At 31.9% G+C, this 168539-nt stretch carries 145 protein-coding genes, 4 tRNA genes and 1 riboswitch; of the genes, 89 read left to right on the top strand and 60 right to left on the bottom strand.

The window, feature by feature from the left end; genetic code table 11:
• Positions 1–267 precede the first annotated feature (267 nt).
• The 41 genes from GGR97_RS10250 to GGR97_RS10050 all read left to right on the top strand — a co-directional run bounded on the left by GGR97_RS10250 (position 268) and on the right by GGR97_RS10050 (position 43256).
• Positions 268–1329: an anhydro-N-acetylmuramic acid kinase gene (locus GGR97_RS10250; protein ID WP_167898421.1), complete on the top strand. Its 1062-nt coding sequence runs from the start codon at positions 268–270 to the stop codon at positions 1327–1329.
• 229 nt (positions 1330–1558) lie between these two features.
• A complete protein-coding gene (nhaB, locus tag GGR97_RS10245) occupies positions 1559–3022 on the top strand; it encodes a sodium/proton antiporter NhaB (RefSeq protein ID WP_167898420.1) in 1464 nt (487 codons plus the stop codon).
• Between the two features lie 108 nt (positions 3023–3130).
• The gene (locus GGR97_RS10240; RefSeq protein ID WP_167898419.1) at positions 3131–3814 is read left to right on the top strand and encodes a MotA/TolQ/ExbB proton channel family protein; all 684 of its coding nucleotides are present in this window, start codon (positions 3131–3133) and stop codon (positions 3812–3814) included.
• A 334-nt stretch (positions 3815–4148) separates the two neighbouring features.
• Positions 4149–4541: an ExbD/TolR family protein gene (locus tag GGR97_RS10235; RefSeq protein ID WP_167898418.1), complete on the top strand. Its 393-nt coding sequence runs from the start codon at positions 4149–4151 to the stop codon at positions 4539–4541.
• 6 nt (positions 4542–4547) lie between these two features.
• Complete coding sequence (locus GGR97_RS10230; RefSeq protein WP_167898417.1) at positions 4548–5384, top strand: energy transducer TonB; 837 nt, start codon at positions 4548–4550, stop codon at positions 5382–5384.
• A 91-nt stretch (positions 5385–5475) separates the two neighbouring features.
• Positions 5476–6750 (top strand): bifunctional folylpolyglutamate synthase/dihydrofolate synthase, encoded by a 1275-nt coding sequence (locus GGR97_RS10225; protein WP_167898416.1) that lies wholly within the window; start codon positions 5476–5478, stop codon positions 6748–6750.
• A gap of 62 nt (positions 6751–6812) precedes the next feature.
• Positions 6813–7841 (top strand): NAD-dependent epimerase, encoded by a 1029-nt coding sequence (locus tag GGR97_RS10220; protein WP_209272358.1) that lies wholly within the window; start codon positions 6813–6815, stop codon positions 7839–7841.
• 6 nt (positions 7842–7847) lie between these two features.
• Positions 7848–8870: a mannose-1-phosphate guanylyltransferase gene (locus tag GGR97_RS10215; protein WP_167898415.1), complete on the top strand. Its 1023-nt coding sequence runs from the start codon at positions 7848–7850 to the stop codon at positions 8868–8870.
• 57 nt (positions 8871–8927) lie between these two features.
• A tRNA-Val gene (locus tag GGR97_RS10210) sits at positions 8928–9005 on the top strand.
• Positions 9006–9030: 25 nt separating this feature from the next.
• Positions 9031–9108, top strand: a tRNA-Val gene (locus GGR97_RS10205).
• 109 nt (positions 9109–9217) lie between these two features.
• Entirely contained in the window at positions 9218–10186 is a 969-nt protein-coding gene (locus tag GGR97_RS10200; RefSeq protein WP_167898414.1) for a Gfo/Idh/MocA family protein, read from the top strand.
• Between the two features lie 66 nt (positions 10187–10252).
• The gene (locus GGR97_RS10195; RefSeq protein WP_167898413.1) at positions 10253–11533 is read left to right on the top strand and encodes a nucleotide sugar dehydrogenase; all 1281 of its coding nucleotides are present in this window, start codon (positions 10253–10255) and stop codon (positions 11531–11533) included.
• A 148-nt stretch (positions 11534–11681) separates the two neighbouring features.
• On the top strand, positions 11682–13007 hold the full coding sequence (locus GGR97_RS10190; RefSeq protein WP_167898412.1) for a UDP-glucose dehydrogenase family protein: 1326 nt from the start codon (positions 11682–11684) through the stop codon (positions 13005–13007).
• Positions 13008–13130: 123 nt separating this feature from the next.
• Positions 13131–13475 (top strand): four helix bundle protein, encoded by a 345-nt coding sequence (locus GGR97_RS10185; RefSeq protein ID WP_167898411.1) that lies wholly within the window; start codon positions 13131–13133, stop codon positions 13473–13475.
• Between the two features lie 266 nt (positions 13476–13741).
• On the top strand, positions 13742–14713 hold the full coding sequence (locus tag GGR97_RS10180; RefSeq protein WP_167898410.1) for a type I phosphomannose isomerase catalytic subunit: 972 nt from the start codon (positions 13742–13744) through the stop codon (positions 14711–14713).
• Between the two features lie 6 nt (positions 14714–14719).
• Entirely contained in the window at positions 14720–15667 is a 948-nt protein-coding gene (locus GGR97_RS10175) for a GDP-L-fucose synthase family protein (protein WP_167898409.1), read from the top strand.
• Between the two features lie 4 nt (positions 15668–15671).
• Positions 15672–16580, top strand: a complete 909-nt coding sequence (locus tag GGR97_RS10170; protein ID WP_167898408.1) for a hypothetical protein — start codon at positions 15672–15674, stop codon at positions 16578–16580.
• 301 nt (positions 16581–16881) lie between these two features.
• Positions 16882–18120 (top strand): GDP-mannose 4,6-dehydratase, encoded by a 1239-nt coding sequence (gene gmd, locus GGR97_RS10165; RefSeq protein WP_167898407.1) that lies wholly within the window; start codon positions 16882–16884, stop codon positions 18118–18120.
• A 61-nt stretch (positions 18121–18181) separates the two neighbouring features.
• On the top strand, positions 18182–19726 hold the full coding sequence (locus GGR97_RS10160; RefSeq protein ID WP_167898406.1) for a lipopolysaccharide biosynthesis protein: 1545 nt from the start codon (positions 18182–18184) through the stop codon (positions 19724–19726).
• Positions 19716–20864 carry a glycosyltransferase family 4 protein gene (locus GGR97_RS10155; protein ID WP_167898405.1) on the top strand — a complete coding sequence of 383 codons (1149 nt, stop codon included), beginning with the start codon at positions 19716–19718 and terminating at the stop codon, positions 20862–20864. The genes GGR97_RS10160 and GGR97_RS10155 overlap by 11 nt, the downstream gene beginning before the upstream one ends.
• A 7-nt stretch (positions 20865–20871) precedes the next feature.
• Positions 20872–22068: a hypothetical protein gene (locus GGR97_RS10150; RefSeq protein ID WP_167898404.1), complete on the top strand. Its 1197-nt coding sequence runs from the start codon at positions 20872–20874 to the stop codon at positions 22066–22068.
• A 206-nt stretch (positions 22069–22274) separates the two neighbouring features.
• The gene (locus GGR97_RS10145) at positions 22275–23261 is read left to right on the top strand and encodes a glycosyltransferase family 4 protein (RefSeq protein WP_167898403.1); all 987 of its coding nucleotides are present in this window, start codon (positions 22275–22277) and stop codon (positions 23259–23261) included.
• A complete protein-coding gene (locus tag GGR97_RS10140; RefSeq protein WP_167898402.1) occupies positions 23261–24385 on the top strand; it encodes a glycosyltransferase in 1125 nt (374 codons plus the stop codon). Before GGR97_RS10145 ends, GGR97_RS10140 begins: the two co-directional genes overlap by 1 nt.
• Before the next feature lie 45 nt (positions 24386–24430).
• The gene (locus GGR97_RS10135) at positions 24431–25510 is read left to right on the top strand and encodes a glycosyltransferase (protein ID WP_167898401.1); all 1080 of its coding nucleotides are present in this window, start codon (positions 24431–24433) and stop codon (positions 25508–25510) included.
• Positions 25491–26042 (top strand): WcaF family extracellular polysaccharide biosynthesis acetyltransferase, encoded by a 552-nt coding sequence (locus GGR97_RS10130; RefSeq protein ID WP_167898400.1) that lies wholly within the window; start codon positions 25491–25493, stop codon positions 26040–26042. Before GGR97_RS10135 ends, GGR97_RS10130 begins: the two co-directional genes overlap by 20 nt.
• A gap of 6 nt (positions 26043–26048) precedes the next feature.
• The gene (locus GGR97_RS10125) at positions 26049–26810 is read left to right on the top strand and encodes a glycosyltransferase family 2 protein (protein ID WP_167898399.1); all 762 of its coding nucleotides are present in this window, start codon (positions 26049–26051) and stop codon (positions 26808–26810) included.
• A 76-nt stretch (positions 26811–26886) separates the two neighbouring features.
• Complete coding sequence (locus GGR97_RS10120) at positions 26887–28278, top strand: undecaprenyl-phosphate glucose phosphotransferase (protein WP_167898398.1); 1392 nt, start codon at positions 26887–26889, stop codon at positions 28276–28278.
• Between the two features lie 17 nt (positions 28279–28295).
• A complete protein-coding gene (locus tag GGR97_RS10115; protein ID WP_167898397.1) occupies positions 28296–29354 on the top strand; it encodes a polysaccharide biosynthesis protein in 1059 nt (352 codons plus the stop codon).
• A 20-nt stretch (positions 29355–29374) separates the two neighbouring features.
• Positions 29375–29971, top strand: a complete 597-nt coding sequence (locus GGR97_RS10110; protein ID WP_167898396.1) for a sugar transferase — start codon at positions 29375–29377, stop codon at positions 29969–29971.
• Between the two features lie 48 nt (positions 29972–30019).
• Positions 30020–30805 carry a polysaccharide biosynthesis/export family protein gene (locus GGR97_RS10105; RefSeq protein ID WP_167898395.1) on the top strand — a complete coding sequence of 262 codons (786 nt, stop codon included), beginning with the start codon at positions 30020–30022 and terminating at the stop codon, positions 30803–30805.
• Between the two features lie 4 nt (positions 30806–30809).
• Complete coding sequence (locus tag GGR97_RS10100) at positions 30810–33176, top strand: GumC family protein (protein WP_167898394.1); 2367 nt, start codon at positions 30810–30812, stop codon at positions 33174–33176.
• Positions 33177–33188: 12 nt separating this feature from the next.
• A complete protein-coding gene (locus tag GGR97_RS10095; RefSeq protein WP_167898393.1) occupies positions 33189–34103 on the top strand; it encodes a phosphatase PAP2 family protein in 915 nt (304 codons plus the stop codon).
• 143 nt (positions 34104–34246) lie between these two features.
• Positions 34247–34323: transfer RNA gene (locus tag GGR97_RS10090), tRNA-Thr, on the top strand.
• A gap of 660 nt (positions 34324–34983) precedes the next feature.
• Positions 34984–35799: a prephenate dehydratase gene (locus tag GGR97_RS10085; RefSeq protein WP_167898392.1), complete on the top strand. Its 816-nt coding sequence runs from the start codon at positions 34984–34986 to the stop codon at positions 35797–35799.
• 2 nt (positions 35800–35801) lie between these two features.
• Complete coding sequence (locus tag GGR97_RS10080; RefSeq protein WP_167898427.1) at positions 35802–36950, top strand: pyridoxal phosphate-dependent aminotransferase; 1149 nt, start codon at positions 35802–35804, stop codon at positions 36948–36950.
• 28 nt (positions 36951–36978) lie between these two features.
• Complete coding sequence (locus GGR97_RS10075) at positions 36979–37827, top strand: prephenate dehydrogenase (RefSeq protein WP_167898391.1); 849 nt, start codon at positions 36979–36981, stop codon at positions 37825–37827.
• Positions 37828–37846: 19 nt separating this feature from the next.
• Positions 37847–38929, top strand: a complete 1083-nt coding sequence (locus tag GGR97_RS10070) for a bifunctional 3-deoxy-7-phosphoheptulonate synthase/chorismate mutase type II (protein WP_167898390.1) — start codon at positions 37847–37849, stop codon at positions 38927–38929.
• 144 nt (positions 38930–39073) lie between these two features.
• A complete protein-coding gene (locus GGR97_RS10065) occupies positions 39074–40216 on the top strand; it encodes an adenylyltransferase/cytidyltransferase family protein (protein WP_167898389.1) in 1143 nt (380 codons plus the stop codon).
• Positions 40217–40339: 123 nt separating this feature from the next.
• Positions 40340–41278, top strand: coding sequence for a ribosome small subunit-dependent GTPase A (gene rsgA / locus GGR97_RS10060; RefSeq protein ID WP_167898388.1), 939 nt, complete (start codon positions 40340–40342; stop codon positions 41276–41278).
• On the top strand, positions 41278–41730 hold the full coding sequence (gene dtd, locus GGR97_RS10055) for a D-aminoacyl-tRNA deacylase (protein WP_167898387.1): 453 nt from the start codon (positions 41278–41280) through the stop codon (positions 41728–41730). The genes rsgA and dtd overlap by 1 nt, the downstream gene beginning before the upstream one ends.
• Positions 41731–41732: 2 nt before the next feature.
• Positions 41733–43256 (top strand): hypothetical protein, encoded by a 1524-nt coding sequence (locus GGR97_RS10050; protein ID WP_167898386.1) that lies wholly within the window; start codon positions 41733–41735, stop codon positions 43254–43256.
• Between the two features lie 4 nt (positions 43257–43260).
• On the opposite strand, the gene GGR97_RS10045 is transcribed toward GGR97_RS10050, so the two are convergent.
• On the bottom strand, positions 43261–45222 hold the full coding sequence (locus tag GGR97_RS10045; RefSeq protein WP_167898385.1) for a putative porin: 1962 nt from the start codon (positions 45220–45222) through the stop codon (positions 43261–43263).
• A gap of 76 nt (positions 45223–45298) precedes the next feature.
• Between GGR97_RS10045 and GGR97_RS10040 the strand changes: the two genes are divergently transcribed.
• Complete coding sequence (locus tag GGR97_RS10040; RefSeq protein WP_167898384.1) at positions 45299–45907, top strand: ribonuclease HII; 609 nt, start codon at positions 45299–45301, stop codon at positions 45905–45907.
• Here GGR97_RS10040 and lipB read toward each other — a convergent pair.
• Positions 45897–46610, bottom strand: a complete 714-nt coding sequence (lipB, locus tag GGR97_RS10035) for a lipoyl(octanoyl) transferase LipB (protein WP_167898383.1) — start codon at positions 46608–46610, stop codon at positions 45897–45899. The genes GGR97_RS10040 and lipB overlap by 11 nt on opposite strands.
• Positions 46591–47325, bottom strand: a complete 735-nt coding sequence (locus GGR97_RS10030; RefSeq protein WP_167898382.1) for a hypothetical protein — start codon at positions 47323–47325, stop codon at positions 46591–46593. Before GGR97_RS10030 ends, lipB begins: the two co-directional genes overlap by 20 nt.
• A 71-nt stretch (positions 47326–47396) precedes the next feature.
• On the opposite strand from GGR97_RS10030, the gene gldA reads away from it, so the two are divergent.
• Positions 47397–48290 (top strand): gliding motility-associated ABC transporter ATP-binding subunit GldA, encoded by an 894-nt coding sequence (gene gldA, locus GGR97_RS10025; protein WP_167898381.1) that lies wholly within the window; start codon positions 47397–47399, stop codon positions 48288–48290.
• On the opposite strand, the gene GGR97_RS10020 is transcribed toward gldA, so the two are convergent.
• Positions 48283–48636, bottom strand: a complete 354-nt coding sequence (locus GGR97_RS10020) for a DUF4870 domain-containing protein (RefSeq protein ID WP_167898380.1) — start codon at positions 48634–48636, stop codon at positions 48283–48285. The two genes, gldA and GGR97_RS10020, sit on opposite strands and share 8 nt — an antisense overlap.
• A 54-nt stretch (positions 48637–48690) precedes the next feature.
• Between GGR97_RS10020 and GGR97_RS10015 the strand changes: the two genes are divergently transcribed.
• The gene (locus GGR97_RS10015; RefSeq protein WP_167898379.1) at positions 48691–49155 is read left to right on the top strand and encodes a DUF4442 domain-containing protein; all 465 of its coding nucleotides are present in this window, start codon (positions 48691–48693) and stop codon (positions 49153–49155) included.
• On the opposite strand, the gene GGR97_RS10010 is transcribed toward GGR97_RS10015, so the two are convergent.
• The 11 genes from GGR97_RS10010 to GGR97_RS09960 form a co-directional block, all read right to left on the bottom strand.
• A complete protein-coding gene (locus tag GGR97_RS10010; protein WP_167898378.1) occupies positions 49148–49825 on the bottom strand; it encodes a DUF4369 domain-containing protein in 678 nt (225 codons plus the stop codon). The genes GGR97_RS10015 and GGR97_RS10010 overlap by 8 nt on opposite strands.
• A 99-nt stretch (positions 49826–49924) precedes the next feature.
• On the bottom strand, positions 49925–51631 hold the full coding sequence (locus tag GGR97_RS10005) for a solute:sodium symporter family transporter (RefSeq protein WP_167898377.1): 1707 nt from the start codon (positions 51629–51631) through the stop codon (positions 49925–49927).
• Between the two features lie 156 nt (positions 51632–51787).
• Positions 51788–52597 carry an HAD family hydrolase gene (locus GGR97_RS10000; RefSeq protein WP_167898376.1) on the bottom strand — a complete coding sequence of 270 codons (810 nt, stop codon included), beginning with the start codon at positions 52595–52597 and terminating at the stop codon, positions 51788–51790.
• A gap of 162 nt (positions 52598–52759) precedes the next feature.
• Positions 52760–54670: a molecular chaperone HtpG gene (gene htpG, locus GGR97_RS09995; RefSeq protein WP_167898375.1), complete on the bottom strand. Its 1911-nt coding sequence runs from the start codon at positions 54668–54670 to the stop codon at positions 52760–52762.
• Between the two features lie 94 nt (positions 54671–54764).
• Positions 54765–57161, bottom strand: coding sequence for an outer membrane beta-barrel family protein (locus GGR97_RS09990; RefSeq protein ID WP_167898374.1), 2397 nt, complete (start codon positions 57159–57161; stop codon positions 54765–54767).
• Positions 57162–57186: 25 nt separating this feature from the next.
• Positions 57187–57669: a dihydrofolate reductase gene (locus tag GGR97_RS09985; RefSeq protein WP_167898373.1), complete on the bottom strand. Its 483-nt coding sequence runs from the start codon at positions 57667–57669 to the stop codon at positions 57187–57189.
• A 70-nt stretch (positions 57670–57739) separates the two neighbouring features.
• Entirely contained in the window at positions 57740–58636 is an 897-nt protein-coding gene (locus GGR97_RS09980; RefSeq protein WP_167898372.1) for a hypothetical protein, read from the bottom strand.
• 150 nt (positions 58637–58786) lie between these two features.
• Positions 58787–59611 carry a thymidylate synthase gene (locus tag GGR97_RS09975; RefSeq protein ID WP_167898371.1) on the bottom strand — a complete coding sequence of 275 codons (825 nt, stop codon included), beginning with the start codon at positions 59609–59611 and terminating at the stop codon, positions 58787–58789.
• 90 nt (positions 59612–59701) lie between these two features.
• Positions 59702–60334, bottom strand: a complete 633-nt coding sequence (locus tag GGR97_RS09970) for a bifunctional nuclease family protein (protein ID WP_167898370.1) — start codon at positions 60332–60334, stop codon at positions 59702–59704.
• Positions 60335–60351: 17 nt separating this feature from the next.
• Entirely contained in the window at positions 60352–61314 is a 963-nt protein-coding gene (locus tag GGR97_RS09965; protein WP_167898369.1) for an electron transfer flavoprotein subunit alpha/FixB family protein, read from the bottom strand.
• A 46-nt stretch (positions 61315–61360) separates the two neighbouring features.
• On the bottom strand, positions 61361–62107 hold the full coding sequence (locus GGR97_RS09960; RefSeq protein WP_167898368.1) for an electron transfer flavoprotein subunit beta/FixA family protein: 747 nt from the start codon (positions 62105–62107) through the stop codon (positions 61361–61363).
• Positions 62108–62249: 142 nt separating this feature from the next.
• Between GGR97_RS09960 and GGR97_RS09955 the strand changes: the two genes are divergently transcribed.
• The 3 genes from GGR97_RS09955 (at position 62250) to GGR97_RS09945 (ending at position 66808) form a co-directional block, all read left to right on the top strand.
• Positions 62250–63230: a pyruvate dehydrogenase complex E1 component subunit beta gene (locus tag GGR97_RS09955; protein ID WP_167898367.1), complete on the top strand. Its 981-nt coding sequence runs from the start codon at positions 62250–62252 to the stop codon at positions 63228–63230.
• A 124-nt stretch (positions 63231–63354) separates the two neighbouring features.
• Entirely contained in the window at positions 63355–65823 is a 2469-nt protein-coding gene (locus GGR97_RS09950) for a DUF5686 family protein (protein ID WP_317165748.1), read from the top strand.
• Between the two features lie 70 nt (positions 65824–65893).
• Entirely contained in the window at positions 65894–66808 is a 915-nt protein-coding gene (locus GGR97_RS09945; protein ID WP_167898365.1) for a manganese-dependent inorganic pyrophosphatase, read from the top strand.
• Between the two features lie 101 nt (positions 66809–66909).
• Here the strand turns inward: GGR97_RS09945 and GGR97_RS09940 are convergent, their stop codons facing one another.
• On the bottom strand, positions 66910–67524 hold the full coding sequence (locus GGR97_RS09940; RefSeq protein WP_167898364.1) for a deoxynucleoside kinase: 615 nt from the start codon (positions 67522–67524) through the stop codon (positions 66910–66912).
• Between the two features lie 174 nt (positions 67525–67698).
• Here GGR97_RS09940 and GGR97_RS09935 point away from each other — a divergent pair, with 174 nt between their 5' ends.
• The gene (locus GGR97_RS09935) at positions 67699–69189 is read left to right on the top strand and encodes a hypothetical protein (protein WP_167898363.1); all 1491 of its coding nucleotides are present in this window, start codon (positions 67699–67701) and stop codon (positions 69187–69189) included.
• 3 nt (positions 69190–69192) lie between these two features.
• Here the strand turns inward: GGR97_RS09935 and GGR97_RS09930 are convergent, their stop codons facing one another.
• The 3 genes from GGR97_RS09930 to metK all read right to left on the bottom strand — a co-directional run bounded on the left by GGR97_RS09930 (position 69193) and on the right by metK (position 74656).
• Positions 69193–69906, bottom strand: coding sequence for a hypothetical protein (locus GGR97_RS09930; protein ID WP_167898362.1), 714 nt, complete (start codon positions 69904–69906; stop codon positions 69193–69195).
• A gap of 13 nt (positions 69907–69919) precedes the next feature.
• Entirely contained in the window at positions 69920–73246 is a 3327-nt protein-coding gene (locus GGR97_RS09925) for a proline dehydrogenase family protein (RefSeq protein ID WP_167898361.1), read from the bottom strand.
• 153 nt (positions 73247–73399) lie between these two features.
• On the bottom strand, positions 73400–74656 hold the full coding sequence (gene metK / locus GGR97_RS09920) for a methionine adenosyltransferase (protein ID WP_167898360.1): 1257 nt from the start codon (positions 74654–74656) through the stop codon (positions 73400–73402).
• Positions 74657–74941: 285 nt separating this feature from the next.
• Here metK and GGR97_RS09915 point away from each other — a divergent pair, with 285 nt between their 5' ends.
• Positions 74942–76216 (top strand): O-acetylhomoserine aminocarboxypropyltransferase/cysteine synthase family protein, encoded by a 1275-nt coding sequence (locus tag GGR97_RS09915; RefSeq protein WP_167898359.1) that lies wholly within the window; start codon positions 74942–74944, stop codon positions 76214–76216.
• A gap of 68 nt (positions 76217–76284) precedes the next feature.
• On the opposite strand, the gene GGR97_RS09910 is transcribed toward GGR97_RS09915, so the two are convergent.
• Complete coding sequence (locus tag GGR97_RS09910) at positions 76285–77064, bottom strand: DUF6503 family protein (protein WP_167898358.1); 780 nt, start codon at positions 77062–77064, stop codon at positions 76285–76287.
• Between the two features lie 164 nt (positions 77065–77228).
• Positions 77229–77351: riboswitch (SAM riboswitch) on the top strand.
• Positions 77352–77456: 105 nt separating this feature from the next.
• Here GGR97_RS09910 and GGR97_RS09905 point away from each other — a divergent pair.
• The 5 genes from GGR97_RS09905 (at position 77457) to GGR97_RS09885 (ending at position 84273) form a co-directional block, all read left to right on the top strand.
• Positions 77457–78431: an alpha/beta fold hydrolase gene (locus GGR97_RS09905; RefSeq protein WP_167898357.1), complete on the top strand. Its 975-nt coding sequence runs from the start codon at positions 77457–77459 to the stop codon at positions 78429–78431.
• 11 nt (positions 78432–78442) lie between these two features.
• Entirely contained in the window at positions 78443–80869 is a 2427-nt protein-coding gene (locus tag GGR97_RS09900; RefSeq protein WP_167898356.1) for an aspartate kinase, read from the top strand.
• 99 nt (positions 80870–80968) lie between these two features.
• Positions 80969–82141, top strand: coding sequence for a trans-sulfuration enzyme family protein (locus GGR97_RS09895; RefSeq protein WP_167898355.1), 1173 nt, complete (start codon positions 80969–80971; stop codon positions 82139–82141).
• A gap of 148 nt (positions 82142–82289) precedes the next feature.
• Complete coding sequence (locus GGR97_RS09890; RefSeq protein ID WP_167898354.1) at positions 82290–83006, top strand: 3-ketoacyl-ACP reductase; 717 nt, start codon at positions 82290–82292, stop codon at positions 83004–83006.
• 169 nt (positions 83007–83175) lie between these two features.
• Positions 83176–84273, top strand: a complete 1098-nt coding sequence (locus GGR97_RS09885; RefSeq protein WP_167898353.1) for an NAD(P)/FAD-dependent oxidoreductase — start codon at positions 83176–83178, stop codon at positions 84271–84273.
• A gap of 78 nt (positions 84274–84351) precedes the next feature.
• Here GGR97_RS09885 and GGR97_RS09880 read toward each other — a convergent pair whose 3' ends face one another.
• Positions 84352–84942, bottom strand: coding sequence for a DUF975 family protein (locus tag GGR97_RS09880; protein ID WP_167898352.1), 591 nt, complete (start codon positions 84940–84942; stop codon positions 84352–84354).
• A 130-nt stretch (positions 84943–85072) separates the two neighbouring features.
• Between GGR97_RS09880 and GGR97_RS09875 the strand changes: the two genes are divergently transcribed.
• On the top strand, positions 85073–86185 hold the full coding sequence (locus tag GGR97_RS09875; protein ID WP_167898351.1) for an aminotransferase class V-fold PLP-dependent enzyme: 1113 nt from the start codon (positions 85073–85075) through the stop codon (positions 86183–86185).
• On the opposite strand, the gene GGR97_RS09870 is transcribed toward GGR97_RS09875, so the two are convergent.
• The 22 genes from GGR97_RS09870 to GGR97_RS09765 all read right to left on the bottom strand — a co-directional run bounded on the left by GGR97_RS09870 (position 86182) and on the right by GGR97_RS09765 (position 108346).
• Positions 86182–87162 (bottom strand): magnesium and cobalt transport protein CorA, encoded by a 981-nt coding sequence (locus GGR97_RS09870; protein ID WP_167898350.1) that lies wholly within the window; start codon positions 87160–87162, stop codon positions 86182–86184. The genes GGR97_RS09875 and GGR97_RS09870 overlap by 4 nt on opposite strands.
• On the bottom strand, positions 87162–87992 hold the full coding sequence (locus tag GGR97_RS09865; RefSeq protein ID WP_167898349.1) for a mechanosensitive ion channel family protein: 831 nt from the start codon (positions 87990–87992) through the stop codon (positions 87162–87164). Before GGR97_RS09865 ends, GGR97_RS09870 begins: the two co-directional genes overlap by 1 nt.
• A 64-nt stretch (positions 87993–88056) precedes the next feature.
• Positions 88057–89067 carry a GTP 3',8-cyclase MoaA gene (moaA, locus tag GGR97_RS09860; protein ID WP_167898426.1) on the bottom strand — a complete coding sequence of 337 codons (1011 nt, stop codon included), beginning with the start codon at positions 89065–89067 and terminating at the stop codon, positions 88057–88059.
• Between the two features lie 63 nt (positions 89068–89130).
• Complete coding sequence (moaCB, locus tag GGR97_RS09855) at positions 89131–90039, bottom strand: bifunctional molybdenum cofactor biosynthesis protein MoaC/MoaB (protein ID WP_167898348.1); 909 nt, start codon at positions 90037–90039, stop codon at positions 89131–89133.
• A gap of 23 nt (positions 90040–90062) precedes the next feature.
• Entirely contained in the window at positions 90063–90425 is a 363-nt protein-coding gene (locus GGR97_RS09850; RefSeq protein ID WP_167898347.1) for a four helix bundle protein, read from the bottom strand.
• Positions 90426–90457: 32 nt separating this feature from the next.
• Positions 90458–90892: a molybdenum cofactor biosynthesis protein MoaE gene (locus GGR97_RS09845; RefSeq protein WP_167898346.1), complete on the bottom strand. Its 435-nt coding sequence runs from the start codon at positions 90890–90892 to the stop codon at positions 90458–90460.
• 39 nt (positions 90893–90931) lie between these two features.
• Positions 90932–91174 carry a MoaD/ThiS family protein gene (locus tag GGR97_RS09840; protein WP_167898345.1) on the bottom strand — a complete coding sequence of 81 codons (243 nt, stop codon included), beginning with the start codon at positions 91172–91174 and terminating at the stop codon, positions 90932–90934.
• A complete protein-coding gene (mobA, locus tag GGR97_RS09835) occupies positions 91168–91737 on the bottom strand; it encodes a molybdenum cofactor guanylyltransferase (RefSeq protein ID WP_167898344.1) in 570 nt (189 codons plus the stop codon). Before mobA ends, GGR97_RS09840 begins: the two co-directional genes overlap by 7 nt.
• Before the next feature lie 12 nt (positions 91738–91749).
• The gene (locus GGR97_RS09830) at positions 91750–92943 is read right to left on the bottom strand and encodes a molybdopterin molybdotransferase MoeA (protein WP_245229489.1); all 1194 of its coding nucleotides are present in this window, start codon (positions 92941–92943) and stop codon (positions 91750–91752) included.
• A 30-nt stretch (positions 92944–92973) separates the two neighbouring features.
• A complete protein-coding gene (locus GGR97_RS09825) occupies positions 92974–94416 on the bottom strand; it encodes a rubredoxin (RefSeq protein WP_167898343.1) in 1443 nt (480 codons plus the stop codon).
• A 4-nt stretch (positions 94417–94420) separates the two neighbouring features.
• A complete protein-coding gene (locus tag GGR97_RS09820; protein ID WP_167898342.1) occupies positions 94421–97951 on the bottom strand; it encodes a nitrate reductase in 3531 nt (1176 codons plus the stop codon).
• A 164-nt stretch (positions 97952–98115) separates the two neighbouring features.
• Positions 98116–98829 (bottom strand): cytochrome c3 family protein, encoded by a 714-nt coding sequence (locus GGR97_RS09815; protein ID WP_167898341.1) that lies wholly within the window; start codon positions 98827–98829, stop codon positions 98116–98118.
• 2 nt (positions 98830–98831) lie between these two features.
• The gene (locus tag GGR97_RS09810) at positions 98832–99857 is read right to left on the bottom strand and encodes a ferredoxin--NADP reductase (RefSeq protein WP_167898340.1); all 1026 of its coding nucleotides are present in this window, start codon (positions 99855–99857) and stop codon (positions 98832–98834) included.
• 17 nt (positions 99858–99874) lie between these two features.
• Positions 99875–100354: a hypothetical protein gene (locus GGR97_RS09805; RefSeq protein WP_167898339.1), complete on the bottom strand. Its 480-nt coding sequence runs from the start codon at positions 100352–100354 to the stop codon at positions 99875–99877.
• A gap of 9 nt (positions 100355–100363) precedes the next feature.
• Positions 100364–101176 carry a c-type heme family protein gene (locus tag GGR97_RS09800; RefSeq protein ID WP_167898338.1) on the bottom strand — a complete coding sequence of 271 codons (813 nt, stop codon included), beginning with the start codon at positions 101174–101176 and terminating at the stop codon, positions 100364–100366.
• A 27-nt stretch (positions 101177–101203) separates the two neighbouring features.
• Complete coding sequence (locus GGR97_RS09795; protein ID WP_209272356.1) at positions 101204–101683, bottom strand: globin family protein; 480 nt, start codon at positions 101681–101683, stop codon at positions 101204–101206.
• A gap of 243 nt (positions 101684–101926) precedes the next feature.
• Positions 101927–103114, bottom strand: coding sequence for a hypothetical protein (locus GGR97_RS09790; protein WP_167898337.1), 1188 nt, complete (start codon positions 103112–103114; stop codon positions 101927–101929).
• An 80-nt stretch (positions 103115–103194) separates the two neighbouring features.
• Positions 103195–104007 (bottom strand): ABC transporter ATP-binding protein, encoded by an 813-nt coding sequence (locus GGR97_RS09785; RefSeq protein ID WP_167898336.1) that lies wholly within the window; start codon positions 104005–104007, stop codon positions 103195–103197.
• Between the two features lie 12 nt (positions 104008–104019).
• Entirely contained in the window at positions 104020–104871 is an 852-nt protein-coding gene (locus GGR97_RS09780; protein WP_209272355.1) for an ABC transporter ATP-binding protein, read from the bottom strand.
• A gap of 20 nt (positions 104872–104891) precedes the next feature.
• Positions 104892–105989, bottom strand: coding sequence for an ABC transporter permease (locus GGR97_RS09775; RefSeq protein ID WP_167898335.1), 1098 nt, complete (start codon positions 105987–105989; stop codon positions 104892–104894).
• Between the two features lie 104 nt (positions 105990–106093).
• Positions 106094–107467 carry a CmpA/NrtA family ABC transporter substrate-binding protein gene (locus GGR97_RS09770; RefSeq protein WP_167898334.1) on the bottom strand — a complete coding sequence of 458 codons (1374 nt, stop codon included), beginning with the start codon at positions 107465–107467 and terminating at the stop codon, positions 106094–106096.
• A 165-nt stretch (positions 107468–107632) separates the two neighbouring features.
• Positions 107633–108346, bottom strand: a complete 714-nt coding sequence (locus GGR97_RS09765) for a Crp/Fnr family transcriptional regulator (protein WP_167898333.1) — start codon at positions 108344–108346, stop codon at positions 107633–107635.
• Positions 108347–108450: 104 nt separating this feature from the next.
• Between GGR97_RS09765 and nirB the strand changes: the two genes are divergently transcribed.
• The 14 genes from nirB to dusB all read left to right on the top strand — a co-directional run bounded on the left by nirB (position 108451) and on the right by dusB (position 122082).
• Positions 108451–110970, top strand: coding sequence for a nitrite reductase large subunit NirB (nirB, locus tag GGR97_RS09760; protein ID WP_167898332.1), 2520 nt, complete (start codon positions 108451–108453; stop codon positions 110968–110970).
• 25 nt (positions 110971–110995) lie between these two features.
• Positions 110996–111370 carry a nitrite reductase small subunit NirD gene (gene nirD / locus GGR97_RS09755; RefSeq protein ID WP_167898331.1) on the top strand — a complete coding sequence of 125 codons (375 nt, stop codon included), beginning with the start codon at positions 110996–110998 and terminating at the stop codon, positions 111368–111370.
• Positions 111371–111532: 162 nt separating this feature from the next.
• Positions 111533–111946, top strand: a complete 414-nt coding sequence (locus tag GGR97_RS09750) for an RrF2 family transcriptional regulator (RefSeq protein WP_167898330.1) — start codon at positions 111533–111535, stop codon at positions 111944–111946.
• Between the two features lie 2 nt (positions 111947–111948).
• Positions 111949–112158 (top strand): putative signal transducing protein, encoded by a 210-nt coding sequence (locus GGR97_RS09745; protein WP_167898329.1) that lies wholly within the window; start codon positions 111949–111951, stop codon positions 112156–112158.
• Positions 112159–112346: 188 nt separating this feature from the next.
• Positions 112347–112610 carry a DUF2061 domain-containing protein gene (locus GGR97_RS09740; RefSeq protein WP_167898328.1) on the top strand — a complete coding sequence of 88 codons (264 nt, stop codon included), beginning with the start codon at positions 112347–112349 and terminating at the stop codon, positions 112608–112610.
• Positions 112603–113232 (top strand): phosphoadenosine phosphosulfate reductase domain-containing protein, encoded by a 630-nt coding sequence (locus GGR97_RS09735; RefSeq protein WP_167898327.1) that lies wholly within the window; start codon positions 112603–112605, stop codon positions 113230–113232. Before GGR97_RS09740 ends, GGR97_RS09735 begins: the two co-directional genes overlap by 8 nt.
• A gap of 115 nt (positions 113233–113347) precedes the next feature.
• The gene (cysD, locus tag GGR97_RS09730; RefSeq protein ID WP_167898326.1) at positions 113348–114247 is read left to right on the top strand and encodes a sulfate adenylyltransferase subunit CysD; all 900 of its coding nucleotides are present in this window, start codon (positions 113348–113350) and stop codon (positions 114245–114247) included.
• Positions 114248–114361: 114 nt separating this feature from the next.
• On the top strand, positions 114362–115603 hold the full coding sequence (locus GGR97_RS09725; protein WP_167898325.1) for a sulfate adenylyltransferase subunit 1: 1242 nt from the start codon (positions 114362–114364) through the stop codon (positions 115601–115603).
• Positions 115604–115746: 143 nt separating this feature from the next.
• A complete protein-coding gene (locus GGR97_RS09720; RefSeq protein ID WP_167898324.1) occupies positions 115747–117846 on the top strand; it encodes a HEPN domain-containing protein in 2100 nt (699 codons plus the stop codon).
• Between the two features lie 67 nt (positions 117847–117913).
• Positions 117914–118669 (top strand): uroporphyrinogen-III C-methyltransferase, encoded by a 756-nt coding sequence (gene cobA, locus GGR97_RS09715; protein ID WP_167898323.1) that lies wholly within the window; start codon positions 117914–117916, stop codon positions 118667–118669.
• Positions 118669–119265, top strand: coding sequence for a precorrin-2 dehydrogenase/sirohydrochlorin ferrochelatase family protein (locus GGR97_RS09710; protein ID WP_167898322.1), 597 nt, complete (start codon positions 118669–118671; stop codon positions 119263–119265). Before cobA ends, GGR97_RS09710 begins: the two co-directional genes overlap by 1 nt.
• A gap of 80 nt (positions 119266–119345) precedes the next feature.
• Positions 119346–120398, top strand: a complete 1053-nt coding sequence (locus GGR97_RS09705) for an NAD(P)/FAD-dependent oxidoreductase (RefSeq protein WP_167898321.1) — start codon at positions 119346–119348, stop codon at positions 120396–120398.
• 168 nt (positions 120399–120566) lie between these two features.
• Positions 120567–120893 carry a 2Fe-2S iron-sulfur cluster-binding protein gene (locus tag GGR97_RS09700; RefSeq protein ID WP_167898320.1) on the top strand — a complete coding sequence of 109 codons (327 nt, stop codon included), beginning with the start codon at positions 120567–120569 and terminating at the stop codon, positions 120891–120893.
• Between the two features lie 184 nt (positions 120894–121077).
• Positions 121078–122082, top strand: a complete 1005-nt coding sequence (gene dusB, locus GGR97_RS09695; RefSeq protein ID WP_167898422.1) for a tRNA dihydrouridine synthase DusB — start codon at positions 121078–121080, stop codon at positions 122080–122082.
• A 54-nt stretch (positions 122083–122136) separates the two neighbouring features.
• Here the strand turns inward: dusB and GGR97_RS09690 are convergent, their stop codons facing one another.
• Together GGR97_RS09690 and rbfA are read right to left on the bottom strand one after the other, a co-directional pair.
• The gene (locus tag GGR97_RS09690; RefSeq protein ID WP_167898319.1) at positions 122137–123333 is read right to left on the bottom strand and encodes an ABC transporter permease; all 1197 of its coding nucleotides are present in this window, start codon (positions 123331–123333) and stop codon (positions 122137–122139) included.
• Between the two features lie 4 nt (positions 123334–123337).
• Complete coding sequence (gene rbfA / locus GGR97_RS09685) at positions 123338–123733, bottom strand: 30S ribosome-binding factor RbfA (protein ID WP_167898318.1); 396 nt, start codon at positions 123731–123733, stop codon at positions 123338–123340.
• A 127-nt stretch (positions 123734–123860) separates the two neighbouring features.
• On the opposite strand from rbfA, the gene GGR97_RS09680 reads away from it, so the two are divergent.
• The 5 genes from GGR97_RS09680 to GGR97_RS09660 all read left to right on the top strand — a co-directional run bounded on the left by GGR97_RS09680 (position 123861) and on the right by GGR97_RS09660 (position 127914).
• A complete protein-coding gene (locus GGR97_RS09680) occupies positions 123861–124739 on the top strand; it encodes a cell division protein FtsX (RefSeq protein WP_167898317.1) in 879 nt (292 codons plus the stop codon).
• A gap of 3 nt (positions 124740–124742) precedes the next feature.
• A complete protein-coding gene (locus GGR97_RS09675) occupies positions 124743–124982 on the top strand; it encodes a DUF3098 domain-containing protein (RefSeq protein WP_167898316.1) in 240 nt (79 codons plus the stop codon).
• A gap of 1 nt (position 124983) precedes the next feature.
• Positions 124984–125778: an undecaprenyl-diphosphate phosphatase gene (locus tag GGR97_RS09670; protein ID WP_167898315.1), complete on the top strand. Its 795-nt coding sequence runs from the start codon at positions 124984–124986 to the stop codon at positions 125776–125778.
• A complete protein-coding gene (gene truB, locus GGR97_RS09665; protein WP_167898314.1) occupies positions 125779–126486 on the top strand; it encodes a tRNA pseudouridine(55) synthase TruB in 708 nt (235 codons plus the stop codon). It abuts the gene before it with no gap.
• A 93-nt stretch (positions 126487–126579) separates the two neighbouring features.
• The gene (locus tag GGR97_RS09660) at positions 126580–127914 is read left to right on the top strand and encodes a toxin-antitoxin system YwqK family antitoxin (RefSeq protein ID WP_167898313.1); all 1335 of its coding nucleotides are present in this window, start codon (positions 126580–126582) and stop codon (positions 127912–127914) included.
• On the opposite strand, the gene GGR97_RS09655 is transcribed toward GGR97_RS09660, so the two are convergent.
• Together GGR97_RS09655 and GGR97_RS09650 are read right to left on the bottom strand one after the other, a co-directional pair.
• Positions 127911–128387, bottom strand: a complete 477-nt coding sequence (locus GGR97_RS09655; RefSeq protein ID WP_167898312.1) for an ABC transporter ATPase — start codon at positions 128385–128387, stop codon at positions 127911–127913. The two genes, GGR97_RS09660 and GGR97_RS09655, sit on opposite strands and share 4 nt — an antisense overlap.
• Positions 128388–128454: 67 nt before the next feature.
• On the bottom strand, positions 128455–129078 hold the full coding sequence (locus GGR97_RS09650; RefSeq protein WP_167898311.1) for a thioredoxin family protein: 624 nt from the start codon (positions 129076–129078) through the stop codon (positions 128455–128457).
• An 84-nt stretch (positions 129079–129162) separates the two neighbouring features.
• Here GGR97_RS09650 and GGR97_RS09645 point away from each other — a divergent pair, with 84 nt between their 5' ends.
• The gene (locus GGR97_RS09645) at positions 129163–129726 is read left to right on the top strand and encodes a hypothetical protein (protein ID WP_167898310.1); all 564 of its coding nucleotides are present in this window, start codon (positions 129163–129165) and stop codon (positions 129724–129726) included.
• A 4-nt stretch (positions 129727–129730) separates the two neighbouring features.
• Here the strand turns inward: GGR97_RS09645 and GGR97_RS09640 are convergent, their stop codons facing one another.
• From GGR97_RS09640 to GGR97_RS09615, 6 genes are all read right to left on the bottom strand, one after another.
• Positions 129731–130204 (bottom strand): regulatory protein RecX, encoded by a 474-nt coding sequence (locus GGR97_RS09640; protein WP_167898309.1) that lies wholly within the window; start codon positions 130202–130204, stop codon positions 129731–129733.
• Positions 130205–130284: 80 nt separating this feature from the next.
• Complete coding sequence (locus GGR97_RS09635) at positions 130285–130869, bottom strand: outer membrane beta-barrel protein (protein WP_167898308.1); 585 nt, start codon at positions 130867–130869, stop codon at positions 130285–130287.
• Positions 130870–130970: 101 nt separating this feature from the next.
• Complete coding sequence (locus GGR97_RS09630; protein WP_167898307.1) at positions 130971–134423, bottom strand: efflux RND transporter permease subunit; 3453 nt, start codon at positions 134421–134423, stop codon at positions 130971–130973.
• A gap of 4 nt (positions 134424–134427) precedes the next feature.
• Positions 134428–135561, bottom strand: coding sequence for an efflux RND transporter periplasmic adaptor subunit (locus tag GGR97_RS09625; RefSeq protein ID WP_167898306.1), 1134 nt, complete (start codon positions 135559–135561; stop codon positions 134428–134430).
• A gap of 18 nt (positions 135562–135579) precedes the next feature.
• The gene (locus GGR97_RS09620) at positions 135580–136947 is read right to left on the bottom strand and encodes a TolC family protein (protein WP_167898305.1); all 1368 of its coding nucleotides are present in this window, start codon (positions 136945–136947) and stop codon (positions 135580–135582) included.
• Positions 136948–136956: 9 nt separating this feature from the next.
• Positions 136957–137556, bottom strand: a complete 600-nt coding sequence (locus GGR97_RS09615) for a TetR/AcrR family transcriptional regulator (RefSeq protein WP_167898304.1) — start codon at positions 137554–137556, stop codon at positions 136957–136959.
• 138 nt (positions 137557–137694) lie between these two features.
• Between GGR97_RS09615 and GGR97_RS09610 the strand changes: the two genes are divergently transcribed.
• The gene (locus GGR97_RS09610) at positions 137695–138666 is read left to right on the top strand and encodes a polyprenyl synthetase family protein (protein WP_167898303.1); all 972 of its coding nucleotides are present in this window, start codon (positions 137695–137697) and stop codon (positions 138664–138666) included.
• A 61-nt stretch (positions 138667–138727) separates the two neighbouring features.
• Positions 138728–138801, top strand: a tRNA-Ile gene (locus GGR97_RS09605).
• A gap of 350 nt (positions 138802–139151) precedes the next feature.
• Here GGR97_RS09605 and GGR97_RS09600 read toward each other — a convergent pair.
• The 4 genes from GGR97_RS09600 to GGR97_RS09585 form a co-directional block, all read right to left on the bottom strand.
• On the bottom strand, positions 139152–139301 hold the full coding sequence (locus tag GGR97_RS09600) for a hypothetical protein (protein ID WP_167898302.1): 150 nt from the start codon (positions 139299–139301) through the stop codon (positions 139152–139154).
• Positions 139302–139727: 426 nt separating this feature from the next.
• Positions 139728–140312 (bottom strand): hypothetical protein, encoded by a 585-nt coding sequence (locus GGR97_RS09595; RefSeq protein ID WP_167898301.1) that lies wholly within the window; start codon positions 140310–140312, stop codon positions 139728–139730.
• An 88-nt stretch (positions 140313–140400) separates the two neighbouring features.
• Positions 140401–144483, bottom strand: coding sequence for a hybrid sensor histidine kinase/response regulator transcription factor (locus GGR97_RS09590; RefSeq protein ID WP_167898300.1), 4083 nt, complete (start codon positions 144481–144483; stop codon positions 140401–140403).
• Positions 144484–144636: 153 nt separating this feature from the next.
• Positions 144637–145494, bottom strand: coding sequence for a T9SS type A sorting domain-containing protein (locus GGR97_RS09585; protein WP_167898299.1), 858 nt, complete (start codon positions 145492–145494; stop codon positions 144637–144639).
• A gap of 226 nt (positions 145495–145720) precedes the next feature.
• Here GGR97_RS09585 and GGR97_RS09580 point away from each other — a divergent pair, with 226 nt between their 5' ends.
• Together GGR97_RS09580 and GGR97_RS09575 are read left to right on the top strand one after the other, a co-directional pair.
• Positions 145721–148513 (top strand): T9SS type A sorting domain-containing protein, encoded by a 2793-nt coding sequence (locus GGR97_RS09580; protein WP_167898298.1) that lies wholly within the window; start codon positions 145721–145723, stop codon positions 148511–148513.
• A gap of 28 nt (positions 148514–148541) precedes the next feature.
• Entirely contained in the window at positions 148542–150881 is a 2340-nt protein-coding gene (locus GGR97_RS09575; protein WP_167898297.1) for a glycoside hydrolase family 42, read from the top strand.
• A 257-nt stretch (positions 150882–151138) separates the two neighbouring features.
• Here the strand turns inward: GGR97_RS09575 and GGR97_RS09570 are convergent, their stop codons facing one another.
• The gene (locus tag GGR97_RS09570) at positions 151139–151945 is read right to left on the bottom strand and encodes a hypothetical protein (protein WP_167898296.1); all 807 of its coding nucleotides are present in this window, start codon (positions 151943–151945) and stop codon (positions 151139–151141) included.
• Between the two features lie 2 nt (positions 151946–151947).
• Positions 151948–152463 carry a hypothetical protein gene (locus GGR97_RS09565; RefSeq protein WP_167898295.1) on the bottom strand — a complete coding sequence of 172 codons (516 nt, stop codon included), beginning with the start codon at positions 152461–152463 and terminating at the stop codon, positions 151948–151950.
• A gap of 360 nt (positions 152464–152823) precedes the next feature.
• Here GGR97_RS09565 and GGR97_RS09560 point away from each other — a divergent pair, with 360 nt between their 5' ends.
• The 10 genes from GGR97_RS09560 to GGR97_RS09515 all read left to right on the top strand — a co-directional run bounded on the left by GGR97_RS09560 (position 152824) and on the right by GGR97_RS09515 (position 168084).
• A complete protein-coding gene (locus GGR97_RS09560) occupies positions 152824–154389 on the top strand; it encodes a type I restriction-modification system subunit M (RefSeq protein ID WP_167898294.1) in 1566 nt (521 codons plus the stop codon).
• Complete coding sequence (locus GGR97_RS09555; RefSeq protein ID WP_167898293.1) at positions 154382–155707, top strand: restriction endonuclease subunit S; 1326 nt, start codon at positions 154382–154384, stop codon at positions 155705–155707. Before GGR97_RS09560 ends, GGR97_RS09555 begins: the two co-directional genes overlap by 8 nt.
• 33 nt (positions 155708–155740) lie before the next feature.
• Positions 155741–157255 carry an SIR2 family protein gene (locus GGR97_RS09550; RefSeq protein ID WP_167898292.1) on the top strand — a complete coding sequence of 505 codons (1515 nt, stop codon included), beginning with the start codon at positions 155741–155743 and terminating at the stop codon, positions 157253–157255.
• A gap of 78 nt (positions 157256–157333) precedes the next feature.
• Positions 157334–158059, top strand: coding sequence for a type IV toxin-antitoxin system AbiEi family antitoxin domain-containing protein (locus GGR97_RS09545; RefSeq protein WP_167898291.1), 726 nt, complete (start codon positions 157334–157336; stop codon positions 158057–158059).
• Positions 158060–158066: 7 nt separating this feature from the next.
• A complete protein-coding gene (locus GGR97_RS09540; RefSeq protein ID WP_167898290.1) occupies positions 158067–159575 on the top strand; it encodes an ATP-binding protein in 1509 nt (502 codons plus the stop codon).
• Positions 159576–159578: 3 nt separating this feature from the next.
• On the top strand, positions 159579–162716 hold the full coding sequence (locus GGR97_RS09535) for a type I restriction endonuclease subunit R (protein ID WP_167898289.1): 3138 nt from the start codon (positions 159579–159581) through the stop codon (positions 162714–162716).
• An 88-nt stretch (positions 162717–162804) separates the two neighbouring features.
• Positions 162805–166479 carry an SIR2 family NAD-dependent protein deacylase gene (locus tag GGR97_RS09530; RefSeq protein WP_167898288.1) on the top strand — a complete coding sequence of 1225 codons (3675 nt, stop codon included), beginning with the start codon at positions 162805–162807 and terminating at the stop codon, positions 166477–166479.
• A 264-nt stretch (positions 166480–166743) separates the two neighbouring features.
• The gene (locus GGR97_RS09525) at positions 166744–166914 is read left to right on the top strand and encodes a phosphate ABC transporter substrate-binding protein (protein ID WP_167898287.1); all 171 of its coding nucleotides are present in this window, start codon (positions 166744–166746) and stop codon (positions 166912–166914) included.
• Between the two features lie 398 nt (positions 166915–167312).
• Complete coding sequence (locus GGR97_RS09520; protein WP_167898286.1) at positions 167313–167609, top strand: hypothetical protein; 297 nt, start codon at positions 167313–167315, stop codon at positions 167607–167609.
• Positions 167610–167634: 25 nt separating this feature from the next.
• Positions 167635–168084: a beta-barrel fold lipoprotein gene (locus GGR97_RS09515; RefSeq protein ID WP_167898285.1), complete on the top strand. Its 450-nt coding sequence runs from the start codon at positions 167635–167637 to the stop codon at positions 168082–168084.
• Positions 168085–168190: 106 nt separating this feature from the next.
• Here the strand turns inward: GGR97_RS09515 and GGR97_RS09510 are convergent.
• On the bottom strand, positions 168191–168539 hold a 349-nt coding region (locus GGR97_RS09510), incomplete at its 5' end, for a hypothetical protein (RefSeq protein ID WP_209272354.1).

The following is a 168539-nucleotide window of genomic DNA, read 5'->3' as shown; positions in this document are numbered from 1 at the left end:
TTCAGGAAGTATAAGTTTTAAAAGGTCTAAAGTAAGTTCCAATACGAATAAATTTAAACCTCAAAACTAAAACTATCCTAATTCACACACAACTTCTGTGATTGAGCCCTTTTCACTTTTCCCTTCTCACTTTTCCCTTCTCACTTATCACTTATCACTTTTCACTCTTCACTCCTCACTTATCACTTTTCGTTTTTCACTCCTCACAACCTCACAAGTACCAAAATTAGATTACTTAGTTTTGCTCAAACAAGAGTGCGTAATAGAATGAATCATAAAAATAAGGATATCATAGGAGTAATGTCGGGAACTTCATTAGATGGAGTGGACTTAGTCTACGTGAGTTTTAAGGAATCGAATCAATTTAAAATCTTGGCAAGTGAAACAATTCCCTATACACAAGTTTGGTTAGAGAGTTTAAAAGAAATATCATCAATTCCTAAAGGAGATCCTCGTTTGAAAAAACTAGATATTGAACTAGGAGTGTATTTTTCTGAATTGATTATTGAGTTTATAAAATCAAATAGAATACAGCAGGTTGATTTGATTGCTTCTCATGGGCATACGGTTCATCATCAACCAGTATTAGGCTACACATTGCAAATAGGTTCTGGTAAAGAAATTTACAAAGCAACGGGGCTAACAACAATTTGTGATTTTAGAACTCAAGATGTAAAACTAGGAGGTCAAGGAGCTCCATTGGTGCCTGTAGGAGATGAGATTTTGTTTTCGGAATATGACTATTGTTTAAATCTAGGAGGTTTTTCTAATGTGTCTTTTGTAGATGATGGGCTAAGAAAAGCCTATGATATTTGTCCTGTGAATATAGTATTGAATCATTACGCTAGAATACTAGGACTTTCTTATGATGACAAAGGTCTTTTGTCTAAAACGGGAATAATAAACCACGGCTTGTTGGATAAACTGAACGGATTGGGTTTTTACAAATCAACCAAGCCTAAGTCTTTAGGTGTTGAATTTGTAAATCAAGAAATTCTTCCTTTGATATCAAAATACAAGATGTCTGTGGTAGATGTTTTACGAACTTTTGTAGAGCATATTGCCATTCAACTAAGTCAAAAAATAACAAAAGGAAGCGTTTTGGTAACGGGAGGTGGAGCGTATCATTTGTTTTTGCTAGAGAGGTTGTCTGTTTTAAGATCTGATGTAAATTGGATCGTTCCTGAAGCTGAAATTGTGGAGTACAAAGAGGCTTTGATTTTTGCTTTGCTGGGAAAACTTAGGATAGAGGATAAGGTAAACTGTTTAGCGAGTGTTACGGGAGCTAAGAGAGATCATTCTTCGGGGGTGATCTATAACAAGAGCTAGTTTTATAAGTTTTTACACGTGTGATTTCTGTTGTTTTTTTTTGAGTTGCTGGCTTTTGCTGTTGAGTTAAGTGGATGTTAAAATCATTGTTAAATATTTATAAAATTAATCAAGCTTTGTTAAATTATTGTTGTTTTGCGGTATTTACTGAATTTTTAACAAGTATAAATACCTAGTGAAACTATTAAAATGCTATTTTAGCTACCAAATTTTAAAAAAATAAAATACAATGAAATATTTTTTAGGCTCTAGTCCAAAATGGTTCAAGTTAATAATGATCTTTTTCTTATTGATCAATATACCGGTTTCAATAATGGCACCTCACTTTGGAGCTTGGTTGTTTATTGCTGAGTTTATCTTCACATTAGCAATGGCATTAAAATGTTATCCATTGCAATCAGGTGGTTTGTTAGCTATTGAAATTATCGCTTTAGGCTTAACATCTCCAGAAAATGCATATCACGAAGTAGATCAAAACTTAGAAGTAGTTTTATTATTAGTGTTTATGGTAGCAGGAATCTATTTTATGAAACCTTTACTAATGTATATTTTTAGTAAAATATTCACAAAAATCAAATCAAAAGTAATCTTATCATTATTATTTGTGTTCTTGTCTGCAATTTTATCTGCGTTCTTAGATGCATTAACAGTAACAGCAGTTTTAATTAGTGTAGCAGTTGGTTTTTATGGAATTTATCATAAAATCCATTCTGGAGCAGGAGATTTCAATCAAGATGGAATCTTAGATAAAAAGGAACTGAGTGGTGAAACATTAGAGCAATTCAGAAGCTTTTTAAGAAGTTTAATCATGCACGGTGTAGTAGGTACGGCTTTAGGAGGTGTATGTACTTTAGTGGGGGAACCTCAAAACTTATTGATTGGTGAAAGAATGGGATGGGATTTTGTAGAATTCTTTGTGAAAATGAGTCCTATTACCATGCCAGTATTAGTTTGTGGTTTGTTAACAACAGTAGTGTTAGAGTTAACAGGGACTTTTGGTTTTGGTGCCAAGTTACCTAAAATAGCAGATCAAATTATTCAAGGATATACGAATGATGAAGATGCGAAAAGAACTGCAAAAGAAAAATACGCTTTAAAAGTACAAGGGATTGCAGCATTAATGTTAATAGCAGGATTAGCATTGCATTTAGCTCCAGTAGGTTTTATTGGATTGGCTTTAATTATTTTACAAACCGCTTTTATGGGAATTACAGAAGAGCACCAGTTAGGACATGCTTTTGAAGAAGCATTGCCGTTTACAGGGTTATTGGTAGTTTTCTTTGTAGTGGTAGCAATGATTCACGATCAACACTTATTCTCTCCAATTATTCATTGGGCATTAGAGCAAAGTCCAGAAGCACAACCAGGATTGTTTTACATAGCAAACGGAGTGTTGTCTGCAATTAGCGATAACGTATTTGTGGCAACAGTATATATAGGAGAAGTACAGCAAGCTTTTAAATCGGGAGTAATTGATAGAGAACATTACGAACATTTAGCAATTGCAATTAACACAGGTACAAATTTACCAAGTGTGGCAACTCCAAACGGTCAGGCAGCATTTTTATTCTTATTAACATCTGCATTGGCTCCATTAATTAACTTGTCTTATGGAACAATGGTAAAAATGGCATTGCCTTATACAATTGTTTTAGGGGGTGTAGGGTATATAATGGTAAGAATCATCTTATAGTAAAAAACACACATTTTAAAAAAAGGAACCTGAATAAGGTTCCTTTTTTTGTTTGTAGTTGTGCAATAATTAATTGTATTTTCGTTACATAAATTAAGAGTTTATATTATGGTTCAAAATCAAGCTGAAGTTTTACCTGTTGCTGAGGTAAGTCAAGAAAAAACACTTTCTATTTTTGAGTTAATCATGGATGGTGGTGTTGGAGGTCAAATAATTATGGGGATCTTATTCCTGTTATTAATTGTTGGAGTTTATATTTATGTAGAGCGATTTTTGTCAATCAAAGCGGCTAGTAAAGAAGACAAAAACTTTATGAATCAAATAAAGGAGCAAATCAGTATGGGGAATATTGATGCAGCCAAAGCTTTATGTGCTAAGGTAGACACTCCTGTAGCAAATTTAATTCAGAAAGGAGTTTCAAGAATTGGAAAGCCTTTAGATGATATCAATACAGCAATAGAAAATGCAGGAAAGCTAGAGATTTATAAATTAGAAAAAAACGTAAGTGTATTAGCAACGATTTCTGGAGCAGCTCCTATGATTGGGTTTTTGGGAACGGTAATAGGAATGATTATTTCTATTCACGAAATTGCCAACGCAGGAGGGCAAATAGATATCAAAATGTTATCAGATGGTTTGTATACAGCCATGACAACAACAGTAGGAGGATTAATTGTAGGGATTATTTCCTACATCACATACAATCACTTGGTGGTAAAAACGGATAAGGTAGTGTATCAAATGGAAGCCAAATCGGTGGAGTTTTTAGACTTGCTAAATGAGCCAATGTAGTAGTATTGTCAAAACCCAGTCACACTAAGCCCGTCGAATTTGAGTCATGCTGAGCCTGTCGAAGCATAGCCCGTCGAAGCATCATATGTTGAATGTGTTCGAAATCTGTACTGAGCTTGTAAAAATAGAGTCATGCTGAGCCTGTCGAAGCATAGCCAAGATGATAATAAATAGAAAATAATTTTAATTTTGTGAAAGCAATCATTTCAACAAATAAACAATACAATCGAAACCCAGTTATGCTGAGCCTGTCAAATTTGAGTCATGCTGAGCTTGTCGAAGCATATACATACGTTTAACAACTCATCAATCCACCACTTAAACACATACAAACATGAATCTAAGGAATAGAAATAAAGTAAGTGCAGATTTCAATATGTCATCTATGACAGATATTGTTTTCTTGCTATTGATTTTCTTTATGTTGGCTTCAACTTTGGTAACAGTAAATGCGATTGATGTTTTATTACCCAAAGCAGGTGGGAAAACCGAAAATAAAGGAGTAATTTCTGTATCTATTACTAAAGAAGGAACATATTATGTAGATGCTGATGAAGTTGAATTCAATCAACTAGAAAATACATTATTAACAAAGTTTTCATCAGAGAGTCAAGGGACTTTAGTGATTAGAGGAGATCACGAATCGGCTTATAAAAATATCATGAGCGTGATTGATATTGCGAACAGAAATAAAATCAAAATGATTTTAGCAGTCAAAGGTCAATAAGAAGTTATGATATTAAAAACAACATACCAAAGAAAGGCGGCTATCATAACCACTGCATTTGCAGGGCTAGTGCTGTTCTTGTTGTTTTTCTGTGGATTAAGATACTTAGATCCACCAGAAGAGTATGGAGTGGCAATCAATTTTGGAACTTCAGAAGTAGGAGCAGGAGAACCTAAGTTGAACGAAAGTATCAAATCGAGCCCTGTAGAAAGTCAACCAAAGCAAGCACAAGAAGAGCTAAAGCAAAGTGAAGAAGTACAAGAAAAAGTATTGACACAAGCTACAGAGGAAGCTCCGGTAGTGAAAGAAGCTAAAGAGGTAAAAAAGACGGTACCTAAAGTAGTAGAGAAAAAAGCAGAGCCTAAAAAAACAGTAAAAAAAGAAGTTGTAAAAGAGCCTACACCAACCAAAGAAACTCAAAATGCATTAAATAACTTATTCGGAAAAACAGCAACAGGAAAGACGGCTGAAAGCGAAGGTGATGATAATGTAAACGGAGTAAAAGGTGCTGAATCTGGAGACCCGAATAGTACTAAATACTACGGTAATGATGGTTTAGGGGGGGAAGGAAATTACCTGTTAAAAGGAAGGAGAGTTTTATCCAAATTTATTAGAGAGCCCAATTGCAATGAAGAGGGAATTGTGGTAGTTAAAGTTGTGGTTGATAGGAGTGGAAAAGTAATTAGTGCAGAGCCAGGATTTAAAGGAACGACTAATACTAGTCCTTGTTTGTTAAAACATGCTAAAAAAGCGGCTTTGGCAACCAAGTGGAATCCCGATGGCAATGCTCCCAGCAAGCAAATAGGATTAATACGTTATGAATTTATTGGTCGGGATAAGTAGATACAAAATTCTGCAATAGCTACTAAAAACTAAGTACTTAATACTCAGTACTCATTACCCAATACTCAGTACCCAATACTCATTACTATATATGAATTATCAAGAAACCTTAGATTGGTTATTTAACCAATTGCCGATGTACCAAAAAGTGGGAGCAAAGGCTTATAAAAAAGATTTGTCAAACACTTTGTTGTTAATGGACTACTTAGGGAATCCAGAAAAAAGCATCAAGGCAATTCATGTGGCAGGAACCAATGGAAAAGGGTCTACCAGTCATATGTTAGCATCTATACTACAAGAGCAGGGCTATAAAACAGGTTTATATACTTCTCCTCATTTAATTGATTTTAGAGAGCGAATCAAAATCAATGGAGAAGAGATTTCACCTGAATATATTATTGATTTTGTGAAAAAGCACAAAACCTTTTTTGAAGAAAACGCCCTGTCTTTTTTTGAAATGACAGTAGGTTTATCTTTTGAGTATTTTAAAGATAGCCATACAGATTATGTGGTTTTAGAAACGGGCTTAGGAGGTAGATTGGATTCTACCAATGTGGTAGATGCTTTAGTAGCAGTAATTACCAATATAGGTTTAGATCATACTCAGTTTTTAGGAGATACTTTACCTTTAATAGCTGCTGAAAAAGCAGGAATCATAAAGCAGAACAAACCTGTGGTGATTGGAGAATACCATATAGAAACGTTTCCTATTTTTGAAGCCATCTCAAAGCAACAAAAGGCACCTTTATACAAGGCTTTTGACATACCAGAAGTGACCTACAGTTGTGAGTTAAAAGGAGAGTATCAAAAACACAATTTAAAAACGGTAATTCATACAATAACAGTATTACGTGGTTTAGGGATTGAAATTACAGAGAAGTCTGTAGAAAATGGACTGTCAAAAGTAATTCAAAACACAAGTTTGCTAGGGAGGTACCAAATAATGCAAGAAAGTCCTAAGCTAATCTGTGACACGGGACATAATAAAGAAGGGATTTCTTTAGTTGTACAACAGTTGTTAAAGGAGGATTATAGAAAATTACACATTGTTTTTGGTGTGGTAGATGATAAGGATTTAACATCGGTATTGCCATTATTACCAAAACAAGCCATTTATTACTTTACAAGACCAACAATCGCAAGAGGCTTGTCAGAGGAAAGCTTAAAAGAAGAGGCTGAAAAACAAGGTTTTTTTGGGACTTCTTTTACTTCAGTAGAACAGGCAGTTAAAAAGGCTTTGTCAATAGCAGAACCTCAAGATTTACTATATATTGGAGGGAGTACTTTTGTGGTTTCGGATTTTCTACTTTTCTGGAGAGACGAGTTGAAAAAGACCAAACACAATCAAAAGCTAACGTCAAAATAACAATAGCTAATAAACATTGTACTATATTTGTTGCTTTATAAATCTGAAAATAGATACAATTAATGAAGATTTTAGTTACAGGTGCAGCTGGGTTTATTGGATTCCATTTGTCTACATTATTACTAAGTAGAGGGCATCAGGTAGTGGGAATTGATAATATCAATGATTACTACGATGTCAATTTAAAGTATGCTAGACTAAAGGAATTAGGGGTTGACAAAGCATCAGCTTCTCAGTTTCAAAAGGAAGTACGTTCCGAAACGCATCCTGAATTTAAATTTTCAAGAATCAATTTAGAAGACCGAGAGGTTATAAATAACCTTTTTGAAACAGAGAAATTTGAGGTAGTTTGTAATTTAGCGGCACAAGCTGGAGTGAGATACAGCATAGAGAATCCACATGCTTATGTAGATAGTAATATTGTGGGCTATGTAAATTTGTTAGAGGCTTGTAGAAATACGGGAGTAAAACATTTGGTATACGCAAGTAGCTCTAGTGTCTATGGATTAAATTCTAAAATCCCTTTTTCAACAAACGATACCGTAGATACACCAATTAGTTTGTATGCAGCTTCCAAAAAGAGCAATGAGTTAATGGCTCATACCTATTCTCATTTATTCGGTTTTGCAACTACGGGCTTAAGATTTTTTACAGTTTACGGACCTTGGGGAAGACCCGATATGGCAGCCTACTTATTTGCTGAGGGAATCAGATACGACAAACCTATAAAGGTATTCAATCATGGAAAAATGGAACGTGACTTTACGTATGTAGGGGATATTGTCCAAGGAGTCATGAGAATCATTGAAGGGGAAGTAACAACTAGAAAAGAAAAAGGAGAGTTGTATAAAGTATACAATATTGGTAATAACAATTCAGTAAAGTTGATGGATTATATTGCGAATATTGAAAAAAACTTAGGCAAGAAGGCAGAGAAAATCATGATGGATATGCAGCCGGGAGATGTAGCAAAAACTTGGGCAGATGTGTCAGAATTAATAAAAGACTACAATTACAGTCCTAATACTTCGGTAGAAGAGGGAGTGAAAAAATTTATAGATTGGTATAAAATTTACAACAATATTAACTAAATAGCTATGGGAAAAGTAATAAACATTGTTTTAAGTGGAGGAGTAGGTTCAAGATTATGGCCTATTTCTAGAAAAAAAAGTCCAAAACAGTTCATACAAATTTTTGAAGGAAAATCTTTGTTTCAATACACTATGTTAAGGAATAAAGCCTTGGTAGATGATTACATGTTGGTAACCAATGAAACTCAATTGGTCATGGCAAACCAACAAGCCAAAGAACTAGGAATTGCAGTAGAGAAAAAGATAGTAGAATCTGTTGGGAGAAATACAGCTCCAGCAATTACCTTAGCAGCTTTAAGCTTAGATCCTGATGATATTATGTTCATAACTCCTTCAGATCATATGATTGGAGATGAGAAAGAGTATAAGTTAGCGGTAAACAATGCCATTCGATTAGCCAAAGAAGGAAATATTGCTACTTTCGGAATTCAGCCTTTAAAGCCTGAAACTGGATATGGGTATATAGAGTATGATGGAGAAGATGTAAAGTCTTTTAGAGAAAAGCCAAATCAGGATTTAGCCATCAAATACATTAGATCGGGGAATTTCTGTTGGAATAGTGGAATGTTTTGTTTCAAAGCTTCTGTATTCTTAGAGGAAATTAAAAAATACCAAACGGCTATTTATGAAGCATCTGTAACGGCTTACGAACAAAGCAAAGAGGGGTACATCAAAAAAGAGGCTATGGAAAAAATACCAGAAGATAGTATTGATTTTGCAGTCTTAGAAAAATCAAGAATTATCAAAATGGTAAAGTCTCACTTTATTTGGTCAGATTTAGGTTCTTTTGATTCGTTGATTGCGTATGCAAAAGATTTTCATAATGATGAGTTGTTTGAAATGGTAAAAGGAGAGAATATTGTGAATTCTTATGCGATGTGCTCTAAACCCGTATATGCAACAAGAGGAATCGATCATATTGTTTTAATAGAGTCAGAAGATTGTATTTTGTTGATTACCAAGGACAAAAGCGAAGAGGTAAAGCAGATACGTGAGTACGCTGGGGATAGAGATAAAAATTTATTGTAATTTTTTTAAAAATATTTGTTTTTATCTAGAATAAAGCCCTATATTTGCACCCGCTAAGGGCGATTAGCTCAGTTGGTTCAGAGCACCTCGTTTACACCGAGGGGGTCGGGGGTTCGAATCCCTCATCGCCCACCAAAATACACCTTAGTATAACAACTAAGGGCAATTAGCTCAGTTGGTTCAGAGCACCTCGTTTACACCGAGGGGGTCGGGGGTTCGAATCCCTCATTGCCCACCAAAAGTCCACTTCAATCGAAGTGGACTTTTTTATTTCCCAAAGGTTTGAGTTCTCATATTCGTTTTTCTATATTTGGTAGCTGTAGTTGTAAATGACTATACTTAGAATTATGAAGAATTTTGCATTGTTGGGGGCAGCAGGTTACATAGCTCCAAGACACTTAAAAGCGATTAAAGATACAGGAAACCAGTTGGTGGCTGCGTTAGATAAAAATGATAGTGTAGGGATTATTGATTCCTATTTTCCAGAAGCTTCTTTCTTTGTGGAGTTTGAAAGGTTTGATCGTCATGTGGAGAAGATAAAAAGAGAAAATAAAGTCAAGTTGGACTATGTAAGTATCTGTACACCTAATTATTTACATGATGCTCATATTAGAATGGCTCTAAGGTCGGGTGCAAATGCAATTTGTGAAAAACCTTTAGTGTTAAATCCATGGAATATTGATGCTTTGCAAGCTATAGAGCAAGAGACGGGGAATAAAATTTACACCATACTTCAGTTAAGACATCACCAAGCAATTTTAGATTTAAAAAAGAAAGTACAACAAGCACCCGAGGGAAAAGTGTTTGATGTGGATTTGACCTACCTAACTTCTAGAGGAAAGTGGTACTATGCTTCTTGGAAAGGAGATGTAACGAAGTCTGGGGGAATTGCTTCTAATATAGGGGTTCACTTTTTTGATATGTTGGCTTGGGTCTTTGGGGACTTGCAAGAAAATGTAGTATATGAACATAGTCATGATAGAGCTTCTGGGTATTTAAGGTTTGCCAAAGCTAGAGTAAAATGGTTTTTATCAATCAACTATGAGGCTTTGCCAGAAGAAATTAAAGAAAAAGGGCAGAGAACTTATCGCTCGATAACGGTAGATGGAGATGAGGTTGAGTTTAGTGGAGGGTTTACCGAATTGCATACAGAAAGCTACAAATCTATTTTAGAAGGAAAAGGTTTTGGTTTAGAAGATGCAAGGAATTCAATTCAGATTGTTCATGAAATAAGAAATGCACAATTTCAACAACCTAAAAAAGGAAAAGTGCATCCTATGTTTTTTTTACCAAAAACATTACATCCTTTTGCTTAAAATTAAGAAATACTTAACTTATGTTTATGAGTTTTAGTTTATATTTGCTACTTGAAAAAGAATTATATGAAGATAGGTGTTATTGGTTTGGGTTATGTAGGACTACCCTTAGCTAGACTATTTGCAACAAAATACAACACAATCGGTTTTGACATTAACAAAACTAGAGTTGCGGAATTACAGCAAGGAATCGACTCGACCTTAGAGGTAGATAAAGAAACCTTGTCTTCAGTAATAAGAGAGTCTTCTTCTACAGAAGCAACAGAGGGTTTGTATTGTACAACAGATACGAAAGAGCTTACATCGTGTAATTTTTATGTAATAACCGTCCCAACTCCAGTAGATAAAAACAATAGACCTGTATTAACTCCGTTGATAAAAGCGAGTGAAGCAGTAGGGGCCGTGCTTAAAAAAGGAGATATTGTAGTTTATGAATCTACGGTGTATCCTGGAGCAACAGAAGAAGATTGTATTCCTGTGTTAGTACGAGTTTCGGGATTAAAATTCAACAAAGACTTTTTTGCAGGCTATTCTCCAGAAAGAATCAATCCAGGAGATAAAAAACATACCGTTGATAAAATATTAAAAGTGACTTCGGGTTCCACTCCCGAAATTGGACTTAAGATTGATGAGGTATACAAATCAATCATCACAGCAGGAACCCATTTAGCACCCACCATAAAAGTAGCAGAAGCAGCCAAAGTAATAGAAAATTCACAAAGAGATATCAATATTGCTTTTGTAAACGAACTGTCTAAGATTTTTAACTTAATGGGGATTGATACCTCAGACGTATTAAAAGCAGCAAGTACAAAATGGAATTTTTTACCCTTTAAGCCAGGCTTAGTTGGGGGGCATTGTATTGGTGTAGATCCTTATTACTTAGCGCAAAAAGCACAAGAATTCGGATACCATCCCGAGATTATCTTAGCAGGAAGACGTATGAATGATAGTATGGGAAGCTATGTAGCAGCTCAAGTAACCAAACTAATGATTCAAAACGATTTAAAAGTAAAAGGAGCTGAAATACTAGTGATGGGAATTACTTTTAAAGAAAATTGCCCAGATGTTAGAAACACAAAGGTAGTAGATGTCGTAAGGGAATTACAAGAATACGGAATGGCAGTGGATATATATGATCCTTTAGCCAATCCAAAAGAAGTAGATAGAGAATACCAGTTAACCACGGTGACACAATTACCAAACAAAAAATATCAAGCAGTGATATTAGCAGTGGCACACCAAGAGTTATTACAAGTAGATTTTGAAAATATAATAGTGCAAAACGGAGTAATTTACGATGTAAAAGGAGTTTTAGATAAAAATAAAATAACAGGAAAACTATAACCGATCATCGACAATCGAACCTCGACCATCGAAACCCGAATCTCGAACCTCGAACAACGAAACTCGAAAAACGAAACTCGAACCTCGAACAACGACAATCGACCAACGAACAACGAACAACCAATAATAGAAATAAAACATAAAAGGTATGAACATTACAGTAGTAGGAACAGGATATGTAGGGCTAGTTACAGGAACTTGTTTTTCTGAAATGGGAAATAAAGTAACTTGTATTGACATCGATCAGAAAAAAGTAACTGCGTTAAAAAACGGAATCATTCCAATTTACGAGCCAGGTTTAGAACCTTTGGTAAAGAAAAACGTTGAGTTAGGAAACTTAAGTTTTAGTACAGCTATTAAAGATGGTTTGGAGAATTCTGAAGTGGCTTTTATAGCGGTAGGAACTCCTATGGGAGATGATGGCTCAGCAGATTTACAATATGTACTAGCAGTGGCAAGACAGATTGGTGAAGAAATGACGAAGCCTTTGGTAGTAATTGATAAGTCTACAGTGCCAATTGGAACAGCAGACAAGGTAAAAGCAACCATTAAAGAAGCTTTAGATAAAAGAGGAGTAGATATTGAATTTCATGTAGTCTCAAATCCAGAGTTCTTAAAAGAAGGAGCTGCGGTAAATGATTTTATGAAACCAGACAGAGTAGTGGTAGGAGCAGAAACCGAAGCGGCTTTTAAAGTAATGAGAAAGTTATATGCTACGTTTACACACAATCACGATCGTTTGATTGAGATGGATGTACGTTCTGCTGAAATGACAAAATATGCAGCCAACGCTATGTTAGCAACAAAGATTTCATTCATGAATGAAATTGCAAACATTTGTGAAAAAGTAGGAGCAGATGCCAATAAAGTGAGAATCGGAATTGGATCTGACAATAGAATTGGATACAGTTTTATTTATCCAGGAGCAGGGTATGGTGGTTCTTGTTTTCCTAAAGATGTAAAAGCATTAAAGAAAATTGCAGAAGAAAATGGATACAAAGCCAAATTAATCACTTCGGTAGAAGAGGTAAATGATGCTCAAAAATTTGTGATTTCTACAAAGGTAATTTCAAAGTTTGGTGAAGACTTAACAGGTTTTACTTTCGGAATTTGGGGATTGTCTTTCAAACCCGGTACAGATGACATGCGTGAAGCACCTGCCATTTATGTAATCAAAGAATTGGTGAAACGTGGAGCAAAAGTAAAAGCCTACGATCCAAAAGCAATGCACGAAGCACAAGAGTTCTATTTAAAAGGAGTGGAAAATGTAGAATATGTATCTTCTAAATACAAAGCTTTAGAAAATGCAGATGCCATGATTTTATTAACGGAATGGAAAGAATTTAGATCTCCAGATTTTATGGAAATTAAAGAGTTGTTAAAATCTCCAATCGTATTTGATGGAAGAAATCAATACGGAGTGTTTGAAATTGAAAAAGAAGGATTTGAATATTACCAAATAGGAAAAGCGTAGTTAAACGAACCTCGTCCATCGAACAACGATCATCGAATATCGACCAACGAAAAACGAAAAACGAACCTCGACCAACGACCAACGACCAACGACCAACGAATAACGCCAATCGAACAACGAAAAATGGAATCTAAACTTGAAGTTTGGAAATTAGCACATCAATTAACGTTGAAAGTGTATCAGATCTCTAACAAGTTTCCTTCTTCTGAAGCATATGGCTTAACGAGTCAGATAAGAAGAAGTTCAAGTAGTGTTCCAACAAATATAATAGAAGGACAAGGAAGACAATATAAAAAAGAATTTGTACAGTTTTTATACATAGCCAAAGGATCTTTAGAGGAAATGAATTATCAATTGTTTTTAGCAAGAGATTTAAAATATATTTCTAGCGAGGAATACGAAGAGTTATATGAAATGTGTACAAGAATTAAAATGATGTTGTATAAATTAATAAAATCATTAAAATAAACTGAATAACGCCAATCGAATAACGAAACCCGTCCATCGTTAATCGTCCAACGAAACTCGAACAACGAAACCCGAAACACGAACCTCGTCCATCGCCAATCGAAAAACGAACCTCGAACAACGAAACACGGATATCGAACCTCGTCCAACGACAATCGAACAACGAACAACGAAACCCGAAACCCGAAACCCGAACCTCGAACAACGAACAACGAAACCCGACCAACGAAAAACGACCAACGACCAACGAAACCCGAACAACAACTATGAAAACATACCCAATAAAATTCACACCAATCCTCCAAGATAAAATATGGGGTGGTCAAAAATTAAAAACGGTATTAAACAAACAAACCGATTTAAACCGTGTAGGAGAAAGTTGGGAAATATCTTCTGTAAAAGATGCGATTTCTGTAGTTGCAAATGGAATGTATAAAGGGAAGAGTTTAATTGAATTAATAGCCGAAAATAAAACAAGTTTACTTGGAGAAAAAGTATACCAACAATTTGGGAATACCTTTCCGTTGTTGATTAAATTTATTGATGCTACAGAAAATTTATCAATTCAATTACATCCAAATGATGAGTTGGCTCAAAAAAGGCACAATTCGTTTGGAAAAACAGAAATGTGGTATGTGGTAGATGCGGATAAAGGAGCAGAACTGAATGTAGGTTTTTCAAAAGAAATGACTCCAGAGGCTTATCAACAAGCAGTTGCCGAAAAGAAAGTTTTAGACGTCTGTAATTTTGAAAAAGTACAAGCAGGAGATAGTTATTTCATCAAAGCAGGTTTGGTACATGCCATAGGAGCAGGTTGTTTAATTGCAGAAATACAACAAACATCAGACATTACCTATCGTATTTATGATTGGGATAGAGTAGATGATCAAGGGAACGAAAGAGAATTGCATACGGATTTAGCGGTAGAAGCTTTGGACTATTCAGAATGTACAGATGTAAAATGTAGGTTTGAAAAGAAAAAGAATCAACCTTCTGAGATTGCTACCTGTGATTATTTTACGACAAATTATTTGAAAGTTAATGATTTGTTTACTAGAGACTTGTTACAAATAGCCTCTTTTGTCGTTTATATTTGCGTGGGAGGTTCTGGAACCATAATAGTAAACGGAATTAAAGAAAACATACAAAGTGGAGAAACGATATTAATTCCTGCAAATGCAGAAAAAGTTGATATCGAAGCTCAAGAAATAGAATTGTTAGAGGTATACATAAAATAAAAGGGAATGGATAAGAATAGTAAAATATACATAGCAGGTCACAGAGGAATGGTGGGGAGTGCTGTGTATAGAGTTTTAGAACAAGAAGGTTATACCAATATTATTGGAAGAACGAGCAAAGAGTTAGATTTAAAAGATGCGCTTGCTGTAAAAAACTTTTTTGAAACAGAAAAACCAGAAGTAGTAATTGATGCGGCAGCTAGAGTAGGGGGGATTTTAGCAAACAATGAATATCCATATCAATTTTTGATGGAGAACATGCAAATTCAAAACAATTTAATTGATCAGTCCTTAAAATCGAATATCAACAAATTTATTTTTCTAGGGAGCTCTTGTATTTATCCAAAATTTGCTCCACAACCCTTAAAAGAAGAATATTTACTAACAGATTCTTTAGAGCCTACCAACGAATGGTATGCGGTAGCAAAGATAACAGGTGTAAAAGCTTGTGAGGCTATAAGAAAACAATTTAACAAAGATTTTGTTTCTTTAATGCCAACAAATTTATATGGAACCCATGATAATTTTGATTTAAAAACATCTCATGTATTACCAGCCATGCTTCGTAAATTTCACGAAGCAAAGAAAAACAATGAGCCTGTTGAATTGTGGGGAAGCGGGACTCCTATGAGAGAGTTTTTATTTGTAGACGACATGGCAAAATCGGTAGTATTTGCTTTAGAAAATGTGTTGCCAGAGCATTTATACAATGTAGGAACAGGAGAAGATTTGACTATTAAAGAATTGGCAGAAACCATTCAGAAAGTAGTAGGACATAAAGGAGAAATTGTGTGGGATAGCTCTAAACCAGATGGAACCCCAAGAAAGTTAATGGACATTTCTAAAATGCACAAATTAGGTTGGAAACATGAGGTAGCTTTAGAGCAAGGAATAGAAAAAACATACACTTGGTTTTTGGAAAACATAGATAACTTCAAACAAGTTAAAATGTAAGCATATGATACGTAAAATTTTATATGCAGTAATTGTTTTAACTGTTATTACAGAATTGTTTTTAAGATTTTATTTTGGATTTTGTGATAATGTTTTGTTTAGATCGGATGAGAACTATGAATATATAGCACAACCAAATCAAAATCGTTTCAGGTTTAGAAACCATATTGAATATAACGCTAATTCAATGAGAAGTCAAGAGGTGGACTCAAGTTCATATGTGGTTTTAGGCTTGGGTGATTCTGTAATCAATGGAGGTGTATTAACAGATCAAACAGAGTTAGCAACAACTATTTTATCGGATACATTATCTAAAATAAAAGGAAAGAAAGTACAGTTTTTAAATATTTCAGCGGGTAGTTGGGGACCAGATAACTGTAGTGCTTATATTGATAAAAATGGAATATTTAATGCGAAATCAATTTGGCTATTTGTAAGCTCACACGATGCTTATGATAACATGGAGTTTGATAATGTTGTAGGAGTTCACCCTAGTTATCCAAGGGGACAGTATTCTATTGCTATTTATGAAATTTTAGATAGATACATATTACCTAAGTTTTATAAAATTATAAAGAAACAAAGAGTTAAAATTGATAGAGATAAATTTCTTGGAATTAACAAAAAGAAGATAAATAGCGAGTTTAATACAGGATTTAAAGATATTTTTAATTTATCAGTAAAGCATCAAATACCAATGGTAATATACTTACATGCTGAAAAAAAAGAATTAAAAGCAGGTAAATATACAGATCAAGGTCAGGAAATAATCAAATTTGCAAATCAAAATAATATAAAGTTGATTAAAGATTTAGAAAATGGAATAGAGTTTTCTGATTATAGAGATGAAATACACTTAAATGCCAGTGGACAAAAAAAACTAGCACATATAGTATTAAAATCATTAAGATAACAACAAAATCGTCCATCGCAAATCGCAAATCGTCCAACGATAATCGAAACACGAAAAACGAAACCCGAAACACGAAAAACGAAACCCGAAAAACGAAAAACGACCAACGAAACCCGAACAACGAGTAACGAAGCCCGAACATCGCCAATCGAGTACCAAACATAATTTTCACAAACGGTCATCGAGCGGAGTCGAGATGTTGTAATACTCCTCTCGAACAACAAAAGACGAACATCGAACAACGACCATCGAACAACGAACAACAAAAGACGAACAACGACTATCGAAAAATAAAAAAAATATGAAAGTAGCATTAATCACAGGAATCACAGGACAAGACGGATCTTATTTAGCAGAATTATTATTAGAAAAAGGCTATATGGTACATGGGATCAAGAGAAGATCATCATTATTTAATACCGATAGAATTGATCATTTATACCAAGATCCACACGATCCAAACCAGAGATTAAAGTTGCATTATGGAGATTTAACAGATGCTATGAATTTAACTCGTATCATCCAAGAATGTCAACCAGATGAAATTTACAACTTAGGAGCGATGTCTCATGTAAAAGTTTCTTTTGACTCTCCTGAATATGTAGGAAATGTAGATGGATTAGGGACTTTAAGAATTTTAGAAGCAGTACGTATTTTAGGTTTAGAAAAGAAAACTAGAATTTACCAAGCTTCTACCTCAGAATTATATGGAGGTTTGCCAGAAAATAAAAACGAAAGAGGTTTTTACGATGAAAATTCTCCCTTCTACCCACGTTCTCCTTATGGAGTAGCAAAAATTTATGGTTTTTGGATTACAAAAAACTACCGTGAAGCTTATGACATGTATGCTTGTAATGGTATTTTGTTCAACCACGAATCACCAAGAAGAGGGGAAACTTTTGTAACAAGAAAAATTACAAGAGCAGTAGCCAAAATTGCATTAGGATTACAAGATAAAGTTTTCTTAGGGAACTTAGAAGCGAAACGTGACTGGGGACATGCTAAGGATTACGTTCGTATGATGTGGATGATTTTACAGGCAGAAAAAGCGGAAGACTGGGTGATTGCTACAGGAATAACAACAACAGTACGTGACTTTGTACGTATGGCTTTTGAAGAAGTAGGAATTGAAGTAGAATTTAAAGGAGAAGGTGTAAACGAGAAAGGATTTATCAAGAGTATTGATAAAGAAAAATACGAAGCAGCAACAGGAATGAACATCGACCAACAAACATCGAACAACGAAAATCGAACAACGAACAACGAAGAAGGGTCTTCGAACAACGAAAATCGAACAACGAACAACGAACAACCAACCATTGGAAAAGAAGTCTTATCTGTAGACCCTTCTTATTTCCGTCCAACAGAAGTAGATTTGTTATTAGGAGACCCTACTAAAGCCAAAGAACAATTAGGATGGGTGCCAGAGTACGATTTAAAAGGCTTGGTAAAAGACATGATGCAAGGGGATATAGCCATCATGAAAAAAGATGTAGACTTACTAAAAGCAGGACATCAAATTTTAAAGCAATTGGAGTAAAATCCCTACAAAAAGTAGTTGTTTTATCTGTTGTTTTAGGTAAATAAATCATTTTTAAATTATGCGTTCTTCAGATAGAGTTTTAATGAATACCTTCATCTTATATGGAAGGGTTATATTAACTGCAGGGATTTCTTTGTATACGACAAGAGTTGTGTTAGATGCGTTAGGTGAAGTCGATTATGGGATTTTTAATTTAGTTTCAGGAGTAGTTGTTATGTTGTCGTTCTTGAATAACGCCATGGCTAATAGCACACAAAGGTTTTTATCTTTTTATCAAGGGAAAAATAATCTGAATTCTCAAAAAAAAATATTTTCTAATAGTTTGTTTATTCATTTTGTACTGGCAGTAATATTAGTTGTTGTATTGGAGTTTTTAGGTTTGTTTTTGTTTGATGATTTTCTGAATATACCAGAAGAGAGAGTACAGGCAGCGAAGTATGTTTTTCATTTTATGTGTTTCGATATTTTCTTTACTATTATGTCTGTTCCTTATAATGCATCTTTAATGGCTCATGAGAATATTTTGTGGGTAGCTATTTCAAATGTTATAACAAGTATTCTTAAACTTATCATAGCTTATTTAGTTATTTTCAGCGATTTTGATAATTTAATTTTTTATGGCTTTTTGATGGCTTGTTTAAATTTGACAAATTATCTATTATTTATGCTTTATTCAGTTAAAAATTATGACGAGTGTGAAGTTTTATTTGATAAGGAATTGATAGAAAAAAAATATTTATTTAAAATGGCAAATTTTGCTGGATGGAATTTACTAGGAGTCATAAGTGGTATGGGAAGAACTCAGGGATTACCAATTATATTAAATTTATTTTATGGTACTAAGGCAAATGCTTCTTATGGTGTGTCTTATCAAATTTCAGGTCAGTTAAATTTTTTTTCTGCCTCATTGCTAAGAGCACTAAATCCACAAATAATGAAAAGTGAAGGTGCTAGTGATAGGGAACGGATGTTGCGTATTTCATTATTAGCTTGTAAGGTCGGTTACAGTCTTCTAGCTATAATTGTAATACCATTTATGTTTGAAATAGATAATATTTTTGATTTTTGGCTGAAAACAATTCCGGAATATGCGATTTCATATTCTTTATTTATATTGGGGTATTTTTTAATATCTCAGTTAACTGTAGGTTTAGATTCAGCAATACAAGCAGTTGGTGATTTAAAAATGTATTCAATAATAACAGGTGGAATTAGGTTAATGACCTTACCTTTTGGTTTTGTTGCTTTACATCTAGGTTATGGTTATGTTACTTTTTTTACTTTATTTTTAGTATTTGAGGTTTTAGCTGGTTCTATGAGAGTTATATTGTTAAAATCCAAAGCAGGGTTAAGTATAAAAGAATATGTGACTAATGTGCTGGCTAGAGTTGTTTTACCAAGTTTGTTAAGTGTTTTAGTGTGCATATTGATGGTAAGTTATGTTGCTGATACTAACTATAGGTTTTTAATAACAGGAATGCTTGCTACATTATGTTTTGTAATCTCATTTTTATATGTTGGATTTAATAGTTGGGAAAAAGAACTTATTAAATCATTAGTCAAAAGAATTAAGAAAAAAATAAAAAAGTCAAATGGGGTATAAAATATTAGCAATATACGGTAATCAAGTCTATTATGGTCATGAACGATCTAATATGCAGGTTTTTAATACTTTAACTACTGAAGGGTATGAGTTTGTTGTGTTAGTTAATAAGAAAGGTATAGCCAAACAAGCAAAACAAGTTCTAGATCAAAAAGAGATAGCCTATTCTCAAATTTCGTACCCAGATTGGACAGACATGAGAAAACCTTTTACGATTATAAAAACATTAAGGTATTTAGGTAAAGTTGTAAAACATAATGTAGAGTTTTTAAAACAACATAAAAAGGTAAAACCAGATTATATATACATAGCCAATGATTTTATGTATATAAATTTGATACCTGCTTTGTTATTAATTAATACAAAAGTAGTTTACAGGTTAGGTGATGCCCCTGTGGTTCAATGGAAACCTTTTAAGTTTTTATGGAGAAACTACATTGTAAAACGCACACATAAATTTGTTTGTATATCTAAATATATACATAATAAATTGATTGAAGCAGGTAGGTCTAAAGAGAGTAATGACATTGTGATATATAACTTTCCTCCAGAACGTATAGAAAAAATTTTAAAACCTATTGATTTCATCAAAAAAGGGCTTGTTTTTTCTTATTTAGGACAAATTATTAAAATTAAAGGAGTTTCCGAGTTTATTGATGCAGCAATTGCTATTTGTGAAAAACACAATGATGTATATTTTTTATTGGCAGGAAGTTTAGAGTATGATAAAGATTTTTCACAATTACAAATAAATAAAGTAAAAAATAATAATCTTCAGGATAGAATTATTTTCTTAGGTAATATTGAAAATATCAAAGATTTTTTTAAAAAGACAGATGTTTTAGTAACGCCTTCAATCAAAGAAGAACCTTTAGGGAATGTACTCGTAGAGGCCAAAGAAAATAGTACACCGTCTATTATATTTAATTCAGGAGGAATGCCCGAGTTAATAGATCATGAAGTAAATGGATATATCTGTAAAAATAAAACAGCTTTTGAGTTAGAAAAAGCAATAGAATATTATATAAATATACCTGAAGTAATAAAGAAACATGGTACTGAAGCAAAAAGATCTATTAGCAAATTAGGAATAGGAGAAGGTATGTATAAAGAAAATTGGTTATCAGTTTTTAAATAAAGATTAAATGATAACATTAAAAAGAAAGAATAATATTATTTTTACAGGTATTGTTATATATATATTATCTGTACTTACCTTTTTTTCACCTGTATTTATCAATAATACATTGCTAAAAGCAGTTTCTTTTGGAATAATGTTTTTTGGTTTTGCTTTGGCTATAGTAGAAATTTTCCCCAAAAAACATACAAAATCAGCTTATTCTAAATCCATTAAATGGATTATAGTGTTAGGAATTATATCTGTGATAATGGGATATATTCAACATCAACAGTCAATTTTAGTAAACATCCGTATGATGTTAGATGTAGTTCCTTTTGCTTTTTTCTTTATTTTAAAAAAGTATAATTATCAACTTGATACTACTGAAAGGTTAATAAAAGTAATTTCAAAAATATATTGTGTATTATTTGTAATAGCTTTAATAGCAGCACCTTTGATTCTTTTTGACAAGTCTGGAGGGAAGGTACAAGAAATAAATATTGGCAGAGGTGTGGCAAGAGTTAAATTAGCAGGTTCTTGTTTTTTACATTTTCATTTTTTCTTAGCCATAAATAATTGGCTAACAAAAAAACGTAAAGTAGACATGTTCTGGGTTGTAATTACTTTTGTGTTTATAGTATTAGAGGTAAGCAGACAACATATTGTAGTGGCTTTCATTTTAGGATTTTTAATGATTTCTCAAAACGTAAACTGGTTTTATAAAATACTTGTTATTTCATTTACTTTATTGTTAGTGAAATTTGCAGTAAACAATATTACTGTTGTCCAAAACTTAATAGAATTAACAACAGATCAAGTAAATGAAACAGGAACAGAAAATATAAGAATTTTAGCATTTGAAGAATATATGTTTAATCATAACACAAATGTTTTACAAGATATTTTTGGAAATGGAATTCCTAATGAAAATAGTAGTTGGGGAAAACAATACAATAGATTTAGAGAGGTAACAGGCTTAATACCGTCTGATGTAGGTTTCGCCAAGATCTTTTTTTATTTTGGAACTTTAGGGCTTCTGGTTTTTTTATTATTAGGTTTTAAAGTGCTTAGTAAAAAAGTACCTCCACAAATACAATATGCGAAGTTTTATGTGACTTTTGTGTATTTAACAAATATAGCGTCACACGGAATCTTTACCGAAGCAATAACATTAACCATTGCTTTGTATATTCTAGATTTTTATAATAAAAAATATGTATAATTTGATTAGATTAAAGCCTAAAGAAAATATAATAATAGCAAACCAAAAGAGGGTAGAATGGATTGATATATTTAAAGGTATCGGTATTCTACTTGTAGTAATAGGTCATTCAACAATACCTAAAGAATTGTCTTGGTGGATATGGTCTTTTCATATGCCACTTTTCTTTACGATGTCAAGTTATCAATACTTTAAAATTTAAATGAATGACTAAAATCACATTTTTTTTTAGACCTAAAATGCAAGGAGTACATAGTATTGAAACTCTGTTTGAGCATCTAATAAATCATCTTCCAGATAATATTAAAACAAATAGGTATTTTTGTACACATAAATGGAAACGAATTTATAGCTTTTTTAAGGCGATTAATTTTCAGTCGGATATCAATCATATCACTGGAGATATCAATATGTTAGGTTTGTTTTTAAATCGAAATAAAACAATTTTAACAATACATGATATAGGTCATTTAGAGCGTGATTTAAAAGGAATAAAAAAGAAAATTTTTAAATTACTTTGGTTAACATTACCAGTAAAAAGATTACGTTATATTACTACTATTTCTGATTTTACTAAGCAAAAAATATTAAAAGAGGTTTCTGTATCCGAAGAAAAAATTATAGTAATCCCTAATCCAGCTGCCATTGATTTTGAATTTAGTGAAAAGGAATTTGATGTGAATAGTCCAACAATACTGCAAATTGGAAGTGGTAATAATAAAAATATATACAGATTAATAGAGGCTATCAAAAACACCACTTTTAAATTAATACTACTTCGGAAACCTGATGAACAACTTAAAAAGTTATTAGAGAATCATAACATTTCTCATAAATGGTATTACAATGTAAGTAGAGATAAAGTTTATGAATGTTATAAGAATTCTGATATAGTTTTTTTTGCATCCGAATACGAGGGTTTTGGTGTGCCTATATTAGAAGCAAATGCTGTTGGTAGGCCTGTTATAACCAGTAATGTATCTTCAATGCCCTATGTTGCGGGGAATTCAGCGTATTTTGTAAATCCATTGGATGTAAGTGAGATCAAACAGGCTTTAACTGATTTAAGGAATGACGAACAGTTAAGAAAAAACTTGATTGAGTTAGGTAAAGAAAATTTAGTAAGATTTTCAATGGATAAAATAGTGAGCCAATATTGTGATTTATATTCAAAAATTAATTTAAATAAATAATGAAATATATTTTTTGGCAAAATACCAATAGTATACATCAGGTAGCTTTTTTTGAAGCATTGGCCAAAACATCTAATGATTTGGTATTAATCGTTACAATGCCAATAACAGAAAGAAGGAAGGCTATGGGGTGGAAAGAACCTGATTTAAAAAATGTAAAAGTTAAAAAAGCTTATAAAAAAGATTTTAATATAAAAGATTTTATATCAGCTAATTCAGATGAAAATACGGTACATGTTTTTTCTGGAATAAATGCTTTTCCTTTAGTACACAAGGCTTTTAAGTACACAATAAAAACAAAATGTAAAATTGGTATTTTTACGGAGCCTTTAGATTATAGAGGATGGAAAGGTACATTAAGATATGTTCGAGGTTTTATTCATAGATTAAAATGGGGAAATAGAATAGATTTTGTGTTGACTACAGGAAAATTAGGTGTTAAACAATTTTATGAATGGAAATACAAACCTGATAAAATTTTTGAATGGGGGTATACTGTAACAAATTCTAAATCAGAAGTTCAACAAAAGGTAACCAATAGTAGTTATAAAATAATGTTTGCGGGCTCTTTAATTATGCGAAAAGGTTATGATATATTAATAGAGGCATTAAAAAAAATAACTAACAATGATTACATAGCTGATTTTTATTGTTTGTCAGATTCTGAATTAAATGATGCTGATAAAATAGTAAATAATTCTGGATTAAAGGGAAAACTAAATCTATTACCTTTTTTGCCAAATGAGGTCTTGAGAAAAAAAATGAATGATTATGATTTATTTGTTCTTCCTAGCAGACATGATGGTTGGGGAGCAGTAGTTTCAGAAAGTATCACAGAGGGAACTCCTGTTGTTGTAAGTTATAAATGTGGAGCTAGTTGTCAGGTAAATATGCAATATAATATAGGTGTTGTCGTAAATTCTTTAGATGATATTATGTTATCAAAAAGTATAGATAAGATGATAAATCTTGGAAAAGTTACTGCACAAAGAAGAAAAGAAATTAGAACGTGGGCCGAGAATCATATATCGGGTTCTGTAATGGCTGCTTACTTTACAGATATAGTTAAATATGTAAATAAGAGAGGAAATGATACTACAAAACCAACAGCTCCATGGTATTAATTATATTAAGTTCTACTCAATGAAAAATAATTTAAAAAATAGAATATGAAAATAATTCATGTCGTTGCTACATTAGATATCAGTGCAGGAGGCCCCTCTAGAAGTGTGCCACAAACCTGTGAGTATTTATCAAAACAAAATGTTAATATCGAGCTAATAGCACGCCCTAGTAATAATCCTGTTAAGGTAAATACTTCTGATAATTTTAGAGTTAAGTTTAAATCAATATTCTCTTTAATCTTATATGGTTTTTCTTTAAATAAAAAAGAAATTGAGCTGATACATTTACAACAAGTATGGGATCCATATATACATATAATGGCATGGTTTGCTAGGTTAAAAGGGATTCCATATATAGTTACGCCACGTGGTATGTTAGAGCCTTGGATTATGAATCATAACCCTTTAAAAAAGAAATTAGGGATGTTGTTATATCAAAGAAAAGATATAACAAAAGCAAGTTGCATACATGTTACGTGTAAATTAGAAGAACAAAATGTAAGAAAGTTAGGTTTTAAAAATAAAATTAAAATTATTCCTAACGGAATGGATCTTAGTTTAGTGCCTGAAAAAAAAGTAAATTATGGAACAAAAAAAATAACATTTCTATCTAGAATCCATAAAAAGAAAGGTATTGAAGTATTATTAGAGGCTTGGAAAGAGTTGTGTATTAATGATTGGGTTTTAGAAATTGCGGGTGATGGAGAAAAGAATTATATAAATTCTTTAGATAATAAAATTAAGAATGAGGATATAAAAAACGTATCACTAGTTGGGCCTATGTATGATGATTCTAAATGGAATTTTATCAAAGAAGGAGATGTTTTTGTGTTACCTACTTATAGTGAGAATTTTGGAATTGTAGTGGCCGAAGCTCTAGTTGTAGGTGTTCCTGTAATTACTACACAAGGAACACCGTGGAATGAATTAGAAGAAGAAAAGTGTGGGTGGTGGATTGATTTGACTAAAGAGAACTTAAAGAGAACACTATTGGAGGTAATAAACAAACCTGAAGATGATTTAAAAAAGATGGGAGAAAGAGGGGAGAATCTTATTAGAAAGAGATATGATATCGTAGAAGTTGCATCAAATATAAAACAGTTGTATGAAAACATCTCTAGCTAATTTTAACAATTCAAATTTTGACAAACAAGCAGGTAAATTTAAATGGTTTATCTGGATGTTGGTAAATGCAATAGTCTTTAAACCTTCATGGATTCCTTTTATGGGGGTCAAAGTTAATTTACTTAAGTTGTTTGGAGCTCATCTAGGAGAAGGTTTGGTAATAAAACCTTCAGTATATATTAAATTCCCTTGGAAATTGAAAGTAGGGAATCATGTATGGATAGGGGAAAATGTATGGATTGATAATTTAGACGAAGTGACCATCGGTGATAATGTATGTATTTCTCAAGGAGCATTGTTGTTAACCGGAAATCACGATTATACGCTGTCAACATTTGATTATAAAAATGCTCCGATCGTATTAGAAGAAGGTGTATGGGTTGGGGCTAAATCAGTGGTTTGTCCAGGTGTAATTTGTAAGTCACATTCAATTTTAGCGGTAGGTTCTATAGCAACCAAAGAATTAGAATCTTATACTATTTATCAAGGAAATCCTGCAAAAGAGGTTAGAAAAAGAAAATTTAAGAATTAAATAATAATGAAAGTATCCATTATCACCATTGTATACAACAATGAAGCGTCTATAGAAACAACAATAAAATCAGTTGCAAGTCAAACCTATCAAGATATAGAATACATTGTAATAGATGGGGGATCTACAGATAACACCAATACGATCATCAATAACCATAAAGATAAAATTGATTATTATGTTTCAGAACCTGACAAAGGTTTATACAATGCGCTAAACAAAGGAATTAGAGCAGCTACGGGAGATGTAATAGGAATTCTACACTCAGACGATTTGTTTTACAGTAAAAATACCATTAAGAATATTGCAAATGCATTTGCAGAATCTAAGGCAGATGTAGTCTATGCCAATGGGATGTATGTAGATAAAGAGGATATCAGCCAAGTAAAACGTATATACAAAGCCAAAAAACACAAAAAACGATATCTAAACTTTGGATGGATTCCTTTACACACTACCATATATGTAAAAAAAGAGATATTCAAGACTTATGGTTTGTATGACGAATCTTATAGAATTGCTAGCGATTATGAAATTTCACTAAGATGGTTTCAAGAGGATAGCATCAAAAAATACTTCTTAAATGAGTGGGTCGTAAAAATGCGATTAGGTGGTAAAAGTACCACAGCTAAATTACAAAAGTTAAAATCAACAGAAGATTTAAAAATCATTCATCAAAAAAAATTACTAGGGCAACTAACACTTTTTTTTAAAATTCTAAGAAAAGTACCTCAATATATAATTCCTAAATTTAAGAATTATCAATAATTTCACATTAACATATGTTGTTTAAAGGTTGTATATCATAAAATATTTATAAGTTTGCTTTACTAACAAATTAGCTATGTTTCATCACAAGAATAAAAATATTTCAATCGTATCGCTAACAGTAGATTTAGTCCTACTACTAGTGTCTTTTTTTATAGCAAAACAGTATGTTTTTGATTGGGAGATCCCTAACAACTTGTTATATAATAGTTTAATTGTAGGTTGGTTAATTCTATGGGCAATTATTGGGCTAAAAGGAGGCTTATACGATGTGCCTAGAATCATTCAAATGCACAAAGTATTAGCTAAGAACATTAAGTATATTTTGTTTTTTGCATTTGTAAGTACAGGGTTAATTTTTATGGGAACTAGTTATAAGTTTTCAAGATTATTTGTCTTAGTAACCATGCTAAGTTTTGTGCTAGGAATTGTTATTTGGAGAATGATTTTAATGTATTGGTTAAAACACACCCGAAGAAACGGAAACAAAACCAGTAAGATTGTCATTATTGGTATGAATCAGAATGTAACAACTTTAATTAACACCATTTACAAAAACCCTAGTTTTGGGTTCAGTGTATTAGGAATTTTTACTGATGCTAGTATCACAGAAGAAATACAAGATTATTACAAAGGGAAATTAACAGAGATCATCTGTTTTCTAAACAAAAACAAAGTAGATGAAATTGTAATTTCTTTACCCTATTCTCAGAGTAAGCTAATCAATGATTTGTTTAAGTTTGCGGACAATAACATGATCAGAGTAAGAATCATTCCAGAATTCTCAGAATATTTATCTCAAGTATTTACCATAGACTATGTACAAAACGTACCGGTTATGAAACTGCGTAAAGAACCTTTGCAAAGTTTGTCCAACAGGGTAATCAAACGTGTGTTTGACATTGTGTTTTCATCCTTAGCGGTACTATTATTATTTTCGTGGTTATTTCCTATCATAGCCATTATCATCAAAGCAACAAGCAAAGGACCTGTATTTTTCTCTCAACTAAGAACAGGAAAAGACGGAGTTTCTTTTAAGTGTTTCAAGTTTAGAAGTATGGTGGTCAATGATGTAAGCGATAACAAACAAGCAACCAAAGATGACAAAAGAATCACCAAATTCGGAGCTTTTATGCGCAAAACAAGCATAGACGAATTACCACAAATCATAAATGTTTTGTTAAACAACATGTCTTTAGTAGGGCCTAGACCTCACATGCTAAAACATACAGAAGAGTATAGATTGTTGGTAGATAAATTTATGGTTCGTCACTTTGCAAAACCTGGTGTAACAGGTTGGGCACAAATTAATGGCTTTAGAGGAGAAACCAAATTTGTACGCGACATGGCAAATAGAGCAGAAGCAGATATTTGGTACATAGAAAACTGGAGTTTTATTTTAGATATCAAAATTATATGTATAACAGCTTGGTCTATGTTTTTCAAACAAGATGAAAACGCTTTTTAACAAGCGAAGTTGGCGAATTGAACGAATTTGGAGAAATGACGATTGAAGAAATAATAAACGATAAATTTGACGAATACTTAGAAATAACAAACAGTTCTTTTTTTAAAGACAAAGTTGTTTTAGTAACGGGAGCAGGGGGATCTATTGGTCAAAAATTATCCCAAACATTACTAACAACAGGAGTACAGCAAGTAATATTGCTTGACAATTCCGAAGGAGCACTATTTGATATCCAACAAACATTAGTATTAAGAGAAGTAACCAATTTTATAATTGAGTTGGCAGATATTACATGTAAAGAAGCCATAACCGATGTTTTTAAAAAGCACCAACCAGATCTAGTCTATCATGCAGCTGCCTACAAGCACGTACCCATGCTTGAAGATTTTCCAAAGCAAGCATTTAAAGTAAATGTAATAGGAACCAAAAACATCTTAGAAAACGCCATAAAAGGGAATGCTTGTGAATTTGTTTTAATATCTACAGACAAAGCAGTGCATCCCAAAAGTGTTATGGGAGTTTCTAAAAGGCTGGCAGAACTATACGTTTCTCAATACATCAATAAAACAACAACAAATATTAAGGTAGTACGATTTGGAAACATACCATACACATCGGGGTCAGTTTTATTGTCATGGAAAAAACAATTAAAACTAACAGGGCAGATCAACCTTGTACAGAGCAACATGTTTCGGTACTTTGTTTCTATAAATCAGGTTTGTAAAATGTTATTAGGAATAATGGAAGATACTCAAAAATCTTTATTTATTTCAGAAATGGGAAATCCAGTAGAGATGAATAAATTGGCAACAAAGTTTTTACTAAAAAATAAGAGAGAAATTACGGATATAAAATGGACATCTAAAAGACCGGGAGAAAAAGAAAAGGAAGTGTTAAAATACGCAGAAGAACTAACAACTAAAGTGGAAGCTGCGAATTATAGTTATGGTAATTTAAAAACAGACAGCAAGCAAGTAGAAAAAGTAAATAATTTAATAGAGAAGTATAACAAACATAATAAAGAGGAACTGAAATCTCTTTTCAAAGAAATAGTACCTGAGTACAATCTTGTGTAAGGGATAATAGTGATAAGGAAATGCTTAGTAAAAAACAAAGAATTTATAAAAGAACTGTAGACCTAATAGGAGCTTTTATAGGTTTAGTGGTACTAGGGATACCAATAATAGTATTAGCTCTAGTAGTGTATCTAAAAACAGGTGAAAACGGCTTTTTTTTACAACAAAGAGTAGGGCAAAGAGCCAAATTATTCTGGATTATTAAAATTAAAACCATGTATAAAAGTACAAAGTTAAAAGGTTATGCTGCTTTTTTAAGAAAATCCAAGTTAGACGAACTCCCTCAGTTACTAAACATCCTAAAAGGAGAAATGAGCATAGTGGGACCTAGACCTGATATAGTAGGTTTTGCAGACAAGTTAAAAGGAGAAGAAAGATTAATTTTAGAGCTAAAACCTGGCTTAACAGGACCAGCATCTTTGCATTTTTACAATGAAGAGCAAATTTTATCCAAACAAAAAGACAAAGAGAAATTTAATAAGGAAATAATTTGGAGAGAAAAAATCAGAATTAACATGAATTATATTAAAAGATATACCTTAGCAAATGATTTTAAATATTTGTATTTAAGTGCATTGCTATTTGTAAAGGGGAATAGAAATTTCAAGTGTAATTAGGCTACTATTATAAAAGAAGAATTATATTAGCCACATAAAATTGAAGAAATGAAAAGTACGAGTTTTTATTATATAAAACTATTATTAGTTTGCTTATTAGTGGTATCATGTGCCTCTAGAAAAGACGTTATATACCTACAAGATATAGCCACAACAAATGAGAATAGAGAATCAGAATCAATTAACTTTAAGGCTCCTACATTCAAACGAGATGATAGAATAACGATAAACATATCTTCTATAAATCCAGAAGCAGCTAGACCCTTTAATTTATATGTTGCAGCTTTTAATACCGGTGGATTAACATCTGTAGGGCAACAACAGCAACAATCTTATTTAGTAGATCAAAAAGGAGAAATTAGCTTTCCTCAGTTAGGGAAGTTAAATGTACTAGGGAAAACAAGAATTGAGTTAGAAATTGATTTAGAAAACAAATTAAAGTCGTTTCTGCCAGATGTAAAAGCAAATGTACAGCTAGTAAATTTTAGAATTTCTATGTTGGGAGAAATTAACAAACCAGGGGAATATACAATCAACAGAGATAAAATAAATATTCTTCAAGCTATTGGATTAGCAGGGGATTTAACAATTCACGGAAAAAGGGATAATATCAAACTAATTAGAGAAAAGAATGGAGAAGTAATCTATTACAATTTGGACTTGAGGTCTAAAGACATCGTAAACTCACCTGCTTACTATCTAGAACAAAATGATGTTGTGTATGTAGAACCAAACAAACCTCAAGTAAATGCTTCTGCAAGTTCTCCAACAGCATCATACATTATTTCTGCTACAGGTTTATTAATTACCATTATTTCTATTTTAACACGATAAAAAAATGAATCAAAATTTAGATAACCAGTTTTCTAAGGAAAATGACGCTATAAATATTAGAGCTGAAATAGAAAAATATTTAATTAATTGGAAATGGTTTTTACTGTCGACAATAGTCTGTGTGTCTTTAGCTGTTGTTTTTATGAAAACACAAGTTAATGTATACCAAACAAATGCTTCTGTTTTAGTAAAAGAGGATGGAGGGGCTTCATCAGAATTAAAAGTGTTTCAAGACTTATCTTCATTAGGATTAGGAGCTAAAAACAATGTGTATGATGAAATAGAAGTCTTAACCTCTAGGAGTTTAGCGGTTGCGATGGTGAAGAAGTTAAAGTTAAATTTTGAAGTTTATCAACAGCATGGATTAAAAAAAGTAGAACAATTTCATACAATACCTTTTAGATATCAAGTTTTATCTGATTTAGATAATTTTTATAAACTAGATACATTTATCGACATAACAATTCTAGACAAGGCTACTTTTAAATACCAAATTGAAGAGTCTGAGGATGAGAAAGTAGTTAAATTTGGAGAACAGATAAAAATTGGAGATAAAGTAATTGTACTTACACCTACAGAAAGTAATTCTAATCAGATTATTGATAAGACCTTTCAAGTTGTTTTTACTAGATTAGACAAAGTTATTGAAAAGTATAAAAATAATATTAACATTGTTTCTGCAGACCAAGATTCAAACATCATCAATTTAAGTTTAAGCCACCCTATCAAAGAAAAAGCTGAATTAGTATTGAATACCATGGTAGATTTATATAATAAAAGATCTATTGAGGATAAAAACGAGGTGGGGAAAAAAACAGATGAGTTTATAGTTAACAGATTAACAGAAGTAAATTCAGACTTAGATGAAATAGATAAGATTGAAGAATTATATAAAAAAGACAAACAGATTACAGATATAGGTTTTCAATCTCAAGTATTTGTTGATAGTAAAACCCTAAACGAACAAGAAATTTTTAAAATTAATACAGAGTTAAGTGTTGTTGATTACATCATTCAAAGCATTCAAAATCAAAAAAATGATTTTGAATTGTTGCCGGCTAGTGTTGGGATAGAGGATAATCTACAATTAAGTGCTTCGGTTACAAACTTTAATCAGTTATTATTGGAAAGAAATCGTTTATTAAGAGATTCTTCACCTGCAAACCCTGTAGTCCAAAATTTAAATAGCGAATTAAAAAATCTAAGAGGAAGTATTCAACAATCATTAATAAATATAAAAGAACAGTTAGAGATAGCTTTAACGTCATTAAATATAAAAGACAAAGAATTTAAAAGTAGAATAACAGATATACCTCAACAAGCCAGAGAGTATCGTTCTATTCTGCGTAAACAAAGTATCATTGCTCAATTATATTCTTATTTATTACAAAAAAAAGAAGAAAATGAAATTTCAATGGCGGTTACAGTACCAAGTTCTAAAGTGATTGACAGAGCATATAGTATGAGTAAACCTATAGCTCCTAAAAAACCAATTATCGTATTAGCTGGAATGTTGATTGGTTTAATTATTCCTTTTGCAATTATTTATTTAAGAGACTTACTAGATACTAAATTCCATACCAAAGGGGATTTAAAAGGGGTTGTATCAGTACCTTTATTAGGAGATATTCCTTTTGATGATACAGAAGAAAAAGTAGTCATAAGAAAAGGAAGTAGAACAAGTACTGCAGAAGCGTTTAGATTATTAAGAACAAACTTAGATTTCATGCTAACACCTGTAGGGTCTAAATCTAAAATAGTATTTGTAACATCCACAATTTCTGGTGAAGGTAAAACCTTTGTCTCGGTAAATACAGCGGCTTCTTTAGCCTTAACAGGTAAAAAAGTATTGTTAATGGGGATGGACCTACGAGCACCAAAAATTACGCAATATTTAGATTTACCAAACAGAAATGGGGTAACCAATTACATCATAGATAAAGATGCGAATTTAGCGGAAATGGTAACTCCATTAGCCGGGTTTGAAAATTTAGATTTACTAAGTTCAGGGGTAGTACCTCCAAATCCAGCAGAATTATTGTTAAGTCCTAAGATTGGAGAAATGTTTGAGGAGTTGAGAAAAATGTACGACTATATTGTGGTAGATACAGCTCCAGTAAACTTAGTAACCGATACTTTAATGTTAAGTCAGCATGCAGATATGTTCTTATATGTATCAAGAGCTAATTACTTAGACAAACGTATGTTAGAAGTGCCAGAAAGATTTTACCGTGAAAAACGTTTACCAAACATGGCAATTCTAATCAACGGACTAGACCATAGTAGAGGATATGGGTACGGATATGGTGGATATGGATACCCTGCAGAGGAAAATAATAAAAACTTTTTTCAGAAAATATTTAAATCTTAATAAGTAGAAGTGATGGTTAAAAAGATTTGTTTTTTTTTAGGAATGTTGTCCTTTTGTGTTCAGGCTCAAGAGGTTAAAAGTTCTTATTTCCCTAGAACGCTAACTACAGCAACCAACGTAATCAAAACTTCTTTCAAAACAATTCCTTCAGATTTTGTGTACATGGGGAAAAATGTGTCTGAAGACTGGAAGAAAACAGCTTTGTATACAGGGATTGTTGCAAGTTTGGTCTTGGTAGACAAACCTGTAACCAAATTTTACCAGCAAGAAATTGAGTCTAGAATTAAATATACCATTCCAGACATTACCATTGGCGATACAACTTTTCCATGGGTGAGTGGTAACGATGCATATATGTTTTATTCCATGTCGGGAATATATCTAGGATCTTTGTTTGGGGGATATGAAAAAGGACAATATGCAGCTATAAACGGGTTTAAAGCGCTAACCTATTCTATATTAATATCTCATGTAATGCTAAAAACAGTTTTTGGTAGAGCAAGACCTCATGTAAATTTAGCTAGTGGTTATACTGATAATGATACCACTACAGGAAATCCTTTCAATTTCTTTAATTCAAGAGATGGAGAATATGTGTTTTCAAAGCAAAATGGAACAGCAATGCCTTCTTTACATGCCACAGCTTTTTTTGCAATGGCTAAAGTGTTTCAAATGGAATTTGATAATTACTGGATTCCTTACTCTTTTGCAGGAATTGTTTTTTTAGCAGAAATAAAAGAGCATAGACATTGGGTATCAGACATGGTTGCTGGGGGAATCATAGGAACGGTTATTGGTAGATCTATTGTAAAAAGTAGTTGGAAAGCAAGAGGTATATTACCAAACAAAGAAAAATCGATTGCATTTCAATGGATACCATCAATATCTTCAAGATTCAATGGCTTAACAATGCTAGCAACTTTTTAAAGAATTTTTAAAAATAAAAAAGTAAAAAAAATAGTATAACTACCTCACTTTCAGTGAGGTTTTTTTATGCGAAAAAAAAAGTTATTTTTTTTAAATAAAATGTTTGTTGAATTGCAAAAAGAGACTATATTTGCACCCGCAACGCCGATATAGCTCAGCTGGCTAGAGCAGCTGATTTGTAATCAGCAGGTCGTAGGTTCGAGTCCTATTATCGGCTCCAAAGAGACAACGAAAGTTGTCTCTTTTTTTTTGCTCAATATCTCCAAACTCCATCCAACATCGACCCTCGATAATCGTCCATCGTCCAACGCTAATCGAACAACGAAACACGAAACACGAACAACGATAATCGTCCATCGTCCCTCGTCTCCCGACCCACGAAACACGATAATCGCCAATCGTCCATCGTCCAACGAAATACGACCAACGATAACCGAATAACGACCCCCGAACAACCTTCCCACTACCAAACATAATTAAGGGTCATCGAGCGGAGTCGAGATGTTGTAATACGAAAAACGAACAACGATAATGGTCCATCGTCCAACGAATAACGAATAACGAAATACGACCAACGTCCCTCGTCCAACGCGAATCGAGTAACGAAAAACAGAGAACCAACAACGAACAACGATAATCGTCCATCGTCCAACGAACAACGAACAACGAAAATCCAACTTTTTTCAAATAATACTTGTCATTATAGATATAATTAATACATTTGCTGTATCAATAAGAATTATGAATTTATTTAACACTTACGGATTTTACTATTTTTTCTTTTTTACAAAAGAAGAGAGACTTTTCGTGTGTTAATATTATATAAATAGCATTCAAAAAAGTCTCGATATATCGAGGCTTTTTTTTTGCATTAGAAATTATGAAAATAGCCATTCAAGGAATCAAAGGTTCATACCACCACATTGTTGCCGAAAATTATTTTGGAGATGAAATTGAGCTGGTAGAATGTATGACCTTTGCAGAAATGCCAGACAGAGTACTAAGTGGTGAAGTAGATTTTGCTGTAATGGCTATAGAGAATTCTATTGCAGGAGCAATTTTACCAAACTATGCTTTAATTGATGAAGCAGATTTAGCCATTGTTGGAGAGTACTATTTGGAAATCAATCACAATTTAATGGGATTGAAAGGGCAAAGAATAGAGGAAATTAAAAAAGTACATTCCCATCCAATGGCCTTATTACAGTGTAGAAGTTTTTTTAAAAACTACCCACACATCAAATTAATAGAAGATGTAGATACTGCCGATGTAGCAAAAAGAATACAAGAGCAGCAATTAAAAAAAGTAGGAGCTATTGCAAGTGCAAAAGCAGCTGAAATTTACGAATTAGAATTGGTGGCAGAAGGAATTCAAACCATCAAAAAAAATTACACAAGATTTGTAATTGTACAGAGTAAAGAAAAATTAAACAATGCAAATGCAACCAAGGCATCTTTAAAATTTGTGCTAAAACACGAAAGCGGATCTTTAGGAGAAGTATTAGTATTGTTGGCAAATCATAAAGTAAACTTGTCTAAAATTCAATCTTTACCCATTATAGACAGACCTTGGGAATATGCATTTTTTGCAGATTTAGTTTTTGAAGATTATCAAGAATACAAAAATGCAATGACAGACATTAGAAGTAAAGTGTCTAGTTTAAAAATATTAGGAGAATATAAAGACAACAAGTAATGATTGTTTCAGTAGCAAATAGATTAGATGAGGTAAAAGAATACTATTTCTCAAAAAAATTAAGAGAAGTAGCAGTTCTAAAATCGGAAGGGAAACCAATTATCAGTTTAGGAATTGGAAGCCCTGATTTAAATCCTGACGAGCAAGTAAAAGTAGCTTTAACAAAGGCTATGGAAGAGCCAATGGCTCATGCCTATCAAGGATACCAAGGAATTCCAGAGTTAAGAAAAGCAATGGCTTCTTTTTACAAATCTAATTTTAAGGTGGCATTAAATCCCAATACAGAAATTTTACCCTTAATGGGATCTAAAGAGGGAATCATGCATGTATCTATGGCTTTTTTAAATCCTGGGGATGAGGTATTAATTCCAAATCCAGGATACCCAACCTACACATCGGTAACAAAGTTGGTAGGAGCGACTCCTGTTTTTTATGATTTGTTAGAAGAAAACAATTGGTTGCCTAATTTTAAAGCTTTAGAAAGTCAAGACTTATCAAAAGTAAAAATGATGTGGGTAAATTATCCACACATGCCAACAGGAGCAACGGCAAAAAATAAAATGTATAGTGAGTTAATTGCTTTTGCAAAACGAAACAAAATCCTTTTGGTAAACGATAATCCATACAGTTTTGTTTTAAACGACAATCCTGAAAGTATCTTAAACTACGAGGGAGCAAAAGACGTAGCCTTAGAGCTAAATTCTTTAAGTAAGAGTTTTAACATGGCAGGTTGGCGAGTAGGAATGTTTGTGGGAGCACAAGAATACCTAACGCAAATATTAAAAGTAAAAAGTAACATGGATTCGGGTATGTTTTACGGAATTCAAAAAGGAGCTATAGAAGCGCTTCATTTGTCAAAAGAATGGTTCCAAAGCATTAACAAACATTACACAAGAAGAAGAGCCATTGTGTACAAAATATTAGACAGTCTAAATTGTGCATATGATACGACACATGTAGGAATGTTTGTGTGGGCTAAATTACCCTCTGGAATTACCTCAGAACAAATGACAGATAAAATGTTGTATGAAAAAGATGTATTTATTACCCCGGGAACGGTATTTGGTAGCAATGGAGAAGGATACATAAGATTATCTCTATGTGTTTCAGAAGACAATTTAGAGGAAGTTCTAAGTAGGGTTCAAGTATAGATAAAGTATAGATAGAGTAGTAAAGAGTATGTTAGTAACAGTTATTGGTTTAGGTTTGATAGGAGGTTCTTTAGCATTAGAGTTAAAGAAACGATTAGGATATACTGTTTATGGTGTAGATACAAATCCTGAAAATGCTCAAAAAGCATTAGAGTTAGGGATCATAGATAAAATTATCACATTACAAGAAATAGGAGAAAGTGATATAGTAGTTTTAGCTGTACCTGTAAATTACTTGTCAGATTTAGCAAATCAAGTGTTGAATTTTATTAAAAACGATGCAATCGTGTTTGATATGGGCTCAACAAAAGAGAAACTGTGCAAAACAGTTGAAAATCACGAAAAAAGGAGTAATTTTGTGGCCGTTCATCCTATAGCGGGTACAGAACATTCTGGACCAGAGGCAGCAATCTATAATTTGTTTGATCATAAGGTTAATATTATCTGTGACAAGGAGTTAAGCAGCCCCGATGCTATTGCAAAAGTTTTAACCATTTTTGAAGCTTTGCAAATGAGAACAACTTTTATGAACAGTGTAGAACATGATAAGCACATTGCTTATGTTTCGCACCTATCACATATCAGTTCTTTTATGTTAGGAAAGACAGTATTGGAGAAAGAAAAAAATGAGAAGAATATTTTTGATATGGCAGGTTCTGGTTTTGAGTCTACTGTGCGCTTAGCAAAAAGTTCTCCTAATATGTGGTCTCCAATTTTTATAGAAAATAAAGAGAATATATTAAGTTCTTTAAATGAATATATTGATAATTTGATAACATTTAAGAATTTAATCATTCAAGAAAATAGCTCAGGTTTGCAGCAAACAATGAAAGAGACAAACCATATTAAAGAAGTATTAAAAGGAATTCAAAAATAAAAAGTATATAATCACTAAGATGGAAAATAACAAAGAATTTAGAACGTGGTTGGATGATATGAAATTAGATCATCCTTTAGTAATTGCTGGACCATGTAGTGCAGAAACTGAAGAGCAAGTATTAAAAATTGCTCACGAATTAAAGAATACAGATGCAACTGTATTTAGAGCAGGTGTATGGAAACCAAGAACTAGACCAGGAGGTTTTGAAGGTGTTGGTGCTGTTGCTTTACCTTGGTTAAAAAAGGTAAAAGAGCAAACAGGTTTATTAACAGCGGTAGAAGTTGCTAATGTAGCTCACGTAAAATTAGCTTTAGAAGCTGATGTTGATATCTTATGGTTAGGAGCTCGTACTACAGTAAACCCATTTGCTGTTCAAGAAGTTGCTGATGCATTAGAAGGTACAGATAAAATTGTTTTAATTAAAAACCCAATCAACCCAGATTTAGCTTTATGGTTAGGTGGAGTTGAGCGTTTATACAAAGCAAATATTAAAAATTTAGGAGTTATTCACAGAGGATTTTCTTCTTACAAAAAGACTCGTTACAGAAACGTTCCTCAATGGCAATTACCTATTGAATTAAAACGTCAGTATCCAGACTTACCAATTATTAATGACCCTTCTCACATTTGTGGTAACAGAACAGGTATTCAAGAGATTTCTCAAATCGCTTTAGACTTGAACTTTGAAGGTTTAATGATTGAAACTCATATTGATCCAGACAATGCTTGGTCTGATGCAGCACAACAAATTACTCCAGCTCGTTTGGTAGAAATTATGAACGACTTAAGAGTTCGTAAACCAAAAGCAGAAGGAGAAGCTTTAGATCAATTACAGCAATTAAGAGCTGAAATTGATGTAATCGATAATCATATTATTGATACTTTAGTTGAGCGTATGAAAGTTGCTGAGCAAATTGGTGAAGTAAAAAAATCTAAGAATATCTCTATTTTGCAAGATGCACGTTGGGGAGAAATATTAAAAACAATGGTAGAAACTGGTGAAAAAGCTGGTTTAAGCCCTGAGTTTATTGAAGGTGTGTTTAAAGCAATTCACCAAGAGTCAATTAACAAACAAGAAGCAATTGTAACTTCTAAATAATTAGAAATTCAATTCAAAATATCAAAAGGGAACAGATTATAATCTGTTCCCTTTTTTTTGGTTAAGAATTAAATAGGGGTTTAATATATGTTTTTTAGTTTTTAATACTATTTTTATAATTAAACCAAACTAACTAATTAATTAATGAAAGTATTTGTTTCAGGATGTTTTGACATGCTACATAGCGGTCATGTTGCATTTTTTAAAGAAGCCTCGCAGTATGGCGATTTGTATGTAGGTATCGGATCAGACGATACAATTATGGAATTAAAGGCTAGACATACAATTAACTCTGAACAAGAGAGGTTGTATATGGTAAAATCTATTCGCTATGTAACGGATGCGTTTGTAAATAGAGGAAATGGAATTTTAGACTTTGAAGAAGATATTAAGGAATTAAAACCTGAAAGGTGTGTTGTTAATGAAGATGGACATTCCTTTGCAAAAGAGGTTTTGTGTAAAGATTTAGGTATAGAATACATTGTGTTGGCTCGTATTCCTGAAGCAGGTTTACCCACAAGATCAACAACTCAAATTAGAGGAGGAGTAGGAAGTCAGTTACCATATCGGTTAGATTTAGCAGGAACATGGATAGATCAGCCAAATATTTCAAAACTTCATCCAGGTTGGGCATTAACAATTTCTTTAGAACCAATAATAGAATATAATGAGCGTAGTGGAATGTCTACTTCTACTAGAAACGCTGCTAAAATTATTTGGCCCTATCAGTTACCATTAGAAAAGCCAGAGACGTTAGCAGAAATATTATTTAGGTACGAGAATAGACCAGGTAACAAAATTGTATCTGGAGCTCAAGATGCAATAGGTATTTGTGTTCCCGGATTAACAAGACACTATTATGATGGAGATTACTGGCCAGAAAAAATAGAAAAAGTTTACGATGAAGATATTTTAGTTTGGTTAGAAGAACATATTTATTTGGTAACTCTTTGGCCAAGACCAGCAGGTACTGATTTATTAAGTAATACGAATATTTCTAAGGAAACAGTAAGAGAATTATCAGAAGCTGCAGATGTTTGTTGGGAAGGAATTATGAAAAAGGATATTAATGCTTTTAGTAAGGGATTTAAAGACTCATTTAATGCGCAAACGGCCATGTTTCCTAATATGGTTGATGAAAAAATTAAAGAAGTAATAGAGCAATATAAAGATGTTGCATTAGCTTGGAAATTATCTGGTGCTGGTGGAGGAGGATATCTTATTTTAGTATCAGATCAACCTATAAAAAATGCAATGAAGATTAAGATTCGTAGGTGGAATATCTAAATAATTAGAAATTCAATTCAAAATATCAAAAGGGAACAGGTTATAATCTGTTCCCTTTTTTATTGTCGTAACTTTTTTAGATTAGTTATGTGATAACTAACTAGTAACTGCTATTTTTACGGTATGAATGGAATCGTTACAAAATCTACAGGTAGTTGGTATTCAGTAAGAACTGAGTCAGGAGAAATACATCAATGTAGAATTCCCGGTAAATTTAGAATGAAGGGGATTAAAAGTACCAACCCAATTGCTGTGGGAGACGAGGTGGTTTTTGAACTAGAACCTAAGAAAGATACAGGGGTTGTTAAAGAAATAAAAGAACGTAGAAATTTTATTGTACGTAAATCTGTAAATCTTTCAAAGCAAACACATATTATTGCTTCTAATATAGATATTGCTTTCTTGGTAGTAACTTTGCACAATCCGGAAACGACTACAACGTTTATAGATAGATTTTTGGCTACTGCTGAGGCTTATAGTATTAAAGCTATTTTATTGTTTAATAAAGTAGATACACATGATGAAGAAATGGTAGAATACAGAGAGGCTTTTCAGTATATCTATACGAGTATTGGTTATGAATGTATCAATGTATCAGCCAAAGAAAAAATAAATCTAGATAAAGTAAAAGAGGTTATGCAAAACAAAGTGACTTTGTTTGCTGGGCATTCAGGAGTGGGAAAATCTACTTTGGTAAATGCTTTAGAGCCTACTTTAAATATAAAAACTAAAGAAATTTCAGAACAACATCAGCAAGGGCAGCATACGACTACTTTTGCAGAAATGCATCCTTTGTCTTTTGGAGGTTATATTATAGATACTCCAGGTATTAGAGGTTTTGGAGTAGTCGATTTTAATAAATATGAGGTTACAGATTATTTTCCAGAATTGTTTGAGTTAAAATCAGGATGTAAGTTTAATAATTGTACTCATATTGATGAACCTAAATGTGCTGTAAAAGCTGCTTTAGAACAAGGTCTAATTTCGGAGACTAGATACGAAAGTTACCTTCAGTTGTTAAAAGAAGAAGAAGAACATTATAGGCAAGATACCTTTAAATAATGAAAGTTGTAATTCAAAGAGTTAGTCAAGCATCTGTGACTATTAATCATGCTAAAGTGGCTGAAATAGCCAAGGGGTTATTGATTTTAGTAGGAATTTCTCCTCAAGATTCTGAAGAAGATATAGAGTGGCTTTGTCAGAAAATCATAAAACTAAGAATTTTTGGAGATGCTAATAATTTAATGAATTTGTCTATTAAAGATGTTGATGGTGATATTATTGTGGTAAGTCAATTTACGTTACATGCATTAACAAAAAAAGGAAATAGACCTAGTTACATAATGGCTGCTAGACCAGAACAGGCAATTCCTTTATACAATACTTTTAAAAATAGATTAACCGCTTTATTAGGTAAAGAAGTTCAGAGTGGCGAGTTTGGTGCTGATATGAAAGTAGCTTTAACCAATGATGGACCTGTTACTATTATTATAGACTCTCATAACAAAGAATAATCATGAAAAAAATACTGCTAATTTTTATCTTGTTTACAAACCTTATTTTTTCTCAAAAAAGTTATTTGGTAGAAAAATTGAATTCCAGAATTCGTTTTTCAGGAGATATAGTAGGGATGGATAATGAGCCTAATATTGGGTTTATTGGTCATGGTTATGAAGTTTTTGGATTGTTGCCCCAAAATAAGAATGTATATTTTGGAGTAAATTCCTATTCAGCAATTACAGGAATTCGTTCTGGGTTTATTGTATTTGGAGTTTTTGGGGGAATACAAAATAAATTAATTACAGATTGGTTAAATTATGATTTAGGTTTGTTTCTTGGAGGTGGAGGTGGTAGTGGAGCTCCCGACGGAGGAGGCTTAATGATAAGACCTCATGTAGATTTACAAGCTAAGATTAGTGATAAGTTATCTTTAAGAGCTGGTTTGGCTGCTGTAACCTTTCCTAGTGGAGCCATTAATAGTTTGCATATGAGTGTTGGAGCTGTTATTCATACCCATAGTTACATGGTTCAAAACACAAACTTAGTAGCAAAAACTCATTCAAATTCAGTTTTTAAAAATATTGACATCAGTGCTTTGTCAATGAATCTTTTTAATTATTCTAAAGGACCTTTAAAAACAGATGTAAATGTAGACAAGAACGCTCCTGTAATTTCTTTATTGGGAGCAATGCTTAAAAGTCATCAAGAAAACAATTTGTATGGTGTTTTAAAATTGGGAGGTGCGTTTATAGGAGAAGTTGATGGTTTTATGATGTTGCTTTCGGGTATTGGTTACGAAGTTCCTGTGAATAAATGGATTGTTTTAGATGCTAAAGCTTTAATAGGTGGAGCGGGAGGAGGAAACGTTCAGTTTGGTGGAGGTTTAGCGACTCAAATAGAAGCTGGTGTTGGTGTAAAAGTTTCTGATTATTTATTAAATATTAACGTTGGTAATACTTATGCTCCAAATGGAAATTTTAAATCTAATCATTTAGATATTGCATTGGGTAAAAAGTTTAATATTTATACTAGTAACAGTAATGATAGAACAGAGGTTATAGCTAGGGACAATGTGTTAAAAGAAGATTTTAGCTTTTCTACATTTAATAGAAGCTATGTTTCGGCAAATAATTTAGATAAAGCTGGTAGAGAATATGATCAAATTTTTAATTTGATAGGTTTTGAGTTGGAAAAGAATTTAAATCAAAACTTTAGTTTAGTTGCAGCTACAGTATGGGCTTATCAAGGAAACTATGGAGCTTATGCAGAAGGATGGTTAGGTTTACAGTATTATTATGCATTAACTAATAAATGGAAAGCTACAGCTAAAACTCTATTGGGTGCTGGTGGAGGTGGAGATATTAATTTAGGTAGCGGAATGGCTTATCAGTATGCTGTAGGTGTTCAAAAACAATTAAACAATAGATGGAGTTTTATTGCTAGTTTAGGACAAGTAAGACCTGTGTCACAAGGTAATTTTACTCCTGTTATGATTGATTTAGGAATAAAAATAAATATAGGTCAATTAGTACAGAGGTAGTGTTCTAGTTCCAAAAGTTCCAAACAACACCTAGTCTCATTGTTAAATCACTCGTTGGTTGACTTGGAGATGCAAAATAATTTCTTCCAGTTAAACTAGCAGTTATGTTTTCTACTTTAAAATAAATTCTGGTACGTCTAACTTCTCCATTTACAAAGGCACCAAAGGTTGGAAAACCTCCAATTTGTGTATTGTTTTGTATATAGAATTCGTTTAATACAGGATTCAATTCGTTAGCATAGTATTTGGTAAAGTACTTAAAAGAAATTCCTATTTGAGCAAACAAAGGATCTCCTTTAAAAAAATAATCCTGATAATAAAAAGCATTTCTAGTTACCAAATCGGGTACTCTAAAAACATCTGCTCCTTGTGTTACTTTCTGAAATAAAATACTGTTGTTTAAATGAAATTTTCCAAACTCAAATTCGTTACTTAATTTAATTTTTACGTAATCAATAGTTTGGTTGTATTGAGAGGCTACACTATTTGTATTAAAATAAGTGTAGTTTTTTAATTGATGTAAATAAACATCTGCATTAATCCATTTGGTTTTAATGTTTCCGTAAAGTATTCTAGAAATTTCATTATCAAAACTAGAAACATTGTCCCAGTTTAAATTGCTAAAATTAGATTGGAATAATGTGGTGTTACTATTAGGGGCTGCTGTTTTTAATTGCAATCCAGCTTTTACTAGTGTGTTGTTTTTTAAAGTGAATCCTGCATTTACATGAATATTACTACCCAAGTTACCTCCATTAATTACTTGTTCTCCGTAAGCGTTTAAAAAGACACCTTTGTATTTACTGTTCCAAGTCGCTCCAAAGCTAGTATAATCTATGTTGTTCTCTTTAGAAATACTTTCTGTACCTACTGTTTTTAGTGTTTCGTATACCTGAGCAGTGTTGTACAAGGATCCAAAAACTTTAAAATTTCCTAAAATCCAAGGAGAGTTAAATTTTAAATATACTTGATTTTTAGCTGTGTTAAATTCAGTTTTATCGTTAGTAATATCATCTGTTCTAGTTCCATATATAGATGGATTAGCATCAAAATATTCAGTGTCTGTAGATTGAAATTCGTATTTCTTATTTTCAAGACTAATGGTGTGACCTAGTTTTAAATTGGTTAAATTCTTTTGTAAACTATCTTTAGAATTTAAAATTCTTAATTCGTGCTCGTAGTAATAGCGAGTTGTTTTAAAAAAGCTTTCAGAATCGTATAAATTTACATTTAACCTACTTCTAGAACTAAAATCTGGATCATCTTCTTTAAAACCAGTAATAGAGGTGTTTGTTAATCCACCGTTTTCCTGATTGTCTATTTTTTGACTGATGACATGAAACCTAAATTGATACCTTTTTTTAGGATTGTAAAAAGTATAAGCAACTCTAAAGTTTACATGACTAGCTCTAGATTCTTGATAATCTCCAATAGAACGTAATCCTTTATAACCAATAGAAAAATTTTGAAATTTTCCAAAGTTAGTAGCAAAGGTGCTATTTAAAACTTGACCATCAAACCCAGAACGATAATATAAAATTGTGGTAGGAGTGGGAACATGATAATATTCCATATCATCAACATCGTAATAATTAAATAGCTTAGCTGTAACTCCAAGTTTAGGAGTAATTTGATTGTCTACCAAATTATATCCTAATTTGGTATAAGTCTGTCCTTGGTTGGCAAAACCTAACCACTCAAAATCGTCTTTTTGAGTATAGTTGTGTTTAAAATATTTTTGGATGGTTAAAGTTGTATCCACCTGAATAGTGTCATATTCAGATGTAATAATTTTATAGTCTACATACCTAGCACCATACATATTAGTGATGCTGTCCAAAGGAATGTTTTTTTTATCTTGTTTTTTATTGGTGACAATTTTACGTTCTACAACCGCTACTTTTTCTTGAGAAAAAACAGAGTTAAACGCAATAAGAATCACCCAAAGGAATAGACTTTTTTTCATATTCGATAGTTGCAAAGCAAAGGTAATTTTTTTAAACGAATTAGTTTGATTAATATTGGGCTACACTACGAATAATATGCCATTAGCCATTAATTTTTCGGGAAATAAGTTAGAAGCGGGTACAGATGAAGCAGGTAGAGGATGCTTATCGGGACCTGTGGTAGCAGCAGCTGTTATTTTACCAGAAGATTTTGAACATCCTTTGTTAGATGATTCTAAAAAATTATCGGAAAAGCAACGAAAATTGTTGTTGCCTATTATAGAAAAAGAAGCAATAGCTTTTGGAGTTGCGTTTGTCTATCAGCAAGAAATAGATGAAATTAACATTTTACAAGCTTCTATTACAGCCATGCATCGTTCTATTGATGCATTAAGTGTAGAGCCTGAGTTTATTGTTGTTGATGGAAATAAATTTAGACCTTATAAAAATATTCCTAGCGAAACCATTATTAAAGGAGATGGAAAGTATTTGCCTATAGCAGCAGCATCTGTACTAGCTAAAACATATAGAGATTTGTATATGGAAAAAATACATGATGAATTTCCAGAATACAATTGGAAAAAAAACAAAGGGTATCCTACCAAAGAGCATAGACAAGCTATTAGAGAAATTGGAAGTTGCATACATCATAGGCACACGTTTAAGCTGTTACCAGATGTACAACTAGAGTTGTTTAAGAAGTAACTAACTCCCATTCAAAAAGAATAGAAAGGTGCTTTAGTATTTTTTGTTGCACTTCGTTAATATCTACTTTTTTACCCAATTCAGCTTGCATAGAGGTAACTGCTTTTCCTTTAATTCCACAAGGAATAATATTGTCAAAATAACCTAAATCTACATTTACATTTAAGGCAAAACCGTGCATGGTTACCCAACGACTGCTACGAACACCTAAAGCACAAATTTTTCTAGCAAACGGAGTTCCTACTCCTAGCCAAACTCCTGTTTCTCCTTTGCTTCGTTCAGATTGTAATCCGTATTCTGCTAAAGTTAGAATAATAGCTTCTTCTAAAAAGCGTAAGTATTTATGGATATCTGTAAAAAAATTATCTAAATCAATAATAGGGTAGCCTACAATTTGACCAGGGCCGTGATATGTAATATCACCCCCTCTGTTACTTTTATAAAATGTAGCTCCTTTGGCTTGTAGCTGAGCTTCGTTTAAGAGTAAATTAGAAATATCTCCACTTTTACCCAAAGTATATACGTGCGGATGTTCTACAAATAAAAAGTAGTTTTCAGTTTCAGTTAGAGTTTCATTTTTTCTATTATCCATTTTAGTTTGGATAATTCCTTGAAACAATTGATCCTGATAATCCCAGGTTTCTTTGTATCCTTTTTTACCAATGTTTTGGTAAACAACTTTTTTATTTAAAGGTAACTTCAAATTCTAATAGGTAAGGGTTTAAAATTAACGTATCCATAGGATAGGTAATTTCTAATGTTTTTTTATCAGGAGTAAGAACAGCATCTTTATTACTAATACTTTTTATTTTTTTATCAAAATGATATAAAAGTGTGTAATTAGAACCAGATAATATCATTTTACTCGTTTTTATTTGATTTTGATATTTTAGCTCTTCCTCTTCTGACAGTTTTTTCTCTGTTACAAATCTCTTAAATTTTTTTCGGTTTAGTTCATATCTAAATCCATATTTTTCTGGACTTGCCATCTTTTTAGTTTTTTTATTAAAAGAACTAGCTTTGTTTAAGATTTCGGGAAAATTGTTTATTTCATCCACATCATCAAAAGTTGTAGAAAGTGCAAAAAGTCCTTTACTATTATTAAAATCAACAGTCATTTGCATGCTGTATGTTTTCATTTTCTCTATTAAATCTTGATCCTCTTTGCTTAGTTTAGATATAGAATCTTTCATTTTTTCAAATAGCTCGTCAAAGTGAAAAATAGTATCAATTTTTTTATTTGTTTTTGCAGTGGCCTCAGTGTTTTTAGGCATACTATTTACAAAAGAAAGCATACGACCAAAATCGGCCTTAAAATTAAGTTCTCCTTTTCCTCTTTTAGTAATGTATAATTCTTCTTTAATTTCACAACTTATACATAGGGTACAAAGAGTAATAAATAGAATGATTTTTTTCATGTTTATAAGCAATTTTTCTTTTTGCTAAAAGTACTAAAAGAATGTTTATTTTTGTTTTAAAATACCAGTAGATGTCTATTAAAGTAGTTGAGGTTTCTAAAAAATATCAGAATCAAGTAGCGGTAAATTCCTTGAGTTTTGAAATTAAAAAAGGTGAGATTGTGGGGTTTTTAGGGCCTAATGGAGCAGGAAAATCTACTTTAATGAAAATGTTAACAGGTTATGTGATTCCAACTAACGGAGCGCTATATATTTGTGATGAGTTGGTTGTGCCTACACAAAAAACAACCAATAAAAACATTGGTTATTTACCAGAGCACAATCCTTTGTATAAGGAAATGTATGTTAAAGAATATTTAAGTTTTATAGCTAATATTCATAAAGTTTCAAATTCTAAAATTGATGAGGTTATCCATCAAACGGGTTTAACTCCTGAAGCTTCAAAAAAAATACATCAATTGTCTAAAGGGTATCAACAAAGAGTTGGAATTGCTGCAGCTATTATTCACAATCCATCGGTATTAATTTTAGATGAACCAACTACAGGATTAGATCCTAATCAAATTATTGAAATTAGACAGTTAATTAAAGATTTAGGGAAAGATAAAACTGTGTTGTTTTCTACTCATATAATGCAAGAGGTAGAAGCTGTTTGCGATAGGGTAATTATTATTAACAAAGGAGATTTAAAGGTAGATGCAAACTTATCAGAATTAAAATCAGGACAAGAGCAAATTATTCAAGTAGAGTTCGATTTTAAAATAGAAGAACAGTTTGTAAAAAGAATAGAAAATTTAAAGTCTTTTGATAATTACCATGATAATAAATGGGAATTTACCTTTAATGTTCAAGAAGATAAAAGAGCTGCTATTTTTGATTTTGCACAAGAGCAAGGACTTAAAATTTTACAAATGAATACTCAGAATAAAACCTTAGAGTCTTTATTTGCAGAGTTTACTAAATAAACTCCCACGTGATTGGGTATTTGTATAATTGTCCGTTACTTGCTGTTATGGTTGCCATAACGATAAAATAAATATATAGCAATCCAAACACAATGGCTAAAGGGGCTACTAAAAAGGCTCCAATCCCAATGGTGAAAAAGATAAAGAATACGGCTCCAATTCCTAAAACAATTACAGACAATTGAAAGTTAATTGCGGCTCTACCATGTTCTTTAATAAAAAAGCTATCATCCTTTTTTAGTAACCAAATAACCAAGGGTACTACCAAAGGAAGCATTCCGTTTAAAAAACCGGATAAATGTAGAATCATAGCTAAAACTCTTTCTGTTTTGGTGTCTATATACATATTGTTTTTTGATAAGGTTAATTTATGTATCTTAATGATATTATTAAATTTACAATGAAACTTTCAGCAAAACAACTTAATCGATTTATAATATTTAAACTACCCTCTGCTTATTTGTGTGGAGTTAGGGTATTTAAATTAGACAATACGCTATGTAGCACTACCGTAAAGTTTAAGTGGATGAATCAGAATCCTTTTAAATCTATTTACTTTGCTGTTTTAGCCATGGCTGCAGAATTATCTACAGGAGCATTGGTTTTAAAAAAAACAAACAGCACAGAGGCTAAATTTTCAACTTTAGTAGTAGGGATGAATGCTCAGTTTTCTAAAAAAGCTGTGGGTAAAATTACCTTTACATGTGCAGATGTTCATCAATTAGATGATTGTATTAAAACAGCTATAAAAACTAAAGAAGGAGTAGCCTTTACATTAACATCAACTGGAGTAGATGAAGCTGGTGATGAGGTTGCTAAGTTTAATTTTAATTGGAGTATAAAAACAAAAGAATCTCTTAGTTAAGAGATTCTTTTAATATTTTACCATATTTACTTTCTTTAATTTCCGGAGTTAAAGCATCGTAAATTTTTTGTTTTAAAGCAGGTGTTGCTTGCTCCATTCTATAACATGCTATAAATGGTGCTACCGCCTTATCATTATAAGCAATGGCATAATTTGCAGAAAACAAATAAAGTCTTTTTAAGTTGGTTAGCCTTTTGCTTTCTATTTCATCAACACTCTTAGTGTCTCCAAATTTTAAGGCTTCAAACTTATCTTTAATTAAATCTAAATTTTGTTGATTAATCTTCTTAGCATAAGAATCGTGCTTTTCTAAAATATCATTTAGAGTAGATCCTGTAACTTTACGATTGGTGATGAAATTGTCTAAAGAAGTTTCAACATGGATTGTTCCAGGTTCACCAAAAAAAGTTAATTGCTTAGTGTTTAACTTATCTAAAGATAAGATAAAGATTTCTGGTTCCGTAATTGTTTTCGAAAAGGTAAAATCTTCGCTTCCGTCATCAATATAAAGAGAATCAATAACTACAATTTTTCCGTTTTCAAATCTTTCTAAGTAAATGGTTCCTTTTCTTAATCCTGAAATTTGACCTTCAAGATTAAAATTTCCTTTTGATTTAGAGGTACAACCTAGTGCCAAAGCACTTAAAGCGATACAGATAATTTTTTTCATACTAAAATTGTAATAAATAAGCCCACTACCTATGGCAGTGGGCTTACAAATATATCTATTTAATATTATTAACAAATTGAAATTCAGAATATATAATTCTTATTTTAAGAAATTTGCTATAGGACTGAAGTATGCATAGGTAAGTACTACGATTACAGTTACTATAATACTAACCGGTTTTAAATATTTCCATGGTGTAATGTCTACTTGTTCTGTGTATTGTTGAACAAAATCTTCATTACGAGGCTTAATTTTACCAATTACTAACATAATTACAGCGTTTAATACAAATAATATAGCTACAACGTGTAAAAAGTGAGGATATGTTCCTCCACCATCAATAACAATTGGTTTGATTATAAATTGGCTAATAGCATATAATACTACCCCAGAAATTAATCCAATTTTAGCAGCAATAGCAGGTACACGTTTAGTTGTATAACCAACAATAATAATGGTAAAAATAGGAATAGAATAACATCCGTTAATTTCTTGTAAGTAGTTAAATAAACCACCTTTAGCATAAATTAAGAAAGGAGCAATACATGCACCACCAATAGCTAAAAAGATACCAAATGCCTGACCCATTTTTACAACCTTAGCTTCAGAAGCTTCTGTGTTAATGTGAGCTTTGTAAATATCTAATCCAAAAATAGTTACAGATGAGTTTAAAGCACCATTAAAAGAACTTAAGATAGCTCCAAACAATACCGCTGCAAAGAAACCAACCATACTTGCTGGTAATACTTGTTTCACTAATAATGGGTATGCTTGATCTTTTAAGATTCCTGTTCCACCTGCAAAGTATTCAAATGATTCAGGATGTTGAGACATGTAGAATGCAATAATACCAGGTAATACTAACATTAAAGGACCTAATATTTTTAAGAAAGAAGCAATTAATAATCCTTTTTGTCCTTCTGCTAAGTTTTTAGCTCCTAAGGCTCTTTGGATAATTGCTTGGTTTGTACCCCAGTAGAACATTTGAACTAACATTAACCCTGTAAAGATAGTAGCAAATGGAACCGAAGCATCTGATTTTCCAATAGCATTAAATTTACCAGGGAATTCAGTTGATAAGTTAGAAATACCAGTTCCAATAGAACCGTCTCCAATAGCTAATAATCCAAAAACAGGAATAGCCAATCCACCAATTAATAATCCAATTGCATTGATAGAATCTGATACTGCTACGGCTTTTAATCCACCAAACACAGCATAAATAACTCCAATAAATCCAATGGCAAATACGGTAGGCCATAAAGCCATAAAGTCATATTCTCTTTGTAAACTTGCTAGTTCGGCAGGGTTTAATGTGTTCGCAACATCTGCAGGAATTACTAAACCTAATGCCTGTGGCACATCAAACATTGTGTTTACAGCTAAAGCTCCAGAATAAAGAACAATAGGTAATAAGATAAAAACATATCCTGAAAGGAATAATGCAGATACCCATGTTTTTGTCATTTTATCGTATCTAGTTTCTAGAAACTGAGGAACAGTTGTAATACCACCTTTTAAATATCTTGGTAATAAAAACATGGCTGTAAGTACCATAGCAATTGCAGCTAAAGTTTCCCAAGCCATTACAACAACACCTTCTTCAAAAGCTGCACCATTCAGTCCAACAATTTGTTCTGTAGAAAGGTTTGTTAACAATAAAGATCCTGCAATTACAGGTCCTGTTAAACTTCTACCTCCTAAAAAGTACCCATCAGAAGAGTTAACGTTTTTTCTAGTTGCTAGCCAAGCGATCAAGGCTACCAAAAGAGTAAAGCCAAGAAATGAAGCTATTGATAAAATCATATTATTTAAGTATTTAATTAAGTTGTTTTTTTTTAAGAGCGAAAAAATAGTAATTTTAGTGTCGTTTTTTTACGATAAGTTTATGTTTTTACTATAACGATTGAATTATTTACTGTTAGACACTTTAAAATACTCAGAAGTACAAAGTTACTGTCTCTAGATAAATTTTAGAATAGCTTTGGCAACTCCATCTTTTTTATTCACATCAGAAACGGCATCGGCAATAACCAACACTTCTTCTTTTGCATTTCCAACAGCAACACCCATTTTAACTGCTTTTAACATTTCAATATCATTGTAGTTGTCTCCAAAAGCAATACAGTTGTCTAATGTTAAGTGCGGGTATTTACAAGCCAATAATTCTTCTATACCTGTTAGTTTAGAAATGTTTTTGTTGGCAATTTCTATATAGGTGTCTTTAGATCTGTATAAATGCAATTTATCACCATGTAATTTACCAAGTTCCGAGTACACAAAATCCATATGTTCTTTGTCTCCCATACACATTACCTTATGAGCTCCTTTTTCTTCTTCTATCCATAGATTAATTACATCTTTGGTTGGTTTTACTATAGGAGTGACCTTTGTGTTATTTTCTTCTCTTTTTGCCCAAAAATCCATTTCAGGAACGTACCAATCATTATTGTTATAAAGACTAATATGGAATTTTCCTTCTTTGTTTAATTCTGCAATGTCTTCCAAAATTGTAGGAGCAATAGAAATATTATCTACAATTTCACCATCTACTAATACCAAACCTCCGTTATAACAAATCATAGGAAGTCCTTCTATATTTAAGTCTGCTTGTAAGTGAGTCATAGCACTTGGCATTCTAGAGGATATTAAGATAAAAGGAACATTTTGTTCTGAAATTCGAGCAACTTGTTCTTTTAACATTTCAGAGACTTCACGTTCTGAGTTTAATAAAGTCCCGTCAATATCGGTAAAAGCTATTTTGATATCCATGTATGATTGTATTTGAGATTAGACAAAAATAACTTTTTGATTGAATAATTAAGTGAGAAAATCAAAATAAAGAAGGGTGATATGGATATCGTATAAAAAAACAGCCTTTGTCAATAAATGACAAAGGCTGTTTATATAAATAGGTGCTTTTAAAGAAGCAATTTATTTGATCAACTCGTAACTACGTTTGATAAACTTAGTTAATTCTTCACCGTGTAATAAGTTTTGAGATAATTTAGCCAAATCAAAAGCTTGAGAAATTAATCCTTTTTGCTTTTCTTCATCTGCATTTAAAATTTCAGAAACCAATTCGTTGTTCGTGTTTACTACTAAGTTGTACATTTCTGGCATGTTTTCCATTCCAAACATTCCACCACCACCTGTAGCACTCATTTCTTTCATTCTACGCATAAATTCTGGTACGGTAATTAAGAAAGGAGAAGCAGAAGAGTCCATAGCTTCTAACTGAACTGTGTAGTTTTCTTTAGGAACAGCAGCTTCAATAATTGGTTTTAATTTATCTTTTTCTTCGTCAGATAATTTAGAAATTACGTTGTCGTCTTTCTTAATTAAGTTGTCAACATGATCTGCATCTACACGTACAAACGTTACGTTTTCGTTAGTTTGCTCTAATTTTTGAATTAAGTGAGATACAATAGGAGAGTCTAACAATAATACTTTGTATCCTTTATCGTTTGCAGACTGAATAAATCCGTGTTGAGCTTCTTTGTTAGCAGCATATAACACCACTAATTTTCCGTCTTTATCTGTTTGAGCAGCTGCAAATTGCTCTTTAATTTCATCAATAGTTAAGTAACCACCGTCTGTAGTTGGGTACAAAGCAAATTTCTTAGCTTTATCAAAGAACTTTTCGTCAGATAACATTCCGTACTCAATAATTACTTTAATATCATCCCAGTAACCTTCAAAAGCTTCTCTGTCTTTTTTGTAGATAGAACTTAATTTATCTGCAATTTTCTTAGTAATGTATCCAGAAATCTTTTTTACAGCACCATCTGCCTGTAAGTAAGAACGCGATACGTTTAAAGGAATGTCTGGAGAGTCTATAACTCCTTTTAACATTTGTAAGAAATCAGGAACAATTCCTTCTACGTTGTCTGTTACAAAAACTTGGTTTTGATACAATTGGATTTTATCCTTTTGCATGTCCATGTTTTTAGACAACTTAGGGAAATATAAAATACCGGTTAAGTTAAAAGGATAATCTACGTTTAAGTGAATGTTAAACAAAGGCTCCTCAAACTGCATAGGATACAATTCACGGTAGAAACTCTTGTAGTCATCAGCTTGTAAGTCAGCAGGTTTTTTAGTCCAAGCAGGAACTGTATTGTTGATGATATTATCTACCTCTATTTGTTTGTGTGGTTCTTTTTCCTCAGTACCATCTTCTTTTTTGATGACCTTTGGTTCAAAGTTAGGATCGTTTTCTTTTTTAGTTCCAAATTTAATTGGCACTTGGTTAAAACGATTGTATTTAGATAGCAATCCAGAAATTTTAGATTCTTCTAAAAAGTCTAAAGAATCTTCTGCAATGTGTAAAATAATTTCTGTACCTCTTTCTTCTTTTTCTACAACTTCTAAATCGTAGTTTGGAGAACCGTCACAAGACCATTTTACAGCAGGTGCATCTTTGTAAGATTTGGTGATTAATTCTACTTTTTCTGCTACCATAAATGCAGAGTAGAACCCTAATCCAAAGTGACCAATAATTCCAGAATCTTCTACTTTGTCTTTGTATTTTTCAATAAACTCTTCAGCTCCAGAAAATGCAATTTGGTTGATGTACTTTTCTACTTCATCTTCAGTCATCCCTAAACCTTGATCGATAATGTGAAGTTTTTTACCTTCTTTATCAATTTTTACTTCAAGCTTAGCATCTCCTAATTCAACACCTTCAGCTTCACCAATAGTGATTAAGTGTTGTAATTTTAACGTTGCATCTGTTCCATTAGAAATCAATTCACGTAAAAATATTTCGTGATCTGAGTATAAGAACTTCTTAATTAATGGAAAGATATTTTCTACCGATACATTAATGTTTCCTTTAGCCATAATAATAATATGTTTTGGTTATTTGTTATAATAATCTTTGCAGTTGATTAAACAAATAGAGTACCAAAAGATGTATTGTGACACGATGTCAGTCTTAAAAACCTCCATCACCACTGTCCGCTTCTCCGTCTTCGTGATTTCTTTTTCTTTTATTGGAATTTTCTTTAGGTTTTATTCCAAAATTGTAAACAAATCTTAGGCTAATTTTTCTGCTTTCCCAATTAAAGTTTCCATCTTGTTTAAAAGGTTTGTCAGAGGTAAATGATAATCCAAACGTGTTAAAAATATCACTTACAGACAAAGTAACGGTTCCCTTTTCTTTTAATACTTTATAGCTAGCACCTGTGTTTACCATGTACATAGGACTGGTTTCTCTTTGTAAACTTTTGTTGGCTCCACGGTACATACTAAATAATTGTAGGCTTAATTTGTTGTTAGCTTTAAAGGTATTATTAATTCTAAAGTTAAAGCGGTTGTTTTTTACTGTAGTGTATTCGTTAGCCACAATTCCTTTTTGATTTTGGGAATAGACATCTGCACTGGTATTTATTCTCCACCATTCTTGTAATTTTAAATAAGCAGAAAATTCTATACCATAACTATGAGTGTCATCAAAATTGCTATATGATAAAATTCCTCTATCGGGAACGTTTGGATCTACAGATATAGTTCTGCTAATATCATCTTTTATATTTCTATAAAAAGTGGTGGCAGATAGGTTTCCTAACGGAATTTCTTTGTTATATCTAAATTCTAAAGAGTTGGTAAATTGTTGTTTTAAATCTGGATTTCCTTTAGAGGTTAGCAAAGGAGTTCCCCAACTTCTAATAGGTGTAACTTGTTTAATAGACGGTCTGTCTACTCTTCTAGAGTAACTAAATTGAATTTGATTTTTATCGTTTAATTTATAAGTGGTAAAAAACGATGGGTATAGAGAATTTACTGTTTGGTTTATTTCATCATTCTGATTGTCTACATCTGCATGAAAATCTCCATCAATTCTGTAAGATTCTGCTCTAAGCCCTGCTTGTACTCCAAAATCTCCAAATTGTTGCTTTAAGTTCATATAAGCAGAATAAATTTCTCTTTTATATGTAAAGCTTGACAATCCACTTGTTGTAGGTGCTCTGCTACTGTTTAATACTTCTTGAGTAGAATTGTTTTTACTGTCTGTTTTTTCGCTTCTACTTTCTATTCCTACTTCAAAATAACCCTCTCCAATAGGTTTGCTATAGTCAAGGTTAAAAAGTAATAAATCTCTATCTTCAGAAAGAGATTCCACGTAGTTACTACTGTTTTCACTTGTGTTTATAGCGTTAGACCATTCACTATTTTCCGGTTTGTTTCTTAAACTAACCATGGCATCAAACGTTAAAGTGTGTTTTTTGTCGTCAAAAATTTGATATAGACTTAATCTATAATTTTGATTGGTTGGTTTTCTATCAAAAGCAAATAAATTATCACTAGTTAATGGACTTCCTTTAGTTTCCGAAATTTGAGTGTTGTTGCTGTAATCCAATGAAGAAAAGTTTTGAGAAGTAGACAATCCTAAACTGAATTTTTCTGTAAAATTAATGTCTACACCAATTTTGGCAAGGTGATTTGTAAAATCGTCATTACCGTCAATTCTTTGGTAGTAATCAGGATCAAAACGAGTTAACCTTCCTTGTACATTTTTTTTACCATCTTTAATACTATAACTCCCATACCAGTTTACATTTTTAACTTTATAGTTAATGTTTAATCCTCCTGTGTGAGAAAAATTTCGTCCGTACTGACTGTTGATAGATACACTACCGTTAATTCCTAAACGAGTATTTTTTACCAATTCTATATTAATAATTCCACTGTTTCCTTCAGGATTGTATTTGGCTGATGGATTGGTAATTAATTCAATATTTTTAATAGCGCTTGATGGAATTTGTTGTAATAATTGATCTGTAGGAATGTTGGTTGGTTTTCCATCTATTAATACCTTTACGTTGGTATTTCCTCTTAAAGATAATTCTCCCGTTTGCTGGTCTACAGATACCGATTGTACATTGTTTAAGACTTCTGATGCATCGGAACCAGCAGTGGTTAAATCTTTACCTACATTAATTACTACTCTGTCTATCTTTTGCGTTACCGTAGTTGTTTCTGCTCTAATAACAACAGCATCTAAAGCTTCTATATTTTCTTCTAACTGAATGTTTCCTAGTTCCAGATAATTTTGATTGGTAAATGCAATAGCCTTTGTGTAGGTATTGTATCCAATAGCCTCTATGGTTAATTTGTATTTTTGATAACTTAAATTTTCTAGTACAAATTTTCCCTCATCACTAGCAATGGTGGATTTTGTTTGATTTACATTTTTTAATGTAACTGTTACAAAAGGAACAGACTCATTGGTTTTAGAATTGATAATGTTTCCAGAAACAATATTTTTACTAGTTTGAGAAAAAGTTATTTGTGATACAGAAAGAACAATAAAAAGGAGGAATTTATTCATGTGATGCTAAAAGCGTTTTATAAAATTATTTTTTTTGATATTTCACAAAACTGTAGTCGTATTTGTTTTTATCATCTGACGAAAAACGTTCTCTTTTTGTTTCTACCCAAATAGTTTTGTCTATTTCTGGAAAATAAACATCTGCATCAAAAGCCTGATGTACTTCACATATGTCTAAAACATCTACAAGATTAATTGCTTGGTTGTAAATTTCTGCTCCTCCAATTACGTAAGCATTGTCATCGTTCTTAGCAATTTCAATAGCATTTTCTAAAGAATCTGTAATAATACAACCTTGGGCCGTATAATTTTTGTTTCTAGTAATAATTACGGTAGTTCTATTAGGTAATGGTTTTCCAATAGATTCATAAGTGTTTCTACCCATAATAACATAGTGACCAGAAGTAACTTGTTTAAATCTTTTTAAATCTGCGGGTAAATGCCATATTAAATCGTTGTTTTTACCCAGTTCGTTGTTTTTTCCTATAGCGGCTATAAGTGTTGTCATTGTATAAAATTAAGGCGGATTTTACCTTCTGTAATTTTCTATGTAGATGATAGAAATGCTAACAGTTGTTTTAGAATCCTACTTTGTAAATCAGTTTATTTAATCTCTTTTGATATTCTATGGCAACAAATTCTTTCATTATTTCTTTAATATCAGTAGCTTCAAACCTTCTTTGATAGTAGAATTTTTTAAAATCGTTGTTGTTTCGAATGATGTTTTTTATGCTTGTCGGAAAGTTATATCCGTAATAATCATTTGTACCATTAAGTTTGGCAGGAGCTATTGCTTTAGGTAGTTTCATAATGGCTTTGTAGTAAGATTCTAAAAATTCTTTGTTTTGAGATTCTACTTTTGCCGCCACAACTTCTCCAGATTTATCTATAATAAATTTAGGAAGTATTTGATGATTATTGTCTATGTCTAAACTAGAAACGTAACTTAAATCTACATGGTCATACAAAAAGTTGGTAATGTACATATAGTTGCATTTGTTTAAACTTTGATAGTTGTTTTCTTTGCTACATTCTTGGTAAATAGGAGGAATGTAGCCAATAGCTTTTACACCACATTTTACAGCAGGAATACCACTTAAGTCTTGAATTATAACAAGTGTATATTTGTATTTAGGGTCAAAGTTTTCAATTTGTAAAGCTTCAAAACTTAATTTTTTAAAAGCTTTCTTTAGTTGATTTTCTAATTTAGCAGACGAAGTGTTAGAGGCAATACTTGTTAATCTTTTGTATTTATCTAATGTGAATTCTATATAAATATTTTTTCGCCATTCTTTAAACTCTACAGCTTTAAGTGCTCTTCTAGAAATATGTTTTTTAAAATGAGTAGTGATAGGATTTTGATAACTAGAAATATCTTCTACTTTTTGAAGTATTTTAGCTTCGTACTTATTAAAAATTTCAATACTATCGTTTTGACGAATTTCTAATACCTCTTGAGGTTCTGTTTTGGGCACTACAATTTTCTGCTTGCTTTTACATGCAGTAAAAACAATCAGGATAGTTAAAATTATAAGTCCATTTTTTATCACTCTTTTAAAAATTTAAGCGCAAAAGTACTTAAAATTTAACAGACAAAAGTTGAGCTATGTAAGAATGTAAAAAGTTTATACAGAAACTTTTCCTCTAATGGTTGGGTGTGGATCGTAACCCTCTAAAGTGAAATCTTCAAATGTAAAATCAAAGATGTTTTTTATCTCTGGATTTAAAATCATTTTAGGTAGTGGTTTAGGTTCTCTAGTTAATTGAAGCTCTATTTGCTCAAAGTGATTGTTGTAAATATGAGCATCTCCAAAGGTGTGAACAAAATCTCCAGGCTCTAAACCTGTTACTTGTGCAATCATTAAAACCAATAATGCGTAAGAAGCTATGTTAAAAGGAACTCCTAAGAAAGCATCGGCACTACGTTGGTATAATTGGCAAGATAATTTATCGTCTGCTACATAAAATTGAAAAAAAGCATGACATGGAGGTAAAGCAGCTTTGTTGTTGGCTACATTTTCTGTAAAAGAAACAGAGGTGTCTGGCAATACACTTGGGTTCCAAGCAGAAATTAACATACGTCTGCTGTTTGGATTGGTTTTAATAGTTTCTATTACCTCAGAAATTTGATCAATTTCTTCGCCATTCCAGTTTCTCCATTGGTGACCATATACAGGACCTAAATCTCCATTTTCATCGGCCCAAGCATCCCATATTTTTACACCGTTTTCTTTTAAGTAGGCAATATTTGTGTCTCCTTTTAAGAACCAAAGCAATTCATGAATAATAGATTTTAAATGTAGTTTTTTGGTTGTTACCATTGGAAAACCTTCAGACAAATCAAAACGCATTTGGTAACCAAAAACACTTTTAGTACCGGTTCCTGTACGGTCTCCTTTTTGAATACCGTTTTCTTTAATGTGACTGATAAAATCTAAATATTGCTTCATGTTTTTAGGATCTATTGGAGTTGTAAATTTAAAAAAAAAGTCGATACGGTTTGTATCGACTTTCTGTTATTAAAGAGATGACTAAAATAACTACCTCTTGTTTAGTTCGTCTCTAATGCTTGCAGCAGTTTCGTAATCTTCTTTGGTAATGGCAGCATTTAATCTTTGTTCTAAATCTTGAACAGAATATTTAGAGTAGTCTGATGTTTTTTCACTAGAAGAAGCATTATTAACCAAGTCTGTTAATTCATCATCGGTGTTCTCAAACAAATCATCCTCTTCTTCTTTATCGTCTTCAATAAAGTCTTCTTGTTTTAGAATAATACCTGCTTTTTCTAAAATATCCTGATGTGTGTAAATAGGAGCATTAAATCTAATAGCCAAAGCAATTGCATCAGATGTTCTTGCATCAAATGTTTTTTCTTCACTTCCTTGCAAGCAAATCATCTTAGAAAAAAAGACTCCATCTACTAATTTGTGAATAATTACTTGTTTTACAATAACACCGTAAGACTCTGCAAAAGTCTTAAACAAATCATGAGTTAGAGGTCTAGGAGGTGTAATTTCACTTTCCAAAGCAATAGCAATAGATTGTGCCTCAAAAGCTCCAATTACTATGGGTAATGTTCTTTCTCCGTCCACTTCATTTAACACTAAGGCATAAGCACCTGTTTGTGTTTGACTATAGGATATACCGCGTATGTCTAACTGTACTAAACTCATTCTATCATTTTACGGGTTTAAGCATTCTCTGCTTTAAATGCTTTCAATTTTTCAATCAATTCAGGAACTACTTCAAAAGCATCACCTACAATACCATAGTCTGCTGCTTTAAAGAAAGGAGCTTCTGGGTCTGTGTTAATAACAACTTTAGTTTTAGAAGCGTTTACTCCTGCTAGGTGTTGAATAGCTCCAGAAATTGCAACGGCAATATATAAATTAGCAGCTACAGGTTTTCCTGTTTGTCCAACGTGCTCACCATGTGGTCTCCATCCCATATCCGATACAGGTTTAGAACATGCTGTGGCAGCACCTAAAACATCAGCTAAATCTTCAATCATTTTAAAGTTAGCAGCTTCTTTTAATCCTCTACCTCCAGATACTACAATGTCAGCATCCGCAATGGCAATTTTACCAGAAGCTTTTTCAATAGCTACAGATGAAATTGTAGAGCTTGCTAAAGTTGGTGTAAATTCTTCAATAACACCCTGTGTGTTGTTTTCTACTAGACCAAAAGAGTTTTTAGCCAATCCAATAACTTTTACATCAGATGTAATTACAGTGTTACCAAATGCTTTGCTAGAAAAAGCTTTTCTTTTTACGGTAAAAGGAGCAGTGTTACTTGGGGTGGCAACTACGTTAGAAGCGTATCCAGCTTTTAATTGTGCAGCAACTAAAGGAGCTAAATAAGTTCCGTTAGAATTGTTGCTAATTACAACAACTGTACTGTTGGCTTGTTGTGCAGCTTGTGTAATAACACCTGCATATATTTTTGCGTTAAACGAATTTAAAGCATCGTTTTTTACGTTTAAAATTTTGTTGGCTCCATAGGCATTAACCTCTTCAGGATTATTTGCGTTAATGGTTACCACAGTTAACTCAGTGCTTAATTGTTCAGCAACTGCTTTGGCATAAGAAACTGCTTCTAAAGCGGCTTTTTTATACTTTCCTTCACTAGCGTCAGCGAATACTAATACAGACATATATGTATGTTTTTAGTTGCTCTTTAAAAAGAGCGTGAGTTTTTAATTAGATTACTTTTGCTTCGTTGTGTAATAAGTTGATCAATTCATCAACATTACTAGCATCAATCATTTTACAAGCTCCTTTTTCAGCAGGTTTTTCAAAACTGTTGATTTCAGTAGTTGCAGAAGCATCTGTAGCTGGCATTACGGTTAATGGTTTTTTACGAGCCATCATAATTCCTCTCATGTTAGGAATTTTAAGGTCTTTTTCTTCTACCAATCCTTTTTGACCTGCCACAATAATTGGTAAAGTAGCACTTACTTTTTCTACACCACCATCAATTTCTCTTGAGGCTTGTGCGTTAGTACCTTCTACTTCTAATCCAATACAAGCATTAATATAATCAATATCTAAGAAAGAGGCAAGTAAACCAGGAACCATAGCTCCGTTGTAATCAATAGACTCTTTTCCCATTAAAACTAAATCGTAGTTTTCTTTTTTATATAACTCAGCCAATTGTTGAGCTACAAAATAACCATCTGTAGGTTTTGCATCAATTCTAATAGCTGCATCTGCACCAATTGCCAATGCTTTTCTTAGGGTAGGTTCTGTAGTAGCATCTCCTACATTTACAACAGTAACTGTTGCTCCTTGTTTTTCTTGAAACCAGATTGCTCTTGTTAAAGCAAACTCATCATAAGGATTTATAACAAATTGTACTCCATTTGTATCAAATTCTGTCGAATCACCTGTGAAATTGATTTTAGAAGTAGTATCTGGAACGTGACTTATACAAACTAATATTTTCATATTGAGATGTTTATCTATTAATATATATTTCTAAATAAGTAGAAGCTAATGTAATTTATTTTTTGTAAATATTTTGCTATAATATTAGAAAATATGGGAGTGTTTTTGTTATTTTTGTGGAGGTTTAAATAAAATAGAATACATGAAAACTATACAATTTAGAGAAGCAATTTGCGAAGCGATGAGTGAAGAAATGCGTTCTGATGAAAGCGTTTACTTAATTGGTGAAGAGGTTGCTGAATACAATGGAGCTTATAAAGCTTCTAAGGGAATGTTAGATGAGTTTGGTGAAAAGCGTGTAATTGATGCACCGATTGCTGAATTAGGATTTGGTGGTATTGCCGTTGGATCTACTATGACAGGTAACAGACCGATTGTAGAGTACATGACATTTAACTTTGCATTAGTAGGTATCGATCAGATTATTAACAATGCAGCTAAAATCAGACAAATGTCTGGTGGTCAGTTTCCATGTCCAATTGTATTTAGAGGGCCTACTGGTTCTGCAGGACAATTAGGGGCTACACACTCTCAAGCTTTTGAAAACTGGTTTGCAAACACTCCAGGTTTAAAAGTAGTAGTGCCATCTAACCCTTACGATGCAAAAGGTTTATTAAAAGCAGCTATTCGTGATAACGATCCGGTTATTTTTATGGAGTCTGAGCAAATGTATGGTGATAAAGGTGAAGTTCCAGAAGGAGAATATATTATTCCTTTAGGAGTTGCTGATATTAAAAGAAAAGGTACAGATGTAACAGTTGTTTCTTTCGGAAAAATAATCAAAGAAGCTTATGCAGCTGCTGAGGTTTTAGAAAAAGAAGGAATTTCAATAGAAATTATTGATTTACGTACGGTTCGTCCAATGGATACCAAAGCGATTATAGAATCTGTTAAGAAAACAAACCGTTTGGTAATTTTAGAAGAAGCTTGGCCATTTGGTTCCGTAGCTACCGAAATTGCATACAGAGTTCAAGAGCAAGCATTTGATTATTTAGATGCTCCAATTCAAAGAATTAACACAGCAGATACACCTGCAGCATATTCTCCAGTTTTATTAGAAGAGTGGTTGCCAAATGCACAAGATGTAGTAGATGCTGTAAAAGCAACTTTATACGTAAAGTAAATACTGCTAAACAACATAAAATTTTAAAAATTCCTTTCTTACTTTTGAGAAAGGAATTTTTGTATTCAATAATATGCTAAAACAAACACTTTTACTTTTTACAATATTAATTACAACCGTTGTTTTGGGGCAAACCAAAGTAAAAGGTAGTGTGGTAGATGTTGATGGAAACCCGTTACCATTTGCTAGTGTAATTTTTAAAAATTCAACAGAAGGAACTATTACAGATGAAGATGGAGATTTTTATTTGTCATCTCCTAAAAATTATAAAGAACTACAAGCAAGTTTTGTGGGCTTTGATAAGGTTACTTTACCTATAGAAAAACAAAATCAACTATTTAAGATTGTTTTAGAAGAAAGTGCTAGTCAACTACAAACGGTAACAATTTATACAGGTAGGGTTAAGAAAAAAGGAAATCCAGCCATTGCTTTGTTAGAAAAAGTATGGGCAAAAAAACGTAGTAACGGATTTAAAATGTTTGAATCTTTTGACTACAATAAATACGAAAAAATTCAGTTCGATTTAAATAACATAGATTCCTCTTTTACACAACAAAAAGTGTTTAAAGGAATGGAGTTTATTTTTAAAGAAATAGATACTTCTCGTGTTTCTGGTAAAAACTTTTTACCTGTTTACATTAACGAATCTGTGTACAATGTTTACGGTAAAAATAAAGGGAATGATGAGTTAGTTAGGGAGGATTTAGTTGCTAATAAAAACTCGGGTATTGGAGCAGGAGCAGGAGTAACTACTTATATTAAAGATTTGTATGTTGATTACAATGTATACGATGATTACATCCGTTTGTTTGGAAAAAGTTTTGCAAGCCCTGTAGGTAAGGCTGGTGTAAATACCTATAACTATGTATTGTCTGATAGTGCAACTATTGGTGGAAAATGGTGTTACAATATTGTGTACTACCCTATCAGAAAAAATGAGTTAACTTTTAAAGGAGATATGTGGATTGCTGATACCACTTTTGCGGTTAAAGATATTAACATGCAAGTGTCTAGAAGTGCCAATTTAAACTGGGTAAAAGAAGTTTATTTAGAGCAAGATTTTAAAGTGTTAAACGATTCTACCATTCTGCCAGAAAGAGATTATATGCTGGCCGATTTTAGTTTACGAAAGAAAAAAACATCCATGGGAGTTTTTGGTAAAAGAACTACTTATTATGATGATTACACGTTTAACAAAACTAGAAATGATGGTTTTTACAAAGTAAAATCAGACATTTTTGAAGATAGTATTTACAATGCAACTGATGACTATTGGAAAAAGAACAGATTAGAAAAATTAGATAAAAGCGAACAGGGAGTTTATAGCATGTTAGATACTCTAAAAACAGTTCCTAAGTTTAAGCGAATTTATAATTTAGGAATTATTCTGGCTACGGGTTACGTTGAGTTTCCCAATTTTGATTACGGTCCTGTGTTTTCTACGTTTGATTTTAACGACGTAGAAGGGGTTAGAGTTAGAGTGGGAGGAAGAACCTATTTTGGAATTAATGACATGTGGCGATTGCAAGGGTATACGGCATATGGTTTTAAAGATCATAGATTTAAATATGGACTTTCTTATAAGTACATGTTTGATAAACAAAAAAGATTAATTTTTGGATTAGGTAGAAGAGATGATGTTGAGCAAACAGGAGCAGGATTAACCGTTAGTAACGATGTGCTTGGACGAAGCTTTGCCAGTTCAGGTTTGTTTTCTAGTGGAGCCTCTAATTTGTTAACAGACATTCAATTAACCAATGTGTTCTTAAGTGCAGAGCCTGTAGATAATATCAACTTTGAAATTAGTTTTGTAAACAGACACTTAAAGTCGGCTTCTACTGCTTTTAGCATGGCTTATATTGATGATGCTGGAAATGTAAAAGACAAAACAAGAGAAACAGAGGTTGGGTTTGCTATTAAATATACCCCTAGAAGAAAACTGTTTGGTAATGGTGTAGAACGTAAAGAAGTTAATGATAATTATCCAGTGTTTTATGCAAGCTATGCCAATGGTATGGGTGGTTTTTTAAGTAGTGATTTTAACTATCATAAAATTCAATTGTATTACAAGCAACCTTTTTATTTAGGATTGTTAGGTAGAACTACCACAACAGTAGAGGTTGGTAAAACTTATGGAAAGGCTTCTTTAGGATTGTTAAATGTAGTTCCAGGAAATCAATCTTTTTTTAATATTCAAAATACTTTTGGATTGTTAAATTATTATGAATTTGTAACAGATACCTATGCATCTATGCATTTTGAACATAATTTTAACGGACGAATTTTTGGTAAAATTCCTTTCCTAAGAAAATTAAATTTAAGGGAAGTTGTAGGGATTAAAGGAATTTATGGTAGTATTTCTGATGAAAATGTAGTCATGAATGCTCCTGCGTTAAATTCATTACCATCATTACAAGGAGTTGTAATTAATGCTAAAAATGTAGCTCCTAGCGAGGTGTATTACGAATACAATGCTGCGGTGGCTAATATTTTTAAAGTGTTTAGAGTAGATTTCTTTTGGAGAGGTAGTTATTTAGACCGACCAGGGGCTAATAAATTTGGAGTTAAAGGTTCTTTTGGATTTACTTTTTAACATTTTATTTATTTGTATTTTTGCTCACTAAAAAACAGAAACTTTCATAGAAAACTATAAAAATAGAATCATGGCAATAAAAATTTTTGGACACAGATCTCCAGATACAGATGCAACAGCATCGGCTATTGTTTGGGCTTGGTATTTAAGTCAACAAGGAATTGAAGCAACTCCATATGTGTTAGGAGTTCCTAATACCGAAGCACTTTTTGTGTTAAAACATTGGGGATTTCAAGTTCCTGAAATTTTAACATCAGTAACAGCGGATGACGAGGTTGTTATTGTAGATACTAACAATCCAGAAGAGTTGTTTGAGAATATTAATGAGACTGGAGTTGTTCAAATTATTGATCACCATAAATTGGTTGGAGGAATTCAAACAGCAGGCCCTATAGATATAACTATAAAACCTTTAGCATCTACAGCATCAGTAATGTATTTAATGATGGGAGTTGATGAGGTTTCTGATTTGCCAAACGAAATTGCAGGATTAATGCTTTCTTGTATTATTTCTGATACATTAGAATTCCGTAGCCCAACGACTACAGAAGATGACAAAGCAATGGCTCAACACTTAGCACATAAGTTAGAAATAGATATTAATGAATATGCTACTAAAATGTTTGAAGCAAAATCTGATATTTCTGCTTTTTCTGATGAAGAATTAATCAAAATGGATAGTAAAAAATACGAAGCTAGTGGTTTTAAATATCGTGTTTCTGTATTAGAGACTACTGCTCCAAATATTGTGTTAGATAGAAAAGATTCTATTTTAGCGAGTATGGAAGAAGTAAAAGCTAAAGAGGAGTTAGACGATGTTTTATTGTTTGTAGTAGATATTTTACAAGAACAAGCTACTTTATTTGTTCCTAATGATGCTGTAAAAACAATTGCTGAAACTAAATTTAATGCAACAGTAACTGGAGATTTAGTAGTACTACCAGGTGTAGTATCTCGTAAAAAACAAATTATTCCAGTGTTGTAAAATTTCCGGATACTGCTTAAAGGTCAAGTTGATAGGAAATATATATATCATAAAAAAACTCAGTCTAATTAGACTGAGTTTTTTTATGTGTTGTAATTAGGTTAAAATAAACCGTGAACTTGTGCATCAATTCGATCAATAATTTTCCCTAAATCTTCAGGATTACTCACATAATCCAAATCATCAATATCAATAATTAATTTTTTTCCTTTGTCGTAAGTGCTAATCCAAGCTTCGTAACGTTCGTTTAATCTGCTTAAATAATCTATGTTAATAGAACTTTCGTATTCACGACCACGTTTGTGAATTTGTCCAACTAGCGTTTTAATATCGGCTCTTAAATAGACTAGTAAATCAGGTGGTGTAACTAAGTTTTCCATCAATTCAAATAACTTGCTATAGTTCTGAAAATCTCTATTGGTTAGCAATCCCATAGCATGTAAGTTGGGAGCAAATATTTTAGCATCTTCATAAATAGTTCTATCCTGAATAATGTCTTTTCCGCTTTGCTGAATTTTTAGAATTTGCTCAAATCTGTTGTTTAGAAAAAATACTTGCAGGTTAAAAGACCAACGTTCCATTTCGTTGTAAAAATCATCTAAATAAGGATTGTCTTCTACACTCTCAAAATGTGCATCCCATTTGTAGTGTTTGGCTAAAAGTTCCGTTAGTGTAGTTTTTCCAGCTCCAATATTACCCGCAATAGCTATGTGCATAGTCTCAAAATTTGAAACCTAAAAATAGGTAAAATTTGGGAATACCAAATGTTATAAATTATCTATCTAAAAATATGTTTTAAAGATGGATTTCTTAGGTGGAGTTGATACAGATTAACTTATACCTTTTTTTAATTCGTTAATTTTAAATTATAACCATTCCCATTACTACTTATGAAAAAAAATAAAACTGTTTTAATAATCTTACTAAGTGTTTTTGTGCTTTTTATGGGGGTGCAAATGGGACTTAATTATTTAATTAATGCTAAAGTTACAGAGGTTTTAAAAAAGACAAAACCTACAATAACTTATGAGTTGTTAGATTATAGTTTATTGTTTAATGAATTACAGGTTACCAGTATAAATGCAAGTAATAATGCAGAGAATAGTTACCGTGCTAACGTAGCTTTATTAAAACTGCAAGGTTTTAGTTTGATGGACTTCATCAGTAAAGAACAACTCCATTTTGGCAAATTAATTATTGTCAATCCTGTGTTTAGATATGTTAAGGAAAAAGATGTAAAATCATCTACAAAAGAAGTTAATATGGATGGTTTTTCTGCCATTTTAATTGATGAATTTGAGGTGGATCATGCAGACCTGTTTTTTAAACAGCAAAGCAAAAGTACTTCGGCAACAATTAGTTTTTTAGTAAAAGATATTAAGTTAACAGCACAGACCCTAAAAAATAAAATCCCTTTTGAGTATGGAGATAGTTCTTTTAATGTTGCTGATTTTTATACGGATTTATCAGAATTAGAACTGTTAAAGTTTAAAGAATTAAAGACTGTTAATGGAACTGTAGCCATTACAGACTTAATCATTCAGTCAAAAGATTCTAAAAAGGAATTGTCTAAAAAGTTAACGGAAGAAAAAGAACATTTGGATTTGTTTTTTAAACGAATAGAGTTAGAGGATTTTTGCATTACAGAAGTAAATCATCAACAAAAATTAGCAGCAAGTAATGTTAAAATTATAGCTCCTGAGCTTAAGTTTTTTAGAGACAAACGAGTGGCCGATAATACAATTTACAAACCTTTGTATAGCGAAAAATTGATGAGGTTAAAGACCCTTATAGATTTTCCTGTAATAGAAATTAAAGAAGGGTTGGTGGTGTACGAAATGTTAATGGATGAGGGAGATGAAATAGGTGCTTTGGTTTTTAATGATGTAAACGCAATTTTAAAAGTATCTAATTTAAAAGGTAGGGAACAGTTGTGTTTAGATGCAGAATCTATGTTTATGGAAAAATCTCCTTTTGCTTTAACTATTGAGTTTACAGATTTGGCTCACAATAATTTTACAAGTAAAGGAGTGTTAAAAGATTTTAAAACAGATTATATAAATCCTTTTTTATATAAAATTTTAAATACGGAATTAAAAGGAGAAATAGATGATTTGTATTTTACTATTAGCGGAAATAATACGCTAGCAACAGGAGATGTTAAAATGAAATATGATAATTTAAAATTGCAAATTAACAAGTACAATCTTTTAAAAAGAACGTTGCATGCTGTAGGAAATTTAGTTTTAAAGAATACTTCTAGCAAAGAACCAGAGCAATTTAGGAAAGGAACTATTAAAGAAGAAAGAGTGCAAACAAAATCGTTGTTTAACTTTTTGTGGATAAGTTTACGTACAGGTATTTTAGATGTTGTTTCGTAAAGCTTAAGGTTGTTTAATAGGTGTTTTGTAGATATTGCTATCTTTTAAATAATACAATACATTATTCTGTACTTCATAAGAATTAATAGAATCTGGTACACTTATTATTTGTGTTGTTTCTTTATACAATGCATTGTTTTGTAAGGTATACAAACTATGCATAGATATGGGTAGTAATTGATGCTTTAGTTTTTTAGAAGATGTTTTTCTGGCTACAAAATTATAAGTCTCTAACTCATTAGTTTCTGTTTTTACAATAGCTTTGTTAAGGTTTCCTTTAAGCTGTGTAATTTTGTTGGTAATAGGAATAGTGCTAATTTCTGTTTTTTCTGTTTTTAAATTGTAAATACTCAAAACTTTTTGGATGTTGTTGTACGTCCATATTTTATTTTCTCCAGCACTAGCAATTAAATCGGTACCCATAGGTATGTTGTATGCAGCAATAAAGTTTAAACGATTGTCTAAGGCAACAACTTTGTTAAAGAACTTATAAAATACTAAAATTTGTAACGGATTGCTAATGTCTATACCATCAGGAGTTCCATATTTTAGGTTCTGATAATCGTTAGTACTTCCGCTTTTGTGTAGTGAGTTGTTTTGTAAGTAATAATAGTTGTCGTAAATGTCTACACCCACAAAATCTACTACATTGGTTTGTAGTAGATTTTGTCCGATGCAACAAGACCAACAAAAAAGAGTGATGAGCCAAAGTTTCATACTCAAATATAATCTAATATACTTTAGGTTTGTCAGTAGGATTGTAATCCACTCCCATTAAATTACCATATCTGTGATAATTGTGAGAATAACTCTGTTCTATTAAATAGTTTAACAACTCTAAACGACCACTATTTCTAGGTTCGTAGTTGTAAACGTGAATAGCATTTTGATGACATCTAATTAAAAAGTGATCAGATAAAATCCCTAAAGCTCTTACACAAGTATTGTTGGTAGGGTGATGTTTTAATGCATTTCCACAAGTATCTTTAATTAACGGAATGTTTAAAAATTCTGCAATGTATTCTATTTTGTCTATATGTTTTTGTGGTGTATGTACATCATATAACAATAGAATTTCTTTATAAGTAATGTAGCTAGAAATGTTATACTGACCACGTAGATTTACATAATCAATTTTTTTACTAAACAATTCATTGTACCATTTTGCATAATCTTCTTTCCAATCGGTAGTTTTAGATTTTAAGTTGGTAAACTGTAATACATAATTAATTCCCCCGGCTTTCATTCCAAAACCAAAACAAGAAGCTTTAATTCCTCCAAAGGGTTGTCTTTGTACAATAGCCCCTGTGGTAGATCTATTTACATATTTATTTCCTGCTTCTATATGTGTATTCCAATATTCAATTTCATTTTCATCCAAAGATTCTAAACCAGAAGTTAATCCGTAAGCTACATTGTTAGCAATGGCAACGGCATCTTTTAAATCGGTAGCTTTTAATACAGATAAAATAGGACCAAACAATTCATTTTGATAAGAATAATCATCGGTAGTTACATTCCATAAAATTCCTGGTGATAACATATGATTTCCGTTTAATCTAGGTTTTACCAACCATTGATCATCTGGAGTGTTTTGAATTACATGTTTTATTTTTTCGGAAATAGGAACGGCTAAAGGGCCAATTTCTGTAGAAAAATCCCAAGGATTTCCAAAGACCTTACTTAATGCAGCATCTTTTAATAAATTCTGAAATTCTTTATCCTCATAAACATCTTCGGTTAAAATTAACAAAGAGGTGGCAGAACATTTTTGACCAGCATTACCAAAAGCAGACTGTACAATATTAATACAAGCTTGTTCTTTATCGGCCAAACTAGTTACAATAGTGCTGTTTTTTCCTCCTGTTTCTGCATATAAATTTAACTGCGGATTTCTTTCTAATAAAAAGTGAGCTGTTTCTGTTCCTCCTGTTAAAATAACGGCATCAAAAACATTACCTGTACTTAAAAAATCATCTAAAGTACTTTCTTCACAAGGTAAAAAGTACAGTGCGTTTTTAGGGATTCCTGCTTCCCATAAACACTTACAGATTAAATAGGCACAAGCCGATGCGTTGGTAGAAGGTTTTAAAACTACTTTTTTTCCTGCAGCTAAAGAAGCTAAGGCTCCTCCAACGGGAATGGCAATAGGGAAATTCCAAGGAGATAAAACAAGGTTGATTCCAGTGTTTATAGTTTCAAACTCTTGAGCAATTTCTAAACTACTTTCAGCGTAAAAATTAGCAAAATCAATAGCTTCAGAAACTTCTACATCTACTTCTTTAACCGTTTTACCTAATTCTGCAACAGCTACACCAATTAAGTTGGCTCTATTTTTTTCTATTTCTACAGTAGCTTTCTTTAAAAGAAACGCTCTTTTTTCTGTATCATATTCTTGCCATTCTGTAGGAGTATCAATGGCTTTTTGATAATCTTCTTTAATGGCCATTTCATAGTCCCAAGGAGGGGTTCCTGCCCAATTGCTAATTTTTACCGTATAACGTTGTAAGTCATCTACATCTCCAACAACAGGAATGGTAGTTCCTATAATGTTTTCTGGAGTTTGCCAATTGGTTTTAATTTGCTGAGCCCATAAAATGTTTTGGGGCAAATTCCAATCGGTATTAGGAACGTTATGAAAAGTTTGCATTAACTCAGGTTTTTCAATATTCCTGTCTTGCGTTCTGTTTGGGTTGGTCTCTAAGGTTTCCATAAGTTCTATAGATTTTAAAAACTCATCTTTTAAACTTTCCCATTTTTCAGAACCTACTTGTAAATTATAACCTTCTTTTAAAAAGTTTCCAGGTTGAGTTCCTTCATCTAATCGTCTTACTAAATAAGCAATAGCCGCATTGTATTGATCTTTTTTTACGGTAGGAGTATAGAGTAATAAGCGAACTTTTTCGGCAGCTAAATTACTCACCAACTGATTGGCCATTCCTTCTAACATTTCAAAATCTACACAATCTTTTAATTGATGCTCTTGCACCAAGTTTAAAGCAAAAGAAATATCAAAAACATTGTGAGAAGCCACTCCAATGTTTACTACTCTGGCAGCTTCTGGAGTTAACATTTCCGAAAGTATTTTTTTGTAATTGGCATCAGTTTCTGCTTTGGTGCTATAGGTTGCCAACGGCCAGTCTTCAATAGAAGATTCGGTTAGTTCCATTTCCATATTAGCACCTTTTACCAATCTTACTTTTACGGAAGAACCTCCATTTCTTACTCTTTCGGTTGCCCAAGAAAGTAGTTTTCGGTAATAGTGAATCATTTCTGGAATGTAGGCTTGTAAAACAATTCCGGCTCTAATGTTTTTATATTCTGGAATAGATAATGTTTTTACAAAAACATCGTAAGTAATTTCTAAATCTTTGTATTCCTCCATGTCTAGGTTTACAAATTTTTGAACTCCTGTTTCTCTTTGAATTTTAAGAATTTCATCGTAAAACATAGCCAATCTATGCGATAGTTTTTCTACCGTATCTTCGTGCGCTAAAGATGATATTTGAGAAAAAATAGTAGAAATTTTAATAGAAATGTAATTCACATCTTTTCTATTTAATAAAGCCAAATAACTTAAAATCCTTTTCTGAGCCTCATCTTCTCCAATTAAAGCCTCTCCAATAGAGTTGATGTTTAGCGTTATGTTTTGCTCTTTTCTTTTTTGCAGATGATTTTTAAATTTCTGACTGTTCATAAAAAAGACAACATCACTAGAAGTGGCTTGAATTTTTTGTAACATGATGGATACACTAATAGATGGGATTAGTTTTCCTGTAACGGTAAATGCTTTTAATAATAAGTTTTCTACCGGGGTAAAAAGCGCTTGATAGTTCTTATGCGTTTTTAATAAATAAATAACATGCTCAGCTACTTTTTTGTAGTTTTTAGACCTAAACGCAACATCCATCATTTGTATTAAAAAATACTTGGATTCTGGAATTTCTATAATGGTTTTTAACCTGTCTGAGAAAGGATTGCTCTCTGCTGCTTTAGATGAGTCTTTGGTTTCTAATTTTTCTGCTAATTGTAATATTTCTGTGGTATTTGTTTTCATAGGCTGCATATTACTAATTATTCAAATATTTTTTGTTGACAGAGAACAACTTAAGAAAATTTGCTTGGTTTTGTAGTTTAGCAGTCCTTTAAATTAAGGGAAAAGAAAAATCCTGCTGAAAAGCAGGATTTTTAATATGATTTGAAAAGTGAATTACAGTTTAAAAGCTGCTTTTACTTTTTCTACGTAGTCTAACTTTTCCCAAGTAAACGTTTCTACTTCAATTTCTTTTCTTCCTTCATAAGGAGATTCAAAAACTACAGTTTTAACTTCTGGGGCACGTCCCATGTGTCCGTAAGCAGCTGTTTCTGTATAAATAGGATTACGTAACTTTAATCTAGTTTCAATAGCAAAAGGTCTCATGTCAAAAATAGAAGTTACTATTTCTGCAATTTGTCCGTCAGTTAAATCTACTTTGCTAGTTCCGTAAGTATTTACAAAAATTCCCATAGGTTCTACTACACCAATTGCGTAAGAAACCTGTACTAAAATTTCTGTAGCAACACCTGCTGCCACTAAGTTTTTAGCAATATGACGAGTTGCATAAGCTGCAGAACGGTCTACTTTACTAGGATCTTTTCCAGAAAAAGCACCACCACCATGTGCACCTTTACCTCCATAAGTATCTACAATAATTTTACGACCTGTTAAACCAGCATCACCATGAGGTCCTCCAATTACGAATTTACCTGTTGGGTTAATGTGAAATTTAATATCATCACCAAACAATGCTTGAACTTCTTGGCTAAAAGTAGCTTTTACACGTGGAATTAATATGTTAATAATATCAGCCTTAATTTTAGCTAACATACTTTCATCATCGGGTCCAAAATCATCATGCTGTGTAGAAACTACAATCGCTTCAATACGTTCTGGTTTGTTGTCATCAGAATATTGTAAGGTTACTTGTGCTTTTGCATCAGGACGTAAATAAGGAATGTCGGTTAATTCTCTACGTAAAGCAGCTAATTCTTTTAACAAACGATGAGAAATTTCTAAAGCCAAAGGCATATAGTTTTCTGTTTCGTTAGTTGCATAACCAAACATCATTCCTTGATCACCTGCACCTTGTTCTTCTTTACTAGCTCTATCAACTCCTTGGTTAATGTCTTGAGACTGTTCGTGAATAGCCGATAATACTCCACAAGAATTACCATCAAACTGATATTCTCCTTTGGTATATCCTATTTTATTAATGGTATCACGTGCAATTTGCTGTACATCTAAATAAGCTTTAGATTTTACTTCTCCTGCCAATACCACCTGACCTGTAGTTACTAAAGTTTCACATGCTACTTTAGAATCTGCATCATAAGCCAAAAAATGGTCTATCAATGCATCAGAAATTTGATCTGCAATTTTATCTGGATGTCCTTCTGAAACAGACTCCGATGTAAATAAATATGACATATCTATTTGTGTTTATTAATTTATATTTATTGTGCTGATTGCCTTGGTCGGCTAAAGGAGTAGAAAATTACTGCTTTAGCTCTTTATTTCTTACAATTAGAATTGTAAAAGAGGTGGCAATCAGTTCAAATCTTTCCCCTTTAGTGACGACAAAATTATAAAAAAGAAACCATATAGAACCTTTTATCGCATCTTTATTTTTATTGATTTTTAATAACCCCTTAAGGAAAACAGATTTTTATATATTTGCTAACTACGGAATTAGAAATTATTTAAAAATATATTATGGATATTCAAAGACTAGAGACCGCTGCTTTACATGCAGGACACGATGTGACAAACACACAAGGAACAAGAGCTGTACCTATTTATCAAACATCATCATATGTATTTAATAATACAGAACATGCTGCCAATTTATTTGGATTAAAAGAATTAGGATTTATTTACACTCGATTAAATAATCCTACTAACCAAGTTTTACAAGAGCGTTTAGCGGCTGTAGAAGGTGGAGTTGGAGCGGTAGTTTTTGCTTCTGGAACCTCTGCAATTGCAACAGGATTGATGACTTTGTTAAGAGCAGGAGATCATATTGTGGCTTCTAGTAGTTTATACGGAGGAACTTATACGTTGTTAAATGTTACTTTGCCAAGATTGGGAATTACAACTACGTTTGTAGATGCATCTAATCCCGAAGAATTTAAAGCAGCTGTACAAGATAATACACGTGCCTTTTTTGTAGAATCTTTAGGGAATCCAAAATTAGATGTGTTAGACTTAGAGGCAATTGCTGAACAAGCAAAAGCAGCAGAGGTACCTTTTATTGTGGATAACACAGTAGCATCACCAGCTTTGTTAAATCCAATTAAACACGGAGCTAATTTAGTTATCCATTCCTTAACAAAATATATTGGTGGACAAGGAAATTCTTTAGGAGGAGCTATTGTTGATGCTGGAACTTTTAACTGGGCCAATGGAAAATTCCCTGAGTTTACAGAACCATCTGCAGGATACCACGGATTGGTGTATCACGATGCTTTAGGAGCAGCAGCATTTACTTTTAAATTAATTTTAGAAGGATTACGTGATTTTGGTGGAGCTTTAAGTCCTACCAATGCATTTAACATTATTCAAGGATTAGAAACTTTACCGGTAAGAATTAAGCAGCACAGTGCAAATGCATTAGAGTTGGCAGAATGGTTAGAGTCTAGAGAAGAGGTTACGTGGGTAAATTATCCAGGATTAAAGAGTAGTAAATATCACGACTTAGCTAAAAAATATTTACCAAACGGACAAAGTGGTTTGTTAACTTTTGGTTTAAAAGGTGGTTTTGAAGCAGCTAAGAAAGTAACAGATGCAACCAAAGTTTTTTCTTTATTAGCAAATATTGGAGATACAAAATCTTTAATTATTCACCCAGCAAGTACTACACACCAACAATTAACTGTTGATCAGCAAGCTGGAGCGGGAGTTACTCAAGATTTAATTCGTTTGTCTGTAGGATTAGAAAATATTGAAGATTTAAAATTAGATTTAGCAAACGCTTTTGCTACTTTATAATTATACTAAGATATTGCAGTTTAAAAAGCTCGTTTTTGATTTATCAAAAACGAGCTTTTTTTAGTTTTTTACTTAGGTAAATGAACAATGTTTTCTAGTTCTATTTTAGAAACTTCTTCAAGTTTATCGTTCTCGTACAATTTAGGAATTTCCGATAAATTAAGGTTTTTAGGAACTTTGTAGTTCACATAGTCTTGAAATAAAATTCCATCTACATTTCTTTGGTTGTAAGCACTCCTAAAACGTATTCCACCACCATTTACATCATATTTGTAAGCAATATAATCAACAGTGTTGGTGTGGGTATTGGTCCAATAATAGAAAATATCCTGATAATCTTCTCCACCTCCTTCTTGGTCAAACGTAACCTGAATTACGTTGTATTCTTTGTTTTTAATAGTAACTAATCCTTTGTCTGTTTTGTTTACAGAAGCATCATTTAATTTATAAGGTAATAATGTAAAATAGATTACTGAATTTAAAGCTCCCGTGTATCTTTTAATTTCTGTATTAGATAAGTTTACTTTTTTGTTTTGTTGGTAACGTGTAAATTTTCCATTTTCTAAAACATCTACTGTTTTTATAGCACCATTATTTTTAGTGACGGTATATTTATAAGCCCCATTATTGTTGGTAAAAGTGTATTCATCACCTCTAAAAGTAAAAGCGTAAGAAGCATCATCGTATAAGTTGCCTCCATGGGTAGCAATGGCATTGTTGATGATTTTTTCTGCAGTAGAAATGTTTTGTTGATAATCTATAACTTGTAGTGGTTTAGCTTCTTTTGTTTTGCAAGAATAACTAAGCAAAAGAGGTAAGGATAAAAGAAGAACGGTAATATATTTCATGATGATGATTTGTTTTAATAACTCGGTTAAAAGGTACCATACAAAAATGATGCTAAATAATTTTAGAAATCATTTTATAATAGGTCGTTGTAATCGCCTATAAATTAAATTGGTTATCTATAATATAATTTATAGATTTGCATCAGCTCATTATGTATTGAAGTATGTTATCATGAAAGGTAGAGGGAATAGACCCGTTGAAGCCTTAGCAACCCTTTTTAGCGAAAGACTAAAATTCTTAAAAAGAAGGTGCTACGTTCTACCAACAGAAGTTGGATAGATAACCCAAGAGCAATTCTCTTACAAAATCACGATAACTTACAAACACTACACAATTTCATTCTACATTTGTATAGAATAGAGATGGTTGAGTTTTAAATGATTTTAAGACATTGAACAAAAGTTTACAACATAGAACCCTAAAAGATTACACTACCTTGGTAGGTGTGTATTATGCTAGTTTAGAACTTTCTTACGAAGTTTTTGGACAACCATTGCACACAGCTCCTATTGTGTTGGTAAATCATGCATTAACTGGAAACTCTGACGTGGCAGGGGAGCACACCGGTTGGTGGAAAGGAATTGTGTCTAAAGGAAATTTAGTAGATACAGATAAGTACACTATTATTTCTATTAACATTCCTGGAAATGGGTACGACAATAAACCAGAAAATTTAATTGAGGATGTAAAAAGCTTTACAGCAAGAGATATTGCTCGGTTATTTGGTTTGCTGTTAGAAGATTTAGAAATTACCAAATTACATGCTATTCTAGCAGGATCTTTAGGTGGTGGTATTGCTTGGGAAATGGCAGTGTTGTTTCCAAATTTAGCAGATTATGTAATTCCAATAGCATCGGATTGGAAAGCTACCGACTGGATTTTAGCACATAACAAAGTGCAAGAGCAAATTTTAATGAACTCAAAAAAACCAGTTCACGATGCTCGTATGATGGCTATGTTGTTTTACCGAACAGCAGCCTCTTTTAAAGAGAAATTTAACAGGACTCAGAATGAGGCTTTGGGAATTTCTAACGTAGAGAGTTGGTTGTTGCATCACGGTTATAAATTAGAACAAAGATTTGAGTTAAAAGCTTATCAAATGGTAAATCATTTGTTAAGTACGCTAGATATTACTGAAGGAAGAGGAAGTTTTGAAGAGGTTGCTAAAACCATTAATGCTAAAATTATTCAGATAGGAATAGATTCAGATTTCTTTTTTGTTCCAGAAGAAAATAGAGAAACACATAGTTTGTTAGCTCAATTGGGAGTTTCGTCAGTATATAAAGAAATAACTTCTATTCATGGTCACGATGGATTTTTGGTAGAAGATGAACAGTTAAAAGAATTATTAAAAGACGTTTTTTAAACCTTATAGAAATGAAAGTATTAAAGTTTGGAGCAAAATCATTAGCTAACGGAGAAGGGATAAAAAGCGTTATATCTATTCTTTTAAAAAAAATACAAAATAAAGAAGAAGTTGTTATTGTAGTTTCTGCAAGAGGAACTGCTACAGATGATTTGTTAGAGTTATTAGAGCGAGCTAAAAAAGGAGAAGAATATCAAGAAGCTTTTACAGCTTTTAAAAACTATCAATTAGAGCCGTTACCTACTATAGATTTTTCTGAGGAGTTTACCTTTTTAGAAAAAATATTTGAGGGAGTAAATTTGTTAGAAGATTACAGCCCAAAAATAAAAGACTTGGTAACTGCTTATGGTGAGTTATTAGGTGGTAAAATGATTACCGCTTTGTTGGCTAACGAAAAAGTAAATGCACAGTATACAGATTCTAGAAGTTTGTTTAAAACGGATAATGTATATGGAGCGGCAACATTATTAGAAGAAATTACAGAAGAAAATGCTAAAAAGTATTTTTCTACGGTTGATTTTTCAAACACAATACCTGTAGTTACAGGATTTGTAGGAGCAAGCTTAGATGGAGAAACTACAACAATAGGATTAAACGGTAGTAATTATTCAGCTTCTTTAATTGCAGGTTATTTAAATGCAGAAGAATTAGAAAATTATACCATTGTAAGTGGTATTTATACAGCCAATCCATCATTGGTTTCTAATGCACAAAAAATAAATCATTTGTCTTTTAATGAAGCAAATGAGTTGGCCAATTTAGGAGATAACGTGTTAGATGCTAAAGCGATTATACCTTTGGTTAAAAAGAACATTTCTTTACGTATTTTAAATACGTTTGAGCCCGAAAGTCCAGGAACGTTAATTAATGCAGAAATGAGTTCTAAAAATGGAATTAGAGCAATTTCTGTACAAGAAAACATGGCTTTGGTAAGTTTGGAAGGTCGTGGTTTGTTAGGTAAAGTTGGTATTGATGCACGTTTGTTTACAGCACTACAAAGAGAAAATGTAAGTGTGGGAATTATTTCTCAAGGATCATCAGAACGTGGTATTAGTTTTGTGGTGAGTGGTAGAGATGCTCACAAAGCAAAAGATGCTTTAGGAAATGAATTTAATTTAGATTTTTTAAGTAATGATATCAATAAGATTACCATTACAAGAGGAGTAGCAGTTGTATCAATTTTAGGGAATTCATTAAGTTCTTTTAAAACTAGTTACACAGCATTGGTAAATAATAATATAAAACCGTTGTTAATTAACAACACGGTTACAGGTAATAACGTTTGTTTGGTGATAGATAATAAAGAGTTAAGAAAAGCAGTAAATGTAATGCATGGAGAGATTTTTGGAATTGCCAAAAAAATTAATGTAGCTGTTTTTGGAGTTGGTTTGGTTGGTGGAACATTAATCAAACAAATATTAGAAAGTAAAGAAACTATTTTAAAGCGTAGAGGTATTGATTTAAACGTGTTTGCTGTGGCAAATTCTAAAAAAGTACACTTTAATGCAGAGGGTATTGCTACTACTTGGAAACAAGATTTAAAAGAAAATGGGGTTCCTTATAAAGGAATAGATGCTGTTGTTAAATATGCCAAAGAGCATCATTTAGGAAATTTAATTGCTGTTGATAATTCTGCAAGTGCAGGAATGACAGAGAATTATATTCCGTTAATAGAAAGCGGATTTAACTTAGTTTCTTCTAATAAAATAGGAAATACAAAATCGTTAGATTTTTATAATGAGTTGCGTTTTTCATTATTACAAAATAGAAAACAGTATTTGTACGAAACTAACGTGGGAGCTGGTTTACCTTTAATTGATACCATTAAGTTGATGCATGCATCGGGTGAAAATATCACAAGAATTAAAGGAGTTTTTTCTGGAACATTAAGTTATTTGTTCAATAATTTTTCTGCTAAAGATGTAAAATTTAGCGAAGTCTTAAAAGAGGCAGCAGACCAAGGGTTTACAGAGCCAGATCCTAGAGAAGATTTAAATGGGAATGATGTAGGTCGTAAATTGTTAATTTTAGCTCGTGAACTAGACTTAGAAAATGAGTTTAGCGATGTGCAAATTCATAATTTAATTCCAGGAAACTTAAGAGATGGAGATACACAATCTTTCTTAAATAAATTAGAAGATTTGGATCCTGTTTATCAAGCGATCAAAGACAATCAAAAACCAAATCACGTATTGCGTTATATTGGAGATTTACACGGAGATTTAGCTTCGGATAAAGGAGTTTTAGAGGTGAAATTAGTTTCTGTACCTAACGATTCTGCTTTAGGACAAGTAAAAGGAGCAGATTCTATTTTTGAGATTTATACAGAATCTTATGGAGAACAACCCGTAGTAATTCAAGGAGCAGGAGCAGGAGCAGATGTAACAGCACGTGGTGTGTTTGGTGATATTATGCGATTGACAGAACTTGAGTTGTAAATTTAAGTTAGTACTGAGTAATAAGTACAAAGTAGTCAGTTTAAAAAGAATGTAAAATTATGTACTCAGTACTCGGTACTTTGTACTAAAGCGAATAAAATGAGCGATAAAAAAAACTTCGAAACCCTAGCGGTTCGTACGCAGAGTGAAACTACTCAGTTTTCTGAACATTCAGTTCCGTTGTATTTAACATCAGGATTTGTATTTGAAGATGCAGAAGAAATGAGAGCTTCTTTTGCAGAAGAAAAACAACGCGATTTATATAGTAGATATAGCAATCCGAACGTAAATGAGTTTGTAGATAAAATTTGTTTAATGGAAGGTGCAGAAGCTGGATTTGCTTTTGCAAGCGGAATGGCAGCTATTTTTTCTACGTTTGGAGCTTTGTTAAGTGCCGGAGACCATGTGGTTTCTTGTAGTTCTGTTTTTGGAGCTACTCATGGTTTGTTTACCAAATATTTTCCAAAATGGAATATCAATTGTTCTTATTTTGATGTAAAAGATGTAGATAAAATAGAAAGCTTAATTCAGCCTACTACTAAATTTATTTATGCAGAAACACCAACAAATCCAGGTGTAGATGTGTTAGATTTAGAGGTGTTGAGTAAAATTGCCAAAAAGCACGGAATTTTATTAATTATAGACAATTGTTTTGCTACACCTTATTTGCAACAACCAATTAAGTTTGGTGCAGATTTGGTAATTCATTCAGCCACAAAGTTGATAGATGGACAAGGAAGAGTGTTAGGAGGAATTACAGTAGGGAATAAAGAATTAATTCGTGAAATTTATTTATTCTCACGTTTAACAGGTCCGGCTTTAAGTGCATTTAATGCCTGGGTGTTGTCTAAATCTTTAGAAACATTAGCGGTAAGAGCAGATAGACAATGTGAGAATGCTTTAAAATTGGCCGAATTTTTAGAAAGTCATCCTAAAGTAAAATGGGTAAAATATCCGTTTTTAAAATCGCATCCTCAATACGAAATTGCCATCAAGCAAATGAAATTAGGAGGTACCATTGTTGCTTTTGAAGTAGAAGGTGGTGTAGATGGAGGAAGAAACTTTTTTGATAATATTAAAATGTGTTCTTTATCTGCCAATTTAGGAGATACAAGAACCATTGTAACACATCCTGCAAGTACAACACATGCAAAGGTAGAGCCAGAGGTTAAAAAAGCTGTGGGAATTACTGATGGAATGGTGCGTTGTTCTTTAGGATTAGAACATATAGATGATATTATAGCAGATATCAAACAAGCATTAGAAGCTTAAAAAAAATCCCAAACTAATTTTAGTTTGGGATTTTTTTTGTCATAAATTTAAAAGAGCTAATGTTAGCAGATTCCTAACATTAGTTTATGTAGTAACTAAAAATTACCTCTTATTTTAGAGGTAGAAAATAATACAAAAAATACAAGCAATGATTCAATTAAAAGGAAAAAATGCACTAATTACAGGAGCAGGAAAAGGAATAGGAAAAGCAATAGCATTGGCATTGGCAGCAGAAGGTGTAAATGTAGCTTTGTTAGCTAGAACTGAAAAAGATTTGTTAGAGGTGGCTAAAGAAGTATCTGCTTTAGGAGTAAAAGTAGTCACAGCAGTAGCTGATGTATCTTCGTTAGAAGAAGTAAACAAGGCATCAGGAACCGTCTTTACCAAGTTTGATACGATTGATATTTTAATAAACAATGCAGGTGTTGGTGGGTTTGGAAAGTTTATGGAGTTAGAAATTAAAGACTGGGAGAAAATAATTCAGGTAAATTTAATGGGAACTTACTATGTAACTAGAACTTTTTTACCTCAAATGATTGAAAGAAAATCAGGAGATATTATTAATATTTCATCTACTGCAGGTTTACGTGGTGCTGCGGTTACAAGCGCATATAGTGCTTCAAAATTTGGAGTGTTAGGATTAACAGAGTCTTTAATGCAGGAAGTTAGAAAATATAACATTAGAGTAACTGCATTAACACCAAGTACTACAGCTACAGATATGGCTAAAGACATGAATTTAACGGATGGTAACCCAGAAACGGTTATGCAACCAGAAGATATTGCAGAGTTAATTGTAGCTCAATTAAAATTAAATAGAAGAGTTTTTGTGAAAGATGCAGGTATTTGGTCAACAAATCCTTAATTGTTTTTCATTTATAGTAGCAATAATTTTAAACCCGAGTCCTAAGACTCGGGTTTTGTTTTTTAAAAAGTATTTTATAGAATTAAGATTCATAGTTTTTTAACACTAGCCTGTTTTTTTAGTTTATTAAGTTCCATAAAATAACTATGTTTGAAATATAATTTTTGTTATGGATAATTATGATGTTTTAATAGTTGGTGCAGGTACAGCTGGTTTAATGCTTGCTAGAGAATTAGGTAAATCTGGACTAAAGACCTTACTGTTAGATCGTAAAAAAGATTTACTAAGTTTTTCTTTTAGTACGCTAGGGAGTTTTATAGACTTAGACAGGTATCAGTTAACAGACTATGTAGTTGCTCAAAAAATGGAAACTGCAGTACTGTATTCTAGATATTTTACTAGAACCATTAAAGGGAATGGGTACATTTTAGATAAATCTAAATTGCATGAAGAGTTAATAAATAGTATTGATTCTAACTATGTAAACTTTAAAACAGGAGTACATATTAAAGAAATTATTAAAGATGCTTCAGGGCAGATTACACAGGTTTTAGATAAAAACGGAAATAATTATACAGGAAAAATTATTGTAGATGCCTCTGGTACTGTTGGGGTAATTAGCAAGCAAGTAGGGCTTATGCCTAAAAGTGTATTGTTAGGAACAGGAGTAGAGTATAATGTTAAATACAAAGGAAATCCTAGTCAGGGACATTTGTTTGTGGGAAAACAATACCAAGGAGGTTATGGATGGATTTTTCCTTTGCAAAATGGAAGAGCTATTTTAGGTTTTGGAACTTTTGATAATCAGGTAGCTAAGGAATTAAAGCATAGATTGAATGATATTTTGGAACTTCCGTTGATTCAATCTTTGGTAGAAAAAGATAACGAAACCGTAGAGGGAGGAAGTTTACCTATTACTCCTGTGTTAGAAAAATTTGTACAACAAAACTTGGTGTGTGTAGGTGATAGTGTTTCACAGGTAAATCCTATTGTTGGTGAGGGATACAAATTTATTTTTGAAGCTGCTATTATGGCAAGTAAAGCAATTATAGAAGCTTTAGCTAAAAAAGATTTGACTTTGTTACATTCTTATGAAGTGGCATGGAGAAAAAAATTCTTAACTAATTACAAGCGAGCAAAGTATTCTCAAGAAAAAATATTTAAATATTCTAAAAAAGACTACTTGGTAGATATGGCCATTTTGTTGACTAAATTAAGGTCTGATGAAAGTATTATTAGGTCGTTATCTGGAGAAGTGTACGATTAGTTTTAAGAATAGTAGACAGTTAACATAAAAAAGCCCATCAAATAGTTGATGGGCTTTTTAGTTATATCGTGTTTTAGTTTAGTGATTAATTTCAATTCCAATTTCTTGAAGAGGGTCTGTTTTTAAATCTTCATAAAACTTAGCGTTGGTAACATACATGTATGGAATTAACCATAAAAATCCAATTCCAAAAGTTAACATACATAGTAAAGACCAACCCATAAAACGCAAAGTAAGTCTAAAGTATTTCATTTTGTAACCATCCATCATTTCTTGACTTTTTGCCATTGCTTCTTGCGGGCTTAAGTTGGGTTCATCAACCATAATAAAAAAAGTCATAGAGTATGAAAAAGCTTTAATAATACCAGGTATTATAAATAATAAAGTCCATAAAAGAACATACAATAGAATTAATAAATAAGCAATTAGTCCATCAGTAAATCTTTTAAACCCATCAAAAATTTGTTCAATTTTAACTTCCTTATTTCTAGATAAATTTAAAGAGAAAAAGGCAAGTCCTAAAGCAAAAGGACCTGTAATTATAATAGCAGCATAAGATCCTATAGATATAATAATAGTGTAAATAAGAAAAGTTCCAATAGCAATTCCCCATTTGTTTTCTAAAGATTTTCTTGCAGAATGCATTAGACTGGTGTTTTCTGTAGCCATAGTTTAGTTTTAATAATTAGTTTGGCAAATTAATTAGATTTTAACAAATAATTACTAGGATTGCTTTTAAAATTAAACTGTGTTTATCATCACATTTGCTTTTTTGTTACCTTAGCTAAAAACCTACTACTTGAAAGAGAAAATATATTTATCACCTCCAGATTTAAGGGGAAATGAGCAAGATTTGGTGCAGTCTGTATTTCAAAGTAATTGGATAGCTCCCATGGGACCCATGCTGGATGAATTTGAATTGAAGTTAGCGAATTTGGTAGAAGTGTCTAATGCTGTAGCTTTAAATTCTGCAACAGCAGCTATTCATTTAGGATTACAAGTTTTGGGAGTTAAAAAGGGAGATAAGGTATTGTGTTCTAGTTTTACGTTTGTAGCTTCTGTGAATCCTGTTACGTATTTGGGAGCAATTCCTGTATTAATAGATGCAGAGGTGGATACTTGGAATATTTGTCCGGTTTTGTTAGAGCAAGCTATTGTGGAAGAAACTAAAAAAGGAGAAAAACCCAAAGCTTTGGTGTTGGTACATGGCTATGGAACTCCTGCTAAGGTTGATGAAATTTTAGCCATTACAAAGAAGTACAATATTTTAGTTTTAGAAGATGCAGCATCTGCATTGGGAGCAAGTTTTAAACAGCAGGCAGTAGGAACTTTTGGAGATGTGGGAGTGTATTCTTTTAATGGAAATAAAATAATAACGACTTCGGGGGGAGGAATGTTGGTGTCTAATCATCAAAAATATATACAAGAGGCTAGGTATTTGTCTAGACAAGCTAAAGAGAATACTCCCGATTATCAACACAATCAAATAGGATATAATTACGGTTTAAGTAATGTGCTAGCGGCTATTGGTGTGGCACAGTTAGAATTGTTGCCTGAGTTTTTGATTGCTAGAAAAAAGAATCATCAATATTATAAAAAGGCTTTAGAGAAAAAAGAGCTTGTGTTTTTAGAACCTCATGTAAATACAGAAAGTAATTACTGGTTAACATGTGTGTTATTTCCGTCTAACTCTTTAAAAGAAAAGGTAAGATTGGCTTTGGCTAGTGAGCATATAGAAAGTAGATCTTTGTGGAAACCGATGCATCAACAAACCATATATAACGAATGTTCCTTTTATAAAAACGGGGTAAGTGATGATTTGTTTGAGAGAGGTTTGTGTTTACCAAGTGGTTCGTTATTAACAGAAGATAATTTGGCTAGAGTTTGTAAAGTGATTTTAGAAAATTGTTAAAACCACTTTTTCTTTTTAAATAAGTATACAGAAATTAAGGTGACTATTACCATAACTCCAAGTAATACAAAGTAGCCATATTCTGTTTGTAATTCTGGAATGTTTTTAAAATTCATTCCATAAATACCTGCCAAAAAGGTTAGCGGAATAAAAATTACCGAAAAAATAGTTAAGGTTTTCATCACCTCATTTAATCGATGTCCCTGAATACTAAAAATCATATTAATTTTACTTTCTAATTCTTGTAAGTCAAAATCAATAGTATTCACAAGATTATTTACCTGTGTATGTAGTTCGCTATAAAACTTTTTGTTAATTTTTTGTTGCTCTACTTTTTCTAGTTTAGAAATAATATCTCTTAAGCTATTTGCAGCTCTTTTAAACGTAATAAGAGTGTTCTTTTCTTTTTCTACGTTCTGAGTAAACTCAGGAGTTGGTTTTACATCGCTAGTTTCGTTAAGCGTTGTCATAGATGCAGAAATCTCATCATAAGTGTCTTCGTAATTGTCTATAATAGATTCTAGTAGCAAGAAAAGTAAGTAGTCTGTTTTTTTAGATTTTACAATCCCTTTGTTTTCTCTAATACGCTCTCTAATCCATTCAAAATAGTCTCCTTTTTTTTCTTGAATACTCCATAGATAATGAGGAGTTAGAATAAAGAACATCTGTTCCGTATCAAAGTTTTCGGTTTCTGTTTTTAATACTTTAATGGCAATAAAAACAACATTGTCTAATTCTAGAACTTTGTTTGGATGTTTGTCATTACTAATTAGTTTTAGTAAAAAATCATCTAAATAAGTAGAAGAAATAATCTGTTTAAATTCTTTGGTGTGATAAGTTCCGTAGGTGTTTAACCATGATATGGACTTGTCTTTACTCTCGAAATTAATGTCCTCAATAGCGGCAATAGGATTACAGCTATAAGTCTCTTTAGAGTAGTTGATTAAAGAAGTGCTGTTTAAAAAGTTGTTTTTCATTAAGCTTCTTTTTTAACGTGAATATCTAATTGGTTAAAAGGAACAGTAATATTGTTTTGGTTAAAAGCTTTGGCAATATTTATTCTAATATCGCTTTTTATTCTTTCTGCAGCAAAAATATTTCGGGTGTAAAACAATAAGGTAAAGTCTAAAGAGGAGGCTCCAAAGTCAGAAAAGCGAACATCTGTTTGATCGTTTTTAATAATTTCCGGATGGTTGTTGGCACAATCTTTTAGGGTGTTAATAACCAAATCTACGTCAGATCCGTAGGCAACTCCTACCTTTACGGTAAACAAGGTTTTTGTTTCGTGATGACTCCAGTTGATTACTTTATTTGTAGTGATTAAGGAATTGGGAATAATCACAGAAATATCAAAACGATTGATAGTTTTAGAAGTTCTTAAACCAATTTCCTGAATTCTAACGATATCTCCATCAATTTCTAAAATATCACCCACTTTGGTAGTTCCTTCAAACAAAAGAATTAGTCCAGATATAAAATCATTAAAAGTTTGTTGCAATCCTAAACCAATACCTACTAATAAGGCTGCAGAACCTGCTAAAATTAGTTTTACATCTATACTTAAACTTTCCAACATAAAAACCACAGCTACTGTCCAGAAAAAGTAAGCACTTATCTGAATCATAGCATAAGTGTTGGTGTTAGTGTTGTTAAGTGTGTTTCTTTTTCTAATAAGTTTAGCAACCAACCATAAAATTATTTTGGTAAAAATAAAGATTAATAAGGCTAGTAAAAGATTGTAAATCTTAATGGTGTGTTCTCCAAAAGAAAGCACGTTAATATCTAAGAAATTGCTAATAGCATTCATTCAAATTATTTTTTATAAAAGTATAAAAAAAGGAATCTCAAAATGCTAAAAAAAGATAGATTCTCTAACCACCAATAGCAATCATGCTACGATTGTCTAAACGTAAGTTTTCTGAAGTAAACTTATCTTGAGTGTCCATTCCGCCACGTACCTTCTTTTTAGATTGAATGGCAATATTTATGGGTTTTTCAATATCATCACCTGCTCTAAGACTTTCTAGCAAGTTGGTTTCTCCACCAGAGAATAAACAGTTTTTAAGCATTCCGTTGGCGGTTAGTCTAATTCTGTTACAACTGTCGCAAAACGGATTGGTAACGGTGCTTATAATGGCAAAACTACCCACAGCTCCCTTAATTTGATAGTTTTTAGAAGTGTCGTTTGGAGCATCTTGTAATTTAACAACATTATCTGTTCCAAAATGTTGAATTGCCGTTTGGGTAATAGTTTCTAAAGATACTAGTTTGTCTAAATCCCATTTGTTTCCGTCAAAAGGCATAAATTCAATAAAACGTAAATTTAAATTGTGGTGTTTGGTGTAGTCTATAAAATCAATAATTTCATCATCATTGGTTCCTTTCATTAATACACAATTCAGTTTTACTTTAAAAAAATCATCATTGGTAAATAGCTGAATATTGTCTAGAACCTTTTGAAAATCTTTTCTTCGGGTGATGGAGTTAAATTTAGTAGGGCTTAAAGAATCAATACTGATGTTGATTTTTTTAAGATTACATTCTTTAAAAACATCGATGTATTTATCAATTAAAACTCCGTTAGTGGTAATAGATAATTCTACGGGTAACGTAGCTAATTTTCTTAAAACAACTTCTACATCTTTTCTAACCAAGGGTTCTCCTCCTGTAATTCGGATTTTAGTAACTCCTAAGTCTACAAACTTTTTAGCAACGGTATAGATTTCATCATAGGTCATGATGTGTTTTTTGGGAGACAACGGTATTCCTTCTGCAGGCATGCAGTAAGTACATCTAAAATTACATCTTTCTGTAATAGAAATACGTAAATAGGTGTGTTCTCTGTGAAACGAATCTACTAATATGTTGTTGGTTGTACTGATAAGATTTGTTGTTTTATGGATTACTTCTCTACTTTGCTCAAAGACCTTTTTGTCAATTATTGATTAATGTCTTTCTCCCTTTAGCACACCGTAAATGTGTAAAATTGCAGGGAAAATAGCTTCCATAGATTCTTCTGCTCCTTTGGTAGAACCAGGTAAGGCAATTACCAAAGTGTTGTTAATAATACCTGCTACACTTCTAGATAGCATTGCGTACGGAGTTCTTTGTTGTCCGTAGTTTCTAATGGTTTCTTCTATTCCAGGAATTCTTCTTTCTAGTAAAGGAAGTAAAGCTTCTGGAGTTACATCTCTTTTAGATAAACCTGTACCACCAGTATAAATTATCAAGTCAAAATCTTTTTGACTATTACTGATAGCTTTTTCTTGAATAATATCTTTTTCATCAGGAATAATGGTGTATTCACCAATACTCACTTCACATTCGTTTAGTTTTTTAATAATTGCTTTACCTGCCTTGTCTTCTTTAGTTCCCGCAGAAATAGTGTCAGAACAAACAATTACAGATGCCTTTAAGCCTTTTCCATTCTTTTTGTGAAATGTAGATTTACCTCCTCTTTTTTCTAAGAGTTTAATGCTTCCTATTTCCACGTGTTTGTCAATAGGTTTTAACATGTCGTACATGTTTAAAGCAACAACGCTAGCACCGTGCATAGCTTCTACTTCTACTCCTGTTTTATAGATGGTTTTAACGGTCATTAAAACGGTAATTTCTAAACCATTTATTTGATATTCTACCCCTGTAAATTCTATAGGTAACGGATGACAATCGGGTAATAAATACGGAGTTTGTTTAATTCCTAACAAACCTGCTGCACGACTCATTTCAAACACATCTCCTTTAGGAACGGTTTTGTTTAGAATGGCATCAATGGTTTCTTGTTTGCTAACAATTACAATTGCTTGGGCTGTTGCAGTTCTAAGAGTATTACTTTTATGTGTGATGTCTACCATGGAGTGTTGATTCGTAGGGTTGTTTATTTGTTTAATTGAGTGTTACGTAAAGCATTTAATTTGTTTGAAATCATTTCTATTTGAGAACGGAGATTTTGATATGTTTGATTATTTATATATACCAATTCGTAAGCAATAATAATTTGATTTAAAACTTCCATTAAAGAACTATAAGCTAATGTAGTAAAATGAGCTTGGTCTTTTGATGTTTTTCTAGAACTACCTTCTGCTATGTTTGATGGAACAGAAATAGAAGCTCTTCTTAATTGTGATGTCAATCCGTATTTTTCTGATTCTGGAAAACCATTTGTTGTTTTGTATATTTCCTTAACCAACTCTTTGGAGTCGTTCCAAACATTTAACTTTTCAAATGAAAATAGATACATAATAAACAATTAAACAAATCAACATCTCAACATCAAGAGTTTACTTTCCACTGATGTGTTTCGTCTTCAAAAATTTCTTTGCCAAAAATAGGGCTTTCCGCTTTTATAACTTCTACTAAATGTTCTAAGGCTTTAATTGCTTGCTTTCTTCTAGGTGATGATACAAATACAAATAAGCAAATTTCACCTGCTTTTACAGTACCTAAACTGTGATAGATATGCATACAAGTTAAATCGAACTTTTCAAAAGTAGCTTCTCTAATTTCATCAAACTTAGTGTTGGCCATTTCTTCGTAAGCAGTGTATTCTATAGCGGCAACCGTTTTTCCATCAATTTCATCGGCTCTTACCTGACCTAAAAAAATATCATGAGCACCAATGGTGGTTTTGGTTTGGTGTTTTGCTATTGAGTTTGCAATAAAATCTGGGGTGATAGCTCCTTCTACAAATACATTTTTTTTCTTCATACGACTCCGTCTTTTGTTAAGATTGAACAACAAATATAATCAACCTCCTGCAAATGGAGGTAAAAAAGCAAGTTCATCTCCGTTGTTTAATTGTTGTTGTTTATTGCCTATTTTTTGATTTTGAGCAATGTTATAAGTTGTGTTTTTTAATGCAGGATATTTAGCTGTAATAAGCAATTCTAAATCTTGGATAGTCATAACAGCATCAGGAGTGTTTAGTGTTTCTTGATGTTGTTTGGTAAGCTCTGTAAGCATTCCAAAATATTTAATAGTAATTAGCATATGTTGTATCTTTCTAAATCTTTTGGAGTATTGATGTTTACAATTTTGTCCTTAATTTCATCAGGAGCAGGAATTGTTTTGTCGTCCAATTGTTTAATTACAAAACGTAATTTCTGAATTTTATTTTTTAAAGCTAGTTTAAAAATTCCCAAACATTTTCTGTTATACAATGCTGTTAAGGGAGTGGTTCTAGAATTGCAAATGTATTGAACAATATCGTATTTGTTGTTTCTGTGTGCTAACAGAGGTTTAAAAACATCCAAATCTACTTTAGGAGAATCGCAACTAACAATAATGCTATAGGCGGTTTTACTTGCTTTTAATCCGGTGTAAACAGCTGCTACCGGACCGTAATTTTTTACGTTGTCTGGAATTCTTTTTACTCCAAACTGATCGTAGTTTTCATTGTCACTCACAATAATAATTTCATCAACAATAGGAGCAAGGTTGTTAATAATGTGCTGAGTAAATGTTATGTCATTAAGTAATATAGTTCCTTTGTCGGTACCCATTCTTGAGCTTTTTCCTCCTGCTAGAATTATTCCGGTAATGTTTTTTTGCATAACAATTTGTATTTAATCAATAATGTATGTGGTAACTGTTGTGTTTTTCTGAATAGTTCCTACACCCTCATCTAAGTAAATTAAAGCATTTGCATTGGCAAAAGTATTTAGCATGGCAGAACTCTGACTACCTAGAATACTAACTTCTTTTCCTGTTGCAGTTGCTTTTAAAAACTCTCCTCTAATTCCTTTTTTGATGTATTCGTCTTTTAGACTTAAGCTTATGGTTTGTTTTTTGTAATTAGGATTTCCTATAAATTGTTGCAAAGCAGCCTCTATATAAATGTAAAAACAGGTTAAGGCAGATGCTGGATTTCCTGGCAAAGCAAAAATATTGGTATTTCCATTTTTACCATAAAACAACGGTTTTCCTGGTTTTTGCTTTATTTTATAAAACAATTGTTGGGTGTTTAGTTCTAAAAGGGCTTTGCCTACAAAATCATAATCTCCAACAGAAATTCCTCCAGAAATCAACACAAAATCACTTTGGTTAATAGCTGTATGTAAACTTTCTTTGGTGGCTTGGTAATTGTCTTTAACTTTTAAAATGGTAATGTTGTTAAACCCTTTTTTAAGCAAAGCAGATTGCAACATAATAGCATTGCTTTCGTAAATCTGACCAAAGTCTAAAGGTTTTCCTGCCTCGGCTAATTCGTTTCCAGTTACCACAATAGTAATGCTTGGTTTTTGATAAACCTCTACACTGGTAATTCCTAAAGTTGCTAAAAAACCAATAGCAGCAGGATTTAATTTAGAGCCTGTAGCTAATGCCAATTCTTCTTTTTTGATTTGTTCTCCGGCTAAACGAATGTTTTTATTGTTGGTTAGCGTGTCTTCTATAGTAAGAATTCCATCAGCAACTGCTGTGTTTTCTTGCATAATTACAGCATTTGCATTGGTGGGAGTAGGAGCTCCTGTAAAAATTCTTACCGCTTGACCAACTTCTAACGTTCTCTTGTTATTATCTCCTGCTTTAATTTCATCAACCAAAACAAAATTGTTCTGATGTTGTTCATCATACAAAACCGCATAACCATCCATTGCAGATTGGTTGAATGGTGGCATGTTGATGGTAGAAAAAGTGTCTTTTGCTAAAAATAAATCCAAAGCATTTAAAAGCGATTCACTGGTGGTTGTACCAACATTTGTGTGGGTATTTACTAGTTCAATTGCTTCTTGTATGCTTACCATGTAATTGCTGTCCATATGTTGTAAATAAGAGACTAAAATTAGGATTTATTCTTGAAGTACCACTTCTATAAAATCTTTTTTAGGAGCTTCGCATAAATTACAAACATAGTCCGATGGCAATTCATCAAAAGAAGTTCCTGCTGTAATATTTGCTTCTACATCACCTAACTCTTCATCATAAACCGTCATACAGTTTTTACATTGATGGATTTTGTCTTGACCAATTCCAGTATCTTTATTCTCTTTGGGTTTTGCTACATTTTCCGAATTGGTATCTAATTGTTCAAAGTATAATTGACTCAATTTCATTAACAAACCGGGTAGTTCTATTTCTTCTACATTTTGAGCGTACTGAATGTATTCTCCTGTGTTTGGATCAAAGTTTTTACAGTATAAAACGTTGTATGAGCTTATAGTTTCAAACTCATTGGCCATTTTAGGTGATGGGTTTTTCTCTATAATCATAGAGGTAAAATACTGAGGATGTTCACTTCTTTCATGATAACCAATGGTTAAACCATAAGTGCTAATATCATTTTGATCAAAAGATTTTACAATAAAACGTTTTAGTTTTAAAGCATTTGCATCGTTTACAGGTAAGTGCCAGTTTAATTCTAAAGAGGAATGACGAACATTAATTCCTCGTTGACCTAAGAATTTTTCCAACATAAATTTATAATCCTTTTCTATTCCTTTTACAATAAAAGATTTCCAAGGAGTAATACAAATTCTACTGATTTTATAATCCATACAGAAATCACAAAATTCTTCTAAGAATTTAATATCGTATTTGTTGTTTCTCCAATACAATCCCAACCAATATTGACTAATTCCCATTTTGTTCATTCCCTCGTAATAAGGAAAAGGTCTAAATGGAATGGTTAAAGGTGTTGTAATTACTTTGTTGTTAGAGTCTACCAATTCGTTTACACGATTGTATAAATCTTGAATGTTGTCAAAGTTTTTATACTCATCTTCTATGGCTTTGGCAACTTTAGAAATATTCCAAGTGTATACCAAAACAGGATAAGATGTGTTTTTGTTCCAACCTGGCAGATTTAAATTTAAATACCAATAATCTTCATTTTTAGAAGCTATAAAATTTAATTGTCCGTTGTAAATAGGTACTAAATTTTGCTGTGGATCTACCAAGTTTATTTTTAAACACGGACTGTATTTAAATTCTTCGTGCAAATACAAATATGTAGTAGCGCTTAACCAAGGTGTTTGCGAAAAAACATCGGCACAAACGTAGGATGATACAATGTTTTGAAATTTATGATTTTCTTCAACATCTTGTTTAAACTGAGGAAAATATGTTTTTAATAAATGCTCTTGATTTTCTTTAACAGGCAATAAAATATCTTGTCTAGAACCAAAGCTAATACTATCTAAGTTTAGGGCTTTGGCTAGGTAAATAACTTGTTTTAATTCGTTAGGTGTAATTACTCCACCTTTTATAAAAATTCTTTTTAATGTTTCTACCATCTTATTAAGCGTTAATAGTCATTAATTCCTCTTTTAAAATGTCTCTTACTTCGGGCTTACAACTTCCGCATCCTAAACCAGCTCCCGTTGTTTTGCAAAGCTCTGCAAAGTCTGTACAACCTCCTGCAATTTTTTGTTTTAAGTTTCCGTCTCCAACTTGACTACAAGAACAAACTAGTTTTCCTATAACAGGTTCTCCGCCACCGCTACCACGTAACAATTCATCACGTTTGTCTGATAATTCTACACGATCTTCTATTAAGGCTTTAAACTCTGCAAATTCTTTTTTATCACCCATTAAAACCGCTCCTACTAAAATATCGTCTTTAACCACACATTTCTTATAGTAACGCTTTCGTTCATCGGTTAAAATAATTTGTTCGTAAGATTTGTCTCCTTTAGGAACTTCTATATTTCCAATACTACACAAGTCTAGGTTTTCAAATTTTAGAATGTTCATTAGCACAGAACCGTCGTACACACTTCCTAAATCTCCTAAAATATATTTAGCAGCAATGTCTGCCTGTTGTTCTGCTGCTGAGGTGATTCCAAATAACCATCCGTTATATTGTGCAATTTCTCCTAAGGCAAAAATATGAGGATCGCTAGATTGTAAATGTTGATTAACTTCTATTCCTCTACCACAATTTAATTTAATGGCTCTACCTAACTCTATATTTGGAAGTGTACCAATAGCATAAACTACAGCATTGGTTTTGATTATTTTTCCAGTTTTTAATCGTACTTCTAATTCTGTTTCTTTTTCGGTTTCAAAAACAGTATCTACTTCGTTATTGTAGTGAACTTGAATTCCTCTTTCTGCAACATCTTGACCTAATAATCTACTAGAAACTAAGTCTAATTGACGTTCCATTAATCTGTTGGCACGTTGTATAATACTTGATTTGATGTTTATTTTAGAAAGCGATGCTGCTAATTCTAATCCTAACAATCCACCTCCCACAATAGTTACGTGTTGTTCTTTTTCTGGTAAACCTGTTTTTGCTAAATGCGATTTTAAATCATCAGCATCTTTTTTAGTACGCATGGTAAAAGCACCAGGCATATCTAATCTAAAGTCTTTAGGAACAAATGCTCTACTACCTGTAGCCATTATTAAAATATCGTAAGCATGGGTTTTTCCATTGCTGTCTACAATTGTTTTCTCGGCTCTGTTAATTTGAGTAATGCTACAACTTGCATGTAACGATACTTTTAGTTTTTCTAACTCTCCCTTTTTTACTTTTTGTAATTGTTCCCAAGTCATTTCTTCGTTAATGTATTCTGGTAACATTACTCTGTTGTAAAATGGGTAAGGTTCTAAAGAAAATACATCAATTTCATCTTCAAAATTGTGCTCTCTATAGGTTTGAATAAATCGGTAAGAAGCAGATCCTGCTCCAATTAAACATATTTTTTGTTTTTCTTTTTTAAACTTGGTTACTTGTGCAACGGCATGTTTAAAATCGGGTTCGCTAGAAATAGGATCTATTAATTCGTTTGTTAAATTATTGGCTCTACCAAAATCATTATCAGAAATTCTACCAAAATGCATTGGCATAAAAATAGCTCCTTTTTTAATGTCTTTGTTTACCACAGCCTTAACTCTAGTGGTTCCTCTATGGTTGTTTACTACTACAATAGTTCCGTCTTCTATATTTCTATCTTTAGCATCTTCGGGGTGTATTTCTACGTAAGGACCATCAATATGTGTTAGGAGTCGTTTTACTTTTCCTGTTTTGGTACGTGTGTGCCATTGATCACGAATACGACCGGTGTTTAAAACCAGAGGAAACTCTGCTGTAGGTTGTTCTGACTGATTGTAAATGTGTTGAGGTACGTTAAAGTTTGCTTTTCCGTCAGGAGTATAAAACTTTTTATCTGTAAACAACCTTGGAGTTCCTTCGCTTTCTTCTGAAGGTACTGGCCATTGAATGGTTCCTGTTTTTTTTAATTTTTCATAAGACAAACCAGAAATATCAATATTGGTTCCTTTGGTCATTCTACAGTATTCGCTGTAAACTTCTTCTGCGTTTTTAAAATCAAAACCTCTGTAGTTCATGGCTTGTGCAAATTTCCAGAGAATTTCTACATCTGGTAGCGCTTCTCCAGGAGGTTCAATTCCTTTTTCTAAATAAGAAATTCTACGTTCTGAGTTAGACATGGTTCCTTCTTTTTCTAACCAACCTGCTGCAGGTAATAATAGATCTGCAAACTTTGTGGTTTCAGAATTGTGAGAAATATCTTGAACCACCACAAATTTTGCTTTTTTAAGTGCTCTTTCTATTTTGTTAGAGTTGGGTAAACTTACTACAGGATTGGTACAAATAATCCAAATAGCCTTTAGGTCTCCTTTGTCTAAGGCATCAAACATTTTGGTAGCCGTGTATCCTGGTTTTGGGTTGATAGGATTACTCCCCCAAAAATCTGAGACTTCTTTTCTGTGTTCAGGATTGTTTAAGTCTTTGTGTACTGCTAATAAATTGGCCATTCCTCCAACTTCACGTCCACCCATTGCGTTGGGTTGTCCAGTTAAAGAAAAAGGACCCGAACCAGGTTTTCCAATTTGTCCTGTAACTAAAGAAATGTTTAGTAGAGAAACATTTTTATCAACACCAATAATACTCTGGTTTAATCCCATGGTCCACATGCTAATAAATCCTTTAGCATCTCCAATATACTCGGCAGCTAGTTGAATGTCTTTTAACGGGATGTCGCAAATTTTAGCAGCTTCTTCTAAAGAAGTTTCAAATACTTGTTTTTTAACGTCTTCAAAATTATTGGTATAATTTAAAATAAAATCCAAATCAATTTTGTCAGTTTCAATCAACGCACGTACAATGGCATTGTTTAATACCACATCTGTTCCTGCTTTAATTTGTAAATGCAAATCGGCAATGGCAGCTGTTTGTGTTTTTCTAGGGTCTACAACTATAAATTTTGTGTTAGGATTTGCTTCTTTATGAGCTTCTAATCTTCTGTACAAAATAGGGTGACACCAAGCAGGATTGGCTCCTGTTATTAAAAAAGTATCAGCCAATTCAATATCGGCATAGGCAATAGGTACTGAATCTTCTCCTAATGCTTTTTTATATCCAACAACGGCAGAACTCATACATAACCTAGAGTTTGTATCAATATTATTGGTTCCAATAAAACCTTTGGTTAATTTATTTACTAAGTAGTATTCTTCGGTTAAACATTGCCCAGATACGTAAAAACCAACGCTGTCTGGTCCGTGTTTTTTTATAATAGATTTAAAAACAGCTGCTGCTCTTTCAAAGGCAGTGTCCCAAGAAACTCTTTTTAAAGGATGATTTTTACTCCATTTCATTTCTGGATATAAAATACGATCGGTAGTGTCTTGTGCAACGTAATGTAAGTTCATCCCTTTAGAACAAAGCATTCCTTTGTTAACTGGATGTTCGGTGTCTCCTGTAACTTTTAGAGTTCCGTTATTATCTTTGTTTACTATGATTCCACAACCTACTCCACAGTAAGAACAAGTTGTTTTATATGATTTATTTGCAGACATGAGTTTCTGGTTTAGAAGATACTAGTTGCAAATATATGAAAAATACGTATATATTAAGTATATATACGTAGTTTTATCCGTAAATCTTATCAACAGATTTTAACCTAAGGTGATGTGTGTAACTCTATTGTTTTAAGGATGGTTGGTTTTTAGGAAGTTAAAAATTATTTTTTAGTGTATTTTTTTATCCATTCTTGTTCTGATAATGCCTTGAATTTTTTAACACCTTCATATGGATCATCACCACCTTTAAAATAAGCTTTAATTTTGCTTAACGGAATAGTGTCTTTCATAAAAAGAGCAGCCTCCGCTTGATGATTTCCATGAAAGTCATGACATTGTAAGCAAGTGCTCCACATTCCTTTTTTAAATAATTCTGAGTGAGGAGTGTCTATAGGGTCGTCTTTAATTTTGGTATCACTATGGCAGTTCATACAGTAGTTTCCTTGTGCTAAGCTTACTCTAATACCATTGTGTTCACTATGGCAGGTTGCACAATTAGTGGCATCAATTTTCTGAATTGCTTTTTTGTGTTTGGGTTCTAAAAAACGATGGGTTGGATGTCTGTCATTATCTCTATCGTGACACGACAAACATTTTTTTGTAGTTACGGGTAGAGAACCAAATTCTACCATTTTTTTTCTAAGTCCTAATGCGTGTTCTGAGTTGGACTGTATTTGTTGCATCCAAGTACCTTTTGCATCTTGATGACATGTGTTACAAGAAAATCCTTCGTGACCTGTGTTCATAGGGCCAATACTTAGATATTCTTCTGCAGGTTTTATAAAAAGGAGTGATGAAATGGCAATAATAGCGATGACAAATCCTATTAAAATTCCGTAAAACTGTCTTTTTCTAAGTGGATTAATTTCAAACATAATTAAGCTATTTCAATAGTTACACTTTCGCTGTTTGGATAAGTAATACAGGTTAAAACCTCTCCGCTATTTACTTGTTCATCGCTTAGTAAATGGCCTTTACTCATGGTGGTTTCTCCATCAATACAAGTTCCTTTGCAAGTACTACACATACCTGATCTACAAGAGTAGGGTAGTGGGATGTTTTTGCTCATGGCATGTTGTAGTATGGTTTTGTTACCTGGAACTTCTAGTTGGTAAGTCTCCTTTTTGTAATGAATGGTTACTTTGCTAACTAAGTTTTTTCTATTGACTTTAACTGCGGGTGCTTTAAAAGCTTCTAGTAAAATTTGTTTTCTATTAACTCCTTTGTTTTTTAGGATTTGTACGGTATTGTCCATAAAACCGCTAGGACCACACATCATGTATTTGTGGTCTCCAAAATCTAGATTGTATTTTTTGAATATGGTGTCTAAAATTTCTTCCGTTAAAAATCCTGTGTGAAATTGTGGATTGATGTTCTCACTAAGAATATGTTCTACAAATAGTTGATTAGCGTTTTCTTTCTCTAGTTTTTTTAGTGTTTCGTAAAAAATAATATTCTCTTTGTTCTGATTTGCATAAATCAGTAAAACTTTAGAATTAGGCTCTTTTGCAAGTACAGATTTTGCAATAGAAAATACTGGAGTAATTCCGCTACCTGCTCCAAAAAGGATGTATTGTTTTGTGTTATCTTTGTTTGGGATAATATTAAATGTTCCCATGGCAACATCAGCTTTTATTTTATCGCCAACTTTTAAAACGTTATTTATGTAATTAGAAACATAACCGCTTTTTACTTTTTTTACAGTAATTCTTAGGTCGTTTTCTGTATCTGGACTACTGCTAAATGAGTAGGCTCTTTTTACGGTGTCTTTCCCAATTTTAAAATCGAGCATGATGAATTGACCAGGTAAATACTTGATTTTTCTGAAAAAATTACCATTTTTAAAGCATACCGTTACAGCTTCTGGGGTTTCTTGAATTATGTCAGTTACTTTTAATATCATTGTTTTAGTTCCGTCTGTTATTTGTAATAGAATACAGTTCCTATGTGGAGAAATAAAATTGCTGTAATAAGCATTGATAGACTTACATGAGCAATCATCCATCCTTTAAAAATCCATTCTTTTTGAGATTTTATAAGATCTAGATTAATAGTTCCTAATAGCATGTTGGCAAAAAACACATAGCTTAATAAAGCTAAGTAACCGTATCCATAACTTGTTGTGTGTAGGTAAAATAATATAGGGCTAAAGGCACCTATCCATTTGTGGATTTCGGTAAGTTTAACGGAGTGTTTTTTTAGTTTAGGAATAATTCTGGTAAACGTTAAAAACCACTGAAAAGTTATAAATAACGCTATTGCCAATCCGCTCCATCTCTTATACATTTCTTGAGATTGGAGTTTTTCTAAAGATGCTATTTTAAAACCTAGTAAATCCTGTAGAATGTAGCTACAGAATAATACTAGGCCTATAATGGTTATAACTTTTTGATTTTTCAAGAGGCTATCTTATTTCATTAGTGATGACATAGTTACATAGGCTGATAGTTTTCTAACGCTATCAATAAAAACTTCAGGAGCAGGTAGGTAGTTACCGCTTGATGGCCATTTTTCTCCAACTTCTGGTTTTTTGGTTTCTTTAAAGTTTTTAATCTCCTCTAAATAATCGTTGTAAACAGCAGTGGTACCATCTCTGTAAGCTTTTAAGACACTCATGGCTTCTGTGTAGCTTAAAGAGTCTGCAGGATATTGCCAGGTAGTTGCTCCCATTACATCTCCAAGTTTCCAATCGGTTTTAGTAGTTTTTGGATGATTGTTATGGCAACTTACACATGCTGGAGCTCCAGCTACATCTGCAAACATAGCAGTGTATAGTTTTGAATCTTCATCAAAAAAGTGTTGAGGTTTTCTGTTTTCTTTGATTTCTTTAAATAAATCGGCTTGTTTTCCTACCAATTGGTTAGAAGCGCTAATAGGAAAATCAGAACTTAGGTACAGTCCTAAAGGGACGTCTCCTTTTCTAATATCGTTGGCAATTCCTCTTAAAAATAAGGCTGGCAAAGGACCTGCTTCTACTTTTTCGTCTTGCCATTCTTCGTCAAATTTAAAGCCTTGTTTTTTTCCGCCTCCTACAATGGCTTTGGTGTACAGAGTTCTTGTAATGTCGTTTTCATGAGCTACCATAATTAACACATCGGCAACAGAAAAGGCTTTTTTCTCTGAACTACTGGTTGTTGATTCTTCGGGAATACCTCCACAAGAAACAATTAGTAAAGAGATAAATAGGAGTAGTTTTTTTAGGTTTAGTTTGATTGTATTCATGTTGATTATTTTTTTAGTTGTTTAAGTTTAATAGGCTGCATCAATCATTACAGAGGCCATTAGGTTATAAACATCGGTCCAGGCTTGTTCAACTTCAGGGGTAAAATCATCTCCTAAACCGACGGCTAAAGTACCAATTAATGCGGCTCCAACAGTGTCGTAGTGTGATTTTTCAACACGGTAGGCTACGTGTCTTTTTCCAAGATCTTGTAATACAGGAATTAAAGCCTCTATGTTTGATAGACCAGCAACAGCTGATGATAACATGGTCATTAGTTTGTTTCCTTGGTCTTTCATTTTGTCTTTGTCGGCAGCAGGAAACAAAGGTTTTAGTTTGGGGTCTAGTTCAAAAAGTTTAGAGTAGAATATATCAGCAGCTGTAGCTGCAATTGGTTTTACAGCTTCAAAAGAAACTTGAACCAATTCTATAGTTTTAGCAGGGATGATTTCTTCTGCTACGGCTTCTGTTTTTTTCTTTCCAAATAATTTTGATAAAAATGAACTCATAGTGTGGGTATTTAAGATTGATGATTTAGCTTGTTTCTCTTTTATAAAAATAAGAGGAAACTTCTTTTTATAGGCTGTTAATCAACCATGTATTGGTTGTTTTATAGCGGTTGTATTGTTGTGTTTTCTCAGTTTAGATTTTAGATCTACTTGTTTTGTTTACAGGTGTTTACGAAAAAAGCCCAAGCAAAATGCTTGAGCTTTTAACACTGAATAATTAAGGGTTAAGGATTCCTTAATTTCTTATAAAAATTTTGGTTTAATAACTAACATTAACCATGCCCAGTTTTGGGTGTCTTTTCCAGTAACTTCACTTGGTTCAAAAAATTGAGAATATCCTCCTACTAACGAGTATCCTTTAAATTTTTTAGCAACAACTAAGTCTAATTCAGAACCTAAATTGTCTTTACCTTGAGATTGTTCTGAGAAATGATGTCCTTTTAGTTTTACAGCATAACCTTTAATTTTAGTAGCAATACCTAAATTTAGATCTACCAATCCACCTGCGTTTGCGTGGTTTCCTACATAAAAACGATCCATTAAACCATTAAAAGCATGGTTGGTTCCGTATAAAGGAAAGAATGCTGCAGAATCATCTTTTTTTCCAGAAATAATTTCTGCTCCAGCGCTAATACTTGTAATGTCCGTTGCTTTTATGCTAGCATCTAAACTTGCTAAGTAAGCTCCTTTTACATTTACGTCTCCAACTCTTTGACCATCTTGAATGTATGCGTTTGCTTTTAAAGTCACAATATCAATTTTGTAATCTGCATGTAAACCAGCGGTTAATAAAGTTGATTTGTTTTCTGTTGTTGCTTGGTATGTGTTGGCTAAAATTAATGCGCTTAAATTAAAGTCGTTGTATTTTTTATTAGCGTGAACAAATGCCATTTCTCTGTATGAAAATAAGGCAGCTGTGTCGTAGATTGAGCTGTTTGGAGTGTTTAGAGCCCCACCAATGTTTAAAGAGTATCCATCATTACTGTATTTAAAAACTCCTGCATCGTGAGTTCTTGCTTGTTGTGCCCAACCTAGACCTCCTAAAATTCGTTGATCATCATAAGATAATGGTTGACGACCAATTTTAAAGGTAGATGTTTTACTTAATTTAATGTCTGCCCATGCTTCTTGAACTCTAAAGTTTCCGTTTCCGGTTGCAGAAATTTGAGGACGATCTCCAAATTTAAAAACTTCTTGAATTCCTAAGTAAGTGGTATAGCTTTCTGTTTTGTAAGTAGCGTTTAATGCAGCTCTTACGCTTGTAGAAACATATCCTTCTGTTCCGTTTGCTGCTGTTTTAGATTGTCCGTGTCCAAACCATTCTGTACGTGGTCTAAACTCTCCTTCTAAAGAAAAACTTGGGGTTTCTTGTGCGTTTGCAATTGCAGTAAACGCAAATGTAGCAGCTAATAATGATTTAGTGAATTTCATAATTATAAATATTTAGTTATATTTTTTAGTTGATAATATTAAGGTAATTAGGGTGTGGTTTAAATGATTTTGGTCATATTTTAGTGTTCTAAAAAATCAATTAAATGTTTTCTGTATTTGTAGTAATCATCATGTTCTAAAACAGATTTACGGGTTCTAGGTCTTTCAAATTCAATAGGTAAAACATCACCAATTTTAGCTCTAGGTCCACTGGTCATCATTACTACTCTGTCTGCTAAAAAAATAGCTTCATCTACATCGTGTGTAATCATAACAGCGGTAATTTTTTCTTTGTTCCAAACGTCAATCAATACATCTTGTAATTGACCTCTGGTTAAAGAATCTAGCATTCCAAAAGGTTCGTCTAGTAGTAGTACTTTGGGTTTAATAGCAAAGGCTCTTGCAATACCTACACGTTGTTGTTCTCCTTGAGAAATTTCTGAAGCTCTTTTGTGAAAAGCGCTTTCCATTCCTACTTTGTGTAAATAGTATTTACAGATGTCTTCTTTTTGTTTTTTGCTAGCATGCGGGTATACTTTTTTTACTCCTAACATTACGTTTTCCATGGTGGTTAGCCAAGGCATTAAACTTGGTGCTTGAAAAATAACACCTCTGTCTGGTCCGGGTCCTTTAATGCTAGATCCTAGTACCGAGATTTTACCTCCTGATATTTCGTTTAATCCGGCCATCATAGAAAGCATGGTGGTTTTACCACATCCAGAATGACCAATAATGGTAATAAATTCTTCTTTTTTGATTTGTAGATTTAGGTTTTCTAAAACCACATAATCTCCTTTGGGTGTTGGGTATACTTTTTTTAAATCTATTAAATCTAACATCACTTCGTTAGAAGGGAAGCGTTCTATTTTTGGGTTGTTGGTTATAAGAGTCATAGTTACAGTTTTTTAATTAGCATCCCATCTAAAGTCCTTTGGTTGAAGTTCTGGTAGCTCATAAGTAGCGGTGCTTTCTGCTGCTTGAGCATCTCCTAAATCCATTAGGTATTCAATAATTTTAAGACGAGTTTTTTTGTATTCCTCGTTGTCATTAAGAGCTGTTTTGTCTCTAGGTCTCTCAATATTTACTCTAAATTCGGGTCCTAATGTTGCGTTGGGTCCTGGTTTTAATGGAATAATTCTATCGGCCATGTACATAGCTTCGTCAACATCGTTGGTAATTAATAAAGCTGTACGCTTGTTTCTTTCCCAGATTTTAAGAATTTCATCTTGTAAATTTCCACGAGTCAAAGCATCTAAGGCTCCTAAGGGTTCATCCATAATAATCATTTCAGGATCCATGCATAGTGCTCTGGCTACAGATACACGTTGTCTCATTCCTCCTGAAAGTTCTTTAGGTCTTTTGTTGGTAGCATGTGTTAAACCCACCATTTCTATGTATTCTTTTACTCTAACATCTTTTTCTTGTTTAGAAGCTTTAGGGAAAGCTTCTTGAATAGCCATGTCTATGTTTTGGTATACGGTTAGCCAAGGTAGTAGTGAGTAGTTTTGGAAAATAACACCGCGCTCATGACTTGTGTCTTCTACGGGTTTTCCTTTAAAAATAACTTCTCCTTCTGTGGGTTTTAATAAACCATTAACTAGGTTTACTAAGGTTGTTTTTCCGCTTCCTGAAAACCCAACAATGGCTACAAATTCTCCTTCTTCAATAGTTAAATTGATGTTGTCTAAAATTTCACCTTTGTATTCCTTTGCAGGATTGTAGGTTTTAAAGACGTTTTTTAGTTCTAAAATTGCCATAATATTGTTTTTAAGGATTCTTAAATTGTTTCTTTTTCGAATGAAATCAAGTTTTGAATAAATAACATGATTCTATCTAGAGCGAAACCAATCATACCAATAACAAACATGGCAACAATAATTTTTGAGTTAGAATCCATGGCTCCATTTTGGAATTCTTCCCATACAAATGAACCTAATCCAGGAGATTGAGCTAATAATTCAATAGCAATTAATACCATCCATGCTACAGATAAAGTAATACGTAAACCTGTAAATATTAAAGGTAAAGAGGCTGGTAAAATAACTTTGAATATTTTTTGTAGAGGTCTAAGTCTTAAAACTTTTGCAACATTAATATAATCTGTGTTTACAGATGATACTCCCATGGCGGTATTTACTAATGTAGCCCACATAGAACATAATCCTACAGAGATAAAAGAAATAATAAAGGCACTGTCTCCTTCTGAATTTTTAGTTAAGGTTTTTACAATCATAAAAACTAATAATAACCATACTACGGGTGATACAGGCTTGAATATTTGAATAATCCAACTAATAGATCCTCTTAGTGTTGAGCTTAATCCAATAACAACTCCAATAGGAACAGCAATAAATAAGGCTAGTAAAAATCCTGCAAATACTGTTTTTAAACTTGTTTTAATTTGATCCACAAAAGAAGGTCTACCTGTATAGGTAATTACAGATTTTCCTTGTTTTACACGTTTTTTGTTCATTTCAAAAGTCTTTTCTTTAAAGGCTTTTTTATCAGCAGCAATTGTTCTGTGGTCTTCTAAAAGGGTAAGGTAAGAAGCGTATACTTGCGAGGGTGAAGGTAAAGTATTGGGTTGGCAACCAGGGTCTCCAGACTCCATACATTCTTTTATCTTTTGCGCTTCTGCTTCTCCTTGACTTTTTAAAGTAGCTTCAATCTTGTATTCAGCTTCTATGTTATAAAGAGCTGTAGATCCTAATTGCCAAAGTCCTACAAAAATAAAAACAGAGGCTACAGGAGCTATTATTTTTCTAAATACTTCTTTGGTGTTTTTTGTAGGTTCTTCTTTATTGATTAAGCGTATTAATGGTTCTAAAAAACCAAGTCCAATAAACTTTAGTGCTCTGATGATTGAATCTTTCATGATGTATTGTGTTTTCCTTAAAGTGCTCTTAAATATTCAGTAGGGTTAAAATTTGGAGTGCTAGTAATTAGCACTCCAGATTTTAGTTAATCTTTTTAAGTAGATTAGTCTTTGTTTCCAATTTTAAAAGAATTGATGTATCCGATTGGGTCTTTACCGTCGTATTTGTTTCCGTCAATAAAGTCTGTAGTTGCTGGTTTGTATCCGTCTGTTGTAGGAATGTCAGTTGCAGGAATTTTACCTTCAGTAACTAAAATATCAGCAGCTTTTTTCCAGATATCTGGTCTGTAAATTTCTTTAGCTTTTTCTGCATACCATTCAGCAGGTTTTGTTTCAGGAATTTGTCCCCATCTTCTCATTTGAGTTAAGAACCATACAGCATCAGAGTAGAAAGGGTAGGTTGCATTGTAACGGTAGAATACATTAAAGTCTGGCATGTCACGTTTGTCTCCTTTTTCAAATTCAAAAGTACCTGTCATAGAGTTTGCTAATACGGTTTCGTCAGCACCTACATACTGAGGCATTGATAATATTTTTACAGCTTCAGCTCTGTTTCCTGGAGTATCTAACCATTGTCCAGCTCTAATCAAAGCTTTTGTAACAGCTACTGTTGTGTTTGGGTATTTTTCAGTAAATTCTTTTGTCATTACAAATACTTTTTCTGGGTTGTTTTTCCAAATGTCGTAGTTGGTAGTTACAGGCACACCAATACCTTTAGCAACTGCTTGTTGGTTCCAAGGTTCTCCTACACAGTATCCGTAAATAGTTCCTGCTTCTAAAGTAGCTGGCATTTGTGGTGGAGGTGTAACAGATAGTAAAACTTCCGCATCAATTTGTCCTTGAATATTGTCAGCAGAATACATACCTGGTTTTATTCCAGCTGCAGCTAACCAATATCTAATTTCGTAGTTATGTGTAGATACTGGAAATACCATACCCATTTTAAATGGTTTTCCTTCGTTTTTGTATTGAGTGATTACGGGTTTTAATGCTTCTGCACTAATTGGGTGAACAGGTTTTCCGTTTTCGTCTTTTTTAACGTGAGGTTTCATTCCTTCCCAAACTTTATTAGAAACAGTAATTGCGTTTCCGTTTAAGTCCATAGAAAAAGCGGTTACTAATTCTGCTTGACGTCCAAATCCTGCTCCAGCAGCAATTGGCTGACCCGCTAACATATGTGATCCGTCTAATTGACCATCTATTACACGGTCTAAAATATTTTTCCAGTTAGATTGTGCTTCTACAGAAACAAATAATCCTTCATCTTCAAAAAATCCTTTTTCTTTGGCAATGGCTAAAGGAGCCATGTCTGTCAATTTAATAAAACCAAAAGTTAATTGAGGTTTTTCAATTTCTAAACTTGTAGTTGCTGGTACAACAGCCTCGGTAGCTTTGCTTTCTTTCTTTTTACCTCCACAAGATGCTAACAGAATAGCAGCTGCAAATAAAGTTGAAGCTTTTAAAAATGTGATTTTCATATTAAGTGTTTTAATTAATTACGTATTGATACTTAGTTTCACAAAGATATGTACGTAGTTTAATTGCGTAGTTGTTGATTAGCCACTTGAATATGAGTTTTTAGACACAAAAAAAACTGCCGTTAAGCAGTTTTATATTTTTTTTATTAAGTAGTACGTAGTTTTTTAGCTGTCTAAGAAGAAGTTGTGTTCTGATATTTCTTTCTTTAACTTTTTGATATCTAGTATTTTAATTAGTTTTGATTTGGTGTGTATTAGATCTTCTTTCTTTAAGGCTGATAATATACGTATTACTTGTTCGTCTGTTGTTCCTGCGTAATCTGCTAGTTCTTTTCTAGATAATTCTAATCCTAAAGTTCCTTCTTCTGGATTTCCAAATTTTCTATATATATATAAGAGCATGTCAATAACCTTTTCTCTTACAGTCATTTGAGACATGGTTTTTACTTTAGTTTCACTTCTGTTTAGTTCTTCTGCGTAAAAATGCATAAAATCAAAAGTAACCTTAGGTTCTGCTAAAAGTATTTCCTTTAATAGGGTTGTAGAAAAGTTACATAGTATAGTGTCTTCAATAGCAGTGGCTCCAATCTTGTAGGTTTCTCCCATACCAAATCCACGGTGACCTATGACTTCGCTATCCTTAGATAGTCTAAGTATTTGCTCTTTTCCGTTATAACCTGTTTTAATTACCTTAACCTTTCCGCTATATATAAAGTACAGACCGTTAACAGGAGCACCTTCCATAATGAATTGCCTAGATTTTTTACACTGTATAGTGTGTTTTTGGTTGGTAATATCTGGGTTTATGTTGTTGATATGTATCAGGTTTTTCTTAATTAAGCACTTCTCATTAGCGCATTCTGAACAGCTGTAACTCATGTTTGTACGTATTTATGTGACAAATATACGTATTTATTTTGTTAATCTAAGTATTACTACGTATGTTTGCATTGTAGTACAAAGTAAAACAAACTTCTTTATATATGAAAACAATTTTAGTAATAGGTAACGGAATGGTAGGTTATAAGTTTTGTGAGAAGCTTATGGCTAAAACTAAAAGTGAAGATTACAAGGTGGTTGTGTTTGGTGAAGAGCCTAGGCCAGCTTATGATAGAGTTCACTTGAGTGAGTATTTTGCAGATCAAAACGCGGAGCGATTGAGTATGGCTCCAAGATCTTGGTATGAAGAAAATAAAATTGAATTAATTACAAATGAACGCGTTACGGATATTCATCGTGGATCTAAGACAATCACTACTATAAGTGATAAGGAGTATACGTACGACTACTTGGTTTTAGCTACGGGTTCATCTGCCTTTGTTCCTCCAATTCCAGGAGTAGAAAAAGAAGGAGTCTTTGTGTATAGAACTATAGAAGATTTAGATGCTACCATGGCATATGTTGCAAAAATTAAAGCAGAAGGATCTCCCAAGAAAGCTGCTATTTTAGGTGGTGGATTGTTAGGGTTAGAAGCAGGTAAGGCAATTTTAGATATGGGGGTGGAGACTTCTGTTGTTGAATTTGCTCCTAGATTGATGCCGAGACAGTTAGATAACGATGCAAGTAAAGTTTTACAACGAAAGTTAGAAGATTTAGGTATTGAGATTTTATTAAGTAAAGGAACTCAAAATATAGAGGGTGATAAGGCTATTACAGGAATGAAATTTTCTGAAGATGAAACTTTACCTGTAGATATGTTACTAGTTTCAGCGGGTATTCGTCCAAGAGATGAGTTGGCTAAAACTTGTGGTTTAGATGTAGGAACAAGAGGTGGTATTGTGGTAACAAACGATATGAAAACGTCTGATGACAGTATTTATGCTATTGGAGAATGTGCCTTATTGAATCATATGATTTACGGATTGGTGGCTCCTGGTTACGATATGGCTGGAGTTGCAGTAGATCAAATTTTAGGAAATATAGAGGCAGCTATGCCAACTTCTATTGATATGTCTACAAAGTTAAAGCTAAGTGGAATTGATGTAGCTAGTTTTGGTGATGCTTTAAATGAAAATAAAGAAAGTGAATCTATTGTTTATGAAAATAAATTTCAAGGGATTTACAAAAAAATAAATGTTTCTAAAGATGGTAAAAAGTTATTAGGAGGTATTTTAGTAGGAGATGCTTCTGATTATAATATGTTACATCAAATCTTTTTAAACGGAATGAAAATTCCTGAAAATCCAGAAGATTTAATATTAGGAGCTAGGGGTGGAGAAGAAGCTTCTTTTGGGTCAGCTTTAGATTTGCCAGATAGTGCAGTAGTTTGTTCTTGTGAGGCAGTAACCAAAGGAGATATTTGCTGTAAAGTAGAAGAGGGAGTAACTACCATGAAAGGTATTGCATCCGAAACTAAAGCAACTACAGGTTGTGGAGGTTGTAAGCCAATGGTAAACGATTTAATTAAAGAAACTTTAAAAGCACAAGGAGTTGTTGTTAAAGAAATAGTTTGTGAGCATTTTGAGTATTCTCGTCAGGAGCTGTACGAAATAGTAAAGATAAAAGGAATTAAAACATATGATGAGTTATTAGCTACTTACGGAAAAGGAAAATTAGGTTGTGAAACTTGTAAGCCGGTGGCAGCATCTTTATTTGCAAGTATTTATGCGGATACAGGAAATGATCATAATGTAATTCAGGATTCTAACGATAAATTTTTAGCAAATATTCAACGTAACGGTACCTATTCTGTAGTACCAAGAGTTGCGGGTGGAGAAATTACTCCAGAGCAATTAATTATTTTGGGGCAAATAGGTAAAAAGTACGATTTGTATACTAAAATTACAGGAGGTGCTCGTATAGATTTCTTTGGGGCGGAATTACACGAATTACCTTTAATTTGGAAAGATTTGATTGATGCAGGGTTTGAATCTGGTCATGCTTACGGAAAATCTTTACGTACAGTTAAGAGTTGTGTAGGTTCTACATGGTGTCGTTATGGTATGGATGAGTCAGTATCTTTTGCTATAGAAATAGAAAACAGATACAAGGGTTTGCGTTCTCCTCACAAAATTAAAGGTGGAGTTTCAGGATGTATTCGTGAGTGTGCAGAGGCTAGAGGAAAAGATTTTGGAATTATAGCTGTAGAAGGTGGTTGGAACCTGTACATTGGTGGTAACGGAGGTGCTACCCCAAGACATGCTGAGTTATTAGCAGAAAAAATTACCAACGAAGAGGTGATTAAATACACAGACCGTTTCTTAATGTATTACATTAAAACTGCAGGACCTTTAGTAAGGACTGCGGCTTGGTTAGATAAAATTGAAGGTGGTATAGAGCATGTTAAAGATGTAGTTATTAAAGATTCTTTAGGATTGTGTGAAGAGCTTGATAAAGATATGGCTGGATTGGTTGATGCTTATAAATGTGAGTGGAAAGAGGCTATAGAGAATATTGATGAGCAAAATAATCGTTTTGCACACTTTGTTAACTCAACAGATGGAGATGAAAACATTGAGTTTGTATCTCTTAGAGATCAGAAAATGCCAAAGTTGTGGTCTTAATTTCTAACCTTAAATAATTAAAAAGATGAATTCAATTTTAGAACAATATAAAACGTTACCAGAATCAGAAGTAACAACTTGGTTTAAGGCAGCTCCCGTATCAAAATTTCCAGAAAACGGAGGAGCTTGTGTAAAAATAGAAGGAAAACAAATAGCAGTATTTAATTTTACTGTAGAAGGAAAATGGTATGCATCTCAAAATGTATGTCCACATAAAATGGAAATGGTATTATCTAGAGGTATGATTGGTGAGGACTGTGGTACTCCTAAAATTGCTTGTCCATTGCATAAAAAAACTTTTTCTCTTGAAACAGGAGAGAATTTAAACGGAGAAGAGTACTCTATTGCTGTTTACCCAGTAAAAGTAGAAGATGGTTTCGTTTACATTGGTACTAATTAGTAAAATTATGTTTTATTAATAAGTTTGTTTTATACTCAACTAAGCTCAATGAATTTTCATTGGGCTTTTTTTATGGCTTAGTTCGGATTGTTTTTTATACTGAAATTAAGAGGATGTGTTTTTGTTTCCTACAATGTGAGTAGGATTTGTATATTTGTTTTTATGTTATCAAAGAAAACAAAATACGGTATAAAGGCATTAACTTATTTGGCTAAAACAAATAAAGAGTGCCCTGTTCAAATCTCAGAAATAGCTGAGAACGAAAATATTTCTGTTAAATTTTTAGAGCGTATCCTTTTGGAGTTAAGAAAAGCAGGAGTTTTAGATTCTAAAAAAGGAAAAGGAGGAGGTTATTTTTTGGCACGTCAGCCTAAGGATATTTTAATGACGGATATTATTCGTACCTTAGAAGGACCCATTGCTATGGTTCCTTGTGTTTCTTTAAATTTTTACAAAAAGTGTGATGATTGTCCGGATGAGACGGTTTGTGCTGTTAATAAATTAATGATTCAGGTAAGGGATAGTTCTTTGGCGGTGTTTCGAAATAATTCGTTAGAAGATTTAATCCGTTCATAAATATGTCCTACGTAAAAGTATATTCAGGTAGTGTTGTAGAAGTACAGCATGCTAAGCAGTTGTTGCAAGAAAAAGGGGTAGAGCCTATTGTAAAAGATACTGCAAACTCAGCTGCATCAGCTGGTTTTGGGGTGGTTATGCCTAATTTTCAAGAGTTATTTGTTCATTCTGATGAAGAGGCAACTGTGTTGGAAATTTTAAAATCAATCTAGTTTCAAAAAGAATATTTTCCCGTCAAATCTTGATGTAATTAAGTTTGCAATCTATTACCCTACTAATTTTGTAGATTTTTTGTTTTTTTGTTGTGAGCATGTAATTAAAACTATATCTTTGCGACCTACTTATTATTATTTTCCTACTTGTTGAGTAGGATAATAGGTGGAAAGAATAAATAAGAAGAATGATAACAGAAAAGATTTTAGGAAATAAATCAGATGCTAGCTTTAAGGAGTCTACGTCATCAGAAAAGCCTATTCGTAGTGTTGTAAAAGCCGTAAGTTGGAGAGTAATTGGAACTGTAGATACATTATTAGTGTCTTGGTATGCAACAGGAAATCTTTCAATGGCATCGTCAATAGCTTCTATTGATTTTGTTACAAAAATGATACTATACTTTTTTCATGAACGCGCTTGGAACGCAATAAAATGGGGTAAAAATGAGTAAAAAATATACAGATGAGCAAGTAGCTCAGTTCAATCAAGAGTTAGAAGGTAAAACACCTGCAGAAATAGTAGCTTGGGCTATTATTAAAGCTGAAAAACCGGTGATTACTACCAATTTTAGACCTTATGAAGGAGCTATTCTTCATGCTGTTACAAGTGTAAAACCATCAATAGATGTTGTTTGGTGTGATACAGGATACAATACTCGTAATACTTACAAGCACGCAGAGGAGTTGATCAAATTATTAGATTTAAATATCGATTTGTATGTGCCAAAACAAACTTCTTCTCACAGAGATGCTGTTATGGGAATTCCTCAAATTGATGACCCAATGCATAAAGTGTTTACAGAGCAAGTAAAGTTAGAGCCTTTTAAAAGAGCAATGGCTGCACATCAACCAGATGTTTGGTTTACAAACTTAAGAAAAGGACAAACTGCTTTTAGAGATTCTATTAGTGTAGTTTCTCAAGGAGAAGATGGAATTTTAAAAGTAAGTCCGTTTTACAACTATTCTGATGAGCAATTAGATGCGTATTTAGAAGAAAATAAAATTCCAAACGAACACAAGTATTTTGACCCTACCAAAGTGTTAGGAAACAGAGAGTGTGGGTTGCATGCGTAAGTTAGTACTGAGTACTGAGTACAAAGTATTAAGTTTTGAAGAATAAACAAAAATATTGAACGTAGACACTAAGTACTTTGTGCTTAATACTGACTACTAGATACTAAATAAAGAAATGAACGATTTAAGAGTAAATACATTAGAAAGTGAAGCTATCTATATCCTAAGAGAAGTAGCTGCACAATTTGAAAAACCAGTATTGTTATTCTCTGGAGGTAAAGATTCTATTACATTGGTAAGATTGGCTCAAAAAGCATTTTGGCCAGCTAAAATTCCTTTTCCATTTTTACACGTAGATACAGGACATAACTTTCCAGAAACGATTGAGTTTAGAGATCGTTTAACTAAAGAGTTAGGTGTTGAGTTAATTGTACGTAATGTACAAGACAATATTGATGCAGGTAAAGTAGTAGAAGAAACAGGGAAATATGCATCTCGTAACATGTTACAAACAGAAACATTGTTAGATGCTATTGAAGAATTTGGTTTTGATGCTTGTATTGGTGGTGCTCGTAGAGACGAAGAAAAAGCAAGAGCTAAAGAACGTATTTTTTCTGTTCGTTCAGATTTTGGAGAGTGGGATGAAAAAAACCAACGTCCAGAATTATTCGATTTGTTAAACGGTAAAATAGAATTAGGGCAAAACGTACGTTGTTTCCCAATTTCTAACTGGACAGAATTAGATGTTTGGTCTTATATAGAAAGAGAAGAAATTGAAATTCCATCTATCTATTTTGCACACAAACGTAAAGTATTTTTAAGAGACGGAATGATTTGGTCTGCTGAGGATGATGTTGTTTTCCGTGCCGAAGATGAAGAAGTAAAAGAAATGATGGTTCGTTTTAGAACGGTAGGAGATATGAGTTGTACAGCAGCTGTTTTATCTGATGCTGTTTCTATTTCTAAAGTGGTAGAAGAAATTAGAGATTCTTCAATTTCAGAACGTGGTGCTCGTATAGACGATAAACGTTCGGAAGCAGCTATGGAAAAACGTAAGCAACAAGGGTATTTCTAAAAGTTAGAACCAAGTATCAGGTAGCAGGTATCAAGACTTGTTACTCTGAATAATAAAAAAAACGATTCAATAGTAGCCTAGATTCTAGCTACTAGATACCAGATACTAAAAAACATGGAAGTTTTAAAAATAGCAACAGCAGGAAGTGTAGATGATGGAAAAAGTACGTTAATTGGACGTATTTTGTATGATACACGTTCTTTAACAGATGATAAATTAGAAGCAATAGAGCGTACTAGTAAGCAAAAAGGATTTGATTATTTAGATTTTTCTTTAGCTACAGATGGTTTGGTTGCAGAAAGAGAACAAGGAATTACAATTGATGTAGCTCATATTTATTTTTCTACAGCTAAGAAAAGTTACATTATTGCAGATACTCCAGGACACGTAGAATATACTCGTAACATGGTTACAGGTGCCTCTACATCACAAGCAGCTATTATTTTGGTAGATGCTCGTAACGGAGTGATAGAACAAACATACCGTCACTTTTTTATCAACAACTTATTAAAGGTAAAAGATATTATTGTGGCTGTAAACAAAATGGACTTGGTAGATTTTGCTCAAGATAAATTTGAGGCTATCAAAACTGAAATTACTGCATTGGCAGAAAGAGCAGGTTCTACACAAAACATTACATTCATTCCTGTATCAGCATTACAAGGAGACAATGTAGTAGATAGATCTACAAAAACACCTTGGTATACAGGTACTACCTTGTTAGAGCATTTTGAGAAGTTAGAAGCTCAAGATGTGTATGAAGAGTCAGTAGCACGTTTACCAGTACAAACAGTAATCCGTCCTAAAACTGATGATTTTCACGATTTTAGAGGATATGCAGGTAAATTGTACGGAGGTAGTTTAGCAGTAGGGGATGAGGTAACTGTATTGCCATCAAAAACATCTTCTAAAATAAAAGATATCTACTTTTTTGACAAAAAATATAGTGTTGCAGAAAGAGGAACGTCTATCAACGTAACATTAGAAAATGACATCAATATTTCTCGTGGAGATATTATTGTAAAAGCATCAGAATTACCACAAGAAACTAAGCAGTTAAACGCTAAAGTTTGTTGGATGGATGCTACTAATTTAGTAGTAGGTAAAAAATATTTTATACAACAAGGTGCCAATGTAATTGCTGCAAAAGTAGCTTCTATAGATGCTGTAATTGCTACAGATTTCTCAGGAGAAACTCCAGCAACAGAATTAAAGATTAACGAAATTGGAAAAGTATCTTTCAAATTAGCTAAGACTTTATTTTACGACACATACGCGGTAAACAAAACAACAGGATCTTTTGTGTTAATAGATCCTCAAACAAACAATACTTCAGGAGCTGGATTTATTCAGTAATTAGTATTAAGTACTGAGTAGTTAGTACCTAGTATAATTGAATTTTAAGTTTGAAATAATTATAAAATACAGTTTTAAGTTTTAAGCAAAGTCTTTGTACTTTTTACTTACTACTTTGGACTACAAAAACAAAGTTTTTGACCATGCAAAGTTTTAGATCAGAAATAGAAAATCCTATCGTTCAAAAAGATATTATTGAATTAGGAGATAAAATTCAACAGTTTTACGATGGTAAAATTGACGAAGAAAAATTTAGAAGTTTACGTTTAGCTCGTGGAGTATACGGTCAACGTCAGTTTGGTGTGCAAATGATTCGTATTAAATTACCTTATGGTAAAGTAACAAGTGATCAGTTGTTAAGAATCTGTAACGTATCAGAAGAGTATTCTAGAGGACGTTTACACATTACCACTCGTCAAGATATTCAAATTCACTATGTGTCTTTAGATAGAACTCCTGAGTTGTGGGCAGAATTAGAAAAGAGCGATATTACTTTACGTGAAGCTTGTGGTAACGCAGTACGTAACGTAACAGCATCACCAGATGCAGGTATCAATCCAGAGGAGCCGTTTGATGTAACTCCATATGCTCATGCAGTATTTCAATTTTTCTTACGTAACCCAATTTGTCAAGAATTAGGACGTAAATTTAAAGTTTCTTTCTCTTCAGCAGAAGATGATTCAGCATTGTCTTACATGCACGATATAGGTTTTATTGCTAAAATAAAAGTAATAGATGGTAAACCTGTTTTAGGATTTAAAGTAATGTTAGCAGGTGGATTAGGTTCTCAACCTCGTTTGGCAGATGTAGCTTTTGATTTCTTAGAAGCAGATAAAATTATTCCTTACATGGAGTCTATTTTACGTGTGTTTGATAGATATGGGGAACGTTCTAAAAGAGCAAAAGCACGTTTAAAATTCTTAGTAAAAGACTTAGGTTTAGAAGCTTTTAACGAGATTGTAGCTAAAGAACAAAAAGCATTGTCTAATCAATCAGTAGCTATTTCTACCGAAGGATTTAGTAACAATCCAGATTTGTCTGCAATTGTGGCTCCAGAAGTTACAATTGAAGATGTAGATGCTTACGAAGCTTGGAAAGCTAGTAACGTATTTGCGCAAAAACAAGACGGTTTGTTTGCTATTGGTATTAAAGTAAATATTGGTGATTTCTATTTGCCAGAAGCAAGAGCTTTAGCAGCTTTAATTAAAGAGTATGCTGCAGATGAATTAAGATTTACTTTACGTCAAAATATATTAGTTCGTCACGTACGTGAGGACTTATTACCTTTCTTTTACACCAAATTAAAAGAATTAGGATTTACAGATTTAGGATACGAAGCTGTGGCAGATATTACAGCTTGTCCTGGTACAGATACTTGTAACTTAGGAATTGCATCTTCTACAGGAGCTGCAGAAGAATTAGGAAAAGTATTAAAAGCAGAATATCCTCAGTTTGCTACAGAATCAGATTTAGTAATTAAGATTTCTGGATGTATGAATGCTTGTGGACAACACAACTTGTGTAACATTGGTTTCCAAGGAATGTCTATCAAAGCTGGAAAATATGTTGCTCCTGCTTTACAGGTATTGTTAGGAGGTGGAACTTTAGGAGATGGTGCTGCTAGAATTGCAGATAAAGTAATTAAAGTACCTTCTAAAAGAGGGCCAGAAGCATTAAGATTAATCTTAAACGATTATATAGAAAACTCTGGTGGAGTAGATTTTGTTGAGTATTATGAGTCTAAAGGAGGACAAAAATATTTCTACGATTTCTTAAAGCCATTATCTAGTACAGATGATTTAGTAGATTCTGATTTTATTGATTGGGGAGCTGAAGAAAAGTACGAAAAAGCGGTAGGTACAGGAGAGTGTGCTGGTGTTGTTATTGATTTAGTTGCTACTTTATTGTACGATTCTAAAGAAAAATTAACCAATGCTCAAGAAGCTTTATCAGCAGGTAAGTTGAGCGATGCTATTTATTTTGCATACAGTTCAATGGTACATACTGCCAAAGCTATCTTAACTGCAGAAGGAACAAAAACAAATACACACAATAAAATCATTTCAGATTTTAACGAGATTTTTGTTCAAGGAGGTAAAATTGATTTAGGAACTGATTTTGAATCATTCATTTATCAAATTAATCAAAATGAGCAATCAGAAGATTTTGCAAAATCATACATAGCAGATGCTGATAAATTCTACAATTTAGTAGATACATACAGAACAGCAGAATTAGCTTAATAAATAAATTAAAACGATTAAGAATACTTTAAATTTGCATTCTTAATCGTTTTAAAAAAGTATAAAAATGAGTGGTAAATTAACATTGGTTGGAGCAGGTCCTGGAGATCCAGAATTAATCACCTTAAAAGGAGTACGAGCTTTAAATGAAGCTGATGTTGTTTTATACGATGCTTTGGCTAACGAAGAGTTACTAAAGCATGCACCTAATGCAGAAAAAATCTTTGTTGGAAAACGAAGAGGAATGCATAAGTTCATTCAAGAAAAAATTCAAGAACTAATTGTAGAACATGCTTCTAAAGGAAAACACGTAGTGCGTTTAAAAGGAGGAGATCCTTTTATTTTTGGACGTGGTGCCGAAGAATTAAAGTATGTTTTAGAAAAAGGGATTGACTTTGATATTGTGTCAGGAGTAACTTCTGCCATAGCAGCTCCCGCAAGTTTTGGAATTTCGTTAACCCAAAGAGGAGTTAATGAAAGTTTTAGAGTGATTACCGGAACTACATCAGATGTAGAACTGAGTGAAGATATTGCAGCAGCAGCAGGTTCTAATGTGACTATTGTGGTGTTAATGGGGATGAGCAAATTAGAAAAAATTGTAAATGCCTTTTTAGCACACGGAAAAACAGAAATTCCGGTAGCTATTATAGAAAACGGAACTTGGGACAAAGAAAGATTGGCTATTGGTAAAATAGCAACCATTTTGGAGATTATCAATCAAAAAGGATTAACCAATCCTTCTATGATTGTAATTGGTGAAACGGTAAAAGAAAGTGAAGTTTTGTACAACTATTTATTAACAAAAAAAGGATTAACGATCTAATGGAAAAAAATCAATTATATCCGGTTTTCTTAAAAGTTACAGCCCTAAATACATTAATTGTAGGTGGTGGAAATGTGGCTTTAGAAAAATTATCTTTTTTGTTAAAATCTAGTCCAGATGCTAAGGTTACCATGATTTCTCCTTTTTTTAGAGAAGAAACCATTGCCAAAGCAAAAGAAGGAAAAGTTAGAATGGTTGTGGGGAATTACGACAGTAGTATGTTGGAAGGAAAACACATTGTAATTGCTACTACTGATGTGCCAGCTGTAAACTTACAAGTTTATAACGACTGTAAAGAGCGTGCTATTTTGGTAAACTTGGCAGACAACCCTCCGTATTGCGATTTTTATATGGGTGGAATTGTAACCAAAGGAAATGTTAAAATTGGTATTTCTACCAATGGAAAATCTCCAACCATGGCCAAACGTTTACGTCAGTTTTTTGAATCTGTATTGCCAGAAAATATTGATGATTTGGCGGAGTATTTAAACAAATACCGAGATACCATTAAAGGAGACTTTGAAGAGAAGGTTGAAAAGATGAATGAGTTTACCAAAGGATTGGTAGCAGATGTAAAAAAGAAGATAAAAGAGTAAAAAGTAAAGCGGTTAATTGAATAATTATTCTCATTTTTGCAACCGTTATTTAAAACGATAATAAATAAAAAAGTAAGATAATGATTAAAACAGATATCTTAATCATCGGAGCAGGACCTGTAGGTATGTTTGCGGTATTCGAAGCAGGATTGTTAAAATTACACTGTCACTTAATTGATGCATTGGCACAACCAGGTGGACAATGTTCAGAGATTTACCCAAAGAAGCCTATTTATGATATTCCAGCTTACCCTGAAGTATTAGCAGGTGACTTAATTGATAACTTAGCGGAGCAAATTAAACCGTTTGAACCAGGTTATACTTTAGGAGAAAGAGCTCAAACTATTGAAAAATTAGAGGACGGAACTTTTAAAGTTGTTACCAATAAAGGAACAGAGCATTACGCTCCAACTGTATTTATTGCAGGAGGATTAGGGTCTTTTGAACCACGTAAACCGCCTATTAAAGAGTTAGTAGACTTTGAAGATAAAGGAGTAGAATATATTATCCGTGATCCAGAATTATACCGTGACAAGCGTGTGGTAATTTCAGGAGGTGGAGATTCAGCTTTAGACTGGTCTATTTTCTTATCAGATGTAGCTAGCGAAGTATCTTTAGTACACCGTAGAAATGAATTCCGTGGAGCTTTAGATTCAGTAGAAAAAGTAGCTGAATTGTCTAAGTCAGGAAAAATAAACTTGATTACAGATGCTGAGGTAAAAGGTATTAATGGTGATGGTAAAGTGGAATCAGTAATGATTAAACACAAAACTGAAGGAGAAATTATTAAAGAATGTGATCACTTTATTCCATTATTTGGATTGTCTCCTAAATTAGGACCTATTGCAGATTGGGGATTAGAGATTGAGAAAAATGCTATTGTAGTAAACAATGCGTTAGACTACTCTACAAACATTCCTGGTATTTTTGCTATTGGAGATGTAAACACATATCCTGGTAAATTAAAATTAATCCTTTGTGGTTTCCACGAAGCTACTATTGCAGTACAATTTGCATATAACATTATCAACCCAGGTAAGCGTTATGTAATGAAATATACAACTGTAAACGGAGTTGAAGGATTTGATGGAGAAAAGAAAGAAGCTAAAAAAGCTGTGGTAAAAAGCATGTAATTTTAGCACTATTATAAAGTTTAAAAAACCTCAGAGGCAAATGCTTTTGAGGTTTTTTCTTTTAAAGAAAGCAATTGTATTTCTTAATCATTTATTTTTAATAATTAAGGTTTAGGTTGTATCTTTGCTCCTCAATTTTAGCAACATAGTTAATTAAAATTCAGTACAATGTCTGACATTACCATTAAGATTAAAGATAGAGAAGGAGTAGTTCATGAGTTACAAGCCCCAACAGATATGGCTATGAACATTATGGAACTTTGTAAAGCTTACGAATTACCAGTAGAAGGAACTTGTGGAGGTATGGCTATGTGTGCATCATGTCAGTGTTATATTTTATCTGATCATGAATTACCAGAAAAGCAAGATGCTGAAGAAGATATGCTAGATCAAGCATTTTATGTAGAAGATAATAGTCGTTTAGGATGTCAGTTAGCAATAACAGAAGAATTAGATGGATTAGAAATTGAGTTAGCTCCAGAAAGCGAGGTTTAAGCTTGATTTCAAAAAATAAGTAAAAAAGTTCTTCTTTATGGAGAACTTTTTTGTGTTTTTATCAACTGAGTATTAGTTATGATGAAAATACGACTAGAAATAACAAATTTGGATTTGTAAATTGGTTTACTCTTAAAATTGTATGTTTGCAATCCAAAATTTTGGAACATTAAATCAGTATGTTATGGTAAAAATTGGTGATATAGAACTGTGTGACTTTCCTTTGTTGTTAGCACCTATGGAAGATGTAAGTGATCCTCCTTTTAGAGCTTTGTGTAAAGAACAAGGAGCAGATTTAGTGTATACGGAATTTATATCATCAGAAGGGTTGATAAGAGATGCTGCAAAAAGTGTGAAAAAATTGGATATTTATGAAAAAGAACGTCCTGTTGGAATTCAAATTTTTGGTGCCAATTTAGAATCTATGCTACGTACTGTAGAAATTGTAGAACAATCTAAACCAGACATTATTGATATCAACTTTGGTTGTCCAGTAAAAAAAGTAGTGAGTAAAGGTGCAGGAGCAGGTATTTTAAAAGATATTGATTTGATGGTGTCTTTAACTAAAGAAATGGTAAAACACACACATTTACCTGTAACGGTAAAAACACGTTTGGGTTGGGATGACAATTCAATTATGATTGAAGAAGTTGCTGAACGCTTACAAGATGTTGGTTGTGCAGCTATTTCTATCCACGGACGTACCAGAGCTCAAATGTATAAAGGAGATGCAGATTGGACACGTATTGCTGCTGTAAAAAACAATCCTAGAATGCACATTCCTGTATTTGGAAATGGTGATGTAAACACTCCAGAAAGAGCAATTCAGATGAGAGATGAATACGGTTTAGATGGATGTATGATTGGTAGAGCTTCTATTGGAAATCCTTGGTTTTTTAAAGAAGTAAAACATTTTATGGCTACAGGAGAACATTTGCCTATTGCTTCTATAGCAGATAGAGTAGAAGTAGCTCGTAGACATTTAGAAATGGAAATTGCATGGAAAGAAAGTGAAATACAAGCTGTAATGGAAACGCGTAGACACTATGCAAACTATTTTAAAGGAATTAGAAACTTTAAAGAGTACAGAATTCGTTTGGTAACAGAAGATTCAGCACAAGGAGTTTATGATATAATGAATGAAATATTAGACAAATTTGCAGGTATAGAAAATTTAATGCAGAAGTAATTGTCTTTACAATACAAACAAAAAAGCTCTTAGTAATTACTAAGAGCTTTTTTGTTATCTATTAAGAAAGCGTTTGGAAATTCTTCCGCTAGCTAATAAGCTAGCCAAAGCACCAAATACCACAATTGTTATGCATACGGTGGTTACGTTTTGCCATTCAAAAGCAACAGGGTAAGCAATGCTTGGAGTAATCATAATTAATTCATAATTAATTTGAAGAGCTATAAGCACCACACCTAAAATTAATCCAATAAACATACCTAGTAAGTTTAGCAAAAAACCATAGATGGCAAAAATTCGTCTTATTTTTTTAAGAGGAGCCCCCATGTTAATTAGAGTATTAATATCTTTCTTTTTATCTACAATAACCATAATAATAGTACCACTAGTGTTAGATAAAACCATCATTACAACTAATAGAGAAACTAAATAAGCAATTAGTTTTTCGGAATTTAAGATCTTGTAAAAAGAGCTGTTTAATTCCTCTCTTTTAGAAATGTTAAATTCAGGAAGTTGTTTTTGTAAGTAGGCTATAATATTGTTTGAAGCGTTAGGATTAAGAACTTTAACATCAATATAACTAACTTCACCTTTTTCTTTGCCTAACAGTTCTTGTGCTAATGATAAAGGAACATATACAAACTTATTATCATCTTGATTTTGGTTAGACACCACACCAATTACTTGTGGGTTTACTGTTCTAAACGCATTTTTAGGATCGGTAATGTAACCTTTTCCTGCTTTGGGAACATAGGTAAGCAATCTGTCGGTATAAACGTTTAAATCTAATTCACGAGTTAATTTAAAACCTGCTAAGCAACTATTGGTACTGCTAGCAGAAAACCACTCACCAATCATAACAGAAGAGTCTACAGGAGTAACTTTATTAAATATACTATCTACTCCTTTTACAAAAGCAATGGCTTCTTTGTCTTTGTTTTTAAAAAAAGCACGTTCTTCTAATACTTTGGTGTAGTAAATGGAATCTGGACTTTTAGAAAGTGTGTTGATAAACTTTGCATCTACCAAAAAAGATTTTCCCTCTTTGGGTAAAATTCTAATATCTGGAGTATTGGCATCTAAAATGCTAAGACTATAATCTTTAATTCCAGAAAAAACGGAGAGTACAATAAAAAGAGCAACCGTTCCTGCAATTACTCCCATACAAGCCAAAATGGTAACAATATTAATAATATTATTACCACTTTTAGATTTTAAATATCGTTGAGCTATGTACAGCGGAAATCTCAATTGCTTAAGATTTTTTTCTTTTGTCTAAAATTTCTGGATTGTGAATTGGATTCACATCTTTACCTTTTAAAGAAGCATCAATATTTTCTATATAATCCAAAGAATCATCTCCAAAAAACAACAAGTTTGGCATTCTTCTTAATTGATGTTTGGTACGTAATGCTAATTCGTGACGAATAGCAACTGTATTGGCTATAACTCCTTTAAGTATTTCCTCTCTTTTTTCTGATGGAAATACACTAAGATAGGCTTTTGCCTGACCTAAATCTGCAGTAACACTTACTTTAGATACAGATATAATAACTCCACGCAATCCGTTTCTAGCATCGGCTTGTAAAACTTCTGCTAAATCTTTTTGAATTACCCCAGCAATTTTCTTTTGTCTATTTGTTTCTTCCATGCCACAAAGATACGATTAGCAATTTAGATTTTTCGAATTCCTAAATGTGAATTGTGTTTTTTTAATCTTTATTTTTTAGTTTTTGATTTATACATAGTACCTTGCACACAAAATTGGAAATTATAGTATGTCTAAATCTTTTGAAAAGTATCAAAAAAGACGATTGCTTGCATCGTACCTATCTGTAGTGTTGAGTATTACAATGGTACTGTTAATGGTTGGTTTTTTAGGCTTAACAGTATTAAAATATAGAAATTTAAGCGGTTATTTTAAGGAAAAAGTATCGGTTACGTTGTATTTAAAAAACAACTTAAAAGATGCTGAAAAAACAGGGCTTGAAACCTTTTTAAAAGAAAAGGAATATATAAACAAAGTACATTTTGTTTCTAAAAAGCAAGCTGCAGAAGATTTTAGTAAAGATATTGGAGAAGACTTTCTTACTTTTTTAGGAGACAATCCCTTAAAAAGTTATTATGAAATTGGCTTAAAAGCAGATTTTGTAAATCCTGCTCAATTAATTTACATTGCCAAAGAATTAGAGAAAAACGCAATTATAGATGAGGTTGCTTACGATGCTCCTTTGGTAGATTTGTTAACTAAAAATATTAAAAGTATTGGGTTTTGGTTAATTGTTGGGGCTTCGGTTTTAGCATTTATAGCTATTTTATTATTAAATAGTTCTATAAGATTGTCTATTTACTCTAAGCGTTTTACCATAAAAACTATGCAAATGGTTGGAGCTACCAAATCTTTTATTCGCAAACCGTTTATATGGGCAAGTGTGCGTTTAGGATTGATTGGAGCTTTTTTAGCTTCGGCTATTTTATTGAGTTTGTGTTATAAAGTAAACGATAAATTACCTGCTTTGGCTTTGTTAGAAGACAAGCAAGTGTTAGCAATAGTGGTGGGTGGAGTGTTTGCAGTAGCTTTATTTATTACAGCTTTTAGTTCATTTTTAGCCACACAACGATTTTTACGTTTAAAAACAGATCAACTTTATTTTTAAGTTATGAAAGGAAAATTTGCATCCGAATTTGTGTTTGGAAAGAAAAATTATCAACTAATGATATTAGGTTTGATAGTAATTGGTATTGGTTTTATTTTAATGTCTGGAGGTGGTTCTAAAAATCCAGAAGTTTTTAACGAAGCTATTTATAATTTTAGAAGAATTAGAGTGGCACCTACCTTGGTGTTAATCGGTTTTGGAATAGAAATTTGGGCAATATTAGCCAAACCATCAAAAAAGTAACATGGGATTATTAGAAGCAATTATTTTAGGTATTATTCAAGGATTAACAGAATTTTTACCGGTATCGTCTAGTGGGCATTTAGAATTAGCAAAATATATATTAGGAGACAATTCTATCCCCGAAGAAAGTTTAACGTATACAGTAGTGTTACATTTTGCAACAGCATTAAGTACGTTAGTTATTTTTAGAAAAGAAGTTTTTCAAATTATAAAAGGACTATTTCAGTTTAAAATAAATGATGAATTTTTATTTTCTTTAAAAATAGTTTTATCTATGATTCCAGCCGTGGTTATTGGCTTGGCATTTGAAAAAGAATTAGAATCTTTTTTTGGAGGAAAAATATTGTTTGTAGGAGCTATGTTGTTGGTAACAGCCGTTTTATTATTGTTGGCAGATAGAGCTAAAACTACAAATAAAGAAGTAACGGTAGTAGGATCTATAATTATTGGAATATCGCAAGCTATTGCTATGTTGCCAGGTATTTCTAGATCTGGAGCAACTATTTCTACATCAGTATTATTGGGAGTAGATAGAAACAAAGCTGCAAGATTTTCTTTTTTAATGGTAGTGCCTTTAATTTTAGGTAAAATAGCCAAAGACCTTTTAGGAGGGGATATTCATTTTGCATCAGAAGAAATGGTTCCTATGGGAGCAGGGTTTGCAGCCGCTTTTATTGCAGGTTTAGTTGCTTGTCAATGGATGATTGCTTTGGTGAAAAAAAGCAAGTTGATTTACTTTTCAATTTACTGTGCTATTGTAGGTGTAATAGCAATTACTTATACATTTTTGGGATAAATGAAAACATTAGAGGAATATAAAGAAGGGCAGGTGTTGTTGGTAGATAAACCTCTACATTGGACATCATTTCAGGTAGTAAATAAATTACGTTGGGTAATTAAACAACAATTTGGAATTAAGAATATTAAAGTTGGGCATGCAGGTACTTTAGATCCGTTGGCAACAGGTTTGTTAATTTTATGTACAGGAAAGTTTACCAAGCAAATAGAAACTTACCAAGCGCAACATAAAGAATATACTGGAACTATTACTTTAGGAGGAACCACTCCAAGTTATGATTTAGAAACAGAGGTTGATGAAACCTATCCTACAGATCATATTACCGAAGGAATGATTCGTGAAACCACCAAGCAGTTTGTTGGAGAAATAGATCAAAAACCCCCTATTTTTTCGGCCATTAAAAAGGAAGGAAAACGATTGTACGAATTAGCAAGAGAAGGGAAAACTACAGAAATTAAATCGAGAAAAATTACTGTTTCTGAATTTGAAATTACAAGTATAGATTTTCCTAAGGTACATTTTAGAGTTGCTTGTAGTAAGGGAACTTACATACGTTCTTTAGCTTTTGATTTTGGATTGGCTTTAAAATCGGGTTCTCATTTATCTGCTTTAAGAAGAACTAAAATTGGGGAGTTTAAGGTAGATGATGCTGTTTCTGTAAATCAGTTTTTAGAAGACTTTGGTTTAGCACCTATAGATGATTAAGTACATAAAAATATTTTAGATAAAAAGAGGGGTGTTAATTTTAACATTCCTCTTTTTTGTTTGCTATATTTTATTATTTTTAAATAAAAAACTATGAGATTTTTCTTCTTATTAGCAATGTTTTTTATTGCTAGTACTACTGCTTCTATTGCCCAAGAATTAAAAACAAAAAAAATAAAGGAAAAAGTTAGTACAGTAAAACATACAAAGAAAATATTTTATGTTTTAGAGGATAATAATGAAATAAGACATGGTGCATATGAAGAGTTTGTTGATGGTGAAATTGTTGTTAGTGGAAACTATAAGTTAGGAGAGAAGGATGGAAATTGGATTTATAAAGACCCCAAAGGAAAGTACTTACAAAAAGGAAGTTTTGATAAAGGAAAACAAATAGGAAAATGGGAATTTAAAAATTTAGGAGTTTTTTATAAACAAACTTTTTATTCTGATAAAGGAATAATAGATAGTGCATTTTCATATAATGCGAATAAAAAATTAATATATAGGTATATTTTTGATCCAGAAAAAAATGAGGAGGTTTCAGAAAGTTTTTTAAACAGTGGTTTTAAAAAAACAATTACTACAAAAGATTCTATAGTAAAAGTGTCTATATATTATCCTAATAATCAATTATTTTTTGAAAAGAAAACAGTAGGAAAGAAACTAATGTCAGTTTCTAATTATTACAAAAAAAATGGAGGAATTTTTAGAGAATCTAATTTTGTAGAAGGAACAGGTGTTGTTTTAAATTTTTATATGGATAAACTACAGGCAACTGGAGAATTGTTAGGTTCAAAAGCAATTAGTTATAAAAATGGAGAACCATATGGAATGTATTTAAGATATGATAAAAAGGGAAGTCTTTTAGAAAAAGGAGTTTTGGTGAGTGATTCAAGAGTAGGAAAATGGTTGATTTGGTCTTCTAAAAAAAAGGAGTATGTAGAAAAGGATTATGGACATTTTAATGCTAAAAGAGTAAAAAAAGAATATAAAAAATCCTTAAAGACTCCTAGTTATGTTGCTTTTGTAGATATACAAACGCCACCATTGTTAATGAGAGTTGATGATTATTCTAAACACATTAAAAATGCTAAGAAAGAGTTTACTGAAATAATTAATAATCATATGAGAAATGTGATGAATATTAGCGGTTTTGCAGAATATTGCAATAGTAAAAATGGTGTGTGTAGAATTTTAACTCTGTTTACAGTTGATGTTTTTGGAGAAATTTCCGATATAAAGGTTAGGGCTACACATCCAGAAATAGAAGCTGAAGTAAGAAGGTCTTTAAAAAAATTACCAACATTTATACCTGCATATCAGCAAGGGAGAAATGTTAATTTACTGTTTGAATTGCCTTTGGTATTTAGTGTTAAACAAACAGATCCATTTGCAGAAATGAACAAGTTGTCAAATACAAGGTTTTAAAACATTCTACTATACCAAGTGTCTTCTGCGGGTAATTCCCAGTCAGATTCTAGTTCTTCTTTGGTATTGATTAAATTATCAAAAACGATGGTGTTGGTGTTTACACTTTTGTTTTTGATTAATTTTTTAAACTCTTTTACATCTTTATACTGCACGTATTCTCCTTGTTTAAAACAAACATTTAATTTGTCTAACAATTCAATATCGTGCTCTAGTTGTAGTTTAAAAATAAACGTAACCAATTCATCAATAATTACGGTAGTAATAGGTTTGGATTGATTAATGGCAATAATAATAAAACGTTGGTACTTAATTTCAAAACCAACTTCTATCTCATTTTTTTCTGCCCACTCTTTTACAAAATCTTCTACCTGAGTATTGATTTTTTCTAAAAGTTCTGGGTAAAACTTTTTGTTACTAGGATATAAAAAAACTTTAGCATTGTTTTCAAGTTGATTAAAATCTACTAACATAAAGTGGGATTTAGTTTCCACAAATATATTAGCTATCCATTAAATAACTCAATATTTTTTTAAGAAGTTATACCATTTGTGTTTCTTGTATAGTAATTAGCAAGTTGTTTAGATCGTTTAAGGTATCTAAACCTTTGTTTTTGTTGTACCAAACTTGTAAATCTTCTTTAAATTGAGCAGACAATCCTCCGTGTTCTTTTTTATAATCATTTACCATTTTAGTGGCAGTACTAGGCCTAGGTCCCCAATCTGCTAAAACATTAGCGTTTGCATCTAACACAATTAATTTAGGAATGGCTTGGTTTCCGTTGGTTAAAAAATAATCCATTAAGGCAGCGTTTTCATCACGATAAGCAATTTTTAAATTGATATTCTTAGACTGTTCAGCAACTTTGTAAATTACAGGAACGGTTTGAGCTGCATCTCCACACCAACTTTCTGTTAAAACTAAAAAGGTCAACTTAGTGTTTAACTTGGTTAAAGTTGTTAAAATTTCATCGTTAACTTTTTGAGTTTTAGTCAAACGTTTTAATCTTGCTTGGTTTAGTTTGGTGTAGTTAGATAGTTCATTAGATTGTGTGTTTCCTGAACTTTTACCCAAATGAACTAAGTTTTCTACTTTGTTTAAATAATCAGAATAGCTAAAAGATGTTTCTAATGCATTTTTTATAGCTGTTGCTTTGGTGCTCATATTCTTTTTTTTTTTATAAAAACTTAGACGTTATTATGGTGGCTACTTACAACTAATTAATCAAGTTCTTATATATTTGTGATTATGAAACAAAGGAGCTTATTTGCATTATTTATTGTTGTTTTTACACTATCGTGTACAAATGAGAAAGACAAAAAACAGGAAACAGCAATAGTTGTTGAGTCTGATGAAAAGTATTTTAATGCAAAAGATGAAGTAATGGTGTTTGATAGTATTGCTACGATAGATGTGCATCAGAAAGATTCTATATCTAGCTGGAAAGGGTATTTTAAGGTACAAGCAAGTTTAGAAAAGTTTAGAAAAACAACTCCTAACGAGGTGTTAGATGGAGCTAAAGATTTGGTGAAAGATGTTAAACTAATGCGAGATTCTATAACAGTTCCTGTGTTAAAAGAAAGAGGAATGAATGCTAGAATTAATGCTTTGTACAATCAATCTTTACGATTGCAAGAAATGAAAGATATTCCCGCTATTACGGTTCCTGAAGTGGCAAAGCAAACAGAAGGGTTGTTTTCAATTTTTAGAATGATCAACCATAAAATTAATGCCATTTACGACCAAAGAAATTTTGAAAGAGATTTAGTAAAAGATGATTTTTTCTTTTCTAAAATAGATTCTATTCAATAAGAATTTAATTGTTAAATTGATTCAAAGCTTCGTAAACTAAGTTAGATTCATATCCTTTTCTAAGAACAAAATCAGCAACTTTTTTCTTTTTTTTGTAAAAATCAGTTTCTTGTGTGTTGTTCCATTTTTGAATAACTAAATAATCTAGCGTTTCTAAATATTCAGATTCATCTATTTCTTTTAGAGCAGTTCTAATGTTGTATTCAGAAATATTTCTAAATTTTAGTTCTTGGCTAATTCTAACTTTTCCATATTTTTTTATTCTGAATTTCCCTCTAGCAAAACTCTTAGCAAAGCGCTCTTCGTTTAAAAAGTTATGTTCCATTAAATGAAGTATAATTAGCTCACAAGCTTGTGGAATCATTCCCATTTTATAGAGTTTCTCTTCTACTTCTTTATGACATCTATCTTGATATACACAATAGCTTTCTAAGGCTCTTTTGGCTTGGTCTACGGTATATGTTTTTTGTGATTTCATAGGTGTGAATGGGGTACAAAAATAAGAAGCCTGTTTGTATATACAAACAGGCTTCTTAATAAATATATATATATTTAATATTAGAATTTATAAGCTAGTCCTAAATTTAGATAGTTTTGTTTTTGAGTAATATCAATATTCACATTAAGATCATCTGATATTTCTTCTTGAGCTTGTTTAGTAAGTGTGTTAGAAAGTTGGATAGAGTAGTTTGCAATTAAATATATTTTATCATTTAAAGCCACTTCTAAACCTAATCCAAGAGCAATTGATAAATCATTTATATAGTCATCGTCACTACCAGTGGTATTAAGTAAATAATCTAGTTTTGGACCTCCTAAAAGAGCAAATCTTTCACTAACTCTATATTTTATAAATAAAGGTACTTGTATTGCACTCGTTTTTTCACCTGCATTTTCAAATTCAAAATTAGTGTATATAAATGAAGGTTTAAAGCTAGTAATTTCATTAATAGGTATTTCTTCCGTTACACCAATAAAAAAACCAGGAGCTTTTACACTCTCACTTTCAGACTCTCCTTGTGCAGTCATTTTAAGTTTTGTTTCTACATTAGTGTAACCAAAAAAGATACTTGAATTGTTTTGTTGTGCACTTGCAATTGCTGTACCTAGTACCAGAATTGCAATAAGTATTGTTTTTTTCATAGGGCACAAAAATAATTTTATAAAGATTAAATTGATGAGATATGAAAAACAAAAAAGCCTGTGAAAATACACAGGCTTTTCTAAGAATTTTTAAAAGGAAATTATTTGTTCTTTACTCTAATTTTTATTTTGTGTAATAAGTAAAACATTACAGGTACAATAATTAATGTTAGGAAGGTAGCAAAGGTTAATCCAAAGATTACTGTCCATGCTAATGGTCCCCAGAAAATTACGTTATCACCTCCTACATAAATATGAGGATTTCCTTCGTTAAACAAAGCAAAGAAATCAATGTTAATACCTTGTGCTAAAGGAATTAATCCAATAACAGTAGTAATAGCAGTTAAAATTACGGGTCTTAAACGTGCTTTACCACCTCTTACAATAGCTTCGTAAGCATCTTTAATACCAATTACTTGTCCATCTGGAATTCCTAATTCTTCTGCTTTTCTATCAAATAATAACTGAGTATAATCTAATAATACTACTCCGTTGTTTACTACAATTCCGGCTAGCGATATAATTCCCATCATGGTCATCATAATAACAAAACTCATATTGGCTCCAATAATACCAAAGAATACTCCTGTAAAACTTAATAGAATAGCTACCATAATAATTGCAGGTTTGGTAATAGAATCAAACTGGAATACCAAGATAAAAGCAATTAAACCTAAACCGGTTAACAAGGCTCCCATTAAGAAAGACATTTGTTTGTTTTGCTCTTCTATTTGTCCTGTAAAATCAAAAGAAATTCCTTTTGGCGAGTTAAAACTAGCCATTTCTGTTTCTATTTGTTTTACCACAGCACCAGCATCTTTATAACCTGGGGCAAGAGCAGAATATACGGTTACGGTTCTAACTCCGTTTTTGTGTTTAATAGCACTAAAAGAAGATGTGTTTTTTTGCTTTGTTAAAGCAGATACTGGAACTTCTTTTATTTGTCCATCTATTTGACTACGGAAAATAACACTTTGGTTAAATAACAAGCTAGTGTTTGTTCTGTCTTCTTCTTTAAAACGAACATACATATCGTAATCTTCTCCGTTTTCTTTGTAAACACTTGCTTTCTCACCAAAAATAGAACGTCTTAATTGTTGAGCCACCATAACTACAGGCACTCCTAAAGCTCCTGCTTTTTGTCTGTCTACGGTAACTTCCATAGCAGGCTTAGATTTGTTTACGTCTATTTTTAATTCATCAACACCAGGAATATTTTTCTCAGCAATAAAAGATTGCATTTTCTCGGCTACATGAATTAGCTCATCATAATCTTCACCTTTAATTTCTATGTTAATAGGGTAACCAGCAGGAGGACCAACAGGATCTTTTTCAACAGAAATAGACAATCCTGGGAATTTACCTTTTAAATCTTCTAAAACCTTAACACGTAATTCTTCTGAGTCCATTCCTCTTCTGAATTTATATTCGCGCATAGAAGCTGTAATTTTAGCTCTGTGTGGCATTTCTGCGTTCCCCACTTCTGTTTGTGGATTTCCTGCACCCATACCTACTTGCGATACGGCAGATTCTACTAAAAAGTTGTAGTCTCCATCCATATACATAGGGTCGTTTAAGACTTTGTATACACGGCTTTCTACTTGCTTAGTAATTGCATTTGTTTTGTCTATATCTGTTCCTTGTGGGTATTCTAAATAAACCACAATTTGGTTGGGTTTGTTGTCTGGGAAAAATTCTACTTGAGTTCTTCCAGAACCTACAGACATTCCAAAAAGTATGAATGAAGCAATTAGTAAGAAAAAAGTTCCTCCTAAAAGTACATAAGGTCTCCAGCTGCTTAAAGAAAAACGTAAGGCTTTTTCGTATGAGTTCTCAAAAGCGGTTAATATTTTTTCTTGAAAATATACCGCTGCATTTTTTACAAATAAACGATAAGCCCAAAACAATGCTGCTGTTGCAACCATTACACTACCTAGACCGTGCATAGCACCACCAAAAAGCATAATAGGAACACCAAATACACATAAAATTAGAGATAGTCTAATTAGTTGTTTATAAGATAATATACGTTCATCAATACTCATAAATTGAGATACCAATACCGAATTAAAGAAAATGGCTACAAATAATGATGAACCCAATACAATAGATAAAGTAATAGGGAAGTAAATCATAAATTGTCCCATCATTCCTGGCCATAGTCCTAAAGGAATAAAAGCTGCTACAGTAGTAGCTGTAGAAATAATAATAGGATAAGCAATTTCTCCAATTCCTTTTTTAGCGGCTTCGGTTCTAGACATTCCTTCTTCGTCCATTAAACGATATACGTTTTCTACCACCACAATACCGTTATCTACCAGCATTCCTAGTCCCATAATTAATCCAAAAAGAATCATGGTGTTCATGGTGTATCCAAGTCCATCAATAATCATAAAAGACATAAACATAGACATAGGAATGGCAAAACCTACAAACAAGGCATTTCTAAATCCTAAGAAAAACATTAATACGGTAACTACTAATAGAATACCAAAAATGATGTTATTTACAAGATCATCTACTTGATTTAGGGTTTTAGAAGATTGATCATTACTAGTGGTAATGGTTAAATCTTTAGGAACCGTATTGTCTTCTTGAATGGTGCTTAAAATTTTGGAAATTTTTTCAGCAGCCTCTACCATGTTTTTACCTGCACGTTTTTTAACGTCAAGCATTACAACATTGTGTCCCCATTCTCTGGCAAAAGTGGTTCTTTCTTTGTCTTTAAAATAAACTTGGGCAACATCTCTTAAGTAAACAACACCACCTTGTCTTTTTACAACAAAGTCTTTTAGCTCTTTAGGATCTGTTATTTCTCCTAAAATTCTAATGGTTCTACGTTGTCCGCTTGCAATTAAGTTACCTGCAGACATGGTTACGTTTTCTTGTTTAATGGAATTGATAATATCATCAAAACTAACCTGCATAGCCATCATTTTGTAAATGTCTACGGCTACTTCCACTTCTAATTCTTGAGCACCTCTAATGTCTACATATTTAATTTCGTCTAACTCTTCAATTTCATCTTGAATGGTTTCTGCAAACAATTTTAATTGATCTACAGGATAATCTCCCGCAATGTTGATGTTTAGAATTGGAGTTTCTTCTGATATATTTAAATCAAATACAGCAGGGTCTACTTTAGCTCCGTTAAAGGTTGGCCAATCTTCTCCGGCTTTTACTCCATCAACTTCATCTTTGGTTTTTTGCTTAGCTTGACTTACGGTAATGTTCTCATCAAATTCTATAATGATGATTCCGTAATCTTCCTGAGAGGTAGATGTAATTTTAGTTACATTACTTATATCTTGAAGTTTGTCTTCAAGTGGATCTACAATTAATCTCTCTATATCTTCTGCAGTGTTACCTGGGTATACTGCGTTGATGTATATTTTAGTTTCCTTAATTTCTGGAAAACTTTCTCTAGGCATGCTATTATAAGCAGATAGCCCTAAGATTAGAATTAATGCACACAACACATACATGGTGGTTTTGTTGTTAATTGCCCACGATGACAGTGCAAATTCTTTAATGGTTTGTTTTATTTTAGCCATAGTCTTATTTGTTTAAGATCTTAACGTGTTGACCTTCTCTAATGGTTCTAGCCCCTTCTATAATTACTAAAGAATCTGCTGTAAGTCCTTCTAAAACCTCAATATCGTTTTTGTCTGTTTTTCCTGTTTTTACAAAGTTTTTATGTGCTACATAATTGTTTCCTTCTTTAACAGCTACATATACATATTCTTCGTTTTTTTCGTTTTCAGAAAGAATACTTTGTGGAATTAAAATAGCGTTTTCGCTTTTATAATCATTCACCAACAAACGAACAGTCATGTTTGGTTTTGCGTTAATTCCTTTAGGAACTTCCATTTCAATTTTAAACTTTCTGTTGTTAGGGTTGATAAAGTTTCCTGCTTGTGTAATTACGGTTTCTGTTTCTTTGTCTAACACAGGAAAAAATGCTTTTACTTTTTTACCTTCATCAACAAAACGAACAAAAGTTTCAGGAATTTCTGCACTAATAGTCATGTTGTTTAAGTTAATTAAACGTGTAATTGGTGTTTGACCTGGAGCTACAAAAGAACCTGCTTCTGTAATAATATCATCAATAACACCTGCAAAAGGAGCTGTTACGTTAGTTTTGCTTAATTGTACTTTTAATTGTTCTACGGCTTTAGATTGAGCTTCGTAAGTAGTTTTAGCTTGTAAAAACTGAATTTCTGATCCAATTTTTTGAGCCCATAAACGTTCTTGTCTTTCAAAAGTTGTTTTAGCTAAAGCTGCACTTGCTTCTGTTTGTGCAATTTGTTCTTTTAAACCAGAATCATCAATAATAGCCAATACTTGTCCTTTGGTTACTTTTTGACCTTCTTTAACTAAAATACTTTTTAACTGACCACCCATTTCTGGATATAGAATTAAATTCTGCTTAGTTTCTACGTTTCCTTGAATTTCTACAAAGTGATTAAATAATGTAGGAACGGGTTTGTGTGTAGAAACCAATGCTAATTTTTTAATGGTGTCTAATTCTACCAAAGCATCGTCTAATAGTTTTAAGTTGGCAACTACTACACTTCTTTGTTCTTTAATTTGTTTTATGTCTCCTTCGGCAATAATATCATTAATGCTCTTTTCTTTAGATCCACATGCAACAGCTGTAATTGCTAAAATGGTATATATAAATTTTTTCATGATTCTATTTTATAGCGTTTAGTTTTTTAATGCTTTTAATTCAGCCTCTTTGTTAATAACATTTACCATAGCTTGTAAATATTCTTGTTGGCTGCTGTATAGTTGTATTTGTGCTTGTCTTAGTTCAAAACTACTTGCAATACCTTCTGTGTATTTGGTGTTGTTTTTTCTTTCAATTCTTTCTGCTAAATTTAAATTCTTCTTTTTATTGTTTAAAGTGTTTAGCGCTAATTGAAGTTCAGTTTTTGCTTTTTCTATAGTTATTTTAATTTCTTCTTTGGTGTTTTCTAATTCGTTTTGAGAAATTTTCCAATCTATTTTAGCTCTTTTAATTCTTGCAATACTTTTAAAAGAAGAAAAAATAGGAATGTCTAATTGAAATCCGAAAGTGGCAGTTCCAAACCAAACTTGATCTTTCTTAAAAAATCTAAATTCATCATTGCTAGATGGATCTGATTGTCCAAAGTAACCTGCGTTTAAATAAGAACCGATACTAGGTAGTTTTCTTGCCAATTCTAATTTGTACAACAATCGTTTAGATTCAGTAGTGTTTTCTGCAATTTTGTAATCAATATTTTTGAATACAGAAATTTCTTCGTTTTTAGTGCTTGATAAAGAAATTTCATCAGCCAAAATATTTAAAGAATCTGCAATGGTAATGTTTTGAGTAGTATCATATCCCATTAATAACTTTAAAAAGTTTTTAGATATATCTTCTAAATTATGAAGGTTTTCTAAATTGTTATTTAAATCATTTAAGGTTAATTGCAATTGCTCTAAATCTTCTTCTTCTACAAAACCATTGGTTAATAATGCTTTTGTTTCTTTAATATTATCAGTTAAGTTTTTGATGTTTTTTTCTAAAATAAGAATGCTTTCTTTGGTTAATAAGGCATTGTTATAGGCACTAACCACAGCTTTTTCTATTTCTTTATCTGTTTTTATTTTTGCATTGTTAGAAATTTCTAAGAATACTTTAGCAGATTGTAATCCTACAATATAAGATCCATCAAAAATTAATTGTGTAAGTGTAACACTAGGTGTTGCTTTGTGTTTAGGGAAAAAGAAAGCAGGGCTAAAAGAACCAGGTTCTGGTGCTGCTGACAATGCACTAGGTCTAATAAATGAATTAGAGTATTCTAATTTAGCATCTATTTGTGGTAAACCTGTAGCAATGGTTTCCCATTTTTGTTTTTCTGCTGCTTTAATACTTAGGCTAGCATTTTTTACTTGCCTGTTGTGTTGTAAAGCGTACTGAATAGCTTCGTTTAAGCTAAACTCTGTTTTTAAGGTTTCTTTTATAGGCTCCTGTTGTTGAGAATTCGCTTGTAAGGGAATTATCAAATATGCCAGGAAGCATATAAAAATAATAGCGTTTTTTTTCATAGTTTTTTTTTATTTGTTGTTTAGTATTTGTTCTAGTGTTTCCATTCCTTTTGGGGTTGATATTGATCGTAAATGATATTCTAAATAATTATTCATTAGCCATTCTTTGTTGTATTGGTTTGATGGGAAGGTGTCTTCGTTTTTAATACCAATCATTCCAGTAAAATAAACACGAGCTATAAAATCAATGTTTAAATCGCTTCTATACAAACCATCTTTAATACCCCTTTCTAAATTTTTAGTTACACAAACTAGCATACTGCTAAATTGTTTTTTATTTAAATTTTCAAAAATATCTGGGTAAAATTTTTGAAGTTGGTACTGAGGAGAGGTGTGCTCTTTTTTTAATACATTGTTTACAAACTGTTTAATGTCAAAAAGCTCTTCTATAGCATTCTGGTTTTTTTCACAAATAGCTTCTATTCCCGTATTTATAATCTCAAACATATACAATGCAACAGATTCTACTAATTTCTTTTTGGTAGAAAAATGATTGTATAATGTTTTTTTAGAAATGGTTAGTTCGTTAGAAATATCATCCATGGTAACACTCTTGAATCCGAGGTTCAAAAACATTTCAGATGCTTTCTCAAGTATTTTACATTTCATATATCGCTTTATTTTTAGGCCACAAATATACATAAGGAAACTTTAGAAACAAATTAAGTTTCCAAAGTTTAATATAAAATTTAAGTTAGGTTTTTGTAAAGTCTAGTATTGTTTTACTTTTACTTAAAAAAACATCACTTGGATTTATCAAATTTTAGACAATCGTTTTTAGCTTTCTTAGAAAAGGAGGTTACCGTAAAAGAACCCGTAAGTTTATACAAACCTGTAGATTATATCCTTCAGTTAGGAGGAAAACGAGTAAGACCATTGTTGGTGTTAATGAGTATTGATGCCTTTGGTAAAGATTACAAGCAAGGATTGCATGCAGCTTTGGCTATAGAGGTATTTCATAATTTTACTTTATTACACGATGATATTATGGATGATGCTCCTTTGCGAAGAGGACAACAAACCGTACATGAAAAGTGGGATGTAAACACCGCAATTTTGTCTGGAGATGCTATGATGATTTTAGCCAATCAGTATTTAGAGGTGTATGATGGTGCTATTTATAAGAAATTGATGCAATTGTTTCAGCAAACAGCCTTAGAGGTTTGTGAAGGACAGCAATATGATATGGATTTTGAGAAACGTATGGACGTTACCATCCCTGAGTATATTGAAATGATTAAATTAAAAACCTCTGTATTAGTAGCAGCAGCTTTAAAAATGGGAGCTATTATAGCGGGAGCTTCTGATGAGGATGCCACTGCTTTTTATAAATATGGATTAAATTTAGGTTTGGCTTTCCAATTACAAGATGATTATTTAGATGCTTTTGGAGATCCTGAAACATTTGGAAAACAAATAGGAGGAGATATTATAGAGAATAAAAAAACGTTTTTGGTTTTAAAAGCTGAAAAAAGTTTGCAAGGTGATGATTTGGAATTATTCCAAAATTATTATGCGAATGATGTAGATAATATTGATCAGAAAATTAATGATGTTAAGCTTTTGTTTGAAAAAAGCGGAGCTGTACAGGCTATTAAGCAAGAAATAACAGATTATACCAACAAAGCTTTTAAAGTTTTAGATTCGGTTACTATATCAGAAGAGGCTAAAAATCAACTAATTGCTTTTGGTAATTATTTAATGGGTAGAAAAGCTTAAATATAAACTCATAAAAATATTTGTGAGATTGTAAAAATATAGTAAATTTGCCACCGCTTTAGGTCTCATAGCTCAGCTGGTTAGAGCACCTGACTCATAATCAGGGGGTCCATGGTTCGAGCCCATGTGGGACCACTACTTAAAGCCTAAAACCCCAGTTTTTACTGGGGTTTTTTATTTTTAGGTGTCAGATAGGGTGTCAATTATTTTAATTGCTTTAAATAAACCATATGTCACTGACAAGATTACTGATTTTTACTTCTTTGTTATATATGACAGAACAGTATGTTATATGAAAGAAAAAGGTTAGTAAAACTACTCATCCATCCTTTTTGAGAACGTTATTTGTAATGTTGATTTTAGAAAAAATATAAAATTTCACAAATTCAACCTACCTACCTGCCGTCTTTTTTGTTGAGTGAATTTATTTGTTAGTTGTAGTGCTTGTTATTTAAGTTTCTTTATATGTGACTGTTAGGTTTTTTTTAATCCTCATATTTTTCAAACCTAAAATTTTGAGCCATAGGAACGGCAGGATGAGTACAGGCAGGTTTGTCTATGGTAAAAGAACTAATGTAGGTTTCATCAATTAAAAATTCCCAATAAATAGATACGTAAATAGCATCGTATCTCATAGAGGTATAATAAATGCTGTGTATGGTGGCATACAAAGGTTCTTCTCCGTACTTTGCCTTGTAATTGCTTTTAAAAATTCTTCAAATGCGGTAGCAGAAATCAGTTTGCCTTCTAAAATCTGTTTAGAAAAACAACCCGAGTTTGCAAGTTTCCTTACCAGACAATTACTTTTCTCCTGAAAATCTTTTTCTCCAAATCTAACCTAAATAATAATTATTTGTCGAATTTTGAGGTGTCCTAAAAAGGAGAAGGCTACATTATATTTTATAAGACGACTTTTTTCTATTTGGCTCAAATACATTAAAAAAACGAGCTGATTATAAAGATATAATCGGCTCGTTTTTATGAAGTGTAAAAAAGTAGAATGCTAAATGAAAGAAAAAGCTTCCGAAATCAACCTACCTACCTGCTTTCTTTTTTACAATTTAATTGAGTTCTTGGAATGTTATGTCATCTACGTATATAGTGATGTTTGATTTAGGCTTAGAGTAATAACTTACACTGCTCCATAGTTTTTTATCAACAACAGGAATTCCATTAAATTTAGCTGTTACTTTTGTCCATTCACCTACCTTAACTCTTTTTAAGTTTAAGTTGGCTACAACCTCTTTACCACCTGATTTTTGAAGACTAATACCTAATTTTCCAGAAGGAGTTCCTGACGGAATGTAGAACCAAGCACTTACAGAATAAGATTTTTTAGACAGAACTTGTATGTCACCTTCTTTTCCTTGTTTAGATCTCCAAGTTTGGAGTTTTCCAGATTTGTCTTGTTTGCTAAAGTCCATTTTACAGCTATATTTTCCAGAGTGTACATATTCAGATGATAGTGTAAAACCAGCATCTTGGGTCCATGCAGTAATAATATCAGCAGTTCCTCCATTATATTTAACTTTTTTATCCAATTCAAAAGACCATGCTTCTTTGTTGTAATTAATTTGTGAATTCATTTGACTATAAAAGACTAGGGTAAATAGTACAAGTAAATTTTTTAACTTTAATCTTTTCATTTTTATTTTGTTTTTAAATTAATTAGAATTCAATAATATTCTAATCTTAAAAAAAGCATGTAGTATTGCGTAAAATAAATGTCTTTTTTTATTGTTTTAGAATTGAAGAGGCGTATTTGCTAGGTGGAATGTTGTATTGGTCTTTAAAGATTTTTATAAAATGAGTTCTGCTTTTAAAACCAGTCATCATGTAAACTTCGTTTACTGTTAGTTTTTGTTGTGATAAAAGTTCTGCAGCTTTCTTTAGACGATATTTTCTTAATAGCTCATAAGGAGTATGATTGGTTAAGGCTTTTACTTTTTTAAAAAAATAAGTTCTATTCAGGTATAAATCTTTAGCTAGTTGATTTATGTCGAATTCTTGATTTTCTATTTTTTCTTCCATCATAAAAAATAATTTTTTTAAGAATAAATCGTCGTTTTGATTGGTTTTTGTATGATCTAAAGGAATTCCTATTTGATAACGTTCTCTAAGTTGTTTACGATTAATTAATAAAGCTTCTATAGAGTTTGTTAAGAAATTAAGACTAAAAGGTTTTTTTATATAAGCATCTGCACCGCCTTTAATTCCTTGTATATGATCTTCTATTTTAGTTAAAGCAGTAAGTAAAATTACAGGAATATGACTTGTTTTAAAATTAGATTTTACTTGATTACATAATTCTAAACCATTCATAATAGGCATTTGGATATCGCTAATTATAATTTCTGGCCATTTATCTTCTAAAGCATCCATGCATTCTTTTCCATTGCTAAAAGAATTTATAATATAAAAACTACTAAGCACGGAAGATACATACTCTCTCATTTCTGTATTGTCTTCCACATAATAAATTAAAGATTCAGAAAACTCTCCACTTAGATCGTCAATATCATCTTGTTCATTTATTATATCAGTAAGCTCAATTTCTTCTTCTATAGGTAATAATATTGGTTTTGCATATTCTTCGTTTATAACATCATGTAAAATAGGTAATTCAATATAAAACGTAGTTCCTTTATTTATTTCACTTTTCACATTAATAGACCCGTAATGTATTTCCGTAAGCTGTTTTGTGAATGCTAGCCCAATTCCAGATCCTTGGTAAAAATTATTACGTCCATTTTTAGATTGAAAAAAACGCTCAAAAATATGTGGTAAATCATTTTTATTAATCCCTTTTCCGTCATCATGTACTTTAAGGTTTAAATTGTTATCAGACCAATAGTAGCTAAGGGTTATTGTGTTGTTTTTTAGGGTGTATTTAAAAGCATTGTTTAATAAATTATTAATTATTTTTTCAATCTTATCTTTATCCGCAGATACAATTAATGTTTTTTTTGGGGGGATTATATGGAAGTTTTTATGGTCATTAATTGCAAGTTGAGTAAAATCTTGAGTAATGGATTCTATAAAATCATTAAAATTAAATAATGAGTAATTTACCTTTAATGTATGAGCATCTGCTTTTCTAAAGTCATGGATTTCATCTATTAGTTTTAATATTTTGGTAGTTTGTCTTTGTATAATTTGAAGTCTTTTGATAGTTTTAGGATCATCTTTATTATATGTTAAACATTCCTTTAATGGCTCTGAAAGTAGTGTGATTGGGGTTTTTATTTCGTGAGATATGTTAGAAAAAAAGGTTAGTTTATCTTCGTTGTTTTTTTTAAGTGCGTTTTTTTCTAATTTTTCTATTTGAACATTATGATTCAGTTTTTGAAATCTTAAAATAATATAGATTGTGATTACAATAACACTAATAATTAAAATAATATAAATAAAATAAGCTAAAGAGGTTTGCCAGATAGATGGAGAAATAGTAAAATGTAATTTTTTTGTAGGGCTCCAAGTTCCTGATGCGCTAGACACTTGGGCTAATAGTGTATATTCTCCTGGCTGTAACCCTGCATAAGTTATATTTTTTTGACGAGATGTTATTTCTGTAAAACGGTTGTTAATGGGGTGTAATTGATATCTAATTAAATGATTTTTACTATCTGAAAAATGCAAGCTGGTAATATCAATAGAAAGTACATTTTCGTTATGTTTTAAATTTATTTGATTGTTAAGATTGATGTTTTTTGAGATTAAAACCCTATTATTAATAGTATCGTTTGGAGTTACTTTTTTATCAAATAATTTGAAATTTTCGAATTGGAATAGAGGTATTTTGTTTTCAATATTAATTTTTTTAGGATTAAAAAAACAAAAACCATTTAAACCAGAAAAAACAAAAAAGTTGTTTTTTAATTTTACAGTTGAATACCAAAAATCTTGAAATTCTAAACCGTCTAGTTTGTTAAGTTTAAAGAATATTTGTTTGTTAATATCAAATTTATTGAGTCCTATATTAGTAGAAATCCATAAATTTTGATTTTGGTCAAAAAGTATATTTTTTACAACGTTGTTAGACAGCCCGTCTGCTTCTGTAAATTGGGTGAATTTAGGTTGTGTAAAACTGTTTTCAACTTTACAAATTCCGCCACCTTCGGTTCCAATCCATAAACTGTTATTAGGTAGTCTAATAATACAACTTACAAAGTTACTACTTATAGCATTGGATGAATTTTGTTGAGTATATTGAGAAATTTTACTTTTTTTAAGAGATGTATTATTGGAATAATTAACTCTAAACAAACCTTTAGTTTCGGAGCCTATCCATATAATTTCTTTTAAGGGATCTGCATAAATGGTTCTTAAAGGACCGGTGTTTTTGCCTTTAAAGAATGTGTTGTTGCATAGTTTTTCTAAGCTTTTAACACAATGAAATTTATTTAGGCTTAGTTGGTAAACAGTATTGGTGCTAGCAATCCATATATTACCATTTAAGTCTTCTGTGTAGCTTTGGATTTGTATAATAGGTATGTGTTTGTCTAGTATTATTTTTTCTAGGAACTCACCATTTTCGTTCAAATGAAAAATGGTATGATCATTAAAGTAATTTAGCCAAAAATGTTTTTTTTTATCTCTATATATACCGTAAATTTTTTGTTTTGATTTTCTTAGAAAAGTAAAAGGAATTTTTTGTTCTTTTTGGGTTTTAGTGTTGTATAAGCTAAGTCCATTAATGTTGTCGGTAATTAATATTTTGTTTGTATCGTATTCAGATATAAAAGAAATCATACCAAATTTTTCATTACTGTATTTATTGTAGCCCACATGATGAAAATTATTTGGTTTGGTGTTAAATTTATAAACCCCCTTATCAAAAGTAGTGTACCAACAGTGTTTGTTAGACGACAACATGAGAGAACTTGAACGCAAAATTTCGTAATTATCATTAAATGAACGGAGTTCTTTTTTAGTGATTATTTTTTTAAAATCAGAAACAGGAAATTTTTTAATTCCTCCAATTATACCTCCCACCCATAAATTTTGATAGCCATCCATCATCATGCTATTGGCTTGTATTTCATTCAAAGAAGTATGTTCTTTTGTAAACTTAAATGTAGAGTCTATTTTTTTAAAGTTTACAAGAGTTACTCCTTTAGTTTCCGCAATAAATAAATGATTTGCATCTAATTTTAACAATGTTCTGGAATAAGTAATTTCATTTACCACTTGTTTAATACTTTGTTCTTTTTTAGAATATAGTACTAAACCTACAGAAGTTGTAAATAATATATGATTAGAATCTAACTCAACTCCGTCAGAAAAGAGAATGTTTTTATTACTTGTAGAAAAAATTCTTTTTATAAAACGATAATAATTGTCAAAAATTAAAATACCATTACCTTCTGTAGCACAAACAATGGTATTATTAGATGGAATAATTTTTCTAATAATAAAATTATTCACCTTGTTTATAGAGTCAAGAGGGAGGTCCAACTTTTTAAAAGATTCTTTTTCGTAATTGTAAACGGTTACTCCGTTATCGGTGCCTATCCAAATATTTCCATTAAAATCTTCACTTAGTGTTCTAACTCTATTACTAGTTAAAACAGTTTTTTTGGAAGTGTTTTTAAAAGTTGTAATTTCATATCCATTATACTTGTTTAATCCATCATAAGTCCCAAACCAAATAAAGCCTCTACTGTCTTCTAAAATAGAGGTAACCCCATTATGTGCTAATCCATTTTCTATGGTTATTTTATCTATGTATTTGATATCTTTTTTTTGACCAATACATAAATAAGAAAATAAGAATAAAAAAAATAAAGGCACTATTTGTCTATGGAAATTTCTCATTTTAAAATAATTTTTACAATGTTAATTTAAAAACAATAAAAAATAGATGTGGAAGTATCTTAATTGTGATAAAAACAAATAACACCTATTTATAAAACCTTTATAAGTAAGATTCTATAAATAGATGTTAATAATAGTATAGTAAGTTATTGTTTAGTTTGCAATAATTTTTTTAGTAATGGTGTTTCCTTGATAATTAAGTTTACAGATATACATGTTTTTTGATAATGTAGAAATATCTATAATGTTATTTTTTTCTGTAATATCAATGGTTTTAATTTTAGAACCAAGCACATTAAAAATTTCTAATTTAGAACCTTTAGGAGCTGTAATATTAAGTTTAGAAGTATTATAATTTACTGCTAAATTAAAGATGTCTTTATCTAGCCTATTTGCACTCAAAGTTGATGTTTCTACAATAGAAATATCATCAACAAAAATTTTAACATTGCCAGTTGGTAAGGTACTAAAATTAACAGAAGACCAATAATCTTCTTGGGGTACGTTTTGATCAAAAGAAATACTAAACTTAGTCCATGTATCTGTAGGAACGGTGTTTAAGGGGATACTTAATTGATTATATTGTCTTCCGTTAGAACCTTGTGAAGTAATTCTTAAATTTCCATCAGTAGTAGCATTAATATATATGTATGCAGACAATGTATAGTTTTTTGTAGTGGCACTAGCGATATAATCATAGTTTGTTTCTCCATTTACGTTAGCTCTCCATCCTTGTAAACTTGGAGTCTCTCCAGGTATTGAAGAAGAAAAATCAGCAAGTAAACTATAGGTACCTGTTCTGGCCTTTTCATCTGATTGTATAAAACCGTCATTTTGAGTAATAGCATCTACTATATTTCCAGGAGATGATGCACCGTTATGTGTTCCGCCACTAGTCCACTGAACGTTTGTCAATTCAAATCCATAAGCATCAGTATTAAACCCTGCAATTTGCGAGGACATTGTAAATACAGGGATAATCGTAAGAGCTAAAAGTGTAATTTTTTTCATAATGTAAAATTCTTATTATTAATAATGTTCTACAAAACAAATTAATAAAGAAAGTTTCAGTGTCTTTTTAAGTGAAAATATTGTCTGTTTATACATGAAAATGATTGTAAATCAGTTTTATTATCTGTTTTGATCCAAACTATAAAAGACTATTTATTGATGATAAGAGACATTGTTTGTTGAGCTATAGTTTACATTTATTAACTATAATTTTATAAAAATACATATGATAACAAACTATATAAATTATGTAAGTCTTGTTTTATTTTTTCTTACCTCTTTGGGTGGTTATTCCCAAGATCTAAGACAACAGGTTCTTGATAAAATTTCTCAATTAAAAATAGTTATTGATAAAGCTGAGAATGAGAATTTAAATGTAGAGAAAGAAAAAATGACTTTGCGAACGGCAGAAGTTTTCCTTAGATATTCTGATTGGGATGAAAATAACATAGAAAAAAATAAGACTCAATTTGGAATTATTACTACCTATAGAAACAACAAACAAGATAAGAAAGGTAAAAACTTGGATCAAGTAGCGAATTATGTTCCTCAGTTTGAAAGAGAACAAATATTAGAAATTACTACTCAAGCTATCACTAATATTCAAGAACTTCAAGTAGGTACTTTAGTCCGCCCAAATTATAGAACAATTGATTATAGTAAATTAAAGGTTGTTAATGATGGTCAACAAGAAATAATTGTAGAAAATGTTAACGGACTTAATGTCCCAACGTTCTATTATGATTACACTTTTAAGCCTGAATCAGTATTATTAGATATTGATAATAAAAATTCAGCTACACTTAGTTTAAATGAATTTCACGGAAATACACCAGACTTGTATTTAACTTCTACGTATTTAAAATCAGATAATACGTTAAAAAATGGATTTACATGGAATTTAAATTCTAGAATTGGAAGTAATTCAAACATTAGTAGAGTGTTTATAGATCTAAGATCGGTACCAGATTATATTGCCAATGATTATGTAAATACAAAAAATGATAGTAAGTCTGTATATGCAGGACAACGCTTGTTTGTAGGATATGATATTGATAACTCTATAGTTCACAATAGTTTGTTGCAATTGTTAGATAAAGCAATACCCGCGTACAAAAGTAAAGCGAGTGAAACTTTAGGATATATGATGGCAAATGAACCTCATTTTGCTACCATAGAAAAAGATTATTTTACTCCTAATACAACGGGTAATCAGCAAAGTAATTGTGATTTGAACCCTACATGTAACAATCACCTAATTTCTTATGCAACTATGCAGAAGTTTGAAACGTATTTAAAAAATATATACGGTGATACATTGGAAGGATTGACACAATTAAATAAAAATTGGTTTGGTAATGAAACTTCAAAATATTTAACAAGTTTTGATGAAATTCCAGGTGTGTATACTCCAAATTCGGAAGCCAATTTCTCATTAGATTTTCCTATAAAAAATGTAGAGGTTGGAACACCAAAAGTGTACGATTGGTTTCGTTTTAACAACTTAAGAGTTACAAATTGGTTTAAATCTATACACGATAAGATCAAAGAAAAAGATCCAAAAGCACGTACACATATAAAACTTATTCCTTTATTTTTTAGTTCTAGAGCTACAAGAGATGCAGGTTTAGATTTTGAAGCACTACAAGAGGTTCAGGAAATTATAGGAAACGATGCTGATATGAATCAGACGTTAATGAGTGGCAAAACAGAAAAATGGATGGATAGATATAATTTTCATTGGTCCGAAATGGCTATCAGTTTTGATTTTTTAAGTTCTGTAAAACCTAATGCAATTAATTTTAATTCAGAAAATCATTATGTTTCTACCTCTCAATTTAGAGATTTGTATTTAGAGCCATCTTACGTAAGAGCTGCTTTTTGGACGGGTTATATGTTGGGAGAAAACGTGAGTCATATTTGGTATTGGCCAAGAGAAGAAGATGGTTCTATAAGAAAAGGAAGTATAGGGTCGGATTCTGGTTATGCAGCAAGTCTAATTCATCAACCAGCTATTGTAAATGAAATAGGAAATGTTTTTTATGATATGAATGCTTTTGCATCAGACATCTATAAAATTCAAAATGCACGTAAGTCTATTCGTATTTTTCATTCAGAAACATCAGCAATTAATGTTCCAAATCATATGGAGCACGAATTAGAGTTGTATGAAAAATTATTTTTTGATGGAATACCCATAGGTTTTGCAACTCAAAATATTATAGAAAAACAAGATCAGTCTAATTGGGATGTAGTTATTGTAAACAAAACGCCTTTTGTTACAGATAAAGAAATTACGGCATTGCAAAATTATTTAAATCAAGGAGGTACTGTTGTTTTAGACAATAAAAGCTTGTTAAAGAATGAGTATGGAATAATTAGAAATGCGACATTGAACACAACTAATGGGGGACGTTTGTTGTATTTGTCTGATTTGAATAGTATTAGGGCTAAGGTAATAGAAATTGTAGAAAACAAAGGAAATAGAAATGCTGTAACAGTTATAGAAAATAAAAATATAGATAAACGTGGTTGTTTTTGGAGAAGTATTAAAAAGAATTCTGACAATTCTTACATAGTAAGTATTGTGAATATGGGTAAAGACAATGCAACTACTAATCTTGGGTTAAATGGTTTTAACAATGTAAAGGTTAAAAATTTATTAACTAACAAAAATATGGGAACTGAAATAATAATGAAACCGAACGATGCTTTATTGTTAGAGTTACGTTCAAACAATTCTTTAACAAGTAGTAATGAAGACAACACAGAAGGGAGTGTTCTTGTAGATATTTATCCAAATCCTATAGATAATAATCAATTAAACGTAAAAATAAACAGAGAGTTTATACATGGTCAATTAAAAATATTTAATTACTCTGGAAAGATGGTTAAAAAACAGAAATTTAAAACTACTACTCTTTTAACGGCTAATTTACCAGAATTAACATCAGGATCTTTTGTAGTAGAATTGTATTTGGATAGTTATAAATACACTAAAAAGATTATCAAATTATAAAGTATTACAAATTTAACAATTAGAATATATGATTAGAATTAACAAACCCTATCTTTTAGTAATGCTGTTATTTGTGCAGTTTTTTTCTGTAAATGCTCAAGAATTAAACAAACAAGCAAAGAAAAAAATTACACAACTAGAAAAATTAATGACCAAAGCCCAAAAAAAAGGGTTTGATGTTACAAGAGAAGAAACCATTGTTTGGTTTTCAAAAGAGTTTTTAAAAATAGCCAAGTGGGATGAAAATCATACCGATTTTATTCAGGAGTCTTTTGAAAAATTTACCCCAATAAAAGGAGACAAAGCTCAAATGGCTAAAGAGCTTCCAGAGTTTGAGAGAACAAAAGTAATTGAGATTTTAGACCAAGGTATTGACAATCTTACAAAAGTAGTGAAAGAAACCATTGTAAGAAGACCTGTAAGAAAAGTAGATTGGGAACGCATAAAGGTTGAAAATGATCAGTTTACCAGTAATGGGAAACCAATATTTTTATATGATTATTTTTCAAAATCAATGGGAAACCCTACTTCTGATCCCAGTATTTATAACGATCATTTAGGAAATATAGACCATATTGGAGGTTTTGCATCTAGTTCTTTAAAAGAAGACAGAACTTTTAATGCATATGCTCTTAACAAAGCTATCCATCATCCTAATACCAAAGCAGGATATCTTTTACTTTGGAATACAAATGTTCCTAAATGGATTAAAGAACAAGAACCAGAAGTAACCAAAGGAAGGAGTACTTTTGTTGGTTTTGATATTGATAACCCGCTAATGCGTGATGTTTGGAGCGATATTATAAAAAAAGCAGGAGAGATAACCAAAGGAAAAAAAACAGTGCAATTGGGATACATATTGGCTAATGAACCACATTGGTTTTCTGAAAAAGGGAGTTGGGCTTATAAGCTAGGTGAAATGAATGACCTTTCATCGTATACTCTAAAAAAATACAAGCATTGGTTAAGTGTAAAGTATAAAAACAATATTACTAAACTTAATCAAAACTGGAACACAAACTTTAAATCGTTTGATGATGTAGCTTTTGAGTTTCCATTAAGAAAAGAAACAAAAGGAACACCGTTAAGGTACGATTGGGATCGTTTTAACATGGATAGAGCAATAGAGTGGTTTGCTTTTTTACAAACAGAATTGCACAAAACCAATCCGAATGGAGATACGCATATAAAATTACAACCGCACTTTTTTTCGGATGATGATCGTTCTCATGGAATTGATATAGAATCGCTTACTGAACTGACTACAATGATTGGTGATGATGCCAAAACTAGAGAAAAAGATATGCGATACAATAGAACAGAACCATGGGAGAAACATTATTCGTATCATTGGGAAGAGCTTTGTGTTTCGTACGATTTTATGGAATCTGTAGCTCCTGAAAAAATACATGTAAATTCAGAAACCCATTTTTTGTCTAGTGTTGCTTGGCGTAAATTAGACACCTCTCCAGAGTACATTAGAAATAATTTTTGGTTGGCAACTTTGTTTGGAATGGATGCTGGTTTGTCTTGGTTTTGGGCTAGAGATCCAGATGGTTCGCCAGAAGCAAGATTCGAAAATAACGTTCACTCTTCGGACAATGCCTTACAGAAATCTTTTGCAGCTTCGGTAAATATGCAACCTCAGGTAGCCAATGAACTTACGCAGGTAATGATGGATTTGAATAGTTTTTCAGAAGAAATAATGGCTCTACGTCGTCAAAGAAGACCTATAAGGTTGTTTCATTCAGAAACATCAGCTATCAATAAAAAACATCATATGTCAGAACAATATCCTCTTTATGAATCGTTATTTTTTGAAGGTTTTCCTGTAGGTTATGCAACCGAAAAAATTATCAAAAAGCAAAACCATAAAAATTGGGATGTCGTTTTGGTTTACAAAACACCATATGTTACAGATTCTGAATTTGATGAACTTCAGAAATATTTAGATAATGGAGGAACTGTTATTTTAGACAACAAGACTAGTCTTTCTATGGACGAATATGGTCATAAACGTTCACAGACTTTAAAAAATAATAAAGGAAAATTACACGTTTTAAACACTAACAAACATCAAGATTTAAAGACATTGGCATTGCAATTGGTAGATACCAAGTTGCCAAAAGTTGTTTTATCAGAATCTAACGAATTGGCACAAAAAGGATGTGTATGGAGAGTTGCTCCTAACGGAAAAGGTGGCTATATGATGACAATTGTGAACCTAGGTAAAAATAAAGCACAATTAAAAGTATCTATGAAAAACGGAGACACTGTAAAGTGTACAAACATGCTTACAAGAGAATCTTTAGGAACTAATTTTGAACTTGGTGTGCATGGTGTTTTGTTGTTAGAAATAGAAAAGTAATCAATCTTTTTAGTTAGATAAACACTTTTGTTAAAGTAAGTTTTGGAGGTAATTAAAAACATAAAAAAACACTTTAATAAAAGTGTTTTTTTATGTTTTTTTTTAATACTTAATCACTGTATTTAAGATTGATGAAGGGAATAGAAGTAGTCTAGTTTTTTATATTTGCATTCTAAAATCTGTTTAGAAATTTGATGTGTACAACTAATAACTCGTCCTTTTAATTTGGGGAATTCTTCTTTTGCGTAGTTCATCGTTTAAATTGTTTTAACATCTCTAAAATCATCTACAAAAGCTAATGAAGGGGTTTTTTGAATAGTTTGTTTTTTCTGAGGGGCTTTGTGTATGTTTAACAGGGCAATATTTGTCAATTGTTTGCCAGCGTTTTTTTCAATTAAATTTTTTAAATCTTTCCAGTATACTTCATACTCAACTCCCTGTGTACAACAATTTCCAGCATCGTCTATAAAATAACAAAAAGTTCCTCCTAGTTTTTTAGTGTAATAATGCAAACTTTCTCGGTAAGATTGTAGTCTCTTTAAGGTGTTAAAATCCACTTTGTATTTTTGTTCATCATAAAAATCTCTAAAATAATACCACCTGCTAAAGTATTGCATATCATTTTCTATAAAATCTTTATAGATATACATACTTTGTATGTGATCTACTAAATGGTATTGACTTTCTTCTATTTCCAATAGATATTGAGGATATTCAAAAGAGTTTATTTCTTTTTCTACATTTTGCTGTGTAGGGTTTCCGTAAAACGATAATTCATACTTTGGGTTTGTTAAAATATCTTTCCCAAAGGTGGTGTACAGTAATTTTTGTTGGTATTTTTCATCATACAAAACAAAAGTTCTTAGCTTAGGGTTGTTAACAAGATTTTCTAAAACCACAAATTCTTCTGTAGGTTTTATTCCTAATAGTTCACAATGTTTTTTATTGCTATAATATCCGTAGGTAATATTTACGGGTAACCTTTTAAAAAGATCTTTAGCCAAAGTGACTACATTACTAGTGTCTAGGTTGTGTTTGCTATAAGTACAAATATCTACTCCCATGCTTATCTGTTTTTAGTGTACCATTTTTTAAACTGATGATAGGCTTTGGTAGGAAATTCTTTAGAAGTATTTTTTAAATATTCATCAAAAGGTGTTTTGTGCTGTTCTTTTAAAATATTATTAACAGTAGTGATTAAAGGAAACCAAGCGGTTTGTCCACACATTACAATTTTATAATTCCACTCATCATCATCTACATCGTTCTCAATAGCACTACAACCAGGTTCTTCTTCTATAAAATCTAAAGAAGTTAAAGGATTAGGGTTGTGTAAATATTTTCTTAGCTCGTAACGAATATGGTGATGGTTTGTTTTTTTAAAGATCAAATAATAGTCTCCAGGTTCTTTGTAAAAATAAATATAGCTTTTGCCATGTTCCTTTAATTCATAAAGCATTTCTATAAAATCACTCAAACAAAATCTATCATTACTAAAAACATAGTCTTGTTTAATAAAGCCATCTGTAAAACAAAATTGCATCCATTGGTTTGAGGTTTGGTTAAGTGTGATGTGTAGCATGATATCTGTTATTTAAACAAACTTAAAAGCATTAAAAAACCCATCAAAATAAATAAGCATTGCATAAAACCTTTGGCAAAGCCTTTACTAAAAGTAAATACAGGGTTTTCATCTTTTTTTTGAAGCACTATCAATCCCACTAATAGTATAGGTAGTATAAGCATCTTTTTCTTTTTTTAAAACAAACATATAACACACAAGTGTTGTATAGCTGCACAAATATTAATTGCATTCTATATGCACATATCTATCGTTTTTTATGAAAAGCAGTTAAAAAGCATTCAACTATCTCAAATGACTTTGTATCTTTATGTTTTAACAATTGTTATAATTACTTTACATAAACAACACAACATATAAATGGCTAAAACATCTGTAGCTAAAAAGCAAAAATCCATAGAAGAAACGCTGTGGGATTCTGCCAATAAATTAAGAGGAACCGTAGAAAGTTCGGAATACAAACACGTAGTATTAGGATTAATTTTCTTAAAGTTTTCTAGTGATAAATTTGAAGAACGCAAAAGAGATTTAATAGCCGATGGAAAGGAAGCTTATGTAGATATGAAGGAGTTCTACAACATGCACAACGTATTCTATTTACCTACAGAAGCTCGTTGGAGTTTTGTAATGGAACATGCCAAGCAAGATGCTATTGCATTGATTATAGATACTGCTTTGCATACCGTAGAAAAAAACAACCCGAGTTTGCAAGGTGCCTTGCCAGACAATTACTTTTCTCGTTTAAATATGGATGTAAGTAAACTGTCTGCCTTGTTAGATACCATTAACAATATAGATACCATTGCCGATAAAGAAAATGATATTGTGGGTAGGGTGTACGAATATTTTTTAGGAAAATTTGCAGCTACCGAAGGAAAAGGAGGGGGAGAGTTTTACACCCCTAAGTGTGTGGTAAATTTAATAGCAGAAATGCTAGAGCCTTACAAAGGTAAAATTTACGATCCTGCTTGTGGTTCTGGTGGAATGTTTGTGCAATCTATAAAGTTTGTAGAAAGCCACAATGGAAGCAGTAAAGACATTTCTATTTACGGACAAGAATATACTGCTACTACCTACAAACTAGCCAAAATGAACTTGGCTATTCGTGGAATTTCTGCCAATTTGGGTGATGTACCCGCAGATACTTTTTTTAAAGATCAGCATCCAGATTTAAAAGCAGATTACATTATGGCAAACCCACCTTTTAACCAAAAGGATTGGAGAGCTAGTAACGAATTAACCGATGATCCTCGTTGGCAAGGTTATGAGGTGCCTCCTACAGGAAATGCCAATTATGCTTGGATTTTAAACATGCTGTCTAAATTATCTGCCAACGGAACGGCAGGTTTTGTGTTGGCAAACGGTGCTATGAGTAGCAATACCTCTAGAGAAGGAGTGTTGAGACAAAAAATGATTGAAAACGATTTGGTAGATTGTATGATTGCCCTACCAGGACAATTGTTTTACACCACACAAATTCCTGTTTGTTTGTGGTTTATGACTAAAAATAAAGAAGAGCAAATTTTTGAAGATAGTACTCGCAACCACAGAAACCGCAAAGGAGAAACCTTGTTTATAGATGCCCGTAACCTAGGAACCATGGTAGACCGTACACATAAAGAATTAACTACGGATGATATTGCCGAAATTACCAAAACCTACCACGCTTGGAGAGGAGAAAGTAAAGATGGTGTGTACCAAGATGTTTTAGGGTTTTGCAAAAGTGCTACGCTACAAGACATTGTAAAAAACGATTATGTGTTAACGCCAGGTAGATATGTAGGAGTTGCCGAAGAAATAGGAGATGGCATTCCGTTTGAAACCAAAATGGGGTCATTGACCCGTTTGTTATTTAAGCAAATGGAACAAAGCCAAACTTTAGACCAAGCCATTAAAGACAATTTAAAACTTTTGGGCTATGAGTAAAGAGTGGAAAGAGGTTGTTTTAGAGAACATATCGAAGTTATCGTATGGGAAAATGCCTAAAAAAGAATATTTAGGTACTGGTGAATATCCAACCTTTTCTGGGTATAAATATCAATACAAATATCCTGTTAAAAATGTTAATAAAGGTGATGTGATAGTTGTTGCCAGAGGTGTTGGAGGAACTGGTGATGTTAAGTTGGTTAAAGAAGATTCTTATTTGACAAACCTTTCAATAAAGTTTGAATTTGATAATTCGATTATTAGTAATAAGTATTTTTATTACTTTTTTCAAAAAAATAACTTAAAATATTTGGATAGTGGGTCAGCTCAATCACAAATAACAATAGGTGATTTAAATAAGGTTTGTATTAACCTCCCACCCCTAGCAGAGCAAAAAGCCATTGCTAAAATATTAGGAGATTTAGATGCTAAAATAGAGCTAAACAGAAAAATGAACCAAACCTTAGAAAACATGGCACAAGCCCTGTTCCAAAGTTGGTTTGTAGATTTTGATCCTGTACTAGACAATGCTTTGGCGGCTGGAAATCCCATTCCAGAACCTTTACAAGCCAAAGCAGAAATCCGTAAAAAAATAAGGTTATCAAGCGGAGTCGAGACACCAAAAAAACTCCAAAAACTATTTCCAAGTACTTTTGTGTTTAACGACACTTTAGAAAAATGGATTCCTGAAGGGTGGGAGGTGAAGAGTTTAGCTGAATTGGTGAATTTGATTGGAGGAGGAACGCCAAAAACATCAGTAGAAGAATATTGGAATGGAGATGTTCTATGGTTTTCTGTAGTTGATGCCCCAAGAGATTCAGATGTATTTGTTATAGATACTGAAAAGAAAATAACTCCTTTAGGGGTAGAAAAATCATCAACAAAAATTTTAAGAAAAGGAATTACAATAATTTCAGCTCGAGGAACTGTTGGTAAGTGTGCTATTGTAGGGGTTCCAACGGCAATGAATCAATCTTGCTATGGAGTAGAATCTAAAACTGATAATCAAGATTATTTTATTAATTTATTGTTGAGAAAAATGGTTTCAGATTTACAGGGAAAGAGTCACGGATCTGTTTTTAGCACTATAACAAAGGATACGTTTAAAGCAATTCAAGTTGTTGTTCCTGATTTATTAATTATAAACGATGAATTCGAACGTCTTATAAGTCATTCGTTTGAAAAGATTAAATCAAATTTGTTTCATTCCCAAGCACTCATTCAACAAAGAGACGTATTGTTGCCTCAGTTGGTATCGGGTAAAGTAAAAGCACCACAAAGTTTGGTGGAGCAAATGGAAAAGGAGTTGGAGAAATAAAAAGGGTTTAAGAATTTCGTAGATATAAATAATATGAATATAAAAGATTTTATAAGTCAATACAGAAATCATCCTGTACTTTTTGTAGGGACAGGTTTAAGTAAGAGGTTTTTAGAAAAGTCATATTCTTGGGATGAATTATTAAGCTATATATCTTTTGAATTGATTGGTAGTGATGAGTTTTATTTAGACATTAAAAACAAATGTTATTATAATGGTAAGTATAATTTACCTAAAGCAGCATCATTATTAGAGAAAAAATTTAATGAAATATTAGAGGGTGATAGAGATGGTAAATTCAAAGAAGTAAATGACTTATTTTATCTGAAGATGAAAGAAGGGATAAATGTTAGTCGATTCAAAGTTTATGTATCTCTTTTGTTAACAAATTATAGTATAAATAAGGATAAAAAGGAAGAATTTGAGCTCTTTAAAAAAATAAGAAAAAACATAGGTTCAATAGTTACTACTAATTATGATAATCTAATAGAAAGAACTTTTGAATTTATGCCTTTGATAGGAAATGATATTTTGTTAAGTAATCCGTATGGTTCTGTATATAAGATTCATGGATGTGTTTCAAGTATCGATAAAATTATTATAACTGAAGAAGATTATAAGGATTTTGAAAAAGAGTATGAATTGATTAGAGCACAATTATTATCTCTTTTTATTCATAATCCAATAATATTTATTGGGTATAGTATAGAAGATGAGAATATTAGGAAATTACTCAAGACAATTTTTACTTATGTTAAACCAGATACAGAACAGGCTATCAAAATTAGGAGTAATTTTTTATTAATAGAGTATGAAGAAAACTCGGTTAATGAGATAATTACAGAGCATGATTTTAATATTGGAGATTCTACAATAAGAATTAATAAGATAAAGACGGATAATTATTCAGTAATATTTAAGTCTTTATCAAGTATACATCTTCCAATATCAGCAATGGATATTAGAAAAGTACAAGGTATTGTTAAGGATATTTATACAGGAGAAAGTGCTGTTAAAGTTAGTATTACTGAGGACTTAGACTTATTAAATAATGGAGATAAAGTTTTGGCTATAGGTTCTCATAAAACTATAAAGTATGAATATCAGACAGTTGGTGAAATAATAAATAATTATTTTGAAATAATAGATGAAGCAAATTATCAGCTTTTAAGTTTAATAGATAAACATAAAATTCAATGCAATCAATATTTCCCTATTTATGGTTTTTCTTTAATTAATGAGGATGTAGTTAATATAGAAAAATTAAAGAAACAACAGTTAACAAATATTTCTAAAGCAAATGATGCTGTCTCTGAGGTATGCAAGGTTAATTATGATGAAATTGACAAAATTATTGATGATGAGTCAATTGCAAAATCAAATAAACCACATACTATATTATGGAATGTACTTAATAAAACAATTAAATTAGATGAGTTAGAACAGTTTTTGAAAAGCTATCCTAATGAAGATAAAGATTCTAATTATAGGAAACTATTGTGTGCTTATGATTTAGTGAAATATAATTCAGAATATGTTTTAGAATAAAAGATTAAATCAATAAATGTCCAGTTTTTTAATTAAAAAACTGGACATTTTGTTTATATTTGAAATAGAATATAGCATATGAAAACTACTGATTACATTGCGGGTACCATCAACAAGTTTCCTAAAGGATATGTATTCACCTATGAAGACTTTTTACCTGAGGTAAAAAGTAAAGAAGCTACTATAAAAGCTTTAAATAGAATGGCTAGTAGTGGTAAAATAACCAAGTTGTCTAAAGGGAAGTATTACAAACCAGAACAAACAGTATTTGGTACTTTGCCTCCTGAGCAATATCAGGTAGTAAAAGATTTACTAGAGGTAAACAATAAAACCATAGGTTATTTAACAGGTTTAAGTGTCTATCACCAATTAGGATTAACTACGCAAATAAGTAATACCATTCAAATTGGTAAAAACGAAGTAAGACCTGCTTTTCAAAGAGATCGTTATAAGATTGCGTTTATACGTCAAAAAAACACCATCACTAAAGACAGTATTCCTCATTTACAACTCTTAGATGCTATAAAATATGTAAAGAAAATACCAGATACTACTGTAGCAAAAGCTTGTGTTCGGTTTATGGCTATCTTAAAAGAAAAATCATTAGAAGAGCAAAAAACAATTGTTCGGTTGTCTTTAAAATATCCTCCTTCTACTAGAGCGTTATTAGGAGCTTTGTTACAAGAAATAGGAGCAAATACTTATTTAGAAAATTTACAAGCTTCTTTAAATCAGATAACAAAATATAAAATAGACGGAGTCAATCAATTAGTAAGCACCGCAAATAATTGGAATATAGAATAATATATTAATGAAAGAACAACATAACATAGAGTTTAAACAAAAATGGCACGATGATTATTTAAAAACCATTGTAGCTTTTTCTAACACCCATGGAGGAGTTTTGTATGTTGGTAAGAATGATGATGGAAACGTTGTAGGGTTAGAAGAGTCTAAAAAATTGTTAGAAAGTATTCCTCAAAAAATTCAGAATAGTTTAGGCTTTCTATGTGAGGTAAATTTGCTATCAGAAGGAGATTTGTCTTTCATAGAAATTATCGCTTCAGCTTCAGAAATCCCTATTTCATTAAGAGGTAGATATTATTATAGATCAGGAAGTACTACTAAGGAAATGGTAGGAGCTCAGTTAAATGAGTTTTTATTAAAAAAGTCAGGGAAAACATGGGATAGTATAGAAGAGCCAAAAGCTACTTTAGATCATATAAGTACTAATGCTTTAGTTGCTTTTAAAGAAGATGCAAAGCAGATTGCTAGAATACCTAATACAGATAAATTAACAGATAAAGAATTATTAGAAAAGCTAAGGTTGTATACTATTGATGGATCCTTGACCAGAGCTGCAATAGTTCTTTTTGGAAAAGACCCCAATATTTTTTATCCTAATTTAAAAATAAAAGTAGGAAGGTTTGGAAAGAATGATGCTACTCTAGTCCATGAAGATGTGATTGAAGGAAATTTAATAGAAGCTATTGCTAAAACCATTTCTGTTTTAGAGACTAAGTATTTAATTAGAAAAATAAGTTACCAAGGAGTTGATAGAATTGAAACAGGAGAATATCCATCTATAGCTATTAGAGAAAGTTTGCTTAATGCTTTGGTACATCGTAATTATTTTAATCCTATGGTGCATATAAGTGTTTATAACCATAAAATTGTGTTTTACAATCAAGGTAATTTGCCTAATGGTTTTTCTGTACTTTCTTTAAAAGAAAAACATGCCTCTGTTCTTAAAAATCCAATGATTGCAGATATATGTCATAAAGCAGGGTATATAGAATCTTGGGGTACAGGAACGCTAAAAATATTTAATAGTTGCAAAGAAGCACAACTACCCGAACCTGTTTTTGAAGAAAAGGATGGCGGTGTGTATGTAACTATTTTTAAAAGTAATCAAGAAGGTACCCAAGATAGTAACCAAGAAGGTAATGCAGGTGACGATGTTAAACAAAAATTTAGCTCTTTACTAGACAACATACATGCAGAGTCAAGCCAAAATATTACTTTTTTAAATAAATATAGTTCTGAAGTTTTAAAAATATTTCAAGAAAGCTTTCATATAACTTCAGAAAAGCTTCAGGAAAGCTTCGGGAAAGCTTCAGAAAAACAATTGCCCAATACCGTTTTAACTTTAATACTTGTTTTTGTAGTGCCAGGAATTAAAGCAGAAGAAATGGGTGCTATACTAGGAGTTTCTGATAGAACGATACAGAGTTACCTTAAAAAACTGAAAGAAAATAACTTTATAAATAGAGTTGGAGGAAGAAAAGAAGGTTTTTGGGAAGTTAAAAAACAAAAATAAGCTATGAAATTTACAGAAGCACAGCTAGAACAAGCCTTTGTACAATTGTTATCAGAAAAAAACTATCCTCATGTGTTAGGGACTACATGGGTAAGAGGAGATAGTGAAGTGTTGATAAAACAAGACATGGTAGCTTATTTGTTGCAACAATATAAAAAGGAAGGTTTAACCATATCAGAGGCAGAAAGCATTGTTAGAAAATTAACCTCTTTTTCTGCTTTAGATTTGTATGAAAGTAACAAATCTATCATGAAAATGGTGGCAGATGGTTTTGCTTTTAAAAGAGAAGATCCCAATAAAAAAGATGTTTGGATTTATTTGATAGATTTTACAGAAGCCAATCAAAACACCTACAAGTTTGTCAATCAATTAGAAATTGTAGGCAAAGAAAAACGTATTCCCGATGGTATTTTATACATCAACGGAATTCCTTTGGTGGTGTTTGAGTTTAAGTCTGCAATTAGAGAAGAAGTACAGCTAAAAGAAGCCTACGATCAATTAACCATTCGTTATCGTAGAGATATACCAGAGTTATTTAAATACAATGCTTTTTGTGTGATTTCTGATGGAGTAAATAATAAAATGGGATCCTTTTTTGCCAAATATGATTTCTTTTATGCTTGGCGAAAAATAGAAGGTACTGAAACAGATGTAGATGGAATAGATAGTATGTACTCCTTAATTCATGGTTTGTTTGACCAAGATAGGTTAAGAGATGTCATCAAGAACTTTATTTACATGCCCGATAGCAATAAACATGAATTAAAAATTGTTTGTCGTTATCCACAATATTACGCAGCTAATAAGTTGTACGATAATATTGTGAAAGAACAAAAGCCTTTAGGTAGTGGAAAAGGAGGAACTTATTTTGGAGCTACAGGTTGTGGTAAAAGTTTTACCATGGTATTTTTAGCTCGTTTGTTAATGAAAAGTACTCATTTTGCAAGCCCAACCATTATTGTTATTACAGATAGAACAGATCTAGACGATCAGCTGTCAGGTCAGTTTCAAAATGCAAAAGGATATGTGGGAGACAATCATATTATTAGCGTAGAGAGTAGGGCAGAGCTTAGAAATAAGTTGCAAGGACTACAAAGTGGAGGAGTGTTTTTAACCACCATTCATAAATTTACAGAAGATACACAGTTGTTAACGGAAAGAACCAATGTAATTTGTATTTCTGATGAAGCACATCGTAGTCAAACCAATTTAAATCAAAAAGTAACCGTAAGCGATACAGGAGTAAAAAAGACGTTTGGATTTGCTAAGTATCTACACGATTCTTTGCCTAATGCCACCTATGTTGGTTTTACAGGAACACCCGTAGATGCTACGCTAGATGTGTTTGGAAAAGTGATTGATGCCTATACCATGACAGAATCTGTAAAAGATGAAATTACGGTAAAAATTGTATACGAGGGTAGAGCTGCTAAAATAGCATTGAGTAGTAGCAAACTAAATGAAATTGAAGAATATTACAAAGCTTGTGAAGAAGATGGAGCTAATGAATATCAGATAGAAGAAAGTAAAAAAGCTTCTGCTAAAATGGATAGTATTTTAGGAGATCCAGACCGATTAAAAGCTTTGGCAGAAGATTTTGTGAATCATTATGAAAATAGAGTGTTAGAAGGTAGTTCTGTAAAAGGAAAAGCCATGTTTGTTTGTAGTTCTCGTTACATCGCTTATGCGTTTTACCAGGAGTTGATGAAATTACGTCCAGAGTGGAACCAGGTAAAAATAGGGGATGAAAATGTAGAGTTATCTGAAAGTGAGCAAAAGAAAATAAAGCCTATTGAACGTGTTAGAATGATTATGACACGTGGTAAAGATGATCCTGAAGAATTGTACAATTTATTAGGAACTAAAGACGATAGAAAAGAGTTAGATAGACAATTTAAAAATGAAAAATCAAACTTTAAAATAGCCATTGTAGTAGATATGTGGTTAACAGGTTTTGATGTTCCTTTTTTAGATACCATTTATATAGATAAACCTATACAACAACACAATTTAATTCAAACTATTTCTAGGGTAAACCGTAAGTTTCAAGGAAAAGAAAAAGGATTGGTCGTAGATTATATTGGAATTAAAAAGCAAATGAATTTGGCTTTGGCACATTATAATAAAGCCGATAGTCAAAATTTTGAAGATATAGAAGCTTCCGTAATTGTGGTTAAGGATCATTTAGACTTGTTGCAAAGGCTGTTTCATAAGTTTGATGCTAATTTGTATTATACAGGACAGCCTTTAGAACAATTAAATACACTAAATAGAGCTGCTGAATATGTACAAATAACCCAAGAGGTAGAAAAACGTTTTATGTATTTGGTAAAGCGTTTAAAAGCGGCTTATGATATTTGTGGAGCAGGAGAGTCTATTTCCACTCAAGAAAAAGAAGTTATTCATTTTTATTTAGCAGTACGTTCTATTGTCTTTAAATTGACCAAGGGAAATGCTCCAGATATTTCGCAAATGAATGCTAAGGTACGTGAAATGATTAAAGATGCCATTGCTAGTGAAGGAGTAGAAGAAATCTTTAAAATGGGAGAAGAAGACTCTGCCGAAATAGATATTTTTGAAGATAATTATTTAGCTAAAATTGAAAAAATAAAGCTACCCAACACTAAAATAAAGTTACTGCAACAGTTGTTGTCTAAAGCCATTAGCGATTTTAAAAAAGTAAACAAAACCAAAGGAATAGATTTTTCTCAGAAAATGAAAACGTTGGTAGATAAGTACAACGAACGTAAAGAAGATGATGTTTTGGATAGTAGGGTTTTAGAAGATTTTACGGATGAAATTATGAATTTGCTTGAAGCTTTAAAGAAAGAAAAAGAATCGTTCCAGGATATAGGAATAGATATTGAAGAAAAGTCCTTTTACGATATTTTAAAAGAACTCGCTACCAAGTATGATTTCACCTATCCTGAAGACAAATTATTGTCTTTGGCTAAACTGGTAAAAAAGGTAGTAGATGACAAAACAAAATATACAGACTGGAGTCAAAGAGATGATATTAAAGCAGAACTAAAAGTGGATTTAATTATTCTTTTAGCAGAAAATGACTACCCTCCTGTAGATAGAGATGAAGTTTATAAAGAAATATTTGAACAAGCCGAAAATTTTAAGAAGTATAGGTAAAGATAACTTGTTTTATAGAATGTTGTTTGCTGTAGTTCTAACAGTAAGAAAATATTATAGCCATTACTAGTGTAAAAAGACATTATAGATGATAGATAAAATACCACAATCTATTAGACCATATTTATTAGAAATAAGTGAACAATTATGGTCTAATCACGCTTCAATTATGATTGGTTCGGGATTTAGTAGAAATGCAGATAAGAAAGACTCAACATGTAAAGATTTTCCAGACTGGAATATGTTGGGAGATATATTTTATGAAAAATTATATGGTGAAAAACCAACGTCTAATAATAATTATTTAAATCCTTTAAAATTAGCCGATGAATTAGAGTCAACATATAGTAGAACTGTATTAGACACATTATTAAAAAAAGAAATTCCTGATCTAGAACATTCACCATCCGAATTACACTCTGAAGTATTAAACTTACCTTGGTCAGATGTGTTTACAACAAATTATGATACACTTTTGGAAAGAGCAGCGAATAAACTATCTGAATATAGATATGAGGTTGTTCAAAATAAGGATGATTTGATTTTATCAAGTAAACCGAGAATTATAAAACTACATGGTTCATTTCCCTCTATCAGACCATTCATTATAACAGAGGAAGATTATAGAACTTATCCCAAAGTATTTTCGCCTTTTGTCAATACGGTTCAACAGTCTTTGTTAGAAAACACCTTTTGTTTGATAGGGTTTTCAGGAGATGATCCAAATTTTCTTAAATGGATTGGTTGGCTAAAAGATAATTTTGGAGAATCGAATACTCCTAAAATATATTTAATAGGGATTTTAAATTTATCAGAAGGACAAAAAAAATTATTAGATAAAAGAAATATTGTTCCAGTTGAGCTATCCTACGTAGAAGGAATAGAAAAAGGAGATTATTACAAAGCATTAAAATTTTTTATTGAATTCCTTTATAGCAGAAAAGAGGATAATGATTATTTAAAGTGGTTAGATAAAGACTTTAGTTTTATTAATCTTAAAGTTGAAGAATTAAATGATGCTTCAGTAATTCTAAAAAAAATTAAGATAATTATTAATAACTGGAAAATTGAACGATTAGAATATCCTGGGTGGATTATTACTCCTAGGAATTTACGAGAAAAATTACAAATGTACACATCTAGGTATATTTTTTATATTGATAAGTTGAAGTTGATTGATTCTAAATATGCTTTAGAGTTTCTGTATGAGTTTAATTGGAGATATAATAAATGCTTGATTCCAATATTTGGAAATCATATTGATGTATATGAAAAAATATTATATGAAACGAAGGGTTTAATATATGTTACCGATGATAATTTACATAAGGAGATGTGGTTTTCACTCCAATTAAATGTTCTAAGGTTTTATAGAGAAGAATTCTTGCATGATAAGTGGGGTACAACGAATACGTATTTAATAAACAATAAAGAGTTGTTTGATGAAAATCAATTGTGTTTTTTTCAATATGAAAGTTGTTTAAAAATGTGGTTAGAACATGATTATCTAGGTCTGAAAAAGGCGATTAAAGAATTTGCACCCAACATAAGTAAACCCTTTTGGAGAGCGAAAAAAGCTATGCTTTATGCTGTTTTAGGAGATTACAAAGAGTCTATATCATTACTTCAAGAGTCTTTATCTTATGTTAGAAATAGGTTAAATTTAAGTGGTAATGTTAAAGATGTTTATTTTATTTCATGTGAGTCATACATAATGTTACTATTGAAATTTGTGTATCAAAGTTATTCTTTTAAATCTGTTAATGAAAAAGATGAGAAATTAGAAAAAAACAATACGTTTTTTAATAAAAGATGGAACGATCTATTAAAATATAATTGTGATCCATGGGGAGAGATTAGAGATTTTGAGAGAATTCTAAATCCATACTCTGAGACAGAAGTTTTAAAAGAAGGTACCAATATTGAATGGAGGTTTGAAATTGGAAAAAAATCTAAGAAAACTAAATATGGTATACAAGATAATATAGTTAATCATGCTTATAGCTTTTTAAGATTTTCTGAAGAAATTGCAATTCCATTTAAGTTAGATCATTGTACGCTTGGGATTGAAACCGCTAAAATTGCATCAAAAATTATTAGTAAATACTCTCCAGAATGGTGTTTCTCTTTAGTTTTACGTATTGGAGAAGAGAAAACAATAAATAAATTATTTGATAGAAAATACTTAAGTACTAAGTCAGCTAATGAAATAGATTTAATTATAAATAATTACTTATCCATCTATAAAAAAATAGAAAATTTTTATGAAGGAGATAAATTAACATCTTATAAGAACTTAATTATAATTATTTTGAATCGTTTATGTGTAAAATGTTCTAATATTACACTAGTGTTTGTTTCAAAATTTTTAGTTGAAGTGTTAAACTCTTATGAAGACAGAAGATTAGATATTGTATCAATTTGCAAAACATTTGAAACGATAACTAAAATAAGTAGTAACAGAAATATTAATTTAATTTTTAGAGATGTTCTTAAAATTACTCCTGTAAGTGTTATACAAGAGAGCCAATTTAATCAAAATGCAAATGTATTCGGAAATTTTATTGATAGAAAAAAAGATTTAATTCTTAATGATATTAAGTATTCAAATTATAACATTGATGATTATTTTAAATCTTTAAATAATAAATATGCTTTTGATAGACTTATTAATTATTATACATTAGAAATACTAGATGATGCTGACGAAGATCGTTTGATAAACAAGTTATTTGATTCAAGTAATATTGACTCTTTTGGAATACCTAAGTCTCCTTCTCATTACTATAAGTTTGCTTTTTATAATTTATTTGAAGAAAAACGAAACAATTTACACTCTAGTTACAAAGAATTTTTCATAGATTTTAAAATAAAGATTAATGATGTTATAACTAGAGGTAAGAGTATTACTAGTACTAGTTTTTCAGAACAAGAACTAATTAACATATTAGGAATTAATGGTTCTTTTTGGGAATTAGAGCTATTAGAAAATGTTTTCTTCAAAATTAATAACTGGTGGAAAAGAGATAAAAGATATTTAAATAATCATAAAGAGGCTTTTGGAAGAACGGTGAGTGAAGATTTTGAAAATAGATTTAGCTATCTAATAGGAATCTTAAAGTTTGTAATAAGACCTAATTATAAAAAGTTTGAACTAGAAACAAAGAGTGAAATTGCCTTGTTAGTTAAAGATATTCAAGACTCACATTTAAATTGCTTAGACTTGAATATATACTATTATAGTACTTTTACCTCTTTGAAGAAAAAACAAGTCTTGGAGGATCTTTATGTATCACTTTATTCAACAGATTCAGTGAAAGTAGGAAATGCTTGTAGGGCTTTACAAGATATGATTTGGAATAAAGATGCTTTTGTTATTCAAAAAAGACAAGTGTATAAGAAACATATTGATGCAATATTCTCGATTATAAAAACTAGTTGTTTAAATTTTCAACAATACTATCTAGATGTAGTTACTCATATAATTAAACACAATTACAATATAATTAATATGACTAGAAAAGATGATCTAATGATTGCTTTAACAAGGCTTAAAGAAACTGAAATTGACAAAAAAGATTCAGCTGATATTGTAGGCCAAAAATTAGTTGTTTTAAAAACAGTAAGTGCTTTAGTGTATGAGTTAAAAAAGAAATATGATTTAACTAATCAAGATTATGATAAGATTTTAAATTATTGGATAAATAAATTTAAAAGAGATGAAGAGTTTTTGGATGTAAAATATTTATGGGTTAATAATTAACAAAGCTCATGATTGATTTCAGTTCTGAGCTTTGTTAAAAGAAGGTAAGTATATCTTCCTGCTTCAAAACCTATAAAAAACAGATAAGAGACATAACCATGTGTTTTATGTTTGGTACAGGAGATAAAAATATTAATTTTTGGATAATATTAATGTCTGTTATTTTGAAAATATCTAGTTTTATACATAAAAAAGATAGTTATGAAATATATAAATAAGATGAAAAATACAGTGTTTTAAGTATTCACTTAAAATTACTGTATAATGAAACAGTTTAAAAAAGCATTTGGACTTAATGAGTTTGGAAAAGTAGATTTTCCCACTAAAATGGGAGGATGTTCTTGTTGTTTTCCTCATGGTATTGATACACGTAATTCAACTAGAAATAAGAACAAACGTAATTGGAAAAACAGTAGGTTAAAACAGTGGAAATAAATAGGTTGATATATCAGTTGTTCTAAAAGCTAAACAAAACCTTAAGAGACATAAAGTAAATTTACTTTATGTCTCTTATCTGTTATACACAACATAACCATAGGTTTTAAGTTTTGTAGTGAGGTTAAGAACATTATAATCTTTATAATTTCCAAAAAATAGTTAGGTCTATTATTTTATAAATACATAGTTTTGTAAGTAGAAAAAGAAATTTTTAAAATATAAAGCGTTTAGCTTTCGAATTAGGTCTATAAAATCGCCAAATTATATAACCACCTAAACATTCGAAGTAGAACGCCCACGTTTTTGCGTGGGCTGTTCTTACTTGGGTGGTAGGTGTTTGGCGATACCGATAGACCAGTAAGAATTAGTCCCACGCTTTTTTTATACGTAAAAAAATGGAAAACAATCGCCAATTCAATCTTCAAGAAGTCTTAGTAAAAGAATTCAATTTTACCAAAATAGACATAGACCGTTATCAGCATGTAATAGACAATCCCAAAATCAGTCCTCAACTGATGAAATTGGTATTCGCTATACGTTCTAATCCTCGTAATTATCAATCAGAACTACACAAAAAGAACACGCTTTTAAAAGCTTGTAAAAATTGCAATAGGAATAATTACAAACCTAAATCTACTTCTAATCGTAGTTACCCTCAAAGTATTGGTAGTCTTATCAAGAAAAATTTTTAAATAATAAATAAATATGAAAAGAAAAATGAAAAAATTATTAATGGTATTATTGGCTAGTTTAGCTATTGTCTCTTGTGAAAAAGAAGATGAATTACAAACAAAAAATGGAAAGACAAATGACTTTGTTATTGAAGTTTCCCAATCAGGAAATTTAAATGATAATTATTATTTTTTATTTGGGCATAGCGTAGTGCAAAGTCAAGTAACCTTTGTAGATCCAAATGGAGACTCTAAGAAAGCAGGTTTTTTTACTAATTTTGAAGATTTACCAGAGGGAACTTATAAGTTTACAACATCTACAGATGAGCATTTTTTAATTACCTATACTCCAGGAATGTTGAATAACAATGATACTAGTGTTACCTGGAGTTTAAAAGTATTTAAAAATGGGGAGTTAATTTTTGAAGATGGAGGTATTCTAAAAGACGAAACAGAATTAAAACAAAGAATTCATAATTTTAATATAGAAGAATAAATATATTATAAGTTGTGTACTATGCTAAAAGGCAATAAAATCAAATAGATTTTATTGCCTTTTAGGTTTTTGTAGCTTATGAACATGAGGTATTATTAACACTAGATTATCTTCTTCTGTAGGTATTGTGTAATCGTTTTTCTTGCTGTTCGTAAGACAATAGTTTTTCAATCCCTTTTAAAGAATATTTTCTATTAATATCAGAACCTTTTATGTAAACTCCTTTTTCATCTGTGAATCCAATTCCTCTTCCTTTTTTTGTTTTAATTCCCATGTTTTTTAAATGAAATTCAAAATCCTCAAAAGAGTCAGATTGTTTAATAGCAGAAGCTATTTTTTCTTCCAATGGAAGAATTCTTGTATCTCCTTTAACAAAGACCTCTTGATTTTTAACTGTCTCTAAAACACGCTTTACTTGTCTTAATTTATATGTTTTTTCAATTTCTCTACAAAAA

Origin of the sequence: Wenyingzhuangia aestuarii, from assembly GCF_011927765.1 — a bacterium.
Classification (GTDB): Bacteria; Bacteroidota; Bacteroidia; order Flavobacteriales; family Flavobacteriaceae; genus Wenyingzhuangia; species Wenyingzhuangia aestuarii.
The sequence above is the reverse complement of the archived record's forward strand: the minus strand, read 5'-3'. Positions and strand labels throughout refer to the sequence as shown.

Bases quoted from the DNA above. Each gene is read 5' to 3' on its own strand.
- GGR97_RS10230 (WP_167898417.1), top strand. From the start codon at position 4,548: ATGATATTAAAAACAACATACCAAAGAAAGGCGGCTATCATAACCACT.
- GGR97_RS09955 (WP_167898367.1), top strand. From the start codon at position 62,250: ATGAAAACTATACAATTTAGAGAAGCAATTTGCGAAGCGATGAGTGAA.
- GGR97_RS09790 (WP_167898337.1), bottom strand. From the start codon at position 103,114: ATGAAATTCACTAAATCATTATTAGCTGCTACATTTGCGTTTACTGCA.
- GGR97_RS10110 (WP_167898396.1), top strand. From the start codon at position 29,375: ATGCTTAGTAAAAAACAAAGAATTTATAAAAGAACTGTAGACCTAATA.
- GGR97_RS09615 (WP_167898304.1), bottom strand. From the start codon at position 137,556: ATGAAATGTAAAATACTTGAGAAAGCATCTGAAATGTTTTTGAACCTC.
- GGR97_RS09655 (WP_167898312.1), bottom strand. From the start codon at position 128,387: ATGTTAGTAGATTTTAATCAACTTGAAAACAATGCTAAAGTTTTTTTA.
- GGR97_RS09595 (WP_167898301.1), bottom strand. From the start codon at position 140,312: ATGAAAAGATTAAAGTTAAAAAATTTACTTGTACTATTTACCCTAGTC.
- GGR97_RS09840 (WP_167898345.1), bottom strand. From the start codon at position 91,174: ATGCTAATTACTATTAAATATTTTGGAATGCTTACAGAGCTTACCAAA.
- GGR97_RS09885 (WP_167898353.1), top strand. From the start codon at position 83,176: ATGGATAATTATGATGTTTTAATAGTTGGTGCAGGTACAGCTGGTTTA.
- GGR97_RS09650 (WP_167898311.1), bottom strand. From the start codon at position 129,078: ATGAGCACCAAAGCAACAGCTATAAAAAATGCATTAGAAACATCTTTT.
- GGR97_RS10145 (WP_167898403.1), top strand. From the start codon at position 22,275: ATGACTAAAATCACATTTTTTTTTAGACCTAAAATGCAAGGAGTACAT.
- GGR97_RS09700 (WP_167898320.1), top strand. From the start codon at position 120,567: ATGTCTGACATTACCATTAAGATTAAAGATAGAGAAGGAGTAGTTCAT.
- moaCB (WP_167898348.1), bottom strand. From the start codon at position 90,039: ATGGTAGACATCACACATAAAAGTAATACTCTTAGAACTGCAACAGCC.
- GGR97_RS09530 (WP_167898288.1), top strand. From the start codon at position 162,805: ATGATAGATAAAATACCACAATCTATTAGACCATATTTATTAGAAATA.
- GGR97_RS10120 (WP_167898398.1), top strand. From the start codon at position 26,887: ATGTTTCATCACAAGAATAAAAATATTTCAATCGTATCGCTAACAGTA.
- GGR97_RS10160 (WP_167898406.1), top strand. From the start codon at position 18,182: ATGCGTTCTTCAGATAGAGTTTTAATGAATACCTTCATCTTATATGGA.
- GGR97_RS10000 (WP_167898376.1), bottom strand. From the start codon at position 52,597: ATGGATATCAAAATAGCTTTTACCGATATTGACGGGACTTTATTAAAC.
- GGR97_RS09925 (WP_167898361.1), bottom strand. From the start codon at position 73,246: ATGAAAACAAATACCACAGAAATATTACAATTAGCAGAAAAATTAGAA.
- GGR97_RS09970 (WP_167898370.1), bottom strand. From the start codon at position 60,334: ATGAGTTTAGTACAGTTAGACATACGCGGTATATCCTATAGTCAAACA.
- GGR97_RS10150 (WP_167898404.1), top strand. From the start codon at position 20,872: ATGATAACATTAAAAAGAAAGAATAATATTATTTTTACAGGTATTGTT.
- mobA (WP_167898344.1), bottom strand. From the start codon at position 91,737: ATGCAAAAAAACATTACCGGAATAATTCTAGCAGGAGGAAAAAGCTCA.
- GGR97_RS09930 (WP_167898362.1), bottom strand. From the start codon at position 69,906: ATGAAACTTTGGCTCATCACTCTTTTTTGTTGGTCTTGTTGCATCGGA.
- GGR97_RS09815 (WP_167898341.1), bottom strand. From the start codon at position 98,829: ATGTTTGAAATTAATCCACTTAGAAAAAGACAGTTTTACGGAATTTTA.
- GGR97_RS10195 (WP_167898413.1), top strand. From the start codon at position 10,253: ATGAAGATAGGTGTTATTGGTTTGGGTTATGTAGGACTACCCTTAGCT.
- GGR97_RS09660 (WP_167898313.1), top strand. From the start codon at position 126,580: ATGAGATTTTTCTTCTTATTAGCAATGTTTTTTATTGCTAGTACTACT.
- GGR97_RS10125 (WP_167898399.1), top strand. From the start codon at position 26,049: ATGAAAGTATCCATTATCACCATTGTATACAACAATGAAGCGTCTATA.
- GGR97_RS09535 (WP_167898289.1), top strand. From the start codon at position 159,579: ATGAAATTTACAGAAGCACAGCTAGAACAAGCCTTTGTACAATTGTTA.
- GGR97_RS10170 (WP_167898408.1), top strand. From the start codon at position 15,672: ATGATACGTAAAATTTTATATGCAGTAATTGTTTTAACTGTTATTACA.
- GGR97_RS09880 (WP_167898352.1), bottom strand. From the start codon at position 84,942: ATGGCTACAGAAAACACCAGTCTAATGCATTCTGCAAGAAAATCTTTA.
- GGR97_RS09670 (WP_167898315.1), top strand. From the start codon at position 124,984: ATGGGATTATTAGAAGCAATTATTTTAGGTATTATTCAAGGATTAACA.
- GGR97_RS09865 (WP_167898349.1), bottom strand. From the start codon at position 87,992: ATGAATGCTATTAGCAATTTCTTAGATATTAACGTGCTTTCTTTTGGA.
- GGR97_RS10040 (WP_167898384.1), top strand. From the start codon at position 45,299: ATGCCATTAGCCATTAATTTTTCGGGAAATAAGTTAGAAGCGGGTACA.
- GGR97_RS10220 (WP_209272358.1), top strand. From the start codon at position 6,813: ATGAAGATTTTAGTTACAGGTGCAGCTGGGTTTATTGGATTCCATTTG.
- GGR97_RS10240 (WP_167898419.1), top strand. From the start codon at position 3,131: ATGGTTCAAAATCAAGCTGAAGTTTTACCTGTTGCTGAGGTAAGTCAA.
- GGR97_RS09810 (WP_167898340.1), bottom strand. From the start codon at position 99,857: ATGATATTAAAAGTAACTGACATAATTCAAGAAACCCCAGAAGCTGTA.
- GGR97_RS09780 (WP_209272355.1), bottom strand. From the start codon at position 104,871: ATGGCAATTTTAGAACTAAAAAACGTCTTTAAAACCTACAATCCTGCA.
- nirD (WP_167898331.1), top strand. From the start codon at position 110,996: ATGAATTCAATTTTAGAACAATATAAAACGTTACCAGAATCAGAAGTA.
- nhaB (WP_167898420.1), top strand. From the start codon at position 1,559: ATGAAATATTTTTTAGGCTCTAGTCCAAAATGGTTCAAGTTAATAATG.
- GGR97_RS10180 (WP_167898410.1), top strand. From the start codon at position 13,742: ATGAAAACATACCCAATAAAATTCACACCAATCCTCCAAGATAAAATA.
- GGR97_RS09580 (WP_167898298.1), top strand. From the start codon at position 145,721: ATGATAACAAACTATATAAATTATGTAAGTCTTGTTTTATTTTTTCTT.
- GGR97_RS09620 (WP_167898305.1), bottom strand. From the start codon at position 136,947: ATGAAAAAAAACGCTATTATTTTTATATGCTTCCTGGCATATTTGATA.
- GGR97_RS10215 (WP_167898415.1), top strand. From the start codon at position 7,848: ATGGGAAAAGTAATAAACATTGTTTTAAGTGGAGGAGTAGGTTCAAGA.
- GGR97_RS10020 (WP_167898380.1), bottom strand. From the start codon at position 48,636: ATGTATATAGACACCAAAACAGAAAGAGTTTTAGCTATGATTCTACAT.
- GGR97_RS10030 (WP_167898382.1), bottom strand. From the start codon at position 47,325: ATGAAAAAAATCATTCTATTTATTACTCTTTGTACCCTATGTATAAGT.
- GGR97_RS09630 (WP_167898307.1), bottom strand. From the start codon at position 134,423: ATGGCTAAAATAAAACAAACCATTAAAGAATTTGCACTGTCATCGTGG.
- GGR97_RS09870 (WP_167898350.1), bottom strand. From the start codon at position 87,162: ATGAAAAACAACTTTTTAAACAGCACTTCTTTAATCAACTACTCTAAA.
- GGR97_RS10155 (WP_167898405.1), top strand. From the start codon at position 19,716: ATGGGGTATAAAATATTAGCAATATACGGTAATCAAGTCTATTATGGT.
- GGR97_RS09785 (WP_167898336.1), bottom strand. From the start codon at position 104,007: ATGACTCTTATAACCAACAACCCAAAAATAGAACGCTTCCCTTCTAAC.
- GGR97_RS09590 (WP_167898300.1), bottom strand. From the start codon at position 144,483: ATGAGAAATTTCCATAGACAAATAGTGCCTTTATTTTTTTTATTCTTA.
- cobA (WP_167898323.1), top strand. From the start codon at position 117,914: ATGAGTGGTAAATTAACATTGGTTGGAGCAGGTCCTGGAGATCCAGAA.
- htpG (WP_167898375.1), bottom strand. From the start codon at position 54,670: ATGGCTAAAGGAAACATTAATGTATCGGTAGAAAATATCTTTCCATTA.
- GGR97_RS10045 (WP_167898385.1), bottom strand. From the start codon at position 45,222: ATGAAAAAAAGTCTATTCCTTTGGGTGATTCTTATTGCGTTTAACTCT.
- GGR97_RS09795 (WP_209272356.1), bottom strand. From the start codon at position 101,683: ATGAGTTCATTTTTATCAAAATTATTTGGAAAGAAAAAAACAGAAGCC.
- GGR97_RS09545 (WP_167898291.1), top strand. From the start codon at position 157,334: ATGAAAACTACTGATTACATTGCGGGTACCATCAACAAGTTTCCTAAA.
- GGR97_RS10250 (WP_167898421.1), top strand. From the start codon at position 268: ATGAATCATAAAAATAAGGATATCATAGGAGTAATGTCGGGAACTTCA.
- GGR97_RS10010 (WP_167898378.1), bottom strand. From the start codon at position 49,825: ATGAAAAAAATTATCTGTATCGCTTTAAGTGCTTTGGCACTAGGTTGT.
- GGR97_RS10140 (WP_167898402.1), top strand. From the start codon at position 23,261: ATGAAATATATTTTTTGGCAAAATACCAATAGTATACATCAGGTAGCT.
- dtd (WP_167898387.1), top strand. From the start codon at position 41,278: ATGAAAGTTGTAATTCAAAGAGTTAGTCAAGCATCTGTGACTATTAAT.
- GGR97_RS09560 (WP_167898294.1), top strand. From the start codon at position 152,824: ATGGCTAAAACATCTGTAGCTAAAAAGCAAAAATCCATAGAAGAAACG.
- GGR97_RS09550 (WP_167898292.1), top strand. From the start codon at position 155,741: ATGAATATAAAAGATTTTATAAGTCAATACAGAAATCATCCTGTACTT.
- GGR97_RS09525 (WP_167898287.1), top strand. From the start codon at position 166,744: ATGAAACAGTTTAAAAAAGCATTTGGACTTAATGAGTTTGGAAAAGTA.
- GGR97_RS09845 (WP_167898346.1), bottom strand. From the start codon at position 90,892: ATGAAGAAAAAAAATGTATTTGTAGAAGGAGCTATCACCCCAGATTTT.
- GGR97_RS09965 (WP_167898369.1), bottom strand. From the start codon at position 61,314: ATGTCTGTATTAGTATTCGCTGACGCTAGTGAAGGAAAGTATAAAAAA.
- GGR97_RS09915 (WP_167898359.1), top strand. From the start codon at position 74,942: ATGGATATTCAAAGACTAGAGACCGCTGCTTTACATGCAGGACACGAT.
- gmd (WP_167898407.1), top strand. From the start codon at position 16,882: ATGAAAGTAGCATTAATCACAGGAATCACAGGACAAGACGGATCTTAT.
- GGR97_RS09985 (WP_167898373.1), bottom strand. From the start codon at position 57,669: ATGACAACACTTATAGCCGCTATAGGAAAAAACAACGAACTGGGTAAA.
- GGR97_RS09940 (WP_167898364.1), bottom strand. From the start codon at position 67,524: ATGCACATAGCTATTGCGGGTAATATTGGAGCTGGAAAAACTACACTA.
- GGR97_RS09735 (WP_167898327.1), top strand. From the start codon at position 112,603: ATGAGTAAAAAATATACAGATGAGCAAGTAGCTCAGTTCAATCAAGAG.
- GGR97_RS09520 (WP_167898286.1), top strand. From the start codon at position 167,313: ATGGAAAACAATCGCCAATTCAATCTTCAAGAAGTCTTAGTAAAAGAA.
- dusB (WP_167898422.1), top strand. From the start codon at position 121,078: ATGGTAAAAATTGGTGATATAGAACTGTGTGACTTTCCTTTGTTGTTA.
- GGR97_RS09890 (WP_167898354.1), top strand. From the start codon at position 82,290: ATGATTCAATTAAAAGGAAAAAATGCACTAATTACAGGAGCAGGAAAA.
- GGR97_RS09960 (WP_167898368.1), bottom strand. From the start codon at position 62,107: ATGAAAATATTAGTTTGTATAAGTCACGTTCCAGATACTACTTCTAAA.
- GGR97_RS09750 (WP_167898330.1), top strand. From the start codon at position 111,533: ATGTTATCAAAGAAAACAAAATACGGTATAAAGGCATTAACTTATTTG.
- GGR97_RS10100 (WP_167898394.1), top strand. From the start codon at position 30,810: ATGAATCAAAATTTAGATAACCAGTTTTCTAAGGAAAATGACGCTATA.
- GGR97_RS09800 (WP_167898338.1), bottom strand. From the start codon at position 101,176: ATGAATACAATCAAACTAAACCTAAAAAAACTACTCCTATTTATCTCT.
- GGR97_RS09825 (WP_167898343.1), bottom strand. From the start codon at position 94,416: ATGGTAGAAACATTAAAAAGAATTTTTATAAAAGGTGGAGTAATTACA.
- GGR97_RS09990 (WP_167898374.1), bottom strand. From the start codon at position 57,161: ATGAATAAATTCCTCCTTTTTATTGTTCTTTCTGTATCACAAATAACT.
- nirB (WP_167898332.1), top strand. From the start codon at position 108,451: ATGAAAACAATTTTAGTAATAGGTAACGGAATGGTAGGTTATAAGTTT.
- GGR97_RS10050 (WP_167898386.1), top strand. From the start codon at position 41,733: ATGAAAAAAATACTGCTAATTTTTATCTTGTTTACAAACCTTATTTTT.
- GGR97_RS10200 (WP_167898414.1), top strand. From the start codon at position 9,218: ATGAAGAATTTTGCATTGTTGGGGGCAGCAGGTTACATAGCTCCAAGA.
- GGR97_RS09640 (WP_167898309.1), bottom strand. From the start codon at position 130,204: ATGAAATCACAAAAAACATATACCGTAGACCAAGCCAAAAGAGCCTTA.
- GGR97_RS10225 (WP_167898416.1), top strand. From the start codon at position 5,476: ATGAATTATCAAGAAACCTTAGATTGGTTATTTAACCAATTGCCGATG.
- GGR97_RS09565 (WP_167898295.1), bottom strand. From the start codon at position 152,463: ATGCTACACATCACACTTAACCAAACCTCAAACCAATGGATGCAATTT.
- GGR97_RS09765 (WP_167898333.1), bottom strand. From the start codon at position 108,346: ATGAGTTACAGCTGTTCAGAATGCGCTAATGAGAAGTGCTTAATTAAG.
- rsgA (WP_167898388.1), top strand. From the start codon at position 40,340: ATGAATGGAATCGTTACAAAATCTACAGGTAGTTGGTATTCAGTAAGA.
- GGR97_RS10015 (WP_167898379.1), top strand. From the start codon at position 48,691: ATGAAACTTTCAGCAAAACAACTTAATCGATTTATAATATTTAAACTA.
- GGR97_RS09540 (WP_167898290.1), top strand. From the start codon at position 158,067: ATGAAAGAACAACATAACATAGAGTTTAAACAAAAATGGCACGATGAT.
- GGR97_RS09720 (WP_167898324.1), top strand. From the start codon at position 115,747: ATGCAAAGTTTTAGATCAGAAATAGAAAATCCTATCGTTCAAAAAGAT.
- GGR97_RS09945 (WP_167898365.1), top strand. From the start codon at position 65,894: ATGGCAATAAAAATTTTTGGACACAGATCTCCAGATACAGATGCAACA.
- GGR97_RS09910 (WP_167898358.1), bottom strand. From the start codon at position 77,064: ATGAAATATATTACCGTTCTTCTTTTATCCTTACCTCTTTTGCTTAGT.
- GGR97_RS09775 (WP_167898335.1), bottom strand. From the start codon at position 105,989: ATGAAAGATTCAATCATCAGAGCACTAAAGTTTATTGGACTTGGTTTT.
- rbfA (WP_167898318.1), bottom strand. From the start codon at position 123,733: ATGGAAGAAACAAATAGACAAAAGAAAATTGCTGGGGTAATTCAAAAA.
- GGR97_RS09515 (WP_167898285.1), top strand. From the start codon at position 167,635: ATGAAAAAATTATTAATGGTATTATTGGCTAGTTTAGCTATTGTCTCT.
- GGR97_RS09645 (WP_167898310.1), top strand. From the start codon at position 129,163: ATGAAACAAAGGAGCTTATTTGCATTATTTATTGTTGTTTTTACACTA.
- GGR97_RS10085 (WP_167898392.1), top strand. From the start codon at position 34,984: ATGAAAATAGCCATTCAAGGAATCAAAGGTTCATACCACCACATTGTT.
- GGR97_RS09725 (WP_167898325.1), top strand. From the start codon at position 114,362: ATGGAAGTTTTAAAAATAGCAACAGCAGGAAGTGTAGATGATGGAAAA.
- GGR97_RS09850 (WP_167898347.1), bottom strand. From the start codon at position 90,425: ATGTATCTATTTTCATTTGAAAAGTTAAATGTTTGGAACGACTCCAAA.
- GGR97_RS09895 (WP_167898355.1), top strand. From the start codon at position 80,969: ATGAGCGATAAAAAAAACTTCGAAACCCTAGCGGTTCGTACGCAGAGT.
- gldA (WP_167898381.1), top strand. From the start codon at position 47,397: ATGTCTATTAAAGTAGTTGAGGTTTCTAAAAAATATCAGAATCAAGTA.
- GGR97_RS09710 (WP_167898322.1), top strand. From the start codon at position 118,669: ATGGAAAAAAATCAATTATATCCGGTTTTCTTAAAAGTTACAGCCCTA.
- GGR97_RS10005 (WP_167898377.1), bottom strand. From the start codon at position 51,631: ATGATTTTATCAATAGCTTCATTTCTTGGCTTTACTCTTTTGGTAGCC.
- GGR97_RS09740 (WP_167898328.1), top strand. From the start codon at position 112,347: ATGATAACAGAAAAGATTTTAGGAAATAAATCAGATGCTAGCTTTAAG.
- GGR97_RS10105 (WP_167898395.1), top strand. From the start codon at position 30,020: ATGAAAAGTACGAGTTTTTATTATATAAAACTATTATTAGTTTGCTTA.
- GGR97_RS10130 (WP_167898400.1), top strand. From the start codon at position 25,491: ATGAAAACATCTCTAGCTAATTTTAACAATTCAAATTTTGACAAACAA.
- GGR97_RS09705 (WP_167898321.1), top strand. From the start codon at position 119,346: ATGATTAAAACAGATATCTTAATCATCGGAGCAGGACCTGTAGGTATG.
- GGR97_RS09555 (WP_167898293.1), top strand. From the start codon at position 154,382: ATGAGTAAAGAGTGGAAAGAGGTTGTTTTAGAGAACATATCGAAGTTA.
- GGR97_RS09770 (WP_167898334.1), bottom strand. From the start codon at position 107,467: ATGAAAATCACATTTTTAAAAGCTTCAACTTTATTTGCAGCTGCTATT.
- GGR97_RS09900 (WP_167898356.1), top strand. From the start codon at position 78,443: ATGAAAGTATTAAAGTTTGGAGCAAAATCATTAGCTAACGGAGAAGGG.
- GGR97_RS10065 (WP_167898389.1), top strand. From the start codon at position 39,074: ATGAAAGTATTTGTTTCAGGATGTTTTGACATGCTACATAGCGGTCAT.
- GGR97_RS09625 (WP_167898306.1), bottom strand. From the start codon at position 135,561: ATGAAAAAATTTATATATACCATTTTAGCAATTACAGCTGTTGCATGT.
- GGR97_RS09575 (WP_167898297.1), top strand. From the start codon at position 148,542: ATGATTAGAATTAACAAACCCTATCTTTTAGTAATGCTGTTATTTGTG.
- GGR97_RS10070 (WP_167898390.1), top strand. From the start codon at position 37,847: ATGGAAAATAACAAAGAATTTAGAACGTGGTTGGATGATATGAAATTA.
- GGR97_RS09585 (WP_167898299.1), bottom strand. From the start codon at position 145,494: ATGAAAAAAATTACACTTTTAGCTCTTACGATTATCCCTGTATTTACA.
- GGR97_RS10175 (WP_167898409.1), top strand. From the start codon at position 14,720: ATGGATAAGAATAGTAAAATATACATAGCAGGTCACAGAGGAATGGTG.
- GGR97_RS10095 (WP_167898393.1), top strand. From the start codon at position 33,189: ATGGTTAAAAAGATTTGTTTTTTTTTAGGAATGTTGTCCTTTTGTGTT.
- GGR97_RS09975 (WP_167898371.1), bottom strand. From the start codon at position 59,611: ATGAAGCAATATTTAGATTTTATCAGTCACATTAAAGAAAACGGTATT.
- GGR97_RS09830 (WP_245229489.1), bottom strand. From the start codon at position 92,943: ATGGACAGCAATTACATGGTAAGCATACAAGAAGCAATTGAACTAGTA.
- GGR97_RS09935 (WP_167898363.1), top strand. From the start codon at position 67,699: ATGAAAAAAAATAAAACTGTTTTAATAATCTTACTAAGTGTTTTTGTG.
- truB (WP_167898314.1), top strand. From the start codon at position 125,779: ATGAAAACATTAGAGGAATATAAAGAAGGGCAGGTGTTGTTGGTAGAT.
- GGR97_RS10185 (WP_167898411.1), top strand. From the start codon at position 13,131: ATGGAATCTAAACTTGAAGTTTGGAAATTAGCACATCAATTAACGTTG.
- GGR97_RS09820 (WP_167898342.1), bottom strand. From the start codon at position 97,951: ATGTCTGCAAATAAATCATATAAAACAACTTGTTCTTACTGTGGAGTA.
- GGR97_RS09675 (WP_167898316.1), top strand. From the start codon at position 124,743: ATGAAAGGAAAATTTGCATCCGAATTTGTGTTTGGAAAGAAAAATTAT.
- GGR97_RS09680 (WP_167898317.1), top strand. From the start codon at position 123,861: ATGTCTAAATCTTTTGAAAAGTATCAAAAAAGACGATTGCTTGCATCG.
- GGR97_RS09635 (WP_167898308.1), bottom strand. From the start codon at position 130,869: ATGAAAAAAACAATACTTATTGCAATTCTGGTACTAGGTACAGCAATT.
- GGR97_RS10235 (WP_167898418.1), top strand. From the start codon at position 4,149: ATGAATCTAAGGAATAGAAATAAAGTAAGTGCAGATTTCAATATGTCA.
- cysD (WP_167898326.1), top strand. From the start codon at position 113,348: ATGAACGATTTAAGAGTAAATACATTAGAAAGTGAAGCTATCTATATC.
- GGR97_RS10075 (WP_167898391.1), top strand. From the start codon at position 36,979: ATGTTAGTAACAGTTATTGGTTTAGGTTTGATAGGAGGTTCTTTAGCA.
- GGR97_RS10135 (WP_167898401.1), top strand. From the start codon at position 24,431: ATGAAAATAATTCATGTCGTTGCTACATTAGATATCAGTGCAGGAGGC.
- GGR97_RS09600 (WP_167898302.1), bottom strand. From the start codon at position 139,301: ATGAGATACGATGCTATTTACGTATCTATTTATTGGGAATTTTTAATT.
- GGR97_RS09745 (WP_167898329.1), top strand. From the start codon at position 111,949: ATGTCCTACGTAAAAGTATATTCAGGTAGTGTTGTAGAAGTACAGCAT.
- metK (WP_167898360.1), bottom strand. From the start codon at position 74,656: ATGTCATATTTATTTACATCGGAGTCTGTTTCAGAAGGACATCCAGAT.
- GGR97_RS09570 (WP_167898296.1), bottom strand. From the start codon at position 151,945: ATGGGAGTAGATATTTGTACTTATAGCAAACACAACCTAGACACTAGT.
- GGR97_RS10190 (WP_167898412.1), top strand. From the start codon at position 11,682: ATGAACATTACAGTAGTAGGAACAGGATATGTAGGGCTAGTTACAGGA.